Origin of the sequence: Paenibacillus lautus NBRC 15380 (genome assembly GCF_004000945.1) — a bacterium.
GTDB lineage: Bacteria > Bacillota > Bacilli > Paenibacillales > Paenibacillaceae > Paenibacillus_AQ > Paenibacillus_AQ lautus.
Genome location: NZ_BIMF01000001.1, coordinates 633907 through 805555, shown reverse-complemented (window position 1 = coordinate 805555; position 171649 = coordinate 633907). Strand labels below are relative to the sequence as shown.

The following is a 171649-nucleotide window of genomic DNA, read 5'->3' as shown; positions in this document are numbered from 1 at the left end:
TCTTTTTTGTTTATACCCATAGGAACACACGTGAAAAGGAATCATGAAGCATCAGAAAGAAGGGCGCCCGCTATGGGGCGCCCTTCTTTTCTCTATCTTAATATCTTTCCAAGATCAGCTGTGTCTTCAAGCCGTCCATGGGAAGAAGCCAATCATTAGACTCCAGCGTGTCCATTAGCTCCGATCGGAGCTGGGAGGCTACCGAGACATCGGACGTTTTAAAAGAGATTTCGATCAGATTCTCGGTTCCTGTGCCGTCTGCATTACGAATAGGCCAAACCTCGAGGCTCATTTTTTGGCCATTCCATGATCCTTCATAGCGGTGGAACGTCAGCGGTCCATGGATGCGGGACTGTGAGAGTTTTTGTTGACCCCAATTCGGGGAGGACCATTTATTGAGCTTACCTGGGAGTTTGTCCAGCAGCAAAGCCAAGGCGTCTTGTTCGGATGGGAGCGCTGGGCCGGTTGTATTCGTACTTACCTTCTTGGTATTGGAGAAACTAAGCGTTTGTTTGCCGTAGCCCCAATCAATCTCGGCCTCGTAATTGTCATCCGAAGCATCAAAGCCTTCCTGGTTTGCCAAGCTGAGCGCTGCGTTGATATCTCCATTCACGATGGGATACCGTTTCTTATAGGTAAGCTCGTAGTTATCCTTGTCCTCTTTTTTGCGAAAACGGACGTCCCAGCCTTCGGCATTCAGCTCCAGGTTGTCCGTATCATAATAAGCTACACCGATTGCTTGAGGAACAGAGGCCAGTCCGAATGCTTGAATGACTTCGCTCCGCAGGCTTCCGCTGGATTCCAGCACGGTTTCGGGTTTGGCAAGGAACTTCACTTCATACGAAGACACGGCATTGGCGGCGGCTGAAACCTCCGTTTCGTGGAGTCCGGTGAATCCACTTCCTAGAGCCGCAAAACCTACCACGAAAGACAACGTCAGCTGTTTCCATCTTCTCAATATAATCACTCCCATAAGCTGGATTTAGATACACAGCTTACTTTAAACGCTGAATAATTGTGAGTTGTTAACGGGGGATGGCGAATGTATCAAATATGTATAGAATTATTGAATGCCGGCATACATTTTTTGTTAATCTATCCATCTGACTTACAGCATAAACTCCCTTTTATCACAGGACCTGCTCCAATTGTATGCCCACTTCGCGCAAGACCTCTTGAAAACGCTGAATTTGTACGGAAGGAAGTCGGTCTTTATTCTGGACGCTGTATATATGCCGGGATGCCCGGTGGCCGGGAATCGGCATAACGTGCAGTAAACCTTCTTGCTGCTCCCGCTGTACCGCCATCCGTGACATGAAGGAAATATGGTCCCCCAATAACACAAGTTGCTTGATCGCTTCGAGCGAGTCCAGCTCCACCGGGCTCCGCATATGCAAACCATGCTGCTCCAGCCAAAGGTCGGTCAGCTGCCTTGTGCTGGATTCACTTCCATGCAAGGCGAAGGGACTGCGAATAATCTGCTCGGGCTGCAACGAATCCGATTTTGCCAGCGGATGGTCAGGTGAAGATATTAGGGTTAGATCATCCTTGCACAAGGACTCGGCCTGCAGACTGGAACCCGTAAAGGGCTCTGATGAAATAATGCCCAGATCAATCTGGTGCCGTGCCAGCATGTCGCGGATAACCGGTGAAGGCTTGACGGATAAGGATATCCGTATGCCGGGAAACTCACGGGCAAAGGTATTCAATATCGCGGGCAGCAGATAGGTGGCAGGGACATAACTGGCTCCAATGTGCAGCGTTCCCCGATATAAGCTGTCGTATTCGCGGACGACACGCTCCGACTCCTTGGCAAGCGCGTTAATTTTTACCGCATAATGCAGCAGAGCTTGTCCGGCCTCGGTGAGAAATGTTTTTCCGCTTCGGGACTCGAACAGCCGGACTTGTAGTTCCTCTTCCAGTGACTTCATATGAAAAGTAACCGTGGGCTGCTTGATGCCGAGTATTTCTGCCACGCTGGTCATATGATGATGGCGGTCGATCAGCTCCACAATTTGCAGCTTCATCAGATTCATTCGTATCTCTCCCTTGATTATTCCTTATTTATGCTCTCTATATAGATTTAATCTATGAGTATCAACAGAATTCAAACAAAAAGTTAATTCCAAGTTTACATTAGTCTAATACAACGCTTAAACGTACCCCTTACACTGGAAATAGCTTAAGAAGACAGGTTGGGATCGAAAGTGGATATTGAAACCAGGGGCATTCAAAAATCATTTCAGGGTACACCCGCGTTACTTCCCACCGATTTAAAACTGCGTCACGGTCAATTCACCACATTGCTCGGGCCGTCAGGCTGCGGCAAAACGACACTGCTCAGGATGATCGCCGGGCTGGAACAGCCGGACGGAGGAGAAATCTATGCGGAAGACCGGTGCATCTACTCCGTACACAAAAAGATTGACGTGCCGGCGCACAAACGCAGCTTCGGGATGGTATTTCAGGATTTTGCCCTCTGGCCGCATATGACGGTATACGAGAACGTTGCCTTCGGATTAAAAGCGGCCAAGCTTAAGGCGGATCTCAGAAAAAAAGTAACCGAAGCGCTGGCTATGGTTCGCTTGGAAGGGATGGAGGACCGATATCCGCATCAGCTGTCCGGTGGACAACAGCAGCGGGTTGCATTTGCCAGAGCAGTAGCCATTCGTCCGGCACTGGTACTGTTCGATGAGCCTTTGAGCGCGCTGGATGCCGTGCTTAGGGAGGAAATGCGGATCGAAATGATGTCGCTTGTGAAGGATATGGGGCTGACTGCCCTTTATGTCACACACGATCAGGTAGAAGCCATGTCGATGTCGGATGAAATCGTGGTCATGCGGAAGGGAGAAGTCCTGCAGCGTGGAACCCCGGAGATGATATATGAAACACCTAGCCATCCCTTTGTGGCTTCGTTTATCGGCAAGTCCAATTGGCTAACGGTGGATCATTCCATGGTGAGACCGGAGCATGTGACCTGGAGCAGGACAAGCACGGAGGATGTATGCTATCAGGCAACCGTGCTAAGCGTGAGCTATGTAGGCGAACGATACGAAATTGGCTTACAAGTGGATGGTTTGGATAAGTGGACCGCTTACCTGGACAAGAGGGTACCTGTCGGAGAACGCGTAAATCTGTACGTGTCTCCACATAAGGTTTGTCGGATGGGTGAAGGAACAAGTCCTGATAAGAATACAGACATACATCAAAATACAGCAAAACGCACGCCTGCTGCTGCAGGCTAAGATTAAAAGGAGTTGGGGAGAAATGAGTCAATTGAAGTTACGGAAAAAAAGCGCGGTGCTGTTGTTGGCATCCGTCATGAGCCTAAGTCTGTTTGGATGCGGCAGTACGCCGAATGGGGATTCGGCTAAGCCGGCACAGGATACAGGCAAGCCATCTGCATCGGGGAGTGCCCAAGCCGGAGGCAAGCTCGTTCTCTACAGCGCAGGCCCTCAAAAGCTTGCCGACAATATCGTGAGCGGTTTTGAAGCCAAGACCGGAGTGAAGGTAGAGATGTTCCAAGGCACAACGGGCAAAATTTTGGCGCGGATGGAAGCGGAAAAATCGAATCCGGTCGCGGATGTGGTCATTCTGGCCTCCCTCCCTTCCGCACAGGCGCTCAAGGCGGATGGTCTGACATTGCCTTATCCTGAAGCCGCCAATGCGGACAAGCTGAACAAGGATTGGTCCGACGCGGAAGGAAACTATTTCAGCACAAGCGCATCGGCGCTCGGGATTGTATACAACACCAATCTGGTCTCGGCCCCGCCTCAAAGCTGGGCGGACTTAGGGATGCCGGAGTGGAAGGATGCGGTCAATATTCCGGATCCGACGCTGTCGGGATCGGCGCTTGATTTTATCACGGGCTATTTGAGTGTGAAGGGCGACGCAGGCTGGGAGCTGTTCGAGAATTATAAAGCCAATGGCACGGCTATGGCAGGAGCAAACCAGGAAGCGCTGGACCCGGTGATCACCGGTGCCAAGAGTTTGGTTGCCGCAGGTGTGGATTACATGGCGTATTCGGCCAAAGCCAAGGGCGAGCCGCTTGACATTGTATATCCGGAAGAAGGAACCGTCGTGAGTCCGAGACCGGCTGCGATTTTGAAATCCAGCCCGAACGTGGATAATGCCAAGGCTTTCATCGACTACTTGCTGTCTGACGAAGCGCAGAAGCTGGTGGCGGATGCCTATCTGATTCCGGGCCGTGAGGATGTGGAGGCCGAAGGCCGGACCAACCTGAAGGATATTCCGGTGTTTAAAGTGGATTGGGCTTGGATGAATGACCATGGGGATGAGACGGCGGCACGTTTTTCCGAAGTATTCAAGTAAGTGCATAAGAGCGAACCACAGGAAGGCAATGTGAGGTGAACCGCAGTGAGACCTGTCATCATGGACAGTCAGCGATTTTTACGAAAAATGGGCGTTATTCTCGCCCTTTTTCTTCTTATTATAAGCATTGGTGTGCCATTGCTGCTTATTTTCTGGCAAAGTGTATACCCGGATCAGCACTTCGATTGGCTGGCGCCGATACGAACGATAGCCGGTCATGAACTGTCCGGCATTTTGCTGCAATCCATCTGGCTAGGGGTATGCGTGGTGGCAGGATCGACACTGCTCGCGCTCCCGCTTGCCTGGATGATGGCCAAAACCCGGTTGGGACAGCATCGGTGGGTGGATGTGATCTTGATGATTCCGTTCATGACCCCGCCGTATATCGGTTCGATGGGCTGGATTCTGTTTATGCAAAAGGGCGGATATTTGCAGCAGTGGGTGCCGGGAGCAGCTAGGTGGAGCGATTCCTTCTTCAGCTTCGGAGGCATGGTGCTGATTATGAGTCTGCATTTGTTCCCGTTTCTCTACCTGCTGCTGCGGGACGCTCTGATCCGGATCGGCGGTAATCTGGAAGAGGCCGGCGCGGTTCATGGCGCAAGCGCAGGATACCGGTTTAGAAGAATCATACTGCCGCTGCTGTTATCCTCTTACGGCATGGGCGCGATGCTGGTGTTCGTCAAAACCATTGCGGAATTCGGGACCCCGGCAACGTTCGGTCGCCGCATCGGCTATTATGTAATGACCTCGGAAATCCACAAATATATTTCAAGCTGGCCCATCGATTTCGGTAAAGCGACCTCGCTGGCGTCAGTCCTGCTGTCGGTTTGTCTGGTGATGTGGTACATGCAGTCTACGATCAGCCGGAGGTTTACCTACCGTCTTGTCGGTGGCAAAGGTCAACGCTCCAAAAGATATTCGCTGCGCGGTAGCAAAGGCGCCGTCTGCGCTCTATACATCGGTTTGCTGCTGATATTGTCTGTCGGCATTCCTTATTTTTCTGTTATAGCGGCATCCCTGATGAAGCTTCGGGGAGCCGGATTGTCCTTGGATAATCTGACGCTTGCCCATTACAAGGAATTGCTGTCTTGGGGATCGGTCAGCCAGAAAGCGCTTGGTAACAGTCTGGGTCTGTCGCTTGCAGCATCTACGGTTGCCGTTCTGCTCGGTACCGGTTTTGCCCTGACGATAGGCAAGTCCCAGGCACGGATGCAGCGGGTCATTGATCTGTTAAGCCTCTTGCCGAATACGGTTCCCGGCATTGTAATGGTGGTCGGTTTGATCCTCCTCTGGAATGCGCCATGGATGCCGGTTACGCTCTACAATACCTACGGGATGGTCGTGCTGACGTACGTCGTGCTGTTCCTTCCATATACGGTGCAATACGTGAAGGCCAGCTTTACGCAGATTGACGGTACTCTGTTTCAGGCGGGGCAGGTATTTGGAGGGGGGCCTCTGCTTATACTGCGGCGGATTCTGCTACCGCTGATTATGCCCGGCATGCTAGCAGGATGGATCATGACCTTCACGATTGCGTCACGGGAGCTGGTCGGATCACTGCTCATTCTGCCGCCATCGATGCAGACATCGGCTACGTATATATTTGCCCAGTTTGAGCAGGGACAGGTATCTCTCGGGATGGCGATGGCTGTCGTCTCCGTCGGCATGACGGTGCTGCTGTTACTGCTGGTAGAAGCTATGAATTCTAAAAGAAAGTGGAATGCATCATGATGAAACTGACAGTGTGGGGCGGTGCAGGCGAGCACGGCCGCTCCGCCTATTTACTAAGCGGCAGCCAGGTTCATTTGCTCCTGGATTGCGGCGTCAAGAAGGAAGGATCGGGAGACTATCCCATGATCCAGCAAGAACAGGTGCCGAAGCTGGATGCCGTGTTTCTGTCGCATGCCCACGAGGATCACTCGGTGGCGATTCCGCTCCTGTACCGCCTTGGCTATCAAGGGGAGGTATGGACTACCCGGGAGACGGCAGCGCAGTTAACGGCCTACTTTGCCTCCTGGAGGGAGTATACGGCAAGGGCAGGCGTGCAGCTCCCTTATATGGAGGAGGATCAGCTTGCGATCCGCTACCGGTACCTAGAGGAAGAGGCGGAGAAGTTGACATGGTTTGAAGGGCTTCCCGGCGTAGAGGTCATGTGGGGACGAAGCGGCCATATGGTGGGGGCTGTCTGGTTTCTGGTACAGGCTGAAGGAAAACGGATCTTCTATTCAGGAGACTACACATCCGAATCGCTGCTGCTTGAGGATGACAGCCCTGCGTTGGTAGAGAAGCCCTCTTCCATGCTGCTGGATCTGGCTATAGTGGATGCGGCTTACGGAACCGACGCTAATTCACAGGCCGATAAACTGAAGCAATTGGAACAAAAGATTGAGAGCACGCTGCAAACTGGCGGGAAGATATTATTACCGGTGCCGGCCGCCGGCCGAGGTCAGGAAATGATCCTATGGGCATACAGAAATTGGGGAAATGTGCCGATCGTGATCGAACCGCCGCTGATCGAAGGGATGAAGCGACTGCTTTGCCGTTCGGAGTGGCTTCGCAGCAAGGACTCCGATCAGGGAATGAGAGATCAGCTGGAGTCATTACTGAACCGGAACGATTGGATCATACCCGCTAGTGAGGCGGAACGCGAGTCCTTGCTCCAGAAACACGGGGCATCGCTATGGTTCGTAACCGATGGGATGATGCAGTCGAATCTTGCGCAGTGGTACTATCGCCAGATGTCCAGCGATACCCGGAATCTGGTTCTGCTCACGGGTCATGTTTCCAAAGGAACCTTTGGACATCGTCTCCTTCAACATCCGCAATCGTACGGTGCCTGCTCTGTCACGAAAATCAGGTATAAGGTACACCAGGGCCTGGCGGACGTGCGCCTGATGATAACCGGCGTTCCGGCACTGCATACCGTACTTGTCCATGCAGACAAAGGAGAAACGGACCGGTTACGAGCCTGTCTGACAGAGGAAGCACCGGATCCCAACCTTCACATTTATTCCATGTCGGCTGGTGAGGAAGTATATTTCTAGACGTGATTAGAGAACCTTTATCGCTCCAGCGATAAAGGTTTTTTGGTGGAATGGATGTTGTGTGTTTAGATGTAGGTGAAGTTGGTGAAGGCTGTAATGAACAGTTATAAAAATAAATTAGTACCAAGTACTAGTACTTGGTGATATAATAGTTATAAACTTGGAGGTGTGAATGATGAGCCAATCAAAGTCAAGAATGACGGCGATCGGGACCTATGTTCCTGAACGGATATTATCCAATGCGGATTTAGAGAAGATGGTTGAAACGAGTGATGAGTGGATTGTGCAGCGAACAGGCATGAGGGAACGACGGATTGCTGCCCCGCATGAGTACGTGTCGGATCTTGCCATAAAGGCTGTAGAGGATATGGTTGATCGGTACGGCGTTACCGTGCGGGATGCCGATATGATTCTTGTGGCCACAAGCACGCCGGAGTATTCTTTTCCCAGTACAGCTTCCCGGGTGCAATCGAAGCTGGGCATTGCAAGCACGGGTGCGCTGGATCTGAATGCCGCTTGTGCGGGATTTGTATATGCACTCCAGATGGCTGACGGATTAATATCCGGAGGAGCCTACCGTAAGATTCTGGTTATCGGTGCAGAGACGTTATCGAAGATTACGGATTACACCGACCGAACGACATGCGTATTGTTTGGGGATGGCGCCGGTGCCGTATTGTTGGAGAAAGATGAGGAATCCCCAAGTGTGATAGCTTCCGTATCGGGAACCTTTGGCGAAGGCGGCATCCATCTGTATAAAACAGCCCTCTCGGAGCAAATGGACGGCATGGATTTAAAGAGCGGCTGTCTTGTTCAAAATGGCCGTGAAATTTATAAGTGGGCCATTCGGAACATTCCGGACGGTGTCCGCAGCCTTTTGTCCAAAGGGGGCATGACCGCAGAAGAGGTGGATTGGTTTGTCCCGCATAGCGCCAATCTTCGCATGATTGAAGCGATTAACGAGCGGGGGCCATTTACAATGGACCGCACCTTAACCAGCGTCGAGTACCGCGGAAATACGTCGGCAGCCTCCATTCCGCTTGCACTTCAGCTGGCGGTGGATGAAGGACGGCTGAAAGCGGGAGACCACGCCCTACTCTACGGGTTTGGCGGGGGAATGACCTATGCCGGCTCCATCGTAAAATGGACGATATAAAATCGTGACATGAAAACGATGGAACGAACCACCGATCATGGAGAAGCGGATGACTCCGGAGGAAGCGGGACTCACAGCAATGGTCCACGAACCGGAGGAATAATCCGACTGACGAAGTGCTGATCCAACGCGAGAGATTCATCATGTTAATCCATAAGACCGCTATCGACATTCGATATGCGGTTTTTTTGCGATTTTTGGATAATCGAACCTGAATCGTAATAAATTCAACCCAAATTCGAAAGTTTACCACCTCAAAATTTGGCGCCGCTTTCATTAGACTAAAGAAGAAAAATACGTTCCATGGAAGAGGGGTAGAACAATGAAAAGGTTTAAGTCATGGAGCTTGCTGCTCCTGAGTATCATCATGGTGTTCACGCTGGCCGCATGTGGAGGCGGAGGCGGTAACGGAAGCAGTACGGCTGAATCTCCGGGGGGAGGCAGCAGCAACGAAGAGACGGACAATACGAAAGAAGGAACCGAGTCCACAGAGAAAATCGAGCTCTCCTTCTGGTCGCTGGGAACGACCAACTATGAGGATCTGGCGAAGGAATATACGAAGGAGCATCCGAACATTACATTCAAATTCCAGAATACGTCGGACCAAACTGCGCACCACAACAATCTGACGACGGCATTGTCCGCAGGCTCTGGCGCACCCGATATTTTTCAGCTGGAAATCGCCTTCATGGAGCGCTTCATCAATAACCAAGATAAGTTCTATAACCTGTACGACCTGGGCGCCAAAGACTTAGAGGGCAACTACCTGGAGTGGAAATGGAAGCAGGCCACATCGGTTGACGGCTCCTTCCAACTCGGTCTGCCTACAGACATCGGCCCTACGGTCGTCTATTACCGTACGGATCTGGCTGAGCAAGCCGGACTGCCGACCGATCCGGACGGATTTAGCGCAGCGATTGACTCATGGGACAAATTCGCCAGCGTGGCCAAGGAGTTCACAAGCAAAACAGGAAAACCGTTCGCCGACTTGACGGACCTGGTATACAACGGGGTGCGCGACCAATCTCCGGATCAAATCTACTTCAACAAAGAGGATGGCTCCTTTATCGGAGATACGAACCCGCAAGTGAGGAAAGCTTACGACTTTACGGTAAAAGGAATTCAGGAAGGCTGGATCGGCAACTGGATCCTGTGGTCTCCTGAATGGCAAAAAGCGATCAACGACGGCGACTTTGGCGTCATGCTCGGCCCGGCTTGGATTGCCGGTACCATCCGCAATGCGAAGGACACCGCAGGCAAATGGCAGATTGCCCAGCTTCCTGAAGGAGCAGGCAACTGGGGCGGTTCGTTCCTGACCCTGCCAAAGGAAGGCAAGCATTCGAAGGAAGCCTACGAATTTATCTCGTGGGTGCTTAACAAGGAGAATCAGTTGAAATCGTTCAAGGACAGCGGCTTGTTCCCGTCCATCCCGGCGGTATACAGCGAGCCTTCGTTCACGGAAGAGAAGGACGAATTCTTCGGCGGCCAGGTGATTTCCGAAGCGTATGCCAAATCGGCGGAACGCATCAAGCCGGTTTACTACGGACCGCTTCATGACCAGACCGACACGATCATCAAGAACGCGCTCAAAAACGTGCTGGAGAAAAAGGCCGACCCGCAAAAAGAATGGGAAAGCGCAATGAAGCAAATCAAGACGCTGGTCGATCGCAGCTAGGTTAAACAGACGGATCATTCCAGCTAGCCCGTTATATCCAATAACCGTCCGAACCCGAGAAGGGATAAAGCGCCCTTCGCTCGGGTTCGGATTTATCCTTACCTACCTGGAGGTGCATCATGGCTGACACAGCAACGGCAGAATCGCCGCAGCCGGTGCCGCAAAGGCGGCGCTTGTTGACGGAGACCGTGCGAAGCCGGTTTACGGCTTATACGTTCATATCGCCATTTTTCATATTGTTCGCAATTTTTGGTCTGTATCCGATTCTTTTTACCATCTATTTGTCTTTCTTCAAATGGGACGCGCTCGGACCGATGAAATACGTCGGCTTCAAGAACTACGAGCTGATTACAAGCGACCCGACCTTCTGGATCGCGTTTAGCAACACACTCATTATGGCTTTGATGGGAACCGTGCCGCAGCTGATTGTGGCCTTATTTGTGGCGGTTATGCTCAACTCGGCCTTGAACAAATTCAAGAACGCGTTCCGCATTCTGTATTTCATGCCGAACATCACCTCCATCGTTGCCGTGACGCTCGTGTTCAGTACGATGTTCGGCAACAACGGGATGGTCAACTGGCTCTTGAACACCTTCGGTGCGGAAAGCGTACCGTTCAACTCCGGCTGGTGGGGAGTCAAAATCGCGATATCGACCATGGTTATGTGGCGGTGGATGGGTTATAACGCCATCATTTTTCTGTCGGGGCTGCAGAGCATTCCGACCGACATTTATGAAGCGGCCAAAATCGACGGCGCTACCAGAGGCCAACAGCTGCTCTATATCACGCTGCCGCTTCTTCGGCCATTTATTCTGTTTGTTACCTTGGTATCAACGATCGGCGCGCTCCAATTGTTTACGGAGCCTTATGTATTCCTTGGTCAGTCCGGCACGGGCTCTACGCGTCAGGAAGGGGTAACGATGGTCACTTATCTGTATAATGAAGCATTTAAGAACGGATTTTTCGGTACGGCAGCGGCAACGGCGGTCCTCTTGTTTATCGCCACCATTCTATTCTCGGTATTAAATATGATGCTGGGCCGCGAAGGTAAAGATACGGGAGGTAAAAAAGCATGAGCACAGTCGCCATAAGCCGAAAAAAACCGGATGAACCCGGTGTTGTCGCTAAATTTTTCTTCTACCTCTTCATGATCCTTGGCGCGCTGGTCTCGATCTTCCCGTTCTACTGGATGTTTGTTGTGGCTACCAATGATAAGGATGCGGCATTTCATATTCCGCCGCTGCTTACGCCCGGCACGCAGTTTCTGGATAACTTCGCGCGCGTGCTGGAGCGAACGGACTTTTTCAGGGCATTGATGAACTCGGTCGTTGTGTCTACATCCGTGACCTTGTCCGTTGTGTTCCTCTGTACGCTGGCGGGTTATGCTTTTGCCAAGTATGAGTTCCCGTTGAAGAAGACGCTGTTTGTCTTTGTCATTGCCACGATGCTTGTGCCTGCCCAACTGGGCGTGCTTCCACAGTACGTCATCATGGCCAAGCTCCACTGGATCGACAGCTACAAAGCGCTGATCGTGCCCGCCATGGTCAATGCCTTCGGCATCTTCTGGATGCGGCAGTACATCGCTTCCGCCGTTCATACCGAGCTGATCGAAGCGGGGCGGATTGATGGCGGCGGACATTTCCGGATTTTCTGGAACATAGCTATTCCTGTGGTAACACCGGCGATGGCTACACTGGGAATTCTGAATTTCATGAATGTGTGGAATGATTTCTTCTGGCCGCTCGTCGTATTGAAAAATAGAGAAAATTACACCATTCAAATTGCGCTGCAGCAATTGTTCACCAATAAGGACGGCCTTGATTTCGGGATGATCATGTCCGCTACCTTCACGGCTACGCTGCCGCTTCTCATTGTGTTTCTATTGTTCAGCCGCTATGTCATCGCGGGTCTGACATCAGGCGCGATAAAAAGTTAACATGCGGGGTGATGTCCTACAAGGAATGCGGACTGCCATGAAGAATAATAGACATAGTAGAGTGGAGGGAGGAAGGATCCATGAAACTCCGCCGAAAGATATTGCTGGCTATTATTCTTCTGGTCTTCATTCCGGTCATCGCGCTGGGCGGGGTATCCTATTACAGCTTTTCGGGTGCGATGGAGAAGAAGTCGAATGATTTTTACTGGATCTCGCTTCTGGAAACGGATCGGAAGCTGAAGTTCGCCTTGAATGAAATCACGACGATTTCGAACTCGGCGATCACCCAGCAGTCGGTTCAGCAGATGCTGAAGCAGCCGGAATACGCGGTTACCTACGAGCAGCGGCAGGAGATCAACAATTTGATCAATCATCCGATGATTTCGTCGTTTGCCTTTTATTCGAACGACCAATTGCTATATCATACGAATGGCGGAATGGAGCCTCAGGAGCTGAGGCAGCAGGACTGGTATGAAGCGGTGGAGAAGGCGGAAGGGCGCCCCGTATGGGTCGGTCCCGGCGAGAACGGCTCGGCAGCATCCGGTTCTCCCGTTTTGATTCAATCCAGAGTCATTAAGGATTATTACTCGCTGGAGGATATCGGAACGATCGTGATTTATGTGAAGCCGGATCTGCTCGATCAGGTGTTCTGGGAGGCGGCAACGCTGAAGCAGGGAGATATTTTGCTGGTCAACAAGCAGGGTCGGATCGTGTTCAGCAAGTCAGGCGGGCACATCGGGGAGCGGACGGCATTCCCGTTTCTGTCGGATAGCTATACGAATGGAAAAGGCTATTATATCGATCAATATGCAGATGAAAAATCGCTGATCACGTATTCTCCTTCTCACAATAAAGAATGGTTTCTGGTCGCCATCACACCAAGCAAACTCATCTCGGCCGAATCGGTCTCGATTCGTAATCTGGCCTTGATTCTGGGATTGATCTCGCTCGTGTCGGCATTTCTGTTCGACCGTTTTTTTGTGCGCAGAATGGTGCGCAGCATCATCAGCGCGGTGAACGGGATGAAGCGCGTTAAGCAGGGCATCTTCGTTCCGATCCCATCGCATAAAGTGGCGGAGGACGAGACGGATCTGTTAATTGACGGCTTTAACCGGATGAGCACGCAGATTCAGGAGCTGATCGGACAGGTCGAGACGGAACAAGCACGGAAAAAGGAAGCGGAGATGCAGGCGCTGGTCGCTCAGATCAATCCGCATTTTATATACAATTCACTGGAATCGATTAATTCGATGGCCGTACTTCAGGGAAACAAGGATATCAGCAAGATGGTGGTCTCCCTTGGTAAGCTGCTTCGCATCAGCATCAGCGAGCATCATGAGCTCATACCGGTTAGCATGGAGCTGGAACATGTCCAGCATTATATGCGGATACAGAAATTCCGATTTGAGGAAAAATTCGATTACGGCATTGAGCTTCCGAATGAACTGAGGCACTACGTTACACAAAAGCTGATTATTCAGCCGATTGTTGAGAACGCTTTATATCACGGGATTGAGCCGATGGAGGAAAGCGGATTGATCTCAATCAGGGTGTCCGAGGACGGCGAGGATATCGTGATCGATGTAGAGGACAACGGTCCGGGCTTTGATCCGGAAACGCTGATCAAGCTATGGAATACGGACCCGGGACAACTAAAGAAGTATCGCGAGAACGGAGTCGGTCTGAAGAATGTACATGAAAGGCTGCGGATCCGGTTTGGCAGCCGTTACGGATTGATGATCTGTTCCTCGCCCGGTTACGGCTCCTTGATACGAATCCGAATACCGAAAATACTGACATGACAGGGGGTGCTGCAGAGTGAGATGGTTTTGGAATTGGGGCTGGATTGTCGGATATGCCACTCTGTTGGCGCTGTCTGTCGCGTGGGTTACGGTGCAGAGTCAGGGACCGGCCCGGGAGGAACAGCCCGAGAAAATTACGCTGACGTTTCGGCATTTCTGGAACAAGGAGCATGACAGACCGGTGCTGGCCATATTCGAGAGCATTGTTCGCACGTATGAGAAAGCGCATCCAAATGTAAAGGTGAACTTTGAAAGCATCGATCAAACGATTCACCGGGAACAAAAGCTGAAGAGCGAGATGGTCACCGGTACGCCGCCGGATATGTTTGTCCTATTCGGCGGAGCCGAGATCGTGCCCTATGCAAGATCCAACCGGCTGATGGATTTAACGGATTTTTTGCAGGATACCGGTCTGAAAGAGCAATTCAAGGATCTGCACCATTGGACCTTCAACAATCGGATTTACGGCCTGCCTTTTGAGGGACACGCGGAGCCGATCTATTATAATCGGGCTTTATTCCGGCAGCTGGACCTGGAGCCTCCGAAGACGCTGGATGAGCTGATTGAGGTGATTCGGAAGCTTCGCGAGAACGATATCATTCCCTTTGCGCTTGGGAACGAAGACCGCTGGCCGGCAGGGATTTTTGCGCATTATTTCATGGATCGGTACGCGGGCCCGGAGCTGATTGACCGGCTGGTTGAAGGAGAGGATCAGGTCAGCTTTGTGCATGAGTCGTATTTGGAGGCGTTTGAGCAGCTGGAGTCGTGGATCAACGCAGAAGCGTTCAGTCCGAACGCAAATGAAATTTCCACGGAAGAAGCGATAGCCCAGTTCACCGAAGGGAAGGCAGCGATGTATCTGAACGGCAGCTGGGATATCACGCTGTTCCGGAATGAGGATCATCCGGATTTTCAGAATGAGGTAGGCGTCATTCCCTTTCCGTCCCTTCTTCCTGGCGAAGAACGGTCCTTGGCAGGCGGATATACGATTGGCATCGGGCTGTCATCGGATTTGGATGAGTCAAAAAAGCAAGCGGCTTTGGAACTGCTGGGCATGTTCTATACCCCAGAGGTGCAGACACGGCTGGTGTATGAAGGGCTCCGCGTTCCTTCGATGAAGATTGCCTATGATTCAAACAAAACCGGGCCGGTGTTTGCCCAGGTCACGGAATTGATGGAGGAATCCACGAGTACGTTTCTGCCATACGATAACAAGCTGTCACCTGAGGTGAACCGTTTATTCCTTAAAGTGATTGAGGATATGATTGGAGGACGGACGCAAGCTGCCGCCGCACTGGAACAGATTCAGAAGTCCTCGGTGCGCTATTGGCAGCTAAGGCGAAACACAGTGCCGGAGTAACCAAAAGAGACAAGGGGGAACGTCATGGGCGGATCGGACGGTAAATTCAGAGTCATTCTGGTCGATGATGAGCCGATCATTCTGCGCAGTCTAAGGGCAGCCATTCCCTGGGATGAGCTGGATCTGGAAGTCGTTGGGGAGGCCAAGACAGGGGACAGCGCTCTGAAGCTGGCGCGTGAAGTGTCGCCGCATATGATCATTAGCGATATTCGGATGCCGGGAATGGATGGCATTACACTCATGAAGGAGCTGAAGGCGGATCAGGCGCGGCGGATCATTATTTTTATAAGCGGGTACGGTGAATTCGAATACGCAAGGGAAGCGCTACGCGAAGGGGCATTCGATTACTTGCTGAAGCCGATCGATCATGATGAGCTGACGGAGACGATAGCCAAGGCGGCCAGAGCCCTGGAGAAGCAGATTGCGGATGACCAAATGCTGCACTCGATCAAGGTTTTATCGCTGCTGGCCCGGGAGAGGATGCTGACGGAATTCATCGAGGGGAACCGAAGCCCCTTGCAGCATATGCAGTGGCTGGAGGACAGCGAGCTGGAGCATGGATACACGATGGCCGTCATTCAATTGGATCATTACTTGCGGCTTAACGAGTCATGGAGCATGGACGAGAAGCGCCTGTGGCTGTTTGCCGTACGGAACGTCCTCGAGGAATGGTCCTTGCAGCATGGCGGGTTAACGGTATTTCCTTTCCGCAGCGGGGAATGGGTGCTGCTGTTTCCGAACCTGACGAGAGAGCGGCAGGAGGTCATCGGCCGGGATCTGGTGCAATTGATCAAGCGGAATACGAAGCTGTCCTGCTCGGTCGGCTTCAGTCCCAGCATGGCCGGGATTGACCGCTTGGGAACGGCTTATGAGACGGCGGTCCGCGCGTTATACCAGCGGTTCTATTCCGGGGAAGAGGGGGTGTTTGTCGGGACTCCCGATTCCGTCATGGAAACGGCCAGCGAAGCGAAGTATCCGAAGCATCTCGAGTCGCTCATGGTGGAAAGCATCCGCACGCTTCACAAGGAGCGGCTGTTGGAGCTTTTTGACGAGACCAAGGCTTATATCGAGGAGCATGCCTTCAGCCGGGAAATGACCGAGCGGGTGCTTCTGGAGATGAGTGTCGTGCTGTATCGGCAGTTTGAGCATATGAAGGTGCTGTTTGAGTGGTCACTGGAGGAATTGCTGCAGGAGCTTTATGCATCTGGCACCCTTCAGCAGCTGATGGATGTCATTAAAAGCCATTTCAGCAAATGGATTGCCGAGAGCCGGTCGGGGCAGGCCAAGGACAATGTCCAGGCCGTTATGGGTAAGGCCAAGGATTATATTGCGGAAAATTATCAGAAGGATCTCAGCATTGAAGAGGTTTCGGAGCTGGCGGATTTGAGCATCAGCCATTTCTGTACCCTGTTTAAGGCCACAACGGGATATACGTTTCTGGAGTACTTAACGGAATGCCGGATCGAGAAGGCCAAGAGCATTTTGCTGAATACGGATGTGAAGGTATACCAGGTAGCGCCCCTGGTAGGGTATCAGGATCCTCGATATTTCACGCAGGTATTCAAGAAAATAACAGGGAAAACGCCCTCCGAGTATCGCGAAGAGGCGATATCCAAGACATAAAGAGGCTTATGCCTTGTTCGTGGTGTTAATGGGCCAATCCTATGAGGATAGGTTTCAGTACAGCAGGGAATGAATAACAGATCCATTTTTTCCGGGTTTGATCAGGGAAAAAGGGAGTTCTGTTATTTTTATTTTAAATATCTTAATATTAAGACTTGACGATTTAAGGTTTAAATACTAAACTGAGATTAAGCAACAGATACACAAGATAAGTTAAAGAAGCAAGGATGAAGCTGCTTTTTCGAATAAGGCGTTTAACCAAACAGGACAGGTGCCTGGGATGGTTAACATGCTATTAATAACGAATAAATCATATAGATGGAGGTTGAAGTCATGAAGTTTAAAGGAATTCATCACGTATCCGCGTTAACGGCTGCGGCTTCGCGCAACTTCGAATTTTATACAAAGGTGCTTGGCATGCGTTTGGTTAAGAAAACGGTGAACCAGGACGATGTGTCGGTCTACCATCTGTTTTATGGCGACGAAAAAGGAAACCCCGGGACGGAGCTTACCTTCTTCGAAATTCCGATGGCCGGCCGGACCCGTGAGGGAAACAACAGCATCTCGGCAACATCCCTTCGCGTGCCCAGTGACCGCGCTTTGGAATACTGGACCCGGCGGCTGGGTGAGCACGGGGTAGAACGCGAGGAGATCAAGGAACGTGCCGGCCGATTGACACTTCTCTTCAGGGATTTCGAGGGCCAGCGCATCATTCTGGTTTCGGATGAACATAATGAGGGAGTTCCTGGGGGCATCCCGTGGGAAAAGGGTCCGGTTCCGGTGGAATACGCCATTATCGGTTTAGGTCCGGTGCAGCTAACCGTGCCTAATCCAGTGCAGACCGTGAAAGTATTGACGGAGCTGATGGGCTTCCGTTACAAAGGTCAGTATGCTTCGCCTGTAGACGGGCAGCCGGATATCCTTGTTTTTGAGACAGGGGAAGGCGGAACGGGAGCGGAAGTGCACGTGGAGGAACGAACGGACCTTCCGCAGGAGCGGCTTGGCCGCGGCGGCGTTCATCACGTTGCATTCCGCGTTGAGGATGAGGAGGAGCTCCGGTCCTGGATTGATCGGATTGGCGATGTTGGATTTTCGAATTCGGGATTTGTCGATCGTTTCTACTTCCGTTCCTTGTATTTCCGAGAGCCTAACGGTATTTTATTCGAGGTGGCCACCGACGGCCCGGGCTTTGACACGGATGAGCATATCGATCATCTCGGCGAATCCCTCGCGCTGCCGTCGTTCCTGGAGCCGAAGCGGGAACAGATTGAAGCCAACCTAAAACCTCTCCATACCATTCAATAATGATGGCTCATATCAACGAACCAAAGAGCACCAGGCAAGCCTTCATTTTGAGGGATTTGCCTGGTGCTTTTTTATAGATATCAGAAAGTATAAACTTCGAAGCTGGACTTCCTGATATCGCAAGAAAAACTTTTTTTAACTGCGGTCTGTCATCTGCGAAAGTACGTCGGTAGGCGTTTTTCTTATGATCTATTCATATAGCCGTGAAATGGCTTTTGCGGCTGTGCTGACATGCTCGCGCAACTCTTGTGGAGCAATCACCTCGATTTCCGCTCCGCAGCTTAGAAGAAATGCCGAAGCCGATTCCAAGGTGTTGAATTCCAAATCGGCCGCAATCCACCCGTCGAGCTGGCTCTCCATGTCGCATCGGATTATTTTTACGTATCGCTCCCGCTCAAAGCGTTTGATCAGAGAAACGGTCATTCGAACCTGTGCCGGATACTGCGGGAGATTCTGCATGAACCGTGCCAGCGACTCCTCCCAATACTCAGCTAGATTAAAATCAGCAGGGCGCTCGAAGGGTTCCTCGGACATGACGGCATCCACGATTCTCGATACACGGTAGGTTCGCAGCTCGCCTTCGGATTCCGCGACCACATACCAGGTGCTGCGTTTGGCAACCAGCCCCAGCGGATGAATGATTCTTTCGACCCGCTCCTCCCCCTTCATATATTGGATTCGGATGATCCGATCCAGCCATAGCGCCTCCTGAAGCACGGTAAGATACGGATGAGATTCACGGTAGGAGTGCCAGCCTGCGCCATCAATATGGATTTTCTCCCGAATGATTTCGGCGTCCTGCCGAATGGAGCGCGGGGAAGAGGCCAACAACTTCTGATAAGCTGCATCAAACTGCTTGCGGATTCCCAAATCCCCGATCAGCGGGCTGTGACTGGAGACCAGCAGGGAGATAAGCTCGTCAGGCGTCATCCCGGTCAGGTTCGTTCGATAGCTCTCCTCCAGCACCCAACCGCCGAGGGAGCCTCTTTCCGCATAGACGGGAATACCCGCCGAGCTTAAGCTTTCCATATCGCGTATGATCGTTCGTTCCGATACCTCAAGCTGCTCCGCCAAATACCGGGTATTCTTCTTACCTCCGTTCTGGAGCATCAGCATAATGGACAATAGACGATCCGCCCTCAAGTCATGTCACCTCTTTAATATCTGTAGAAGATAATTGTATTGTAGCACGTATATAAGACAAGGGATGTCATATATGACTGATACGATAAGGATGTTGAGAAAATCAGTATACAGGTTGGAGGTCTCGCTATGAATAAGAATGATCATAAGCCATTGCAAGGAAAAGTAGCCGTCGTTGCCGGGGCGACCCGAGGGGCTGGCCGCGCCATTGCGGTGATGCTGGGCGCCGCTGGGGCAACGGTGTATTGTACAGGACGGAGCGTACGGGGTCAGGTATCGGATATCAAACGGTCTGAGACGATAGATGACACGGCGGATATGGTGACGGATCGAGGCGGAATCGGCATCGCCGTGCAGTGTGACCATACGGTGGAGGAGCAAGTAAAGGCATTGTTTGAACGGATTCGCGAGGAGCAGCAAGGACGGCTGGACATCCTTGTCAATGATATATGGGGAGGCGAGAACCTCACGCACTGGAATATCCCGTTCTGGGAGCAGTTTCTGTCCGATGGATTGCTGATGCAGGAACGAGCGGTTACCACGCACATGATCACAAGTTATTACGGTGTTCCGCTTATGGTGGAGAACGGCGGGGGATTGGTCATTGAGGTTACGGATGGATCTACGTATCGGTATCGCGGGAATTTGTATTACAGCCTGGCAAAAATTTCGGCGATCCACCTGGCTGCAGCCATGGCGGAGGAGTTGCGTCCCTATCAGGTAACGGCACTGTCCGTTACGCCGGGATTTCTGCGTTCCGAACAAATGCTGGATCACTTTGGCGTGAAGGAAGACAATTGGCAGGATGCCGCAGCGCAAGATCCGCATTTCATCGAGTCGGAGACCCCCTATTTCCTGGCGCAGGGCATTGCGGCGCTTGCAGCCGATCCGAATGTTGCCGACAAGAGCGGCAAGGCGCTAACCAGCTGGGATTTATCGGATGAATACGGGTTTAGCGACATCGATGGACGCAGGCCGCATTGGGGCAATTATGCGAAGAAGCAAGGACTTCCTCTTTCTTAAAAAAGAAAGGGGAGCATATAAAACAGGGTAGCCTACCGCCATGATGGCGAATAGGTCACCCTGTTTTGTTGTGGATTTTATCGGTTCATTCGCGAATCCCGTTGTGTGATCCGAATCGTGCAGTTGCCGGTAACTCGCATCATGAAAGCCAAGAATCCATGTCAATCAAGTTAGGAACGGCCGCGTCTCATCGAACCCATGATCAGGCTGACGATAAAGACAAGCACGACGGCACCGATCAGAGCAGGCAGGATGAAGAATCCTCCCATTTCCGGTCCCCAAGATCCAAGCAGAAGTCCACCCAGCCAAGCGCCGACAAAACCAGCAATGATGTTACCGATGATACCGCCGGGAATGTCTCTGCCCATAATCAAGCCTGCAATCCAACCAATGATACCACCAACGATTAATGACCAAAGAAAACTCATTGTTAATCACCTCGTATAAGTTATAGTTGTTTGTGCCTTACTATTAACCAAAGACGTGACTTTTAAACCGGATGATGACGAAATCACTTTTTTCCAGCAGACGAAATACCATGACATTCTTTGATAAATGCCGGGCTTTTGATTATGCTTGAATTATTCTGAGGTTGAAAATAATAAAGGAGCTGGCATGGGACTCATGGTTGAGAAATGGACAGAAGAATATACGATTCAATCGGTTGATGCGGATTTTAAAGGGAATTGCCGTTGGTCCTCGCTGCTCAGTATTTTGCAAAGAGCGGCTGACCGGCACATAGAGGCGCTCGGGATCAGTCGCGAGGAGATGATCGAGCGGGGAATGGGCTGGATGCTGATTACGCTGGAGCTTGATATGCGGCGGATGCCAAGGGATATGGAAACCGTATATGTTGACACCTGGAGCCGCGGGTCTAAAGGAGCGCTGTGGCATCGGGATTATCGAATAAAGAACGGCGATGGCGAAATGCTGGGCGAAGCCCGCTCGGTATGGGCGCTCGTGGATATTCATAAACGGAAAATTCTGCGTCCGTCCATGTTTCCATTCGAGGTGCCGATCGGTGAGGAAACGGTTGGGGAACTGCCAAGCAAAGCCGTATTGCCGGAGGGAGTACAGCTAGATGAGGCGTATACGTACATGGTCCGGTACAGTGGAATCGATACGAATGGTCATTTGAATAATGCCCGTTATGCGGACCTGTGCTTTGACGTGCTGGATGAGCAGGAGCTTCGGGGAGGGCAAGTGACCGGCTTCAAGATTACATATCATAACGAGGCCAGGCTGAAGGATACGATGCTGATCAAGCGTTCGGTCGGAGAGAACAATCGGGTGTATGTGCAGGGCATATCGCCGGACGGGACCAACTTTTTTGAAGCGGCTATCGTTAGGGAAACATAAACCATCAGGCGAATTCTTTTCGGAAGGGAAAGAGCGGCCTGACGCTTCATGGAGGGAGAACGGATGTACAAAATCATGATCGTTGAGGATGACCCCAAGCTGGCGGGGCTGCTGCAGTCGCATATCGAACGGTACGGAAATGAGGGGAAAATTATCGAGGATTTCGATCATGTGCTGGAGCAATTTCACGAGATAAAGCCGCATATCGTTCTGCTCGACGTGAATCTGCCAAGTTTTGACGGATATTATTGGTGCCGACAGATCAGGTCCGTATCCACCTGTCCGATTATTTTCATATCCGCTCGGAACGGGACCCCCGATCAGTTACGGGCGCTGGAGAACGGCGCGGATGATTATATCACCAAGCCGTTTGCTTATGATATCGTCATCGCCAAAATCCACAGCCAGCTGCGCCGCGTATATGGCGATTATGCGGCAGCATCCGCCGAGCGTACGATTGAGAAGGACGGGCTGGTCCTGTATCCCGAACGGATGGAGCTGAATCTCGAGGACCGGACATCGATACTCACGAAAAAAGAAACGATCCTTCTGGAGACGCTGCTGAGCCGGAGCCCCCGGCTGGTCACGCGCGAGACGATTCTGGAGAAGCTGTGGGATGATACGTTCGTTGACGATAATACGCTCAGCGTGAATATTAACCGGGTGCGCAAACGGCTTGCGGAGTTAGGGATTGAGAATGCGCTGGAAACGATCCGCGGCTCGGGGTATCGGCTGCACACGGTTTGGAAGAGGTAAGGGAAGGCTATGAAAAAGCTGTTTTGGCGTGAGCAACTGCCCTTGATTCTATTTACGGTCGCCGCGTTGTTCGTGGTGCTGCTCGTATTCTGGTATGACGGTTATGATCATCCGGTGACAGCGGCTTATGCCGTTTCCCTCGGTCTGACCATTCTGGGCGGATACCTGGCATTCCGGTACTTCACGCACCGGGATTTCTATGAGCGGCTGTCGCAGCCCATCAGGTCGCTGGAGGAATCGATCAAGCATAATGAATCGGCCCCACTGCCTACGGCCCTTAGCGAGCTGATGGAAGAGCAGTATCGTCAATACCGTACGGTCATGGAAGAGTGGGAGCGCCGACGGAAAGAGCATATGATCTTCATGAATCAATGGGTGCATCAGATGAAAACGCCGCTGTCCGTTATTGAGATGATCACGCAAGAGGATGATAACGACGCCTTCAAGAGTATATCCGAAGAGTCTGATCGGATTCGGCGCGGGCTTGAGATGGTGCTCTACATGTCCAGGCTTGAAACCTTTGAACAGGATTTCAGCGTGGAGCCCGTGAAGCTTTATCAGATTGCAGTCGAAACGGTCCACGAGAACAAGCGCTACTTTATTCACAGTCATGTGTATCCGGAAGTGCGAATAGACTCGGACCTCACCGTCCAGACGGATGCCAAGTGGCTTCGGTTCATCATGCTGCAGCTGCTGTCCAACGCCATCAAATATTCCGCCGGTACCGGGCTGAAAGTGACGATCCAAGCCCACCGGAGCGAGGATCGCCGCCATGTTGTGCTGGAGATCGCGGACCGGGGGATGGGCATACCCAAATCCGACATGAAGCGGGTGTTCGACCCGTTCTATACCGGGGAAAACGGACGCAAGCTGAAGGAATCCACCGGCATGGGCTTGTATCTCGTCAAGGAGGTCGTCCATAAAATGAACCATCGAATCGAGCTGGAATCCGAGCCGGGGAGAGGAACAACCGTGAGGTTGATTTTCTCGGGGTGAGGACTCGCAATAAAGAGTCCTGTTGGCGTCTGACTGGCGAAGGCTATGACCTCAAGTAAGGTTGCTGGCTGTTTAGGAACAAGATAACAGTATGGATTTAGGTGCCGAGTAGGGGCAGGGATTGAATTCAGTTAGGGTGTATTAAAGTTGTAAGTTAGTATTAAGCAAATCTAACCTTATCTCGCGCTGAGAATGTTTGATTAAACATTATGATGCCTTTGAGATAAGGTTCTTTCTTTTGTTTTAAATCATGAGTAGGTATCGGCACACACCAGCGAAAGAGGACGAAACGATTCCGAAGAAGCGAAAGCGGTCGCCTTTGCACCCGAATTTTCACCTCAGGGTAATCGTTCAGAAAATTTGGGGGCAACAGCGATCGTAGGAACGTTACGTACTTGGAGCGGTCTGAAGAAGCACAGAAGTTACGTAATCGAAAGCAGTCTAGAGAAGCGCAAGGTGACGTACTCGAAGCGTCCTAGAGAAACGTACAAGATGCATTCAGAACGCCTTAGCGTAATCAGCTGTAGATTTGTCATTTAGTGCACCAATCTTACACCTATGTAAGATTGGTGAAAGAGTGATCGATAGGAGAAGCTCCGGGGATGCTATACACTAACCTTACAAAATCGAAATAACGAAGGTGAGGTTTACAAGATGGAAATACTAAACGTGCGCAATCTGGGCAAGGTCTACAAAGCCGCGGTGTCCCACGAGGCGCTTTCCAATATCAATTTGAGCATCAACGAAGGGGAGTTCGTTGGCATTATGGGGCCTTCCGGCAGCGGGAAAACGACGCTGCTTAACATGATATCCACCATCGACCGTCCCACGTCCGGGGAGATCACCATCGGCGGGGAAGATCCGTTCCGTTTATCCCAGGATAAACTCGCCATGTTCCGCCGCCGTAAGCTTGGATTTGTCTTTCAGTCCTTCAACCTGCTGAATACGCTGACAGTCAAGGAGAACATCCTGCTGCCCTTGGCGCTGGACGGTGTGGATCTGGATGAGATGAACCGCCGGGTCGGCATATTAGCCGAGAAGCTGGGCATCACATCCATTCTGGACAAGCGGACGTATGAAATCTCGGGGGGACAGGCGCAGCGGACGGCTGTTGCACGGGCTATGATTCACGTACCGAAGCTGGTTCTGGCCGATGAACCGACGGGGAACCTGGACTCCAAATCGGCGCGCGACGTCATGGAAATTATGGACCGGAGAAACAAGGAAGACAACGTGACGATGCTGCTGGTCACCCATGATCCGGTTGCCGCAAGCTACTGCAATCGGGTGGTGTTTATCAAGGATGGACAGTTGTACAACGAAATCACGTACGGTGAGAGCCAATCGGCCTTTTATCAAAAAATCATCAATGTGTTATCGCTGCTGGGAGGTTCGGGACATGAATTTTCGCCAGTTCGCCATTAACAATGTCCTGCGCAGCAAGCGCACGTATATTGCCCATTTCCTGAGCAGTGCCTTCTCCGTCATGATTTTCTTTACTTATGGGCTGCTTTCGTTTCACCCGCAGCTGAAAGACGGCCTGGTCTCCTCCAGCGGTACCATGTCCATGCTGGGAACGATGGGCATGACGGTATCCCAGTACATTGTGTTTGTTTTTTCATTCTTCTTCCTGCTGTATTCGGTGGGGGCTTTCATCAAGGTCCGAAAAAAGGAGTTCGGCATTCTGCTGATTCTCGGCATGTCCCGCAAGCAATTGAACCGGATGCTGTTTATCGAAAATATATTGATTGGCGTTGCGGCGATCGTAGCGGGGATTGGGACGGGCATGCTGTTCTCCAAGCTGATTCTGTTAATCAGCGCCAAGCTGCTGGCTGTGGATACCGGACTTCCGTTTTATTTTCCGCTCGAATCACTGATCATCACGGCAGCGGCTTATGCCGTTTTGTTCCTGCTGATTGCGTTGTTCTCCTCGTTCATGCTGCGGAAGGGTACGCTGCTTGCGCTCGTGAAAGCGGAGGAAAGTCCCAAGCCGCAGCCTAAAGCCTCGCCTTGGCTGGCCGTGCTGGCTGTACTTTTGATTGGTGCCGGGTACGGCATGGTTATGGCTTTTGCGATTCTTCAAATCTTTAATTTTATTCTACTGCTTGGAGGGGTTGTTCTCGTTGTCATCGGCACGTATTTTCTCTTCACTCAGTTCAGCGTGTTCTTCATGCGGTACTTGCAGAAGAAAGAGCGATTCTTCTTCCGAAAAACCAATCTGCTGACGATCTCGGAGCTGCTGTACAGAATCAAGGACAATGCGGTGATGTTTTTCCTCGTTTCGGTCATTTCTGCATCCGCCTTTACCGGGATCGGCACAACGCTCGCGATCGGGGATCCGGGACTGTCGGCCATGGAGAACCCTTATGCCTATACGTATTCCATGTATGAAGAGGATGCGGACAAAGGGAATCGACATCTGGATATCATCAGGGAGGAGCTCAGAAAGAGCGGATTCGATTACAAGGAGGCGGAGGTTACCCCGATTTTCTCGGATAACGGGGTGAAGCTGATTAAGCTGAGCGAATATAACAGTCTCATTCAGTCGCTGGGTTACCCGGCAGAAACATTGAGGGATCTTGAAGGGATCTTGACTCCGGGAACAGTCTCGGAGAAGAACAGCTACCGAATCGATGGTCCCTTGAATGATCAGTTCGAAGTATTAATCGGCAAGAAATCGGAAACCGTAAAAGTGCTCAAAGCTGAAACGTTCATTGCTGTACCGGCAACCTACGGCGAGACGCTGGTCGTATCCGACCGTTTGTACGAGGATGCGTTCCAGGCACAACAGGATCAGGAGTACGGTTATGCGGCATACCATACGTATTACGTACAGGATTGGAAGAATACAGGGGATGTGTCCAGAACGATTCAGGATCGTCTCAACGAGAATGAAGACTACAGCTATTATCTAAAATCATTGTATTTGGATTGGAAAAGCGCCCAGCAGCAGAACGGGATCCTGCTTATGGTGAGCGGCTTGGTCGGCATCGTGTTTTTCACCTTCGCGGCAAGTTTTGTTTATTTCCGGCTATACGCGGATCTTGCCCGGGATGAACAGCAGTATCGCATGATAGCCAAGGTCGGTCTCAGCAAAAAAGAGCTTGGCACCATCATTACCAAGCAGCTTGTTATTATGTTCTTTCTGCCGATGCTGATTGCACTTATTCACAGCGGCGTTGCCTTCGTAGCCCTGCAGCAGCTGGTAGACTTCTCGATCGTAGGGCACAGTTTGAAGATTTTCATGTTCTTCCTGAGCATACAGATCATTTATTTCTTTATTACTCGCTGGCGTTATCTGGAGCGTCTCAACAAAATCATTCAGTAAAAATCGCCGTTTCTTCGTTGAAAAGTGCCAAAACGGGTATGTTATTACAAGAAGCACTTACAACGAGAAATGGGGGCGATTCCATAATGAATGACCACAGCATGTTAAAGACGGGTGCAGTAGAGCCCGAGGAGATTACGCCGGATATTCTATCCTTGCGCACCGTCATGGTAAACATCCAGATGATCGGTACGCCGGGAACCGAAGACTGGGTACTGATTGACACGGGACTCGGAAATTTTGAAGGCTCCATTGTGGAAGAAGCTGAGAAAAGATTCGGAAAGCCGCCGGTTTGCATCGTGCTTACACACGGCCATTTCGACCATGTGGGCAATGTAAAGGAGTTGGCCGATCGCTGGAACGTCCCCGTCTATGCTCATCGGGATGAACTGCCGTTCCTCACGGGAAAGGAAGATTATCCTCCGGGAGATCCGAGCGTAGGCGGCGGATTGATGGCCCGCGTTGCCCCGATGTATCCGAACAAAGCCATCGATCTGGGCTCCAGGATACAACCTCTGTCGGAGGACGGCAGCGTGCCGGGTCTTCCTGAATTCAAATGGATCCCGACACCGGGTCATAGCCCGGGCCATATCTCCCTTTTTCGTGAACGGGATCGAGTCCTCGTGGGGGGAGACGCGGTCATTACGGTGAAGCAAGAGTCGGCGCTTGCCGTCATCGGGCAGGAGAAGGAGCTGCACGGGCCGCCGATGTATTTTACCCCGGATTGGGATCTGGCGCGTGAATCGGTTCGCCGCCTGGCAAGCCTGAATCCCGGAATCCTGGTCACGGGGCACGGGGTCTCCATGCGCGGCGAAGAGCTAACGGCTTCGCTTGCGCGGTTGGCCCGGGACTTTGACCGTTTGGCCGTTCCCGAGCAAGGACGATATGTGGATAAGGATACGAATTGAATGAGAACGGATCTAATCATGCAATTCATGATATGAACGATTTATAGGCTGAACGAGACACCGTGAGGGCGATGACCTTACGGTGTTTTTCATATGAGGCGCTAGCGAAATGGTATGCAAAGAAAAGACAACGTTCGCGGTGGCAGAGTGTGGTTCAGGAGATACGATACATATCGAGTCAATGTGGACTTAAAACGCTAAAGTTCGCGGAAATCGCGTATTTTTTATTTTATGGATATAATTCTTATACTAGGCATGCGACAAGATCTTATATTCATAGCTACGGAGCCTAAGAACTTTAAATATTTAAACAATGCAATGTATGGAGGATTAATGATGGCAAAAATATTGGTAGTTGAAGATGAAAAACCGATTAGCGACTTGATTACAATGAATTTAAAGCTTGTGGGGCATCAGTTTTATAAAGCTTTCAATGGGGTAGAGATGCAGACAATTCTGGAACAGGAGAAGGTAGATCTAATTTTGCTCGACGTTATGTTGCCTGGTTTGGACGGTTTTGAGCTAATGAGACGCAATCGGCATCTTAATGTTCCAATTATTTTTATTACCGCTAAAGATTCATTATATGACCGCATTACAGGGTTTGAACTCGGCGCGGATGATTATATTATTAAACCTTTTGAAATTTTAGAGCTGCTTGCACGCATAAATGTGGTTTTACGTCGAAACGCACAGGAACATGACGGATTTATTGCGGAAGGGGTTGATGTCCGTTTGGCGGCACGGAAGATTTTTAAAAACGGACAAACTGTCGAGTTGACTGCAAGAGAGTTTGAACTGTTGGAGGTTTTGATTCAGAACAGAAATATTGCGTTGTCCAGGGAAAAGCTTTTGGAGCTTGCATGGGGGTATGAATTTGAAGGTGATACCCGCACCGTAGACGTACATATCAGGCAGCTTCGCAAAAAACTAGGCTGGGAAGATCGGATAAAAACGATTTATAAGCTTGGTTACCGTCTAGAATCGGAGGGATGAGGCATGCGATTTTGGCAGAAAACACTACTGGTCGTGCTTATCTTATTCATCCTGACCCTTGATGTAAGCGTAATTATGATTATGAAAAAAAGTGGGCGTCTTAACATGGAAAGAGAGATTCAAAGGGCTTCGAGTGAGCAGGCATTAATTGCCAACAACATCTATGAAAATTTGAATTCCATAAAATCCCGGGGAATGTCCATCAATGACACCGTATTATATGATGTTGCACGGTCTTATGCAGACTATTATCGACAGCAGGGAATCACTTTACAACTGTGGGATCAGGGACAGTTAGTGTATAGCGACGAGTCTGCTACAAATGACATGCCCGCAATACGAAACGAACAAGCAGATGAAGAAACGGTGCGCAAAGTTATCATATCTAAAGAGCTGCCAGCTCCTTACGATCACATCTTGCTGACATACCGGCGGGATATCGAAGAGTTGTATGCCAAACAAGCCGAATTAAATCGTTATTTTGTTTATATCAATTTTATTGTCAGTCCAATTCTTATTATTTTGCTGTATATCCTGATCCGACAGTTAACGAAACCTTTGCGGTTATTATCTGATACGACCAAAAATATCGCAGAAGGAAATTATCGTGAGCGGGTGACTTTAAAAAACAACGATGAATTTGGTGAATTGGCGCAAAATTTCAATAGAATGGCCGAAGCTGTGGAACGTCATGTAACCGAGCTTTCTACTATGGCTGAGGCAAAGCAAAGAATTGTCGATAACCTGGCTCACGAATTGAGAACCCCCCTGACAAGTATGCAGGGTTTTGCCCAATATTTGAATTCCGCAAACATCGGCGAGGAAGAACGAATGACGGCCAGTGGTTATATCTGGAGCGAAACATTGCGCTTGAAAAACCTGGTCTTTAAGCTGCTAGATCTTTCCATCCTAAGTCACCAGCCGATAGAACGTACACCTGTGTCGGTTGTTGATCTGTTTGAATCCGTCCGGCGAACGGAACACAATAATTTGGAGATGGCTGGTATTGAACTTGTCCTGCAGGCTGAACTCGACAGCGTATGGGGGGATCGTGATCTGCTAGCGTCTTTTCTGATCAATTGCATTGAAAATTCAATTCACGCTTCATCCGAGGGTTCCGAAATCAGACTTCTCGCTTATGAACAGAATTCCACAGCTGTACTGGAGGTGCGCGACTTTGGGAGAGGTATGAGCGCCAAGCAGGTGGAACATGCGTTTGAGCCATTCTATCGAGTGGACAACGCCCGTTCGAGAGTACATGGAGGAGCAGGACTTGGTTTATCTTTATGCCGTCAAATTGCGGAGGCGCATCAGGCGATGTTGTTCCTCGAATCCGAGGAACATATCGGCACAACCATCCGAATGAATTTACAACTTCATAACAACAACCTTCTAACTCGATAACATATTTAAATTAAGGTATACATAGGCGGCCAAGCCTATTTAAAAAGTGGAGGTTTTAACTGTGAACAGAAAGAGTGTCCTAGAGGCCCTCGCTATAATCGCCATTTCTGGCGGATTGCTTGCAGCCAGCACGCTGGCTGTCCTGCATTTGGTTCCCACGCCGGTACCTGAACTCTATGGGGAATCTAAGCGGCAAGGAATACCTGCAATGACTTTAGCAAACAGCGAGATACCGATTTTAAAGGTAGAAGCGCCAATTCCAGCAACGACAGTTAAGGAATATCTGGAACAAACGATGACGGACGAGGATATTCAACAAATCTATCATTATTTTGACAACATCAAGATTGAAGTGGAAGCAAGTAACCGTAAAATGACCGATCAGGAGGCTAAAAGGCTGAAGGTATTGAAGGAACAATATATTTATGAAGGTATTCGTCCTCAAAAGCCTTTGCCCCTCAAAGAGGGAAACTATAGTTTCTATTTAGACTTGAGTAAAGCAACTTATGTATATCCCGAGCGGCTTCTGACAGAGGAGGAATTATTGCAGTATATTGATTGGCACTCCCGAGTGAATTTTGCTCTGAGCAAACGGATTGTCAAGCCCCAGCCCGATTCGAAAGATATAAGTGAAGCAGATGCGTTGGCAAAAGCTCATGACAGTGTCATTCGTCTGTTTGATGTCGATGTCTCCAAACTGAAAGTAACCATATTGTATAATAAATTTGGCCCTGGGCAAATTGGAGAATGGATTGTTCATTTTCAGCCTTACAATGTGGAGAGACTGCAAGCAAGCGCAGAAACTTATTTTATGTATGATGTATTCATAGATTCCTTGACTGGGAATGTGATAGATACCACTCTTTTCAATTCTAACTATAAGAGAACGCCCATCACAGCGGCTTTGAAAGAGCAGATCAAACAGGATCACAGCTGGATCGATGCGGCTAAAACTATAGTAAGAGAGAAACAGGGTGAAACTCGTGCGATCACAAATACGTCATTCATTGAGGATGTCAAATATGATCAACGTGGTGTTGTAGCCATATCTATCGCCTTGGAAGACGGTAACAAATATATAACAGAATTGCGATATCCCGAAAAAACGTTACGATGTCTTATATATGAACCGGTTCCAAAGAAGATATAGTCATAAGATATGTTTTATATAAAACAGAAAAATGTTGCACGTGATAACAGAGAACTCTTTCAGAATTGGTTTGTCTAATTAAATCATCTACAATGTATCACCAGACAAAATCCCATTTCTATTATGAAGTGGGATTTTTGCGTCCATAAACGAATGTATTAAAAATATGTAGCAAAAGAAATCATAGTAGAGGTGCATGATGAAAAAAGCCATTCTTATATTGTTTTTATCCCTATTCTTTCTTATCATTTTACCAGATCAAAGCCATGCAGTAGCTAACGAATCTAAGATCATATTAGACGGTCAGGAAGTGATTTTGCCTTCTGATGTCCAGGTCACAGTGATGAATAAGCATGTTATGATCCCAATTCGTGTTGTTGCTGAGAATCTAAAGTTTAGAGTTAATTGGGATCAAAAATCGCATCTTGTAAAAATCCAGCAAAATTCAAAGATAATCTCTTTACATGTTGACCAAAGAGAAGCGAAGGTAGCAGGGAAGCCTGTATTACTGGATATTGCTCCTCAAATTCTGAATAAAAGTGTAGTCGTTCCGATACGCTTCGTAAGTGAACAGATGGGACTATCAGTGAGTTGGGACAACAAAGATAAAATTGTATATCTGACAAGCAGCAGCGTTAATTATGCTCAAACTGAAGATCCTGCTCCCCATTCAGAAAACAATGAAAAAGTATCGTTAAAACATATAAACGAAATTAATTTTTTGAATAACCAACTCGTTATAAGCATGGATGGGAAAGTTAACCCAATCATTTCTAATTTAAATGACCCTGATCGAATTGTTATTGATTTACCTAATACAACGTTTGGTGATTTATCTCAACCATTAGATTCGGGATCTATGGCTAAGTTGGATGTTAGTGGTCAACCCAATGTATCGGAAGTGAGATATTCGTTATTTAATCGTGATCCAGATCAAATCAGAATCGTAATTGAATTGAAACGCGATAGTATAATTCAAGTTAATCATGAATTTATCGGTGATCAACTGATTATTGATTTAACTGATACCAGCGATTTCGAATCTCCTATTCAAGCGCCATCGGCAGGTGATCAGGGCAGAAAGATTGTAGTGATCGATCCGGGACATGGAGGAAGTGATCCGGGGACGACAAGTATCTCTAATAAACATGAGAAGGATTTTAACCTTGCTTTATCTCTAAAAGTACAAGAACTCCTTTTGAAGGAGCCTGAAATCGAAGTATGGATGACCCGCGATAGTGATGTGTACCCTACCCGAACGGAACGTGTGCAGCTCGCCAATAAAATAAATGCCGACGTATTTGTATCTATACATGGAAACAGTGTTCTCGAGTCACCTCAAGCCAATGGTACAGAGACTTACTATTATCAGCGAAGCAGCAGTAAAGAGCTGGCTGATGCTATTCACAAGCGTTTAATTAAAGCAATGGGGCTGAAAGACCGGGGTGTAAAAGATAACAGTTTTCAAGTCATTAGAGAAACGAAGATGGCTGCTGTTCTATTGGAAGTTGGGTTCTTGAGCAATATCTCCGATGAAAAAGCGATGCTATCCAATACCGTACAATACAAAGCTGCTCAAGCTATTGTCGATGGGATTAAAGAATATCTGAGCATCAGGTAAGGAAAACTGACGGGCTGCCCTGGATAATTCAATAAGGAAGTGAGACGCATTAAGGAGTTTATTTCTTTACAGTATAAGAAGTTTGGACATCCTCTTGAAGTGTTGGAATTAGAACAAAGGGTAGACGATATACAACTTCAGCACGACGAAATAGTGGTTCGAATGATTCTTAGTCCAATCAATCCTTCTGACCTAATTCCGATTCGAGGTGCCTATAAACATCGAATTCAGCTGCCAGCAGTACCAGGATATGAAGGGGTTGGTGTTGTTGAAGCTGTTGGTTCATCCGTAACAACATCCCTTTTAGGTAAACGGGTACTGCCTCTACGTGGTGAGGGAACTTGGCAACAGTACGTGAAAACGAAAGCCAATCTTGCAATTCGGGTTCCCGTTGAAATTGATAACGAAACAGCAAGCCAAATGTACATTAACCCTATGACAGCGTGGCTTATTTGTACAGAAGAATTGCGGTTAAAGTCTGATGATGTGTTAATTGTAAATGCTTGCGGTTCTGCTATAGGACGTATTTTTGCACAGTTTTCAAAGGTGTTTGGATACAGATTGATTGCGGTGGTAAGAAATGATAGCCATACCCAGGAACTGTATTCGCTTGGTGCTTGGGCGGTAATTGACACGTCTAAAGAATTGCTTGTCCATAGAGTTTTGGAATTGACCTGTGAGATGGGGGTAACGGCGGGTATTGATAGCATTGGCGGGCAAGATGGACACGACCTTATTGAGTGTATCCGTCCAGGTGGCACAGTCTTAAGTATTGGTCTTATGTCAGGAACCCAAATGAATTGGGCTCAGATACACCAAAATCATTCTAATATCAGAGTGAAACCGTATTGGCTTAAAAGATGGATTGAAGGTATCTCCGATGTTCGGTGGCATGAAACTTTTGGTGATGTATTCAAATTGGTGATAAATGGGAAATTGACTATTCAAGCACCAAGAACGCATTTTAGTCTACGGGAATATGAGAAAGCCATTATAGAAACTCAACAAAGTGGTCACATAGGGAAAGTGATTTTGGAACCATTTTCATTCAACTAACGCGCTAATGGTCTTCGAACGCATTTATGAAACTAAAATCATTGATTCTTGAGAACTTGATTCAATATGGAAATGATTAACGAAAATATGCGAAAATGAAGGTGATCTAACCAAGTTTTTAATAAATAATTTAACTTGCGTGAACCTGAGCACGTTCTCAGGCATCTAACTTATGTAAGGCCAAGGAAGTGTTGCAAAGGAGGTCTCACAATGTGAACAAAAACAAGAAATCCAATATAGAGCATGATGTTCGGCTTGCCAAGCATGGGGATCGGGAAGCCTTTGGCAGGCTGATCCTTGCTTACGAGCGTAATTTGTACGGTTTGGCCCGCCTATATCTGAAGCGGGAAGAGGATTGCGCGGATGCCGTACAGGAAGCGATTGTTAAATCCTTCATCGCTATCCCTACCTTGAAAGAGCCTGCTTATTTCAAAACATGGCTGTCCCGTATTCTCATTCATGAATGCCTGCAACTGCTGCGCTCCCAGCAGCGGCTGCGCACGGTTGAACCTGCCAATGGCGTTTACGATGCACTGCCACATGAAGCGATTGAACTGAAGGAAGCCGTGGCGCATCTGGAATACGAACTACGCAGCGTCATTCAGCTTCACTATTACAGGGATATGCCGATCAGCGATATCGCCGAAATCGCAGGGATACCGCAAGGAACGGTGAAATCCCGGCTGTACCGGGCGCGCGCCATTTTGGCGGAAAGATTGGATCCCTCCACGGAAAGGAACGTGAGCCATGACCCGATAGTAGGTAAGGAGTCGAGTCGGAATGACTTTGCTCCTATCATAACGATCCGGACCGCTAGGTTTATCGGGGCTTACGATATCATTGACAGATCATGGGGTGTTGCGGCTTAATGGGATCGAATGCGAATGTTAGATTGATGGACAAATCCGACCTTGAACCATGCTCGGAGCTGATGCTCAAGGTCTTTAGCGGCGAACCCTGGTTCGACCAGTGGGACTCCGTGCTGCATGCGCAGCAATACCTCGCGGAATTCATGGACAATCCGGTTTTTTTGGGATTTGTTATCGAACAGGAGGGCAAGATCCTGGGAGCCTCTTTTGGTCATACGAAGAGCTGGTATAGCGGTAAGGAATACTATATCCAGGAGTATTTTATCGATACCGATCTGCAGGGCAGCGGATTAGGCTCAGCACTGATGAACGGAATGAAGGCATACTTAAGTTCAGTTCACGTTCATTGCATGGTATTGCTTACAGAAAAGGATCTTCCGGCGGAAGATTTCTATCGGAAACACGGTTTTGAAGTGAAGAAGGATATTATTTTTATGGCCAACAGGTTTTAGTCGGCAGGATTCATATCGAAAATAGGGGAGCTGTCTTGATGTCGGTGCGTGTTCTTAACTAACCAAATTTTATAGGACTCTGGCTTGTGCTTTTTGCGGCAAAAACCCACTTTATGTGAGGTTTATTTGTCATGGCGCGATGGCTTTGAGTCCACCTGGTTAAGAACACAACAGCCATCCCTTATATATTGACTGTACGGCCGTGCCTAGGGCACGGCTTCCCGCTCGGGGGACAGAAGGTGGACGATGGTTCATAGACTTCTGTCCTTTTTTCATGACCGAGCACGTAAGGGGGTCACGTGTGTTCTTTTCCAGGGGCAATGGCAACACCATATCTCAGGAAAAGAGCGTGAATCACATGATCCATTATATAGAAGAAGTGAAAACCAAGGTTTCTCTGCAGGAGGGCGTCCAGGTGATCGAACAGCTGCTGGTCGCGAGTTATATACGGCCCGGTATATCAACCAAAGAGCTGGCACGTCATACGTATCTACCGGTTCCGGTCGCTGCGGCGATCAAGAAGGAGCTCATCAAGGCAGGGGCTCTCATTCAAGAGCGGGGGGTGCGCTGCACCTCTGCCGGGAAGCTCTATGTCGAACAAAAGCTGGGATACGGAGGAATCGATATAGATTTGTATCAAAAGCTACTAGCCGGCGACACCGATTGGCGGACTGAGCTGTCGGATCTGCTCGCAAGACTTACCGAGATTCTGGAGCTGCGTCCGCAAGTCGATGTACAGATCGACCAATCCCAGTGCACGGTAGAGACGAGTCTAAAGAGGGCGATTCTGTCTCTGAGGGAGCACAGCTTGATCGGGAAAAACATCCTGTGCGTGGGCGATGACGACCTCGTGAGCATCTCGCTGGGCCTGCTGCTTAAACGGCTGTTTCCGAACGCAAAGGACCAGAGAGCCGACATTACCGTAATGGATATCGATGAGCGATTCCTCCGGTTTATCCAGGGCGCGGCTGCAAAAGAAGGCTTATCGGTTACATGCAGGCATATCGATCTCAGGCAGCCTTTACCTGAGGGCTGGGACGGACAATGCGATTGCTTCTTCACGGATCCGCCGTACACGCTTCAAGGACTGACCCTGTTCTTGTCCAGAGGCATTAGCGCATTGAAACGCGAGAAGGGATGCCCCATCTTTCTCTCCTTTGCACATAAATCTCCCGATTTCACATGGTCCATGCAGCGGGAATTCGTCCGTATGGGTGTTTCGGTAAAACAGGTGCTGCTTCATTTTAATCAATATATAGGAGCGCAGATGATCGGCAATAGCAGTCAGATGATCGTGCTAACAACGACGGAATTTACGGCGCCTCATATTACGGATACTTTCGAGGATGAGCTCTATACAGGCGAGGTTAGGCGAACGGTTCGAACCTACAGATGCATCCAATGTCAGGGCGAGCTGCAGGTGGGCGTGCAGGGTGATTTTTCCACGATTGAGGATTTGAAGAAGCAGGGCTGTCCGGTATGTGCCAATCCTACGTTCACATGGCTGGCTAAGAAAACGATCTGACTTATCTTTGTGGAAACAATCGAGGGGAGGTTATAATAGGGGAACAGAGGAAGGGGAGGGCTATGAAAGTATTAGTATTGGCTGAGAAGCCGTCCGTTGCGAAGGAAATTGCGAGAGTAATGGGCAGCCGCGAGAAGCAGAAGAATTATTTTGAAGGACCGAAATATATTGTGACCTGGGCGCTTGGACATTTGGTAGGACTTGCGGAACCCGAGGACTATGATAAGAAGTACCAGACTTGGGTTCTGGAGGATTTGCCGATCCTGCCGGATAACACAAGGCTTAAGGTGCTGAAGGAAACAAGCCACCAGTTCAAGACGGTTCAGCATCTGATGAAGCGCGCGGACGTCGGCGAGATGATTATTGCCACGGATGCCGCTCGTGAAGGGGAACTGCTTGCGCGCTGGATCCTGAAAATGGCGAAGTGGAACAAGCCGTTCAAACGGCTGTGGATTTCTTCCCAGACGGATAAGGCGATCAAGGAAGGTTTTGCATCACTCAAGCCGGGGCAGCAGTTTGACCGGCTGTATGAGTCCGCACGCTGCCGGGCGGAAGCGGATTGGATGGTTGGACTGAATGTGACGCGTGCGCTGACGACCAAATTTAATGCACAGCTGTCGGCAGGCCGGGTTCAGACGCCAACGCTCGGGATGATTATGGACCGGGAGAAGGAGATCGTGAATTTCCGCTCCCAGGAGTATGAAACGCTGCAGGCGGATCTGGGGAGCTTTGAGGTATCGTGGCGTCCGTCCGGCGGAGACGGTCGTTTATTCGAGAAGGATAAGGCGGCCAAGCTGAAGCAGAAGCTGGAGGGCAGCACTGGAAAAATCGTCAGCGTGAAAAAGAGCGAGAAAACCGAACCGCATCCGCTGGCATACGATTTGACCGAACTGCAGCGGGATGCCAACCGCCGATTCGGGTTCTCGGCCAAGCAGACCTCGAATGTGCTGCAGCGCCTGTATGAGCAGCATAAGCTGGTCACCTATCCGCGTACGGACAGCCGTTACCTGACATCCGATATGGTCGGAACGTTGAAGGAAAGACTGTCGAGCATTGCGATCGGACCGTATGCGTCCATTGCCCGCCCGCTGCTGCGCAAGAATTTATCGCCAGGCAAACGGGTCGTGGATGACAGCAAGGTTACGGATCACCATGCCATCATTCCAACCGAACAAACCGTGCTGCTGAATCAGCTGTCTGTCGATGAACGCAAGCTGTACGATCTTATCGTACGCCGGTTCATCAGCTTGTTCTATCCTCCTGCCCGCTACGATAACGTATCGGTTACCGTTCAGATTGAGGGGGAGCAGCTTTACGCGAAAGGGACTACGATCAAGGACAGCGGATGGCGCGAGGTATACGGCGGCGATTATGATGATGACGCTGACGACGAGCAGGACGATGTACAGGGCCAGTCTTCAGGCAAGCTCCTGCCAGAGCTGCGAGAAGGAGAGTCGGTGAAGGTGGTCCGCTGCGTGCTGAAACCGGGACGTACCCAGCCGCCGAAGCGTTATAACGAAGCGGCGCTGCTCTCCCAGATGGAGAAGCACGGGCTTGGAACCCCCGCGACCCGGGCTGATATCATCGAGAAGCTGGTGAGCTCGGACACGATCGAACGGCAGGGGCAAACCCTCCATCCGACAGGCAAAGGCAAGCAGCTGATTGAGCTTGTCGCTCCAGAGCTAAGAACCCCGGAGCTCACGGCGCGCTGGGAGGCCGAGCTCGAACGGATCGCAAAGGGGCAGGGCAAGCCGGAACCGTTCTTGCGCGGAATACGGGACATGACCAAGAAGCTGGTCACGGATGTAAAGGGAAGCGATGCGGAGTACAAACCGCACAATGTTTCAAACAGCCACTGTCCGGATTGCGGCACCAGGCTGCTTGAGAAGAAGACCAAGCGCGGCAAGCTGCTAGTATGTCCGAGCGACGATTGCGGATACAAGCGTTCAGGCGAGAAGCGTCTGTCCAACCGCCGCTGCCCGCAGTGCCACAAGAAGATGGAGATGAAAGAAGGCAAGGCGGGGCTGTACGTGCAGTGCCTTGGCTGCGGCATTACGGAAACGCTGAAGAAGGACGCCAAGCATGTGAACAAACGCGAGGAGCGGAAGCTCGTGCAGCAATACAGCAAGCCGGAGTCGATCGGCTCGAACCTGGGCGACCTGTTGAAGGCGGCCCTTGAGCAGAAGGGGAAGGAATAGTCTGCAATGGTGCATCTCCCAAGGCTTGAAATGCGTTTTTCTTGCCGTTGTTAGCATAACCTCGGGTGCAATGGCTCATCCTACGGACAGGGGGTGATTTGCATGCCGAATCATAAAGCAAGAAAAACCGAAAACCAGCAGAACAAATCAAGCATTCTTGAGGAGAGCAAGACCCTCAAACCGAAAAAGGCTGCAGACTATGTTCCAAGCCTGAATGAAATATCCAAGAATGAATCATAAGTTTTCGTAGTGGTTGAGCATGATCTGGTTGTCATTATGCCGGACACGGGTCCGTTGAATTTATGATCTCGGCCGTGTCCTAATAATGGCATGATAGATGGCTTGGTCATGGCTATTATTTAGCCGGCATTGTCTTCATTAACCTGCGGTTTTATAATAGCGGTAGAACGTAAAGCGAATGGCTGATTGGGCAAGATCGCTCAGTTGGAATGGGGGTGCGTGAACCAACGTGAGACCTGCACTGATCGTTTGGTTTATTTTTATCAATGCGGTAGCCTATCTGGTCATGTCCGAGGATAAGCGGCGTGCCCGATTGGGACGGGATCGCGTTCCGGAGAGAACGCTGTTTCTGTTGGCTGCCATTGGCGGGGCCTTGGGTGTATGGATTGCCATGTACCGCAAACGTCATAAAACGAGGCATTTATCATTTAAACTGGGAGTGCCGCTGTTGTTAGTTGTGAATGTCGCGCTATACACGTACTTCTGGGGATAAGTTTGTTTAATCTGAACTACATAGGCATCACAGCAAGTCAGCAAGCTCGTTTCATATCGGTATGAAGTTGTTTAATAATAAGTAGTAGGTCTTTTAATTATAGAAAGAGGTGGCCTGTATGCTTTTTACTAAAATTCTTCTAGCTTACGACGGCTCCAAAGCAGCGAACAAAGCGCTCGGACGTGCGGTTGAACTTGCCAAGGTAACGCCGGGAGCTATGCTGGATGTCATTCATGCTTACGATTTTCCGCGTTTTTTCGTTGGGGAAGGGCTTGCCCCGATTCCAGCTTCACTTAATAAAGATGTCTACGATCTTGCCGTGCAGACGACAGATGAAATCCGCGAGCGGATTGAGAAGTCAGGCGTCACCGGGCAGGTGGAGATGATCCAGGGTCCTCCGGCTGAAGTCATTCTGGAGTACGCGAATCAGAACGGCAGTGATCTTATTGTCATCGGCAGCCGCGGTCTTGGCGGCATCCGCGAGTTTGTACTAGGAAGTGTCAGTCATAACGTGGTGCAGCATGCAAAGATTCCGGTACTGGTCGTAAAATAAAGTTTGTTGGGATAGTGGGACGCTGAGGCGTCCCTTTTTTTAAGAGATAAGAAATGATAAACGTCAGAGGCTAACTCTCTTTATCTCGCAAGAAAAACCTTCCGCTAAAAGCGTCTGCCTTAGAGAAAGTACGTCGATGACGTTTATCTTATAGCAGCCAGGGTAAGTGTTTTTTGTATGAGGAGGTTCGTATGGAAATTTATGTTCTAATTATATTAGTTGTTCTGGTCGGTCTTATGGTCTCCAGCCGAATGACGGCAATGGAGAAGCGAATGAAGCAGCAGCAGAACACGTTAAATCAAATTGCAAACCAACTCGGAATACCCGAGCCGCCGGTTCATGCTCAAGTCAAACGGCTGCTGGCGGATGGACAGGATATTAAAGCGATTAAAATCGTAAGGGAAGAATTAGGATTGTCTTTGATTGAAGCCAAGCAATATGTAGATGCAATCAAGTATGGCGAGCAGTAGACTATGTTTTTTTCAGTGAACAGGGCGTGATGGAAAAGGCAGGTTTCTTTCGGTTATAGATGAGGTGTTGCATTCTCCAGGGTAAGCTCCCAACGTCCGCTGCGGTATTCGATCTTGTGCAGCCCGGTGTTCGCCGCCGGGAAGAATGGATTCTTATTGCTCCAAGCCATATCCTTTATCATATGGTAAATGATATTGATAACTCCCCCGTGAGTGACAACCAATACGTTCTCATGATCGTTAACCGCAAGCTGATCCAGGCATAAACTCGTGAAGGTTTCCTTAATCCGCATAAAATTCTCTTGGGGGCTTTCACCGCCAGGGTATTTTTCGTCCATCCGTAAGCTTGAAAAATATAATCCTGGATACCTCTCCTCTGCTAAAGAGTGAGGTATTCCAGCGAGCAGACCGTTATTCATCTCCCTCCAATCCTCAAAAGCATGGAATGGGAGGCCAAGCTTATCGGCAATGATGGCGGCAGTCTGATCGGCTCTCTGCAAATCGCTGCATACGATCCGATGGATATCAAAATCATGACGATGTTGATCTAAGTACTTCCCCAGCTTCTCCGCTTGCCGGATTCCTTCCTCTATGAGTCCCCGCTGGCTCCAACCACCGCGGTACCCTTCTTCATCTTGACCATGCCTTACGAGATAGATAGCCATTGGTTCCTCCTAAGAATAGATTCTGTTTGTGGCATTCAAATATAAACGTCGGGTTAGATGTTTTGTGGTATTTAATATTAGTGACGGTTGTTAAGAATTCGACATTCGCTTTTATCTTCCTTGTAAGTAACCACAATTAAAGAGCAGAATATGCCTTATTTTATTCTGCGATAATACTTTTCCCTTACCCTCTATGCAGCAGCAAAAAAGGTGCTCGCTCCAGCGGAGCGGACGAATCGTGGATGGAGAAGCGCCAGCGTTCGCCTTTAAACACGGGAAACAACCCTATATGGTTCAATCCAGTTTCCCGTGTTTAACAGCGATCGGAATCACGATGCGTCAGCGCAGCGCTGCCAATGCTCCACCCTATGTATTGCTTACAGCTTTTCGTGTCCGACCGTTGCCCACGCCTTTTATAAAGCCCGCAAACTTCAGGACGTTTTTGCTGCTGCATGCTTACTCTCTAGATACGAACATTATTTTTTCTATAAATCCGATTGTTCGTGTTTAGGTTGACATTAGGTGTCAGAAATTGATAAACTGAGGATGTTGAGGTTCAAAATAACTTATGAAGCGTGATTGATGAAATTTAATATTTCTCGTATAAAGCCGGGGATATGGCCCGGAAGTCTCTACCCGGAAACCGTAAATTTTCGGACTACGAGGGAATACAAACGGTGCGGCTACGACGGGGCTTGATTTCATGTTTGCCTCTTTGGCGGCGGATGCGCAAGACTCTTCTGCTTGACGCAGGCAGCAGCGTTCGTAATCCTTGTATGTCCGAGACCTGCACAGACTTTGTGTTTACGGGATCGGACTTTTTTTTCAGCAGTTAACCATACTATTGTCGAATTTCGAAGAAAGCGGGGGTAACTCATGACAGCACAAGTAGGAGTCATTATGGGAAGCCAATCAGATTGGGATACGATGTCCCATGCATGCCAGGTGCTAGACGAGCTTGAAATTCCTTATGAGAAAAAAGTCGTATCCGCCCACCGGACGCCGGACCTGATGTTCCGTTATGCCGAGGAAGCGGAAGGCCGGGGGCTTCGCGTCATTATTGCCGGAGCCGGCGGAGCCGCTCACCTGCCCGGTATGGTCGCTTCGAAGACGGTATTGCCGGTCATAGGCGTTCCGGTTAAATCGAAAGCGCTGAAGGGGCTGGATTCATTGCTGTCGATAGTGCAGATGCCGGGGGGCATTCCGGTAGCAACCGTAGCGATCGGCAAAGCGGGGGCCACTAACGCCGGATTGCTCGCAGCTCAGATTTTGGGCACTTCGGATGCAGGGATTCGGGAAAGAGTGCAAGCTCGCCGTGACCGTATCCGGGATGAAGTGCTGGAAAGCAGCGATAACCTATGATGGAGAACGGAGCACAGCAGACGCGGACATCTAGCAAAAAGCTACTGCCAGGTTCCGTCATTGGCGTACTTGGCGGCGGCCAGCTCGGACGAATGATCGCGCTGGACGGGATCCGGATGGGATATTCGTTCGTCACCCTCGATCCGACGCCGAACTCCCCGCTTGGCCAGATGGCCGAGCAGGTTACGGCCCGTTATGACGATGTGGAGGCTGCCCGGCAGCTCGCGGCGAAAGCCGATGTCATTACGTATGAATTCGAAAATGTCGATGCGGGCGTGGCCCAGCTTCTGGAGGAGCAGTCTTATGTTCCGCAAGGAAGCAAGCTGCTGTACACCACGCAGCACCGCTTGCGCGAGAAGGCCGCGATCGAAGCGGCCGGCGTACCGGTTGCGCCGTATCGTGAAATAACAAGCTTGGAAGATTTACGGTCTGCCGCCTCTGAACTTGGACTTCCGTGCGTGCTTAAGACCGCCATGGGAGGTTATGATGGTAAAGGGCAAGCAGTTCTCCGCAGCGAAGACGAGCTGGAATCAGCCTACAAAGAGCTGGCTGCCAGTGGGACGGAGCTGGTATTGGAGAAGTTCGTGAAGTTCGCGTGCGAGATCTCCGTGATCGCGGCGCGTACGCCCAGCGGCATCGTAAAGAGCTTCCCTCCGGCAGAGAACGTGCATGTCAACAATATATTGCACTTGTCGATTGTACCTGCGCGCGTGCCAAGCGAAGTAAAGCGCAAAGCATGTCAGCTCGCGGAACGCGTGGCTGAAGGTTTGGGAGCTGTTGGCCTGCTGGCCGTCGAGATGTTTGTGACCGAGGATGGGGAGCTGTTCGTGAATGAACTCGCCCCTCGTCCGCATAACTCGGGTCACTATACGATGGAAGCATGCTCAACCTCCCAATTCGAGCAGCATGTGAGAGCGATATGCGATCTGCCGCTCGGGGATACAACGCTGCTGAGCCCGGTCGTCATGGTGAACCTCCTGGGGCAGCATCTGGAGGAAGCGGTACGGCGTTTTGGAGAGCACGACGCGCTTGCAGAGTCTCTCGGCGTTGTGCCTAAGCTTCATCTATACGGCAAGAGCGAATCGAAGTTTAACCGCAAGATGGGACATATCAACCTCCTGTGCGGGGATGTCGATGACGCGCTTGAATGGGTGGAGAAAACTAATATTTGGAGGCAGGATTAAACGATGATTGAACGTTACAGCAGACCTGAAATGCGGGCGATTTGGACCGAGGAGAACAAATTCAGAGCATGGCTGGAAGTGGAATTGTGCGCATGCGAGGCATGGGCGGATCTCGGCGTCATTCCGAAGGAAGATACCGTTAAGCTTCGCCAGAATGCGACCTTTAATATGGATCGGATTTATGAAATTGAGCAGGAAACCCGCCATGACGTCATCGCTTTTACCCGGGCGGTGTCGGAAAGCCTTGGCGAGGAGCGCAAATGGGTCCACTACGGATTGACTTCGACGGATGTGGTGGATACCGCGATGGGATATTTGCTCAAGCAAGCCAACGATATTTTGGAGCAGGACATCCTGCGCTTTATCGGTATTTTGAAAGAGAAGGCACTGGCTTACAAGCACACTCCGATGATGGGCAGAACGCATGGGGTGCATGCAGAGCCGACAACCTTCGGTTTGAAAATGGCGCTGTGGCATGAAGAAATGATCCGCAATCTGGAGCGCTTCCGCCATGCGGCCGACGGCGTGCAGTACGGCAAAATTTCCGGAGCCGTTGGAACGTATGCCAACATCGATCCTTCGGTTGAAGAATTCGTCTGCCGCAAGCTTGGCACGAAGCCGGCGCCGATCTCGACCCAGACGCTGCAGCGCGACCGGCATGCGGAATACATGGCAACACTTGCGCTCATCGCTACTTCGCTCGAGAAGTTCGCTACCGAAGTTCGCGCACTCCAGAAGAGTGAGGTTCGCGAGGTCGAAGAGGCATTCGCCAAAGGACAAAAAGGTTCCTCCGCGATGCCGCATAAACGGAATCCGATCGGTTCGGAGAACATTTCGGGTCTTGCGCGCGTCATTCGCGGCCACATGGTTTCCGCTTACGAGAACGTGTCGCTCTGGCATGAGCGGGATATTTCGCACTCCTCGGTAGAACGGATCATCCTGCCGGACGCTACGATGCTGCTGAACTACATGCTGAACCGCTTCGGCAACATCGTGAAGAACCTGACGGTCTTCCCGGAGAACATGAAGCGCAACATGGCTCGCACGTTCGGCGTTCCTTTCTCGGGCCGGATCATGACGAAGCTGATCGACAAGGGCTTCAGCCGCGAGCAGGCGTACGACACCGTTCAGCCTCGCGCCATGCAGGCATGGGAAGAGCAGCGTCAATTCCGCGAGATCGTGGAATCCACGCCTGAGATTACCGAGGTGCTCAGCGCCGAGGAGATCGAAGATGCATTTAATCCAAGCTGGCATCTGAAGCATGTGGATACGATTTTTGCCAAGCTCGGACTGGAGTAGTTAAGAAATTTGAATTAGGGCCTAAAGGCTCTATGAACTTGAGAATCACTACAACGGAGAAGGCGGAATTGTTTTGGAGAAGCGCCAGCGGTCCCCTTTGCCCTCGGATTTAAACATAATTAATAAAATTCATAATAAATCTGGGGGCAACAGGGATCGGAAAAACAATCCGCATTCGTAGTGATGAATAAGCTGAAAATCTTTAACATGATATTGAGCAGTCTATTTTTCATCCGTCAGAAATACAGGGAGCGACAGTCTCAGGTCGAGATATACGTCGCCCCAAGGGGAGGAACACATGACATTACCGGCATTATCGACCGCCACTCATCTGGTCAACGTACCGCTGCTGTACAAGGGCAAGGTTCGTGAATTGTACGACCTGGGCGAGCACGTACTCATTGTAGTAACCGACCGCATTTCCGCTTTTGACTATGTGCTGGAGCCGCCTGTACCAGCCAAAGGAACCGTTCTGAACAAGCTGAGCGCCTTCTGGTTTGAACAAACGAAGCAGCTTATCAGCAATCATGTCGTGCACACGGACGTGAACCTCCTGGGCGATGCCGTCAAGGACAAGGACCTGTTGGATGGACGAATCATGGTGTGCCGCAAGGCCGAGCGCATCGATATCGAATGCGTGGTGCGCGGATACATCACCGGCGGAGGCTGGAGGCAGTATCAGTCCTCGGGAGAGGTTAACGGCATTAAACTGCCGGAGGGCCTGCGCAAGAATGAGGCTTTTCCGGAGCCGATCTTCACGCCGGCTGCCAAGAACGATGTCGGTCATGACGAGGATATACCGCTCTCCCGCATGAAGGAGCTTGTCGGCGAGGAGATCGCACTTCAGCTGCAGGACAAAAGCCTGATGCTGTACAAGTTTGCCCGCGATTACTGCAGCAAGCACGGCATTATTTTGGCCGACTGCAAGTTTGAGTTCGGATTGATCGATGGAGAGATCATTCTGATCGACGAGATCTTCACGCCGGATTCCTCCCGTTTCTGGGATGAGAAGAATTATGCGCTCGACATTGAGATTGACAGTATGGATAAGGAGCCTGTGCGCACGTATCTCGCTTCGTCCGATTGGGATAAGAACAGTGAGCCGGATCCCCTGCCGCCAGCCGTGGTGGAGGAGACGACACGCCGCTACACCGATATTTACAAGCGAATCACGGGTGCAAGCCTGTAAGCTTTTATAAACCATTTCATTCATATATACCGAGGAGGAACAGGATACAATGTTGAAAGCAAAGGTCTACGTCACGATTAAGCAGAGCGTTTTGGACCCTCAAGGGGTAGCGGTGCAGGGTGCGCTTCATTCGATAGGGTACAAGGAAGTGGAAAGTCTGCGGATCGGTAAATATATGGAACTTGAGCTGGGTACGGACAACCGTGAGGAAGCCGAGCTGCGAGTGAAAGAAATGTGCGAGAAGCTTCTGGCGAATACGGTGGTAGAGAACTACCGTTATGAATTGGAGGGCTAAACCAATGAGATTTGCAGTGCTGGTCTTTCCTGGCTCCAATTGTGATATTGACTGTTATAAGGCGGTAGAAGAGACGATCGGTCAGCCGGTGGATTACGTATGGCATACGGCAACGGACCTTTCCCCATATGATTGCATTTTGGTTCCCGGCGGATTCTCCTATGGAGATTATCTCCGGTGTGGTGCGATTTCCCGATTCGCCCCGGTTATGAGCGAAGTGGCGAAAGCGGCGGAAGAGGGCAAGTATATTCTTGGCATCTGCAATGGATTTCAGATTTTGACGGAAGCCGGACTCCTTCCGGGAGCTCTGCGCCGCAACGATTCGATGAAATTCCGCTGCCATGACACGGTGCTCAAAGTGAACAATAATACAACGCCGTTTACCCGCGACTATGCGGAGGGACAAGAGATTGTCATTCCGATCGCGCATGGCGAAGGCAACTATTACTGTGATGAAGAAACGCTTCAAAAGCTCCGGGACAACCGGCAAATCGTATTTACGTATCAGAACAATCCGAACGGCTCGATCGAGGATATCGCAGGCATCTGCAACGAGCGGGGCAACGTGATCGGCATGATGCCGCATCCGGAGCGCGCGGTGAGCAGCCTGCTCGGCTCGGATGACGGTAAAGCAATGTTTACATCCATATTACAGGCATGGAGGGATACTCATGGCGCAGCAAACGTCCGCTAAGGAACCGACGGCAGAACAGATCGCAGAGCATCAGATTTACAAGCAGATGGGAGTTTCGGACAGCGAGTATGAGCTGATCTGTTCCTTCATGGGACGCAAGCCGAATTACACGGAAATCGGCGTATTCAGTGTTATGTGGTCCGAGCATTGCGCCTACAAAAATTCCAAGCCGCTGCTTCGTCGTTTCCCGACAAGCGGCCCGCGCGTCCTGATGGGACCGGGCGAGGGCGCTGGGATCGTCGATATCGGCGACAACCAGGCGGTTGTATTCAAAATCGAAAGTCATAACCATCCGTCCGCTGTAGAGCCTTATCAAGGTGCAGCCACGGGCGTTGGCGGCATTATCCGCGATATTTTCTCCATGGGGGCAAGACCGGTAGCGATTCTCAACTCGCTCCGGTTCGGCAAGCTGGAGAGCGATCGCGTTAAATATTTGTTTGAACACGTGGTATCCGGTATTGCCGGTTACGGCAACTGCATCGGGATCCCGACGGTAGGCGGCGAGGTTGTATTCGACGAAAGCTATGAAGGCAATCCGCTGGTCAATGCAATGTGCGTCGGCGTTATCGACCATGATAAAATTCAGCGCGGCGTTGCAAAAGGGGTAGGCAATCCGGTCTTTTATGTCGGGCCTCCAACTGGCCGAGATGGCATCCACGGGGCGACCTTCGCTTCCGTAGAGCTGACGGAGGAATCCGAAGCGAACCGTACGGCCGTTCAGGTCGGCGATCCGTTCATGGAGAAACTCGTGATGGAATCCTGCCTTGAGCTGATTGATTCCGGCATCGTGCTGGGCATTCAGGATATGGGCGCGGCTGGATTGACTTGCTCCAGTGCGGAAATGGCAAGTAAAGCAGGCAACGGTCTTGAGTTGTACCTGGACCAAGTGCCTCAGCGCGAAGAGGGCATGACGCCTTATGAAATGATGCTATCGGAATCCCAGGAACGGATGCTGTTCGTGGTTGAACCGAAGCATGAAGCGCAAGCGCGCGAAATCTTCGAACGCTGGGGCGTTATCTGCGCTAAAGTCGGCAAAGTGACGGACGATGGCCGCCTGAAGCTGATCCACCACGGTGAGGTGGTAGGCGACATGCCGGTTAAAGCGCTCGTCGACGAATGCCCAATCTATAACAAACCATCCCAAGAACCGGCTTATTACAAAGAGCAGGCTGCGGTGGATACGCTCCGTTATGAAGAAGTGAAGGATTTGGGCGGTGCCCTTAAGAAGGTGCTCGGTTCGCCGAGTCTTGCAAGCAAAGCATGGGTATACAACCAATATGATTATATGGTTCGTACCAGCACGGCTGTTCGTCCGGGTTCGGATGCTGCCGTCGTAACGGTGCATGGAACGCGCAAAGCGCTCGCGATGACAACGGACTGTAACGGACGTTACGTCTATCTCGACCCTGAGCTTGGCGGCAGAATCGCGGTCAGCGAAGCAGCGCGCAACATCGTGTGCTCCGGTGCCGAGCCGCTGGCGATTACGGATAACCTGAACTTCGGAAGCCCGGAGAAGCCGGAAATTTTCTGGCAGATGGAAAAAGCCGTGGACGGCATGGCGGAAGCTTGTCGTGAGCTTGAAACTCCGGTTATCGGCGGAAATGTCAGCCTCTATAACGAGAATGCCAAAGGCGCGATTTATCCGACGCCGGTTGTCGGCATGGTTGGTCTGATCCATGATACGGATCATATTACAACGCAGGGCTTCAAGGCGGAAGGCGATGCCATCTATGTGCTGGGCGATACCCGTGCCGAACTGGGAGGCAGCGAGTTCCAAGCGATGATTCACGGGGTGTCGGAAGGCAGACCGCCGGAGCTCAACCTGGATACCGAGAAGAAATTGCTCGGCGGCGTACTGAAGGCCATCCAATCGGGTCTGGTACAATCCGCGCATGACGTGTCGGAGGGCGGACTTGCAGCCGCACTGGCAGAGAGCTGCATCAGCGGCAACGTTGGGGCGAGCGTGCAGTGGTCAACCGATCTGCGCAGCGACGTAGCGCTCTTTAGCGAGAGCCAGTCCCGGATCGTGCTGTCGGTGTCCCCTGATCATAAGAATGCGCTGGAGAAGCTCCTGCAAGAAGCGGGCGTTCCATTTACCGCGCTTGGCGTAGTCGGCGGAAACAAGCTTAGCATTAACATTAACGGTGCTTCTGCGCTGGAAGAATCCGTGGAGGCTTTGAAATCCGTCTGGGAGGATGCCATTCCATGTCTCATGAACTGATACCCGAAGGACTGTGGACAGGGGATTACTACAATGAGGGAACAGGTCAGAGCGATATTTTCGATACATTAAAAGAAGAGTGCGGCGTATTCGGGGTGTTTGGGCATCCCGATGCCGCCTCCCTTTCCTATTACGGGCTTCACGCCCTCCAGCACCGCGGCGAGGAAAGCGCAGGAATCTGCGTGGCCGATGGCGAGAATTTCAATTATCACCGCGGTATGGGGCTGGTAAAAGAAGTGTTTGATAAAGATAAGCTGGAATCGCTGCAGGGCAGCATGTCGATCGGGCATGTCCGGTATTCAACCAGCGGGGACAGCAGGCTGACAAATGCGCAGCCGCTCGTCTTTAAATATCGCGAAGGTAATCTGGCGATCGCAACGAACGGCAACATCGTGAACGAGCCGAAGCTTCGGCGCGAGCTGGAGATGGCGGGCTCCATTTTCCAGACGACCAGCGATACGGAGGTCATTGCGCATTTGATCGCACGTTCGCCGAAGGATTTTGTCGAGGCTGCCAAGGATGCCTTACAGCGCCTGGTGGGCGGCTTTGCGTTTCTGCTCATGACCAATGACAAGCTGCTCGTCGCCTCGGACCCGAACGGATTACGTCCGCTCACGATGGGTCGACTGGGCGATGCGTATATCTTCACCTCCGAGACCTGTGCGCTTGAAGTCATCGGGGCGGAAGCGATCCGCGACGTCGCTCCCGGGGAACTGCTGATCCTCGATCGGAATGGGCTTCGGGAAGAGCGTTATACGGAAGCGGGACGCAAAGCGCTGTGCGCGATGGAATATATTTATTTCTCCCGTCCGGACAGCGATCTGAACGGCTCCAACCTGCATTCGGCCCGCAAACGGATGGGCAGCAAGATGGCCCTGGAATCGTTCGTGGATGCGGATGTGGTTACGGGCGTACCGGATTCCAGCATCTCGGCCGCGATCGGTTATGCCGAGCAAACGGGCATTCCTTATGAGCTGGGATTAATCAAGAATAAATATACGGGCCGGACGTTCATTCAGCCGAGCCAGGAGCTGCGCGAGCAGGGCGTGAAGATGAAGCTGAGCGCGGTACGGCGCGTGGTCGAAGGCAAACGGGTGGTCATGATCGATGACTCGATCGTACGGGGAACCACGTCCCGCCGGATCGTCAATTTGCTTCGCGAAGCGGGTGCTACCGAAGTGCATGTGCGGATCACGTCGCCGCCGTTCAAAAACCCTTGCTTCTACGGCATCGACACGCCGGACCGCAGGGAGCTGATCGCCTCCGAGAAAAGCGTCGAGGAAATCTGTCGGGAAATCAACGCGGATTCCTTATCGTTCCTTAGCCCGGAGGGACTTATTTCCGCTATTGGCGGTTATGATGAGCACAGCCCGAAAGGCGGCTTGTGCATGGCATGCTTTGATAATGATTACCCGACGCAGATTGATTTTAACGGGGAAGAGAAGATGGGCTGCAGCTGCTGATTCTGCAGTGGACAGCCATTTTTTCTAGGTTTTATCCTTTAAGCTGATTATTGATTAAGCCCATAAATGATATGTGAATGGATACTTTCGTCATAACGAAAAAGGAGTGTTGTGCGCGTGTCGGATACTTACAAACAAGCAGGCGTGGATATCGCTGCAGGCAACGAAGCGGTAGAGCGGATGAAAAAGCATGTCAAAACGACTTTCAGACCGGAAGTCATGACCGACCTCGGGGGTTTTGGCGCACTGTTCAAGCTGAATAAAGACCAATATGAAGAGCCGGTACTCGTCTCAGGCACGGATGGCGTCGGCACAAAGCTGAAGCTCGCATTTGCGATGGACCAACACGATACCATCGGCATCGATGCGGTAGCGATGTGCGTGAACGATATTGTGGTGCAAGGCGCAGAACCGCTCTTTTTTCTCGACTATTTAGCGTGCGACAAGGTCATTCCATCCAAAATCGAATCCATTGTCAAAGGGATCGCAGACGGATGCAACCAAGCAGGCTGTTCCCTGATCGGCGGAGAGACGGCGGAAATGCCGGGTATGTACAGCGAAGGCGAGTATGACATCGCGGGCTTTACCGTAGGGATTGTCGACAAAAGCAAAATGATCAACGGGTCGAATATCGCGGCAGGGGACACGGTGATTGGTCTAGCATCCAGCGGCGTGCACAGCAATGGCTTCTCGCTTGTCCGCAAGCTGCTTCTGGAGGACGCCGGCTACTCCCTGCAGCAAGAGCTTCCGGAACTGGGCGGGCGTCTTGGCGACGTGCTGCTCGCACCGACCAAAATTTATGTGAAGCCGCTGCTCGGACTGTTGAAAGAGATCGAAGTAAAGGGCATGGCGCATATTACGGGCGGCGGATTCATCGAGAATATTCCGCGTATGCTGCCGGATGGCGTCAATGTCGACATCGAATACGGTGCTTGGCCGATCCTGCCGATCTTTAAGCTGATGCAGGAAAAAGGCAGCATTTCGAACAAGGATATGTTTACGACATTTAATATGGGAATCGGCATGGTGCTTGTCGTCAAGGAACAGGATGCAGACGGGGCGCTTCAATACCTCCGCTCCGCAGGCGAAGAGGCTTATGTGATCGGCCGCGTGACCGAAGGCGAGCGCATCGTAACCTTTACGGGAGCTGAGGTGTAATGAGGCCGTTTCGGATTGCGGTTTTCGCTTCCGGAAGGGGCAGTAACTTTCAGGCTTTGGTAGACACGCAGCACAGGGGAGCGCTTGGCGGCGTGATCAGCATCCTGGTATGCGACAAGCCGCAGGCTCCCGTCGTGGAGCTGGCTAAAGCGGCGAATGTGGATGTATTCGCCTTTCAGCCGAAGGATTATGCTTCGAAGGAAGATTACGAACGTGAAATTGCGGTAGAGCTTCAGCAGCGCGGTGTCGAATTGATTGTTCTTGCAGGATATATGCGGTTATTGAGTCCGTCCTTTGTCGAGTTCTATAGCGGCCGGATCATTAACATTCATCCATCGCTGCTGCCTGCTTTTCCAGGAAAAGACGCGATTGGCCAAGCGCTGGACTATGGTGTGAAGATGACCGGTGTCACGGTTCATTTCGTGGATGGCGGCATGGATACCGGACCGGTTATTGCTCAAAAGGCGGTTGAAATCAAGGAAGGCGATACGGCAGAAGTGCTGGCACAGCGTATTCACGCGGTGGAGCAAAAGTTATACTCCGAAGTCGTTTCCTGGTTTGCCCAGGGGCGGATTTCGCTGAACGGGCGGAATGTGACGATTACGTAAATAGGCTTTTGTAATAAAAGCGGACAAGGTCTTTCAGTGAATCGACATGTTCGATATTTCTCGGGAAATAATTTGCAATTATGGATCTTCGACAGCATCTACGGAATCAAGACAGGACTAACTTAGTAGATTTTCATTCAAAATAGGGGGTATGAACGTGGGTATCAAAAGAGCTTTGGTCAGCGTTTCGGATAAAACCGGCATCGTGGAATTTTGCCGCGAGTTGTCTTCATTGGGTGTAGAGATCATTTCGACAGGGGGAACCAAGAACCTCCTCGCCAAAGAAGGAGTTCCTGTCATCGGTATTTCCGATGTGACCGGATTCCCGGAGATTCTGGACGGACGTGTCAAAACCCTTCATCCAGCTGTGCACAGCGGCTTGCTTGCCATTCGCGACAGCGAAGAGCATCAGCGTCAGATGCAGGAGCTGGGCCTCGATTACATCGATATGGTCGTGGTGAACCTGTACCCATTCCAGGAAACGATCGCGAAGCCGGATGTCGAGTATGAAGATGCAATCGAAAATATCGACATTGGCGGTCCAACGATGCTGCGTTCGGCTGCGAAAAACCATGCTTTTGTGAGCGTGGTTGTCGATGCTGCGGATTATGGCAGCGTGATTGAGGAGATCCGGGGCGGCGGCGACACGACCTTGGAAACCCGTAAACGTCTTGCAGCCAAGGTATTCCGTCATACGGCGGCCTACGATACGTTGATTTCCGACTATTTGTCGAATGTGACAGGGAATCCGCTTCCTGAGCGCTTTAGCGTAACCTACGAGAAAATTCAGGACCTTCGTTACGGCGAGAATCCGCATCAAAAAGCGGCATTTTACCGTAAACCTCTGGCACCAGCGGGTACCTTGACGACAGCGGAGCAGCTGCACGGCAAAGAGCTCTCTTACAACAATATCAATGACGCGAATGCGGCATTGCAGATCGTGAAGGAGTTTGACGAGCCGACCGTGGTGGCCGTGAAGCATATGAACCCTTGCGGCGTCGGCATCGGGACGAATGTGTTGGAAGCTTATCAAAAAGCTTACAATGCGGATCCGACATCCATCTTCGGCGGCATCGTGGCGGCGAACCGGACGATTGACGCGCCGACGGCAGATCTGCTGAAGGATATCTTCCTTGAAATTATCCTGGCACCGGACTTCACGCCGGAGGCGCTCGAGATTCTGACGAAGAAGAAGAACATCCGTCTTCTGAAGATGGGCGAGTTCGGCTCTGCCAAGGAGCGCCAAAGCACGCTTGCCGTGACAACCATCGAAGGCGGCATGATTGTACAGGAAAGCGATGTGCATTCCCTGGATGTCGCAGACCTGCAAGTTGCAACGGATCGTAAACCTACGGAAGCCGAGCTGAAGCAGCTCCTCTTCGGCTGGAAGGTGGTCAAGCACGTGAAGTCGAACGCGATCGTATTGGCAGCGGACGACATGACCGTTGGCGTTGGCGCAGGGCAGATGAACCGTGTCGGTTCCGCGCGCATTGCGGTGGAGCAGGCGGGAGAGAAAGCCAAAGGCGCCGTTCTTGCTTCCGATGCGTTCTTCCCGATGGGAGATACCGTGGAGCTTGCGGCGAAAGCCGGCATTACGGCCATCATTCAACCGGGGGGCTCCATTAAGGATGAGGAATCCATCAAGGCAGCCAACGAATACGGGATCGCCATGGTCTTTACCGGCGTGAGACATTTCAAGCACTAATTCATGCGTTTAAAAAGGGGGCTTCGCTGCAGCCTTCAGGCTGCAACTGAAGGATCACCTTTCATTCAGCAGCATATAGAGGCGACGCCGCTCTTTCGAGCGCGCCGCCTTTAAGTTTAAGGGGGCAAGAAGGTGAAGGCGACCTCACGCTTCGCCCTGTAAATCATTCATGTTATGAAATTTTATCGGTGAATTTGAAATGAAGCGGGAGGGAAAACCATGGATATTTTGGTTATCGGAGGCGGCGGAAGAGAGCATGCCATCGTATGGGCATTGGCGAAGAGCCCGAAAGCGGATAAGATTTACTGCGCACCCGGCAACGCCGGCATCGGACAGCTGGCCGAGTGCGTGCCGATTGCGGTATCAGAGTTTGATAAGCTGGCGGCATTCGCCGTGGAGAAGCAAGTGGGACTCATCGTCGTCGGTCCGGATGATCCGCTGGCTGACGGCATTGTGGATGCATTTGACGCTACAGGCATCCCGGTATTCGGTCCGCGTAAAAATGCAGCCGAAATCGAGGGCAGCAAAACCTTTATGAAGGATTTGCTCCATAAATACGATATTCCGACGGCAGCTTACGCGAAGTTCGACGATTACGAGGAGGCGCTTGCTTACTTGCGCCAGCAAGGCGCGCCGATCGTTGTGAAAGCGGACGGGCTCGCAGCCGGCAAGGGCGTTACCGTTGCACGGACGATCGAGGAAGCCGAGCAGGCCCTCAGCGATATTATGCAATCGAAGGTGTTTGGCGATGCCGGAAGCCGGGTGGTCATCGAGGAGTTCCTGGAAGGCCAGGAAATGTCGATTTTGGCCTTTGTGGATGGTGAAACCGTGAAGCCGATGTCGGCGGCACAGGATCATAAACCGGCTTATGATGGAGATCAGGGACCGAATACGGGAGGAATGGGAACGTATTCGCCATTGCCTCATATTCAGTCATCCATCATTGAAGAGGCGATTGAGACGATCATCAAGCCTACGGCCAAAGCGATGGTAGCCGAAGGGCGTCCGTTCCGGGGCGTTCTGTTTGCCGGATTGATGATCACGCCGGACGGCAAACCAAAGACTATCGAATTCAACGCCAGATTCGGCGATCCGGAAACGCAGGTCGTATTGCCGCGTCTGAAGACCGATCTGCTTGACGTTTTCCTTGCAGCCGTAAATGGAAATCTGGCTGATCTTGAGCTGGAGTGGAGTGACGAAGCAGTTGTATGCGTCATTCTGGCTTCCGGCGGTTATCCTGCATCGTATCCGAAAGGAATTGCGATCACTGGGCTGGACAACGAGCAGGACGGGACGATTGTATTTCATGCGGGCACTTCTCGCGATGCCGATGGAACGTGGAGAACGAATGGGGGACGTGTCCTGGGCGTTGTCGGTTTAGGGGCTGATATTGCTTCAGCACGTGCGAAAGCCTATGAACGGGCAGAAGCGATTGCATTTGAAGGGAAGTTTAACCGGACGGATATTGCGCTCAAGGCGCTGCAATAAGCAAGCTTCATTCGCTAACATCCATGCAAAAAATGAAGGGACTGCTGCCGATCTGTATTCAAAGATCATGAGCGGTAGTCCTTTCTTGCTGTTATCGGAAATGCATAGGGGAAGTAAAGCTAAGATTTAAGTTCGCCTCCTGGTAGGCCGGGCTTAACCGTTTCTAATTCACATTTTTGTGCAAACGTTTGTTCAACAAGCAACCATTTATTATGCATTCTTGTCTCAAATAACGTGTGAAATGACTGAATTGCACAGCATATGCACAACTATTTTTATGATAACTTACGAAATAGAGTGAATAGTGAAGGTAACAAGAGATTATATGCTTAAAACGGGTAAAAATGATCTGTGCAAACGTTTTTACATTCGATATTAAATGTTGTATGATGTTTTCAGTGAATGAAGCGCTTTCTCAACGGGATTTTTCCTAAGTATCTCGTCAGATGCTACATAGAAAAAGAGACGCTGAAAATTTTCTGAAATCGTTTGCGCAGATTTCCAACATTTTCTGATCATTTATTGAGAGGGGTAATCATGGAATGAAGATGAAGAAACTACTTACGCTAGCTGCAACCTTCACGTTGGCGTTCTCCATTACAGCGTGCGGAGGAAATTCACCTGCTCCTGCTGCTGAGGCACCTGCTGAGAATCCACCGGCCCAGGAGACGCCAGCCGAAAATACAGAAGCACCGGAACTTAAGCCAGAAGAAGGCGCTAAATTGATCGTATGGGAAAGTAGAGACGAAAGAGCCTACACGGATGCGGTTGCAAAAGAATTTACCGAGAAATACGGCGTTGAAGTAACCATCGAAGAATTGTCTCCAACCGACCAAGTGACCAAGCTTCAACAAGACGGACCATCCGGATTGGGTGCTGACGTTGTACTGTTCCCTCACGATAATCTGGGTAAAGCCGTAGCTACAAACCTGGTTCTGCCAAATGATTACTTTGAAGAAAAAACGAAGAGCAGCAACACGGAAGCCGCTATCCAAGGCGTAAGCTATGACGGCGTTCTGTACGGATACCCGCGCGCTGCTGAAACATACCTGATGTACTACAACAAAGACTTGGTAAAAGAAGTTCCAACAACGATGGAAGAAGTTATTGAATTCAGCAAAACCTTCACTGACAAATCCAAGAACAAATATGGATTTATGTTCGAAACAGGTAACCTGTACTTCGCATATCCATTCCTTGCTTCCAATGGCGGCTACATCTTCGGTAACGGCGGCGCAGATGTCAACGATATCGGCCTCAACAATGAAGGCGCAGTCAAGAGTATGGAAGTTTACGCAAGCCTGAAAGAAATCCTTCCGGTTAAATCCGGCGACATTACGCCTGATATTAAACGCGGACTGTTCACATCCGGTGATCTGGCTATGGACATTAACGGACCTTGGGAGCTTGGCGGATACAAAGAAGCGCTTGGCGACAAGCTTGGCGTTGCTCCAATCCCAACCATCGGCGGCCAGCCTGCTGTATCGTTCTCCGGTATCAAAGCTTGGTACGTAAGCTCGTTCACGAAATACCCGCAAGCCGCTCGCTTGTTCGCGGACTTTGCAACAAGCAAGGAAGCTCAATTGAAACTGAGCGCACTGGTTGGATCGGTTCCGACAAACAATGAAGCTCAAGAAGATGACCAAATCAAGAATGACGAGTATGTATCCGCATTCACAGAGCAATTCAAATCTTCCCAACCGATGCCATCCGTTCCTGAAATGGCTAACGTATGGTCTCCTGTAGGTGCTGCACTGGCTGAGATCTGGGATAACAACAAAGACGTGAAAGAAACGCTTGATAAAGCTGTAAATCAAGTGAAAGATCTCAACAGTGGTGGAGCTAGCGAGTAATTACGTTCTTATATAATACGAGAAAGATGAAGAAGTTCACCCGCCGAACAACCGGCGGGTGATTCCTCGATTATATGGAGAGGAGAATGGAGAGAGCATGCGTCAACATCGTACGACAGCAGCCGTATTATCAGCCATCTGTATGGGTCTGGGTCAGCTTTACAACCGGCAATGGATCAAAGGCATTCTTTTACTTATCGTAGGTATATTCAGTCTGTATTACTTCATCAACAACCTGGGTGATGCCATCTGGGGAATGACAACTTTGGGGGAACAGGGAAGCCATTTAGAGAAAGTCAACGGTTTAACCCAAATGGTAGCAGGTGACCATTCCATCAATCTCCTGATTGAAGGACTTATCACCATGATTATGTTTGCGATTTTTCTTATTGGATACTATGCCAATATCAAAAACGCATATAACGCTGGAAAACAGAGGGAACAGGGTGTACAACCCAACAATTTCAGACAGACCCTTTATTATATTTTTGAATGGAAATTCGCGCAATCTTTCCTGACACTGCCGGCCATCGGTATTTTGTTTTTTACGGTCATGCCGATTATCTTCATGGTCATGCTGGCGTTTACGAACTATTCTGCTCCAAACAATCTGCCGCCGGCGAACCTGGTTGACTGGGTCGGTTTCAAAACCTTTACCAATCTCGTTGCATTGAAATCGTGGAGCCACACCTTCTTCGGCGTCCTGACCTGGACGATCATCTGGGCGGTGCTGGCAACAATAACGACGTATTTTGGCGGTGTGCTCGTTGCATTGCTTATTCAACAAAAAGGAATTCGTTTCAAAGGCGTATGGCGTGTCATTCTGATCATTCCATATGCGATTCCGCAGCTGATTTCTTTGCTCGTGATGCGTAATATGTTTAACGGACAATTCGGACCGATCAACCAGTATTTAAGATATTTCGGTTTGGAAGGACTGCCATGGCTGACCGATCCGGTCTGGGCCAAAGTGACCGTTATTATCGTCAATATGTGGGTAGGTATTCCGGTATCCATGCTTCTTGTCATGAGTGTCCTGACTACGATTCCGAAGGATCTTTATGAAGCGGCCGATGTGGATGGTGCGACCGGATACCAGAAATTCAAAATTATCACCCTGCCGATGATTTTGTTCTCGACGGCACCGGTACTGATTACGCAATTTGCCGGTAACATTAATAACTTTAACTTGATTTTCCTCCTGACGAACGGTAACCCGGTTGTGGGTGACTATCAATATGCGGGGGCGACGGACCTGCTGGTAACCTGGCTCTATAAACTGACCCTGGATCAGCAGCGCTACAGCATGGCATCGGCCATCGGTATCATCATCTTCATGATTATTGCGACCTTCTCGATTTACAATTATCGCAGAACCAGATCCTTTAAAGAGGAGGATATGATCCAATAATGGGAATTAAAATGAGAAATGCGATTCGCCTGACGGCAAGTTACATTACGCTTGTCATCATCGCGATCGGTTGTATTTACCCGGCGCTCTGGATTGTTCTGGCCTCTTTCCGTCCCGGAAAGTCGTTGTACAGCAAATCCTTGATTCCAGAATCTTTTACGCTCAGTCATTATAAAGAATTGTTTACGTCCCAAAGCTTTCTGTTTGGCACGTGGTACATGAATACGTTGAAAATTGCGATATTCTCCATGATTATCGGGACCATTCTTGTCCTGCTTACAAGCTATGCGGTATCCCGGTTCCGGTTTAAAGGCCGGCAGAATGCGCTATCGGTCATTCTCGTGCTGGGGATGTTCCCGGGCTTCATGAGTATGATCGCCCTGTATATCTTGCTGAACTCCCTGGATCTGCTGAACACGCATGCGGCGATGATTATCGTGTATGCGGCAGGAGCGCCGCTAGGTGGAACCCTGATCATGAAGGGCTTCCTGGATACGATACCGCGAAGCCTGGATGAAGCGGCAAAGATTGACGGAGCCACCAACTTCCAGATTTTCCGCAAAATCATTCTGCCGTTGTCGAAGCCGATGATCACGTATATGGGCTTGACCCTGTTCGTTGGTCCGTGGGTAGACTTTATCTTTGCCAGACTCGTGCTCCGGACAAAAGAAAACTGGACGCTCGCCGTCGGTTTGTGGGATCTCGTCAACTCGACTCAGGACAGTAACTTTACGCTGTTCGCAGCCGCATCGGTACTGATTGCACTGCCGATCACCCTGCTGTTTGTGTTCCTGCAGCGTTTGCTGGTCGATGGCATGACGGCTGGTGCAAGCAAAGGGTAAGGTACGAATAGCTAATTGTATGGATCATCATAAGACAGATAGATAGAGAGAACATCGAAGAGACACAGCCGGTAACCGCTAGCTGTGTCTTTTTGCATTTAAACATCGATGCAGGGGGACATATACATATGAACATGATGAGACGTTTTCAATTCAAAGCAGTTGGGATGAAGCTGTTTGTTATCTTTTTTACCACGATCGTGCTGTTATCCTCGGCGTTGGGCTTATTATCGTATTTCATTTCCAAGGACACGGTGATGGATCAGGTGTCAGAAGCGACTTCGGGGCAGATGATGCAGGCGGCGGACAAGCTGGATTTTCTGCTGGCCCAATATGAAGCCGCTTCCCGTCAGTGGGCCTTGGACACGGTGCTTCGCGAGGACCTCATTACGGTGAGTTCTGCGGATATCGGCATTCGGGACAAAACGCAGGCCGAGAACCGAATCCGTGAGAAGCTGAATGGGATGGCATCTTCGGATAAACGTCTGCAGGGCATGCGCCTGGTTGCGCCCAATCTTCAAGCTCAAAGCTCCTATAACTCCACGGGCTTATCGGGAATGTCATCCGCGGATGGCGTGAAGGCGAAGATTGACCGCATTATAGAGGCCGATGGTGAACCGGTATGGTTCCCGACAGAGGTTCAAGGCTTTATGGAGAACGAGAACACCGCCACCATGACGATGGGGAGATTTCTGAAAAACCTGAAGAATCCGGACGCGCAGTACATCCTGCTGATCGATATCAAGGACGAGGCGGTCGGAGAGGTGCTGGCGAATTTAAAAATAGGGAATAACGGGCAGATGCGAATCGTGGCCAATGATAACCGGATCGTGCACGACATGGACACGGACCAGCTGATGCAGCCGTCCACCATTACGGTTCCTCAGGAGGCCGAAGAAGGAGGGATTTATTACACCGCCGACGAGCAGATGGTGGTGTATACGCCGCTGAAGACGGCTCCTTGGCATATGGTCGGCTTTGCTCCCGTTAGCGATTTCGTGCAAGCCACGGACAAACTGCTGGCCGTGACGCTTGTGGTCATTGTGGCCGCGATCCTTATTGCGGTACTGATAGGCTATTATATGATGCGTTCCATCGGCCGCCCGCTGAACCAGATGTGCAGCCTGATGGAAGAGGGAGAGCAGGGGAATCTGAGGGTTCGGACCGAATTCCGGCGCGTGGATGAAATTGGCCGTCTCGGCCACAGCTTCAACCGGATGATGGGGCAAATTTCGGCTTTGGTCGATCAGACGAATGCTTCCGCGAAGGAAGTGCTGGCTACAGCGGAGGAGTTGGCGGAAGCATCGAAGGGAACCTCGCTGACGGCAGGAGAAATTGCATCGGCCATGGAGCAGATTGCACAAGGAAGCGGAAGCCTGGCGATGGAAGCCGAACGGGAGAATCAGCTGGCTGAGAACATTGGCGTCCAGATGAGCAAAGTTTCGGATTCGAATCAAGTGATGGAGGCAGCGGCTGATCGGGTGCTTCGGGTGACGGGAGAGGGCGCCCGGCATATGGACAATCTGGTGGAAAAATCCACGCGGATTAATCAGGTGAACCGGGCCATCGTCCAGAATGCGGAGAAGCTGAAGGATAATACCGCGTCGATTCACAAAATATTGGAGCTGATGTCGGAGATCACGCATCAAACCAACGTGCTGTCCATTAACGCGACGATTGAAGCGGCCCGTGCGGGGGCAGCAGGCAGCGGCTTCATGGTCGTAGCCAATGAAGTGCGGAGCTTGGCGGATCGTTCCAAGGAATCGATCCATACCGTAGGCGCGATGATCAAGGATATCCGGGCTGAAGTGCAAGGCTCTGTTGATGCATTGACGTCGGCATCACCGCTCTTTGACGAGCAACTGCATTCGGTTCAGGAAGCTCAGGGCGTGTTTGATCATGTTCGCCACGAGATGGATGCTCTTTTAACCGAGATCCGCGAATCAACCCGTTCGGTAGAGGTACTGATCGGTTCCCAGCTTACTCTGACCGACTCGATCTCGGAGGCGAGCTCGATTGTGCAAGAGACCAGCGCCGCCACGGAGGAGGTCGCTTCGATGTCATCCGAGCAGTTCAAGGTGAGTGAGAAGCTGGTCGGCTTGTCTTCACGTTTGGAGGAGTTGTCCGAGGGCTTGCGTAAATCTCTCGTGATGTTCAGGACGTAAATAGTTTTCGATTGCTGCGTGAAAATGATGTGGGCTATGCAGCACTCCGCATGTTCGGTTGAAGCGAGACGCTGCGAGTACGTATCGTTCCTCCAAGCGCTGTTGCCCCCAATTTTCTTGGAATTACAATTCTGTGCGGTAGAAAATCGGGGGCAAAGGCGACCACTATCGTTTTTCCGGAATGGATACGTCCTCTCCGCTGCGTCGAGTGATGAACAAAAAAATTTACGCTAGGCAAAAAGATCTGGAGAAGGTTTTTTGTTCAACAAAATAAAGACCCGGCAGTTATTCAAAATAACTTGGTGTGCCTCCCGATATATGAATCTACGTTTTTTAAATATGGAAAAAAGTGCATCTCTGTATACCATTTGTCAACGTTCTATTTTAATTATAATTGTCACTTCACTTGGGATTATTCACTCTTCAGATTGCTCACTATCATCTACCGATAACTCACTTGCATACACCGACCGCTTGCCGAATGATATCGCCCGAATCAGGACGTGCATAGCTACGGCCAGCTACTAGCCACGATCAATAGTCCACCATTTGCAAACAGTTCCCTAACGCTCAAACATCGACGGTGATTCAAAATCCGATGTGATTCACTGGTACCGACTGTCGGCTGCCTTCCTAGTTACGTCTGGATCCGGAAGAGAATCTATTATTTGTTCACCACTACTTGATCGAATCATACTAACATGGACTACATTGAAGGTTCTAAGCAGCTACTTGAAGATGAATCTGTTGATATTATCAATAATCATTAAGTGAAAGTTTTTTGTTGCATAAAATGAAATTACTAGACTATAAGCTGATATGGATTATGAAAGAAAACAAAAATTCGAAACGTAAACTTTACATCCATATAATCAACCTAATATTTGACAAAAAAAGAAATATATAATAATCTTCATACTATATATAAAATATTACTATAAATAAAAAAGGAGTTGTTTATTGTATGAAAAGTTCTAAATCACTGTCGTTAGTACTCGGTGTAGCATTACTGTTAAATTTCGGGCATGTAATATCTGCTGAAGGAATGAACACTTCTCTGACTGACGGTGTAAGTGCGCCTCTAACTCAATTAACTACTGAAGAAGGTAAGACATTCGGTGTTGGAGAACCAAAAGTTAAAAATGAATCTGCAAAATCGATTAAACTTAATAAAACAATGAAACAAAATGAAGTTGAGCAATCTATTAGTTTTATACCTTCTGCTGATGACACTAGTATTGAAATTCCGTTTGAATTTACGAATGGAGAGTATTTGGAACTTAATAAGGATAACGAACCTGCATTGAACCTAGAAGGCGTGAATATAGAAAAAAGCGCAACCGGCATTGCCGGAAATATTTACAATAAGGATGGGAGGTCTATTGGAGTATTCTCTGCAACTCTTATTGGAGACGAGGAAGGAGAAAGTCTTTTAGCAGATACTACAGGTGATATTTTGAAGTTACAAGCTAACGCAAATAATATTAATGCACCAATTGAAATTCAAATTCGTGCTACTTCGACATATTATTCAACTTATTTCTCCAGTTTCCAATGGATAAATAGAGGTGGTCCATATCCATTGTCGCTAAGTTTAACACATACAAATTACATTTATGAAGCAAGAACGACTCCTGAAGAAGAAGCAAGAATGTTTGATAGTTGGGATAAACTTTATGCAGTTCACTCGAGTTCAACAAACTGGTCCAATACTCAAGGAATGAAAGACCAATACATGTGTCATGTACAATTTGCCGAGTCTAAAAATCCTTGGAATTTGGAGCCTGCTAGACCAGATGTAGGTTTTTGGAATACTGTAACCGCAGCTTGTAATCCAGAACATTAAATATCTTACATATTGCTGCAAAAGTATTGTATTTTATTCTTCTAAATCGGATTTTAGTTATAATGCCAAGACTGCACTCATATTTTGCGATTAATGAAGTTTTTATATTATTAATGTTATGATGGAACTTCCCTTAAAAGAGTTCCATCATCTTTTTATTTGAGTTAAGATTGAGGAATAACAAGGGGGGGTTATATGGAAATTGCAAATGTTTTTATTAATTTTAGACCAATATATATTTTGTTCATCGTCATTCTAATTATCACATTGATGATCACAATTTTTCTGAAGAATCATGATAAAATCATTAGTGAGTTTACATTAGCAATTACCTCAATAATTAGTTTTGCAGTATCCGCTTTTATGACTTATCAAATAGGTATTCTTTCTGATGAATTAGGGGTTGGTGGTGATGTTGTTTCCTTTGTTATGTTTATTGTAGTAGTGATATTGTCGTTTGTTAATGTCGTTGTTTACTATTTCAAAAAAAGAATAGCTCGTTGAAGAAGTATAAAAATTTTTTCATTCCGCATAAAAGGAGGAGCTTCTTGACTCTGACATTAACCTCTGACAGAAATGTCAATTACATTAGTCTCTACGTTAATCGGACAAAGTTCTAATGTCCGTGAATTAGAAGGAGCTCTTGTCCGTGTTGTAGCATATTCATCTCTAATCAACCAGGATATTGGAGTCCTCAGAAGTTCTGAAAATTTATTACAGTCTGTCGCACCAAAGAATTTAGGATACTAATGATTCAACAACGAGTAACTAGAGGATTTTAAAGAATGAAAAGAACAAAAGCAGAAGCATTTCCGCGTCAGTTCGCAATGTACTTATCCAGAGAACTCACAGCATTTCATTAAATAAATTAGTGAACAGTTCAGAGGCGAGATCACACTACAATTATTCATGCATACGAAAAAATAGTTCATATGCTCAAAAAGATCAGGAACTTTGTAAAATAATAAATACTTTAATGGATAAAATTACAGACTAATAACAAAGTAAAGGCTGGTATTCTCCCCTCATGGTAGACAACGAAAAAGAGACATCTGTTAAGATGGGCTTACATGTTGTCTGCTGGAGGGGATTTTTTCATGAGCAGGCAACATGGGATTCGGAATAACATACAAGTTGAGGTATGGGTAAAATGGCATCAAGAAGGTAGAGCTCTAGAATAAGAAGCCTTTCACAAAGGGCGGCCAAAGACTAGGTTTACCAGCCTTGAGCTTATTTAAAGGCGGAGGTCGCATACCGAAAAAAGTGGTATCCAAATTTACACGGGAGTGACGAGTAAAGCCATCCGATGCGAGGTCATCGAGAATGGATAGCCGCATGAACTAAAACCAGCTCTGGTAATCGTCCCGGAGCTGGTTTATTTGATGGGTTGCAGCTTATTGGCTGAAACTATTGGATTGCTGCTGCCAGTTCTCGTTGGTGGTCGTGCCGCTCGCTTGAGCGGTTAAGATGTATAGCATACAGCTTGCTAACGGCTGCCAGCGCACATTCAATTTGGCCGTGTCGCCTACCTGATAAGTGAAGAAATGTAATGGTTCTTGGGCTTACGGCTGCCAGTTCACGTTAATGGTGGCTGTGCCGCTCGTTGGAGCCGTGAAGGTATGATTCGATCCGCCCTCCCACGTTACCGTCGAGCCTTGTTTTTTCAGGAATTTGAATTCGATGGTTTTACCGGCCGGTACGCTGACGTCATAGTACCAGGTTGGGTATTGGTAGATAACCTGGTTGTACAACGGTCCGATGGCTTTGGCAGGATCCCAATTGCCGAGCTCGCTTACGCTGCCAGCCAGGTACACGTTTTGTCCGAGCGCAGTGGTGGCATTGTTCACCACAAACCGGACGCTGACTTGATCCCCGGTCAGCACTTCGAAGTTGTCGTGTACATTGCTTGAAGTGCCAGCGCTATTGGCGACTTTGATGTTATACACACCACCGGCTACCGCAGGGATCTTCACTTTGATCTGCGTGTCCTCCCATGCCGTAATGTTAGTGCCTGTTACGGCCGTTGAGCCGAAGTATACCGTACCTTTGGTTGCGCCGAAGCCGCGGCCGTCAATGGTGATGGTTGCGCCTGGTTTGGCCATCATCGGTCCTACGTGCCCGATCGTTGGCGAAGTCACGGCTGTGGTATATTGCCATACGGCCGTACCGCCCGCAGCGAGCGTAAAGTTGGAAGCTGCTCCGCCTGTGCCAACGGTCAAGCTGTTGCCGTTCAGAAGTCCGCCCAGCACGTCGGCATAGCTGCCGGCAGGCAATGAAGTCGCCAATCCCGTAATGGTGGCCGGCGTATTCATGTTGCGGTTTACAGCAATAAGCGCCACGTTGCTGCCGAATTTGCGTTCATAGATCAGAACATCATTGTTGATCCAGCGCTCCTGCGTCGTTCCATAGGCGATGGCCGGATTGGATTTGCGTAGTGGCGCCAGCTTTTTAATTACTTGGTAAGCGGTCGTCGTTGTAGAGAAAGAAGGAATTCGTGCCCGGTTGTCAGGGTCGTTGCCGCCGGACATGTATTGCTCGGTTCCGTAATAGATGGCTGGCACGCCGCGGGAAGTGAGCGTGAAGGCCAGCACTTGCTCCAGCTTACGGCGGTTAGCGCTGTTATTGTGGAAGCGTTCCATGTCATGGTTATCGATGAACGTAACCTGATCCTCCACCTGCGCATAATCGGTTGATGAGCCCTCCAGCATGGACTTCAGACCATACATATTGTCGGTATTGTCCCTGAATACCTGGCGTACCTTCTGGGCGAAACGGAAGTCCAGCAGGCTCATGCCGGATTCGTTGGCGAACTTATGGTTCTCGGCGCTTACTTCGTTCACGCCGAGGAACCATTCGCCGAAGGTGAAGACCGGCTTGTAGTTGTTGACGGTGGCCATGAAACTCTTCTGCCAGCCAAATGGCATATGTTTCACCGCGTCCATTCGAATCCCGTCAATGCCCAGATCAAGCCACATTTTGATGGCGTCCTTCAGGTAAGTATCCACGGTGCTGTTATTGTGATTCAGGTCGGCAAGGTCGTACAGGTTTTTGTAAATCCCGTTCTCTGTTGTTGAGAAATCGGTGCCTCCGTTATGATGGAACAAATTCTGTGTATCGCCCGTGTATCCGCCGAGCAGGGTGCCGTTGTTGTACAGCTTGCCGTTCTCCGCGAATGAAGGCTGGTCGGAGGAAGCGGGAGAGGTGTGGTTCGGTGCGAAGTCGATGATGACTTTGATGTTCTTGGCATGAGCGGCTGCGATGAGATTCTGGAAATCGGCGATCGTGCCGTAAGCCGGGTTCGTTTTCTTGAAATCTCTGGCCCAATAGCCGTGATAAGCGGTGTTGTTCACGCCGGAATAGTTGATGACGCTGTAGATGTTCTCAACAGGCTGGGAGATCCAGATGGCGGTAACTCCCATGCCGGTCAGGTAGCCGTCGTTGATTTTGTTAATGATCCCTTGCCAGTCACCGCCGCAGTATAGCCTCAGATTGGTACAGGTACCGTCAAAGGCAGGTCCGGTCGGGTTGTTGGCCGCATTGCCGTCGGAGAAACGGTCCGTAAAGATTTGATAAATGACATCCGTGCTGAAATTTTGTTTATTGGACACCGAAGTATCCGGGGCCGCATGAGCAGGGCCGAGAAGGCTCAAGGCCAGGGACAAGCTAAGGGCAAGAGCAGTTGTCAGTTTGTAAAACTTTTTCATCGTCATTCCTCCTATGTAGCTGATATAGAGAAGGCTGGTTTTACTAGCTTATCGGCTGCTTGAGTTTCACCTCCCATACTAAATCGGGCAACAAAAAACCCCGGAATCTCCTGTAGAGAAACCGGGGTTGTTCCATACCGTGTGTGAGGTGACGGAATGCATGGCCCTTAAATTATGCGAGTGTTTGATTTCAACATTATTGTAAATGGAAGCGTATTCAAGTGTCAATATATTATATCCAAATAAAAGGAAAATTTAAGTGGGATGCGATGAAATTAAATTTTATAATACTTAATTTATATTGAAACAAAATTTTACAGACCATATAATAGGTTTAGGAAACGTTTACATTTTCAAAGGTACTGTGGAGTTAAATGATGTGTCTGTTATTTAGTATTCCAAACTTAAGGACTTGCAGCAAAGGAGGGAAGATGGGATGGCGAGCAGCGCGGAAGCTGGTGCAGAGCAGCTGGGCTTGGGAATCAAGGGAGTGAAATCGGCTTGCGCCGCCATTGAACGCGAGATTGCCGCAGGTACGACACCGGGTGCTGTACTCGGGGTTCTATATGAAGGCAGGGAATGGTTCTACGCAGCCGGCTATGCCAATCCCAAGCCAGCGCAGGGGCAGCCTGTGCCTGTCAGCGAGGATACGTTATACGATTGTGCATCCTTAACCAAGGTGGTGGTTACGCTCCCGTTGATTCTGCAATTGATCGATGAGGGAGTCTTGACCTTAAGCACAAAAGTGAGTGACATTCTGCCCCCATTCGGAACGGCAGGCAAAGAAGAGATTACGGTAGGCCAACTGCTGACGCATACTTCCGGACTCCAGGCGGATATGAACCTGCACTCGCAGGGCTGGGACAGGGAGCATATGTGGAATGCCGTTCTTTCAGCACCGCTCGTGACCAAGCCGGATACCGAGGTGATTTACAGTGATCTGGGATATTTGGCGCTTGGCTGCACGATTGAGAAGGTGCTGGGAATGCCGTTAGACCAGGCAGTAAAGGGAAGGGTGTTGGATCCGCTGGGCATGCATCATGCCACGCTGACTCCTACGCCGGAACAGGCCGGCCGCTATGCCACAACGGAGTATGAGGATACCATCCAGGATCATCTGTGCGGGATCGTGCATGATGAGAAGGCACGGGCCTTGGGTGGGGTATGCGGCCATGCCGGTTTGTTTGCCACAGCAGGCGATCTGCTGCAGTACGCCCGAATGTGGCTGGAGCAAGGGGCGATCCCGGCAACGGCGAGTCCAGAGGCGGTGGGCAGCGAATCCCGCATCTTATCTCGGGCTGGGGCTGCTACAGCCACTCGTACCCATACAGGACATATTCATGGCTCCAACCGTGGTCTGGGGTGGGTACTGAAAGGGGATAAGATGGATGCTTCCGGTGATTGGATGGGTCCGGGCTGTTACGGACATACCGGCTTTACCGGAACCAGCATGTGGATCGATCCCGAGTCAGATCTTGCGGTCGTACTGCTGACAAATCGCGTATACGGGGGGCGGAGCAGCAGCGTGGCTCAGCTGCGCGCACAGGTCCACAACGCGTTGACGGGAGCCGTGGCATGGTGAGATGGGGATGAGTCGTCGTTCGATTCGGCAGCGGCAGCCGTCCGGAGGCGATGTGACGCCTGGTCGACATCCGTCCAAGCATGCCCGGATCCCGCACCGTGCGCACAGGGAGTAGTGCGCACGATGTACAAATAGCCGTCGTTCGATTCGGCAGCGGCAGCAATCCGAAAGGGGATATGACGCCGGATGGACATAAGCAATGACAACATTGAGCCGGTACATTTATGGGGAGCTTGTAAATAGATGTACCGCCCAGTACATGAAATATTTTGGTTAATTATGATGAACCGGTTGCACGCCGTTCGCGGCAATCACAGCCAATCCAAGGACTTACGACAATAAGGAGGGAATACGCAATGACGAGTTTAACCTACAGGTCTTACCGGCCTGGGGACGAGGACGGTATCACTGCTCTGTGGAACGCCTGCCTGCCGGGAGATCCCATCACCCGGCTCCGTTTTCGGAATTTGGTGCTGCTCGATCCGAACTTTGATCCACAGGGGCTGCGGATTGCAGAGCAGGAGGGCCGCATGATGGGCGTCCTGTATGCGGTGCGCCGGAGGCTGCCGATGATCGGCACCGAGCTGGAGCCGGATCACGGCTGGATCACCTTCTTCTATACCGATCCATCGGTTCGAAGACAGGGGGTAGCGTCGCGGCTGCTGCAGGAAGGCGAAGACTATCTTCGCGGTCATGGACGCAGCAAAGTCTTTTTCTCCTCGTATGCCCCGAATTATATCGTGCCGGGCATCGATGGCGAGCGTTATCCGGAGGGCTTGGGGTGGCTTGCGGCCAGCGGTTTTACCCGCAATTACACGGCGGTTGCGATGGATCGCTCCCTGGTCGATTTTCATATGCCGCCGGAGGTAACGGAGCTGAAGCGGCAGCGGGAGGAAGAAGGCTTTACCTTCACGCTGGCCCAGGACAGCGATTTGGTGGAGCTGATCGAGTTTGCGACGGACGTGTTTAACCCGGATTGGGGCCGGGCGATTCGTGAGGGACTACTGCAGCGACTAAGAACGGATCAGATCCTGATTGCGCGCGATCAAGGAAAGCTGGTAGGATTCTGCCTTCATAACGGATATGAAGGTGTGGTTGAACGATTCGGTCCGTTTGGCGTAGACCCGTCGATGCAAGGGAAGGGTCTCGGCAAAATCATATTATATGATTGCCTCGCTCTCATGCGGGCTCAAGGACTGCACGGTGCCTGGTTCCTCTGGACGGGCGAGCAAAGCCCCGCAGGACATCTGTACCGCAAAGCCGGATTTCACGTGACGCGCCGGTTCGATATTATGAGCAAGCCGCTTCAATAGATTCTACTACTTTTCATACAAAGGGGAGATCCGATTTGACGGAAGCTAAGCAGCATCATATTTTGGCGATTGGCGGACATGCGGGCGATATGGATCTTACGGCAGGAGCCGTAATCGCTAAATACACGCAGGCTGGCCACAAAGCAACGTTTCTTCATTTAACGCCGGGAGAGAAGGGACACCCTCGACTGACGCCCGAGGAGTACGCGAAGCAGAAGATTGATGAAGCTCACCAATTTGCCGATATCGTAGGCGCGGATGTCCGATTCCTTGCTTACAAGGATGCCGAGCTACCGCTGGACGAGGAAGTGAAGTATCAGGTAGCGGACATCATACGGGAAGTGAAGCCGGATATCATCATTACGCATTGGAAGGAGAGCATCCATAAGGATCACTCCAATACCCATTACATTGTGGAGGACGCCCGCTTCTATGCTGGGCTGAAGACGATTGAACGGGAGCTTCCGGCCCACTATGCCCAGCATTTATACTATGCGGACAATTGGGAGGACCCGTATGATTTTCATCCCGAGGTATTCATTGATATCCCGGATGAAGCCTATGAAACGTGGGTGAGAGCCATGAACGTGTACGCTTATGCGCGCGGGGAAACCTATGGCTTCCCGTTCATCGAATATTACAAAGCGCTCACGATCGTGCGGGGAGCTCCGGTGAACTTCAAGCGGGCTCAAGCCTTTGCCGTTCCGAGAGGCGTGTTAACTAAACGATTACAGTTTTTCTAAATATATGGTTTTACATCCAGACAACTGGAATAATACCTAATGAAATCACAAAAAAATTGTGAGAAATGCCAAAACATCCACTGACATTATACATATCTTTTGATATAATGAGTGATGTTACGGGGGAACACGTACGGAATCATATAGAGAATACAAACAGGAGAGGAAGTCTTCCATATGGAGGCTTCCTCTCTTTTCATTTCGTCCAATGGTTGTGGAAAATGGCGACATAGCGTTTCCGATGGCGGTTCTGATCGGGATGCGGAAGGGTGGCTGGCTGTTGCATTTTTTAAAATCCATGGTATTATGTATTTAAAGAATCTTAAATTAAAGATATTCAGATGGAATTTTAGGGTAGCCTAAGATGTGATTGTAGCCTAGTTTATGATGTGATTTTCAGGGTAACCTTTGGTCCTATTGGGCTATTCCGGGGCATTCTAACATTCATGGTTGTCAAACGAAATCGGAATCTAACTATATAGCCAATCGAAAGGAGAGTAAAAGCACATGGAACATACTCATATTTACCGCCAGGGAACTTCCCCGGAGGCACCAACCTTACTATTGCTGCACGGTACCGGGGGGAACGAGGAGGATTTGCTGCCGCTGGCCGAGATGATCTCGCCAACGTCGAATGTGCTAGGGGTCCGCGGGAACGTGCTGGAGAACGGCATGCCGAGATTTTTCCGGCGTCTGGCCGAAGGCGTGTTTGATATAGAGGATCTCGTGAAGCGCACGAACGATCTGAATGAATTCCTGAACTGGGCAGCTGCCGAGTACGGTTTTGACCGCAGCCGCGTCGTGGCAGTCGGGTATTCGAACGGCGCCAATATTGCGGCCAGCCTTCTGTTCCACGAAGGAGATGCGCTGCAAGGGGCTATTCTTCATCATCCGATGGTTCCGCTGCGGGATAAGACCTTGCCGGACTTGTCCGGCGTTCCGGTCTTCATCGCGGCCGGCCGGCGCGATCCGATGTGCACACCGCAGGAGAGCGAGGATCTGAACGAACTATTGAGCGGGGCAGGCGCGGACGTGAAGCTGCATTGGGAGAACGGGGGGCATCAGCTCAGCCGTGCAGAGGTCGGGATGGCCGCTGCCTGGTTTAAGGAGAAGTTCCTGTAATACCGGGCATGCCAAGATCCATGATGCGTTCCCTGTCTAATCAAGTAAAAATGAAAGCGAATATGATCAAAATACCGTCAATGCGTTGGCGGTATTTTTTTTATACTTAACCCATCGAATAAGAATCGAGGGGGTCCGACATGGCACAGACAATGGAGACGATGAAGAAGCCTGGCGCCCAGCCAACGCGGGGGTACAAGTCCCGGGGATCCTTGCAGCGGGGAGAGAACCTATGGGGGATCGCATTCGTAAGCCCGATGCTGATCGGCGTTATCATTTTAGTGCTGTTTCCGATATTGGCAACGCTTGTGCTGGGGTTTGCCGATTGGAATTTCGTGCAGGGCTGGGACGGTATCCGATGGGTCGGGTTTCAGAATTTCCGCCAGCTGCTGGAGGATGACATGTTTATCAAGTCGGTACGCAACAACATCTTGTTTCTGTTGACGGTGCCGATCTATATGATGATCTCGATGGCGCTGGCCATTTTGATCGATCGGTTCGTATATATGAAGGGCTATTTTAAAGTGGCTTACTTCATGCCCTACATATCCAACATCGTGGCGGTTGCGGTCGTATGGCAGGTGCTGTTCCAGCCGTCCTACGGGCCGATCAACGAAATACTCCGGACGCTCGGGATGTCCAATCCGCCCAAGTGGATTGCCGATCCGAATTTCGCACTGATTTCCATTATGCTGATTTCGATCTGGATTTCCATCGGCTTCAATCTAATTATCTATATCGCTGGGCTGCAAGCCATACCGAAGGATCTGTACGAAGCGGCGGACATCGATGGAGCGAACGGCTGGACGAAGTTCAGGCGCATTACGCTGCCGCTGTTGTCGCCGACATCTTTTTTCCTGCTGGTAACGGGGATCATCTCCACATTCAAGGTGTTTGAAATCATTGCCGTCATGACCCAAGGCGGGCCGATTGGCTCCACCACGATGATGGTCTGGTACTTATATGATACAGCCTTCATTAACCTGAAGGTAGGTTATGCATCGTCCATTGCCGCGGTTTTGTTCGGTTTTGTCATGCTGATTACACTGGGGCAGTGGGTCGCTCAGAAGAAGTGGGTCAACTACTAGGAGGGAGGGCGCTGCTTTATGGGGACAAGAGTCGGCGTTGACTTGCGCAAGCTTATCGTCACGATCGTAATGTTCGTGGTGAGCATTCTGTTTCTCCTTCCCTTTATCTGGATGCTGGTTACATCCTTTAAGGTGGAGAGAGACGTATTCGTATATCCGATTCAGTGGATTCCGCGGGAGTGGAATGCGATTCAGAATTACAAGGAGGTATGGTTCGGCGATTACCCCTTCTATCTCTATTATTGGAACTCGATCAAGGTCAGCCTACTGACCACAATCATCTCGGCCATGGTATCTGCCCTGGCAGCCTACGGCTTCTCCAAAATCCGGTTTGCCGCCGGCAATTGGCTGTTCATCATCGTGCTGGTGACCTACATGATTCCGGGCCAGGCCATCCTGATCCCGCAGTTTATTCTCTACCGCAACATCGGGCTGTTCGATAACCATTTCGGCCTCATTATGCTGGGAAGCTTCAGCGTGCTGGGAACGTTCATGCTCAGGCAATTCTTCATGGGGGTGCATCAGGAATTCATCGAATCCGCCAAAATCGACGGCGCGAACCATCCGCGAATATTCTGGTCGATTGCGCTGCCGCTGGTAAAGCCCGCTGTTGCCACGTATGCGATCCTGCGGTTCATCTGGACGTGGAACGATTATCAGAATCCGCTCATCTTCCTGCGGACAGACCGGCTGTTTACGATTCCGCTGGCGATGCAGAAATTCACGTCCTTGAGCGGAGAATTCTATTCCCTGATCATGGCGGCTGCCGTGTCGGCGATATTCCCGCTGCTGATCGTTTTTATCATCGGCCAGAAGAGCGTCATCGAAGGCATTGCGCTGGGCGGGGTCAAGGGCTAGGAGCCTCGGGAATGAACGGGTAAAAATAGTTCCAACATCAGTAAAGATTGTTTTATGGTTAAGATGTAAGCGCTCTATATAATGTGGATAGTTACAGCTAGAATCGTCACGACCTTACATACCGATAGATATCAATGGGGAGGGTTATAGACAATGATGAACAAGAAATGGTGGTCAGGCGTGCTCACGGCCGCGATGGTGATCGGGTTGCTGTCTGGCTGCGGTGGAGCGAAGGAAGATGCGGCACAAGAGGGCTCTGCGCAAGGGGGGGGCAAGACCAATCTGAGGCTGTACACCTATGGCACGGAGGAAGCTTACAATTGGAAGAAAACGATCCAAGCCTATGAAGAGGCAACGCCGGGCGTGACCATTGAGCTGGTCCAGCTCAGCGAGAAGGGAGATACGCAGGAGGCGTTCAAGAAGCTTGATCTGGAGGCGGCATCCTCGGCCCAGATGGACATTCTGATGTTCAGCGATCCGGCAGGTTATGCGCAGCGGGTGGCGCTCGGCATGGCGGAGCCGCTGGATGACTTTATCGCGAAGGACGGGTACAGCGTGGAAACGGATTATAAAGTGGATACTCGCCTCGACGGCAAGGTCTACGCGCTGCCCGGCAAGTTCAACCCTTGGTATGTGCTGCTGAACAAGGATCACCTGGAGGAAGCGGGACTGCCGGTTCCAACGGACTGGACCTGGGACGAATATGCGGATTATGCCAAAAAATTGACCCAGGGCGAAGGAGCGTCAAAGCGCTACGGGACGTATTTCCATGGTCCGCAGGGGGGCGGATGGCTGGAGTTTCTGAAGCTGATGATGGCCAATCAGCCCCAAGATACCGACTATTTGAAGGCCGACGGCTCTTCCAATCTGGATAACCCGACCTTCAGGCAGACGCTGGAGCTGCGCGTGCGGATGGAGCAGGAGGACCAATCCTCGGTGCCTTACACGGACATGATTTCCCAGAAGCTGAATTACCGGACCCAATTCTTCAATCAATCCGCAAGCATGATCACGATCGGCAGCTGGATGAACACGGAGATCGGCGGAACGGATAAAGTGCCGCTGGACTTTAATGTTGCCGTAGCCCCTTTCCCTAAAAACGAAGAAGGCGATCCGACGGGACTTACGCCGGTAACCACGGATTACGTAGCGGTGGCTGCCAAGTCCAAGCATAAGGAAGAGGCTTATAAATTCGTCCGCTGGTATACAACGGAAGGACAAATCGTGCAGGGCAAGAACATTCCGGCCTGGCAGCAGGTGAAGACCGAGCAGGTGGAAGAGATCATCGACACCATTCTTTCGGCCACGAAAAGTCCGGAGAAGGTAGACAAGAAATCGCTCGTGGACACATTGGTTGCCTCGAAGGCCTCGGCCATCGTCCCTCCGGCGCCTTATCAGGCGGAAGTGTACGAGGCGGTGAACGAGGAATACGAGAAGCTGATACTGGGCAATCAGGATATTGATCAGACTATCGCGAATTCGCAGGAGCGAGTGAACAAAATTGTAGAATCCAACAAAAAATGATCTGGTATAATAGACAAAAAAATCGGGACGAAACTCTTCGTCCCTTTTTTTGAATTCGCGTGTATCATTCCCGTCACGCCATACCCGAGGTGGATCCTATGCCCGCACGACTGAAGAGCCTGATCCCGAGCTCCATCAGGCATAAGCTGATTTTGGCTGCCGTCACCTGCATCGTCGTTCCCGCCATCGTCAGTTTAATTCTGTACAATTCGTTAACGAAGGAAGCCTTGAGGCAGCAGGCGGTGTCCAATGCAAGCGATGCCCTTCAGTTGGTCCGCGGATCGGTGACGAATCTGCTCTTAAGCAAAATCAATATCGCCAATTACATTCAGATGAATTCCGGTTTGAATTCCTACTTCAAGCAGGTGGTCTCCGGCAACGAAGACCCGGATCCTTACCGCAGGTTCATAGAATCGAACCGGGTACTGGAGCATCTGGACAGCTTGACGGTCGTCGGCGAGAAAAGTTATGTCACCGTCATTCTGGAGAACGGCTCCTATTATATGAACTATTCCGTAAGCGATTACAATCCGCTTGATTACAGGCAGCGGCCCTGGTTCGGCCAGATTTCGGAGCTGCAAGGCTTGGAGTCCTTGTGGACGGAGCCGGAGGCCACGATGTTCCGCTCCGACCAAATCGATCATCCGACGCAATTATCGGTGGTGCGCACGCTCCGGCTGCCGGATTCCGAAATTTACGGCTACGTGATCGTGACGTTCATGGAGGATCAGATCAGCGGGATCTTCAACTCCCTTTCGGAAGGCAACGATATGGTGCTGCTGGATGCCAAGGGAACCATCGTTTCCGGCAGTCATCAGAACCAGATCGGAACGACCTTTGCTTATCTCGATGACTTGGATCAAGAGAAGCCGTATTCAGTCGTGCCGATGAATGGGGAGAAACAGCTGATGGTACACCAGGACATTCCGTTTGCCGGATGGCGGCTGGTGCTGATGCAGCCGTACAAGGATGCGATCGTCAATATTAACTCGATTTTTAACCGGGTGTTCTTGTTTCAAATGTGCTCCTTTCTGATCTTTCTACTGCTGCTCATTGCGCTTGTCCGCGCTTTTACCAAGCCGTTAGTCAAGCTCGGCAAAGTGGCAACCTCCGTGCAGCGCGGAAATCTGGAAGTAAGGTCGAATGTTCATGGCAATGATGAGGTGGGGCGGCTCGGTCATTTATTCGACGACATGCTGGACCGGTTCAAAGCCATGATCTCTGAAATATCCGAGAACCAGGCGAGAAAACGAAAAGCGGAGCTCCGAATGCTCCAAGCCCAGATTCATCCTCATTTTCTGTTCAATGTCTTGAATTCGATCCGAATGAAGGTCATGAAACGGGGCGATCCCGAAAGTGCCAAGATGATCGGCTCCCTGTCCGTGCTGCTCCGCATGACGATCAGCCGCGAGGAGGACGAGATTGCGCTTCACGAAGAGATCGACCTGATCTCGCATTACGTCGCCCTCATGAACCTCCGGCAGAAGGAGGAGGTCAGGCTGGAGCTGGATATCGCGCCGGAGGCTTTCCTCTTCAAGGTGCCGCGCTTCTTTCTGCAGCCGATCGTGGAGAATGCGCTAATCCATGGGCTCAACCAGCAGGCAGGGACGATTCGGATTACAGCCGCCAAGAAGGGCAGGCACCTCGTGCTGACGGTGAAGGACGACGGCATCGGCATGGATGCCGCCATCCGGGAGTCGATTGCCCGGAGAATCCAGGGCGGATACGCCGGGTCTTCGACGCAGGAAGAGGCAAGCGGAGGCAGCTTCTCCCATATCGGTCTTCAAAACGTGATGGAACGGATGAGCATGGTGTTTGGCGGGGCTTTCCAATGTCACGTCTACAGCGAGCCTGGCCAAGGAACGATGATCGAGATGTTAATACCGGAAAGAGGGAATGCGGATGTATAACGTGATGCTGGTGGACGATGATTATCCCGTCATCGAGCTGTTGTCGGAGGCCATCTCGTGGAATGAGCTGGGCTTGAATCTTATGGGTAGCTATGAGAACGGAATGAGTGCTTGGGAGGATGCAAAGTCTTCGCCTCCGGACATTCTGATTACGGATATCGGCATGCCCAAAATGAACGGGCTTGAGCTGTCCGCACGTATCAAAGAAGTGAAGGCCGATGTGCGGATCGCCATCCTGTCCTGCCACAACGAATTCCAATATGCCCAGCAGGCCATGCGCCTGAACGTGCAGGATTATTTGCTGAAGGATACGCTCGACCCTGAGGAGCTGGCACAGCTGCTGAGGCGGTTCAAGCAGGCGATGGACGAGGAAGCCCAGAAGGGCTGGGAGCGGTCGCGGATGATCCATCTGGTGGACGAATCCAAGGAGCTGCGGAAGGAGCAGAGCCTCAAAAATTTTATCCACCAGCCCTTGCTGTCCCCCGAAAAATGGCGGCATGAGCTGTCGGAGTATGGGGTGCTGAAGCCGGGTTATCACTGCCTTCCCGTGGTCGGACATCTGGAGGATGTCCGGGAGATCAAGCACCGCTTCGCTTCCAACCAGACGCTGCATTTTGCCCTGGGCAACGTGCTGCGGGAGGTGCTGGATCAACTGAATCCGGATGCGGTGCATGTCATATACGATGCAAAGTCTTCGCTGCTCCTGTTCTCGTATCGACCCGGCTTGGGCAGCAACATATACGATGAGGCCGCCGCCTGCCTGAAGGAGCTGCAGCGGACGCTCGAGCGCGTGCTGCGAATCCGCATGTCGTTCCTGATCGGCCGGGGCTGCGCGGCTCCTGAAGGCTTAAAGGCAGGGCTCAATGAACTGCTGGCCTGCCAGAATCAACGATTCTATCTGGAGCCGCAGGAGATATCCAAACTGAGCGGAGCGCTTGAACAGAAAAGTCTGCATGCGGATTCCGATCTCTTCGTTTATTATGAACGGGCCAGCTCGGAGCTGCGGGAATCGCTGCTTGGAAAAGAGGGCTTCGGCGGGGTGCGCGACACGGTCGATCGGTGGATCGCATGGATTCAAGGGAAGCGGTACGCACCGGAATCGGTCAAGGACTGGATATTGAAGCTCCTGCTGGATCTGAAGCTGAGGCTTCATCTCCTGCACTCGCTGTCACCCGCCTATACGGCGGATGCGCTGCACAAAGAGATCATGGACATGGATTCCCTGAACGAGCTGAAATCCTGGCTTCACGATTATTTGGAATCCACCATACAGGCTATGGATCGAGGATTCGGGGGCAGCAGAAGATCGGAAGTAGCGGAGGCCTGCAAATACGTGTCCCTTCGGCTCGACCAGAGGATCACGCTGGATGACGTTGCCGGCTGCCTGCACCTGAATCCGAGCTATTTCAGCCGCATGTTCAAAAAAGAAACCGGCGTCACCTTCATCGAATACGTTACCCGGATGAAGATGGAGCGCGCCAAGGAGCTGCTGCGGCAGACAGACCGCTCGGTCGGGGAAATCTGCGAGAGTCTGGCTTACGACAATGTGAGTTATTTCAGCAAGACATTCAAGGCGTATACGGGAGTAACCCCCGTAGAGTTCCGGAACGGTTGAAAGGGCGTCTCCAACAGGCGTCGAAACGGGAAGGAGGAAGTTTTAGTCCGATGAACAGGATACAGGAGCTGACAACGATCGTGAACGGGATGGCTCCCGCCGATCTGCGGATGTATTACCAAGGCGGGGACCAGAGGTCCTTCTGGGAAGGTATCCGGCGAAGCGGGGATTACGAGCAGGATATATCCGAGATTCGCGAGGAAGGGGAACGGCTGCTGTCTGTCCCGAACCCGCCGCTGACGTATGACTTATTCACCCGATTTGCCCGGCAGGGAACGAGGCTGGACTATGAGAAGGTTTATTTCGAGCGAAGGCTCCGGCTGAATACATTTGCCCTGCTGACCCTTCTCGAGCCGGATAAGGAAGCGTATCGGACGGCTCTCCAAGAGATGATCTGGTCCATCTGCGATGAGTATACCTGGTGTTTGCCGGCGCATCTGAACGCGGAATCACCGGGCGGCATCAAGGGGACGATTGATCTGTTCAGCGCCGAGACCGGGTTTACTCTCAGCGAAATTCGCGTGCTGCTGCGGGACTATCTTCCTTCACTGCTGATTTCAAGAATTGAGGAAGAGGTTCAAGAGCGGTTATTCATCCCTTTCCTAAGCCGTGAGCACGGCTGGGAGACCGCGACGCATAATTGGTCTGCCGTCTGTGCCGGCTCCATCGGCTCCGCCGCGCTGCTGCTTATGGAAAGCGGAGAATCCCTAGCGAAGGTTCTGTTGAAGACGGAGCGGTGCATGGACTATTACCTGCAGGGCTTTGGTGCCGATGGAGCCTGTCTGGAAGGGCTGGGATACTGGAATTACGGGTTCGGTTATTTCGTGTATTATGCCGATTTGTTGCGCAAGCGCAGCCGGGGTGCGTTGGATTGGTTCCTTGCGGAGAAGGTCGGCCGCATCGCCTTGTTTCAGCAGCAGGGCTTTTTGGGAGGGAAGGCCGTTGTCAACTTCTCCGATTCACACCCGGAAAGCACGGTACATATCGGCTTGTCACATTATCTGGCCGGATTGTACGCAGACTTCGAGTCTCCGCCCCAGTCTCTCCGGTCGCGTTACCGCGACGATCATTGCAGCCGCTGGGCTCCGGCTTTGCGCAACCTGATCTGGCGGAACCCCTTGCTGGAGGGAAGCGATTGGGAAGAGGCAAGTTATTATTTGCCCGATGCCCAGTGGCTGATCTCCCGCAGCGCCCACGGAGGCGAAGTGTACGCGTTTGCCGCCAAGGGTGGTAGCAACGGCGAGCCGCACAACCATAATGATCTCGGGCATTTCATCCTGTACGGTGCCGGGGAAGTATGGTGCTCGGACCTTGGCTGCGGGGAGTACACGGCGGAATATTTCGGCGAAGGACGGTATGGCTATGATTGCAACGGTTCCCAAGGCCACTCCGTGCCGATCATTGACGGTCATTATCAGCGAGAGGGTTCGGATTGCGCCGCGGTCGTATTGGAAGCGGTGACGGGTGAAGCCGTGGATCGGCTGAGTCTCGATCTTACCTCGGCCTACCGCGTTCCTGCGCTTCGGGCATTCACGAGGAAGCTGGAGTGGAACAAAGAGGGGAATCAGCCGGAACTGACGCTGAGCGACCGCTTCACGTTCGATTCGTCCCCAGGCAGCTTGGTGGAGCGGATCGTCACCAGAATACAGCCCGAGCTGGTGCTGATCGATGGCCGACGGGTTGTCGCGTTACGGACAGCGGGAGTCCAAGAGCAAGTAAAGGCAGGAGGGCAAGAAGCCGTTCAGGTCTTAGAAAAGACGGCGGAGCTGATAGCAGCTGAAGAAGGGGCCGGGGATCAGCCGGCTCAGGTTCGAGGTGGAAATTGGGAGGTACCGGCTCAGCACCGAGGAGGAAACGAGAAGCAGCTTAAAACAAAGGACTCTATCCCGGAGCCTGCTTTTTCCGAGGACGACAGGTCCGGCCTGCTGATCCACTTTGACAGCGAACTGGTGGAGCCTGAGCTGACAAGCCATGTTTACCGTGATCACTTCGGCAAGGAAGCGGCTTGGTATGCCGTGGATTTTAAAGTGAAGGCCACTGGCTTGCATGCGAATATCGATTTCAGATTTCAATTCATATGAACAGAGGAGTGGACAGGAATGAAAACGGAGATCGCTTTGGATTGGTTGACGGAGGCCTGGGAGAAATCGCTTGCGAAGACGCAGCGAAACGTAACGCGGATCGGGACGGGATTTCCGCATGCCAGCCAGAATGGAGTCTACCAATTGGAGTCGCCGCATTGGTGGACGGCCGGCTTCTGGCCGGGCATGCTGTGGCTTCTGTACAACGACAGCGGGGTGGCGGAGCTTAGAACAACCGCCGAGCAGTGCGAGCTCATTCTGGATGACGTGCTGAACGAATATGTTCGTCTGGACCATGATCTCGGCTTCATGTGGACGCTCACCAGCATGGCATCCTACAAGCTGACCGGCAGCGAAGAGTCCAAGATACGCGCGCTCAAGGCAGCCAACTTCCTGGCTGCACGCTTCAACCTGAAGGGCCAATATATTCGAGCCTGGAATCCATGGTCGGAAGGGGAGGATAACGCGGGCCTCGCCATCATCGATTGCGCCATGAATATGCCCCTGTTGTTCCAGGCGTCGCAGATCAGCGGGGATCCCCGCTATCGGCATATTGCCGAAGCGCACATGGATACGGTGGTTCGGGACTTCGTCCGGCCGGATGGTTCCGTCTATCATATCGTTCGATACGATCCGGTAACCGGTAAGCGCCTGGAAGGGATCGGCGGCCAGGGCTTTGCACCGGAATCCGCCTGGTCCAGGGGAACGGCGTGGGCGATCTACGGCTTAACGCTTGCCTACCATCATACGGGCAAGTCGATATACCTCGACACGGCCAAAACGGTTGCGAATTTCTTCCTGGCAAACCTGCCGGAAGACCATGTGCCATTCTGGGATTTCCGCACGCCGGATGAGGCACGCATATATCGGGATTCCTCTGCCGGTGCCTGTGCCGCCAGCGGCCTGCTGCTTCTGGCGGACAAGGTGGAACTGGGGCAGGGGGCCGTATACCGGGCGACGGCAGTCCGAATTCTGGAATCGCTGTACCGGAATTACGGTACGTGGGATAACGATAAAGAGGAAGGCCTAATTCTCCACGGCACCAGTCATTATCCGGAAGGCCGGAATATCGACGTGCCCCTGATTTACGGCGACTTTTTCTTTGTCGAAGGACTGGCGCGGCTGAGAGAGAAGGGGCCTTTTTACTGGGAATAAAGGAGATTGAAGCGGACGGATCGGGTACAAGGACAGGGGCAGAAACAGGACCAGAGATAGGAACAGAAAAAAAGAAAAGCTGAGGAACAGCAGGCGTACCCGGAAGAGGATAAGAGAAGAAGCAGCACTGGGAAATGGATAGTAAGGTAGATTCTCAGGAAGAGAATAAGAGAAACAGGCGCTCTGGAAGGGAAGAGTAGAAGTAACGCAAGTAAGAGAAGTAGAAAAAGCATTCCGAAATGGAGTGAAAATTAGATGAGCATACAGCCTACAAGGAATGTCGGTCGCGGCTCGACCCATCCGGTTACCCGGAATCCGCTGCGGACAAGAGAGGATGTGCAGGAAGCACTCACCCAACTGCTCGAGCCTCTGAATAAATATTACAGCGAGGGGCGTGCACGATTAATCCTCGACCATTCGGGCGTCGACGCCTATGCCGATATTGCGGAGATGGAGGGCTTCTCGCGCGTGCTGTGGGGACTCGTTCCCGCCGTTGCCGGAGGCTCCCATGGCGATCTGTGGGAGCTATCTCTGCAAGGGATACGTTCAGGGACCGATCCGGAGCATGCGGAGTATTGGGGAAAGGTTAACGACTATGACCAACGGCTGGTGGAGATGGCGGTATTTGGAATGGCCTTTGCTCTGATTCCGGATCGCATCTGGCAGCCGCTGAGCGAGAAGGAGAAGGCTAATCTCTATCAGTGGCTCGATCAGATTAACCATCATCCTTGCTATGATTGCAATTGGCTATTTTTCCATGTATTTGTCAACGTCGGTTTCCGCAAAGCAGGCTTGCCGTACGATGCGGGGCAGTTGGAGAACAATCTCCAACGAATCGAGGAGTTCTATCTGGATGCGGGCTGGTATAGCGATGGAATCGGGGGGCACAGCGATTACTACGTGCCGTATGCTTTTCATTTCTACGGCCTGATCTATGGGCAGTTGATGGGAGAGGAGGACCCGGAACGCGCCGGGCGTTACAAGGAGCGGGCGGCGTTGTTTGCCCGCGATTTCGTCCACTGGTTTGCCCCCGACGGGGCGGCTGTTCCTTACGGGCGCAGCTTGACGTACCGCTTTGCCCAGTCGGCCATCTGGTCGGCTGCGGCTTATGCCGGACTGGAAGGGTTTAGTCCGGGCCAGCTGAAGGGGCTGGTCCTGCGAAATCTCAGATGGTGGTTTCGGCAGCCTATTTTTGACCGGGACGGCGTGCTAACGGTGGGGTACGCTTATCCGAACCGAATCATGTCGGAGAACTATAACGCGGCCGGCTCCGTGTACTGGTCGTTAAAGACGTTTCTGATCCTGGCTTTGCCGGACGGTCATCCGTTCTGGACGGCCGAGGAGCAGGAGCTGGCGGAGACGGGAAGTATTTCGGTCCAGGAGCCTGCACATCTGGTCCTTTGCCGCGACCAGCAGAACGGCCATGTGGCTGCGTTCAATACGGGCCATCCGTCTACCAATGAGCATACGCATACTTCTGCCAAGTACGAGAAGTTTGTCTACTCTACCGCCTTTGCGTTCAGCGTGCCGAGGGCGGAATGGGGACTGGCTCAAGGTGCTTTTGATTCCATGCTGTCGCTAAGCGAAGGTGATCGACTGTACCGGGTCAAACGTTTAGGCGAGGAGACGCGGATTCAGGAGCATGTGCTGTATGCAAAATGGAAGCCGTGGAGAGACGTGGAGGTACGGACATGGATAGCTGCGGGGCTGCCTTGGCATATCCGCATTCATCGGATCAGCACGAGCAGAATACTTGATGCTGCAGAAGGCGGGTTTGCTTTAGGTTTAGGATCTCTGAACAGCTCCCGGGCGATAGATGGGGCAGCATCGGCTTCCGGTACCTTCGGCACGAGCGCCATCTATGGCATGCTCGGTTACGATACGGCAGAGCTCATCTATCCCCAGGCCCATACCAATCTGCTGCGTCCCCGAACCGTCATTCCTTCGTTGAGGGCGGCGCTCGAACCCGGAACCCATTGGCTCATATCGGCTGTGCACGGCGATCCGCGTGCTCCGGTCATCGAAGAGCCTTCCATGGAGGCTGTGAAAGAGGGGCTCGGCGTAGAAATCTTACATCGTCAGATTAAGATATCCACGCAGAATGGGAATGTTATTGTGATTCCCATGGACTGATTGGCATGCCGTCATTCGTAAGTTGGAGGCGGATTCGTCTCCGTACCCAATAAAACACGAAAGCCGGGGATTGATAACCCCGGCTTTCGTGCGCTTCATATAAGCACCTCATCCTCCCTGATCGTGGCGATGGGCTGCAGAAATTGATGATCGAAGGGCCGGAGCTCTGTCCCTGCCCGAGCTTTATTCACCCAGTCCGGATTGACCAAGGCGCTGGTGCCGATCGCAACGAAGTGCGCATGGCCTGAAGCCAAGAGTCGCTCCGCGACAGCCGGATCACCGAGTTTGCCGTTCGCGATGACGGGAACGCTGCTATACGTTGTGGCAAGCTCGGCTAAGGTCGCCTCGCCCTCAGCGAAAGCGGGGGCGTAAGCTTTGTACTCCGTCGTGTGAATGTAAGACGGTGAAGCCCCACTCAATTGACCGAATATGATCTTGGCATCTTCCACTCCCTGAGCCCACTTATGATGAAAATCGTTCACCTTGCCCTGGGAAACCCGAACACCCACAATATAGTCCGGGCCAACGGCAGACCGAATGGCTTCCAGCGTCTCAACGACAATTCGAATCCGATTCTCCGTGGCCCCGCCGTATTCATCCGTTCTGTGGTTGGTGTAATCGGTTATGAATTGATCGAGCAGATAGCCGTTTGCCGCATGGATTTCAACCCCGTCGAATCCAGCGGCCTTGGCCCGAAGTGCCGCATGAGCAAAATCCTGAATTGTTTGTTTAATCTGAGGCGGGGTCATCTCCTGTGGGGTGGCGAATTCCCCGCTTCCCCCATGGTCCTCAAGCATGGTGCCCACCGGCTTCACCGATGAAGGGGCAACCGGTACGAATCGCTCATGCTGAACCAGGGCCCCGGCGTGCATCAACTGTGCGATGATTTTACCGCCCTCCCGATGAACAGCTTCGACGATAGGCTTCCAGGACGCAGCCTGTTGGTCATTGGCCATGCCGGGCTGGTTGAGATAGCTTTGGCTCTGTACGGCATCCGGATAAAGGCCTTCCGTAATGATCAGACCGAACCCGCCCTTCGCGAATCTCTGATAATATCGGACCATTCGGTTGTTAGCCAGGCCATTCGGCTCTGCGCTCGTTCTGGTCATGGGTGAGAGTACGGCGCGATTGCGCAGCTTCAAAGATCCTAATGAAGTTTCGGTTAGCAGGCTGGGGTATGAATGCATGGATGTATCCTCCTCAAGGGTTAAATTCGTCTTATGCAACTGACACTTTGTAGGTATGAACAGATTGTATTCCGGATCGTCTATACTGTAAAATGATAGAAATTGATGTATATATCAAAAAAAATGATACTGAAAGGTGAGCTGGATGGACTTAACGGATTTGAGGGTTATATCCGTCATTGTGGAGGAAGGCAGCGTATCGGGAGCTGCCGAGAAGATGGGGTATGTGCAATCCAACGTGACGGCGCGCATACGCAAGCTGGAGTCCGAGCTGGGTGTTCCCTTGTTCGACAGACATCCAAAGGGCGTCTCCCCCACGGAGAAGGGGCTCGTTCTTCATCGATATGCCAAGGAGATTCTCGGCATGGCTGAGGAAGCCGTTGCAGCAGTGAAGGAGCCCCCTTATCCCAGCGGTCCGCTTGTGATCGGCGTCGTGGAGACGATGGCGACATCGCCATCCTTTATTCAAGCCTTGTCCGAATTCCAACGAATCTATCCGGAGGTCGCGCTGTCTCTCGTAAGTGGAACTTCTCCACAGCATGAGGAAAGCATGCTCAGTCGAAAATTGGATGGGGCATTCATTACCGGCGATTATGACAGGTCACGGCTGGAGAGCGAGCTGGAAATCCGGGAGGAGGTGTCGCTGCTTGTTTCGTCGGAGAAATACGGAGAAGAGGAGACGTTCGAGGCGTTCGGTCTTTCGGGTGCTTCTTGGATCGTGTTTCCCAAGGGATGTCCGTTCCGGAAGTCTAACGAGGAATGGCTTCGCAGCGAAGGGATCGCCACAGCAAACATGATCGAGATCAGCACATTGGAAACGATGCTCAGCTGTGTACGAGCCAAATTGGGTTGCGCGCTTCTGCCGGCAGCGGCCATTCCTTGGTCCGATCCAAGTTTAAGGGCCTACCCCGTTCCGGATGGGTATCGCATTGCCACGACACAGCTCGTCCGTCGCAATGAATCATTCCGCAGCAAGGCGTTTGCTGCTTTTGCAGCATGCGTCAGAGAAGCGGGCGGGATAGGTTCGACTGGAAATCAGGCCTCATGCTCTTGAAATCATCACCATTTTGCGAAGGCTTGCCAGAAAAGGGCGGGATATTTTCATGAAAAGTGATACAATGATAGAAATACGTAAATAAGGGTAGCGGAAGGATCAACGTTTACCTGGCAGCGAAGTGGGAGTGTGATCGAGAGAATGGAAGAGACGTATACGGCAAAACGGGCAGTCAGCATGGAGGACATCGTGCGCGCACACCACGTGCTTCGTGAAGTGATCGTACGCACGCCGCTGCAGCGGGACGCTGTGCTATCGGCTAAGTATGACTGCGAAGTGTATCTGAAGCGCGAGGACCTGCAGGTGGTTCGCTCCTTCAAGATCCGCGGCGCTTACAATATGATTCGCAGCTTGTCGGATGAAGAACGCAGCAACGGCATTGTGTGCGCGAGCGCGGGCAACCATGCGCAAGGGGTGGCTTTCTCATGTAACGCGTTGAATATTAAAGGCAAGATTTACATGCCGAGCACGACCCCGAACCAGAAGGTGAAGCAGGTGAAGCGTTTTGGCGGTGGCAGTGTCGAGGTGATTCTGACAGGTGATACCTTCGACGATGCATATGCTGAAGCGATCAAGGCCTGCGATGAGTATGGCATGACCTTTATTCACCCGTTCGATGAAGCGAAGATTATCGCGGGCAACGGCACGATCGGGATGGAGGTTATGGAGGAGCTGGACGCGCCGGCCGATTATATGTTTGTCACCATCGGCGGCGGCGGTCTTGCGGCTGGCGTGGCAACGTATGTAAAAACCGTCAGCCCAACGACGCAAGTCATTGGCGTTGAACCGCTCGGGGCTGCGTCCATGATCGAATCCAAGAAGCAGGGTGAGGTCGTCACCATGCACGAAATCGACAAATTCGTGGATGGCGCCGCCGTGAAGCGTGTCGGGCAGCTGACTTATGATATATGCTGCGAGTTGGTTGATGACATCGTGACGGTTCCGGAAGGAAAAGCCTGCACCACCATCCTTGAGTTATATAACGAAAATGCGATCGTTGTAGAGCCTGCCGGGTCGCTGGCCGTGGCTGCGCTGGATATGAACCGGGACCGGATTCGCGGAAAAACGGTGGTATGCATCATCAGCGGCGGCAATAACGATATCGACCGGATGCAGGAAATCAAGGAGCGTTCCTTGATTTATGAAGGGCTGAAGCATTACTTCATGATTAACTTCCCGCAGCGTGCGGGAGCACTCCGTGAGTTTCTGGAAGAAGTGCTGGGTCCCGATGACGATATCGCACGCTTCGAATACACGAAGAAGCATAACAAGGAAGACGGGCCGGCCCTGGTGGGCATCGAGCTGTTAAGGCCCGAGGATTACGGCCCGCTGGTAGAGCGGATGCAGCGCAAGGGTCTGGATTATACGGAGCTTAACAAGAACATGAACCTGTTCAATCTGCTGATTTAAGAGGTATACAGACCGCGATAAATAGGCTCAGACCACGATTAAAAGCCGGATTCTCCTATAAACGGGAAACCGGCTTTTTTTCATATCTATTCATTAGGTTGACAATCTTGCTGAACGTAGGGAATGGTCTGAGCTTTGTTCCTCTAGTCGAGCGGAACCGCCTTCGCACGATACTGCTCCACTTCCTGGGTCAACTTGTCCTTGTTGCTCTCAAGCACTTCAGACCAGGACTTTAGCTTTTTCAAGAGAGCGCTTTTGGAGACGGTGTCGCTGTCTTTGAGGACGTTATCGAAGGCTTGCCGCACTTCCGGGTCCAGAAGATTGTCCTCGTACTTGAATAGCGGCGTATTGTTATAGCCGTAGAATAAGCTTAGCTCAGTAAAACGAAGCTTCAGCTTCACATCAGCGGCTCGGTTTGATTTGGGATACGTCGTAATAAAGGCCTCCTGCGCAAGTCCACGTTCAATGACCTCGGACCAAGGGATCACCAAGGCGGCATCACTGACGGCAGGCTTTTCGGATTCCACGATCATGATGTCAATATAGGCCTGAATATCCTTATTGATATAAGGCTTGTATGGTTTCAGTGTCGTATAGTCGATAATCGGGAAGATGACGCCTTCGGTCGTATATAGTCTGTAGCCGCTGTCCCGCAGGTTGATGAGCACCTTGCGAAGCGTGTCGTCCTTGGTTTTGTTAATGGTGGTGTTAATCGGTTCCCCGAATTTGTACAGGTTCATCAGTTTATCCTGAATGCCGATTTCATACACCTTGTCGGTTTTGGCCGGGAGCGCATCATTCATCGCATTCTCCAGTTTGAGCACCAGCATGGTCGCCTGATACGTGGTTACGCTGCGTATATGCTTGGTAATGTAAGACTTGGCATAAGCCACGTCAGATTCCTTCAGCAGTTTACTGGCTTTGTTGTAAACCGCATTGCCGAAGGCGGTAGCTTTACTTGAGACGGCGGTTGAACCAGCTTGGGATACGGATGCAGGTGCCGCGTTAGCGATGACGCCAGTCTGGATCGATAGAATAAGTGCAAGGATGGCAGCAATCGCGGATTTTTTTGATTTTGACATATATATTCCTCCCTTACCACACATTACCCTTATCCTATCATCTTCTATAGAACATTAGTTTACAATGAACGAAAAAATATTAAAGATTTTGTTATGCGCCGGCCGCGAATTCATGACGAGTTTGTATTATTTGCTCGAAAAAAGAAGTTTCGTCCCTGCGATTCCGACCAGGAAGATAACGAGACTGATCCATGGCGCTATCGTCAGAACCGGCAGCAGCCGCCCCAGCCACACGCCGGCAACCAGAATCAATACGGTGATGGCGACATAAATCCCCATATTGCGGACGTTAATCTTGCGCTTGTCCTCCTCCGGTTTGAAGGTGTCGCTCTTCATCCATCTTAATAGTGCGTGGATAAGCACATAGGAGCCGCCTGCTATCAGAATCAGGGTGGAAATACGTACCTGCGTCATACGCTCAACTGGTCCCCCGGCCCACATCGTAATGAAACCGACCAGCGCTTGGACGAAGAAAAACCAGGTTAAGGCAATCCATGGGATCATGAGATGGTATTGGAGACTGCTGAGGCCTTTCATTTTTGGCAGCTGCTCCACCAGCTCCTTGCAGTAGGACTCGGGATCGCTTCCGAATACATCCTCGGCGCTTTTGCCTTTAGCTTGGGCATCCAGCAGGTGCTGGGCGATTTCGAGCAGCAGTTCCTCGCCTTTTTGCTCCTGCACGGAGCTGCTGCGGATATAGACAACCATGTCTTGGTAATAGCTCAGGTTGTTTGGCTTCATGGCATCCTGGAGTCGGTTGTTCTCTTTGATCATCTGTTTGGTATTCATCTTCACTGTCCTCCGCGGGTTAGAATATGGTCCACACTATCTTTAAGCGTTCCCCAATGCTCCTTGAATTGTTGAAGAACGTGCAGGCCTTTATCGGTCAAATTGTAATATTTGCGGGGCGGTCCCCCGGCACCGGGCGCAGGCCGCATTGTACCTTCAATAAGCTGGTCTTTCTGCATGCGAAGCAGCAAGGGATAGATGCTGCCTTCGCTTACAAACGATAGTCCGCTGTCTTCCAGCAGCGTGCTAATCTCATAACCATATACCTCCCGATGCTCCATAAGCGAGAGAATGCAGCCTTCGAGAATGCCTTTTAGCATTTGACTTTGGGTGGTCATGAATAGGGTTATCCTCCTTCAAGTATATTGCTATGCAAGGTAGTGGGGCGCATTGAGGCTAGGCTACGAATGAGAATGATCAATGACGAGTGACAAATGATGGCGATGGCGGATGAGAAAGACAATAACGAACGACAAATGATAATGGCGAATGACAATGACAATGACAATGGCAATGGCGAATGACAAATGGCAATTGACCAAAAAAGAATAATGAATAATGAATTGCGAATGAACAACGAATAATAAATAACGAAAAATAAATAACCAATAGTCAAAAGCCAAAAGCAAAAGCCAAAAGCAAAAGCCAAAAGCAAAAGCAAAAGCAAAAGCAACCAGTCAATACGCACCGTATTCCCTACAAAAATATAAATGTCCCTGCCAACTACCTTGTTATGCAATATATCATAGCAGCAACATACTTGCAATGCAAGGTAGCTAGAAAATATATGTCGTATTCGTGAACCAGGTATAATTCCCCGGCTCCTATTTCACAATAATAAGCATTCTAAGCAATAGACGACACTCTAAACATTTAGGGATAAGAAGGAGGAGTTCTCAGGTGAGTGCTAACTTTTATGACGATGAATTGCATGGTGGAGACGCTGTGCCGGCAAACGGGCAAGAGGTTGTCGCGGGCAGCAGTGCAGCGGATGGGATATTTGGCCAGCCTGAAGGAGGATACGCATCCGAGGGTGATGAAACAGATCTGTCTGCCTCATCCTTATGGGAGAACGACCCTGTCGGGAAGACCTGGATGAACGATTGGAGCGGACGAGAAGAGACCCATGCGATGTTTCGCCAGAGCTATGAGTAAGGCTCAAGGTGCGGTGCGAAAACTGGATGAAGGTTGGAGTGGACAAGAAGAGTTGCATGCTGGGTTTGCAGAGCCGCGAGTGAATGCTGAATGGACCATTTCTTAACCTATGTAGCTTTAGTAGAAGGTTGAATCGCTGCATAAGGTTGATTTTTAGGAGCCAAGCATGGCTATAATCTCGCCTCGCTTCAGTCAAAATCCACTCGCATCGCCCTATCATATCCCACTATCTTGTCCTTACGCTGTAGTTCGCCGTCTGCCATTTGCGTTGACAATCCATAATCACGATGCTAAGATAAGTTTAATTAATTCATATTAATCTTATCGGAATTATTAATATTATGATTACGGCGCGTTATCGCAAGGAGGAATCGGCATGGAACGGCAAATTACAATCCGGCATAATCAAGAGGAACTTACGGCAACCATCCATTACCCATTAAAGGAATCGGCCCAAGGCGGCCGATGCAATCGGGTACCGTTGGTCATCATCTGCCACGGCTTTGTGGGAAGCCGGATCGGCGTGGACCGACTGTTTGTCAAAACGGCGCGTGCGTTTGCCGAAGACGGGTATATGGTGATCCGGTTCGATTATATCGGATGCGGAGAGAGCTCGGGCAATTATGGAAGCGAGGGGCTCGACTCGATGATTGCCCAGACGCGTTCCGTTCTCGATTATGGACTCAGCTGTGCCGATGTCGATCCGACGCGCATCACACTCATTGGACATAGCTTGGGCGGCGCTGTCGCCCTGCAGACCGCCGTTCGTGACCGGCGGGTGAAGAATCTGATCCTGTGGTCTGCGGTAGGATACCCGTTCAACGATATCGTCAAAATCACCGGTCGCGATGTGTACGACACCTCTGTTAAGTCTGGATCGGCTGATTATTTGGGATACTCGTTTACCCCGGTCTTTTTCGATTCGTTGGCACAGGGTCAGCCTTTCCAGGAAGCGATGAAGTTTACGGGCAATGTGCTGGTGATACATGGTACCTCGGATGAAGTCATTCCGGTGGACTACGCTTTCCTGTTTCAAAAAGTGTTCTGGATGCGCCAGGAAGGCCGCTGCGATAAGGAGATCATCTTCCAGGCCGATCACACGTATTCCGCCGGGCCTCAGCGCGAGCTGCTCCTTCAGCGGACACGGGATTGGTTGAACGAACAGGAGAACATTCAGCAGGAATGGCAGCACTGGATGATTTAAGGGAGTTATTTGGCATAATGGGCGATTTAACGGTACAATAGAGTTGTCCCTTGATTTTGAAGCTGGAGGTGGCATCGATGACGTTACCTGCTTTATTTATTGCCCATGGTTCGCCGATGATGGCCCTGGAGGACAACGAGTACACCCGCTTCCTTGAGCAGTTGGGGCGGGAGCTGCCTGCACCTAGGGGCATAGCTGTATTTTCTGCCCATTGGGACGATCCGGATCAGCGGCTGACCGAAGATGCCGAGCATGGTACGATGCATGATTTTTACGGATTTCCGGAGGAAATGTACCATATCACGTATCCTGCCCCAGGCAGCGCGGAGCTGGCAGCTCAGATTCGTCAGCGTTTTGAGGCTAACAATCTGCATGCCAAAGCCGTGACCGGCCGTGGACTGGACCATGGGGTATGGGTCATTCTGCGCAAAATGTACCCCGATGCGAATATTCCGGTGGTGGCCTTGTCCGTGGACTCCAAGCGCTCGCCTAACGAACAATATTCCATCGGTGCGATGCTGTCCGATTTGCGTGAAGAAGGCATCCTGATTATCGGGAGCGGCGGTTTGGTGCACAATCTGCGGATGGTGCATGAGAGCGATGAGCCTGATGAATGGGCGGCTGCATTCGATGAATGGATTGCGAAGCAGCTGACGGAATGGAATCTGAGTAATCTGTTTGCGTTTGACAAAAAAGCGCCTCATGCCGGCGATGCTGTCCCTTCCTATGGACGGGAGCATTTTGTCCCTTTGTTCTATGCAATGGGAGCTGCCGACAACGGCCGCAAGGCAAAGCGATTGTTTCAATCTTACCAATATGGCAGTTTGAGTCTGAACTGCTGGTCATTCGAATAATGAGATGCCGGGCTTGGTTTACAAGCTCGGCTTTTATTGTGGGCCGATAAAAATGAGATGTTCAGGCGGGGTGGTGGGATGCAGCTTAGCTCGATTGATTTTGCGGAGAACAAGAACGTAGCGCCATAGGTCTTATACACAAGCCCATGCAGTCTGAAATAAGATTGCATGGGCTCTTTTTCGCCATGATCCGCAGGCGCTGCGGCTCTTTTTTCTGTATTCAACCAAACCCCAAAAATTTTTCTGCACAAACCGTGTTGACATTATTGAACTACAGTTGTAGTATTGATTTGTAACTACAGTTGTAGTTTATAAAAAATAAAAAATCATAGGAGAGGAGCATTACCAAATGAAGGCAGCAACGAGAGTAGCAATCGCGACACTAAGCAGCATTTTATTAATGGGTTCTTCCGTAAGCCTCGCGGCGAAGGCGCAGTCCAACGAGAAAGCCCAAGAAGCCACTGTTAAAAAAACAGACGAAGCAGCCAAGCCTATATCTGCAGAGGAAAAAAAGTTTATCGAAGCTGAGATCCAGAGAGTGAAGGAGTTGACCCAAGAATCGGGTGATATGTATGTCCTGTATCATAAGTACCCAAAATTAAATAGCGGATTTGATATTAGCTATTGGGGAGGGATTCATGAATTCACTACCTACGAGGGCTACTTGAAAAAAGCTTCAACCCTGAAGGGGTCCATTCTGCAGCAGCCTGCCAACCTGCCAAAGGGATATAAGTTTTTATCAGCGGTCATTGAAGCTCCGATCGAAGGAAAGTTCGTTGATGAAGTAAGGGCCGAAGGTAAGAAGAGCGGAAAGCCCATCTATGTGAAAAAGATCGATTGGAAAGAGGCGGCAACCATCCGTCTTAAATATGCGAGCGGAAAAGACACGCTGGGCTTTTCCAAGTATACGCTAGATTCGAAGGGAAGCAAGAAAAAAGGTTTCTTTGACGATAAGCTGCCGAAGCATGTCTTTCCAAAATACGTTTTTTGGAATGATGGCGGCAAATTCGAATACAGCATTTCAACCTCCTCTTTGGATATGTCCAGGAAACAGAAGATCGAAGTGCTAAAAGCAGCCGTGAAAAAATAACATTTTGCGCCAGCTATATTTTTTCTCGGACAGGCGCTCCAAAATACGATGACATGGGTTCTTTGGCAGATCATCATGCCCACAGGCGGTGCGAATCATGTTAGCGTGTAACAAAAACGAGAAATTACGCTCTGCCAAACAAGTTGACATTACTAAACTACAAATGTAGCATGTGTATTATAACTACATATGTAGTCTGAGTAAATTGACTTTGGAGGTTTCATTCATGAATCAAATACCACCGATTACGGATGCAGAGCTGGAAATTATGCGCGTATTGTGGACAAATCCGGACTGCCCTTCCAGCGAGGTCGTAAAACAAATGACGGATCGAATGGGGTGGAGCCCCAATACGACCCGGACGCTCCTAAGTCGTCTGGTGCAGAAGGAAGCAGCGGGTGCGAAACTGGAAAAGGGTTCAAAGCGCACCCAACTATTTTATCCGATCATCAGCGAGCAGGAGTATCTGCAGTCTGAAACCCAATCCTTCATGAAAAAACTTTATGGGGGAGCTTTAAAGCCGATGCTGGCCAACTTTCTGCAGGATAAAAAACTGAATGCGCAAGAAATCGAGGATCTGAAAGCTTTGTTTGACGAGAACAGCATCGACGGGGAAACAGAAAAGAGAGAGCCCTGATGAGTCATACATTGCATGAAAATTTATTGTTGTTTTTCGGCTGGGTAATTCGCGGATCGTTCATGGCCGGCATCATGATCGTCCTTGTCCTGATGCTGCAATTTCTACTAAAAAACAAGATTGAAGCCAGATGGAGATACTGGCTTTGGTTTCCTGTGGCCATTCGCTTGCTGCTCCCTTGGGCCCCGGAATCCTCGCTTAGCCTATACAATGTTTTGTCTCTGGAGGCCATAGTGCCCGGCATTCATCAACAAACTCAAGTTTCACCGCTTTGGAAGGAAACGGGGAGAATAAGTGCGGCGATTCATGTTGAGCGCTCTATAAACCCGGAAGCAAGCGGAACTTCGGAAGTACCTGCTCCATCCCTTGAATCGGGACCCGTGCAGGACAGCGGTTATTGGTGGAATGGGTTCAAGCAGATAGGCTTCACCAATATACTGATGTCGGGTTGGCTTGCGGGTGTGCTGCTTCTTGCAGCGAAAACGGTATACGACCAGCTTCGATTGAAACAAGCCCTGCGCACGGGCCGAAAAATAGATACGCCTTTTCTATCGGCAGTGTTTCACGAGACGAAACAGCAATTAGGCGTGAAGCAAACAGTGCAGTTTGTAGCCAGCGAGCGAATTCCTGGACCTGCCGTGGTCGGTTTTAACAAACCGGCGATCGTCATTTCGCCCAGTCTGCTTATCACGCTGCAAAAGGATCAACTTCAATTCATTCTGGCGCATGAGTTCGCACATATTCAGCGGCGGGACGTTGCAGTGAACTGGTTAATGCATATCATCCTGATCATCCATTGGTTTAATCCGTTATTATGGCTAGCCGTACATAAAGCGAGACAAGACCAGGAGATGGCCTGCGATGCATGCGCCTTGAATCGGATGAGCCCGCAGCAAAACAATGCATACGGACAAACGATCATCCATGTGCTGGACCATTTTTCAGGAAACCAACGACAGCCGGGGCTTGCCGGCCTGTCCGCCACGCATAAACAAATGAAAAGGAGACTTACGATGATTAAACATTTTCACAAAAAATCCTATCGCCTGTCCATTCTGGGGATGGGGATGATTCTCGCGCTAGGCAGCGTGACATTGGTTAATGCTAAGGAAAGCGATGCAGGGAACGTAACGTCAAAGGCCTCCGTGCAGTCGGAACAGGATGGAGAAGCTGTTGTCAATAACGTGCCGGATATTATCTATCCCAAGGGGGATATTGACCGCGAGCTTTACAAAAAAGAACTGGAAAAGGCCGAAAAAAAAGCAGAAGCAGCAGCCAAGGCTCTAACTCCAGAGGATAAGAAGTATATCGAAGCTGAGACCAATAGAGTGAAGAAGCTAAGCGAAGAGACAGGTGATATGTATGTTCTGTATCATAAATATAAGGATCTTAACAGCGGACTCGACCTGAGTTATTGGGGAGGTATAGAAAAATTCACTGCTTACGAGGACTACTTGAATAGAGCTTCCACGCTGGAAGGTTCTATTCTGAAGCGGCCTGCCAACTTGCCGGAGGGATATAAGTTTTCCAAAGCAAGAATTGAAGGTCCAACCGAAGGAAAGTTCCTTGATGAAGTAAGGGCCGAAGGCAAGGAGAGCGGAAAACCCATCTACTCGAAAAAGATAGACTGGAAAGAGGCGGCAACCATACGTCTTGAATATACAAACGGAAAAGACACGCTAGCTATTTCTAAATATATGTTGGACTCAGAAGGAAGTAAGAAAAAAGGTTTCTTTGAGGATGACTTGCCAGCGCATATCTATCCAAAATACGTTTTTTGGCATGAAGGCGGCTTTGAATACAGCATTTCAACCACATGGGATATGTCCAAGGAACAGAAGATCAAAATTCTGAAAGCAGCGGTGCAGAAATAATATTTTGAGCAAGCTTTGGTCTTGGGTAAGCCCATGCAGTCCTAGAAGTAGGATTGCATGGGCTCTTTTATTGATCAGGATTTTTCTGCAGTCCGAAACCAAATCCTTCAACTATACACCCGCTAAGGAAATGGTATGTCAAACGAGTTACAGCCAGGCCGTAACGGACCTCAGATCCGCTATTTTGCTTTTTGCTCGCAATTGGGGGATCTATCGGACACACGATCCGTTAAGTAGCGGATAATCGGCAAAATGAGGACCTCATTTGGTGAATAACGGATCTCTGGTCCGTTCGTGTTAAAGAAAGGGTGCTTTTGGTCAAAATAAGGTCCGCTGAGTCCGCTAAAATTGTAAGTGACTAGGCAGTGCCCGTATGAACTACACTCGAACCCTAAGTGCAACGCTCAAATGTATGACATAGCGCAAATGTATAACAAAGCTCAAATATATGACAAAGCACAAATGTATGACGGCGCTCGAACCGTATGCTAGAACTCAAACGTATGCCAAAACTCCAACGTATACCAAAACTCCAACGTAAAATCTCCAACGTATGCCACAACAAAAACAGCCTGGCTTGATTGCTCAAGTCGGGCTGTTTAATCAATAGGTTAGTTTTTTTGGTTGCAGATGCTTACCATGTTATGCCGTTTGTTTTTTGAACGGTGTGTGCGTGGTGCCATCGCCTTTAGTTGTTCTGTGCGTCATTTTGTTCCACAGGCCGCGGAGGTAAGGGAGAACCCAACGGTCGAAACCGATTTTACCTGCGTTGGCAGCAGCGACGATGATCAGTACTTCAAGCAGTAACATCTGGGCGTTGGTGCTCACGGTGCCCGAGAAGAGGAACGCGGCGTTCATCACAAGTCCCATCAGAGCGGCGAAGGTAGTGAAGGTACCGAGGATCAGTCCGACCCCTACGAGGAACTCACCGAGCGGGATGATGAAGTTGAAGAGTTTCACGCCTGGTAGTGCGCCGTGTTCGAGGAATGCTGCCCACCAGCCTTGTACCGCTGGGTGATCGCCGGCTGCCTTGGCAATCGCGCCTTGCAGGAAACCGCCTGCATCAAATCCGCCCGTCAATTTACCCCAACCTGCCGTCATCCATTCATAACCGATGTAGACCCGAATGAAGGTCAGCAGCCACATTGCCAATTTGTTTGTTCTCAGCCAGTTGTTAAACATATAAACCACTCCTTAAAAGTATGATTTCTTTTTTTATGAAAGCTTCCTTGCCAATTCTCGGATGTGCTGAAATTCTGCGATGCTGTTCTTTAGGAAGATGATCATCTCTTTCATGTCTTTATTATAAGTGAAATAAATCACAATATATGTGATTAAAATCACATTTGTGATAAAAATCATAAAAAAACATGCAATAGCAGATCAGAAAGTAAGTAGGCACAAGACCAATGCAGTAAGCAGATCAGAAAGTAAATGGGCACAAAACCAATGCAATAAGCAGATTGGTAAGTAGTGAGCGCAAAACCAGTCAACAATAAACGGAGCAGTCAATAATCACAAAACCAGTAACAATAAGCAGAGTAGTAAACGCAAAGCAGAGCCTAATAGGTGGAGCGTGTGGATAGTGGCCAAGGGAGGAATTTCATTTGACTAGAATTTGATATGCATAAATAGCACTTCAGTGTGGATTTTTACAACGGGCAAAATTAATTATAAGACACGGATGACCGGCAGCGGTGGCCGCGATCACCCGTTGATTTATGATCAATGAAAGCAGTAAGAGGCCGGAGAGAGGAGAAGCATTAATCATTCATGTTTAAACATACCGTAAGAGTTGGTCTCAACTGAGGATCTGAGGAGTCAGCAGTCCGATTCATATTGCTGGGGAAGCAAGCGCCGTCCGCTTGATTTTATTCTGTGATTATACTGCCCCCTATACTCTCGTATTCTTTGTTAAAATTAAACCGCCTGATTCTGTAGAGAGGAGGGGTCACTGCTGATTTTTGCTTTGCGCGTGAATTTATCCTGGAGGTAGGGCATGAGCCAGCGGTCAATCCCGATCTTTCCGCTGTTGGCAGCCGAGAGGATGATCAGGAATTCGAGCAGCAGGAGCTGACCGTTGATGCTGATGGAACCGGAGAAGAGATACGCGGCGTTCATCACGAGCCCCATCAGCGCGGCGAACGCAGTGAATGTGCCGAGAATGAGGCCAAGCCCGACGAGGAATTCGCCCAACGGAACGATGACGTTGAACCATTTGACGCCGGGCAGCGCGGCATGCTTTAGGAATACGGCCCACCAATCTTGAACCGCAGGCTGCACACCCGTGGATTTGGCGATGGCCCCCTGCATAAATCCGCTTGCATCGAACCCCCCCGTTAACTTGCCCCAGCCTGCCGTCAACCACTTATACCCGACGTACACCCGAATGAAAGTCAGCAGCCACATTGCGATTTTGCTTGTTTGCAACCATTGAATAAACACCAGCACCACTCCTCCAATGAATAATCATTCTCTTTTTTGTTTTCAGATTTTTGCAAATTTGAAATTCGTAAGCGCGATGGAGGCCGAAAAAACAGCAACGATCTATTTAATGTCGCATCCTGACAAATTATTCATATTTGCAAAAATCTGTATTTAAATACAGTATTCGCATAGGCCGGGATTTGGCATGGGTTCTTGGCATGAAAAAAAGACGGTGGAGAACCGGAGTTCTCACCGTCTTTGTATGATCGTTACGATGTTAAGCTGTGCGCTTTTTCAGATGAGTTGTCGGCGCTTTGGGCTCATGATCGCGGTGGGTCATTTTGTTCCACAGGCCACGAAGGTAAGGGAGTACCCAACGGTCGAGACCGATTTTACCGGCGTTGGCAGCAGCGACGATGATCAGCACTTCAAGCAGCAGCATTTGGGCGTTGGTGCTCACGGTGCCCGAGAATAGGAATGCGGCGTTCATAACTAGTCCCATCAGGGCGGCGAAGGTGGTGAAGGTACCGAGGATGAGTCCGAGACCTACCAGGAATTCACCGAGCGGGATGATGACGTTGAAGAGCTTCACGCTCGGCAATGCCGCGTGTTCGAGGAACGCTGCCCACCAGCCTTGTACAGCGGGGTGATCGCCGGTAGCATTGGCAATCGCGCCCTGGAGGAAGCCCCCAGCGTCAAATCCGCCGCCTGTCAATTTACCCCAACCTGCCGTCAGCCATTCATAACCAATGTAGACCCGAATGATGGTCAGCAGCCACATTGCCAATTTGTTTGTTCTCAGCCAGTTGTTAAACATATAAACCACTCCTTAAGTGAGTTTTGATTGTTTGGATTAATGGGTCATTACGTTGTTTCTAATGTCGTTGTTGTTGGTTCTTGTTGCCTTGGGAAGTGATCACCTTCTCTATGCCTTTATTATAAGTGAAAATATTCACAAAACACGTGATAAATATCACAAAGTTGTGAACATTTCGGAATGAGCGCTCCGCAGAAGGGGTTATATCCAACGTGGGCACCGATTTCTGGGTGCGCGATGCTAGTTAGGAGCACGCTTGGATGGCTGTCAGGCTACCCTATAAAGTAACGGGCAGCACAGGAGAAAGGATTAAAGATTGTCCTCGATTGTTTCCGAGAAGCCAGTTGTTTGAATCAAGCGATATAGAAAATAGATAGCTCGCGCCTGAAGTTTGATCGTTTTGTGCAGGTAAGCTTGAATACTTTCAGAAAGCTTCATCGCATGCTCGATGTTCTCTAGCTCTAAGCGTGCAATGGATTGTTTTAAGTTCACGGTTTCCTCGGAATAAACGGAGCTCTGCAGTACCTGAATCATCCTAATTTTAAAGAGATGCGATTCATTATAAAGACGGTAATCGTTATCAGGGTCTCGCTTAGCAGTGAACAGGCCGCTCTGCTCCCAGTAACGGATTGCCGACTTAGGAGCCCCCGTTCGTCTGGAAACCTCGTGGATGCTGAAATATTGGTTACCGTCGTTAGCTCGACTACCTTCAGAACACGATTTCAACTCCCTTACCAGTTGATCCAAACTTACTTTTTCCCGATGCAGCATAACCTCTCGATCCCTGATGATCCACAATGCGTCATCCAACTCATTTCGCCCAAGACAATGCATTACCTCGCTCGTTACTTCCATACCGAATGCGGCAGCCATGGCTTGAATACATGCCAGATAAGCTTCATGCCGTTCTGTGTACATCCGATATCCATTTGAAGATCGATCTGCAGGAGGTATCAACCCCTTCGCTTCGTAGTTCCGTAGAGTGCTGCTACTTAACCCGTATTTCTCTGCCAGTCTTTTTGGTCGAAAGCTCATGTTATCCCACCTTCTTAAAAATGCACAACATTAAAACCATTGTAATGTAATTCTGGATTTTTTATTGATTTCCTTCATATTCACCTCCTAAACCTTCCAATTGGCTTTCATGTTGTATGATGAAAATAATCCAATTCAAGGAGGAGTTTATATGACAGTAAAACCAGTATTGCGTTCGGACATGACCATTGAGGAGATTCGTGTGGCAGGTAATCAATATATTCAATCGGTATGGAAAACACTATACGATTCGATGTTTGATGAGTTAACGATCGCTTTTCGTGAAATCGAGGATGCTGCCTATGGGCGCTATTTGGACCATTTGATTCCCGCACTATTTGAGAGCCTTGAAGACGCTGGGTTCGAAGCAACCGAGCCCCTCAAGGAGCATGATTTCATCATCGGGAAATGTTTGCTATTTCGCAATTCGCTTGAAAAATGGGGAACCGAGGAAAATAGGTCTAGAATTTTCTGGAACGTGATACGTAGTAAGAATGGTCAACAGCCCATTGGAACTTTATTGACGGAAATCCCTCATTCTCATCTGAAGTTCGACATTCCTAGGGCACCTGTACTATATTCGCTGAGCGAATATGAGAGGGAACAAATCGCGCGAGGGATTCGACGGATTAAGGAATAAGAATAGTCGTAAAGGAGAGCATGCTTATGTTAGGTCCAAATCCCAATGAAAAGTATCCGATACCGGGGAATCGTAACTTACAGTTTATTAAGAACACAATCACAAAGCCTAACATTATGGTAGGGGACTATTCCTATTACGATGCATTAAACGAAGAGCTGTTCGAAGATCAAGTATTGTACCATTATGAGGTCATCGGGACCAAGTTGATCATTGGGAAGTTCTGTTCGATCGCTCCTGAAGTCAGATTTCTTATGGATGGCGGCAATCACAGGATGGATGGGTCAACTTTTCCGTTTAATATTTTCGGACATGGGTGGGAGAAACACACCCCTTCTCTAAATCAATTGTCGATAAAAGGAGATACGGTTGTTGGTAACGATGTCTGGATTGGCAGACGCGCCACGATTATGCCGGGGGTGCGAATCGGCGACGGATCTATCATCAGCGCGGAAGCTGTGGTCGTGAAGGATGTTAAACCCTATACCATTGTCGGTGGTAATCCTGCTAGGGAAATAAAGCAACGTTATTCACAAGAAGCCATTCAAGAACTTTTGGAGATTAAATGGTGGGACTTCGATATCGATCTCATTAACCAGTATATTGGCGCGATTGTAAGCGGAGATATGGAAACGCTAAGAAGAATGAAACAGTCCTTAAAATGATTTCTTTTTTTAGGAGGCAGTATGTATGAAGGTTATGATACATGAATATATGTCAGTACGCAGGGTTCCGGGCACACGGAATAACGAGGGGAAAAGGAGGCCGGCGATGAGAACTCGAAGGAACCGTCACGATCGGTGACCTCTTGGCTTTAACAAGCCTTGTCATTGATGTGTGGTTGCTCCTAAAATAATAGGAGTTATCTTTGCCAAAAAAAGGCGCCCTGACTATGGGCACCTTTTTTTATATTTTTCGTTTATTTCCTTTTTAAGGCCTCCATAGCACTCCAATACTGCTACGTTTACTGAGGTCAGAAGTCTGGGCATTAATGAGACCATTAAAAGACTCTCCAAAAGGGTCGGTGTTATATTTGATAAATCCAAATTCATCTACAACACCAAGTGAATCAGGAAAAGTTTTATTACCTTCTGCCATAGGCTGGGCTGTACACTCTTTTTAGAGACCGAAGTAGCATGCTCCTTCACAAAACTCGCATCCTCCTCAGTAAACTCTTCTCCGACCTCATAACGATCGTTAATTTCATCCAACTTTTCTCGAATTTGAAGATCGGATAATCCTTCTTCAGGCGCTGCGAATGCCATACCAACTCCGCTAAGAGTAAGTCCCATAACAAGTAATGGTGTCAAAGCCAGCCTCATGATTTTCTTTAACATAATAAATCCTCACATTTTTGTATTTTGAACCTTATTAATTGTGGATCTAATAGTATAAACACCTAGAAACAGGAAAAGGTCATGGAAAATATAAAAAAAATAGACTGATCTATGGAAGACCTTAATTTAAATGTCGGGCGACAAAAACATTCCCGAATGATGACAAGAACATGGTTACATTCCCGATATGATTTCATCGACGGCGGCAGATGCCCATTTATTAAACTAACGGGCAGTTTAGCGTAACTATTGCAACTTCTAGACCGCAAAGGTTTAGTAGCGTGCTAAATTGATATTCAAAAAGAGAAAAATGTTTAAGTATCGTATCCAAATATTCGGGAATAGCAATCCATGAGAAATCTGTTCACATGTCTCAAGCTAAAATATAGTTCGTGAACAACGAAAAATGCAAGTGCGGAAGGATTAACCAAGTCGTGGAAATAAAAAAAAATTGGGACTTATCTTCGCGGGACTGATGCTGGGCTTGTTTATTGCGACAATACCTGGTACATGTCAGCATTACTCGCGCTATCGTACAATCAGACAGACGGATAGTATTGAAAAAAAAGGAGAATGAAAATGAGAAAAGTAGTTGTATCTGAGTTTGTATCGCTGGATGGCGTCATGGAGAATCCGCAGTGGACGATCCAATTCCGTAGTGAGGAAACAAAGCAATTCAAGTTCGATGAACTGAAAGCAAGCGACGCTCTTCTGCTTGGACGCGAAACGTATGTTAATTTTGCAGCGGCTTGGCCTAATTTGATCGAGCAGGAAGGGGAATATGGCCGGATGATGAACGGTTACCCCAAGCACGTGATTTCAACAACTCTGGAAAAAGTGGAATGGAACAATTCTTCGCTGATCAAGGGCAATATCACGGAGGAAATATCCAAGCTGAAGCAGCAGCCTGGTAAGGATATCTTGGTATTTGGCAGCTGCGCGCTCGTTCAAACGCTGATGCAGCTTGACCTCATCGACGAATATCGGCTCATGGTTTTCCCAGTTGTGCTTGGAAACGGAAAACGTCTCTTTGGAGAAGGGATCGATAAGAAAGTGCTGAAACTGGCGGAAACAAAGACATTCGGTTCAGGTGTCGTTGTTCTGACTTATCTTCCGGCAAGATAAGATTGATCAGGAAAACAACTACGAGCTTGCGGGAAAACCGTCTTTCGGCAACATGGCGTGATGCTGACGGACTGAAAACTAATTACCAGTTACTGACTTGAACTGCGTAGGTCATGATAAGAAAAACCGTCAGGGAATTTTGCCCTGACTTTCCTTTTGAGGATATCCGAAACACTGTATTCGTACCCATGCACTCCTTTTTAATGCTCCGGGTACATTTCTCCTCCACACTGTTCACATGAGAATTTAGGTGGGACACCTGGGTCTCCTCCATCCATACGGTCAAAATCCTGCTTATTTCTCCACCGATACCATCACCTACGGCGATCTGAACGCAAAGGTTTAGTAGCGGTGCTAACTTGATATTTTTATATCAATACTTATCGTTATTGTCGCGGGCTTGGTGGCGGCTATCTTATTTAGAATAAACTTAACAGATAGAAAAATCATGTTCATTGGTTTTGAATTTATTTTGCTTGGATTTATCTTTTCAACGATTGTAGATTTTCAAAGTCATTATCCAAGCTTATTTTACATTACAATTCTCCTTGGAATGGCTATAAGCTTTATTGGATTAATAAAGAAAGGGTAAGCACAAGATAATTATCATGGAGGAGTGGCTTCGTATGGCGACTTCTCTTTAGTTTATTGAACTAACGGGAAACGTTAGTTTAAAACATCATGGAGCAGTTTGCCGGTTGGCAGCTGCTCCATTTTTCATTAAGCTAACGGGCAGGTTAGTTTAATGATTGGGGCTATAAGGCTGTACTAGATAGAACAATGTATAGTGTACTGTTGAGTTATGGTCAAATACTAGTATCAAAATTTAACATAGCCTAGATTTTAAATATTGCACCCACATCCCGTGCAGCTCAGCTTCCGATACTTGAAATGCGCCTTGAAAATCAGTGGCATCGCGTATGAATTTGTTGAGCGCATCTAAACTGTATGAATGGATGAGATATTCTACGAGCAAGTGCGAGAATCCATATCCCCCTATCTTCTCGAAATCCCAGGTATCATTAGTTAATGCTTGAAAGCTAGGGACAGCGTTATTTTGAATCGATTCGGAGGTGCTATACTGGATATATTCTTGTGACATTTGTTTGGCTTCATGCCCGCCGAGACCGTGTGTAAGCCATTTCGGTGCCAACGGATTAATATCCTTCACTAACCACATCGTAAACAAGCTTATAGTGTGCCGTAGTACCGATTGATACGTATGTTCAGGGCCTGGGTTGAGTGGGGATACGATTTTAATTTTATTGTCTTCATAGGTTCCCATAAACCAATTGGGCGCATCCGGCTCGTTTATTGCTTGATGAAAAGTGGGCAGATCCGGATAGATCTCAATAGCGATTTTCTGAGAAGGTCGATGACGATAGGTTGTAATAATTCGATCTACATTGCTTTTCAACTCTTCAAATAAGTCATGGTATACCTTGTTCATACCATCATTCTTGGAGGGAGCCTCGCTTTTATCCACAATTGATATCAATTCTTTAATAGACATGATTGTAATGTCACCCCATTCTTTTAATTCTTTTTTTAGTTTGTTTAAGGCACGATAGAGTCTGTTCTTGACTGCGCTTTCAGGCATCCCGATGATTTTGGATATTTCCAATAAAGTGCAATCGACGAAAAAACGCAATGATATGATTTGCTGATCTAATTCATTCAATCGGGCTAATGCAGCACTAATATCAAGACGGATATCGACATCTCTAGCAATATCGAGGGATATCGATTGGGACTGAAAATCGATTACTTCGTGCACCATTTCTTTATTTCGTGATCTCGTACGATACTCGTTTTTCACAATATTTTGCGCGATTTTGAATAGCCAAGTAAATATACTGGAGTTACACTTAAACAAGTGAAAGTTTTCCATTGCTTTTAAAAAAGCTTGTTGCGTTAAGTCATCGGCAGTTGCCGAATTTGTCTTTACTGCAATATAATTTCGAATTCTATCTCGATATTGATTATAAATGGCTTCGAAATGCTGGATGTGCTCCTGCTTCTCCGGAAGAACAGGGATTTTCTTTTTGTCTTGAGCTCGTGACACCAGTAGTACCTCCTCCTGAACTTACAATTCATTAGACACCGAAGGGAGGTAAAAAGCCACAACATTTTAAAAAAATTTTACACGATGCCACTCCACTTTTTTTAAACCCCGAAAAAGCAAAGCGTAAAGACAATTCAGCTATGTGGTATTAAGTGAGGATTACCAATGGAGAAAGAGATTCAGGAGCTTAAAAAACGTATTGGCTTTCTGGAAAAGCAAGTTCAGAACAAACAACTTCAGTCATCTAATATATTGAGGTTGAGCTTAACTTTTATAACAGTACTCGTGACTTTGCTCATCTTGATTGGAATCTTTCAATTTATAACCCCCCAACCAATTGAACTAACTGGGAACGTTAGTCCAATAAAGGCAAGGAGCAGTTTTCCGGTTGGCAGCTGCTCCATTTTTCATTAAGCTAATGGGCAGGTTAGTTTAATTTTAGTCACGGAGAAACGTAAAAAAACTAAAAAGGAAGTGGTGACCCAACGTTGCCACGCAAAATCTAGGCAGCCCGCAGCGAGGATGTTCGTGGGGCTGCCTAAATTTGTTGTGGTTACAGGTTGTAATTAATGCCTTCGCCAGCGCCTGTGCGGGCGTTTACGTATACGTGAGAAACGCCTCCGATCCCAGTGACGGGAAATGCGTATACGAGCTTGCTGTTGTGGATTTCCAGCTTTGGCTTGCCCGAGGGGGTTACTTTTGGGCCAAGCTTCGCGGAGGCTTGATCCGCTGTCAGCTTCGGGTGAACGGGGAAGGTTTTATTGTAATGGGAATAATAATTAGACGCATCAAAGCTCTTCAACGCACCGGTACGGTGATCAAATCGCCATACGACTTTCATCTGCGGAATGGAAACTTGCTCCCGGACCGGAATATACGTGAGATAAATGGAGGTATCTTTTATCTCTTTAGCTACTAATGTCAGACGTTCGTCAGACCAGCGAGCCATCCAGGTGTCCGCAACCGCGACAACCTGCTTTAAGTCCATAGATTGCTCTACATCTCCTTTTTCAGAGATCGAGCCCTTGCGTCTCACTTGGAGCACGTGTCCGCTTTTACTTAGTGTTGCAATATAGGAGCTGGTTGATTTTCCATCGGTGTCCGATAACTTGAAATCCATGACTTCTCCGAATTGGGGGCTCTCCCGCCAGAGATGTGGACGATTTGCTTACCTGCTCCTTTATTCCAAGCCTCGCCCATGAAAATTTTCGCTTTGGCCGCAAGCTCCGTAGCCGTATAAGTGGTTTCACCGGCGAAAACGGTTCCTGGCTTCGGAGGTATGTAAGGATTCTGGTTGTACAGGAACTCGTTAAAGGCTTTATTTCCATAGGTGGAGACCGAGTCGAGTTGAGACAAAGCCTCTTCCATTTCAGTTGATATCTGTTGTATATCTGATATAGAGGAATCAACAGCTTTCTTTCTCATCTGATCGAGATACGGTAGGGCGGTCCTCGCGAACGTTCTCAAACGCTGAATTTGTTCTAATTGATCCGGGTTAAGCGAAATTTCCTTCTCGCTGGCAGGATAGGCCAAGTAGCGGCTGCCGTCCGTGATAAACGACTCATATGACCAAGATTGAAAGTTCATTGTAACGGATCCGATCCTTACAGATTGCAAGATAAAATTGGCATTTTCAATCGCAGATTGAAGTGCTGCTTGCCGATCTGAAATCGTAGATGCCGCAAGGGACTCCGCAAGCGCATAGTCGAAATCACGCAGGTAGATCGATTGCATATGCGACCAGTATTGCGTATTGTGCTGTTGTTGCTGCTCCCATTGCCGATTATTCTGATGCTCCGTATAACTGAAATACGTGCCCGCTAATGTCGTCACGCAAAGCAGACCAATGATGGATTTGGTGAGAACGTTCATGTCTATTAAAACTCCCGTCTTTTTCTTCATAATGCTTATCCACTTTAACAAAGATGAGAACACAGTTTAATGAGTAAATATTGCCAATGCAAATCGCTAGCCCGTTAGGCAATCCTGCACACATGAGACTTATGAAAAGTACATTTGAGGTGGGAGATAGTACCATCAGGACATTAGATTATTCACGTTAATTTTTGTTTTAATCTTTTACGACTACTTATGCTAGGATATTGAACTAACGGGAAACTTTAGTTGAATAAAGATAGAAAGGCAGCCGGTCATTTCAATCGGTTGCCTTTTTTAAGCTAACGGGCAGAATAGTTTAACAAAATAAAGGAGCATTTTGCTTGTGGCATCTGCTCCTTCTTCATGTTGCCGTTCAGGATCAAGCTGTCTACATTTCAGGAGGCAGCTCGTCCAATACTCCGATAATGCCTGTTTTTTGGTACGAGTTTCATATTTCGGAACCCAATTATGATAATATATGAAAAAGTATGGAACGAGGAGTGGGATGTTACTTGAAAAGAAACGTATTATATATTGAAGATAATGAGAAAATAGGCAGTTGGGTAAAGGAAGAATTGGAACAGCGAGGGTTTTCAGTTCAGTGGCTGCTAACTGGTGAAGGAGCCGAAAGAGAAGTCAATCAGCATGAAATCGTTATACTGGATATCATGTTACCCGGTTTAGACGGATTTACTGTGGGAAGACGATTAAAGAAGGCAGCTCCTGCTGTTCCTATTTTGCTGTTAACTGCTCGAACATCGATAGATGATAAAGTAGATGGTTTACAATTTGCTGATGACTACTTAACGAAACCATTCCATACAGATGAATTAGTTGCAAGATTAGAAGTATTAATCCGTCGTAATGGTGGAACAAAATCCGAACGCATTTCATTAGGAAATCAGATTGAAGTAGATCCAGAAGCTCAAATGATATTTGACAAACGCACAGGAGAAGAAATTATATTAACAGGGAAACAGCATCAAATCTTAATGTACTTCTTACGCCACCCTAATCAAGTTTTAACAAAAGAACAAATTTATGAAGCTATTTGGGAAGAAGCTTATATAACTGGTGATAAAACATTAATGGTGCATATCCATCGACTGCGACAAAAATTAGAACGTCATCCGGATTCCTCAGAGATTATTGAAACGTTGAAGGGAATAGGCTATCGGGTGAAACTATGAAACAGAATAGATCATTATTTCATCGTTTTCTAAAAGTGCATTTTCTATTTATCTTTTTTCCTCCCATTTCACTTATTTTCTTCAGTGCGTTTTTTGGGATTTCTGATATGAATGAAAAAGTTCTGAACACGTTAAATCTATTTTACGTTACCGTACTTTTGTTTGGTTTTATTATTGTAGCATTTGTTATATTATCTTGGCTATTCTTCTTGAAACTTCAAAAACGTCTCGCCCGCTTACAGGAAGTCATGTCATTTTCAGCTAAAAATAATTCATTTCCTAAACCCATATCTGTTCAATCGGATCGCATGGATGAGATAGACCAGTTAGGAATTTCTTTTAATTGGATGATTCAGCAGCTTGAAGACAGTCGCAAGCGAGCATTTGAAGAGGAATTATTACGACATCGACTCATTGCGAATTTATCTCACGACTTACGAACGCCACTTACCATTTTGAGAGGACATGTCACCAGTTTAAATAAAGAATCCATGAGTTTCGAAGGACAAAACTCGTTAACAGAGATTAACCATACGATTACAAGAGTCGGAGATCTAATGGATGATTTACTGTCCTATACATTGCTTACATCAGGGAAACATCCTTTTGGGCCCGTTCCAACAGATATTGTACGTTTAGTAAGAGCATCTGTTGCTGCGTGGTATCCTGTGTTTGAAGATAAAGAAATTCAGCTCGATGTTGATTTACCGGCAGAGGAGACTTTTTACTGGGAAGCAGATCCTAATTGGATGACACGGGTTTTGGATAATTTATTTCAGAATATTCTTCGCCATGCAGCAGAGGGAAAATATGCAAACATTGTGGTTGATGTAGAAAAAGAACAGATCATTATTGCAGACAGAGGTCCAGGTTTGGATAACTCTTCCTATGAGCGTGGGGCGGGGATTGGTTTATCGACTTGTAATTATATGTTGAAAAAAATGAATCTGAAAGCGAACTTTACATCAAATGAAAATGGCACAAGTGTAGCTATTGCAAGGGCTTAACCTAAAGGTAATCCAGAAGTAAACCACATGATAGCTGTGATGTAACTTTGCTTCTATATAATTGGAACCATAACGGAAAGGAAGTGTTATGGTTGCTTACCATTAATAACTTAGTCAAATATCGCGGAACTCAACAAATCTTATCAGGTATCAGTTTTAAAGCGATACCTGGTAGAGTGACTGGTTTTTTAGGTCCGAATGGGGCAGGGAAAAGTTCTACATTACGCATCCTGCTTGGATTAGATCGTGCCACCTCAGGAAGTGCACTCATTAATGGCAAGCCATTCGCAGAATTACATAATCCTCTAGCAACAGTAGGTGCCGCACTGGATGGATCTGGAGCTCATCGTAGGCGAACAGGAAGGGCGCATTTACGTTGGATTGCTCGTGCCGCAGGATTGCCAAGTTCACGTGTCGAGGAAGTTCTGGAAATAGTGGGTCTTACTAATGCAGCTGACAAAAGAGTTGGGAATTATTCGCTTGGCATGGGGAGAAGACTTGGAATGGCGGCTGCACTACTGGGTGATCCCCAAATATTGGTTCTAGATGAACCAGTAAATGGGCTCGACCCGGAAGGAATTCGTTGGATCCGGACATTTTTACGTGAACGTGCTGAGTCTGGCAACACGGTGTTACTATCCAGTCATTTAATAGGAGAGCTTGCAGAGACTGTTGATGATGTGGTCATTATTAAGCATGGAACAATCGTTGCAGATGGAACATTGGATGAAGTAATAGGTAACCATTCCACGCTGGAGAAAGCTTTTTTTGCCCGGACATCTGAACATGCAGGTGATGTTGTATGAGAGCATTCAACGCGGAACTATCTAAATTGTTCTCCCTGCCGGGCATTTGGCTTGCCTTTCTTATTGGAGCATTTTCCCCTGCGGTCATAGCTGCCTTAGACAGTATAGCACAAAAAGAGGATATTATAGCTGGAGTCAGCACACGGCTATTGGAAGTTGGCTATATTGGATTAGCTCTTGGTGTACAAGGTGTCATCATTCTTGGTGTGCTTGCTGTCAGTAGCGAGTATTTGACAGAGAGCAGTGAATCTGGCGGAGGACAACAGATTACAACAAGTTTAACGGTTGTTTCATCGAGACTTCATTTTTTGCTGGCAAAAGCAGGCGCTGTGACAGTAATCAGTGTACTGCTTTGTATTGTTGCTATAATGACAACTGTGTCAGCCACGCATCTAGTTCTTGGTGAGTATACCCCTGCATTTGAATGGTCTAAACTGCTCGGTGCAGTTTGTTACTGGACATTCACTGCTCTTTTAGCATTTGGGATTACTGTTCTAACTAAGAATGGCACTATTCCGCTTGCTGTGCTCATCATAAATACATCCGTTGTATCATTTAGTTTCCTGTTTTCTAAGGTTACAAAGTTAGCGTTATACTTACCGGATAGGGCTGGCCTTGAAATGTTTATGTTTCTGAGCGACAGATTTCTCACCCCGTTCATAGGCGGCTTAGTCATGTCTGCCTGGGTAGTCGTTCTTTTCATTGCTGCAGCTATTGTATTCCATAGGAGGGACGTTGCAGCATGAGTGTCCCCTCTAGTAGAAAGATAACACAAATCCTTCGTGCTGAACTGGATAAATTAGTAACATTATCATTGACATGGCTCACTCTTATGGGTACATTCATTCTTAATTTACTTTTAGCCGCAGCTTTTACTTCGGTTGGTCTACAAGGTGCAGCAGGGACGCAAAGTATACTGAATATAGGACTTTCTTCTATGGGATATCTTCAAGCAGGGTTCATTATTCTTGGGATCTTAGCTGCTTGTTCGGAGTATACCGGTGGACAGATTCGAACTACATTAACTACGATACCTTGGCGTGGGTTTCAACTATCCACGAAGTATTTGGCATTGGCAATTATAACCGTTCCTATGGCGTTTATTATTGCTGCATCAGGTGTGCTATATACTTTTATAATGATGAGGGACACAGCAGTAGTGATTGAAATAGACACAATGATAGAAGCATTAGTAGGCGCAACAGGCTATCTAACATTAACCACACTTCTCAGTGCAGCTATAGGTGCTTTACTGAGACGAACCACTCCTGCTTTAGTGATACTGCTTGGTTATTATTTCATTGTCAGTCCATTGTCGAGAGATTTCCTACCTAGTATTAAAAATTATTTTCCGGATACGGCAGGATCTTATATGTATATGCCGCCTTCCTCTGATAAAATAAATGCCCTTACAGTAATGCAAGGGACAGGTATTACAATGTTATGGACAGTTATCTTTATTACAGTAGCTATTGTATTTTACCGTAAACGAGATGCCTAAGTATTTCATCATTTATACACACCATCTGGCAGTTTGTATAATCTACCATATGGTGATGTTTGGTTAAAAGATGTTTTTAAGCAATCCAATGAATATATTTCATCTAAGAACGGATTCTAACCTTTTTGCAGGCTGTCGAAAGCGAGAATTCATGGTTCGTGCTGGATGTGTAATAAAAAGTCGAACGCTTAACTTCCCAAATCTGAGGAATCCAGAATTGAAGGGCTTCTGCATCAGATAACGAATTACCTTGAAAGAGATCAGAGACAAAGCGAAGAGAGGGATTCCATCATCGGAATACCCTCTTATTTCCATTTGTATCATTAAACAAGTTAAGTGTAATTAAATCAACCGTCCTTGAGTGGGGCGGTCTTTTTTTTGTACAGACATATGTACAAAATACGACTTTTTGATGTGATTGGATAAGGCTCGTCCTCATGCTTCATTTCGGCAGTCCTACAATGAGCGAACGGCTTGATCTCCCACAGTATGGCTGAGGGTATGTCATATCGGGCAGTAACATTCGGTCACTTCTTTGGGAAGGCGTGTCATATGACATTTTGACACTGTTGCACATGACAACGAGTGCATTAGGATACAGAAGAGAGTTTTGGGAACTAGAATATCTCTTATCAAACCAAATCATAAAGTATTTAAGGAGAGGATTTTATGAAAAAGAAAATGGTTATCGCAATTGCTGCTTCGATGATCACTTTAACTAGTTTTACAGGAAGTACTAATGCAACTTCCGAAAGCAGAAGCTTCTGTTACAGCTCCCTACAACATTAATCAAATAGCCGAACAGATAAAATGGTTAGAAAAGCATGCAATGCCATTAAAGACAACGGATCCAGCAGCATCTCTTCATGATTTAACTCCACTTAAGATATGGTAGGATCGGCTACAATTGTTGGTTTAGGTGAAGCGACGCATGGAGCTCATGAAGTTTTTACCATGAAACATCGCATTGTTAATTATTTGGTACTTGGAATGGGCTTTAACGCCTTAGTGTTAGAAGAGGGATGGGACAGAGCATTGGGACTCGATCGCTATGTTCTTACGGGTAAAGGGGACCCAAGCCAATATCTATCGCCTGTATTTAATACGAAAGAAATCATAGATCTACTTCAATGGATACGCCAATATAATGCTGATCCAAAGCATAAATCCAAAATACGGATCATCGGGATGGATATACAAACAGTAAACGAGAATGTGTATAACAATATCATAGAGTATGTAAAGAAACATAACCCAAAACTTGCAACACGTTTCGAAAAAAAGATGAAAGGCCTTATTCCTGTAACAAAGGATATAGATACCTATGGCGGCCTTAAGAAAGAAAATAAAGAGCAATATGTTTCAGATGCGAAACAAATCAGTGCTTTATTAGAACAAAATAAAAGTAAGCTGAATGGAAAATCCCAAGAGTTCGCATGGATCAAACAAAATGCACGTATTATCGAGCAATTTACGACAATGGCAGCCGCATATCCTGATAACCAGAAAGACTTTTATTTGAAACATGATATTGCCATGTATGAAAATGCGAAGTGGACAGAAGAACATGTAGGAAAAACAATCGTGTGGGGCCATAATGGACACGTTTCGAAAACAAACATGATCCCTTTCGTATACCCTAAAGTAGCTGGGCAGCATTTAGCAGAACATTATGGAAAACGGTATGTATCCATTGGAACATCGGTCTATGAGGGACGTTACAATGTTTATAACAGTAACCAAGAATTTGGGCCCTATGGAACATTAAAATTAGATGACCCGAATAGTTATAACTATACGTTTGGACAAGTCAATTACGACCAGTTTTTTGTTGATTTACGTAAGGCAAGCGGAGTGACAAAAACTTGGCTAAACGAGCAACATCCCGTTTTCGCTGGAATAACTATGGTAGGTCCAGATATCCCAACAACTGTTGATTTATCATTAGGTAAAACATTTGACATTATCGTTCAAATTCAGAAAGTGAATCCATCTCAACTGAATCAATAAAATCTTAATTAAAGTACAAATGGATGAGTTTTGAAGAAGCAAAAGAAAAAGTCTAGTCAACGATGAAGTCCTTGGATTTATTGATTTGTAAAGAGACAAGAACATGTTTAAAAGTCGCTTAGTTGCGGCTTTTTTTTGTTTTGACGATTTATGTTCTTGTCAAAAACCAATTTGAACATTCCAGCCACCAGATACGTTGATCAATTACATATGTCCCAAATACAGCCTTTGACTAAGCAAAGAAGAAAAGGACCTGCGGTGTCAGGTCTTTTTCTTCAGGGAACATCGAAGACTTGCTTTAAGAAATCGGGTTACCTTTGATATTCATCTGGATGTATCCCCTTCTATATACAGACAAATCACGATACAGACAAAGCACGGATTTTGTGATTAAATGTAAACTAAAGTTGATTGTCGGTTGGAAATTTCGGGGAAATAGGTTGGAAATTTAGGGTAATAAGTAATGGGAGCGTTCATAGGGGGAAACCATATGCATAGCAAAGGGTCTTTGTCTTTCCAAAAATTCGCGTGGAGGACAAGCTTAATGTCGATGGCGACAGTATTGCTGCTGTCGGGCTGCGGAAGCGATAAACAGCAGGCGGAGCCTGCTCCGGCACCGGTGGTGGAGGCTCCGATCGAGCAGCCGGTCGAAGTGCCTCAAGAGGAAGCGTCCTCTCCATATAAGGCACCGCTGACCGGAATGCCGTTAGAAGCGTCACTGACGCAGCGGCCGCTGGCCGTTATGATCAATAACGCACCGGCGGCAAGGCCGCAGTCGGGTCTGGGACAAGCGGACATGGTGTATGAAGTGCTGGCGGAGGGAGGGATCACGCGACTGATCGGCATATTCCAAAGCCAGAGCGGCATTGAGAAGATCGGGCCGATTCGCAGCATTCGTCCTTATCTGATCAATCTAGGCGAGAGCTACGGCGGCGTGCTTGTACATGCTGGAGGCAGTCCTGAAGCTTATAGCATCATCCAACAGCAAGGCAAGCAGGATATGGACGAGATCGGAAATGCAGGCGCCTACTTCTGGAGAGACAAGGAGCGCAAAGCACCGCATAATCTGTATTCCAGCGACGAGAAGCTCCGTGAAGGAGCAGCCAAGCTCAACTATGGCAACGACGTGAAGGTGCCGCAATATTCGTTCTATTCGGAGCCGACCGCTGCAAGCGGCGATAGTGCAGAGGGAACGGCGACTGTGGAGGTTGTTTCCGGTGAACCCGGGGAGAAGGTAGAAATCAAATTTTTACTGGACAGTTATGTGGTGGCTTATCAGTATGACGGTTCGTCCAATACGTACAAACGGTGGGTCAATGGATCGCCGCATGTGGATCTCAACGATAACGTACAGCTGGAGGCCGCGAATGTAATCGTGCTCGGGGCTGATCATAAAGTGCTGGATGATGTGGGCCGGCTTGCCGTGAATGTCGAAGCGGGCGGGAAAGCGATGCTGTTCCAGCGCGGAGAAGTCATCGAGGGGCAGTGGGTACGCGCAGCGGGCGATGCGATCCGTTTTGTGAAGGACGGCAAAGAAGTGCCGTTGGTACCGGGAACGACGTATTTCAACATTGTGCCGAATTCGCCTTCTTTTGAAAGCCATGTGACGATCACGAATTCTTGATACATTAGAAGTGGATGAAGGATGCTCTGTCGGGATAATTTGCACGTCTACGGAGATGTTAATAGGCAAGGGAAATGAAACGATATCCATGCATCTTCTTTTTTGTTAGTTCCTTACATTTTTGAGTGTTACTTTTCTATACACACCCTGCCATGGATGTGATAAGATAGTCAAGGTTGTCTATCTTTTGAGGGCGTTCGCGGCAATTTATCGAAAAAAGGGGTTAAGAGTATGAAATTGAAGAAGAAGGATATATTCTTCCAAACGCTGGAGAATATGGCCGATACGGTGGTACAAGCCGCAGATTATTTTTCGCAGCACGTTTCCAATCTTCAAGATGTGCTTGAATTTGCCAATGAAATGAAAAAATACGAGTCCCAGTGTGATACCTATACGCATACCATCATTACTGAGCTCAACAAAACGTTTATCACGCCAATCGAACGCGACGATATTATGGACCTGACAACCAGCATGGACGATGTGATGGACGGATTGGAAGCAACTGCATCCCGTTTCTATATGTACAATTTGGGGAAACCTGACGAGTACATGGTACAGTTTGCCGAAATTTTGCGTCAATCGGCTTACGAAATTCAGAAGGCCATTCATTTGCTCTCTCAGAAGAAACTTCTGGCTATTCGTGAGTACACGATCCGCTTGAACGATCTGGAGAACCAAGGCGACGAGCTGCTGCGCATCTGTATCAAGGATCTGTTCGCCACCGTCTCTGACCCGATTCTGCTGATCAAGAAAAAAGAGATTTACGAACGTCTTGAAACGACCACGGACACCTGCGAAGACGTGGCAAATATGCTGGAATCCATCATTATGCGCAACTCGTAAGGGAGTCCTGAACAATGGATACAACGATGTTAGTATTAGTAATTGTTGTTTTTTTGGCGCTTGCATTTGACTTCATCAACGGGTTCCACGATACGGCGAATGCCATTGCAACGTCGGTATCAACCCGGGCCTTGAAGCCCCGGGTAGCCATCTTGCTTGCAGCCAGCATGAACTTCATCGGTGCGATGATGTTCACGGGTGTTGCCAAAACCATCGGCGGCAGTGTCGCGGATCCGACAAAGCTGGATAACGGGATCGAGGTTGTTATTGCAACATTGCTTGCAGCCATCATCTGGAACCTGGTTACCTGGTGGTTCGGATTGCCTTCATCCTCTTCCCATGCCCTGATCGGGGCATTGGCCGGTGCGGTATTCGTCGGCGCGGGAAGCGACATGCTGAATTATGGCGGATTTAAGGATATCGTCTTGGCGTTGATCCTGTCGCCTATTCTTGCGTTTGTGATCGGTTATGTGGTCATGCAGCTGCTGAAGTTCATCTTTGCGAAACGCAGCCCGCATACGGTGAATAAAGGCTTCCGTACGATGCAGATCTTTACGGCAGCACTGCAATCCTTCACGCACGGTACCAACGATGCACAGAAGGCGATGGGGATTATCACCTTTGCTCTGGTTACCTCCGGTCAATTGACGGAGATGGAAGTTCCGCTCTGGGTTAAAATTTCGGCAGCGACAGCGATGGCGCTCGGAACCTCGGTGGGCGGCTGGAAAATCATCAAGACCATGGGTACGAAAATTTTCAAAATCGAGCCGATCAACGGCTTCGCAGCGGACTTCTCGGCCGCATCCGTCATCTTCTCGGCGACGCTGCTTCACTTGCCAATCAGTACGACGCATGCCATTACGTCGGCGATTCTTGGCGTAGGCTCAGCAAAACGCTTCTCCGCCGTGAAATGGTCCCTGGCAGGACGCATCGTAGTGACCTGGTTTATTACGATTCCGATTACGGCTGTACTGGCAGGAGTCATCTTTAAAATTCTTTTCTAAAACTTACACATAGATAATGGATAGTTGTGGGGCCAATCAGGAATCGATTGGCTTTTTTTGTTTAACGAAACCGAAGGTGCAAAGGAAGGAGAGCTTGTCATGATTCGCACGTTAGCTATTACGCCAAGCTATGAAGCGGTAATCGGGCTTCCACTTGAAGAGATTCGAATCGAGGATTATGCCTGGATCTGGGCCGATTTCAGTGAGCCGACACCAGAGGAAGCGCGGAAGCTGGAAAGTTATTTTCACTTTCACCCGCTGGCGGTGGAGGATTGCCTGCACATCCTGCAGCGGCCGAAGCTGGATTATTACGAACAGATGCAGTTTTTTGTCCTCCATGCCCTACAGCAGGATACCCTGCAAGCCGTTGAGGTGGATCTGTTTCTTGCACCTTCGTTTATTGTCTCCTTCCACCAGAAGGCACTGCCCGAAATGAATGATGCTTGGGAACGTGTTGCCTCGGTCGCTGGTAAGGGTCCGCTGGGCCAGGATGGTCCGAGCTTCACGGCTTATACAATCATGGATAAGCTGGTAGATCAGTACTTCCCAAGCTTGTTTGCCATCGAGGATGAGCTGGCCGAGCTGGAAAGCCAGGGGGAGAAGGATTCAGTCGAGGATCTAATGAATCAGGTATTCGCGCTGCGTTCGAGGCTGCTTCGCCTGCGGCGGACGGTCGTGCCGATGCGGGATCTGCTGTACCGGATCGTGAACTCGCAGCATTTGCAGCACCACGCGCACCATGCTTATTTTTCCGACATCTACGACCATCTGCTGAAGCTGGCGGACATGATCGAGGCCGACCGCGAGATGACGGCGGATCTTCGGGACAGCTACATATCGGTGAATTCGAACCGGATGAATACCATCATGAAGACACTAACGGTGATCACGACCATCTTCATGCCGCTCACCCTGATTGCCGGGATATATGGGATGAATTTTCAGAACATGCCGGAGCTGGAGTGGCATTACGGATACTTCTTCGTGCTGATCCTCATGTTTGTGCTCGGCGGCGGCATGGTGTTGTGGTTTATGCGTAGAGGCTGGTTTAAATAGAGAGGTCCCGGTTATCTAAAATGGGAGAAGGTTGTCCCACACCACAAGGCCGATGCTAAATCGTTGGGGTTTCTTGTTCCTCCGTAAGGGGTAAAGGCTTGCAGAGGAGGGACTGCATATGAAACTCAGGCTCAGACCACATCCCAAGAAGCGTTCATCGCGTCAACCAGATGAGCCTTTGCGTTCCCGGCTGCTGCGCCGGATGCTTCGATTGGCATGGAAACGAAAACGAAAGCTCGCCGTGACGAACCGCTATGAGGTGGGCATGGTCATCAGCGAGATTGCGACCGTTCTGTATCTGATGGGCAGCATTATGATGCTGCTGCGTTCCGGTCTGCGCGGCTCCTATTGGTTCCGGTTAAAATCACTCGAAAACGTCGAGAATAAAGAAGCCGGCCCCGAAGAGGACTGGACGCGCTGATGAGGATATCATAGTGTTGATGAAAAGGATATGGCTCCAGTCTAGGGTAACCGACTGGAGCCTGCTGCATGATGTATGATGGTTCGGATGATCCCGCCCATGGTGAGCTTCAAACGTATCTGCTAAACCAATCGTGTCAGATATCCTTCGATGATCACAGGCTGCGGTGTTTCTGAAATTCATGGCAAAGGTTTAAAGTCTACCGATTTACATAGGTCAACGGCGACGTCTGCCTTTACCGGATGTTTTGCGCGAACCGGAGCGGCGCCGGCTTCCCGAGGAACGGCGTCTTCTCGGTTTATATTCGTTGCCGTCTTCATTTTGGTCCGTAAATGCGCTTGGAGAGGAACCGCTTCCGCCCCCGCTTTTCTTCTTGCTCAGTGCGCCTGCAAGCAGAGAGACCATAGGCGCAAGCTGCTGGAAGCCCTGCATGACCTTTTGTATTTTGCCAATGTTGTTGACGATGCCGTCGATGCCCCCCATCCGGTCGATGAGGCCCTTGATATCGCTCATATTGTTGACCCCGAGCCCGCCGAGGAGCTTGCCTAATCCGCCCCCACCGCCGCTGCCGCCTCCTCCGCCGAGGAGACCAGCCAGACCGCCGCCGCCGGAATTCGTGGAGGGAGCCAGAGCCGAAGCCGAAGCCTCCATGTCCGTTATACCGTCGGTATATGGATATAACGCGGTTTCACCGACTTCCGGATAATCGCTGTATGGCGTGATGCCAGGGTATGGCGATGGCGCCTGCGGCAGTGATTCATATTCATTAAGCGAACGCTGGTTGTTAGTGGGTCGACGGTGATAATAGTGAGAATGACGCGTCATGATATCACTTTCCTTTTTGAGTTAAGATACTATACTGTATGATACGGGCGGGCGATGGGTTTAGGCGGATGTCCCGATTTTCGGGATAGGAGCGGAATCGGGCGATCGCCTAGGAAGATTTTGGCGAGCACTGAAGCGTGAAATGTGAGCGTGTATAAGGGATGCTGCCCCTGGGTAATGGTTGTCCTGTAGTGCGTGAAATCGTTAATGCTTGAAAATACTATATCCGCTCGGGTACAATGGGAGTGCGAGTGTTATACACAGTAACAATAGGGGATGATCATCCAGTGCAATTAAAGAAGCTAAATGATAAAAGCATCGATCAATTATTCGAAGCGATATTAACCCTGGGCAGTGTGGAAGAGTGCTATGTATTCTTCGATGATCTCTGCACCGTTAACGAAATTCAGTCCTTGTCGCAGCGGCTGGAAGTGGCGCGCATGCTGGGCAAGGGATGCACATACAACCAGATTGAAGCAGAAACGGGAGCCAGCACCGCAACGATTTCGCGCGTGAAGCGCTGCCTGAACTACGGCAATGACGGATATAAAATGACGCTGGAGCGTTTAGGACGTTAAGATATGACGAAACCGGGTGTGCTGGTTATCAGTCATGGTTCACGTGAACAGAAATGGGTGTCGCTTGTGGACGAAGCCGTCCACAGATTGGCCTCTCATATGGATATACCGGTCGTCTCTTCGTACCTGGAATTGGTAGAGGGCCGTCTGATTCAGGACGGCATCACGGCCTTGGAAGACCAGGGTGTCACCGACATTGTGGTCATTCCGCTATTTGTCTCGTCCGGCAGCACACATGTCGATGAAATAGCTTATGCTATAGGAGCGAAGGCCGTTCCGGACATGGAGACGGACCTGGCGCCGTTTCGGGTCCAGTCCCGGGTTCATTTTGGTACGCCGATGGACGACGCCCCAGAGATTGCGGCCATGGTATGGGATAAAGTAAAAGAGCTGTCCGTGAACCCGGCGAAGGAGGTTATTCTCCTTGTCGGACATGGCAGCCGGCATGATCTGTTTCGCAGCCGCTGGGAAAAGGGTATTAACTCTTTGGCACAGCGAGTTAGCGAGGTAAGCGGAACTAGCGCAGATTATGCTTTACTCAGTCCCGGCGATGTTCGGGACAAGGTGACAGCATGGATGGAGCGCGGCTGCGATGTGATCGTAGCTCCGCTTTTTTTAAGTGAGGGGTATTTTACGGAGAAGGTTATACCCGATCGGCTCGAGGGGCTTGAATGCCGATATTCCGGCAGAACCTTGCTTCCGCATCCGCTGCTCCCGCAGTGGATGGAGTCGCAGGCCAAACTTCTTCTTCTATCCTTGAAATCATAAGTAGGTGGCGTATCGTTAATGAGAAATGCAAGGTTAATCTATAACCCAACCTCCGGCCGGGAGGAAATGAAGCGTCGGCTTGCTGATATATTGCACCGTCTGGACAGTGCTGGCATCGAAACCTCCTGTCATGCAACAACCGGAGAGGGGGATGCGACCCGTGAAGCGGCAGATGCCGTCGAACGCGGATACGATCTTGTGATCGCAGCCGGCGGAGACGGTACGCTCAATGAGGTCATCAACGGGATGGCCGGCAGGGATAACCTCCCGCCGCTCGGTATTTTCCCGCTGGGCACCACAAACGATTTTGCGCGGGCGCTCGGCATCTCGAAGAACTGGGAGGAGTACTGCGATCTGGTCATTCGGGGCGAGACGCGTCCGATTGACGTGGGCAAAGCCAATGATCGTTACTTCATCAATATCGCGGGCGGCGGTACGCTGACCGAGCTCACATATGAGGTGCCAAGCAAGCTGAAGACGATGATCGGGCAGCTGGCGTATTATTTGAAGGGGATCGAGAAAATGGTCAGCCTCGCGCCGCAGGAGCTCATCATCAACGCCAGCGGTCATCCGGCGATCCATGACGAATTCATGGTGTTCCTCATTGCGAACAGCAACTCGGTCGGCGGCTTCGACAAAATCGCGCCGGGCGCGAGCATTGATGACGGCTTGTTCGACGTCATTGCCCTGCGCAAGTGTAATCTGGCGGAGTTCGTACGCGTGGCTACGCTAGCTCTTCGCGGCGAGCATATCAACGACAAGCGTGTCGTGCATTTCCGCACCGACTATATGGAGGTCGTCTCCCCGGGACCGGTTCAGCTGAACCTGGACGGCGAGTTCGGCGGTGTCCTGCCGGGCACGTTCCGTGTCCTGCCACAGCATTTGCGGATTTTTGGCTGAGATGTTTGGCTGGTAGAGAGGCGTAAGGCATCGGGGCGCGTAAGGCGTGATGGTTGCTGCCGATGGCTCAGTGTGTGGACTGTTAGCATTAGCGATGGATAGGCGATTGGGGCGATGGGCCATGGAACGAGATGGATCGTGCCGAGATCTCCGCTTAAGCTCCCGGTTGTTGTAAGTAAATGATTGGATTTGCAGGCTGGATGGATTGAATAACATACGAGGCTCCCGTATAATGATGGACGTGAGCTTGTGCGCTAAGCTCCCTTGGGGGAGCTTTTTGTTGTTTAAGCGAATGAAGGTTAACGGAAGATCATCCGTTTCGATTATGGATAGGATGCCGAATGGGAATATAGATTAGTAGTAAGGGACAAGTTGAACGGAAAGAAGTGAACAGCACATCATGAAGAAGAACCGCAAGGGAAGCGACACGCGCCGCAGCGGCAAACCGGCGGCTTCGGCGGCCATCCTGGACCTGCCGGTGGCCAAGAACGACGAGGTCGTGATCGATATTATAGGAATGAACCATGACGGGGAAGGGGTCGGCCGCGCAGACGGCTACACCCTGTTCGTTCAGGGTGCCCTGCCGGGCGAGAAGGCCCGGGTGAAGGTGCTCAAGACCAAGAAGCAGTATGGCTACGCCAAGCTGTTGGAACTGGTTCAGCAGAGCCCCAATCGCATCGCGGCTCCGTGCCCCATCTACGACCAATGCGGCGGCTGTCAGCTGCAGCATATGAGTTATGCCGGTCAGCTGGAGTGGAAGCGCCAGCTGGTGGTGGACAACCTGGAGCGGATCGGGAAGCTGCGGGTGGTGCGTGAGGCGGCAGGTGCTGGAGAGATGCGTGTGGGCGACGAGCGGAGTGGCACAGATGGTGGAGGGGACATTGAGAATTCTGAAACCAATTGGGTGAATCCTGCCGTGTCCGGCGTTGAATCAGATCAAGAGGGGATCCTCGTGCGGCCGACACTCGGTATGAGCGAGCCTTGGCGCTACCGCAACAAGTCCCAGGTGCCGATCGGCGTAACGGAAGGCGGCCTGGTCGGCGGCTTCTACGCCCGGGGCAGCCACCGGATCGTGGACATGGAGACGTGCCTCATCCAGCATGAGCAGAACGACGAGGTCGTTAGCCGCGTCAAAGCCATCGGGCGGAAGCTAGGCATCACCGCCTACAATGAAGAGACAGGTCAGGGCCTGCTTCGCCATGTCGTGGTGAAGATCGGCTTTGCTACCCGGGAGATGATGATTGTGCTCGTCACGAACGGCGAGCGGATACCGCGCGTGAACGAGTGGGTCGCTGCGATCCGTGAAGAGCTCCCTGCCGTGGTAAGCGTTTGTCAGAACGTGAACACACGCAAAACGAACGTGATTTTCGGGGATGTTACCCGCGTCTTGTGGGGGCGCGAGGTTATCCATGACTATATCGGTGATGTGAAGTTCGCGATATCTGCGCGTTCCTTCTACCAAGTGAACCCGGCTCAGACCGAAGTGTTGTATGGCAAGACGGTGGAGTATGCGGGATTAACCGGAGCGGAGACCGTGATTGACGCCTATTGTGGCATCGGAACGATATCTCTGTTCTTAGCCCAACATGCCAAGAAGGTGTATGGGGTCGAGATCGTGAAGGAAGCGATCGAGGATGCACGTGCGAATGCAGAACTGAACGCTATGAAGCATGTCGAGTTTGAAGTCGGCGCGTCCGAAGACGTAATTCCGTGCTGGAAAGAGCAGGGCATTGAGGCGGACGTCATTGTGGTCGATCCTCCTCGTAAAGGGTGTGACCCCCGCTTACTGGAGACGATTCTTGAGATGAAGCCGGAGCGGGTAGTATACGTGAGCTGTAATCCGTCAACGCTGGCAAGGGATTTGCGTGTGTTGGAGGACGGCGGGTACCGGACGGTGGAGGTTACGCCGGTGGATATGTTTCCGCATACGAGCCATGTTGAATCTGTTGCGTTATTGGTTGATAATGATACAGTTTCCGAAAACCATTGATGTATAAAGGTTTTCGGTGTAATACAGTTTTGATGCAAATAGTAATACAGCGATATTCTTGTGTCATTGATGTAAATTGGATGTAAAAAAATCAGCTGTTATGTTGGATGATAACCTATAAGAACATGAATAAACGTGAAAAGACGCTAGGTGCGGCATGTCTCGGATAACCCTGACTTTTTAGTTCCTCATATTCCTTTGCAGCTGTATCTACATCCGCGTTTAAAATGACTTCAATCCATGGTGTGGTATTAATGAAGTTACTTCGAATAGATGTATCTAAATGTAAATCCTTAAAATACTGGACATTATCAAATTCTTGTAAATGTTTCACTAGCTCTTTTGAAGCACAAATCTCCCAATCTTGATAATTTCCTGTACGCAGTACATCTACCCATGTATCAAAACCGTCTTCTTCTCCTAAATAAATATTTTGGCCAAAACCAATAGAACCGATTACATTGGGAATCTATATTGGTTCATATGCTCAAAATTCCAGGCTCTTTGTGCTTCATCAAATAAGATAGTTGGAATTGAAAATTCATTCCGAATAGGGGTTGATTTGAATTTATCATAAAACTCACTTTTGTAATTCTTGACCCCTTTAATAAAAGAACTTCCTTCATTAATAGAATTATCTCTACTCAATACATGGCTTAGTGTATAAACAAGTGGATCGTTGCCCGATAAGAATAAATTCAAATGATATGCAGTATAAAGTAATGATAGTGTTTTACCAGCACCTGGCCCCCCGGTTAAGGACCCGACATTGGTGGAGTACAATGATTTTAAATGGGGAGCAAAACTTGAAGATATAAGCCGCTTAGGTGTAATTATTCATCCTAGCGTCGCAGATCATCCTAAAACGGATTTTATTGAGGCATCTTTACAAAATGAACGGGTGACTAGGGAGAGAAGAGATACCGGGGTATGGATCAAATTTGAAGGAAATAGTGATGATCGGGTACCGAATAATGAAATATACCTCGAGCGGAAGCGAGCTCACTATGATGATATGGACCGAACCTACTTCCGGCGCCGACCGTCAGGAATAAAAGAGGGCCATTTGATCTTCATGGCAGTTGTGAGTTATGACCCACATGGGATTGGCACACCAATGATTGTTGGTTATGCAGAAACGGAAGGTTTTAAATCTGAAAATGAAATTGGCACGGATAATAATTTCTATAAACAAACTGCTGGTCGGTACCCGTACTATGTGAAGCTGCATAGCGGACGATTCCTGCAAGCTCCCATGAAGTATGGTGTATCTTTAATCGATCTCTGTCGAGATTTAGGAGTTGAATTATACCCTGCTCTTAAAAAGCACCCATCGGAAATATTATCTACTCATCATCAAAAATCACATATTCAGATTACGGAAATCGCTAAAGATTACTTAATCAATAAGCTAGAAGAGAAATTCCGAAAGCATGGAGCTGTGATTGAAGGGACATTTGCAGAATAGCAATACGTTACTTGTTGAGTTAGAAAAAACGTAGATCAGGAACAAGTATTCAGCAGATGGCGGAAGATGGCCTTATATGTAGGGGAAGTCGAAGTCGTGCTTTTATATATGTTTATAAGCATAAAGTTGTGATGATACTACAACTAAACAGAAAGAGGAGGAGTTAATGCTTGGGGAGTGTCATATTTACAAAGTCGAGAACAGCTGAGTTTACTGAAATGCCGCTGGAAGAGACTTTTCAATGGATGGAGAAAATTGGCTGCCATCTGGCGAATGAAATTGGTTTTCTAAAGGACTTTGTACAGCAGTACGCCGAAGAAATAGGTGAGCTACTGAGCGGGGAGACGATTTCACGGTTCAAAGGTGTTGCTATGTCTCTTAAGTACCCTTACGAGAATTTTAAGGCATATGAAGATTCCGAAAGACGCCACCATGTGGAGCAAGGGTTTCTTGTTCAGAGCTGGTCTTCGTTAGGGTCCCTTTTAGAGAGTACCCTTCAAATCTTTTTAGCTATTCATTACCGTGACTATGTAAAAAGTGAATGGTATAAATGGGATCGGGACGCCATTCAACAGATCTCTGATGAGTTGTCGGGCGGATTCAAAGAGTCCTTAACGAAACTGGTCAAGGAAAATGAAGATGGGGGAAAGCCCGGGTTGACTAAACGGATTTTAAAGAGCTTCTTGGAAAAGGCCAAAGGGATTTTGAAAGATAAATTGGAAGATCCTAGGATCGAAAAGATTAATTTGTCGGACTTAATAAATTTCTACTTCGGTCAAGGGGTAATACAAGATACCGAATACACTCAAGGCGATTTAGATAAGATCCGAGGATATCGGAATGCCATTCACGCATTCCAAAAGAGAGAGATAGGTTCCTGGGAGGAGCTCAATAAGCATATCAAGGATCTAATCCTTCTATCCATTGACATGCTGTACCGCCTTCCCGACATCCCCCAAGAGGTACCGCTACCTGATTGGTATGTTGAGAATAAGTCATCCATAATCATGCAGGAGCACAAATGGTTTCAATATAAGATGGAGTTAACTTTAGATGAAACTAAAACTACATCCTAGTCATCGAAGTTGATGTAAATCTGATGTAAAAATTCAACATCAATACTCGTGTTGCACCATATAGGAGCAGGACGAGCACAATAAAATTCAATAAATCCAAGGTTTTATCGGACTATAACAGATTATAACCTAAAAGGGTTGTAACCCGCATACGGTGCATGTGGAGAGTGTGGCGGTGTTGGTGAGGGAATAGCAGACATTTGTGAAGAGGAGCGGATGGCTCCTCTTTTTTCTATTAAGGGGTTTTGAAACGCAAATAATATGGCTATTGTTAGAAAGTTGCATTTCGTTCCTTGTACTGTCTAACTGCTCAGGATTAATTAAAACTCTCAAAAATCCCTAGAACTTTTCGAGGGGTTATACATCGTGCGTATGGCATGTAATATGGTATAATTTAACTGGTGTGTGTAAGGAGGTTTTACTAAGTGAGATTAATATTGGAAGGGACGGAGTGGCACAGCGAGTTCGTCTCATAATGCGTAATACTAAAATCAGGTTTTTTTCCTACCGAGGTTATTCCAAAAATTTAACTGATGATTCTTGGAAATCAATTAGATAAACATATAAGTAATACTCAGGATCAACAAGCATTTGGAATTCCGATTGGTCAGATTCATCTTTGAAAGTTAAGCCTGGGGGTTTGAGAAATGAGAAACGGAAGAGTTGCACCTTTTTTAGGGGGGGATTTAAAAAGAAGGCAGAAGGATACAAACATCATGCCGAATATAGCGTAGTCAACAAACCAAGAGTAATTGTATGTTCCGGTTGCGGAGCTGAGAATTTAATAAACGATAATTCTGTCTGTGAGTATTGTGAATCAGCTCTAATTTATATCGAAGATGATAAAATACTTCCCTCTGCTTTAGCTTCGCACACTCAAAATCCGGCAGAACACTATGGGAATTTATATCATACACCCAATACGTATACATTAACCACTGGCTTTTATACTGTAGGTTTAGATATCCCTGTTGGTAAGTGCGATGTTATTGCTATTTCAGGATTCGGAAATCTGTACAGTTCAGATTACAGAATAAATGAAGTGCTTGGGATTGAAGAAGAATATGTATCATCCTTCAACGGGCTGAAACTGTCGAAAGATATCACTCTGATTCTAAGTGGAGAGTTGACGATAAAAATTGTTTACAAATCAGTTGATGGCGGTTTTTCGGGACGTATCTATGATATGTCTAGTGCAATTAACCTTTCAACCGGAAATTTTGAAGCCGGTGAAGATTTCGAAGTCGGTACGTATAACATCGTGGCAGTTTCAGGCTCGGGCAATCTTTATTCCAGTGAAGGTGATGTGAATGAAATATTGGGTTTCGAAGATGATGTTGTACAAGAAATTAAGAATGTTTATTTACCCAAAGGTTCCGAGCTATCTCTGGTAGGAGGTTTGTCAGTTAAACTGATACCTGCGATGCCAAAGTGATTTCAGACGGTACTACTGTCATATGCTTGATGGAGATTAATGCCGTCGTATTTGGTGTGATACAATGAGATACATAATTAACCTTTATAAAAGGTAGGAGATTTAGGTAAAGGTGTTCTATTTTAATGACAAGAGAAATTAATATCCACCCAGGAACATTTTTACATGGCAGTAAAACTTCCAAGAAACCTATTTAGCTCTTAGAGGAAAGAGTATTTGAGCTACCAGAGGGAACATATCCTTGGATTAAGATGTGAGATTATTTCAGAATGGGTTTGGAAAGAATAGAATCTTCATTTATGTTGTTGATAAATGGGCAAGGTGAAGTTCTGGATAAAATATTATAGAATCAGTTTAAAATGATTTAAGAAATACAATGATTAATACCTTTAATCGTGTACTGGATTTTATTGTACGGCTCACTTGGATGTTTTTAATTAGGAGAGGATACTTGTGGCGACTTATCAGGAAATACAGAAGTATATTAAAGAAAACTATGGTTATGTAGCTAAGTCTTGTTGGATCGCTCATATGAAAGAAAAGTGTGGTTTTAAACCAAATATGTCGCCAAACCGGCTCTCGTCCTTAAGTAGAAAATACCCTTGTCCGGAGGAGAAGCAAGAACATATTAAGGTTTCTTTTAGGCACTTTAAAATGTTTTAGTTAAGTAACATCAGCCAATAGGTGGTCTTCAAGTTCCCAAACAGAAAAGTGTAAAGTTTTTATTGTAAACTAAAATTGGAAAGAGGAAATCAAATGCTGTCCAAAGGCGATCTAGGTAGGCTTATTGTTGAATGTATCAAACAAAAAAATGGAAGAGCAACAGTCTTAGATGTAAGTAAGTACATTTGGGCTAACTATGAGGATCAGCTTAGACAATCTGGAGATCTATTTTATACTTGGCAGTATGACTACAGGTGGCAAGCAACGGAGCTTAGAAAAAAAGGAATTCTTAAACATTCAGATAAAAGAGGTTATTGGGAACTGGTATAATTTTTAGGTGAATACGCGGCATATGGTCGACAGCTATTCAAGCATGCATCGAACCACGCATCGTGCGCAAAAGGAGAAGTGCGCACGATGTACAAAATGAATTATTTAGCATGTGATTATGAAATGATTGATTATATTAACATTGGAAATCAATATAGTTGCCCTATCCAAAATTTTCTTATTAAAAAAATCTATTAAACTTCACTGAATTGAGAAGGAGGCAGTTATATAAACTCGACTCTTTATCAGTTGAATGTTATAAGACGATTTTTAATTTCATGGTAATACTTTATCTATATTGAATGGCCCATAGGCAACAAATGCGCATATTATTCTCCAAAAAATCACAATTCTTTTATCTCACCTGTAATAATATCCATCTTTGATATTTTTCCTGTTGATTGATTTACGTAGTAAAAACCATAGGTCACAATGTAATCGTCATGATCCTCAAAAACACGTATTACAAAGCTATTATTTTCAATACCCTGGAGCATAAAGTTAAGCGATAATTTATCAGCTTCTTTCTTTATTTTGTTGTACACCAATTCAAAAGCATGTTCCTCGGTTATTTTTGTCTTTGGCTGCTTGCCTATGTACAAATTATTGCCTTGCAGTGAGACTTGTTTAGCTATTGAATTGCTAACGGATCGTGCTGGTATATAGGTTGTCCCATTATAGATCAGAGCATTGGTTGAGGTTGTTTTCTTTCCATCTATATAAAGAGTGACCTTTTTCACTACTGCTCTAACTATTGTGTTATTACCTGCAGCATAAGCAGTTACCCCTGTTAACATTGATCCAATTGTAATTCCAATTACTAACCCTTTTAACTTATCCTTCATGATTCATAACCCCCTTTTATTAGATGTAATAAGTTAAGTTGTTAGACAACATATGCAGGAGTACACTGAAGTTTCCATGCAGATTAATGAGTATCAAAGAATTTCCTGATGGCCGAGAAATATAGTTTCGCAGAACTTTTTACGGAGTTCATGGGTTCAAAATATTTGTAAGTATGTTTTACGTGTAGATTGAGTTAGAAGGATTCCTAATATGAAGAGCCAGAACTAGACAACAATAATGTTCTGGCTCTCCGTTTATCAGTTCCTTAAAATACAATCAGTGAACAAGGCAAATAGATGTATAATTCAGCTGAGGCAAGTTTTGTTTTTCAATTGTTAGAAATGATTGCCGAGGGCAGTAAGGAAGTTGATGAAATGATATTTTGAATATACTATTTACCCTACGTTATTAATACTGTTGTTCCTCCAACTCTCTTATAATCTCAAACCAAACCGAAGATCTTGAAGTGCCCTTGTTAATTTTAGTTTGAAATAAAAGGTGAACCATGCACAAGAGAAACTAAGTCTCCTGTAAGGTTAGGCTAAGCTTGATTTTCGCTTAACAATGACGCTAACAGGGATTTTTTTTTATATTTATTAGCAGGTATCATAGAGTATTCATCTTCTTGAATACATACATTTGAAAGTATTGGAGGTATGACTGAATCAGAAGACTGAGTTTCAGGACTAGTGGTTAATGAACAAATCTCTTTGTCATTAACTTTCCGATCAAATTTCTTAGTATTCCCTAGTGTGTATACATACAAGTTATCTACATAGTAATGATTCAAATTGTTTAGAAATTCATGTTTGCTTACTAGTTCGACTTCTGTTATCAACCCATACTTAGTGAAAGGAGCTTTTGATGATATATCGTTAATTCTCTGCTGAACTTCAGCACGTTCATTATCATTTCCCGTGAACAAGATAAAATATTTCATAGCTCCGATTACTTTATTTCTTCTTTTTGGATTGGATTCTTCTTTGGGATCACTCTCAAAACTAAGGGCAAGAATACATGAAAAGTTCCACAGAAGTGGATTCTCCCCATTAAACAAATCATCTTTACGAAGCCTCATCAGAAGTGCTTTGGGATATTTTAATTTGCGTAATTTATATATTGCATTTTTCATCCTTGTCTTAAGATGCTCCTGCAATTGATAAAATTCATCAATCTCTTCCCATCGTTTGGCGACTAAGGGTTTTGTAACTTTATAATAGATAGAACGATAGTGCTCATTTGTGTCTAACCCCAAATATCTACGTTTTAATAATTCTGATGTTGCTAGTAGTACTCCTGTGCCTGCAAAAGGATCGAATACAACGTCATTGACATTTGACGATAACTTAACAATTCTCGCCATCATCTCTGGCGGAAATGGGCAAGCGTGTCTAAATTCTTCCTCATAATCTTGTTTATTCCCCCAGCTTCCTTGTGTAGGAATTGGAAATCTCCAAATATTCTCGGGAACTTTACCATCGGGGCTGTATCTCTCAGGATAATCTAGCCACCATTCTTGAAGTTTCTCAACGCTTTTTATGGTATCAATATTATAATTGTATTCATTAGATTTAGTGAAAAACAGGATGTACTCAAATATGTTCCTCATTTTCCCCTTGCTTGACCAAGGTAGTGTCTTTCCTTTATCCCATATTATTATATCTTGGTGGATCCAACCTATTGATTCTAGTATCCTGCAAATATCATCTTGAAGTCTAATAACCTTCCCATTCCGTTTAATAGTATCGATGTTTACGTATAATGATGCGCTAGTTTTGGATATGTTGTATACTCCCTGGAATGTTCTTCTAAGACTCTCTAAATATGCATCATAACTTTGACCAAATCCCACTTGTTCTATATCACCGTATTTCTTAGCATCCCAATAAGGAGGCGATGTAACGGTGAGATCTACGAATGGTGTGCATTCATTGAAGTAATGTTTTATTTTGGTGGAATCTCCAATGATATATGTGTTTAGCTTCGTTAGGCATAGCTCTTGTTCGTTAATAATTGACATTTTCTGATCCTTCCCATTAACGTATCATTATTAATTATATTATAACAATCAATCGACACAAGATCCAGTAAAAAAGGAAATATGAATCGAATGTTGAAGTATGATTATTATAATTCAACTTGTTTTATAGTTCGATAGATCTACATATGGTAAAATTGGGGGTGACACATAATATTCCATCTAAGGGTTGAGAAGATGAAACTGATTAGCACGTTCTCCCATCATTATGGAGAAGAAGAGTGGTTGAAACGAGATCTTCACCAATGGGTTTGTTCGATTTGTAACCGAGACAATCTAAATGTTACTCGAACAAAAGACATACATCAGCATTTTAGAGATGAGTTAACTAATGCCGGATGGTCTGGTCCAGCAAAAGTTTCAATTGATAGTAATCTATCGGTGTTCTCATTAAAAGCAGACTTAGCATTTCAAGTACAGTTGGGGAATATAAGTAGATGCGCGTATGATTTGCTGAAAATACAATATCTTTATCAGTCGGGAAAAATAAATGCTGCTGCCCTGGTGCTTCCAACAAATGAAGCTTCAAAGAAAATAGGAACGAGTTCGGCTAATGCAAGTCGAATTTGGAATGAAGTTCAGATATTTAATAGGGTTATTACTGTACCCATCCTTATACTTGCTATTGAATAGGAGATGAAGAAGTTCATGCAAGCTCAATATAGAGTGAATGTAATGCCTCCTGGGGCAAGAATACAACAAATTAAAAGTCAGGCCGAACAGTCAAACAATACATATCCTTTCCCTCACTTTCAGAATACTGTATATTATCTGCCTGTAGTACGAGTGCCAATAGGTTTACCGATTTACAGGATGGCGAACTATAGAACTAGAGTTTCTCAACTGGCTCATATTAAAAAAGAAGGAAAACCAGAAAATTTCTTTAGTAATGGCCAGGAAAATCAATCGTCCCAACAAGTTCAACACGAATTGTTGTTTGGTTTTGCCCAAAAGGGGAGTGGAGACAGTATAGTACCAATAATGAGTGTACTAGAAAAGACACCCCAACGTGAACCGATACTAATAACTAATGATGGAATTGTCGTGAATGGCAATAGAAGGCTCTCTGCTATGAGAGAATTATTTGCAAATGGCACAGATAGATTCAGTCATGTTGATTGTATGGTGCTACCAGATTACGCAGATAAAGATGATATTCGAGAGATAGAGATTGAGTTACAAATGACTCCACATACTCTGCTCCCATATGATTGGGTTGGGGAAGGTTTCGCTATTCGCGAATTATTTCAGATGGGGATGACTAAAGATAAAGTTTCACAAAAAATGCGAAAAAGAGCTGCTGATATTGATAATCATCTACTTGCATTTGATTACGCTGATTCTTATCTAACTGATTGGCTTGGAACACCAGGAGATTACTCAAAGGTATTAGACAAAGAACAGCTGTTTACTGAGATGGCCAAAAATCTAAAATCAAAAGAAGGAGAGGATTTGGAAGCTTCTAGGCAAATAGCGTTTATCATAACTGAGAACTCAGGTAATCTTGGTTCAAGGGCTTATGATTACAAAAACACTTTTGGTCCGGACTCAGTTGAAGTATTAAATAGGCTTGCTTCTAGATTAGAAGTTCCATTGTCTCAAGTACCGATTGATCAAGGTCCTCAACTTGAAATTGAAATTGAAGGGGAAGAAGATACCACAACTTCCTTTGCACCGATTATTGAGATATTAATGGATCGTAATAAATCAAAAGAATTGTCAGAAGAAATTGCTGATATTCATGACACTATAAAAAGTGAGCGAGATGATCGGAATGCTCGTCAAAATGCACTTAAACGAATTAAAGAAGCGAACACCAGACTGTTAGAGGTTGACCTTACAAGAGCAGAGCCGACTACATATGAGGGAATTAAGGCGCAGTTGAATTCTATTCAGACAAGGGCTCAAGAATTGTTAGAACTGTTAGATAGACAATCTTCTTCGAGTGGTGCAAATAGCAATGACTGATAACCAATTTCCATACATTAAAATAAGCTATAACAAGGATAATTTGTCTGGGATTTTTTCCTTCCAGGAAGATGTGGCTGACGGTGTCTTGCTTCGAATGCGACAATTTGCTATGTCAGTTGATTCCGACTTTATATATCGGGAGGGTAATATACTTGAATTAAGCTGGTCAGGCACCCTTAGAATTGTTAAAGAATTTGCTCCTCTACAAAGGAATCTGGGTTTTATGTTCACTGCGGAAGGTCAAGCAAAAGAAAGGATAGCTACATTTCTTGCGCAATTAAAAGAGGTTAATAAAGCTCGAAATACTCTTAGCGTAACAATTAGTGAACAGGAACTGGACGAAAGATTATTGTCTTTAGGTTTTACTAAAAGAAAATTAACCCCTGAACAAAGTAGAGATGCATGTAGGTTATTGTCTCTTCACAACGGAGCTAATTTTTCTGTTCCAGGCGCAGGTAAAACAACTGTGACTTTTGCGGTTCATTTATTGACCAAGTCATTGGATTCTCACCTTTTAGTTATAGGGCCTAAAAGTGCTTTCCTTGCATGGCAAGATGTAATAAATGACTGTATGGATGACAATGCTCCTAATAATAATTCTGAGCCTTTTCAGATACTTACTGATGTAGATAAAATCCAAGATCAATTGTTGAGTGGGGCAAAAAGATTCATTATATCGTACGACTTAATGATTCGAGTGCCTCAAATAATTACCAATTATCTTGGTAATAATCCCGTTCATGTCATCCTTGATGAAAGTCATCGAATGAAGGCAGGTTTTGGTTCGCAAAGAGGAACTTTTTTGCTGAATGTGGCTGCGCTGCCGATCAGAAGAGACATTCTCTCTGGTACTCCAATGCCGCAAGGGGCCAATGATTTGCAATCTCAATTAGACTTTCTGTGGCCAGGCGTCGGATTAGGTAATAGGATAAGCATGGGTGATACTCCAAGGACGGTTTTAGGTAATTTGTATGTAAGGACAACTAAGAAAGAACTTGGGTTAAAAAGCCCTAATAGATATTTTGAACATGTAGATATGTCTAAAGGTCAATTGGCGTTATATACAATTCTAAGAAATGAAGCTATGGCACAATTGACACAATTCAGGCAGGATAGAAGGATTGATGTAGCACGCGCGAGAAGATCAATCATGAGATTACTTCAGGTGTCTACAAATCCTGTTGTTGCACTAGACGCAATAGTCCAAGACTTACCTCGTAATGAAGCTCCAGCTATAGCCAGGATTATTAGGGAAGAGGGACCATCACCGAAGATATTAAGGGCAGCTGAGTTAGTCAGGGAGTTGGCGAGTCAGAATCGTAAAAGCATTATTTGGACGATTTTCACAAACACGATAACTCAGCTGGAATCATTACTGGTCGATTTGAATCCATTAAGTCTTCACGGTGAAGTCCCAAATGGGGATAAGAGCGATCTAGCGACAAGAGAGGGCAGGATATATAAATTCCATACTGATCCCAATTATAAAGTGATTATTGCTAACCCAGCTGCTGTATCAGAAGGGATTAGTCTACACAAAGTCTGCCATGAGGCGATTTACGTGGATAGGAGTTACAATGCAACTCATTTTCTACAGTCCATTGACCGTATTCATAGGTTGGGATTAGATCCAGAAGTGGAGACAAACATCCATATATTACAGACTGTAGCACCTCTTGGCCTCGGTTCTGTTGATCATTCTGTTAGTAGAAGATTAGCCACAAAAATAAGAGCAATGCAAGACCTACTAAATGATATTGATCTTCATGAGATCGCTTTAGCGGAAGAGAGTGCGGATGAACCGATTGATTACGATATTAGGCCAGAGGATTTAGAAGACCTCCTTGACGAATTAGAAGGAAGAACCTCATTTATGATGGAGGAGGCTGACTGGTTGGACGATGATGGAATTGAAAGCTGATGATATCTTGAAAATGAGCGTTCTAAACGCTGTCCTAACTTTGAAAGAGTACAGGAACTTATATCCTAATAAAACCATCAACGAACTCATAGCAATAATCAATGCTGTAGGTACGTATCATAGCAACTATGATTATTGCACTTCAAAAAAATTACTCGAAGTGATCGAATTACAAAAAATTACTGACATCAAGTGTTTGATTACTGCAATACTAAAAGAAACCTTCCCTGGCTGGCTTTATCAAGTACCCTTTGGGCGTGAGATTGTAGCCACTTGTTTACGAGATAATGAAAAGACAGATGTACTTCAGTGTCTTGAGAGTGCAGGGCTATATTCCAAGCACCCTGATAATGATGTTGTAGAATGGTGGGATGAATTAGCTTCGTTAGTAAGGTTATCTGAGGACGAACTGAAATTGAGATCAGGGAGAGGTGCTGAACGGCTGACTTTAGAGCATGAGAGAGGGAAATTAATTGATCTTATGCTTGAACCTTACTGGATATCACTTGAGAATAACTTTGCAGGTTATGATGTGTTATCGTATGAAGAAGGGCAGACAGGGATTAGGCCAAAAATGATTGAAGTCAAGTCATGTAAGTCTAGACCTATAGTATTTTATCTAAGTAAGAATGAATGGAAAACTGCTCAGAAAATTGGTGACGGGTATGTGTTTCACATATGGTACTTGGCAGAAAAGAGGCTTCTTGAATTAAGGGTTGAGGATGTTGGGAGGAGTATCCCGATTAACCAAGGGCTCGGTGACTGGCAAACAGTTTTGATAAATGTCGATTCAGCAATGTAATGCAGAAATAATAAACATTATCAATGAAAGTTTGGAAACTTGAAACGGGCTCACAACCTTTCTCTCTTACCAAGGTTGACCCCACGCATTACGATTTCTGCTATTAATACAAGTTCACTTAAATTACACCCTGATTCTCAAAACCCGTACTGTAATGAGCCTTTTCACCAATTCACAGCATCATGAAACAGTGCATGTGAAGTGTGGCCTTGTTGGTCAGGGATTAATATCAAAAGGCTTTTTTAATTCTAAAGGAGAATTTAGAAAAGAGATGAGGAGGCTAAGCTCTTATTTTAACATTTATTAAAGAAGAAGGACCCATTTGCCTTAGCTTGCAGGTCAAACGTATTTTACGGCATGAGTCATTATCCGACTTGGAACTCGATTGGATTAGCGAATTAAGGAGTTGCTTACGAACATCAAACTGCCTTATTGGGCCATTTTCGATGAGAGCATGTGGAGCTTGTCCGACTACCACAGTTGCATGCAATTGGAGGAGCCGGAGCATGTGATGGATGAGGGATCAGAGCTGAATGCATGGAAAATCTATGTGAAGGACGATGTTCTGATCGTGTTTGAACTCGATATATCCGAAGAAGGAGTAAGATGAACTGTTTACCGTATATCTGGCGTCCTTCCAGCGAGCGAGCGTAGAGAATCTAACGAGCGAGATGGGAAAGGCAACTAACTTGCCCGTGTTTCTTCGAACGAATCTTTCGGCAAAAATTAATGGATTGGTGGAGCAGTTAGGGAGTGGGATCGTGTATGCTGGAAATCATAAGTATCAAGAGGATATATTTATTTCTCCTCCAACTCCCTCTCATACCCCTCAATCAAAACCGAAGTCTTAACATGAAGCGCCCTTGCTAATGCAGTAATTGTTAGCAGAGTAGGCGCTTTTTCTCCGTTCTCTAGCTCACTAATATAAGATCGGTCGACACGGGAATAGAGGCTCAACTCATCTTGGGTGAGCTTTTTTTCTTTGCGAATATTTCGAAGAGCTCTGCCGAAGGCTAGTAACTCTATGGATTTATCATTATGATTAGCCACGTTATAACCCCTTAATAGATAGTTAAATTCATCTTATGCGGTTCTATAAGGGAATTTCCGTAGGCTATTGCCTACAAATTGATTAGAATGATATAATACAGATACTGGGAAATGATAATTCCGATTACTAGAGTATATTCTTAGTGAAAAATGGGAGTGAAGCTAATTATGAAATCGACGGTAACAAGAGATACCGACCTAAATGAGGTTCCGTCCTCCCAACATGAGGAAGTGTGCGACTTTTACAAAGATATTATTCTTCTTCATGCCAGCTGCTCTCAAGAATATATGAATTTATCTTTGCATTTCTTTGACAAAAACATGCATCACGTCAGTTTATTACTATGCAACAGGGCATTAGAATCCATGCTAACCGCTTTATATATAAAGAAGGAGAGAAGGCAGCCTATCTCAAATATATTGCTAGAAGAAATATTGCGGATGTTCCCCAAAGACTCGGAGATGAATGTGGAGCCTTTGATATTTATACAATCCTTATCCTTTTTATCACAGGAGAACTCCCTCATTAGCAAAATGCAGCCCACACATCTAATGAACCTGATTAAGAAAGCGGATGAGTTCCTTCTTCAGATATCTAGCCAACTAGAGTTACCCTATGAAACATACCATTCTGTTTTTGAGAAATAAAGCTAGCCGTCATCTTCATTGATCATTCAGCTTGGCAATTCTCAATGCTGCGTATCGTTACGAAATATAAAATGCAACTTTTTTTCTCCCTTGCGTTCTTACATATATACCAAAACTTACAAGGAGGATTGAACCTAATGAAAAATCTCTCTCGCGGTATTTTATCTTTATGTTTAATCGGAGCATTACTTCTCTCTGCATGCGGGAAATCAGATGACACTGACACTCTTTCTAATAGCAAAGAACCTACCAACACAACAAGCCCAGCACCTTCAACCAACAAAACACCAACAAACATAGAAAGTCTGATCGAACCAGCCGAGAAAGAAGCAATTACAGCGGCCGATTTTAAGAAAGGCGTCTCAATTGACTTTGATAAATATAAAGGCAGCTTCTTTGACGACAACATTATCTCCAAGTTAAGGAACAATCTTGAATCGGTTGTGGAGAACAACAAAGAAAAGTTTAAAGAGAATCTGAATAAGGAGACTTTGGAATCTATAAGAGAAGGCTTCTATTACACAAACGTAAGCGATCAATTTATGTTCTATGATTTGGATCTTATAGAAAAAGTTGATCAGCCAGAACAAATTAGAGTAGGCGTGCGCTTTGCAAAAAAATCCTCAAACGGGAGTATTGAAAATCAAGGTATTACCTACTTCTTTACTAAAAACGAAGCAGGAGAATGGGGTATTGAAAATATAGATTAAAACCCATACAAAAATAGAGGCGGCTCCCTCGTAAGGAGCCGCCTTGTTGTTGCCTAAGTAAATCCGTTATCGTCAGGATCGGCAGTAATGCGGACTTCCGGATATTGCTCCTTATAAGTTTGGACGTATTGGTAAACGTCCGCTGCCGTTTCTTAATGATCAGGTGCAGTCTGCCGGTCGCTTTCATGCCGTTGTATTGTTTAAATTGTAATAATCTGATTAAAAAAATCGTGGAATTAATTTTAAAAATGGAAATAAAGTAAGAAAATAGTACATTTAAAACCTGTGGCATGTCCCATGGGAGCGCTACAGATAAATAAAAAAACAAGGAGGTTTGAAAATGACTAATAAAAGGTTTCCTTTTAAGCCCTTATCACTTTTGGTAGTTTTAGCAGTATTTCTATCCACATTCTGTGCAGCCTTACCGTCAGTAAACGCAGCCGCTAGAGGAGCATGGGCTCCAAATACTGCATATGCAATAAATGACACAGTAACCTATAGTGGAAGCACTTATACCTGTCTTCAGGCACATACTTCTCTCGTAGGTTGGGAACCGTCCAATGTTCCTGCTTTATGGCAGAAAGGCGGTAGCGACGGAACTACGCCACCAACCACACCACCGACAACGAACGGAGTAACATTCTATGCAGATATAAACTATGGAGGAAAAGCAGTGACACTCGGGATAGGCAATTATACACTGTCTCAGTTGAACGCAAACGGAATTCCGAATGACTGGATGTCGTCTCTTAAGGTTCCAAGCGGTTGGACGGTTGAAGTATATGAGAATGATAATTTTGGAGGAACCAAGTGGACCTTCACTTCAGATTCTTCCTGGGTTGGCAACACGATCAATGACAAAATGTCATCGGTCAAGATTTATACGGGTTCACCACCTCCTACAGTAACAAAGCCTGCCGAGGTTCCGAGCCATATATGGACATATGTCATGAATGCGGACAATGCCTATGGGAAAGGCGGAGATTTTGCTTTATTGCTAAGTGCTGTTATCAAAAAGGAAAGCAGCTTTGGAGCCGGTTTACCAGGTAGTCCATCGGCCGGCGACGGATTGATGCAGGTAGAACCAAACACACGCAATGCGTACTTATCTCAATTCAGCTCAAAATTTGGCCGTGCGTATAATCATAGCAGTGAACAAGATCAGGTATATCTGGGCGCGTTGATTTTAAATGAGAAGATTACGAAGTTTGGAAATATCTACAACGGATTATTACACTACAACGGTGGAGATAACTGGTATCCGGGAGCTACGGATTCTTATGGCCGTCCTATTCTGGCAGATCAATATGCAGATGCAGTTTACGCTACTTATAAGGGCTATGGCGGTAAGAATTAAGGTGTTACATTGATATGTAAATTGAAAAATAGCGAGACGTGAAAGGATTTTCTTGTTGAGTGGAAGGGTTTCCCTCGCCGCTCGCAAAAATGCTCATCCAAGCCGATTAATGTTATTCTACTTGATATTAGTGGTAGCTTAGATTCTCACCCCATACCTTACATTCTATCAATATTAAGTATTCGTCACATGTGGTGTACCTAATATTGATGATTCGCAAGGAATAGATGAGATGCGACAGGTAGTATTCTTTTGTCAAAACTGAACCCATTAGTACCGGAGCATCACATTAATCCAGGAATCGAGAGAACACCCCTTCAACTTCAGGGGCGTTCTCTTTTTAATGTAGATATACTTTTTAAAAAACCGATTTTCTGAACTTGATATGTCGGTCGCCGTAAGAATTATACAGGAGCAACTTCTATGTATATCAAAAAGATTAAGCCCTTATATGTTTTTCATATTTTTATTATAGATAGCCGCATGCTAACATATACAAATGCAGATTGAGGGGGGCTGTTATTCAGTTTCCGATTCATGGTTTTTATCATTCTATATAGGTGGTCCTAAATGTTAAAGAAGTCAGCGTTTCCATTACTACTGCTCAACATGTTTCTCGCTAATCTAAGTATGGGCCTTGTCATTCCGATCATACCGGAACTTCTTGAGCAGTTTACGGCAAGCGGACAGGCCGCGGGCTATTTGGTCTCCTGCTTCGGCCTGACCCAGTTTCTGTTCTCACCTCTTGCAGGTAATTTGTCAGATCGATACGGCCGTAAACCCATGATTATCATTGGTTTAATCTTGTTCGCCATCTCCAACTTGCTCGCAGCGTTCGCGGGTGATCTAACTTTATTATTCGTATCGCGGTTGATTGGCGGAATAGGCTCAGCAGCCTTAATCCCGTCCATTATTGCGTATATTGCCGACATTACGGCAGATGAGCAGCGCAGCAAGGCCATGTCATGGTTAGGTGCGTCGATGACATCCGGGTTTATTATTGGACCGGGTGTCGGCGGATTGCTTGCGGAATGGGGCATTAAGATGCCCTTCTATGTGTCCGCATGTGTTGGGCTGCTGGCCATGGTTTGCAGTCTATGGGGATTGCCTGAATCACTGTCGGCGGACCTTCGCCGGATGCGTCGCCAAGTGAAGGAGAAGAGGGAAAATGTATTCCGACAAATCGTGCTTTCGGTTCGGTCTCGCTATTTTGTCCTGTTGCTCATTGTGTTCGCCATGACCTTCGGTTTAACGCATTTTGAAGCGATTTTCCCGCTTTTTGTCGTACAAGTCTACGGATTCACGACGCGTCAAATCGCTATACTGCTTACCGTATGTTCGCTCATCGGCACGTTGAATCAATTGTTGTTGACCGACCGGATCACACGACGATTCGGAGAAAAACGGATCATCGTTGCCATGTTGATGTTATCGGCAGTATCCCTTGTATTCTTATTATTCTCAGGCCATTTCTACTATGTCATGGTAGTCACGATGTTGTTCTTTACGTTTAATAATATATTGCGACCCACGCTCAATACGCTGCTGTCCAGAGTGGCCCGAGATGAACAGGGGTTTGTTGCAGGGATGAATAACGCTTATACAAGTCTCGGTACGATATTTGGACCGATGCTGGCAGGTATTTTATTTGAAGTCCATTTTGACTTGCCCTATCTGTTTGGCGGATTCGTACTGCTAGTGAGCAGCATTTTCACGGGAAGTCGATTGAGAAGTATACGATCTGTTCAACGCGGCTGATGTGCACTCATCCTCCACAATAACAAGAACAGTTGTCTTTGCTGGACAGACGCGTTGGCAAAAAGTGAATCTTAAATATGAGCGGGAAAATGAAGTTAAAGCATATCATTTTGCAGTATTTTTATGAACTACGGCTCAGTACGCTATGAAAATTACTGAATGTTAATAAAAAGAATGCCCCGGTGAGGGCATTCTTTTTTTTAGGCACCAAGGAACATGTTCATGTCATCTTCCACATTAGTAATGCCGCCGATACCGAAGTTTTCCACGAGGACTTTGGCGACGTTAGGCGACAGGAATGCAGGGAGCGTAGGGCCCAGATGAATATTTTTAACGCCAAGATAAAGCAGGGCAAGCAGCACGATAACCGCTTTTTGCTCATACCAGGCAATGTTATAGGAAATTGGCAAATCATTAATATCCTCAAGGCCGAATACTTCCTTCAGCTTCAATGCAATCACGACTAGGGAGTAAGAATCATTGCATTGACCAGCGTCCAGGACCCGCGGAATACCGCCGATTTCGCCTAGATCCAGTTTATTGTATTTGTATTTGGCACAGCCTGCAGTTAGAATGACCGTGTCTGTTGGAAGTTCAGCCGCAAAATCGGTGTAATAGTTGCGGGATTTCATCCTTCCGTCGCAGCCGGCCATGACGAAGAAGCGGCGGATCGCCCCGGATTTCACGGCATCGACGACTTGATCGGCCACGTTCATCACAGCGGCATGAGCGAAACCGCCGATGATCTCACCCGTTTCAAGTTCCGTTGGAGCGGGGCATCCTTTCGCTTGCTCGATCAGTGCGGAGAAGTCTTTGGGAGCACCGTCTTTTCCTTCTGGAATATGGCGAACACCCGGAAACCCAGTGTTGCCTGTTGTATAGATACGGTCCTTATAACTGTCTTTCGGCGGAACGATACAGTTGGTCGTCATTAATATCGGTCCGTTAAAGGCTGCGAATTCGCTATTCTGCTTCCACCACGCATTCCCGTAATTGCCTACAAAATGCTCATATTTCTTGAATGCCGGATAATAGTGGGCAGGCAGCATTTCACTGTGCGTGTACACGTCCACGCCGGTTCCTTCCGTCTGCTTCAGCAGCTCCTCCAAATCCTTCAGATCATGGCCGCTGATGAGAATGCCGGGCCGGTTGCTTACCCCGATATTAACCTTCGTAATTTCCGGATTTCCGTAAACCGAGGTGTTCGCTTCATCAAGCATCGCCATGGCGTTTACGCCGTATTTGCCGGTTTCCATCGTTAAAGCTACCAGATCCTGCACTTCAAGGCTGTCGTCAAGCGTGGCGGCAAGTGCACGGCGCATAAAACGGTTTAATTCGTTATCATCCTTCTCCAGATGAAGCGCGTGGTACGTATAAGCAGCCATCCCCTTCAAGCCGTAAGTAATCAATTCACGCAGCGAGCGGATGTCTTCATTGCGGGTCGAGAGGACACCCACCGTACGTGCTTTTTCATCAAAAGAAGCTTCGTTATCCGCTTGCCAGACGGCAGCATCAGGGAGATTGGCGGTTCCTTCCGGATATTGTTCGTTATAATAGGTGCGCACCTCGCCGCGGAGCTCGATCGCTCCCCGGATTCTTCCCACAAAAACCTCGCGGTCAAAGTTGGCGTTCGTAATCGTTGCAAACAAGGAGTCCATCATAAACAGCGATACGCGCTGTTCAAGCACCTCCGGCAGCCGGACATCCAGACTGAGAAAAGAGATACCTTTCAGCAGATAAATCAGCAAATCCTGTAGGTTTGCCACATCATGCGGTTTGCCGCATACGCCGACAATGGTGCAACCTGTTCCTTTGGATGCTTCCTGACATTGAAAGCAGAACATGGACGGCTGATGCTTTAAGGTCTGTTCTGTTGCGTTGTTATTCATTATTTCTCCTCCAATTTCGTGATTATTTGTCGTAAGGTCAGAATAAGATTGCCTCGCAATTGGACTGTTGAAGACAGTATACTTCGCTCCCACAACCGACATAGTGATTGGAATCACAATTTCTTAAGTAGTGAGTTTAATCACAAACCCGGTCCGTTTCTTCTTTTAAACTGGAATTAATGACCTAAGAAGAAATGAGGAGAGAACATGTCGATTTTACCTCAAAAGAATGAACTGGGATTTTTCGAGATCCGTCTCGAATCCATCGGCGGGCTTGGCGCCAATCTCGCCGGAAAAATGCTGGCCGAAGCTGGGGTCACCGGCTCCGGACTTAACGGTTCGAATTTTTCCAGCTATGGTTCGGAGAAAAAAGGGTCGCCCGTGAAGAGTTTCGTAAGGTTCTGCGATTCCGAGGTGGAAATCCGCGATCACAGTCCCATTGAGCAGCCGCATGTCGTCGGTGTATTTCATGAAGCATTGCATAAGACGATCGATGTCATAAGCGGATTACAGCCTGATGGAACGGCGCTTGTGAATACGGCGCGAGACCTTTCCGAAGTGGCCGTGGATCTGAACATGACGCAGGGAACGCTGGCCGTAGTGGATGCGCTGAAAATTTCCGTTGAGGAGAAAACCAAAGTGAATACGGCCATGCTGGGGGCTTTGTTCCGGATTTGCAGCTTCCTGAACCCGGACGATATGCGGCAGGTGATCCGCACAACATTTGAGAAAAAGCTGCCCCACCTCGTGGAAGCGAATGTGCGGACCTTTGACAGAGGATATAACGAAGTCCAGTTCCTTTCCTTGGGAAATAGCTCAGAGCTTAAAGACAAAATCGCTTTCGCAAGACCGCAGCCGATTCTTGGATATGAAACGCAGGAGCTGGGCGGGATTCTGAACGTTACGGCGAACAGTGTCCTGAAGGATCTTAGCGGCTCCCGGCAGGGATATTTGCCAGAGTACAAGATCGAGGACTGCATTCACTGTGCCGCCTGCGATACGGTATGTCCGGATTTCTGCATCGTGTGGGAGAAGAAACCGGATAAGCGCGGGAATATGCAGATGTTTATGAAAGGCATCGATTATCAGTATTGCAAAGGCTGCTTGAAGTGTATCGAAGCTTGTCCGACCACCGCTTTGGCTGCCATGTTAGAAGAGTCGCATTATGCGGAGCAGCACCGTGTGCCGCAATCATTTCCCTATTTAACTGCGGAGGGAGTCAGATCATGAATATGCAAATTCAAGAAACAACGGAGAACAAGCTGGCGGCCGCTCAAACGGCAGTCTTCGAATCGGGCAACGAAATGGCTGCCATGGCAGCTGCCCAGATTAACTATCACATTATGGGTTATTTTCCGATTACACCATCTACGGAAATCGCCCAATATCTTGACATGATGCGTACACGCGGCGAACATGACATCAAGCTGATTCCGGCTGACGGCGAACATGGATCAGCGGGGATTTGCTACGGTGCGGCCGCAGCCGGAGCACGGGTATTCAATGCTACCAGTGCGAATGGTTTCCTGTATATGATCGAACAGCTTCCTGTGCAGGCGGGCACACGTTTCCCGATGGTCATGAATCTGGTGACGCGTGCAGTCAGCGGACCGCTGGATATTCGCGGTGACCATTCGGATCTTTACTACGGTCTGAATACCGGCTGGGTCATTTTGACCGCCCGTTCACCGCAGGCAGTGTATGACATGAATATCATGGCGCTGCGTATCGCGGAACATAAAGACGTACGCCTGCCGGTCATTGTAGCTTATGACGGATTTTTTACATCGCACCAGAAACGCAGGGTACAAATATTTACGAACCGGGAAACCGTTCAGGCGTTTGTAGGGGAAAAGGCGCCTGAATACCCACATGTGCTGGACGAGAATAACCCGATCGTTGTTGGGGCTTATATGAACGGCGACGATTTGATGAATAACCACTTCCAACAGTCAAACGCTATGTACCGTGCGGGCGAGGTATTCAAGGAAGTGGCAGAGGAATACGCGGCTTTGTCCGGAAGGCCTTATTCGCCGCTTGATCTGTACCGAATGGAAGACGCGGAGGTGGCTTTATTCCTGCTCAATTCGGCGGCCGAATCCTCCAAAGACGTCGTGGATCGGCTGCGGGCGAAAGGAATTAAAGCGGGCGTAATCAGCCCGAATATTCTCCGGCCGTTCCCGGCAAGAGAAATCCGCGAGGCGCTTATAGGTATCAAAGCGCTGCTGGTTGGCGAACGTGCCGATTCTTACGGTGCGCACGGGGCCAATCTGACCCATGAGGTCAAAGCGGCCCTGCAGGAAATCCGTGGTCCGCAGCCTATTGTGCTGTCCCGCATATTTGGACTTGGCGGGAAAGACTATTACGCGGATGACGCGGAAGCTTTTTTTGCCTTGACGATCGAGGCAATGGAGCTCGGTTATGCCAAAGTGCCGTTTGATTATTACGGTCAAACACCGGGAGATGAAGAGCAAAGACTGCAGCCGGTCATTGCCCCGATGAATGGAGACAGCTTTAAATCTGGCCTGATCACCGTAACGATTGATGAAGAGACAAGTAAACTATCCGTTAAAGTACCGCCGATGCGGGCGCTTGCCGCGAAACCGAAACGGTTTGCTTCCGGCCACGGAGCCTGCCCGGGCTGCGGTATTTTCCCGGCGCTGGAGCTCTTTTTCAAAGGGATTGAAGGCCATGTCGTTACTTTATTCCATACCGGCTGCGCTTATATCACAACAACGGGTTATCCATATAACTCGCATAAGCAGAGCTTCATTCATAATTTGTTCCAGAACGGACCGGCTACTTTATCCGGCACGGTAGAAGCGTTCCTTGAGCAGAAACGCCGCGGGGAAATCGAAGTTCCTGAGGACTTCACTTTTGTCATGGTGACCGGCGACGGCGGCATGGACATCGGGATGGGTTCGGCCATCGGGACGGCGCTGCGGGGCCATAACCTGATCATTCTGGAATATGATAATGAAGGCTATATGAACACCGGTGCACAGCTTTCGTATTCCACACCATTAGGGCACATGACCAGTACGTCCGGTGTCGGCAAACAGCAGCAGGGCAAAGCGTTCCATCATAAAGATACGGTGCAAATGATGGCGGCGGCGCATATTCCGTATGTATTCACGGGGACAGAAGCATTCCCGCTGGATCTTGTGAAAAAGGCGGCAAAAGCGCAGTGGTACGCCCAGAATGTAGGTACCGTCTACGGCAAGCTGCTGATCACATGCCCGCTAAACTGGAAATCGAGCGACAAGGATGGGGAGAACATCGTCCGCGCGGCCGTGAATTCAAACTTCTTCCCACTGTATGAAGTGGAGCAAGGAGAAACGAACATTACGTACGATCCTGAAGCGAAGAAAAAACAGGTGCCGCTCAGCGACTGGCTGAAATACATGGGCAAATCAAGACATCTGCTCAAGGAAGAAAACAAAGAAATGCTTGGTGAATTTGAAAAAGAAGTGAAGCGGCGCTGGTCGATTCTGAAAGCGAAACACGAGAACCCGCTGCTATAAAATATTCAATACGGCATACTAGGTTTACAACAACGGAGCGGGCATTGTCCCGCTTCTTTTTTTGTTTATAAATTTGTTGAATGAAAATAGGTATGGGCGTATCGTTATGACTATGGAGACCTATAACCCAAGAGATGCTTTTTAAGTTATAATATAAAAAATTATGAGAAAACGCGGGAGGGTTGATCATGCAGAGATCCTGGTACAAGCGTCTATTGCTCTCCTATATGCCTATTTTTGTTATTGTGATTACCTTTATATTTTTTGTTTTCTTTCAGCTGTTCAGCGAACAGAGCCGGCGGGAGGCGCTTAACGCCAATAAGTCGCTCTCCTTGCAAGCGATGCGCATGGTGGACACGTCTCTGAAGGTGATCGACAATATGATCGTCCTCGAAAGCATCAACAGCAAGGCTTTGAATGATTTTTTCCAATCATCTGCCGTTGGCGATCCATATATCAATATTCAAGCTGTTCAGAAGCTCAAGGAGATTATTAATTATTATCCCTTGATCGATTCGATTTATCTGGTGAGGAATTCGGACGGTTATGTGCTCAGCAATGCCACGAATGGATACATAAGTACATATCCGGACCATGAATTTATTGAACAATATCAAGTATCGAAAACGCCGAAATGGACAGGCGCGAGAAATTTCGAACAATTTAAAATGAAGGGCGGCAAGCAGGTGGTCAGCCTGGTCAGAGGATCGCCTTATATGAAAAACGACTTAGGCATGATCGTCGTCAATGTGAGCACGGAATCCTTGAACAAGCTTACCGAAGAGATGCTGGATTCCAACATGAGCTTCATTCAGGTTCAGGATACCTCCGGAAATCATTTGTTCGGCACCAAAGCGGATCGTCCGCCATCCCAAGTCAATTCCCAGTATGTATCAAGCTATACGAATTGGAACTATGGAAGCGGTTTGTTGAACAACGGTTTTGTAAGCGCTGTCTCTTATCTCTATAATCTTTGGTTTATCATAGGTCTTGGCATGATTGCCATCGGCTTCCTATGGATGATTTATGTTTCCAGGCGAAATTCCAAGCCAATTGAGGAGATCGCTGCCCGTTTCAGCAGCTATTCGCTTCCGGTGGTGAGCAGTAACCGACGTAAGGGGAAGCTGGATGAATTCGCATTTATCGAATCCGCCTTTGACAACATACTGGAACAATCCAAGGAATATCAGGAGAAATACCGGGAGGATCTCCATGTCAGGACCCGGTTTATGTTCCGCCAGCTGATCGAAGGGGACTCGCCTCTATCTGTATCCGAATGGAAGTCTGAAGCGGCTCGACTGAATTGCCGCTGCCACTGGATCGATATTGTATTCTCATCCTGGAGATTGATAAGTACGGGGATTTCTGTCGGGATTATTCCAAGACCGATCAAGATCTGCTTAAATTCACTCTGCGGACTGTCGTGGATGAGATCGCTTCGAAATGGGACTGCCGGCTGTGGTCGGAATGGACATCACCTTCCAACCTGTCCATTATTCTGTTTGAAGAACGGGATCAGGACAAGTTTGAGGAGGCCGTACTGGTTCCGATTGCGGAACAAATCCTGGCGTGGACGCACCAAAACTTGAAATTTACAATTACGATGGGAATGGGTCGGTCGACAGATCAGATTGGCGATATTCCGCAATCCTATAAAGATGCGATGCAAGCCTTAAAGTATAAAATTGTGCTCGGTGAGAATCGTTTGATCCGCAGCGAGGATATTTCGAGCCATGGCATTGTCGAGGTTTATACGCATTTAGGTGAGATTCGTGCAATTATCCAGTCCTTCAGAATGCAGAAGGAGCAGTGGAGCGAGGATTACGATAAATGGTTTGAACAGCTGAAGAACAGCTTCTTGACCAATGATGAAATATTCAGCCTGATGAATTATCTGGTTTATTACACCGGCCGCGAAATGTCGGGACTAGGCAAGGAAATTTACAACAAGTGGATACAGGAGGGATTGCCGAAGCTGACGGTTAAGGTAGATAATTCCTATTCCCTGGAACAGCTGAGACAGGAAATTAAACAAGTGCTGACGGAGCATTATGAACAGATGAAGCAGATTCATAATGACAACCAATACTCCAGCATCATTAGAAACATATGCGATTTAATTGAGCGTGACTATGCGAATCCGGATCTGTCCCTTGAAATGCTGGGCGATCGCTTTCAGCTGAACGCCAAATATGTGAGCAAATTGTTTAAGGAAAATACCGGACAAAGGTTCGTTGATTTCCTTATTGATATCCGTATGAAGGAAGCGAAGCGGCTGCTGACGGAAACCGATTATTCCGTGCAGGAGATCGCAGAGCGGGTCGGATATGCCCATGCTATTTCGTTTACCCGCGTTTTCAAGAGGACAGCTGGAGTTACCCCGGGCGAATACAGGAATGGCCGGAAGGCCAAGGAACGGGGAGAAAATGATTCAGCAGTAGAAAACGGTTAAGGCGGCGATCATGGATCGCTGCCTTTTTTGATTGAGAATGAACCCGTTGTTAAGGCGTTCCGTCCGCCTTGAATGAACCCTGATTCGCTTTCTATGAGGAGGTCCAGGCGAAAATGGTTAGTCGTTTTTATTTTTGTTTCTTGTTGCCGGGCGTCGTTGTTGTATACACTCGGATTACATTACAAGGACCTGAACGTCAGAAATGAACGAAAGGAGCTAACCCGCATGCCGAGACTAACCTCTAGGCTTCATACCGAAGCAAGCCTGGAACCGAAACCTCCCATAACATTGAAAGCGCTGCCAGAAGCGAAGAAAGGAAGGTCCAGAGGAAAACAAATGAAGCGTCATTGGCAGTTGTATCTCGTTCTCTTGTTACCCGTTCTTTATTTGATTATTTTCAAATACATACCGATGGCCGGTATTATAATCGCATTCAAGAATTATAACGTAATCCAGGGAATCTGGGGCAGCGACTGGGTCGGACTGAAATATTTTCGCCAGTTCTTCGATTCGCCGAATTTCTGGCTCTACATTAAGAATACGCTTGGCATTAGCTTCTACGGATTGATTGTAGGCTTTCCCGCCCCGATCCTGCTGGCACTCGCGCTGAATGAAATCCGCAACGGCCTATTCAAGAAGACGGTACAGATGGTTTCATATGCCCCTTATTTCATATCTACGGTGATTATGGTTTCGATCATTATCGTCAACTTGACGCCAAATGTGGGGATGATCAGTAAATTTTTCGAGATGTTAGGTATGAGTAATACGAATTTTATGGGTATACCGGGCCTGTTTAAGTCCATTTACGTCTGGTCCGATGTTTGGCAATTTACAGGTTACGGAGCGATTATTTACATCGCAGCACTGTCCGGCGTTAACCCGGAGCTGTACGAATCAGCCAAAGTAGATGGCGCGTCCCGCATCCAAAAGATTCTGAACATCGATATACCAAGCCTTATTCCCGTATCGGTCATTCTGCTCATTCTCAATCTGGGCAACATCATGAAACTAGGCTTTGAAAAAATATACCTGATGCAAAATCCGCTTAATTTAAGCACGTCGGAAGTCATATCCACTTATGTGTACAAGGTTGGTTTGCTGGGCTCCAGCTTCAGCTTCTCAACGGCGATCGGTCTCTTTAACTCGGTCATCAATCTTATTCTGCTGGTGTCCGTCAATTACATCGCCAGAAAGCTGTCGAACAGCAGCTTGTGGTAGGCCTGTTCTACGCAGCCAGTAAACAATAGCAACTTTGGAAAGAGAGGAGACCCTATGTTCAAAAAAGCCGCTATACGTGAATCGAAAGGCGACCGCCTATTCATGTTCTTGATCTATCTGTTCTTGACCCTGGTTCTTATTGCTGTAGCTGTACCATTAATCTACATCGTAAGCTCGTCCTTCAGCTCGCCTCAGGCGGTTACATCGGGCAAGGTTTGGCTGTTTCCCGTAGATTTTACGCTGGACGGCTACAAGGCGGTATTCAATAATCCGCAGATCGGCGTCGGCTATCTGAATTCCCTCTTTTATACCGTTGTCGGCACCCTCATCAATGTAACGCTCACGATTATGCTGGCTTATCCGCTGGCGAAGAAGTCGCTTTACGGCCGCAATTTCTTCATGGTTCTGCTGGTGATCACGATGATGTTCGAAGGAGGACTGATTCCTTATTACCTCGTCGTTAAGAATCTCCATCTGCTGGATACGCGGTGGGCCATGATTTTACCGGGGGCACTGGGGGTATTCCAGGTTATCGTCGCAAGGACGTTTTTCCAAACCACGATTCCCGATGAATTGGCGGAAGCCGCGGAGCTGGACGGATGCAGTGACATCCGGTTCATATTCAGCATTGTCCTGCCGCTGTCCAAACCCATTATTGCGGTCATGACATTGATGTATGCAGTCGGGCATTGGAATGCTTATTTTGATGCACTGATCTTCTTAAGGAATCCTGACTTGTTCCCGCTTCAAATCATTCTCAGAAACATTCTAATTCTGAATTCAGTCGATGCTTCCATGATGGCGGATGTGAGCCAGATGCAGGCGCAGCAGGGGCTCAAGGATTTGCTGAAATATTCCTTGATCGTTGTTGCCAGCTTGCCTGTGCTTATCATATATCCTTTCGTCCAGAAACATTTTGTCAAAGGCGTCATGATCGGCTCGCTAAAGGGCTGATCATGACAAAGCGATAATGGCATCAAGGAGGTGAGGCTGTACATTATTCAGATACGGCAAAAGCTGGTGGAGGCAAAAGCATAGGAAAGGGCCAAACGCCCGAAATACTGATGATAAGCGGGGGGTATATTCGATGGAAAAGAGCATGAAGAAGAAAAACTGGCTAGGTATCATTAGCTGCCTAATGGCTTGCATGCTGCTGCTTAGTGCCTGCGGCGGAGCTAATTCCGGCAATCAGTCAAATGGCAAGACGGCCGACAACGGTGCTGCCAATGAAGATTTATTTAATGCTGTTGGTTCCTATCCGATCGTGAAGGAGCCGATGACCATTAAAATGTTCGCGCCTCAGTTTGCGTCAATCGAAAACATGGATACCAACCTATTTACCAAACATCTTGAAGAGAAGACGAACATCAATATCGCTTGGGACCTTGTACCGGAAAATGCTTTGAACGACCGCAAGCAGCTCATGCTGGCCGGCGGCGATTATCCTGAAGTCATTCTCCAAGGGAATTTGACCAAGGAAGAGCAAATGAAGTATGGGTCGCAGGGCGTGTTTATCCCTCTGAATGATTTGATAGACCAATATGCACCCAATATCAAGAAAGCGATGGAGGATATCCCTTACATGAAAGCCTCCATCACGACTCCGGACGGCAACATCTATGCATTGCCGCAGGTCAATGAATGCTACCATTGTGACAATGCGCTCAAAATGTGGATCAATAAAAAATGGCTCGATAAAGTGGGACTGCCTGTTCCAACGACAACTGACGAATTTTATACTGTGCTGAAAGCGTTCAAAGAGAAGGATCCGAACGGCAACGGCAAACAAGATGAAATCCCGCTGACAGGCTCGGATGAAATGTGGGCAGGCAACGTCTCCGCCTTCCTGATGAACTCGTTTATCCTTGATGATTACGTCGACAAGGGTTCGGGTACGTTCCTCCGCGTCATGGATGGCAAAGTTGATTTTACGGCAAACAAAGAAGAGTGGAAGCAAGGCCTCCTTTATCTGAATCAATTGTACAAAGAGGGATTAATTGATCCCGCAGCCTTTACCCAGAATGCCGATGCTGTTCAGCAAATGGCCAACCGGGAACCGGACAATATTATGGGTACGTTATCAACTGCATTAATTAGTTATGCTTACAGCATGGATGATAAGGCGCCGCGTCATAAAGATTATGATGCCCTGCCTCCGCTGAAAGGCCCGAATGGTGTGCAGCAGACGCTGAATTTTGCGGGAATCGCTGTCTCACAATTTGCGATTACGAATAAAGCGACGAGCGAGCAGCAGATTGCCGCCATCCGGTTAGCGGATTATCTGTATACGGAAGAAGCGATCCTGTTGCAGGAATATGGCCCTGAAGGCAAAGGGTGGCGGAAAGCTGAATCCGGAGAAAAGGGTATGGATGGAAAGCAGGCTAAATATACAGCTATTCCTATCCCCGACAAAAAGCCGACGCATAATGACGGTTGGGAACAGATCGGTCCATCACTGAGAACCTACGCTTATCGCGCGTCCTGGACAGCTCCTCAGGATCCGCTCGCTCCCGATGGATACGGTACCCGTCTGAATCAAGTCTCCAAGGAATATGAACCGTATCAATCCAAGGAGCAATATCCAGGGGGATTGTTCATAGCACTAGAAGATGCCGAGCTCGTTGCGCAGATCAAGACGACGCTTGTCGACTACGTGAAATCCAATATGGCCCAGTTTATTACAGGCTCCAAAGATATTAACAAAGAATGGGATGCATATGTGAAAGGGCTGGATGGCATGCAGCTGAACCAGTACCTGGAAATCTATCAAAAGGCATTGGATGCCGGAAAATAATGCCAAATCGGTTCCCTGCGCACGGGTCTCCCTTGCGCAGGGGATCATCACTTTCATAGAAGGCAGGTGTATGATTGGATGAATGAACTTGCAAAGCCATCCCCCCAGCAGCTGGCGTGGCAGGATATGGAGCTGGGTATGTTCTGCCATTTCGGTATGAATACGTTTTGCGATCAGGAGTGGGGAGACGGAACGGATTCAGCGGAAATCTTTAATCCAGAGCAGTTGGATGCACGGCAGTGGGCCAGGACCGCAAAACGCGCCGGCTTCAAGTATCTGGTATTGACCGCAAAGCATCATGACGGGTTCTGTCTGTGGCCGACGAAAACGACCGATTACTCCGTGAAGTCCAGCCCATGGAAAGGCGGCAAAGGGGATGTCGTCCGGGAAGTTGCCGATGCCTGCAGAGAGGAAGGGCTCCAGTTCGGGTTGTATTTGTCCCCCTGGGACCGACATGAACCTTGCTATCCCGATAAAGAGGCTTATGACGATTTTTATGCGGAGCAATTAACGGAGCTTCTAACCGGGTATGGACCGCTGGTCGAAGTATGGTTCGACGGAGCCGGTTCCCAAGGCAGGGAATACGATTGGAACAGAATCATCGGTCTGATTGATAAATACCAGCCGGATGCAATGGTCTTTAATATGGGGCGCCCAACGATTCGCTGGGTAGGGAATGAAGACGGCGTCGCGCCTTATCCGTGCTGGAATACGGCCACCACGGCGAAGGAGAGTATGTTCACCAGCGATATGATGACCTGGATGGAAGGGACCCCGGCTTGGGTACCGGCTGAATGCGATGTTCCGATCCGCAAGCTTCACTGGTTCTGGCATCCTGGCGATGAAGCAAGCTTAAGAAGCCTGGAGGAAGTATTGGATATTTATTACCGCTCGGTCGGCCATGGCGCTACGCTGCTCTTGAATATATCCCCGGACAACCGCGGGCTGCTGCCTGAAGTGGATGTGGAGCGTGTTATCGAATTCGGAGATGAAATCCGCCGCAGATTCGGGCAGCCGGTTGGCCAAACGAGTGGAGAAGGAACCGAGCTGCTTCTGAAGCTGGAGTATATTCAGCCAGTAAATCACGTAATCATCATGGAAGACATTGCTCATGGGGAGCGTGTGCGTGAATATGTGCTCGAAGCATTCAGCCATGGCGAATGGAAGGAACTTGTACGTGGAAGTGCGATCGGGCATAAAAAAATCGACCGGTTCGACACCGTCGAAACCGATCAATTGCGGGTTAGTATTCATTCCAGCGTGGAGCAGCCTTTGATCCGCAATTTAGCTGCATATCACGTGGAATGAAATTAGTAAAACCAAGAACAGACTGCCACGGCAGTCTGTTCTTGGTATTTGGTACTTCGTCTATATTTCTTAAGCGGGAGCTTAGAAAATACTGCCTGGGTGTCTTGATTTTATGCGCTAATCACGTTACCGCAATAATCACATTCCTTCTCATCGTTAGCATACACGATCATCTTGGCTCCGCAGCTCGGGCATTCTATGGATCTAGGTCCGCGATCCTCGCTTTCATCGTATTCGTATTCATACTCCTCTTCTTCGTCTACATATTCCTCATCATCATAGGCTTCATGATACTCTTCGGACTCAAGTTCGAGGATGCCATTTTGGATTCGGCCGAAGGGTAGCATATGCTCTGTGATCATAAAATCCAAGTCTCGAATGACGTGACTGGGGGATTGTTTCGTCTCTACGGCGATATGATCAATTTCTCTGATCCTTCTGTTCATAACAAGGTGGTAATACTGCTGCAATAATAGGCTGAATTTGCTATCTGCCCGGCTGCCCAATATGAAAAAAACGATAGCCGGAATTAGAAGTATTATTCCATATAGCCAGGCAGAATCCCAGAAAAGTTGAACATCCTCAGGGTTGTTGAGGTCAAAAGCTAAAATAAATAATCCCATGATTAAAATATAAGTATAAACCCAAAGCCATCCAATCAGTCGATGATTTCTTCCCTTGCGAGAGTGATGAACATGAGTCGTAAGTACACGGAATAATGTCAACAAGAGACCGACGGGATATAATGTGAAGGCGAGTGTTAAAATGACACGGTCGAACCTGGAATATTTTGATTTATAAGGTAAATAATCTTCCATCCTTAGTACTCCTTTTCATACGGTACTATCTGGTTCTAATATACTATCATTGTATACGATTTATGGTTTTTGCTGTTGCATTATTTGGAAAAAACGGTTCGGACATAAGGGGAACGGCAGACAAGGAAGCCTTGATGAGCTGTCTAAACGAACCTAGAAGCAGATATTCCATTCAATATGTGGGACATGTTATGGGTTGTGTTTTGGCAGGGGTTTATTCATACTGAATAAGATGTGCAGATGGATACCGCGCCCCTCAGGGCTTGAAAACATAGGAGGAACCATGTCCTGGAGCAAATTGAAGCAACAGCTGGAGAGTTTTCTCAGTCCTGCATTAGCTGGAAGAGTTGAATATCGCGCAACCGGTTATCGTTATTTACCTGATAAGGCAGGGCTTTGTTATATTTCGGTAGATAAGAAGAACGTACTCCATATGAGTGATAAAACCAGCTCCATCCGATGGTATCAGACGGAGCTGGAAATTAAGAATGATCCCCATATCCAAATTCCGATCAGCGATGATGAATTGGAAGCGGTCAGAAAGGAAACCAAAGGGACCGTTCCAGAGGATCGTCTAAACGTCATTGCAAGAAATAGAAAAGTATCCGTACTTGCCAAGGAGCTTTTGTCAGCACAGGCTGCATTAAGTAAATCCAATTTTGTCGCTACAGCGAATAAGTTCTTATCTACTTCTATAGAAGAAAGCATAGAGAGTGATGATATCTTATTGAATATTCTAGCCTTGGTAGACAGACGAGTTGGCAAAAAGCGGGTTTTAAACATGGCCGAGAAGATGAAGTTAAAGCATCCCATTGTGCAGTATTTTTATGAACTACGGCGCAGGGCGTGATGAGCATGAACTTGCATTGACGGTCACATCGTTTTAAGGAACACTTTCACTGCTGCGATTAACATATACTGCCGTTTGATTTACGCTGCTTAAACATGCTATAAGTGAAGAAAAAGCAAGAGTTAGAACAGGTTGTATTTACTATTTAGGGACAAAGATTTGTCCCGGTATGTATAGAGGAGTTTTTAATATGAAAGAAAATTTTTGGCGTGAGTTACCACGACCTTTTTTTATACTGGCGCCCATGGAAGATGTGACGGATGTTGTGTTTCGCCATGTCGTAAGTGAAGCAGCCAGACCGGATGTGTTTTTTACGGAGTTTGCGAATACCGAGAGCTATTGTCACCCGGATGGGAACCACAGTGTCCGCGGGCGTTTGACTTTTACAGAGGATGAACAGCCGATGGTAGCCCATATCTGGGGAGATAAGCCGGAATTCTTTCGTCAAATGAGTATCGGCATGGCGAAAGAAGGGTTTAAAGGCATCGATATTAATATGGGCTGTCCTGTAGCGAATGTAGCGGAGAATGGGAAGGGAAGCGGCCTGATCTGCCGTCCCGACATTGCAGCGGATATTATCCAGGTGGCCAAAGCCGGGGGACTGCCCGTCAGTGTAAAAACAAGGCTCGGTTTTAGTGCCGTAGACGAATGGCGCGACTGGTTGACCCATATTTTGAAACAAGACATTGTGAATCTGTCCATTCATCTGCGGACAAGAGAGGAAATGAGCAAAGTCGACGCTCACTGGGAACTGATTCCGGAGATTAAGAAGCTTCGTGATGAGGTAGCGCCCGATACACTTCTAACCATTAACGGGGATATTCCTGACCGTCAGACCGGCCAGAAGCTTGCTGAACAATACGGTGTGGATGGCATTATGATTGGGCGTGGGATTTTTCATAATCCATTTGCGTTCGAGAAGGAGCCGAAGGATCATAGCAGTGAGGAATTGCTTGATCTGCTGCGGCTGCACCTGGATCTCCATGATCAATATTCCGCACAGATGCGGCGCTCCTTCAGCGCCCTTGTCCGCTTCTTCAAAATCTATGTCCGTGGATTCCGAGGGGCAAGTGAACTCAGAAATAACTTAATGAACGCAAAGTCAACAAGTGAAGTACGTGCGTTGCTTGATGAATTTGGAAGCAAGGCTCATGATGAGGCAGATGAACGCGGAAATTAACTAGACTGTGAATTGGAAAACATGGCCGACTTGGCTGTGTTTTTTTCTTTTGGAAAATCTCAACCGTCATGCTTGCTATAGCTTTTAGCTATAACTAGTTATGAGATTTTGGTATGCCTTATAACTCCTCTCGTCGTGATATGATATCGCTATACAACGAGGGGGTTATGTACATGACTGATAAGTTCCAGATCGTAGGAAGTTTGTTGCGGCCCGAAGAGCTGCTGAAATATAAAACGCAAATTGAACATCGTGATGACATCCAGTATCCTTTTTATGAGAATTTTGAAGGGTATGCCGAGTGCGAGACCGAGGCGATCAAACAGGTCGTGAAAAAGGAAATCGAGCATAACCTATCGGTTATTACGGACGGCGAATTCTCCAAATCGATGTGGCATCTGGATTTTGTGTGGGGCTTTGGCGGAGTTGAGCGATATATCGCGGACCATGGCTACTTTTTCCGGGATGTGGACGGAACCTCGAAATATGAAACACGCAAAGATATTGGCCTGCGCATTACTGGCGAACTGAGCGGAAAGAATCATCACTTCATTCAACTGTTCAAACAGCTGCAAGATACGGCAGGCGATCAGCAAACGAAACTTTGCGTACCGTCTCCTTCCCATATTTTCGGTGAACTCTCCTGGTCGGATAACATTGGCGGCACGGATGCGGTTTATCAGAACAAACAGGAGCTCAAAGCGGGCCTTGTGAAGGCGTATAAGGAATTTGTGTCGGAATTCGCTGCGGCAGGCGGCAAAATCCTGCAATTCGATGATTGCCTGTGGGAGCTGTTTGCAGACGACAACCCGAACTCACCGTTTACAGGGGAGCATATTAATCAAGCGGAAGTACAGGGTCTCGCCACCGAATTTATTGATATTAACAATACCGTGATTGACTTCGGTCATAGCCTCGGCTTGAAAATGTGGACACACAACTGCCGCGGTAACTACGATTCCCGCAACATGGGCGGCGGATCTTATGCGAAAATCGCCAACCTGTTCCTGAAGCAATTGAAATATGATCGCTTCTTCCTGGAGTGGGATGATGATCGTGCGGGTTCGATTGAAGCACTGGAGGTTTTCAAGGACAGACCTGAAACGGAGATTGTTCTGGGCTTGCTGTCTTCCAAAACAAGTACACTTGATGATGAAGCACGCGTAATCCGTCTACTTGACGAAGCATCCAAAATCATTGATAAAGATCGTCTGCTGCTCTCGCATCAATGCGGCTTTGCATCCTGCGATGGCGGTAACGAGCTAAGCGAAGCCGAGCAATGGGCAAAAATCGATCAAGGTCAACAGATTGCCAAGCAATACTGGAATAACTAAATTCGGATAAACCTCATCTTGAGCTAAAAGGGATGACTCAAAGGGCTGCTTATGGACCCGAGAGGCATCTCTTTTTCTATGCTGCGTGTTGACCCGTTCAACAGCAGAAACCCCGAATCAGGGCGTGACATTTGATATAGTTCGAGACATTTGATAGGTATGCCTAGCTTCTTCTATACATCAAGCAGGCTGCAAAGGCTGAATCCGTAGGCTAAGTCGGTCTGAAATGTCGCATCGAACAGGAGAAGCCTTCGCTTATGAAGAAGTTATATACTTCCAGGAGAGCTTGCGTAAATCGGTTAGGGAGAAATTTTGATCGGTTATAAGAACATGAGGGGAGAGGAAATGTTGACATATAACCAAGATCTGACGAAGCATTTCATTTTCCGAGAGGGGAGCGAGGGCGATGCTATATTTAAGTAACTTCAAACTCTCTTCTACCATTTCCAGCAACCCAAATATATATCCCGATCATGTGTTCAGGCACATGGCAGGGGAAGTTCTGCTGTTTGATCGAATCACGGTATTATACGGCAGTAATGGCTCCGGCAAATCCACCTTGCTGAATCTGATCGCCAATAAATTGGGTATCGCGGGCGCTGAGCGAATGACAAGCTATGGTCACAACATATATGCGCAGCGGTTTATCGAGGAAAGCAGCTATCAACTCGGGCATGATGATCAGGAGCGTCCCATATATAAGCTTCCCGATGGGAGCCGGTACGTCAAGTCAGAGGATCTGTTGTATGAAATCAAGAAAATACAGCAGGAAAGCGCGCTTCGCGAAGGGCTGCTGCATGAACAGCTCGTACAGGGAAAGAGCAAGGCTGAGGTAGAAGAGCTGGAGCAGTCGTATGAATTCAAGAAGAAGATGGATATCATTCAATTCTCTCAGGAGAAGTATTCGAACGGGGAAAGCTCGATGCAGTTTTTTGAGGAATATTTGCTTCCCGGGCAACTGTATTTATTGGATGAACCGGAAACGTCGCTTTCGCCGGCGAATCAAATCAAGCTGGCCGAGCAAATGAACGATTTGGCGCGTTATTTTGACAGTCAATTCATTATTGCCACGCACTCTCCGTTTGTTCTGGGTACGCTTCATGCGAAGATCTACAATCTCGATGCCAAGATTTTGCAGACGGCAGAATGGTTTGAGCTGGACAATGTACAATTCTTTTACCGATTTTTTCATAAACATCAAAGGTTGTTTGAATGAATAGGTTTGAGTTATCAGAAGAGGTATCCTTCGAGTAAGGATATCTCTTTTTGGTATGGGCTCCCACTAGGTTATGTACTCGACTCGGGTAATCAAATATGCAACAATAGAGGATCAGGTGCACAGGAGAATGGACCTTAGGCACAGCAATGCAAGCCGCAAGATCGCTTACCAATTTACGTTCCAATAATTTATACTATATAAGCTAGAATATATCTAAGGAGCTGCCGAATCCGATATGAACAAAAAAGAAGTCGCCAATATACGCAAGCAATTTAAGCTGGATCACGATTTAATGAATATTTACGATATCCTCAATGTCTATATTACGAAGGAAACGAATGAAATCTACCACTGGGAGCGCCTGCCGTTCGAGCTGGTGGATCGGGAGAAGCAAGAGTTATACATGGGTAATTTCAAAAAACTGCTGACCGGCGAACTGGATCAAAAATTGTTCGAATTGAGGTTTCAGGAAGCAGCGGAGGAACCGGCGCAGGTCATGCTTCACCAAGCTCTCGTGTCGGGTGATCCGGAAGAATGGCAGGACTTGATGCTGATGCTGGTGGATCGAATGCTGAAGGATGCCCAATATGAGCGTGATATGGTGGTCACGTTCGTTCGGGGACAGTATTATTTGCCGACCAAGGCGAGAAACGATGAAGCGGAAGAAAGCGAGAAGAACGAGGTGTTCGCCCATCCGTTCATTTTATGCAGCGTGAATTCTACGGAGAAACAACGGAAGACGCTCTTGTTCGATTATGTGGAGCGGGAGTTCAAGTACAATGTCATTGTAGATCCGATTATCAAGTTAAGTGCGCCAGAGCAAGGATTCCTGTACCCTAGCGTGACGGACAATTATTCCGATGTGAATCGTATTTTGTATTGTACGGGAAAATCGAATTTTCCGGATCCCCATTTTGTTGAACAGGTCTTGAACGGAGAAAGATCCGTGACGGCACTTGAAGAGCGAGCGATCTTCGAAGATATCGTCAAGGAAGTAGCCGGCGAACAGCTCGATTCAGCCACCATTGCCCAGGTGTACGAGGAAATTAACCGGGTGATCGAAATTAACGAAGAGACGAAGGAGGAAGAACCTCCGAAGCTGGATTATAAAGATCTGGAGCGCGTACTGAACGCAAGCGGCGTAGAGGACGTGACAACCGAGAAGGTGGAGCGGGCATTCGAAACCATCGTGGACAACAAGAACTATGAGATGAAAGCAACCAGCGTCATGCCGAAGTATACTTCCAAATCCATTAAGATCGAAACCAAGGTAGCTACGATTTCCATTAGCCCGCAGGATTTAAGGTATGTCAAACAGGTGAATTTCCAAGGCAAACGCTGCATCATGATTGAAGTCGACGAAGATGTCGCGATTGAAGGATTTACGCTGGCTTCAGAGACGCTTTTAAGTTAAATCAAGAAGAATGGAACAGACCGCTATCCCCCAGTCGGATGGCGGTCTGTTTGTTTTTTTTGCCTTTTGGAAAAGTAAAAAGAAGCCGTAAATCGAAAAGAAACTATCGGGAGGAATTAAGAGAGACGGCAAAATGAAAGCAAGGCTGATTTTTATATATTTGGGCGACCAAGTGAATTCAAGAGTTGTGCTACGACTAAAGAGCAAGCACATATGACTAGCAAAACAAGAACCATGATAACAACAAATTTCTTACCATTCATCATTTTCACCTCGGAAGGATTATACCAAATATTCAATCCATTAGGAGAGGTAACGTATGAACAGCCATGGGAACAAAATGAAGGTATGCCGGGAGTGTCATCAAGATTTTTGGGGAAAGTGACATCGAAAGATTAAGAAATAAATAAGAGTCAGCGAAATCTTCAGATTTTCTTTAGATATAACCTCAGTAAATCCTTAGACTTTTTCGTTACTATTTACATGTTGAAAACATTGCGAGGAGCTAAAACATGATCAGTGATACCATCATACAATTAGTTGAGCAATACGGTTACCTGGCATTTTTCTTAGCTTTCTCCCTAGGGCCATTTGGAATCCCGGTTCCAAATGAAGTAACGATCTTAACAGGTGGCATACTGAGTAACACGGGTGTCTTAGATCCCTGGATAACCTATATTTTCATATTCGTTGGCTTAATAACAGCCATTACAATATCTTATTTTGCAGGCAGAATTCTTGGAAGGAATATTAATATTAGATTTCAAGATAATCGTCACTTTCAGAAAGCAAAAAAGATTTTTAAGCAACGAGGAGATTTAGCAATGTGTCTAGGATTATTCATTCCACTTGTTCGGTATATTATTCCTTTAGTTGTTGGACTAGAAGGGGTTAAATTCAAAAAATTCGCCCTTATATCTTACTCTAGTGTTTTTTTATGGACTGCATTGTTTTTTACTGCAGGCAGATATTTGGGGGAGATTGTATTTTAGATACTGCTAAATTGATCCGATGTTCAGCTCTCTAGATGCGAGTGTACACTTTGGATCTCTTATGGTGTCTGTAATTAATGAGGAGAAAAAATAATGGGGGAAGAACAGTTGAATATCAATGAGTCTTTAATTTTTTTGCAAGGATTTTTCAAGAATCCACAGCGAGTGGGAAGTGTTATACCTAGTTCTCGATTTTTAGCTGCTAAAATGATTCAGTCTGTACCATGGAATGAGGTAGAGGCAGTCGCAGAGCTTGGGGCAGGTACAGGTGCTATCACACGTTTCATGAAGGAACAGTTAAATAAATCAACAAAAGTGTTATTGTTTGAAAGGGATAAGAGAATGAGAAATAATTTAAAAATAGCATTCCCGGATTTCGTATGTCATTCAAATGCATGCCAATTAGTTAAAAAAATGAATCGAGATGGGATCAATCAACTAGACTGTATTATAAGTGGACTACCATTTTTCAATTTCACAAGTGAAATGCGAGAAACGTTACTGAATCAGATTATTGAAGCACTTAAACCAGGAGGGATTTTTGTTGCGTTTCAGTACTCTCTTCAAATGAAAAAAAAATTAGCTGAAGAATTAGTTATCGAAAAAATTGAGTTTGTGCCATTCAATTTCCCGCCAGCTTTCGTATACATCTGTCGCAAAAGGGAGACGCTTTAATTGAATATGAAACTCGCTTGGTATATTTCCGGGTTGCATTCATTAGCGATTGTAGTAGCTTTAATCTCTAAAAAAGGAGCACTCATATGAATTCTATACTTGTCGTAGATGACGATTCAGAAATTCGAGATGTCATTCACGTATATTTGCGTAATGAAGGATACCGTGTAATTGAAGCTGCTGATGGTCTGGAAGCGCTGGAAGTAATAAAAACAACCTCAATCCAGTTGATCATCCTGGATGTTATGATGCCTCGAATGGATGGTATTAGTGCCTGCATTAAAATTAGAGAAATATCGAACACTCCCATTATCATGTTATCTGCCAAAGAAGAAGATATTGATAAAATTACAGGTCTTACTACCGGAGCGGACGATTACATGATAAAACCCTTCAATCCTTTAGAATTGCTCGCTCGAGTAAAAGCTCAACTGCGGCGACAATCATTAATAGGAAAAGAAGAATTCAGTTCACTAATCCTCATCAAAGATCTTGTTATTGATAAGGCTAAACATTCCGTTACATTGAAAGGAAACAACATTTCGCTGACCCCTCTAGAGTTCTCAATCCTAGAGTTGCTTGCAAGCCGACCAGGGCAAGTGTTTAGCTCTAATAAAATCTATGAAAGCGTATGGAAAGAGCCATACGGAAATTCAGATAATACAGTAATGGTTCATATTCGTAATCTACGAGAAAAAATAGAAGAATCACCAAGAGAACCCCACTATATTAAAACGGTTTGGGGAGTGGGCTATAAAATTGACTAAACATGTACAAAAACCAAAAAGACAAAAAAAAATCCAGGTCAACATTTTAATCAGAATGATGATCAGTTTGATTATTGCTGTCACTATTAATAATTCCCTCATTTTTCTCATGAAAATCTCAAACGCATGGGAATGGGAGTGGTTGCGAAATTTCTTTCCCTACTTCATTACCCCTTTGTTCATGGGGATATTTATTTTTACATTTCTGGCGTTGACACGACGAATCGTTAAAGACTTAATCAATTTGGAAAATGGGTTGCAAATCATTTCTGAGGGGAATTTAAAATACCGAGTGGATGTTAGACGAAAGGATGAACTCGGGAGGGTTGCATATAACATCAATTTAATGGCGGAACGTTTACAGCAACAGATTGAGAAGGAACGTGAATTGGAAAACTCCAAGATGGAAATGATCACGGGAATTTCACACGACTTGCGCACACCACTTACAAGCATTATTGGTTATATAGAACTATTGAGAACAAATTCATTCCAAAATCAAGATGAATATATTCGTTTTGTTCAAAACACGTATAACAAAGCAACTCATTTAAAAAAATTGCTTGATGATTTGTTTGAATATACCCGACTTACTTCGATCGAAACCCGCTTGGACCTACAGAAGATCGATGTATTCCAACTCCTCAATCAATTACTTTTTGAATTCGAACCGATCGCCCAAGAGAACGGCATCAATATCGTGAAGGAGATAGGGGACTCTCCTGTTACAAACCTCATTGACAGTGAAAAGATTGCCAGAGCAATTGATAATCTACTGATGAACGCTCTTAAGTACTCTGTAAAACCTGGAACCATTCGTGTTTTAATGAAGTCGGATAATAAACACATTAAGATTGAGGTTGAAAATAAAGGGAGGACTCTTACGAAAGAACAAGAGAATAAACTCTTCGAACGTTTTTACAAAGTTGATCATTCACGAAGCAGCGAAGGCATCCAAACGGGAGCCGGTCTTGGTCTTTCTATTGCCAGAAACATTATTGAATTGCATGGAGGAACCTTAACCCTTAATCATATAAACAATATATTTAAATTCACGGTTACTTTGCCTTACGAAGGAACTGTGGCTAACAGGATTGAGCCAGGGATAGCGAGCGACCATGATGTATTAAAGTAGAAAAAGAAGTTCAGGAACATTACAGTTTGGATCCATCATTAATAGGTGGGTTTTAAATAGGATCAATTAATTTTAATGTTGGTTTTAAAAAAAAAATATAGGCACATCAAGAGAGGATCGCTAACCTGCTGATTGAGGTGCCGCAGGAGCGGAGGGATCGCCCCTCGATGATGACAAGCTAAAGGCTGCCCATTCGGACAGCCTTTTTGCTGTCTTTTCCGGTAATCTAAGTGTACTGACTGTATCACCTTGATCTATAATAGTGGGCGTGGCGTTTAATGGCAAAATTCAATCGCGAATGGAATAGGAGAACAGGATGAACAAACAAAGAATGGCCGTCATCGGCTTAGGGCATATGGGCCGGTATATGATACACCGCTTACTGCCCCAATATACGAGGAAGATCGAGTTGGTCGCCATTTGCGACAGCGATGAATCCAGTCTGCACCGGGAAGTCGCAGAAGCCGGGATTCGTCCACGGCTGTATACCGACTATCGCCAGCTGCTGGACGAGGTGCCGCTTGACCTGGTGTATATCGCGGTTCCGCCGTCCCTGCATTATGACGTGGCCCGGATCGCATTTGAGAAAGGCATCCACGTCTTCTGTGAGAAGCCGTTGGCCAACAGCTTGACTGAAGCACGGAGTCTGGTGGAGCTGGCCGAGAAGACCGATGTGCTCCATGCGGTTCATTTCTCGCTTCCGCTCGACCCGGCCGTTCTAAAGCTGCAGGGATTGCTTGACGAGCAGGCGATCGGCCGGATCCAAAGCATGGATCTGTACCTGGAGTTTCCGCAGTGGCCGAGGGCCTGGCAGCAGAATCCATGGATTACGTCAAGACAGCAGGGCGGATATCTGCTGGAGGTCGGCATTCACTGGATCCAGATGATCCAGCAGGTGTTCGGGCCGATTACGCATGTGAAGAGCGCGATCGAGTTTCCGCCGGATTCGAATCAGTCCGAAAGCCGAGTCCAGGCGATTCTCAGATTACATAACGATATCGAGATTCGCCTGTCGGGAACCGACCAACGGGAAGGGGAGGAGCGAGTCTCCCTGGTGGTCCACGGTGAGGAAGGAACCTTGGCATTGGAGAACTGGTGCAACCTGTACCGAAGCGGCAAGGATACTGATCTGCAGCCTGTACCTGTGGACGACGTTGTCAGCCCGCTGCCAATCCTGAAGCAAATCATCCGGATTTTGAACGAAGAGTCCGGTCTGATTTATGATTTCCATGACGGGTATAATGCGCAGGTTGTTTTGGAAGCCCTGCGTAAGCCGGCTGAGGGCTTTACGGATGTAAGGCCGCAATTGATGGGGGGCAAAGCGGTAGGAATTATGTAACGCCTTGATGGGTGATGTTCGGCTAAAACAAGGGAGCCATCTTAGACGGCGTCCCTTTGTTGAAGCTTAGGTTTCGCAACCTTAGAGTAGGTCTATGGGCAGGATGAAGATGAAGATGAAGATTTCCGCATCCGGCTTTACGACAGGCAAGCATGGATCCATGTGCATGAAAATGCGACCCAAGGGGTGGATATTGGAACGATCGGTGGGCATATTAGCGAGCAATTTGGAAGGGTATATTATGCTGGTGGGAAACGCTATGGTCGATTTTGCTTGCGAACTTGTGGAGTCACTGGTTGAAGCCACGGTTGGGAGCGGAACGGTGTACAATGCAAATAAAGGAGTATACTGGTGCGAGCTTTGGCAGGATGAGACCAAAGAACACACACTATCTTCACATCTTAGTTGATAATATATTTACAGGGGATAAATACCTTTTTGACTTCTAATTCAAGGATTACTTCTATACATTGCAATGAAGAAAGGGGGAGCCCATGATCAAGAGTTTACCACTAAATGTGATTACCGCAATAGAACCTCATAAACCTTATGACGTTATCTACTGGATGATGTGTGATCGAAGCATAGATGGCGAAGGCTACGCACACACGTACTTAATTCTAAGTAAGGAAAAGTTGCTTGTTGTATCTTTCCCAGGGGATGAGGCGAATGTAGAGTTCATTGATATCGACAAAATTGAAACCGTATTCACAGTCAATCTAGTCGCCTCCGGTATCATTGTTCTGAAGGAGGGCGAGGAGCGGGTCATCGGAGCATTTACGAATGGACAGATGGGGAGTGCTGCCAAGCTTGTCTCGATCTTTACTAAGATTAAGAAGAAAGAAGACATTAGCGATGAAGATGTTGAAGATCGTCAGGAGAACATCACTTGTCCAAAATGCGGAATGAGATATCCCGAAGAAGGCAGGCCAATTTGTCCGAAATGTATGAAGAAGCATGCCATCTTCTCTAGGCTGCTAAGATTTGCGGGACAGTATAAACTTTTGATGTTTTTCATTGTTCTATTTATGCTGCTCAATTCGGCTACAGGTCTTGCCATACCCTATCTGCAAGGCACGGTATTGTTCGACCAAGCACTTGGGAATACCGGAGACTTCGCTGGACGAATTGGTCTCGTGATCCTACTCATTTTCGGTTTTCGAACGATTTCCTTATTGTTCGGGGTCCTTTTTAGCATGATAAATGCCAGATTGGCGGCGAATGTAGTATTTGACTTGAAGGCAAGCGTGTTCGCTGCGATGCAGCGGTTATCGCTTAGTTTTTTTCAGAAAAAACAAACCGGTCAGCTCATGACCAGGGTTAGCAATGATGCGCAAGAATTGCAGTATTTTTTCGTGGATGGTATTTCTTACTTTATCGTCAATGCCATGAATATCGTCGGTATTACAACCATTATGTTGATTATGGACTGGAAACTCACATTGATCTGCTTCACTCCGATTCCATTTGTCTTGCTGCTGATACGATGGGTGTTCCCTAAGCTTTGGCGGTTGTCTTGGCGGAGACATAGACGTGTGAGTACGCTCAATGCCATGATCAGTGATACGATACAGGGTACGCGAGTCGTGAAAGCATTCGGGAAAGAACGTCAAGAGCTTGAGCGTTTCCAGAGAGCGAATTCATCCTATTCTGAATCGGAACAGTCCTTTAACCTGATGAGCAGTACAATCTTCCCGATATTAACGATTGTTACTCAATTCGGGGGCATCTTAATCTGGGCTTTCGGTGGTTGGAGGGTGATGCAAGGTAGTCTCTCGTTCGGTGAAATTATGACTTTTGTAAGTTATATTTACATGCTGTACGGCCCACTGCAGTTTATGAATAACATTGTCAATTGGTGGTCCAGCTGTATGAGTGCGGCGCAGCGTATTTTTGAAATACAGGATTCCGTCTCCGATGTTGCAGAAAAAGAGGACGCGGTTACTCTGGAGCACATGAATGGCGATATTCGTCTTTCCCATATCACCTTTGGTTATGAGCCGAACAAGTCGATACTGAAAGATGTGTCCCTGCATGCAAAGCCAGGACAGATGATCGGTGTCGTGGGACATTCGGGTGCCGGTAAATCCACACTCGTGAATCTGATTTCTCGCCTATATGATGTTACAGATGGTGAAATCGTGATTGACGGAGTTAACGTGAAAGATCTCAAAATTGATACGGTGCGTAAAAACATCGGGATTGTGTCGCAAGAAGTATATGTGTTCATGGGAACAATCGCCGAGAATATTGCTTATGCTGATCCCGAATGCTCGATGGATGACATCATTAACGCTGCCCGAATTGCGAATGCGCATGATTTCATTGAAAAGCTGCCTGATGGTTATGACACGATCGTAGGTACCGGAGGTCATAATCTATCTGGTGGAGAAAAGCAAAGAATATCTATTGCACGGGCGGTTCTGCTTAACCCTAAAGTTCTAATCCTGGATGAAGCAACGGCATCACTGGATACGGAGACGGAACTTCAAATTCAAGAAGCACTTGAAACGTTAATTCAAGGTAGGACAACGATAGCGATTGCACATCGGTTGTCTACATTAAGAAATGCGGATTATTTACTGGTTATGGATGGAGGCAAGGTTGTTGAAGAAGGAACGCATGATCAATTAATGACGATAAAAGGCGTATACCATGGCTTAGTACAAAAGCATGATGAAGCGTTGAGCATGAGAAGGGTGGGTTAATCTTTTAATGCAACATTCGATACCTGATCAATCTGATTTGTCTGTCGCAGCAAGTATGAATTATTTAACTTCTGATAACACGGTGTTTACTAAAACAGAAGGTCACATGCTTATGGTTCAAGTGAACGATGATAAATATGAGGCGGTATATTTGCACTGCTCCTTTCCACATAACAATAGAAGGGTATATATATCGGTTCGCACAAGTGAGAATAAAGAGATCGGCATCATCAAGTCTTTGGACGAGGATTTTCCTAAGGATGTCATTTGCCTGCTTGAGGAGCAAATCAAAATGAGATATTTTGCGCCTGAGATCACGAAACTGGTCGGAATAAAAGAAGAGTTCGGATACTCCTACTGGGATACAGAAACAGTGTCCGGGAGTTGTCGGTTTACGGTTCGCAGCGGGGGAGGGAATGTGAAGCTCGTAACCGATCGCAAACTATTAATTATCGATGTGTATGGGAACCGATTCGTCATCGAGGATATCAAGCGGTTAAGGGAAAAGGAATATCGATTGGTAGAAATGTATATATAGGGGGAGGCTGAAATGAACCTTCAATTTAAGCTGCCTGACCAAGAATTTCTAGCTGTTCAGCAAGCCTTAGGAGAGAGTATTACGTATTGCGTGCCTGCCGATTTATCGTTTGATGGCCGAAGGACGAATGGTTATTTTGTGATTGGAGAGACCAAGTGGGTTCACGTAGACAATGGAGAAGTTA

The 171649-nt window shown here is 47.9% G+C and carries 148 protein-coding genes, 3 pseudogenes and 1 riboswitch (1 of these 152 cut by a window edge); of the genes and pseudogenes, 125 read left to right on the top strand and 26 right to left on the bottom strand.

Going from position 1 to position 171649, the window contains the following annotated elements; genetic code table 11:
* Positions 1-97 precede the first annotated feature (97 nt).
* Together PLA01S_RS03485 and PLA01S_RS03480 are read right to left on the bottom strand one after the other, a co-directional pair.
* Positions 98-973 (bottom strand): hypothetical protein, encoded by an 876-nt coding sequence (locus PLA01S_RS03485; protein ID WP_127590067.1) that lies wholly within the window; start codon positions 971-973, stop codon positions 98-100.
* Between the two features lie 157 nt (positions 974-1130).
* A complete protein-coding gene (locus tag PLA01S_RS03480) occupies positions 1131-2036 on the bottom strand; it encodes a LysR family transcriptional regulator (RefSeq protein ID WP_174819179.1) in 906 nt (301 codons plus the stop codon).
* 171 nt (positions 2037-2207) lie between these two features.
* Here PLA01S_RS03480 and PLA01S_RS03475 point away from each other — a divergent pair, with 171 nt between their 5' ends.
* The 12 genes from PLA01S_RS03475 (at position 2208) to PLA01S_RS03420 (ending at position 18233) form a co-directional block, all read left to right on the top strand.
* Positions 2208-3245: an ABC transporter ATP-binding protein gene (locus tag PLA01S_RS03475; RefSeq protein WP_127590065.1), complete on the top strand. Its 1038-nt coding sequence runs from the start codon at positions 2208-2210 to the stop codon at positions 3243-3245.
* 22 nt (positions 3246-3267) lie between these two features.
* Positions 3268-4332, top strand: a complete 1065-nt coding sequence (locus PLA01S_RS03470) for an ABC transporter substrate-binding protein (protein ID WP_127590064.1) — start codon at positions 3268-3270, stop codon at positions 4330-4332.
* Positions 4333-4419: 87 nt separating this feature from the next.
* Positions 4420-6063 carry an ABC transporter permease gene (locus PLA01S_RS03465; protein WP_371860381.1) on the top strand — a complete coding sequence of 548 codons (1644 nt, stop codon included), beginning with the start codon at positions 4420-4422 and terminating at the stop codon, positions 6061-6063.
* The gene (locus tag PLA01S_RS03460) at positions 6060-7376 is read left to right on the top strand and encodes an MBL fold metallo-hydrolase (RefSeq protein ID WP_127590063.1); all 1317 of its coding nucleotides are present in this window, start codon (positions 6060-6062) and stop codon (positions 7374-7376) included. Before PLA01S_RS03465 ends, PLA01S_RS03460 begins: the two co-directional genes overlap by 4 nt.
* Positions 7377-7551: 175 nt before the next feature.
* Positions 7552-8532 carry a ketoacyl-ACP synthase III gene (locus PLA01S_RS03455; protein ID WP_174819178.1) on the top strand — a complete coding sequence of 327 codons (981 nt, stop codon included), beginning with the start codon at positions 7552-7554 and terminating at the stop codon, positions 8530-8532.
* A 322-nt stretch (positions 8533-8854) separates the two neighbouring features.
* Positions 8855-10207 carry an ABC transporter substrate-binding protein gene (locus PLA01S_RS03450; RefSeq protein ID WP_127590061.1) on the top strand — a complete coding sequence of 451 codons (1353 nt, stop codon included), beginning with the start codon at positions 8855-8857 and terminating at the stop codon, positions 10205-10207.
* Between the two features lie 119 nt (positions 10208-10326).
* Positions 10327-11283, top strand: a complete 957-nt coding sequence (locus tag PLA01S_RS03445) for a carbohydrate ABC transporter permease (protein WP_127590060.1) — start codon at positions 10327-10329, stop codon at positions 11281-11283.
* On the top strand, positions 11280-12143 hold the full coding sequence (locus tag PLA01S_RS03440; RefSeq protein ID WP_127590059.1) for a carbohydrate ABC transporter permease: 864 nt from the start codon (positions 11280-11282) through the stop codon (positions 12141-12143). Before PLA01S_RS03445 ends, PLA01S_RS03440 begins: the two co-directional genes overlap by 4 nt.
* An 80-nt stretch (positions 12144-12223) precedes the next feature.
* The gene (locus PLA01S_RS03435) at positions 12224-13945 is read left to right on the top strand and encodes a sensor histidine kinase (protein ID WP_127590058.1); all 1722 of its coding nucleotides are present in this window, start codon (positions 12224-12226) and stop codon (positions 13943-13945) included.
* Between the two features lie 16 nt (positions 13946-13961).
* Complete coding sequence (locus PLA01S_RS03430; RefSeq protein WP_127590057.1) at positions 13962-15305, top strand: ABC transporter substrate-binding protein; 1344 nt, start codon at positions 13962-13964, stop codon at positions 15303-15305.
* 24 nt (positions 15306-15329) lie between these two features.
* Entirely contained in the window at positions 15330-16928 is a 1599-nt protein-coding gene (locus PLA01S_RS03425; protein WP_127590056.1) for a response regulator transcription factor, read from the top strand.
* Between the two features lie 333 nt (positions 16929-17261).
* Positions 17262-18233 (top strand): ring-cleaving dioxygenase, encoded by a 972-nt coding sequence (locus PLA01S_RS03420; RefSeq protein ID WP_127590055.1) that lies wholly within the window; start codon positions 17262-17264, stop codon positions 18231-18233.
* A gap of 189 nt (positions 18234-18422) precedes the next feature.
* Here PLA01S_RS03420 and PLA01S_RS03415 read toward each other — a convergent pair whose 3' ends face one another.
* Entirely contained in the window at positions 18423-19376 is a 954-nt protein-coding gene (locus PLA01S_RS03415; RefSeq protein WP_127590054.1) for a helix-turn-helix transcriptional regulator, read from the bottom strand.
* A gap of 129 nt (positions 19377-19505) precedes the next feature.
* On the opposite strand from PLA01S_RS03415, the gene PLA01S_RS03410 reads away from it, so the two are divergent.
* Positions 19506-20399: an SDR family oxidoreductase gene (locus tag PLA01S_RS03410; RefSeq protein ID WP_127590053.1), complete on the top strand. Its 894-nt coding sequence runs from the start codon at positions 19506-19508 to the stop codon at positions 20397-20399.
* Positions 20400-20569: 170 nt separating this feature from the next.
* Here PLA01S_RS03410 and PLA01S_RS03405 read toward each other — a convergent pair whose 3' ends face one another.
* Entirely contained in the window at positions 20570-20827 is a 258-nt protein-coding gene (locus PLA01S_RS03405) for a GlsB/YeaQ/YmgE family stress response membrane protein (protein WP_006208269.1), read from the bottom strand.
* A 196-nt stretch (positions 20828-21023) separates the two neighbouring features.
* Between PLA01S_RS03405 and PLA01S_RS03400 the strand changes: the two genes are divergently transcribed.
* The 19 genes from PLA01S_RS03400 (at position 21024) to PLA01S_RS03315 (ending at position 40773) form a co-directional block, all read left to right on the top strand.
* Positions 21024-21758 (top strand): acyl-[acyl-carrier-protein] thioesterase, encoded by a 735-nt coding sequence (locus tag PLA01S_RS03400; RefSeq protein ID WP_307719747.1) that lies wholly within the window; start codon positions 21024-21026, stop codon positions 21756-21758.
* 63 nt (positions 21759-21821) lie between these two features.
* Positions 21822-22514 (top strand): response regulator transcription factor, encoded by a 693-nt coding sequence (locus PLA01S_RS03395; protein ID WP_127590051.1) that lies wholly within the window; start codon positions 21822-21824, stop codon positions 22512-22514.
* Positions 22515-22523: 9 nt separating this feature from the next.
* Positions 22524-23510: a sensor histidine kinase gene (locus PLA01S_RS03390; RefSeq protein WP_127590050.1), complete on the top strand. Its 987-nt coding sequence runs from the start codon at positions 22524-22526 to the stop codon at positions 23508-23510.
* Between the two features lie 654 nt (positions 23511-24164).
* Positions 24165-24935: an ABC transporter ATP-binding protein gene (locus tag PLA01S_RS03385; protein WP_127590049.1), complete on the top strand. Its 771-nt coding sequence runs from the start codon at positions 24165-24167 to the stop codon at positions 24933-24935.
* Positions 24910-26838, top strand: coding sequence for an ABC transporter permease (locus PLA01S_RS03380; RefSeq protein WP_127590048.1), 1929 nt, complete (start codon positions 24910-24912; stop codon positions 26836-26838). Before PLA01S_RS03385 ends, PLA01S_RS03380 begins: the two co-directional genes overlap by 26 nt.
* 86 nt (positions 26839-26924) lie before the next feature.
* Complete coding sequence (locus PLA01S_RS03375) at positions 26925-27746, top strand: MBL fold metallo-hydrolase (protein ID WP_127590047.1); 822 nt, start codon at positions 26925-26927, stop codon at positions 27744-27746.
* A gap of 336 nt (positions 27747-28082) precedes the next feature.
* A complete protein-coding gene (locus tag PLA01S_RS03370) occupies positions 28083-28742 on the top strand; it encodes a response regulator transcription factor (protein WP_127590046.1) in 660 nt (219 codons plus the stop codon).
* A 3-nt stretch (positions 28743-28745) separates the two neighbouring features.
* On the top strand, positions 28746-30146 hold the full coding sequence (locus PLA01S_RS03365) for a sensor histidine kinase (protein WP_127590045.1): 1401 nt from the start codon (positions 28746-28748) through the stop codon (positions 30144-30146).
* Positions 30147-30207: 61 nt separating this feature from the next.
* Positions 30208-31296, top strand: coding sequence for a hypothetical protein (locus PLA01S_RS03360; protein WP_127590044.1), 1089 nt, complete (start codon positions 30208-30210; stop codon positions 31294-31296).
* 199 nt (positions 31297-31495) lie between these two features.
* On the top strand, positions 31496-32917 hold the full coding sequence (locus tag PLA01S_RS03355; RefSeq protein WP_127590102.1) for an N-acetylmuramoyl-L-alanine amidase family protein: 1422 nt from the start codon (positions 31496-31498) through the stop codon (positions 32915-32917).
* A 39-nt stretch (positions 32918-32956) separates the two neighbouring features.
* Positions 32957-33973 (top strand): zinc-dependent alcohol dehydrogenase family protein, encoded by a 1017-nt coding sequence (locus PLA01S_RS03350; RefSeq protein ID WP_127590043.1) that lies wholly within the window; start codon positions 32957-32959, stop codon positions 33971-33973.
* Positions 33974-34185: 212 nt separating this feature from the next.
* Positions 34186-34842 carry a sigma-70 family RNA polymerase sigma factor gene (locus PLA01S_RS03345; RefSeq protein ID WP_127590042.1) on the top strand — a complete coding sequence of 219 codons (657 nt, stop codon included), beginning with the start codon at positions 34186-34188 and terminating at the stop codon, positions 34840-34842.
* Between the two features lie 26 nt (positions 34843-34868).
* A complete protein-coding gene (locus tag PLA01S_RS03340; protein ID WP_246059293.1) occupies positions 34869-35294 on the top strand; it encodes a GNAT family N-acetyltransferase in 426 nt (141 codons plus the stop codon).
* Positions 35295-35652: 358 nt separating this feature from the next.
* On the top strand, positions 35653-36819 hold the full coding sequence (locus PLA01S_RS03335) for a bis-aminopropyl spermidine synthase family protein (protein ID WP_127590101.1): 1167 nt from the start codon (positions 35653-35655) through the stop codon (positions 36817-36819).
* 62 nt (positions 36820-36881) lie between these two features.
* Positions 36882-39017 (top strand): DNA topoisomerase III, encoded by a 2136-nt coding sequence (locus PLA01S_RS03330; RefSeq protein ID WP_127590040.1) that lies wholly within the window; start codon positions 36882-36884, stop codon positions 39015-39017.
* A gap of 102 nt (positions 39018-39119) precedes the next feature.
* Positions 39120-39257 carry a hypothetical protein gene (locus PLA01S_RS31845; RefSeq protein WP_012819087.1) on the top strand — a complete coding sequence of 46 codons (138 nt, stop codon included), beginning with the start codon at positions 39120-39122 and terminating at the stop codon, positions 39255-39257.
* A 229-nt stretch (positions 39258-39486) separates the two neighbouring features.
* Positions 39487-39750, top strand: a complete 264-nt coding sequence (locus PLA01S_RS03325; RefSeq protein ID WP_100540290.1) for a DUF1294 domain-containing protein — start codon at positions 39487-39489, stop codon at positions 39748-39750.
* Positions 39751-39868: 118 nt separating this feature from the next.
* Complete coding sequence (locus tag PLA01S_RS03320; protein WP_127590039.1) at positions 39869-40303, top strand: universal stress protein; 435 nt, start codon at positions 39869-39871, stop codon at positions 40301-40303.
* A gap of 191 nt (positions 40304-40494) precedes the next feature.
* Positions 40495-40773, top strand: coding sequence for a winged helix-turn-helix transcriptional regulator (locus PLA01S_RS03315; RefSeq protein ID WP_127590038.1), 279 nt, complete (start codon positions 40495-40497; stop codon positions 40771-40773).
* A gap of 53 nt (positions 40774-40826) precedes the next feature.
* On the opposite strand, the gene PLA01S_RS03310 is transcribed toward PLA01S_RS03315, so the two are convergent.
* Positions 40827-41438: a histidine phosphatase family protein gene (locus PLA01S_RS03310; protein ID WP_127590037.1), complete on the bottom strand. Its 612-nt coding sequence runs from the start codon at positions 41436-41438 to the stop codon at positions 40827-40829.
* A 579-nt stretch (positions 41439-42017) separates the two neighbouring features.
* A riboswitch (purine riboswitch) is annotated at positions 42018-42119 on the top strand.
* A gap of 195 nt (positions 42120-42314) precedes the next feature.
* Here PLA01S_RS03310 and purE point away from each other — a divergent pair.
* From purE to PLA01S_RS33160, 19 genes and pseudogenes are all read left to right on the top strand, one after another.
* Entirely contained in the window at positions 42315-42800 is a 486-nt protein-coding gene (gene purE / locus PLA01S_RS03305) for a 5-(carboxyamino)imidazole ribonucleotide mutase (protein ID WP_009592351.1), read from the top strand.
* Complete coding sequence (gene purK, locus PLA01S_RS03300) at positions 42797-43984, top strand: 5-(carboxyamino)imidazole ribonucleotide synthase (RefSeq protein WP_127590036.1); 1188 nt, start codon at positions 42797-42799, stop codon at positions 43982-43984. Before purE ends, purK begins: the two co-directional genes overlap by 4 nt.
* Before the next feature lie 3 nt (positions 43985-43987).
* Complete coding sequence (gene purB, locus PLA01S_RS03295; RefSeq protein WP_113061551.1) at positions 43988-45283, top strand: adenylosuccinate lyase; 1296 nt, start codon at positions 43988-43990, stop codon at positions 45281-45283.
* Positions 45284-45581: 298 nt separating this feature from the next.
* Complete coding sequence (locus tag PLA01S_RS03290) at positions 45582-46472, top strand: phosphoribosylaminoimidazolesuccinocarboxamide synthase (protein ID WP_127590035.1); 891 nt, start codon at positions 45582-45584, stop codon at positions 46470-46472.
* A gap of 49 nt (positions 46473-46521) precedes the next feature.
* Positions 46522-46767, top strand: a complete 246-nt coding sequence (gene purS, locus PLA01S_RS03285; protein WP_012819094.1) for a phosphoribosylformylglycinamidine synthase subunit PurS — start codon at positions 46522-46524, stop codon at positions 46765-46767.
* A 4-nt stretch (positions 46768-46771) separates the two neighbouring features.
* Positions 46772-47461: a phosphoribosylformylglycinamidine synthase subunit PurQ gene (purQ, locus tag PLA01S_RS03280; RefSeq protein ID WP_100540297.1), complete on the top strand. Its 690-nt coding sequence runs from the start codon at positions 46772-46774 to the stop codon at positions 47459-47461.
* Positions 47439-49682, top strand: a complete 2244-nt coding sequence (gene purL / locus PLA01S_RS03275; protein ID WP_127590034.1) for a phosphoribosylformylglycinamidine synthase subunit PurL — start codon at positions 47439-47441, stop codon at positions 49680-49682. Before purQ ends, purL begins: the two co-directional genes overlap by 23 nt.
* Positions 49667-51145, top strand: coding sequence for an amidophosphoribosyltransferase (gene purF / locus PLA01S_RS03270; protein WP_127590033.1), 1479 nt, complete (start codon positions 49667-49669; stop codon positions 51143-51145). The genes purL and purF overlap by 16 nt, the downstream gene beginning before the upstream one ends.
* A 117-nt stretch (positions 51146-51262) precedes the next feature.
* Positions 51263-52303 carry a phosphoribosylformylglycinamidine cyclo-ligase gene (gene purM / locus PLA01S_RS03265; RefSeq protein WP_127590032.1) on the top strand — a complete coding sequence of 347 codons (1041 nt, stop codon included), beginning with the start codon at positions 51263-51265 and terminating at the stop codon, positions 52301-52303.
* Positions 52303-52911 (top strand): phosphoribosylglycinamide formyltransferase, encoded by a 609-nt coding sequence (purN, locus tag PLA01S_RS03260; RefSeq protein ID WP_127590031.1) that lies wholly within the window; start codon positions 52303-52305, stop codon positions 52909-52911. The genes purM and purN overlap by 1 nt, the downstream gene beginning before the upstream one ends.
* Before the next feature lie 157 nt (positions 52912-53068).
* Positions 53069-54616 carry a bifunctional phosphoribosylaminoimidazolecarboxamide formyltransferase/IMP cyclohydrolase gene (gene purH / locus PLA01S_RS03255; protein ID WP_127590030.1) on the top strand — a complete coding sequence of 516 codons (1548 nt, stop codon included), beginning with the start codon at positions 53069-53071 and terminating at the stop codon, positions 54614-54616.
* A gap of 219 nt (positions 54617-54835) precedes the next feature.
* Positions 54836-56104: a phosphoribosylamine--glycine ligase gene (purD, locus tag PLA01S_RS03250; RefSeq protein WP_127590029.1), complete on the top strand. Its 1269-nt coding sequence runs from the start codon at positions 54836-54838 to the stop codon at positions 56102-56104.
* A gap of 542 nt (positions 56105-56646) precedes the next feature.
* Entirely contained in the window at positions 56647-57957 is a 1311-nt protein-coding gene (locus PLA01S_RS03245) for a sugar ABC transporter substrate-binding protein (RefSeq protein ID WP_076325597.1), read from the top strand.
* 97 nt (positions 57958-58054) lie between these two features.
* Positions 58055-59368 carry a sugar ABC transporter permease gene (locus PLA01S_RS03240; RefSeq protein WP_127590028.1) on the top strand — a complete coding sequence of 438 codons (1314 nt, stop codon included), beginning with the start codon at positions 58055-58057 and terminating at the stop codon, positions 59366-59368.
* A complete protein-coding gene (locus tag PLA01S_RS03235) occupies positions 59368-60210 on the top strand; it encodes a sugar ABC transporter permease (RefSeq protein ID WP_071221547.1) in 843 nt (280 codons plus the stop codon). Before PLA01S_RS03240 ends, PLA01S_RS03235 begins: the two co-directional genes overlap by 1 nt.
* A gap of 128 nt (positions 60211-60338) precedes the next feature.
* Positions 60339-62375 (top strand): methyl-accepting chemotaxis protein, encoded by a 2037-nt coding sequence (locus PLA01S_RS03230; protein ID WP_127590027.1) that lies wholly within the window; start codon positions 60339-60341, stop codon positions 62373-62375.
* A 964-nt stretch (positions 62376-63339) separates the two neighbouring features.
* On the top strand, positions 63340-64221 hold the full coding sequence (locus tag PLA01S_RS03225) for a DUF2599 domain-containing protein (protein WP_218033635.1): 882 nt from the start codon (positions 63340-63342) through the stop codon (positions 64219-64221).
* Between the two features lie 195 nt (positions 64222-64416).
* A complete protein-coding gene (locus tag PLA01S_RS03220) occupies positions 64417-64725 on the top strand; it encodes a hypothetical protein (RefSeq protein WP_127590026.1) in 309 nt (102 codons plus the stop codon).
* Between the two features lie 111 nt (positions 64726-64836).
* A pseudogene (locus PLA01S_RS33160) lies at positions 64837-65186 on the top strand (helix-turn-helix domain-containing protein); the annotation flags it as partial.
* Between the two features lie 597 nt (positions 65187-65783).
* Here the strand turns inward: PLA01S_RS33160 and PLA01S_RS03205 are convergent.
* Complete coding sequence (locus PLA01S_RS03205) at positions 65784-67925, bottom strand: alpha-amylase family glycosyl hydrolase (protein WP_127590025.1); 2142 nt, start codon at positions 67923-67925, stop codon at positions 65784-65786.
* A gap of 436 nt (positions 67926-68361) precedes the next feature.
* Between PLA01S_RS03205 and PLA01S_RS03200 the strand changes: the two genes are divergently transcribed.
* From PLA01S_RS03200 to PLA01S_RS03145, 13 genes are all read left to right on the top strand, one after another.
* Positions 68362-69507: a serine hydrolase domain-containing protein gene (locus PLA01S_RS03200; protein WP_127590024.1), complete on the top strand. Its 1146-nt coding sequence runs from the start codon at positions 68362-68364 to the stop codon at positions 69505-69507.
* A gap of 80 nt (positions 69508-69587) precedes the next feature.
* Positions 69588-69710 (top strand): hypothetical protein, encoded by a 123-nt coding sequence (locus PLA01S_RS32790; RefSeq protein ID WP_272868129.1) that lies wholly within the window; start codon positions 69588-69590, stop codon positions 69708-69710.
* Positions 69711-69863: 153 nt separating this feature from the next.
* Entirely contained in the window at positions 69864-70820 is a 957-nt protein-coding gene (locus PLA01S_RS03195; RefSeq protein WP_127590023.1) for a GNAT family N-acetyltransferase, read from the top strand.
* Positions 70821-70855: 35 nt separating this feature from the next.
* Positions 70856-71563, top strand: coding sequence for a PIG-L deacetylase family protein (locus PLA01S_RS03190; RefSeq protein WP_127590022.1), 708 nt, complete (start codon positions 70856-70858; stop codon positions 71561-71563).
* Positions 71564-72070: 507 nt separating this feature from the next.
* On the top strand, positions 72071-72685 hold the full coding sequence (locus PLA01S_RS03185) for an alpha/beta hydrolase (RefSeq protein WP_127590021.1): 615 nt from the start codon (positions 72071-72073) through the stop codon (positions 72683-72685).
* Between the two features lie 140 nt (positions 72686-72825).
* On the top strand, positions 72826-73773 hold the full coding sequence (locus PLA01S_RS03180) for a carbohydrate ABC transporter permease (RefSeq protein WP_127590020.1): 948 nt from the start codon (positions 72826-72828) through the stop codon (positions 73771-73773).
* Between the two features lie 18 nt (positions 73774-73791).
* A complete protein-coding gene (locus PLA01S_RS03175) occupies positions 73792-74631 on the top strand; it encodes a carbohydrate ABC transporter permease (RefSeq protein WP_100540313.1) in 840 nt (279 codons plus the stop codon).
* A gap of 153 nt (positions 74632-74784) precedes the next feature.
* Positions 74785-76155, top strand: coding sequence for an ABC transporter substrate-binding protein (locus PLA01S_RS03170; RefSeq protein WP_127590019.1), 1371 nt, complete (start codon positions 74785-74787; stop codon positions 76153-76155).
* 98 nt (positions 76156-76253) lie between these two features.
* A complete protein-coding gene (locus PLA01S_RS03165) occupies positions 76254-78065 on the top strand; it encodes a cache domain-containing sensor histidine kinase (protein WP_127590018.1) in 1812 nt (603 codons plus the stop codon).
* The gene (locus tag PLA01S_RS03160) at positions 78058-79680 is read left to right on the top strand and encodes a response regulator transcription factor (RefSeq protein WP_127590017.1); all 1623 of its coding nucleotides are present in this window, start codon (positions 78058-78060) and stop codon (positions 79678-79680) included. The genes PLA01S_RS03165 and PLA01S_RS03160 overlap by 8 nt, the downstream gene beginning before the upstream one ends.
* Positions 79681-79730: 50 nt before the next feature.
* Positions 79731-81761 carry a heparinase II/III family protein gene (locus PLA01S_RS03155; protein ID WP_127590016.1) on the top strand — a complete coding sequence of 677 codons (2031 nt, stop codon included), beginning with the start codon at positions 79731-79733 and terminating at the stop codon, positions 81759-81761.
* An 18-nt stretch (positions 81762-81779) separates the two neighbouring features.
* Positions 81780-82916 (top strand): glycoside hydrolase family 88 protein, encoded by a 1137-nt coding sequence (locus PLA01S_RS03150; RefSeq protein ID WP_127590015.1) that lies wholly within the window; start codon positions 81780-81782, stop codon positions 82914-82916.
* Between the two features lie 255 nt (positions 82917-83171).
* Positions 83172-85049 (top strand): DUF2264 domain-containing protein, encoded by a 1878-nt coding sequence (locus PLA01S_RS03145; protein ID WP_127590014.1) that lies wholly within the window; start codon positions 83172-83174, stop codon positions 85047-85049.
* 95 nt (positions 85050-85144) lie between these two features.
* Here the strand turns inward: PLA01S_RS03145 and PLA01S_RS03140 are convergent, their stop codons facing one another.
* Positions 85145-86236 carry an oxidoreductase gene (locus PLA01S_RS03140; RefSeq protein ID WP_127590013.1) on the bottom strand — a complete coding sequence of 364 codons (1092 nt, stop codon included), beginning with the start codon at positions 86234-86236 and terminating at the stop codon, positions 85145-85147.
* 145 nt (positions 86237-86381) lie between these two features.
* On the opposite strand from PLA01S_RS03140, the gene PLA01S_RS03135 reads away from it, so the two are divergent.
* Both PLA01S_RS03135 and ilvA read left to right on the top strand, forming a co-directional pair.
* Positions 86382-87290, top strand: coding sequence for a LysR family transcriptional regulator (locus tag PLA01S_RS03135; RefSeq protein WP_127590012.1), 909 nt, complete (start codon positions 86382-86384; stop codon positions 87288-87290).
* 141 nt (positions 87291-87431) lie between these two features.
* On the top strand, positions 87432-88700 hold the full coding sequence (ilvA, locus tag PLA01S_RS03130) for a threonine ammonia-lyase IlvA (protein ID WP_096774986.1): 1269 nt from the start codon (positions 87432-87434) through the stop codon (positions 88698-88700).
* Between the two features lie 143 nt (positions 88701-88843).
* On the opposite strand, the gene PLA01S_RS03125 is transcribed toward ilvA, so the two are convergent.
* The 3 genes from PLA01S_RS03125 to PLA01S_RS03115 form a co-directional block, all read right to left on the bottom strand.
* Entirely contained in the window at positions 88844-89782 is a 939-nt protein-coding gene (locus PLA01S_RS03125; RefSeq protein ID WP_127590011.1) for a hypothetical protein, read from the bottom strand.
* A 126-nt stretch (positions 89783-89908) separates the two neighbouring features.
* A complete protein-coding gene (locus PLA01S_RS03120; RefSeq protein ID WP_127590010.1) occupies positions 89909-90571 on the bottom strand; it encodes a DUF1129 family protein in 663 nt (220 codons plus the stop codon).
* 2 nt (positions 90572-90573) lie between these two features.
* Positions 90574-90909 carry a PadR family transcriptional regulator gene (locus tag PLA01S_RS03115; protein WP_127590009.1) on the bottom strand — a complete coding sequence of 112 codons (336 nt, stop codon included), beginning with the start codon at positions 90907-90909 and terminating at the stop codon, positions 90574-90576.
* Between the two features lie 562 nt (positions 90910-91471).
* Between PLA01S_RS03115 and PLA01S_RS03110 the strand changes: the two genes are divergently transcribed.
* The 6 genes from PLA01S_RS03110 to PLA01S_RS03085 all read left to right on the top strand — a co-directional run bounded on the left by PLA01S_RS03110 (position 91472) and on the right by PLA01S_RS03085 (position 97385).
* A complete protein-coding gene (locus PLA01S_RS03110) occupies positions 91472-91726 on the top strand; it encodes a hypothetical protein (protein ID WP_127590008.1) in 255 nt (84 codons plus the stop codon).
* A 376-nt stretch (positions 91727-92102) separates the two neighbouring features.
* Positions 92103-92930 (top strand): alpha/beta hydrolase, encoded by an 828-nt coding sequence (locus PLA01S_RS03105; RefSeq protein WP_127590007.1) that lies wholly within the window; start codon positions 92103-92105, stop codon positions 92928-92930.
* 77 nt (positions 92931-93007) lie between these two features.
* Positions 93008-93784 carry a DODA-type extradiol aromatic ring-opening family dioxygenase gene (locus tag PLA01S_RS03100; protein ID WP_127590006.1) on the top strand — a complete coding sequence of 259 codons (777 nt, stop codon included), beginning with the start codon at positions 93008-93010 and terminating at the stop codon, positions 93782-93784.
* Between the two features lie 349 nt (positions 93785-94133).
* Positions 94134-94874 carry a hypothetical protein gene (locus tag PLA01S_RS03095; protein ID WP_127590005.1) on the top strand — a complete coding sequence of 247 codons (741 nt, stop codon included), beginning with the start codon at positions 94134-94136 and terminating at the stop codon, positions 94872-94874.
* A gap of 226 nt (positions 94875-95100) precedes the next feature.
* A complete protein-coding gene (locus PLA01S_RS03090; protein ID WP_127590004.1) occupies positions 95101-95511 on the top strand; it encodes a BlaI/MecI/CopY family transcriptional regulator in 411 nt (136 codons plus the stop codon).
* Positions 95511-97385, top strand: coding sequence for a M56 family metallopeptidase (locus PLA01S_RS03085; RefSeq protein WP_127590003.1), 1875 nt, complete (start codon positions 95511-95513; stop codon positions 97383-97385). The genes PLA01S_RS03090 and PLA01S_RS03085 overlap by 1 nt, the downstream gene beginning before the upstream one ends.
* Positions 97386-98027: 642 nt before the next feature.
* Here the strand turns inward: PLA01S_RS03085 and PLA01S_RS03080 are convergent.
* From PLA01S_RS03080 to PLA01S_RS03065, 4 genes are all read right to left on the bottom strand, one after another.
* Positions 98028-98567 (bottom strand): DoxX family protein, encoded by a 540-nt coding sequence (locus tag PLA01S_RS03080; protein ID WP_127590002.1) that lies wholly within the window; start codon positions 98565-98567, stop codon positions 98028-98030.
* Positions 98568-99305: 738 nt separating this feature from the next.
* Positions 99306-99830 carry a DoxX family protein gene (locus PLA01S_RS03075; protein ID WP_127590001.1) on the bottom strand — a complete coding sequence of 175 codons (525 nt, stop codon included), beginning with the start codon at positions 99828-99830 and terminating at the stop codon, positions 99306-99308.
* 259 nt (positions 99831-100089) lie between these two features.
* Complete coding sequence (locus tag PLA01S_RS03070) at positions 100090-100629, bottom strand: DoxX family protein (protein WP_127590000.1); 540 nt, start codon at positions 100627-100629, stop codon at positions 100090-100092.
* A 309-nt stretch (positions 100630-100938) separates the two neighbouring features.
* Positions 100939-101664 carry a MerR family transcriptional regulator gene (locus PLA01S_RS03065; RefSeq protein ID WP_127589999.1) on the bottom strand — a complete coding sequence of 242 codons (726 nt, stop codon included), beginning with the start codon at positions 101662-101664 and terminating at the stop codon, positions 100939-100941.
* A 151-nt stretch (positions 101665-101815) separates the two neighbouring features.
* Between PLA01S_RS03065 and PLA01S_RS03060 the strand changes: the two genes are divergently transcribed.
* A complete protein-coding gene (locus PLA01S_RS03060; RefSeq protein ID WP_127589998.1) occupies positions 101816-102304 on the top strand; it encodes a DUF6022 family protein in 489 nt (162 codons plus the stop codon).
* 20 nt (positions 102305-102324) lie between these two features.
* The gene (vat(I), locus tag PLA01S_RS03055; protein ID WP_371860376.1) at positions 102325-102969 is read left to right on the top strand and encodes a streptogramin A O-acetyltransferase Vat(I); all 645 of its coding nucleotides are present in this window, start codon (positions 102325-102327) and stop codon (positions 102967-102969) included.
* A gap of 387 nt (positions 102970-103356) precedes the next feature.
* On the opposite strand, the gene PLA01S_RS03050 is transcribed toward vat(I), so the two are convergent.
* Entirely contained in the window at positions 103357-103641 is a 285-nt protein-coding gene (locus PLA01S_RS03050; RefSeq protein ID WP_127589996.1) for a hypothetical protein, read from the bottom strand.
* Positions 103642-104220: 579 nt separating this feature from the next.
* On the opposite strand from PLA01S_RS03050, the gene PLA01S_RS03045 reads away from it, so the two are divergent.
* The gene (locus PLA01S_RS03045; protein ID WP_127589995.1) at positions 104221-104766 is read left to right on the top strand and encodes a dihydrofolate reductase family protein; all 546 of its coding nucleotides are present in this window, start codon (positions 104221-104223) and stop codon (positions 104764-104766) included.
* 826 nt (positions 104767-105592) lie between these two features.
* On the opposite strand, the gene PLA01S_RS03040 is transcribed toward PLA01S_RS03045, so the two are convergent.
* The 3 genes from PLA01S_RS03040 to PLA01S_RS03030 all read right to left on the bottom strand — a co-directional run bounded on the left by PLA01S_RS03040 (position 105593) and on the right by PLA01S_RS03030 (position 108733).
* Positions 105593-106831, bottom strand: a complete 1239-nt coding sequence (locus PLA01S_RS03040) for an RNA polymerase sigma factor (RefSeq protein WP_127589994.1) — start codon at positions 106829-106831, stop codon at positions 105593-105595.
* A gap of 553 nt (positions 106832-107384) precedes the next feature.
* Positions 107385-107819 (bottom strand): PepSY domain-containing protein, encoded by a 435-nt coding sequence (locus tag PLA01S_RS03035; RefSeq protein ID WP_127589993.1) that lies wholly within the window; start codon positions 107817-107819, stop codon positions 107385-107387.
* A 71-nt stretch (positions 107820-107890) separates the two neighbouring features.
* Positions 107891-108733 (bottom strand): hypothetical protein, encoded by an 843-nt coding sequence (locus PLA01S_RS03030; protein WP_127589992.1) that lies wholly within the window; start codon positions 108731-108733, stop codon positions 107891-107893.
* A 488-nt stretch (positions 108734-109221) separates the two neighbouring features.
* On the opposite strand from PLA01S_RS03030, the gene PLA01S_RS03025 reads away from it, so the two are divergent.
* The 11 genes and pseudogenes from PLA01S_RS03025 to PLA01S_RS02975 all read left to right on the top strand — a co-directional run bounded on the left by PLA01S_RS03025 (position 109222) and on the right by PLA01S_RS02975 (position 120174).
* The gene (locus PLA01S_RS03025) at positions 109222-109899 is read left to right on the top strand and encodes a response regulator transcription factor (RefSeq protein ID WP_076325566.1); all 678 of its coding nucleotides are present in this window, start codon (positions 109222-109224) and stop codon (positions 109897-109899) included.
* Complete coding sequence (locus tag PLA01S_RS03020; RefSeq protein WP_127589991.1) at positions 109896-110906, top strand: HAMP domain-containing sensor histidine kinase; 1011 nt, start codon at positions 109896-109898, stop codon at positions 110904-110906. The genes PLA01S_RS03025 and PLA01S_RS03020 overlap by 4 nt, the downstream gene beginning before the upstream one ends.
* Positions 110907-110998: 92 nt before the next feature.
* On the top strand, positions 110999-111712 hold the full coding sequence (locus tag PLA01S_RS03015) for an ABC transporter ATP-binding protein (RefSeq protein ID WP_127589990.1): 714 nt from the start codon (positions 110999-111001) through the stop codon (positions 111710-111712).
* Positions 111709-112458, top strand: coding sequence for an ABC transporter permease (locus PLA01S_RS03010; protein WP_127589989.1), 750 nt, complete (start codon positions 111709-111711; stop codon positions 112456-112458). Before PLA01S_RS03015 ends, PLA01S_RS03010 begins: the two co-directional genes overlap by 4 nt.
* The gene (locus PLA01S_RS03005) at positions 112455-113213 is read left to right on the top strand and encodes an ABC transporter permease (RefSeq protein WP_127589988.1); all 759 of its coding nucleotides are present in this window, start codon (positions 112455-112457) and stop codon (positions 113211-113213) included. Before PLA01S_RS03010 ends, PLA01S_RS03005 begins: the two co-directional genes overlap by 4 nt.
* A 669-nt stretch (positions 113214-113882) precedes the next feature.
* A pseudogene (locus tag PLA01S_RS03000) lies at positions 113883-115223 on the top strand (erythromycin esterase family protein).
* A 544-nt stretch (positions 115224-115767) separates the two neighbouring features.
* Positions 115768-116847 (top strand): DUF3048 domain-containing protein, encoded by a 1080-nt coding sequence (locus PLA01S_RS02995; RefSeq protein ID WP_127589987.1) that lies wholly within the window; start codon positions 115768-115770, stop codon positions 116845-116847.
* Between the two features lie 231 nt (positions 116848-117078).
* Entirely contained in the window at positions 117079-117693 is a 615-nt protein-coding gene (locus PLA01S_RS02990) for a DUF47 domain-containing protein (RefSeq protein WP_053489885.1), read from the top strand.
* Between the two features lie 14 nt (positions 117694-117707).
* Positions 117708-118697, top strand: a complete 990-nt coding sequence (locus PLA01S_RS02985) for an inorganic phosphate transporter (RefSeq protein ID WP_127589986.1) — start codon at positions 117708-117710, stop codon at positions 118695-118697.
* A gap of 99 nt (positions 118698-118796) precedes the next feature.
* A complete protein-coding gene (gene corA / locus PLA01S_RS02980) occupies positions 118797-119753 on the top strand; it encodes a magnesium/cobalt transporter CorA (RefSeq protein WP_127589985.1) in 957 nt (318 codons plus the stop codon).
* 118 nt (positions 119754-119871) lie between these two features.
* Positions 119872-120174 carry a hypothetical protein gene (locus tag PLA01S_RS02975; RefSeq protein ID WP_127589984.1) on the top strand — a complete coding sequence of 101 codons (303 nt, stop codon included), beginning with the start codon at positions 119872-119874 and terminating at the stop codon, positions 120172-120174.
* Between the two features lie 216 nt (positions 120175-120390).
* On the opposite strand, the gene PLA01S_RS02970 is transcribed toward PLA01S_RS02975, so the two are convergent.
* On the bottom strand, positions 120391-120999 hold the full coding sequence (locus PLA01S_RS02970) for a hypothetical protein (RefSeq protein WP_127589983.1): 609 nt from the start codon (positions 120997-120999) through the stop codon (positions 120391-120393).
* A gap of 287 nt (positions 121000-121286) precedes the next feature.
* Here PLA01S_RS02970 and PLA01S_RS02965 point away from each other — a divergent pair, with 287 nt between their 5' ends.
* The 4 genes from PLA01S_RS02965 (at position 121287) to rlmD (ending at position 125235) form a co-directional block, all read left to right on the top strand.
* Positions 121287-121577, top strand: coding sequence for a YerC/YecD family TrpR-related protein (locus tag PLA01S_RS02965; protein WP_053489879.1), 291 nt, complete (start codon positions 121287-121289; stop codon positions 121575-121577).
* Positions 121578-121580: 3 nt separating this feature from the next.
* Entirely contained in the window at positions 121581-122345 is a 765-nt protein-coding gene (locus tag PLA01S_RS02960) for a sirohydrochlorin chelatase (protein WP_127589982.1), read from the top strand.
* An 18-nt stretch (positions 122346-122363) separates the two neighbouring features.
* Positions 122364-123245, top strand: a complete 882-nt coding sequence (locus PLA01S_RS02955) for a diacylglycerol kinase (RefSeq protein WP_009592325.1) — start codon at positions 122364-122366, stop codon at positions 123243-123245.
* A 400-nt stretch (positions 123246-123645) separates the two neighbouring features.
* The gene (gene rlmD / locus PLA01S_RS02950; RefSeq protein ID WP_127589981.1) at positions 123646-125235 is read left to right on the top strand and encodes a 23S rRNA (uracil(1939)-C(5))-methyltransferase RlmD; all 1590 of its coding nucleotides are present in this window, start codon (positions 123646-123648) and stop codon (positions 125233-125235) included.
* Between the two features lie 456 nt (positions 125236-125691).
* Here the strand turns inward: rlmD and PLA01S_RS32980 are convergent, their stop codons facing one another.
* Positions 125692-126018, bottom strand: coding sequence for a DNA/RNA helicase domain-containing protein (locus tag PLA01S_RS32980; protein WP_164817281.1), 327 nt, complete (start codon positions 126016-126018; stop codon positions 125692-125694).
* On the opposite strand from PLA01S_RS32980, the gene PLA01S_RS02940 reads away from it, so the two are divergent.
* The 4 genes from PLA01S_RS02940 to PLA01S_RS02920 all read left to right on the top strand — a co-directional run bounded on the left by PLA01S_RS02940 (position 126008) and on the right by PLA01S_RS02920 (position 130207).
* A complete protein-coding gene (locus PLA01S_RS02940; RefSeq protein ID WP_127589980.1) occupies positions 126008-126703 on the top strand; it encodes a hypothetical protein in 696 nt (231 codons plus the stop codon). The two genes, PLA01S_RS32980 and PLA01S_RS02940, sit on opposite strands and share 11 nt — an antisense overlap.
* Before the next feature lie 170 nt (positions 126704-126873).
* Positions 126874-127779: a hypothetical protein gene (locus tag PLA01S_RS02935; RefSeq protein WP_127589979.1), complete on the top strand. Its 906-nt coding sequence runs from the start codon at positions 126874-126876 to the stop codon at positions 127777-127779.
* Between the two features lie 640 nt (positions 127780-128419).
* On the top strand, positions 128420-129214 hold the full coding sequence (locus tag PLA01S_RS02930; RefSeq protein WP_127589978.1) for a hypothetical protein: 795 nt from the start codon (positions 128420-128422) through the stop codon (positions 129212-129214).
* Positions 129215-129970: 756 nt separating this feature from the next.
* On the top strand, positions 129971-130207 hold the full coding sequence (locus PLA01S_RS02920; RefSeq protein WP_127589976.1) for a hypothetical protein: 237 nt from the start codon (positions 129971-129973) through the stop codon (positions 130205-130207).
* 344 nt (positions 130208-130551) lie between these two features.
* Here the strand turns inward: PLA01S_RS02920 and PLA01S_RS02915 are convergent, their stop codons facing one another.
* Together PLA01S_RS02915 and PLA01S_RS02910 are read right to left on the bottom strand one after the other, a co-directional pair.
* On the bottom strand, positions 130552-131052 hold the full coding sequence (locus PLA01S_RS02915) for a stalk domain-containing protein (protein WP_127589975.1): 501 nt from the start codon (positions 131050-131052) through the stop codon (positions 130552-130554).
* A 542-nt stretch (positions 131053-131594) separates the two neighbouring features.
* The gene (locus PLA01S_RS02910) at positions 131595-133073 is read right to left on the bottom strand and encodes a DNA-methyltransferase (RefSeq protein ID WP_127589974.1); all 1479 of its coding nucleotides are present in this window, start codon (positions 133071-133073) and stop codon (positions 131595-131597) included.
* Positions 133074-133268: 195 nt separating this feature from the next.
* On the opposite strand from PLA01S_RS02910, the gene PLA01S_RS02905 reads away from it, so the two are divergent.
* From PLA01S_RS02905 to PLA01S_RS32385, 5 genes are all read left to right on the top strand, one after another.
* Positions 133269-133724, top strand: coding sequence for a BglII/BstYI family type II restriction endonuclease (locus tag PLA01S_RS02905; RefSeq protein ID WP_127589973.1), 456 nt, complete (start codon positions 133269-133271; stop codon positions 133722-133724).
* 15 nt (positions 133725-133739) lie between these two features.
* Entirely contained in the window at positions 133740-135059 is a 1320-nt protein-coding gene (locus PLA01S_RS02900; RefSeq protein WP_127589972.1) for a hypothetical protein, read from the top strand.
* Positions 135052-136983, top strand: coding sequence for an SNF2-related protein (locus tag PLA01S_RS02895; RefSeq protein WP_127589971.1), 1932 nt, complete (start codon positions 135052-135054; stop codon positions 136981-136983). The genes PLA01S_RS02900 and PLA01S_RS02895 overlap by 8 nt, the downstream gene beginning before the upstream one ends.
* Positions 136967-137785, top strand: coding sequence for a protein NO VEIN domain-containing protein (locus PLA01S_RS02890; RefSeq protein ID WP_164817279.1), 819 nt, complete (start codon positions 136967-136969; stop codon positions 137783-137785). The genes PLA01S_RS02895 and PLA01S_RS02890 overlap by 17 nt, the downstream gene beginning before the upstream one ends.
* A 406-nt stretch (positions 137786-138191) precedes the next feature.
* Positions 138192-138395 carry a hypothetical protein gene (locus PLA01S_RS32385; RefSeq protein WP_246059292.1) on the top strand — a complete coding sequence of 68 codons (204 nt, stop codon included), beginning with the start codon at positions 138192-138194 and terminating at the stop codon, positions 138393-138395.
* A 188-nt stretch (positions 138396-138583) separates the two neighbouring features.
* Here PLA01S_RS32385 and PLA01S_RS02880 read toward each other — a convergent pair whose 3' ends face one another.
* Positions 138584-138835, bottom strand: a complete 252-nt coding sequence (locus PLA01S_RS02880) for a helix-turn-helix domain-containing protein (protein ID WP_127589969.1) — start codon at positions 138833-138835, stop codon at positions 138584-138586.
* A gap of 168 nt (positions 138836-139003) precedes the next feature.
* Between PLA01S_RS02880 and PLA01S_RS02875 the strand changes: the two genes are divergently transcribed.
* The 5 genes and pseudogenes from PLA01S_RS02875 to PLA01S_RS33155 all read left to right on the top strand — a co-directional run.
* A complete protein-coding gene (locus tag PLA01S_RS02875) occupies positions 139004-139483 on the top strand; it encodes a hypothetical protein (RefSeq protein WP_127589968.1) in 480 nt (159 codons plus the stop codon).
* Between the two features lie 137 nt (positions 139484-139620).
* Complete coding sequence (locus PLA01S_RS02870) at positions 139621-140193, top strand: hypothetical protein (RefSeq protein ID WP_127589967.1); 573 nt, start codon at positions 139621-139623, stop codon at positions 140191-140193.
* Between the two features lie 340 nt (positions 140194-140533).
* Positions 140534-141550: a carbohydrate-binding protein gene (locus PLA01S_RS02865; RefSeq protein ID WP_127589966.1), complete on the top strand. Its 1017-nt coding sequence runs from the start codon at positions 140534-140536 to the stop codon at positions 141548-141550.
* Between the two features lie 570 nt (positions 141551-142120).
* Entirely contained in the window at positions 142121-143308 is a 1188-nt protein-coding gene (locus tag PLA01S_RS02860) for an MFS transporter (RefSeq protein ID WP_127589965.1), read from the top strand.
* 32 nt (positions 143309-143340) lie between these two features.
* Positions 143341-143457 (top strand): annotated as a pseudogene (locus PLA01S_RS33155) (SF0329 family protein); the annotation flags it as partial.
* 51 nt (positions 143458-143508) lie between these two features.
* On the opposite strand, the gene hcp reads toward PLA01S_RS33155, so the two are convergent.
* Positions 143509-145197 (bottom strand): hydroxylamine reductase, encoded by a 1689-nt coding sequence (gene hcp, locus PLA01S_RS02855; RefSeq protein WP_246059291.1) that lies wholly within the window; start codon positions 145195-145197, stop codon positions 143509-143511.
* Positions 145198-145404: 207 nt separating this feature from the next.
* On the opposite strand from hcp, the gene PLA01S_RS02850 reads away from it, so the two are divergent.
* Positions 145405-146427 carry a 2-oxoacid:acceptor oxidoreductase family protein gene (locus PLA01S_RS02850; protein WP_127589964.1) on the top strand — a complete coding sequence of 341 codons (1023 nt, stop codon included), beginning with the start codon at positions 145405-145407 and terminating at the stop codon, positions 146425-146427.
* Complete coding sequence (locus PLA01S_RS02845; protein ID WP_127589963.1) at positions 146424-148721, top strand: thiamine pyrophosphate-dependent enzyme; 2298 nt, start codon at positions 146424-146426, stop codon at positions 148719-148721. The genes PLA01S_RS02850 and PLA01S_RS02845 overlap by 4 nt, the downstream gene beginning before the upstream one ends.
* A 212-nt stretch (positions 148722-148933) precedes the next feature.
* Here PLA01S_RS02845 and PLA01S_RS32380 read toward each other — a convergent pair whose 3' ends face one another.
* Positions 148934-149152 (bottom strand): hypothetical protein, encoded by a 219-nt coding sequence (locus tag PLA01S_RS32380; RefSeq protein WP_246059290.1) that lies wholly within the window; start codon positions 149150-149152, stop codon positions 148934-148936.
* An 872-nt stretch (positions 149153-150024) separates the two neighbouring features.
* Here PLA01S_RS32380 and PLA01S_RS32375 point away from each other — a divergent pair.
* From PLA01S_RS32375 to PLA01S_RS02820, 5 genes are all read left to right on the top strand, one after another.
* On the top strand, positions 150025-151173 hold the full coding sequence (locus tag PLA01S_RS32375) for a helix-turn-helix domain-containing protein (RefSeq protein WP_246059289.1): 1149 nt from the start codon (positions 150025-150027) through the stop codon (positions 151171-151173).
* 225 nt (positions 151174-151398) lie between these two features.
* The gene (locus PLA01S_RS02835) at positions 151399-152394 is read left to right on the top strand and encodes an ABC transporter permease (RefSeq protein ID WP_127589962.1); all 996 of its coding nucleotides are present in this window, start codon (positions 151399-151401) and stop codon (positions 152392-152394) included.
* Between the two features lie 54 nt (positions 152395-152448).
* Complete coding sequence (locus tag PLA01S_RS02830) at positions 152449-153348, top strand: carbohydrate ABC transporter permease (RefSeq protein WP_009593409.1); 900 nt, start codon at positions 152449-152451, stop codon at positions 153346-153348.
* Positions 153349-153481: 133 nt separating this feature from the next.
* Positions 153482-155188 (top strand): ABC transporter substrate-binding protein, encoded by a 1707-nt coding sequence (locus PLA01S_RS02825; RefSeq protein ID WP_127589961.1) that lies wholly within the window; start codon positions 153482-153484, stop codon positions 155186-155188.
* Between the two features lie 78 nt (positions 155189-155266).
* The gene (locus tag PLA01S_RS02820; protein WP_127589960.1) at positions 155267-156496 is read left to right on the top strand and encodes an alpha-L-fucosidase; all 1230 of its coding nucleotides are present in this window, start codon (positions 155267-155269) and stop codon (positions 156494-156496) included.
* A gap of 110 nt (positions 156497-156606) precedes the next feature.
* On the opposite strand, the gene PLA01S_RS02815 is transcribed toward PLA01S_RS02820, so the two are convergent.
* Positions 156607-157314, bottom strand: coding sequence for a hypothetical protein (locus PLA01S_RS02815; RefSeq protein WP_127589959.1), 708 nt, complete (start codon positions 157312-157314; stop codon positions 156607-156609).
* 283 nt (positions 157315-157597) lie between these two features.
* On the opposite strand from PLA01S_RS02815, the gene PLA01S_RS02810 reads away from it, so the two are divergent.
* The 14 genes from PLA01S_RS02810 to PLA01S_RS02745 all read left to right on the top strand — a co-directional run.
* Positions 157598-158164: an SF0329 family protein gene (locus tag PLA01S_RS02810; RefSeq protein WP_127589958.1), complete on the top strand. Its 567-nt coding sequence runs from the start codon at positions 157598-157600 to the stop codon at positions 158162-158164.
* A gap of 190 nt (positions 158165-158354) precedes the next feature.
* On the top strand, positions 158355-159344 hold the full coding sequence (locus tag PLA01S_RS02805; RefSeq protein WP_127589957.1) for a tRNA dihydrouridine synthase: 990 nt from the start codon (positions 158355-158357) through the stop codon (positions 159342-159344).
* Positions 159345-159517: 173 nt separating this feature from the next.
* Positions 159518-160678: a cobalamin-independent methionine synthase II family protein gene (locus PLA01S_RS02800; RefSeq protein ID WP_127589956.1), complete on the top strand. Its 1161-nt coding sequence runs from the start codon at positions 159518-159520 to the stop codon at positions 160676-160678.
* 487 nt (positions 160679-161165) lie between these two features.
* Positions 161166-161894: an AAA family ATPase gene (locus tag PLA01S_RS02795; protein ID WP_246059288.1), complete on the top strand. Its 729-nt coding sequence runs from the start codon at positions 161166-161168 to the stop codon at positions 161892-161894.
* Positions 161895-162132: 238 nt separating this feature from the next.
* Entirely contained in the window at positions 162133-163311 is a 1179-nt protein-coding gene (locus tag PLA01S_RS02790; RefSeq protein WP_127589954.1) for a DUF4317 domain-containing protein, read from the top strand.
* A gap of 512 nt (positions 163312-163823) precedes the next feature.
* Positions 163824-164303 (top strand): DedA family protein, encoded by a 480-nt coding sequence (locus PLA01S_RS02785; RefSeq protein ID WP_127589953.1) that lies wholly within the window; start codon positions 163824-163826, stop codon positions 164301-164303.
* Positions 164304-164396: 93 nt separating this feature from the next.
* Complete coding sequence (locus PLA01S_RS02780) at positions 164397-164978, top strand: class I SAM-dependent methyltransferase (protein ID WP_127589952.1); 582 nt, start codon at positions 164397-164399, stop codon at positions 164976-164978.
* 86 nt (positions 164979-165064) lie between these two features.
* Positions 165065-165745, top strand: a complete 681-nt coding sequence (locus tag PLA01S_RS02775; protein ID WP_127589951.1) for a response regulator — start codon at positions 165065-165067, stop codon at positions 165743-165745.
* Positions 165738-166880 carry a sensor histidine kinase gene (locus PLA01S_RS02770; protein ID WP_127589950.1) on the top strand — a complete coding sequence of 381 codons (1143 nt, stop codon included), beginning with the start codon at positions 165738-165740 and terminating at the stop codon, positions 166878-166880. Before PLA01S_RS02775 ends, PLA01S_RS02770 begins: the two co-directional genes overlap by 8 nt.
* Positions 166881-167196: 316 nt before the next feature.
* Positions 167197-168219 carry a Gfo/Idh/MocA family protein gene (locus PLA01S_RS02765; RefSeq protein ID WP_127589949.1) on the top strand — a complete coding sequence of 341 codons (1023 nt, stop codon included), beginning with the start codon at positions 167197-167199 and terminating at the stop codon, positions 168217-168219.
* 115 nt (positions 168220-168334) lie between these two features.
* Positions 168335-168628: a hypothetical protein gene (locus tag PLA01S_RS02760; protein WP_127589948.1), complete on the top strand. Its 294-nt coding sequence runs from the start codon at positions 168335-168337 to the stop codon at positions 168626-168628.
* Between the two features lie 85 nt (positions 168629-168713).
* Positions 168714-170927, top strand: coding sequence for an ABC transporter transmembrane domain-containing protein (locus PLA01S_RS02755; protein ID WP_127589947.1), 2214 nt, complete (start codon positions 168714-168716; stop codon positions 170925-170927).
* A gap of 112 nt (positions 170928-171039) precedes the next feature.
* A complete protein-coding gene (locus PLA01S_RS02750; RefSeq protein ID WP_246059287.1) occupies positions 171040-171465 on the top strand; it encodes a DUF1854 domain-containing protein in 426 nt (141 codons plus the stop codon).
* Positions 171466-171477: 12 nt separating this feature from the next.
* A protein-coding gene (locus PLA01S_RS02745) for an ABC transporter ATP-binding protein (RefSeq protein ID WP_127589945.1) crosses the window boundary here: on the top strand, positions 171478-171649 show its start. The gene runs 2057 nt beyond the window's last position; the window shows 172 of its 2229 coding nt (coding positions 1-172); it begins with the start codon at positions 171478-171480; its stop codon lies off the right edge, out of view.

Excerpts from the sequence above, each read along its gene's own strand:
- PLA01S_RS03485 (WP_127590067.1), bottom strand. The coding sequence starts at position 973 with ATGGGAGTGATTATATTGAGAAGATGGAAACAGCTGACGTTGTCTTTC.
- purE (WP_009592351.1), top strand. The coding sequence starts at position 42,315 with ATGACAGCACAAGTAGGAGTCATTATGGGAAGCCAATCAGATTGGGAT.
- PLA01S_RS03320 (WP_127590039.1), top strand. The coding sequence starts at position 39,869 with ATGCTTTTTACTAAAATTCTTCTAGCTTACGACGGCTCCAAAGCAGCG.
- PLA01S_RS02890 (WP_164817279.1), top strand. The coding sequence starts at position 136,967 with ATGGAATTGAAAGCTGATGATATCTTGAAAATGAGCGTTCTAAACGCT.
- PLA01S_RS02815 (WP_127589959.1), bottom strand. The coding sequence starts at position 157,314 with ATGGAAGATTATTTACCTTATAAATCAAAATATTCCAGGTTCGACCGT.
- PLA01S_RS03410 (WP_127590053.1), top strand. The coding sequence starts at position 19,506 with ATGAATAAGAATGATCATAAGCCATTGCAAGGAAAAGTAGCCGTCGTT.
- PLA01S_RS02875 (WP_127589968.1), top strand. The coding sequence starts at position 139,004 with ATGAAATCGACGGTAACAAGAGATACCGACCTAAATGAGGTTCCGTCC.
- rlmD (WP_127589981.1), top strand. The coding sequence starts at position 123,646 with ATGAAGAAGAACCGCAAGGGAAGCGACACGCGCCGCAGCGGCAAACCG.
- PLA01S_RS02920 (WP_127589976.1), top strand. The coding sequence starts at position 129,971 with ATGCTGTCCAAAGGCGATCTAGGTAGGCTTATTGTTGAATGTATCAAA.
- PLA01S_RS03180 (WP_127590020.1), top strand. The coding sequence starts at position 72,826 with ATGGCACAGACAATGGAGACGATGAAGAAGCCTGGCGCCCAGCCAACG.
- purN (WP_127590031.1), top strand. The coding sequence starts at position 52,303 with ATGAGGCCGTTTCGGATTGCGGTTTTCGCTTCCGGAAGGGGCAGTAAC.
- PLA01S_RS02760 (WP_127589948.1), top strand. The coding sequence starts at position 168,335 with ATGAAGATTTCCGCATCCGGCTTTACGACAGGCAAGCATGGATCCATG.
- PLA01S_RS03045 (WP_127589995.1), top strand. The coding sequence starts at position 104,221 with ATGAGAAAAGTAGTTGTATCTGAGTTTGTATCGCTGGATGGCGTCATG.
- PLA01S_RS03425 (WP_127590056.1), top strand. The coding sequence starts at position 15,330 with ATGGGCGGATCGGACGGTAAATTCAGAGTCATTCTGGTCGATGATGAG.
- PLA01S_RS03445 (WP_127590060.1), top strand. The coding sequence starts at position 10,327 with ATGGCTGACACAGCAACGGCAGAATCGCCGCAGCCGGTGCCGCAAAGG.
- purS (WP_012819094.1), top strand. The coding sequence starts at position 46,522 with ATGTTGAAAGCAAAGGTCTACGTCACGATTAAGCAGAGCGTTTTGGAC.
- PLA01S_RS02810 (WP_127589958.1), top strand. The coding sequence starts at position 157,598 with ATGTCCTGGAGCAAATTGAAGCAACAGCTGGAGAGTTTTCTCAGTCCT.
- PLA01S_RS02825 (WP_127589961.1), top strand. The coding sequence starts at position 153,482 with ATGGAAAAGAGCATGAAGAAGAAAAACTGGCTAGGTATCATTAGCTGC.
- PLA01S_RS03420 (WP_127590055.1), top strand. The coding sequence starts at position 17,262 with ATGAAGTTTAAAGGAATTCATCACGTATCCGCGTTAACGGCTGCGGCT.
- PLA01S_RS03470 (WP_127590064.1), top strand. The coding sequence starts at position 3,268 with ATGAGTCAATTGAAGTTACGGAAAAAAAGCGCGGTGCTGTTGTTGGCA.
- PLA01S_RS03150 (WP_127590015.1), top strand. The coding sequence starts at position 81,780 with ATGAAAACGGAGATCGCTTTGGATTGGTTGACGGAGGCCTGGGAGAAA.
- PLA01S_RS03455 (WP_174819178.1), top strand. The coding sequence starts at position 7,552 with ATGAGCCAATCAAAGTCAAGAATGACGGCGATCGGGACCTATGTTCCT.
- PLA01S_RS02910 (WP_127589974.1), bottom strand. The coding sequence starts at position 133,073 with ATGTCAATTATTAACGAACAAGAGCTATGCCTAACGAAGCTAAACACA.
- corA (WP_127589985.1), top strand. The coding sequence starts at position 118,797 with ATGATTCGCACGTTAGCTATTACGCCAAGCTATGAAGCGGTAATCGGG.
- PLA01S_RS03030 (WP_127589992.1), bottom strand. The coding sequence starts at position 108,733 with ATGAAGAAAAAGACGGGAGTTTTAATAGACATGAACGTTCTCACCAAA.
- PLA01S_RS32790 (WP_272868129.1), top strand. The coding sequence starts at position 69,588 with ATGCCCGGATCCCGCACCGTGCGCACAGGGAGTAGTGCGCACGATGTA.
- PLA01S_RS03225 (WP_218033635.1), top strand. The coding sequence starts at position 63,340 with ATGAAAAGTTCTAAATCACTGTCGTTAGTACTCGGTGTAGCATTACTG.
- PLA01S_RS02805 (WP_127589957.1), top strand. The coding sequence starts at position 158,355 with ATGAAAGAAAATTTTTGGCGTGAGTTACCACGACCTTTTTTTATACTG.
- PLA01S_RS03085 (WP_127590003.1), top strand. The coding sequence starts at position 95,511 with ATGAGTCATACATTGCATGAAAATTTATTGTTGTTTTTCGGCTGGGTA.
- PLA01S_RS03115 (WP_127590009.1), bottom strand. The coding sequence starts at position 90,909 with ATGACCACCCAAAGTCAAATGCTAAAAGGCATTCTCGAAGGCTGCATT.
- PLA01S_RS03355 (WP_127590102.1), top strand. The coding sequence starts at position 31,496 with ATGAAAAAAGCCATTCTTATATTGTTTTTATCCCTATTCTTTCTTATC.
- purL (WP_127590034.1), top strand. The coding sequence starts at position 47,439 with ATGGCGCAGCAAACGTCCGCTAAGGAACCGACGGCAGAACAGATCGCA.
- PLA01S_RS02955 (WP_009592325.1), top strand. The coding sequence starts at position 122,364 with ATGAGAAATGCAAGGTTAATCTATAACCCAACCTCCGGCCGGGAGGAA.
- purF (WP_127590033.1), top strand. The coding sequence starts at position 49,667 with ATGTCTCATGAACTGATACCCGAAGGACTGTGGACAGGGGATTACTAC.
- PLA01S_RS03480 (WP_174819179.1), bottom strand. The coding sequence starts at position 2,036 with ATGAATCTGATGAAGCTGCAAATTGTGGAGCTGATCGACCGCCATCAT.
- PLA01S_RS03310 (WP_127590037.1), bottom strand. The coding sequence starts at position 41,438 with ATGGCTATCTATCTCGTAAGGCATGGTCAAGATGAAGAAGGGTACCGC.
- PLA01S_RS03090 (WP_127590004.1), top strand. The coding sequence starts at position 95,101 with ATGAATCAAATACCACCGATTACGGATGCAGAGCTGGAAATTATGCGC.
- PLA01S_RS03460 (WP_127590063.1), top strand. The coding sequence starts at position 6,060 with ATGATGAAACTGACAGTGTGGGGCGGTGCAGGCGAGCACGGCCGCTCC.
- PLA01S_RS02845 (WP_127589963.1), top strand. The coding sequence starts at position 146,424 with ATGAATATGCAAATTCAAGAAACAACGGAGAACAAGCTGGCGGCCGCT.
- purB (WP_113061551.1), top strand. The coding sequence starts at position 43,988 with ATGATTGAACGTTACAGCAGACCTGAAATGCGGGCGATTTGGACCGAG.
- PLA01S_RS02960 (WP_127589982.1), top strand. The coding sequence starts at position 121,581 with ATGACGAAACCGGGTGTGCTGGTTATCAGTCATGGTTCACGTGAACAG.
- PLA01S_RS03365 (WP_127590045.1), top strand. The coding sequence starts at position 28,746 with ATGCGATTTTGGCAGAAAACACTACTGGTCGTGCTTATCTTATTCATC.
- PLA01S_RS02750 (WP_246059287.1), top strand. The coding sequence starts at position 171,040 with ATGGTTCAAGTGAACGATGATAAATATGAGGCGGTATATTTGCACTGC.
- PLA01S_RS03465 (WP_371860381.1), top strand. The coding sequence starts at position 4,420 with ATGGGCGTTATTCTCGCCCTTTTTCTTCTTATTATAAGCATTGGTGTG.
- PLA01S_RS03065 (WP_127589999.1), bottom strand. The coding sequence starts at position 101,664 with ATGAGCTTTCGACCAAAAAGACTGGCAGAGAAATACGGGTTAAGTAGC.
- PLA01S_RS03335 (WP_127590101.1), top strand. The coding sequence starts at position 35,653 with ATGATCCATTATATAGAAGAAGTGAAAACCAAGGTTTCTCTGCAGGAG.
- PLA01S_RS03005 (WP_127589988.1), top strand. The coding sequence starts at position 112,455 with ATGAGTGTCCCCTCTAGTAGAAAGATAACACAAATCCTTCGTGCTGAA.
- PLA01S_RS03020 (WP_127589991.1), top strand. The coding sequence starts at position 109,896 with ATGAAACAGAATAGATCATTATTTCATCGTTTTCTAAAAGTGCATTTT.
- PLA01S_RS03100 (WP_127590006.1), top strand. The coding sequence starts at position 93,008 with ATGACGTTACCTGCTTTATTTATTGCCCATGGTTCGCCGATGATGGCC.
- PLA01S_RS02785 (WP_127589953.1), top strand. The coding sequence starts at position 163,824 with ATGATCAGTGATACCATCATACAATTAGTTGAGCAATACGGTTACCTG.
- ilvA (WP_096774986.1), top strand. The coding sequence starts at position 87,432 with ATGGAAGAGACGTATACGGCAAAACGGGCAGTCAGCATGGAGGACATC.
- PLA01S_RS03135 (WP_127590012.1), top strand. The coding sequence starts at position 86,382 with ATGGACTTAACGGATTTGAGGGTTATATCCGTCATTGTGGAGGAAGGC.
- PLA01S_RS02820 (WP_127589960.1), top strand. The coding sequence starts at position 155,267 with ATGAATGAACTTGCAAAGCCATCCCCCCAGCAGCTGGCGTGGCAGGAT.
- PLA01S_RS03235 (WP_071221547.1), top strand. The coding sequence starts at position 59,368 with ATGGGAATTAAAATGAGAAATGCGATTCGCCTGACGGCAAGTTACATT.
- PLA01S_RS03160 (WP_127590017.1), top strand. The coding sequence starts at position 78,058 with ATGTATAACGTGATGCTGGTGGACGATGATTATCCCGTCATCGAGCTG.
- PLA01S_RS02755 (WP_127589947.1), top strand. The coding sequence starts at position 168,714 with ATGATCAAGAGTTTACCACTAAATGTGATTACCGCAATAGAACCTCAT.
- PLA01S_RS02795 (WP_246059288.1), top strand. The coding sequence starts at position 161,166 with ATGGCAGGGGAAGTTCTGCTGTTTGATCGAATCACGGTATTATACGGC.
- PLA01S_RS02775 (WP_127589951.1), top strand. The coding sequence starts at position 165,065 with ATGAATTCTATACTTGTCGTAGATGACGATTCAGAAATTCGAGATGTC.
- PLA01S_RS02970 (WP_127589983.1), bottom strand. The coding sequence starts at position 120,999 with ATGACGCGTCATTCTCACTATTATCACCGTCGACCCACTAACAACCAG.
- purD (WP_127590029.1), top strand. The coding sequence starts at position 54,836 with ATGGATATTTTGGTTATCGGAGGCGGCGGAAGAGAGCATGCCATCGTA.
- PLA01S_RS02790 (WP_127589954.1), top strand. The coding sequence starts at position 162,133 with ATGAACAAAAAAGAAGTCGCCAATATACGCAAGCAATTTAAGCTGGAT.
- PLA01S_RS03385 (WP_127590049.1), top strand. The coding sequence starts at position 24,165 with ATGGAAATACTAAACGTGCGCAATCTGGGCAAGGTCTACAAAGCCGCG.
- PLA01S_RS03125 (WP_127590011.1), bottom strand. The coding sequence starts at position 89,782 with ATGTCAAAATCAAAAAAATCCGCGATTGCTGCCATCCTTGCACTTATT.
- PLA01S_RS02990 (WP_053489885.1), top strand. The coding sequence starts at position 117,079 with ATGAAATTGAAGAAGAAGGATATATTCTTCCAAACGCTGGAGAATATG.
- PLA01S_RS03060 (WP_127589998.1), top strand. The coding sequence starts at position 101,816 with ATGACAGTAAAACCAGTATTGCGTTCGGACATGACCATTGAGGAGATT.
- purQ (WP_100540297.1), top strand. The coding sequence starts at position 46,772 with ATGAGATTTGCAGTGCTGGTCTTTCCTGGCTCCAATTGTGATATTGAC.
- PLA01S_RS03165 (WP_127590018.1), top strand. The coding sequence starts at position 76,254 with ATGCCCGCACGACTGAAGAGCCTGATCCCGAGCTCCATCAGGCATAAG.
- PLA01S_RS02900 (WP_127589972.1), top strand. The coding sequence starts at position 133,740 with ATGCAAGCTCAATATAGAGTGAATGTAATGCCTCCTGGGGCAAGAATA.
- PLA01S_RS03440 (WP_127590059.1), top strand. The coding sequence starts at position 11,280 with ATGAGCACAGTCGCCATAAGCCGAAAAAAACCGGATGAACCCGGTGTT.
- PLA01S_RS02985 (WP_127589986.1), top strand. The coding sequence starts at position 117,708 with ATGGATACAACGATGTTAGTATTAGTAATTGTTGTTTTTTTGGCGCTT.
- PLA01S_RS03080 (WP_127590002.1), bottom strand. The coding sequence starts at position 98,567 with ATGTTTAACAACTGGCTGAGAACAAACAAATTGGCAATGTGGCTGCTG.
- PLA01S_RS03195 (WP_127590023.1), top strand. The coding sequence starts at position 69,864 with ATGACGAGTTTAACCTACAGGTCTTACCGGCCTGGGGACGAGGACGGT.
- PLA01S_RS03380 (WP_127590048.1), top strand. The coding sequence starts at position 24,910 with ATGAATTTTCGCCAGTTCGCCATTAACAATGTCCTGCGCAGCAAGCGC.
- PLA01S_RS03145 (WP_127590014.1), top strand. The coding sequence starts at position 83,172 with ATGAGCATACAGCCTACAAGGAATGTCGGTCGCGGCTCGACCCATCCG.
- PLA01S_RS02905 (WP_127589973.1), top strand. The coding sequence starts at position 133,269 with ATGAAACTGATTAGCACGTTCTCCCATCATTATGGAGAAGAAGAGTGG.
- PLA01S_RS02870 (WP_127589967.1), top strand. The coding sequence starts at position 139,621 with ATGAAAAATCTCTCTCGCGGTATTTTATCTTTATGTTTAATCGGAGCA.
- PLA01S_RS03105 (WP_127590007.1), top strand. The coding sequence starts at position 92,103 with ATGGAACGGCAAATTACAATCCGGCATAATCAAGAGGAACTTACGGCA.
- PLA01S_RS03245 (WP_076325597.1), top strand. The coding sequence starts at position 56,647 with ATGAAGATGAAGAAACTACTTACGCTAGCTGCAACCTTCACGTTGGCG.
- PLA01S_RS03375 (WP_127590047.1), top strand. The coding sequence starts at position 26,925 with ATGAATGACCACAGCATGTTAAAGACGGGTGCAGTAGAGCCCGAGGAG.
- PLA01S_RS03070 (WP_127590000.1), bottom strand. The coding sequence starts at position 100,629 with ATGTTTAACAACTGGCTGAGAACAAACAAATTGGCAATGTGGCTGCTG.
- PLA01S_RS03185 (WP_127590021.1), top strand. The coding sequence starts at position 72,071 with ATGGAACATACTCATATTTACCGCCAGGGAACTTCCCCGGAGGCACCA.
- PLA01S_RS02860 (WP_127589965.1), top strand. The coding sequence starts at position 142,121 with ATGTTAAAGAAGTCAGCGTTTCCATTACTACTGCTCAACATGTTTCTC.
- PLA01S_RS02830 (WP_009593409.1), top strand. The coding sequence starts at position 152,449 with ATGTTCAAAAAAGCCGCTATACGTGAATCGAAAGGCGACCGCCTATTC.
- PLA01S_RS03340 (WP_246059293.1), top strand. The coding sequence starts at position 34,869 with ATGGACAAATCCGACCTTGAACCATGCTCGGAGCTGATGCTCAAGGTC.
- PLA01S_RS02850 (WP_127589964.1), top strand. The coding sequence starts at position 145,405 with ATGTCGATTTTACCTCAAAAGAATGAACTGGGATTTTTCGAGATCCGT.
- PLA01S_RS03450 (WP_127590061.1), top strand. The coding sequence starts at position 8,855 with ATGAAAAGGTTTAAGTCATGGAGCTTGCTGCTCCTGAGTATCATCATG.
- PLA01S_RS31845 (WP_012819087.1), top strand. The coding sequence starts at position 39,120 with ATGCCGAATCATAAAGCAAGAAAAACCGAAAACCAGCAGAACAAATCA.
- PLA01S_RS02765 (WP_127589949.1), top strand. The coding sequence starts at position 167,197 with ATGAACAAACAAAGAATGGCCGTCATCGGCTTAGGGCATATGGGCCGG.
- PLA01S_RS03010 (WP_127589989.1), top strand. The coding sequence starts at position 111,709 with ATGAGAGCATTCAACGCGGAACTATCTAAATTGTTCTCCCTGCCGGGC.
- PLA01S_RS03205 (WP_127590025.1), bottom strand. The coding sequence starts at position 67,925 with ATGAAAAAGTTTTACAAACTGACAACTGCTCTTGCCCTTAGCTTGTCC.
- PLA01S_RS03405 (WP_006208269.1), bottom strand. The coding sequence starts at position 20,827 with ATGAGTTTTCTTTGGTCATTAATCGTTGGTGGTATCATTGGTTGGATT.
- PLA01S_RS03370 (WP_127590046.1), top strand. The coding sequence starts at position 28,083 with ATGGCAAAAATATTGGTAGTTGAAGATGAAAAACCGATTAGCGACTTG.
- PLA01S_RS03035 (WP_127589993.1), bottom strand. The coding sequence starts at position 107,819 with ATGGACTTAAAGCAGGTTGTCGCGGTTGCGGACACCTGGATGGCTCGC.
- PLA01S_RS03315 (WP_127590038.1), top strand. The coding sequence starts at position 40,495 with ATGGAAATTTATGTTCTAATTATATTAGTTGTTCTGGTCGGTCTTATG.
- PLA01S_RS03330 (WP_127590040.1), top strand. The coding sequence starts at position 36,882 with ATGAAAGTATTAGTATTGGCTGAGAAGCCGTCCGTTGCGAAGGAAATT.
- PLA01S_RS03230 (WP_127590027.1), top strand. The coding sequence starts at position 60,339 with ATGAACATGATGAGACGTTTTCAATTCAAAGCAGTTGGGATGAAGCTG.
- PLA01S_RS03200 (WP_127590024.1), top strand. The coding sequence starts at position 68,362 with ATGGCGAGCAGCGCGGAAGCTGGTGCAGAGCAGCTGGGCTTGGGAATC.
- PLA01S_RS03170 (WP_127590019.1), top strand. The coding sequence starts at position 74,785 with ATGATGAACAAGAAATGGTGGTCAGGCGTGCTCACGGCCGCGATGGTG.
- PLA01S_RS03435 (WP_127590058.1), top strand. The coding sequence starts at position 12,224 with ATGAAACTCCGCCGAAAGATATTGCTGGCTATTATTCTTCTGGTCTTC.
- PLA01S_RS03395 (WP_127590051.1), top strand. The coding sequence starts at position 21,822 with ATGTACAAAATCATGATCGTTGAGGATGACCCCAAGCTGGCGGGGCTG.
- PLA01S_RS02865 (WP_127589966.1), top strand. The coding sequence starts at position 140,534 with ATGACTAATAAAAGGTTTCCTTTTAAGCCCTTATCACTTTTGGTAGTT.
- PLA01S_RS02895 (WP_127589971.1), top strand. The coding sequence starts at position 135,052 with ATGACTGATAACCAATTTCCATACATTAAAATAAGCTATAACAAGGAT.
- PLA01S_RS02915 (WP_127589975.1), bottom strand. The coding sequence starts at position 131,052 with ATGAAGGATAAGTTAAAAGGGTTAGTAATTGGAATTACAATTGGATCA.
- purK (WP_127590036.1), top strand. The coding sequence starts at position 42,797 with ATGATGGAGAACGGAGCACAGCAGACGCGGACATCTAGCAAAAAGCTA.
- PLA01S_RS02995 (WP_127589987.1), top strand. The coding sequence starts at position 115,768 with ATGTCGATGGCGACAGTATTGCTGCTGTCGGGCTGCGGAAGCGATAAA.
- PLA01S_RS02835 (WP_127589962.1), top strand. The coding sequence starts at position 151,399 with ATGCCGAGACTAACCTCTAGGCTTCATACCGAAGCAAGCCTGGAACCG.
- PLA01S_RS03140 (WP_127590013.1), bottom strand. The coding sequence starts at position 86,236 with ATGCATTCATACCCCAGCCTGCTAACCGAAACTTCATTAGGATCTTTG.
- PLA01S_RS02800 (WP_127589956.1), top strand. The coding sequence starts at position 159,518 with ATGACTGATAAGTTCCAGATCGTAGGAAGTTTGTTGCGGCCCGAAGAG.
- PLA01S_RS03050 (WP_127589996.1), bottom strand. The coding sequence starts at position 103,641 with ATGTTAAAGAAAATCATGAGGCTGGCTTTGACACCATTACTTGTTATG.
- PLA01S_RS03175 (WP_100540313.1), top strand. The coding sequence starts at position 73,792 with ATGGGGACAAGAGTCGGCGTTGACTTGCGCAAGCTTATCGTCACGATC.
- hcp (WP_246059291.1), bottom strand. The coding sequence starts at position 145,197 with ATGAATAACAACGCAACAGAACAGACCTTAAAGCATCAGCCGTCCATG.
- PLA01S_RS03390 (WP_127590050.1), top strand. The coding sequence starts at position 22,524 with ATGAAAAAGCTGTTTTGGCGTGAGCAACTGCCCTTGATTCTATTTACG.
- PLA01S_RS03095 (WP_127590005.1), top strand. The coding sequence starts at position 94,134 with ATGAAGGCAGCAACGAGAGTAGCAATCGCGACACTAAGCAGCATTTTA.
- PLA01S_RS02975 (WP_127589984.1), top strand. The coding sequence starts at position 119,872 with ATGAAACTCAGGCTCAGACCACATCCCAAGAAGCGTTCATCGCGTCAA.
- PLA01S_RS03220 (WP_127590026.1), top strand. The coding sequence starts at position 64,417 with ATGGAAATTGCAAATGTTTTTATTAATTTTAGACCAATATATATTTTG.
- PLA01S_RS03120 (WP_127590010.1), bottom strand. The coding sequence starts at position 90,571 with ATGAATACCAAACAGATGATCAAAGAGAACAACCGACTCCAGGATGCC.
- PLA01S_RS03240 (WP_127590028.1), top strand. The coding sequence starts at position 58,055 with ATGCGTCAACATCGTACGACAGCAGCCGTATTATCAGCCATCTGTATG.
- PLA01S_RS03290 (WP_127590035.1), top strand. The coding sequence starts at position 45,582 with ATGACATTACCGGCATTATCGACCGCCACTCATCTGGTCAACGTACCG.
- PLA01S_RS02780 (WP_127589952.1), top strand. The coding sequence starts at position 164,397 with ATGGGGGAAGAACAGTTGAATATCAATGAGTCTTTAATTTTTTTGCAA.
- PLA01S_RS03155 (WP_127590016.1), top strand. The coding sequence starts at position 79,731 with ATGAACAGGATACAGGAGCTGACAACGATCGTGAACGGGATGGCTCCC.
- PLA01S_RS03400 (WP_307719747.1), top strand. The coding sequence starts at position 21,024 with ATGGTTGAGAAATGGACAGAAGAATATACGATTCAATCGGTTGATGCG.